The sequence below is a fragment of the Ochrobactrum sp. 19YEA23 genome (assembly GCF_029909865.1).
In the GTDB taxonomy this organism is placed as follows: domain Bacteria; phylum Pseudomonadota; class Alphaproteobacteria; order Rhizobiales; family Rhizobiaceae; genus Brucella; species Brucella gambitense.
Window position 1 is genome coordinate 1 of the sequence record NZ_JASAMQ010000007.1, and the last position, 223,572, is coordinate 223,572.

A 223,572-nucleotide genomic window follows, 5' to 3' on the forward strand; every position below is an offset into this window, starting at 1 on the left:
TATGACTACGATCGGGCTACGCCCTCACTTCGTCACACCCCGGCGCGAGTCTCATCCTGATTGACGCTGAATCTCACCTAGATTGCCGCTATGCAGGATTACCTTTCACAGTGAAACTGGCGTGCGGATGTGTAGGCGATTGATTTCCTTGACCACTACGTCCTCAGCGTCTCGTAACTTCTCCGGTTCATTCATGTTCCAAGCGCGTCCAGAGCGGGACGATCAGTACGGCTTCACCCTAGGGGCGTCTCTCCGCCTGACTGTCGCTTATATCTCGGATCGAAAACTCCGCTTCCGTGATGTGCGGGCGGTGGCAGGGCCCAAGTATGGCCAAGGGCCAGAGTCAGAGACGGGGAGGGAGGATTTAGCTACCCCACATGAATATCTTTTCGGCGAGCCGTTTATCGAGCCATTTTGTGCGTTGATCCAAGTACTCTAAGCCGCTGATTGGCAATAATGCGTACATTAAACCGCTATCATTCAAAGGCGCGCCAAACACCTTTTCCGCGTCCGATTCGCTGCGTGAAAGAAAGACAATGGCATCGTGGCCAGTCACGGCGTAAGGGGCAAAGTGAGCAAGTATATTGCGGAAGGCTCGCAGTTCTTCGATCTCGTCCAAAAACTTAGAGGTTATTTCTTGATCGGATTCAGACTGCCCTAGCTTGTCTACGCAGGATTTTAAAGTAGAAACCAACGAGTAGATGGGAAGTTTCAATATCGGATGTTTTCCAATTTTCTCAGGCAGCTTTCCGCTTTTGTGGGCCATTTCAATGGCTCTTCTTAGATTTAGCTCGATAAAGCTAAATCGGATCACGCAGCGACCGATCCGACTTACAGTCTCATCGCTGATTGTCTCCACAGCTTCAAGAAAATCTCCCGTTTGCAATGTTTGATCAACATGAAGAATTTCTTTGGTTGGATATGCCGATGGAATAGCCAAATTAATCACTCCCTAAATCAGAACGAACCAAATGCCCTGACCGGGGGTGGCCGTCAATTCCGACTGGCGTTTCTTTCTTGCGGAAAACCAGGATTGCCGCAGCCGGATCCCTTGCCAACATCGTCCGCGCCCGCCACCTTAAATAGCGAAAGGCGGGAATAATGCAGATATTCGATTTCATCAGCCAAGACGAATTGGATGAACTTCCTGAAGATGATAATGCTGCATTTCTTGAGTTCGTCCGGATATCTCGCAGACGTCTGCAAGAACGCTTGAATCAATTAAACGGAAATGACGAAAGCGATTGGCATATAATTGAAGAGGCTCGTCACGGTTTTATGAACGTCGTAATAGCGTCCGCTAGACGGTTTCGAGTTGAGCCGTTTGCCACAATGGATGTTCCTCAAATCAAGAATTTTTCCCAAAATGAATATCAACAATTTGTTGCTGATCTAGATCATTATATGACGCAGCTGCTACTGGATAGCCGCATTGCGAAGCGTCAAGAAACCGTTGGTTTATCGCCTGCCGCCAAGGATAACATCCGAACAAAGCTGCATCATCTACGAGAGGCGTTGGAACGCTCAGAATGCGACGAGCGTACTCGTGCGCGGCTTCGGGCGCGTTTGGATGAATTCGAGAAAGATCTTGAAAAGAGCAGGATCAACATCTTGGCAGTGGCGCGAGTAGCCATTGAAATCCTTGCGGTTCCGGGTGCTTTGGCTGGCACTTACGATGTGTCAGTCAAAATGATTAATCAGATAATGCAGACTATCGGCAAAGAGAAAATTGATGAAGACGAGCGCCGACGTCTGCCGCCAGTCGAAAAACCAGCTGCACTTATTCCGCCTCGCGCCGAAGAGAAAAAGAAATCAGAGCCCGACTTCAGTCGTGATCTAGACGACGAGATTCCATTCTAGGCGCTTTACCTATCCGCAAAGATCGCGCCCCTTCTTGCGGCTTACTATTCCGCGTTTAACGAGGAACTCGCGATAATAGAAAGCACGTAACGGCGAGAGCGGCAATAACGCCGCCCATCACGACGATGCGATCTGAAATCGTGATATCCAGCATCTCAGTCTCTGTTCTTTTCGGTCCAGACCGTGAAGCCTATTAGAGCGAACAGCGAGAACATCATTGCGCTAAAAAATGAACAAATAGGCTCATATAGGTCCTCCAGGCGAATTAACTCGCTTGGCGGAAAAAGGTTCAACGGGGAAGTAAATATAGACCAGAAAGCCCTGATCAGCAGGGTGTAACGTACTGACCAGGGCTTGCGCACGGGGTGCCATCGGATTGGAAAGCCATGCGCAACTCGAGAAATATCGTGCGCAATACGTCGGACAAGGGGCTGTACGAGTTTTTGTACGATAACGTACGCTGCATCTGGCGGCACGCGTCTGAGTTTCGACGGCTACAGAGAGTAGCCGTAAGCCGCCAGTGCGATCCCGCCGACCACACCAATAACCGACCATCCCAGCATGCTGATGCCCATGAAGCTGTGATAGGGTTTATCGGAGACTTTTTTAAAAGCCATCGCGACCAGCAAATTGGCTACGGCACCAAAGATCAAGCCGATACCGTTGGCGACGTAGGCGGCTGGGTGAAGTGCCATGCTCTGCATGAAATACGGTCGCAGCAGAAAAGTCGCGCCCACCATACCTGCGATCAGCACGAAAACTGAGACCATGCCGAAACCGGACCATCTTATAAGCATTGTCTAAATTACCTCTGTCTTGGGGAAGATCGGGCGGTAATGACTCTTGCTTGGTCGATGGACAACCTTTTTCTCAAGATTTTCCCAATAGAAACGTTACTCACGCGATGACGAAGCTCGGGCGGTTTGGTCTCTGTTTGAGGAGAAGGACGCAGCCAGTCGCGTTTATGATCTAAACAAGATCAATTTCTTCGCGGAGAGGCTTGGTCTTTGAAAGGCAAACGGGCCGCTTAAAAGCACTTGGCTAGAAGGCTGCCAACAGGAATAAGGGCCCCGGATTTCTCCAGAGCCCCTCCGCGTAAGCGGGTTGATTATCTGTGGTAAGATAAGCCACCCCAAATTCTACCTTCGTCACGATGACGGCCACCGTGTATGGCCCCGATGTAGGCCGCCACAGCGGCAACGAGAGCAGAAGCTGCAAGCAAGAATGCAGTGAGAATGCCAGTTATTCTGGCCTTTTCAGCAGTTTCAGCCGCTTGAGCCTTTACTTCTTCAGCAGCTTTTTCCGCTTGTGCTCGAGCGTCGGCGACTGCCTTCTTTGCTTCTTCCACTTTCGCCTGGGCTTCGGAGCGCAGGGCCTGAACGCGTTCAACGGTCTGGTTCACGCGAGGTTGGGCGTCATTTTGACTAAGCCCCGTCCGAGTGGCGACTTGGTTTGTGAGCCAAGCGCGATCTGCGTCAGAAATTTCCCCGGTACTAAGCAGGTTGCCCAAAATACCGCTTATCTGACGTTGGAAATCCGCCAAGTTCTGTGCTTCCTGACCAGCTACGGAGCTTCCTTGGGCGTCTGTGCGCAACAAGCTATCTGTAAGATAGTCTAATGGGTTTGTTTTCAATCCTTGCGGCAACATCTGTACTACGGATGGGGCGGCGGCTTGTCCTGCACCTTGCGCAAGCCCGGAAACAGCTTGCCCTGCACCTGAAATGACGCCGCCCGCTAACTGACCGGCGCCCTGAGCGGCGCTGCCGACAACCGTGCCTGCAGTTTGTACTGCTGTCTCAGCCGCGCTGCCTACCGCTTTTGCACCACCTGAAATAGCGCTGACGAGTAGTAGCGTGGAAACGATAGTCCCCAAGCCCCATACGACCAAGCCATTCAGGCCGTCCCGAACGGTCAGTTCGTCACGGGTTGCGGTTCCCGCGGGGCGGCGCATTCTTCCGGTGATATATCCACCGAGCATATAAGAGGCGACCGTCGATATGACGATAAAGAGCGCCGTAATAACGAGCCATACGGTACTTATATCCCCGCCTTCATCGACGGAAAATGAGCTTAAGCCAAGGCCGCTAGCGAATGTGGTTAGGACGGCCATCACGCCTGATGCCACTGTAGCGCCAGCAAAGATTGCCGCCCAGTCTACATAGCCGCGATCAGACGTCTTTTCTACGACAGTTGGATCTACCATCAACGTAACCCCAGAAAAGAGAGAATGAACAACACGATGACAACTAGTCCTACTAAATAGATGATAGAGTTCATGTTGATTGTCTCCTATCGACAGCCGAGCACTTGGATTGTATTTCTGTACTGCGGTGGGTTTTCCAACTGGGACAACTCGCTAGCTAGCAAAAGGTTTCAGCAAAAGGCGATTTATTGCGTGATCAATCCTTTGACCTATCCGGATAGGGCTCTTTCGGAACCTTGATCTTCGGATTTCCTGGAGCGTTTGATTGTTCGTGTGTAGGTTTTTCTTGATGATCGCTTGGCTCGACCTGGGACGGTTCAGTTGTTGATTTCTCTCTCACCAGATCGGGATCGGACCATGGGTTTCTTTTTTGTGCCATCGCCTGTGCTCCAGTTTGCTGGCCTTCTTTATTCTTGAAGCCCGACGTTCTCTACAAACGTCGGGGTCGCGCTCGACAATTGAGGTGTATGACCTTGCCGCGCGCTTTATCCGCTAAGCTTCGTACGACCTTGCGGATAATAAATTGCCCTGCCCATAGAAGAGCTAGGGCTGGGCTACGCATATCCCCGGTGTTAAATTCCCCGGTGTTAAATGTGTTTCGGACGCTCGGCGGATGTCATCACCTCGTGGAAAACTGCCCGCGTGAGAAATTGTTCCATGTCAGGCGATCGGATCATATTCCGCGGGAGCACTAGGGCCTGTCTGAGCATGCAGGGCTGGCGGTTGGGCGAGTTGGGGCTCCCAAATGTGAGACGCAGATATCTCGCCAGACGATGTAGGAACCGTGTCCGCCCGCGCCGGGAACTTAAATTACGACATAGCGTTAATCGAGGGACAGAGATGCAGTTACCTGCCTGTCTCATCAACTATCGCTCACTTCCTGCCGGGAATTTTCGGGCGCGTTGACGTAACCAATTCATGAGAGGAGATGAACTATGGCCAAGGAAAAAAATCTTGAAGACCTATTCCACGATACCCTCAAGGACATCTACTACGCTGAACGTAAAATTCTCAAAGCCCTGCCAAAAATGAAGCGTGCGGCACAGTCCGAAGATCTGAAAGCAGCATTCGAAAAGCACCGTGAACAGACTGAAGGCCACGTCGAACGACTCGTCCAAGTGTTTGAAATCATGGGCAAGACAGCAAGAGGCAAGACTTGCGATGCGATTGAGGGGATCATCGCTGAAGGCGAGGAGATCATGGAGGAGTTTAAGGATACCGCCGCGCTCGACGCTGGTCTGATCTCGTCTGCACAAGCGGTCGAACATTACGAAATCACACGTTATGGGACATTGAAGCGTTGGGCGACGGAGCTTGGCATGACTGATGCCGCAAAACTACTCGACCAGACGCTGCAGGAGGAATCCAAGACGGACAGTGATCTGACGAAACTTGCGGATGCGTCAGCTAACCAACGCGCCAAAGCAGCGTGATCATGAGTTAAGGGTGCCGAGTGGCACCCTTTTCATTTGAACATAGATCGCGAAAGAATTGGAGCCAGCCATGTCAGCCAGCAACAAGGCCACAAATGGACGGAAGTCACTCAAGCTTCATGATCAGAAGCTCGACGCAGGCCAAGGCGGAGACCTTCATCAACTCGCCGACGATAAGACGCAAATCATGACTACCGCCCAAGGAGGGCCAGTATCGGATGACCTCAATACGCTCAAGGTCGGCGCGCGCGGCCCGACGCTGATTGAAGATTTTCACTTCCGGGAAAAGATCTTTCATTTCGACCACGAACGCATTCCCGAGCGCGTTGTGCACGCACGTGGCTATGGCGCGCATGGCTATTTCGAAACGACAAAATCCCTCAGCGAATATACGCGCGCCGACATTTTCCAACGCGTCGGCGAGAAAACTCCAGTTTTCGTTCGATTTTCAACCGTTGCGGGATCGAAAGGATCGTTCGACCTCGCCCGTGATGTGCGTGGCTTCGCGGTCAAGATGTACACCAAGGAAGGCAACTGGGATCTCGTCGGCAATAATATTCCCGTCTTCTTCATCCAGGACGCCATCCGATTTCCAGACATGGTTCACGCTGTCAAGGAAGAGCCGGACCGGGCTTTTCCGCAGGCCCAGTCGGCACACGACAATTTTTGGGACTTCATCGGTTTGACGCCGGAATCCATGCACATGATCATGTGGGTCATGTCGGATCGCGCCATCCCGCGCTCCTTCCGCTTCATGGAGGGGTTTGGCGTCCATACCTTCCGCTTCGTGAATGCCAAGGACGAATCGACGTTCGTCAAGTTTCTCTGGAAACCGAAGCTCGGATTGCAATCGGTCGTCTGGAACGAGGCCGTGAAGATCAACGGGGCCGACCCGGACTTTCACCGGCGCGATCTCTGGACCGCCATTCAGACAGGTAACTTCCCGGAATGGGAGTTGTGCGTGCAGCTTTTCGATCAGGACTTCGCCGACAGCTTCGATTTCGATGTGCTCGATCCGACAAAGCTGATTCCGGAAGAAGTCATCAAGCCTGTCCCGGTCGGGCGGCTGGTGCTTGATCGTATGCCAGACAACTTTTTTGCCGAAACCGAACAAGTTGCGTTCATGACGCAAAACGTCCCCCCTGGTATCGATTTCTCCAACGACCCCTTGCTACAGGGACGCAATTTTTCCTACCTCGACACGCAGTTGAAGAGACTGGGTAGTCCCAACTTTACCCATATTCCGATCAACGCGCCCAAATGCCCGTTCCATCATTTCCAACAGGACGGCCATATGGCGATGCGCAATCCTGTCGGACGAGCAAATTACCAGCCTAATTCGTGGGGCGAAGGGCCGAGGCCTGATCCCGGTCGTGGGTTCCGATCGTTTGCAGCGCAGGAAGAGGGACGGAAGGGGCGCCTTCGACCGGAGAGCTTCGCCGACCATTACAGCCAGGCTCGTCAGTTTTATCTGAGCCAGACCGCTGTGGAGCAACGGCATATTGCAATGGCGCTGACGTTCGAACTGTCGAAAGTGGAAACACCTGTGATCCGCGAGCGTATCGTGTCTCATCTGCTCAACATTGATGCCAACCTTGCGGAAACGGTTGCCGGCAAGCTCGGCATCCGCAAGATGCCGAAGGCTGCGGATGCGATGGCGCCTGTGCGCGACGATCTTGCTCCGTCCCCCGCACTGAGCATCATTGAGAACGGACCCAGCAGCTTCAAGGGCAGAAAGATCGGCGTGCTTGTTGCCAATGGCACTGATGCGCAGGTGCTCAAGGGTATCCGGCACGCCGCGGAGAAGGAAGGCGCAATGGTGGAACTGGTTGCGCCGACGGTCGGAGGTTTCGAAGCATCCAGCGGCGAATGGATGGAGGCCAATCATATGATTGATGGCGGTCCATCCGTATTGTTTGATGCTGCCGCCCTCGTGTTATCGGAAGAAGCGGCCAATCGGCTTATCGGCGAATCCAGCGCACGGGACTTCGTTGCAGACGCTTTTGCCCACTGCAAGTTCATCGGCTTTACAGCGGGCGCTATGCCGCTGCTTGCCCAAGCAGGTATAGAGCCCCAAATGGATGAGGGGCTGGTTCCCCTCGACAATGCACAGGCAGCCAAGGAGTTTGTCGCATCTTGCCGCAAGCTCCGGCTTTGGGCGAGGGAAGATGCCGTCAAGCTTTGACCTTCAGGCGCGCCACTAGGGTGAGAAGATGTTGCGAAATTCATGGCGGTCCGGGCGAAGCCCGGACTGCCCGTGGCGGAAGTGATAGAGTGTCGGCGCTGACACCCTGATCGCAAATGTCCTGCGCCAGATTGCAAACGTGCCCCATTGGGGCACTTTGGATGATCCATCGAGAATCTCAATCGCCAAGTACGTTACGGTAAATCAGTCGCTCGGAATCTGCTCTTTCGCACAGGAGCAATTTAACCCAAACCCTCAAAAGGCAGGGGCTTTATTCGCTCATTTCCTTCAACTCAAATCGCGGTCTTTCAGCAATTTCTCAATAGCAGCATGCACGTCGGATGCCGTTTTGTCGTCGTTGATGCGAAGTAGTCAGCAGAGAAGTTTTTTGAGCGACTCGACTTCACGCTGCTCGATACAGCAATAAACAGCGCCAATGATCAGCCATTGATGTATCTCACACCGTTAGGGTCGGCTACCGCCCCAGCTTCTCCGCAATGCGCTCTTGGGCGGCTGCAGAGCGGGCGGTGTTTTCGACGATAAGGCCGAGGCAGGATATTATTACGCCCGACACGACTGCACTGGCGCCATACATAATAGCGATCGTACCGCCAGTTTCGTAGGCCATAAGGCCGAGTCCAGCCGTTACGACACCAATCGCGATCATTACATAACCAATTGCCTGAGCAATATTCCCCATCAATAACCCTCGGTCCTGATTATCTATCGATCTAAACGTGGCGCTCCGGTTAGGCGAAACAGGTATTCACTATATGGCAAACGCAAAAGAATTGTACCTTTTTGCGATATGGCCGCAGCAGTAGCGCCTCGGCATAGCAGACTGACGCCACCTTGCATTCGCTGGCAAATCGCGTCAGGGCTATCAATGAAGTTCACGTTGTGTATGCCAGAAACTATAACCGTTATACCGTCTGGTATGGCACCAATGGGTTGGATCACAATAATGCGAGTTCCAGACACCCATATCGCGAATATAATGGCAACGGTTGTTAACAATCCTACAATAGGCAATCTCATAATGCACCTAGCTTATTCGAATTGAGAATTTTTGTTTTATCGAGCTAATTGGCGCATTGTTTCAATTACTTTATTGGCCTTGTTTTGAGCTTCGTTTCCAATATTAAAAGCTAACATCTGGGCGCCTCGAACGTTCTGTTTGGCAGATCCGATAGCGTTGAAGCGATATTCCCCGACCTCATCAATGTATATCGTCCCAGAAACACCGCTCCACGACCCCCATGTTACTCCCGTGGTGAACGCGACTAAGCCGGATTTTTCGTCTGAATTGTCTAATTTCCATCCGATCTCTAAAATCGCCTTTGCCGCCAACTTGACTAGTAATGGGCGGGTTCCAGTGAAAGTACCATCGGAATTTAGTTTGACTGATGTGGGGGATACCACCCCCGATGGCGCATTTTCAATCGGCGCTCCGCAACCTATACAGGACGCTGCTTTGTCGGAAATTTCGCGTCCGCACTCCCCGCACTGAATCAATGCCATTTCCTTATCCCCAAATCGCCCCAATTACTTGGAACGATAGAATGGCAGATCGTAATGTATCAAGCGGTTTTATTGTAGGTTACGCGTGCGGCTTACTACCCATTCGCCGACGTCAGCCACGGATACTGCACTCCGAGCTCACGAATAGCTGTTTCTAGGCTATCAAATATCGAGCCGTTGTCGGTAAACGCAGCCCAGTATTCTGCGTGGTAATTGTACTCAGGTACATCATCAATCCAGAATTTTTCCGCGATGCAGCTAATTGCGCCATCCGTCCGTTGAAAAAACACCAGCCTGGTTTGCGCGTCGGGGCTAAGCTCTTGGTGGATTATCGTTCGGCTCATGGTTGGCGGTCGCGTAGGCGGACACCAGGGCCATTTCCGTTTTGATCAATGAAGATGACGCCTGCAGATTCTAAGGCAGTTCGAATAGCTTGCAGGTTGTTGGCGATCGGCACTCGCTTGCCAGTTTCGAAACCACGTATCGTCGACAGCCCGACATTGGCTGTTGTCGCCAATTGCTGCTGTGACCAGTCAAGCAAGCCTCTCGCGGCTCTTATTTGTGAAGCGGTGATGTTCATGGCGCATATGTAGCTTGAAAAATTATTTTGCGCAATGTGAACGAAAATAGTTGACGTGACGTTTTAAGCGCTATAGTTAAGTTTACATGAACGAAAATGGTTCACATTAATTAATAAAGTTCCCGATCGTTAGGCCCTTCATCGGCTATGTAGAGGAGACACCATCATGCAGCACACCGTGCCAGCAAACGCCACTGGCTTGCCCATCGCCATCGACATGCCGATACGGGCCAGGCACCAGCAGCCCCGCAACCTTTGCGCCATGGTTATCGATGGCGAAGCCGTCTGGGTTGATATCAACCGCTATGACGAAACTGGGCGCGCCGTAATCATCGAACATGATGGACGCATTCGCCTGATGGAAATCGAACAGGAACACATCGGCTTTCGTCCGTTTGGCGCTCGTACTGCTTTAGGACAGCGCTTTCAGTCGCCCCACGGCGGTATTGCCCGCAACAGTGTGATCGTTGTCGGGATGGTCATTGACGCACCCATTCGCGGCGGTCGGTTAATTGAGGGCGATTTGTCATGACCGGACTTGAAAGTTACGTGAACGCACTCGAAACGGCGAGACAGACATTCTTTGAAATGGACGATGCTCTGGGCCAGCTTTCATGCGCAATCGACGTGATTGAAGCTCTGACTGAGGGGCATATCGCTAGCAAGGCAACCAACCCGCTGCATCACAATTATCGGCGATTGTGCGAGGCGCTAAGCGACGCATGGCCAACGGTTGTGAAAGCGGCGCCATCACTTCCGGACTTTGGCGATGACCTCTTCCACGAAGGGGCGACGGTTTTCATGGGCGGCAAGTCCTACGTTCTCGGAAAGTACCATCCTGAAATCAAAGCGTGGGATCTGTACCACGGCGGCGAGAACGAAATCACCCTGCGCGCAGATATCCTGCGCAGAAACATCACTGGCATCAAGTTTAAGGAAGCATCATGACCCCGCAAGAACGCCTTGTACAAGCAATCAACGACGCCACGGCTCTTTCGCTGATTATCGGCGATCTGTTCGACAAGGACGACGTAAGACAGGACTTTCTCGCCCGCCAGCTGGTTTCGGCCACGGAACGGATGAACCGCGCTCTAGCAGCCTGGCAGAAGGAACTCTCCGAGGATGGCGAGCCTGAGCAGGCGGCTGCCTAACAAGTTTTCGCGGCCTGTGTGTGCCGCAGCAGCGAGGGTTCTGCATTGCCCAAGTTGCGGGCCAGGATGGCATTCTCCCCAGACCCGGCCTCCAATTGGACCCATAGCTCAATCGGAGAGAGCAGCGGCCTTCTAAGCCGCAGGTTGCCGGATCGTGCCCGGCTGGGTTCTCCATCATCTGCCTCACCAGCAGAAGGTCGCGCTGGCGACGACCGACACGAGGAACACGCCCTGCGCCAGTGAGCACGGCAAATAAAAAGGACGGCGTTATGCCCGGCACCACCCGTAAGCCGCCGTCCTCCGTACTAGCCAAGGACACGAGGAGACTAAAAGCCACCAACCTTGGCGTTTCTTCCGGGTACCACCCCGGCAACCGGCATATGGCCTTCACCACGCCATGTGTCAATCGCCACCAAAACGAGGAATGACTATGAGTAAGACAATTGAGCATAACGGCTGCACGTACGACATGAGCGGAGATGTGGAAATTAGTGTTTTCATCCCCGAAGGAGAGACGGAAGCGCACGTCTTTGCCGATCGCAAATTTATAGGAACCAGAGCGATCCTTGAGCGAGGCATTATCAATGATTGGTGCCGAGAGGCCGAGGGCGATACGATTGTCGGTCGTATCGCAAAAGCTGGTTTGACGATCAAGGACGTTGATGAATGGCTGGCTTCGCGCAAAGAAGCGCAGGCCTTTGAAACCGATGAATTCGGCGGGGTCCAGGTGAAGGCTGCTGCGGTGGATTATGAAGCCATCAACAAGGATGTCGGCGAACTGATGCAGTTCCTAGATTCGAGAATCGGCACGCTCCGGAATGAAATCTTGCGCATTTCAGCCAAAACTGGCGGCGAACATACGAGCCACGTATCGATGAATTTCTATGCTGGCGAGCCGCGCTTGACGGTCGAGCCAACCGAAGTCCCGCTGTTCGATCCGCGCAAGCACGTTGGAGAAACGTTCTCCAAAGTCTGCAAAAGCTGGCGGGAGGATATCGCGGCAGCGACGGGGCCGTCATCCGGTGTTGCAGAGAGCATTGCCCGTTTGCCTGAACCCGACTACGAGGGTCTACTGAAAAGCCAGGAATTCAAGATGGCTGTTCTGGCCGCTGTGCGAAGCGGAATTCAGGCTGGGCACATCAAGCTGTAAAGAAATGCCCCGCCTGCCAAGTCAGTGGGCGGGGTGTGATTCACCGTTCAATATTGTGATGACGTTTCCGACCATATTAGTCATTAAAGCAATCGAATGATATTAGGAAAATGATTAGGAAGGACTCTTATCTCAAAATTTATTTCTTAATGATTTAAATAACATATAAGGAATTAATGGCGCACCCGACAGGATTCGAACCTGTGACCTCTGCCTTCGGAGGGCAGCACTCTATCCAGCTGAGCTACGGGTGCAAACTGGATGGCTGAAAGCCTGATCTGCCGCGTTTCTAGCTGAACCACGCAATCGCATCAATGACTTATTTTCATAAACCAGACTAAATCTGACGCGGGCTGCGTGAATGAGTAACGCGGCGTAAGACTCCTGGCTGAAAGGTCAGCCAGGAGCTCTGTTTTCGAAATGCCTATGCAGGGCGCTTGGCGAGTTCGTTTCCGCCATTCCATGTGCGCAGTCCGATCAAAACAACGATGGCAAGAGCGCATAGAAGAGCCAGAACATAGAACCCGGCATCGTGATTGCCGACGGCAACATCGGCCCAGTTCTTGATCTGCGGCGCGAAGAATGCACCGAGATTGCCGATGGAAACGATGAAGGCGATACCGCTTGCCGCGCCAACACCACCGAGATAGCGCGTAGGGAGGCTCCAGAAAACCGGCTGCGACGCCGTTAGCCCCGGCACCGCAATACATGCTGCAATCAGCATGATCCATGCGTTTCCAGTCAGGCCGATCATGCCCAAAGCGATGGTGCCAGCGGTAACCATCAGGGCGCAGATAAGCCGGTGTTTGCCGGTATTATCTGCAAGCACGGTGAAATAGCGGGTTGCAATCACCGAACACAGCCACGGCAGGCTCAACAGCGTGCCGATGAAGAGGTTCATCTCGCCACCTGACGCCGCATCAGCGAATCGCGACGGGAAGTAGAACGTCAGCGGTGCGGTGCCGATTTGCAGGAAAAAGTAGATCGCGATGAACGCCCACACTCTGGCGTCTTTCAGAACAGAAAGCGCTGAATGCTTGTGCGTGTTTTCCTTGGCAGCTTCTTCCGCTCTCACGACAGTGGTCAGCGCGTCTCTTTCTTCTGGTGTGAGCCAGCTTGCCTTTTCAGGCCTGTCGGTCAGATAGAATAGAGCGATGATGCCCATGAGCGAAGCGCCAAGACCTTCGACAAGGAACATCCATTGCCAGTTGGTCAGCCCGAAAACGCCGTGATGGGTGAGAAGCCAGCCGGAAAGCGGGCTGCCCAGCACCAGTGCCAAAGGCACGCCGAGATAAAACAGACCCGTCGCCTTCGCGCGTTCCTTCGCCGGAAACCAGTAGGTCAGGTAAAGCAGAACGCCGGGATAGAAACCGGCTTCGCAAACACCCAGCAGAAAACGCAGCGAATAGAACACGGTTTCCGTATGGGCGAACATCATCGCCGCCGATACAAGACCCCAGCTTATCATGATGCGGCTAAGCCAGAGCCGCGCCCCGACTTTGTGCAGGATAATATTGCTTGGCACTTCAAACAGAGCGTAACCGATGAAGAATATGCCCGCTCCGAAAGCATAGGCGGCGTCGCTTAAGCCAGTGTCGAGCTGGAATTCCTTTTTGGCAAAGCCGATATTCGCGCGATCCAGAAAGGCCATGATCAGCATCAGCGCCAGAAATGGCAGTAGTCGCCGGGTGGCCTTTCGAACAGCAGTATCAATATGTGCAGCACTCATCTCGATGTGTCTCCTCCTCATCACCTCAAGAATGCGCGCAAGCTAATGGAAACCCGTATATGGATAAAGACTGCAAATATGAATACTTGGAGACGTGGGTGAGGTTTTGAGGCTCATAAGTTTGGCTATGGGTTGCTGTAGAAGCAGCGCAATATGAAATAATTTATATGCAAATAAAGCACACTTCTAATGAATTTATTGATCCTCTAAACAAATGTTACAGCTCGTATTAAAGCGTTGATTTGTTGATCCGCGATTCGCGGAAATCGCCTGTTTCCGCGATCGTTTTTCCTTCTGTTGGCCTTCGGGATTACCAACGAAGATGTCACCACGTTAAACAATTGTCCGCCTGATCGGGCTGCTTTAAAGTTACTAAAACGCCGGTTTTCGCTCAAAAAAGTACAAAATCTGGGTTTTCTAGAAAAATTGGACGCGGAGACAAGTTTCAGGATTCTACGCTAACGACAGAACCAACCCGCACGGCTATCGTCAATCATCCAATAAAGAACATCCAAAACCAATGATTATGGCATCCATAATTCTGTGGCTGCCGGGGTGTCTCTTTGTGTTTGAAGAATTGACATAAGCCGGATGAGTATCGCGGGAGGTTTTTGTGAGCATCATCTTCAAATCTTCGAGTATATCCGCAGAGCGCATGTCAACGCGTCGTATTCTTGTTGCTGGCGGAGCAGGGTTCCTCGGTTCGCATCTTTGTGAGAGGCTCCTGCGCGAAGGCAATTTCGTTATCTGTGTCGATAATTGTTCCACGGGTCGTATTGAGAACCTGCGCAATCTCCTGCGCTATGACACATTCAGCTTCGTTCGCCACGACATCGTCCATCCGCTCGATCTGCCGGTTGATGAAATCTACAATCTGGCATGCCCGGCTTCGCCGCCGCATTATCAGGCCGATCCGGTTCACACGATGAAGACGAGCGTTATCGGCTCGCTTAATCTGCTCGAACTTGCTGCTCATTATCAGGCCCGGATTTTTCAGGCTTCAACATCTGAAGTCTATGGCGATCCGCAGGTGCATCCGCAGCCGGAATCCTATTGGGGCAACGTCAATTCCTTCGGCCCGCGCTCTTGCTACGACGAAGGCAAGCGGTCGGCTGAAACGCTGTTTTATGATTTCCATAAGCAATACGGCGTCGATATTCGCATCGTGCGTATCTTCAATACCTATGGTCCGCGCATGCGCCCGGACGATGGCCGTGTCGTATCCAACTTCATCGTACAAGCCCTCAAGGGCGACGATATCACCATCTATGGCGATGGCTCCCAGACGCGATCCTTCTGCTATGTCGATGATCTCATCGAAGGCTTCTGCCGCCTGATGGGCAGCCAGCCTGCAATCCACACGCCGGTCAATCTCGGTAATCCAGGCGAATTCACGGTACGTGAATTGGCGGAACAGATCATTGCTCTGACCGGTTCGTCATCGCGGATCGTGCAGCGTCCGTTGCCAACCGATGATCCGCGTCAGCGTCGACCGGATATCACGGTTGCCAAGCGCGAGCTTGGCTGGGAACCAGCGATCGCCCTGACGGAAGGGCTGAAGTCGACGATTTCCTATTTCGAGCGCCAGCTGGTCCGACCTTCGGGAGAGCTTGTTGAGGTGGCATGATGACCCAGCAAAACGTACTCGTTGCCGGCGGTGCTGGCTTTATCGGTAGCCATACGGCCAAGCTTTTGGCCGGGCACGGTTTTTCACCGGTCGTCTATGACAATCTGTCGACCGGTCATAAGGCTTCGGTACGTTGGGGCGAATTCGTCGAAGGCGATATTCTCTCGCAGGACAAGCTCATCGCAGCGATTGAGACTTACGATCCTGTTGCGGTCATTCACTTTGCGGCTTCGGCCTATGTGGGGGAATCCGTCACGGACCCGGCCAAATATTACCGGAACAATGTCTGCGGCACGCAATCGCTTCTGGAAGCGTGCCGTTTGACGGGCGGTCGTCCGGTCATCTTCTCGTCCAGTTGCGCTACCTATGGCATTCCAGATCGCTTGCCGATCCGGGAAGGCGAAGTGCAACGCCCGATCAATCCTTATGGACGGACCAAGCTGATCGCAGAACATATGCTTGCCGATTATTCGGCAGCCTATGGCATGCGTTATGCAGCGCTGCGTTATTTCAACGCTTGCGGCGCCGATATCGACGGGGAACTGGGCGAAAAGCACGACCCTGAAACCCATCTTATCCCGCGCGCCATGCTGGCTGCCGCCGGAAACGCCGATGTTCTCGAAGTCTTCGGCGATGATTACGACACGCCGGATGGCACCTGCATTCGCGATTATATCCATGTTGTCGATCTGGCGCGGGCTCACGTGCTGGCCGTCGAACATCTGGTGAATGGCGGCGGTAATCTGGTTCTTAATCTCGGAACCGGGCGCGGCACGTCGATCAAGGAGATCGTCGATGCCATCGGTCGTGTTACAGGACGTCAAGTACCGGTTGAGATGCGCGCGCGTCGGGCAGGTGATCCGCCAGCACTTTATGCCGATCCTGCGGAAGCTGCAGCAAAGCTTGGCTTCACAACGCTCCATTCCGATCTCGATACGATCATTCGCACGGCTGCTCCATTCTTTGGTCTGGAGACGCGATCATGAAGACGCCCCGGATTCCTCCGGTCACAGACAATAAGGAACCATTGCTGACGCCCATTTTCACCGGCCGCAAGCGGGTGGAATATATTATCGGCATCATTCTCTGGGCTATGGCCATCGCCTATTTCTGGCAATGGTGGCTGATCAGCGCCGAACACATCCATCCGGTTGGTTCTGTTCTGGTTACAGCGCTTTTGGCCTGGATAACCATCCTGCCACTCTATTTCATCCTGATTTTCTTCCATGCTGCGCGCCCGACGGGCCCGTTGCGGCTGCCGGAAGGAAGTCGCGTGGCCATGGTGGTCACCAAGGCACCGTCTGAGCCGTTTGAAGTTGTCTCGGAAACATTGCTGGCCATGCTAGCCCAGAATGTCCCGCATGACACATGGCTTGCCGACGAAGATCCGTCACCGTCAACGCTGGACTGGTGTCGTGAGCATGGCGTGTTCGTTTCGACGCGCAAGGGACGCGCGGATTATCACCGGCAAACCTGGCCGCGCCGTACGCGGTGCAAGGAAGGCAATCTGGCGTTTTTCTACGATCATTACGGCTATGAGCGCTACGACTTCGTATCGCAGCTCGATGCGGACCATGTGCCAGAACCAGACTATCTCTACAACATACTGCGTCCATTCGCAGACCCGGCAATCGGCTATGTTTCAGCGCCTAGCATCTGTGATCGCAATGCACATGAGAGCTGGTCGGCACGCGGACGTCTCTATGTCGAGGCGAGTATGCATGGCTCGTTGCAAGCTGGTTACAACGGCGGCTTTGCACCTGTGTGCATCGGTTCGCATTATGCTGTTCGGACGGCTGCGCTGAAGGAAATCGGTGGCCTTGGTCCCGAACTTGCCGAGGATCATTCGACGACCCTGTTCATGAATGCGCACGGCTGGCGTGGCGTTCACGCACTGGATGCGATTGCCCATGGCGACGGTCCGCGAACCTTTGGCGATCTCGTGACGCAGGAATTTCAGTGGTCACGCAGTCTGGTGATGATCCTTTTGCAGTACACGCCGAAGCTGATCAGCCGTTTGCCGCTGCGCCTGAAGTTCCAGTTCCTGTTTTCACAGGTCTGGTATCCGCTCTATGCCTTCTTCCTGGCTATGACCTTTCTGCTGCCGATCATTATCCTTGCCTATGGCGATAATTTTGTCAGCGTCACATATCCGGATTTCCTGCTTCACTTCATGCCGCAGTCGCTGATGATCTTGTTCCTCGCGTTCTGGTGGCGGTCGAGCAAGACGTTCCGGCCAGTCGATGGCAAGATTTTCAGCTGGGAAGCGATGCTGTTTCTGCTGGCGCGTTGGCCCTGGGTGCTGGACGGAACCTTTGCGGCATTTCGTGACTGGGCAACGGGTTCGTTCGTCGACTTCCGCGTCACGCCGAAGGGCTCTTCTGAAGTCGATCCGGTGCCGTTTCGAGTGCTTGCACCCTATGCCCTCATTTCCATGCTGTCGCTCGTTCCGGTTCTATTGGTCGACGACGCCGATCAAACACGCGGCTTCTACGTCTTTGCCATCATCAATGCGTGCTTCTATCTGTTTCTGATCGGCATGATCATTGTGCAGCATGCACGCGAAAATAAGGTGCGGATGCAAAGCCGGTTCTATCAGCCGGTCCTCGCAAGCAGCTTTATGGCGCTTGTTATGGTCACAGGTTTTACGACCGCTGAACGGGGCCGTGACGGCATTGAAGCACTGACCTGGGGCACGTTGAGCTTTTCAGTATTCGACGACCAATTCTCGGTAGCTGGAGCAGGCGTCGGCGGACGCGACACTCACAAGACAATATTCAACCCTCGTTGGCGCAAGAACCCGTTCAACGGGTCGAGCAACGATAACAATTAGCGGAGAGGCGGGACTTGTTATGAAGATCGCTGTCATTGGAACGGGTTATGTCGGTTTGGTCAGCGGCACCTGCTTCGCCGCCTGGGGGCATGAGGTTGTCTGCGTGGATAAGGACGCGCAGAAGATTTCCGGACTGGAACGCGGCGTCGTGCCCATTTACGAACCGGGGCTTGATGAACTGGTCGAACGCAACTTCGCCTTTGGCCGTCTCAGCTTCACCTGCAATCTGGCGGACGCGGTCAAGGGCGCGCAGCTCGTGCTCATCGCTGTCGGTACGCCAGCACGCGCCGGACATGGCGATGCCGACCTGTCATTCGTCTATATGGCCGCCCGCGAACTGGCTCCGCTGATCGATGACAATACGGTTGTGGTCGTGAAGTCCACCGTTCCGGTCGGTACCGGTGATGTGGTGCAGAAGATTATCGGTTCGGTGCGTAAGCAAGGAACCTTCTCGGTCGCATCCAACCCGGAATTCCTGCGCGAAGGTGTTGCAATTCGCGATTTTCTGGAACCCGATCGCGTGGTGATCGGCGTTGAAGACGAGCGGGCGCGCAAGCTTCTCGTTGAGCTTTACAGCGCGGCGCTGGAGGCAAACGAGACGCCCATCGTGGTGACGCAGCGCCGTACATCGGAGCTGATCAAGTATGCGGCGAATGCCTTCCTCGCCACCAAGATCACTTTCATCAATGAACTCGCCGATCTCTGCGAGGAAGTGGGCAGCGACGTTACCGATCTGGCTCTGGGCATGGGGCTGGACAAGCGGATCGGCACCAGCTTTCTGAATGCAGGCCCCGGCTATGGCGGTTCCTGCTTCCCGAAAGATACGATTGCTTTGCTGCGCACCGCGCAGGACCACGGTGTCGCCCTGCGTCTGGTTGAGGAAACCGTGACCGCAAACGAAGCGCGCAAGCGTCGCATGGCGCTGAAGGTTATGGATGCGCTCGGCGGAGATATTGAGGGCCGGACGATTGCCGTCCTTGGACTGACCTTCAAGCCGGATACAGACGATATGCGCGATGCGCCGTCCATTCCGCTGATCGAAACTTTGCAGCGTTTTGGTGCACGTATACAGGCGCACGACCCGGTCGGTATCGAGAATGCGCGCCGCATCCTGACTGATGTGGAGTTTTTCGAGAACCCCTATGACTGCGTCACAGATGCGGACGCCGCTGTGATCGTGACCGAATGGGACAGCATTCGCAAACTCGACCTCGCTCGCATAAAGCGCCTGATGCGCCGGGCTGTTCTCGTTGATCTCAGAAATGTTTTTTCCCGAACCGCGGCCGAAAGACTTGGATTTCGTGTTTCGACCATCGGTCGCCCCGTTCATCTGCGGCAGGAAATAAAATCAATAAACCCGCTGCCGCAGGCGCGCGTCCGCCCACCACAAGAACCCCAGGCGGGCGCGCGCAATCTCAAAGTTGTGGGAGGATCAAATGAAACTATCGATGTTTGATACCGGCCGCTCTTCCAGCCGCCGAGGTAAGCTGACTCGTGCATCTCTTGCCCTGATGGCTGGCCTGACGGGGCTTGCCGCAGGCGCAGCCGATGCCGCTGCCATGCCCGGTGATAATGCCCCCACCGGCACGCGTGTGATGACGCCGTTTGAAATCTACACACTTTACCGTGACAAGAACTGGCAATGGGCCGATGGCTCGGGTCAGATGCAGATCACGGATCGTCGTTTCACCGCACGTGTTGATGGCGAAAAGGGCAAAGCCTGGGCCGAAGGTCGCTGGATGATCACCAAGACCGGGCTGATGTGCCTGAAGGCTGACTGGCATACCGATCAGGGCAAGTTTCCGGTCAAGACATGCTTTTCGCACCGTATTGGTGATGGCGTTGTCTATCAAAAGCGCGAGCCCAATGGCGTTTGGTACGTCTTCCGTCATGCCGACGGCCGGGCGGACGACGAAGCGCGCAAGCTCGTATCCATCAGTCTTTCAACGGAACAAAAGAATGGCGCGCTGAAAGCGGAAGCAACGACTCCGCAATCGCCAAAACAATAGAAGGGAGGGGGCCATGAAAACCCCTTATAAGATAGCCTCTATTTTGCTCTGCGGAGCACTTGTCTCCACTGCCGTTTACGCCGCGAGCGGCGTTTCCGGTGCGACAGTCGATACGCGCAATCTGTTCCACGACAAGCGCCCGGTCATCACGCCGAATTCGATCAAGCCCGGCGCTTACGATCCGCACGGGGATTACACAAACGATCCCAACTCGAAGATCGAACATCTCTTCTTGCCATGGGAAGATGTGGATCTGACGAGCCTTGCCCAGGCGGATTCCTATGCGCGAGAACGCGGTCGTGAATTGCTGATCACTATCGAACCCTGGTCATGGGCGCGTGACTGGCGCGTTGCTCCCGACGCACTTTTGAGCGGGATCGAAAACGGTCGTTACGACTCCAACATGGGCGCCGTCTGTTCGGCAGCGTCAAAACTGAAAAGCCCGGTGACCATTCGCTGGGCACAGGAAATGGACGACAAATCGGGACAGTTCACCTGGTCCTACTGGTCGCCGCAGGGATACATTGCCGCTTATCAGCATGTGGTCAAGGTTTGCAAAAAGACTTTGCCAAACGCCAAATATATGTGGTCGCCAAAGGGAGAAGAGGGGCTTCAGGCCTACTATCCCGGTGACGCTTTCGTGGATGTGATTGGCCTCTCGGTGTTCGGCTACGAGCCTTACGACAAGCTGGAGGTTGGTCGTCCCACGAGTTTCGTCGAACGCGCAAAGCCGGGTTATGATCGGGTCGTGGCCTTTAACAAGCCGATCGTGATTGCGGAACTCGGTTATGAAGGCAGCGACGATTATGTCCGGGCATGGGCCGCAGAGGCCAACAAGCCTCAACCGGAATTCCCGGCGCTGACAGCCGTCGTCTATTTCAACGACCGCGAAGTTTATCCTTGGCCAAGGGGTGTCGGACGGCCTGACTGGCGCGTTGCGAACCATCCTTTGGATTAAAACTGAACGTCTAACCCCGACCGTTAAACGATTGGACAGGAAAGCAAAATGTTTTCGATCCGTTTCACAGCCGTGAGTGCGGCGCTGTCCGTACTCCTCGTGGCAGGTGTAGCCGAAGCTGCGCCAAAGCCAAAAACCGACGATGCAACGGCCAAGCTGGCCGCTGCGGCATCACCAATGTCCGCACAGGCGCTAGAGGCGATCTATGCGGGCAAGACATGGAAATGGAAGGATGGCGGCGGCTTCTTTTCAGCCAACGGTCACAAATTTACCGCGTGGTCTCAAAAAGGCAAAGCCTGGTCCTATGGCGAAGGACGCTGGTACGCAACTGACGGCGGAAAGCTCTGCATGCAGGCTTACTGGCGTAACAAGGCGAGCGGCGGTGGCGGAGATATAACCTGCTTCTTGCACCGCGAGAAGGCAGGCGTGATCTACCAAAAGCGCTCTATTGGCGGCGACTGGTACGTATTCCGGAATAACCCTCCGAAACAGACCGATGAAGCGCAAAAGATTGTGCGGGGCGATCTGGTCGGGAAGGGATTGGACCGCATGAAAGCGATGGCCAAAAAATAAAAGGCGGGGAAACCGGCTCGCCAACTTCGTGCGTTAGGAGTGCATGAGCGGAGTTGGCGGGCTGGTGGTCTTTGGAAACCGACATTTGCATCCTCGATCAAGACCAATGCAAATGCCGGATCCGGACCACGAACATCATTAGTCACGCATGAAGCAGCGCGACTTTTGACCAAAGCCGCTTGGCGTGCAGACAAGGGAATTGCCGCCGAAATATTGCGAAGCCGAGACTTTAATCACCTTGCCCATCGGGTTCTTATTGTAACGGACTTCGTTATTGACGCGATACTTGACGAGATAAACGGAACGCGTGTCATTCTTGGGCTTATGGTTGTCTTTCGCCTGGGCGTTTGCTGACAGGCACAAAGTGGCTGCGATACCGATTGCCGCCGTTGCTACCCATTTTACGCTTTCACGGCGTACAGCATTGAAAAATACATTGTTCATGCGACTGCCTCCTGTTGGTTATTTTGGAGGTGTTTTAGCAAGCGCGTTTTAATATTCCTGCCGGAAATTCGAGACAATTTTCATCAAATGGGATGTGAAGCATATATCCCATGAAAGGCGCGCGCCTGTCTACTGTTAGCTATTGCTAATATAGCATGCGAAGGATGACAGATAGCAACCAAGCCTCTTAGCAATTGGATTTGCTTAGGAATTTGAATTACGAATGCGCGCTGAATGATTTTTCCAAAAATGGAGAAATAAAGACAAGTTTTTACTTTCATACATGAAACTAATTTAATCTTTCGCCGGCGAATTCGATTTATTTAATTTTACCCAATGCTATTATCTTAGCATAAAGTCTAATACCGAAATGCACCGCCTGAAATGAGCAGTGAAATTAGGGATTTTCCGTGACGTCCGACAATGACAAGACCGGGCAAGATCTGAATTCGGAATTTGTCGAGCGTCGACAGTCGGTGCGCGTGCCGGTGTCGCCATTGGGCGAAATTAATGGCAGCGTTAACCGGTTGGCGCCTCTGGTTTTCACCACAGAGAGTTTTGAGCCATCCGAGCAGTTTTCCGCCTGGCAACAGCACATGGCACCCTTGCTGGACTTGCGTCTACCAGATGGAACTCGCCCCAGTGAGTGCTTTATGGCCTCTCAAACCGTGTGGGACCTGGGTGGCATGCTTCTCATCCAGCAGACAGCACCGGCCTTCAGCTATGAGAGGCCGAAGGAAAAGGTTCGTTTCAGCTCGATTGACCATTGGCAGATCAGTTTCTTGCGCAGCGGTCATAGCTGGACAGGCGTTGACGGTCGCGTCGCCGAAAACGAGCCGGGAATGATCGATATGCGCTCGCTCGGCTATCCGTTCCGGGGGCGGGCGATTGCTTCGGAATCTGTGTCCCTGATCATTCCTGTCGACCAGTTTGCCGGTCGCGGCGGAATGCCCGAAGCCAGCAACAATGTCACTCTGGGCGGTTACCGCGCCAAGTTGCTGATCGATTTCGTTACAAGCCTCGAGGACGGTCTCGGGCGCGCTACCAATGAAGACTTGCCGGGTTTGCGGGACAGTCTGCGGCAGATCATATTCGATACGATTGCGCCGCTGGTAAAGAAAATCGATGTCAGCGAGCAGATTTCCCAATTGGGATTGATGACCAAGGCGCGGCGTTTCATTCAGAAAAATCTCATGTCGCGGGATTTGACGCCGGAAGCTTTAAGCCGTGAGCTGGCCGTTTCTCGCACGCATCTGTACCAGCTTTTTGAAGGGTCGGGCGGCGTCCTGAACTATATTCGGCAAAGGCGACTGTTCGCTGCCCATGCCATGCTGGCAGAGGCTAGCGAAAATCGAAGGGTGGCGGAGGTTGCCCTGGCTTTCGGCTTTGATTCCGCCGCCAATTTTACCCGGGCGTTCACGCAGCAGTTCGGCTACAGCCCAAGCACTGTGCGCAAGGCATCTTCAAGAACAGATGCCATCGCGGATATGCAGCAGGATCAGAACCAGCCAGCGACGTTCGAAACATTGTTACGAACGCTTGCCATGTTCGACGCATGAGGAACTTTTAGTCAAAGGGCAGGCTGGCAAGCATAAAAAAAGGCGCCACTGGCGCCTTGTTTCATGAGCTGATCATTCTTCCGATCCAGATGAGGATACAGGCTCCGACGAAGCCGGAAATCAGATAGCCGAGCCAGCCGCCGAAAGAGACACCAAGAAAACCGAATATGAAGCTCGCCACTGCGGCACCGATGATGCCGAGTATGATATTCATGAATATGCCAGTGCTGCTATTCATGAAATTGGAAGCAATCCAGCCAGCGAGACCACCAATGATGATGGCAGCAATCCAGCCTACGCCTGCACCGCTCATTTGATCCACTCCTTTAATCCCAGCCCAGCAAGCACGATGTTTGGCCAAACCAAGCCTTGAAACACGTCTTCCAAAATTGGGACCGAAAAGCGGACCCGCTTAGGAAACGACAATGTGTGATAACAGGTTCCCGAAGCGTTTGCGCTTTACGCTACACCGCAAGAAATCGGATCGATCGTTCGAACAGTCGACAAATGCTTGGAACATCGGCTTATCTATCGGGATAAACTCTTCGCTCCAAGCATCTGTTAATGAACGTGTTATGTGGCCGGAAGTTCCCAACCGGCCGCAAAAATATCAGAGCCCGGCAGGCACAATGCCGCCATTGTCCTTCAGCTTCTGAATGACCTGCTTGTGCAGCCAGACATTCATCGTCGCGGAATCGCTCGTGTCACCCGTATAGCCGAGCTCCTTGGCAAGTTCCTTGCGATGTTCGAGGCTGCTGTCGAGGCCAAGCGCCTTCATCAGATCGACGATAGACGTTTTCCAGTTGAGCTTCTGACCACTTTTCGCCACTGCCGCATCAAGGACAGCGCTGACATCGACTGCGCCCGTGGCTGCAGGTGCTGACGAAGAGGGAGCTGCCGTCGGGGAAGGTGCTGCTGCCGTGGTCTGGCTTGGTTCGGCTGTTGCGGTCGTTTCCGGGGCAGGTGTCGCTGCTTGTGCCTGACCCCAGATTGCGCCCTTGATCTTGTCGAAAATGCCCATGTCGAACTCCAGTTGTAAAACAGGTGGCCCGACCGGTGAATTGTCTGAACAGACATGGTCGGACACGTCAATCAGCCAAAAAACATGGATGACTGTGCCGAATAGAATGCATTATTTTGAAGTTGGTTCCAGTCAATATTGCATGTCAGCAATCGATTACTGAATTTATGCCTGTATATCTCTTTTTAAATGAATGGTCTTCAGCTGGAAATATAGGGTGTTCGTTCGGTCTGGTGAATATAATAATGCTCGATAGCAACATCGGGAAGTTCGGACAGATAAAATGATTGTCCATCTGCCGCTTTGGATGTGCCTTCACCTGTCCCGCTTGTGCCAGCATCGCTCTTGAGTGGCACCGCAACAGACAGGCCGTAAAGAACGACGCCCCAGATCACGAAGGGCGAGGCGGCGATAAGTACGAAGATGTACTGAGCTGTTTCCATGATGTGAATTTTGAAGTCATCATCTCTAAACGTCAAAGAACAGACCACCTGCGTTGGGATGGTTGTGCGCTTTGATTTCCCAATCATAGCCGCCAACTGGGGAATAAAAGTTCTGACTATCCCGTGCAAAGCGTTCCACGAGCCAACGCTCGTCATGCGTGTGCTGTTGATTATCAACAATCTCCGAAAACAAACGTTGCATTTTCGCCACAATGCGTTGCATAGATGCAACGCTATTGGGTATCATGGTTAATATGAACGCAGCGAATCTGACCACAGATAAGGATAAGACGGAACAATCGTCGCGCAAGGGCGAGGGGCGCAGGCTTCTGGCATTGCCCGGCATTATTACCGTCGTTTCGGCGCTTGTTACAGCGTCGATTTCGTTTGCGATTCTGATTGGCATCACCCCGATCACGCCTGATCGCACTGTCACGCTGGCTCTGGTCATTATCAACGTCGCGTTGATTTTGTTCCTGATTCTGCTGATTTGCCGCGAGGTCTATCGCATCGTAACAGCACGCCGGTCTGGCAAGGCGGCATCGCGACTGCATGTTCGTATTGTCGCCTTGTTCTCCCTGATTGCCGCAGTTCCGGCGATTGTGGTGGCGATTGTCGCGTCGGTAACGCTTAATCTCGGTCTGGATCGCTGGTTCGATACCAATACGCGCGATATCGTGAATTCCTCGCAGAGCCTGACAACGGCCTATATCCGCGAGACGGCGCTCAACCTGCAAAGCACGTCCTATTCGATGCTGCAGGATCTGGATGCACAGCGCACGCTTTACAGTCTGGACCGAGGCGGTTTCATTGAATTGCTGACATTGCAGACGCGCGGACGCGGGTTGCTCGGCGCATTTCTGGTGCGTGAAAACGGCTCCATCGTTGTGAAAAGCAATACAGGTCTGGAAGCGCCGTTGCCGCCGCCAACTGAAGATGCGCTGAAAACGGCAACTGACGGAAAGCCCGTCATCATACCGCCCGGCAACCTCGATTACGTCGGCGCTATTATCAAGATGCGCGAGATACCGGATGTCTATCTTTATACCGTCCGCCGGGTCGATTCGCAGATTCTCGATGCAATGCGCTTGATGGAAGCCAACACGCAACGCTATCAGGAGATGGATGCGAACCGCATTCCAACGCAGATTGCGTTTGCGCTTTTGTATTTCGGTCTGACGCTGATCGTCCTTCTGTCTGCAATCTGGACCGGTATCGCGGTTGCGGATCGTCTGGTGCGCCCAATCCGCCTGCTGATTGGCGCAGCCGATGACGTAGCCGCCGGTGATCTCGACGTATCGGTTCCCGTTCGCTCTTCGGATGGCGACGTGGGCGCCTTGTCGGGCACCTTCAACAACATGGTTGCGGAGTTGAAAAGCCAGCGCAACGAACTGATTTCTGCCAAGGATCAGATTGACGAACGTCGCCGTTTCTCGGAAGCCGTGCTTTCGGGTGTCACAGCGGGCGTGATAGGCATCGAGACTGATGGGTCGATCTCGATTCTAAACCGCTCGGCGGAACACATGTTCGGCGTTACATCGCAAGATGCGGTGGGCAAAAGCCTGAGCAGCATTGCGCCGGAAATCGGTCAGGCATTTGAAGTCGCCCGCACTGCGGACAAGCCGATGCATCGCGAACAGGTGAGCATGACGCGCAATGGTGTGGCGCGTACATTCAACGTGCAGGTTACGGTCGAAGATGTTGAATCTGAAGATCATTCTTATGTCGTGACGGTGGATGACATTACCGATCTGGTGCAGGCGCAGCGCACCTCTGCATGGGCTGATGTCGCGCGCCGCATCGCGCATGAAATCAAGAACCCGCTGACGCCGATCCAGCTCTCAGCTGAACGCATTCGCCGTCGTTATGGCAAGGTCATTACCGAGGACCGTGAAGTCTTCGATCAATGCACCGACACTATTATTCGGCAGGTCGGTGATATTGGCCGTATGGTCGATGAGTTCTCTGCTTTTGCGCGTATGCCGAAGCCGGAAATGCGGCAGATGGATATGCGTGAAGCACTGCGTGAAGCATCATTTTTGATCGAAGTCAGCCGCAGCGACATCAAATTCGAAAATGATTTCGGACCGGAAAAGCTGACTGGTTCTTTTGACAGCCGTCTGATCGGTCAGGCTTTCGGTAATGTCATCAAGAATGCGAGCGAAGCGATTGATGCCGTTGCCAAGGAAGACCGCGGCGATGGGCACATTCTCATTCGTTCTTACAAGGCTGACGGGAATTTGGTTGTCGACGTGATCGACAATGGCAAGGGCTTGCCGGGCGATGACCGTCAGAAGCTGCTTGAGCCCTATATGACCACGCGTGAAAAGGGTACGGGGCTTGGCCTCGCCATCGTTCGCAAGATCGTTGAGGATCACGGCGGACATCTCGAATTGCATGACGCGCCAGCGGATTTCCACGGAGGTCGTGGCGCAATGATACGGATGGTCTTTCCAGATACGCAATCCGGTATAACCGAGGCTGCCAATGGAAATGACACGACAAAGATAGCTGGACAGGTGAATTGATATGGCAGCCGATATTCTTGTAGTTGATGACGAAGCGGATATCCGGGAGCTCGTAGCTGGTATTCTCAGCGATGAGGGTCATGAAACCCGTACCGCCTTCGATGCGGATAGCGCACTGGCGGCCATCGGTGACCGCGTGCCGCGACTGGTGTTTCTAGACATCTGGCTTCAGGGCAGCCGTCTTGACGGTCTGGCTTTGCTGGATGAAATCAAGAAGTTGCATCCTGATCTGCCGGTGGTCATGATATCCGGTCACGGCAATATCGAGACGGCGGTTTCCGCCATCCGGCGCGGTGCTTACGACTTTATCGAAAAGCCCTTCAAGGCGGATCGATTGATCCTCGTTGCCGAGCGCGCGCTGGAAACCTCCAAGCTGAAACGCGAAGTTTCCAATCTGCGCAAGCGTTCCGGCGAAAGCATGGAGCTAATTGGCGCATCGCTGGCCATGAGCCAGTTGAAACAGACCATCGAGCGCGTCGCGCCCACCAACAGCCGTATCATGATCACCGGCCCTTCGGGTGCTGGTAAGGAGCTGGCAGCCCGTGCCATTCACGCGCAATCGACCCGTTCGAACGGACCTTTTGTCACCGTGAACGCCGCGACGATCACGCCGGAGCGCATGGAGATCGAGCTTTTCGGCACGGAAATGGATGGTGGCGAGCGCAAGGTCGGTGCTTTGGAAGAAGCGCATGGCGGCATTCTCTATCTCGATGAAGTTGCCGATATGCCGCGCGAAACGCAGAACAAGATTCTGCGCGTGCTGGTAGACCAACAGTTCGAGCGTGTCGGCGGCACCAAGCGCGTCAAGGTTGATGTGCGCATCATTTCGTCAACGGCACAGAATCTGGAAGGGATGATTGCCGAAGGCACATTCCGTGAAGATCTGTTCCATCGCCTGTCGGTTGTGCCAGTTCAGGTTCCGCCGCTCGCAGCGCGTCGCGAAGACATTCCGTCGCTCGTCGAATATTTTATGACCCAGATTGCCGGGCAGGCAGGTATCAAACCACGCAAGATCGGTGCCGATGCCATGGCCGTGCTTCAGGCCCATAGCTGGCCGGGCAATATTCGTCAGCTTCGCAACAATGTGGAACGTCTGATGATTCTGGCCCGCGGTGACGATGCCGATGCGCCGGTGACGGCTGATCTTCTGCCTGCTGAAATTGGTGACACGCTGCCGCGTGCGCCAACAGAATCGGACCAGCACATCATGGCTCTGCCACTGCGCGAAGCGCGCGAACGTTTTGAGAAGGAATATCTGATCGCGCAGATCAACCGCTTTGGCGGCAATATTTCGCGCACTGCGGAATTTGTCGGCATGGAACGCTCGGCTCTTCATCGTAAATTGAAATCACTCGGCGTATAAGCACCTAGTGATTTTACAAGCGGAGCAGCCATGCGGGTGATCGTATGCGGAGCGGGGCAGGTCGGCTATGGCATAGCCGAGCGACTGGCCGCCGAGGAAAACGACGTTTCCGTCATCGATACGTCGGCGCGTCACATCGAAATCGTGCGTGACACGCTGGATGTGCGCGGATTCGTCGGTCATGGCTCGCAGCCGGACGTACTGGCTGCGGCTGGCGCCGACGAAGCCGATATGATTATCGCCGTTACGCTGTCTGACGAAGTGAACATGGTCGCCTGTCAAGTCGCGCATTCGGTGTTCAACGTGCCGACGAAGATTGCGCGCATCCGCGCCCAGTCCTATCTTCAGGCCGAATATCAGGACCTGTTTCTCCGCGAAAACCTGCCGATCGATGTGATCATTTCGCCCGAGCTGGAAGTGGGCGAGGTGGTGCTGCGCCGTATCGCCTTGCAGGGCGCGACGGATGTTTTGCGCTTTGCCGATGATCGCGTTATTGGCCTTGCCATTGAATGCCTTGAAGAATGCCCGGTCATCAACACGCCGCTCAAGCAATTGACCGATTTGTTTCCCGATCTGGCGGCAACGGTGGTCGGGGTCGTGCGCAATGAAAATCTGTTCATTCCGCGCTCGTCCGATGAGCTGAATGCAGGCGACCTCGCTTATGTGGTCACCACGCGCGAGCAGGTGCGCCGGACGCTGTCACTGTTCGGGCATGAAAAGCCGGAAGCGCGCCGCATCGTTATCGCGGGCGGTGGCAATATCGGGCTTTATGTCGCCAAGGCTATCGAAGACCGGAAATGGCAGACCCGCGTGAAGATGATCGAAAGCGATCATGAGCGCGCTTTCACGATTGCCGATCAGTTGAAGCGGACCATGGTGCTGCATGGCAGTGCGCTGGATCAGGCTTTGCTGCAAGAGGCCGATATTCAGGATGCCGATCTGATGGTTGCGCTCACCAATCAGGATCAGGTGAATATTCTATCCAGCATCATGGCAAAACGCCTTGGCTGCAAAAGCAACATGGCCTTGCTCAACACGGTCGCCTATCAGGATTTCACCCACATGGTGGGGATCGACGCCTATATCAATCCGAAAGCGGTAACCGTTTCCAAAATCCTCCAGCATGTGCGCCGGGGCCGCATCCGTGCAGTCTACAGCGTCTATCGCGACATGGCGGAAATCATTGAAGCTGAAGCGCTGGAAACATCGTCGCTCGTCGGCGCGCCGTTGCGCGATCTCGATCTGCCGGTCGGCTTGCGAATCGGCGCGATCTATCGGGACGGGCAGGTTATCCGCCCCAATGGCGATGTTCGCATCAAGCCGAAGGACCGAGTGGTGATTTTCGCCACGGCTGAAGCGGTGAAACATGTGGAGCAAATGTTCCGCGTCAGCCTGGAATTCTTTTGAAGATAGAATTCTGATATAGTTAATTAAATATGAGTGGTATAAGTCATCAAGGTACAATCTTGGGGGCTTATATGGATATTTGTACCTTTTGGTACGGACCTCGCTTACGCGAAGTTGATCGGATTTGTCTGGCATCGATGGTCATGACCGGTCAGCGCGTGAAGCTTTTTGCATACGCGCCGATTGAAAATGTACCCGCTGGCGTGGAATTGCATGACGCCAACACGGTCTTGCCTGAACTCGCTTTCAAACGGCTTGATCCCGGCTATCCGTCTTTTCGTTCGTCACGCACGATTGTCCAGTTCAGCGATATTTTCCGTATCATGTTGATGAAGCACCGGCAGGGCGTGTGGCTCGACACCGATGTGTTTCTCGCGAAACAGTTCCATCCCGATCCGGCGAAGCCCTATCTTGCGCGCGAAAACAGATATCGGGTGGGCGTGTCAGCGCTTTATTTCCCGCATGATCATCCGATCATTGGCGAGTTCGAAGCCTATATGTCCGCGACCTATCCTCTGCCGCGTTGGCTGGGATTGCGGCGCGGTCGATTGCGACCACTCTATTACCGGACGATTGGCAAGGAAGTCACGCCTGCCTCCATCGGGATCACGGTATTCGGCAATGACGGTATTTCGCGGCTCGCCCGCAAATACGGGATTTTCAAGAACGCAGCACCGCGTGAGAATTTCTATTATTGGGTCGGCAAGGATGCGACCCGCATCTACGATCCGGCCTACGGTCTGGAGCCACTCAACCATCCGGACTTTATAGGCTTCCATGTCCATAAAAAACACAAGGCTGTTGTTTCATTACAACCCGGCAGTTTTTACATGTGGATGAGGGATCAGGTGAAACCATTGCCCGAAAGTAATGATAATATTGAGCTTTCCAAGGCGAGCTGATCACGCCGCACTAACGTTGCTACCAATATTTGACACGTGTTCAACAAAATTGTCGGTTGCGCAAAGATTCCCATCCTGTTAACCGAAAGCTGAGGGCGAAGCAGTTGTCTTTCCACAGCAATTGCAGTTCCGTACCGGCACCTCGCGTTCCGGTGCTTGATTTATGCAAATGCGCATGCTCGTCTACAGCAATTCCCGCAAAAGTGTGAAACGGTTTTGCGTTAGGAAATGCGACAAGGAATAACGGCATTTCCAGCAAAAGTCTGAAACGGTTTTGCTGATCCAGAAATGCATGAAAACAAAGAGATAGAGCGGGTTCACCGCTTTCACGTATCGCGAACAGGCTGCTGATCGATTAAAGGAATAAAAACAATGGCTGAACGATCGCAAAATCTTCAAGACCTTTTTCTGAACTCCGTACGCAAACAGAAGATCTCCCTGACGATTTTTCTGATCAATGGCGTAAAACTGACCGGTATTGTGACGTCTTTCGACAATTTCTGCGTGCTGCTGCGCCGCGATGGTCATTCGCAGCTTGTTTATAAGCACGCAATTTCGACGATCATGCCGAGCCAGCCGGTTCAGATGTTCGAAGGTGAGGAAGCCTGACGCTTTCCGAATTCCATTCGGGTGTAGCGGCTTCGTCCATCGAGGTCGCGTCGCCCTGATGTATTGTTAGACGATGATTCCGGGTTCCAGCCATGGGACTCGGATACAATTGCTTAACGCCCGGGGCGTCTTCTATTTGAAACACGCATAGCGGTGACCTATTTGTGCTTGATGATGGAGCGCAATGTGTCTGCTCTCCCCGGAGAATATTTATTTGTCCAAATTCAAGGATAAAAACGCGTCGTCCTTCGACGCGCATAAAGACGATGCAAACAAGGGCTACGGCCTTTCCGAACAAGAACCGACCAGAGCTGCCGTTGTCGTTCCCATTTTGCCGGAGCGCTATAATACCAACGGTTCAGGCGAAGAAGGTGCACGCACGCAGTTTCAGCGCTCCAGCGAAGCGCGCTTGGAAGAAGCTGTCGGTCTGGCGCGCGCTATCGATCTTGAAATCATTCACGCCGAAGTCGCCGTTATTGCCAATCCGCGGCCCGCAACTTTGCTTGGCGCGGGCAAGGTGGAAGCCATTGCCGATACGGTTAAGGAAAACGACATCGGGCTGGTCATTGTCGATCATGCTCTGACGCCGGTACAACAGCGCAATCTCGAAAAGGAATGGAACGTCAAGGTCATCGACCGTACGGGCCTGATCCTTGAGATTTTCGGTGAGCGCGCACGGACCAAGGAAGGTGCGTTGCAGGTCGAACTGGCGCATCTGAATTATCAGAAGGGTCGTCTGGTTCGCAGCTGGACCCACTTGGAGCGCCAGCGCGGTGGCGGCGGCTTCCTTGGTGGTCCGGGTGAAACCCAGATTGAAGCCGACCGTCGTCTGTTGCAGGACAAGATTCTGAAGATCAAGCGCGAGCTTGAAACAGTTGTTCGCACGCGCACGCTGCATCGCCAGAAGCGACGCAAGGTGCCGCATCCGATTGTTGCGCTTGTCGGCTATACCAATGCCGGTAAATCAACGCTGTTCAACCGCATGACGGGTGCTGAGGTGCTGGCCGAGGACATGCTCTTCGCCACGCTGGATCCGACACTGCGCCGCATTCGTCTGCCCCATGGCGAGACGGTGATCCTGTCCGATACGGTGGGCTTCATTTCCAATCTGCCGCACCATCTGGTGGCAGCCTTCCGCGCCACGCTGGAAGAAGTAGTGGAAGCCGATCTCATTTTGCACGTGCGCGATATTTCCGATCCGGATAACGCCGCGCAGGCTGAAGATGTCGAGAATATCCTTGCCGGTCTCGGCATTGAGCCGCAGGATCGCAAGCGCGTCGTGGAAATCTGGAACAAGATCGACAACCTCGACGAGAGCGGCCGTGAGGCGGCATTGCGTCTGGCTGCTGCCGGTGGTGATGAAGGCCGCCCGATACCCCTGTCAGCCATTACAGGCGAGGGTGTTGATCGCTTGCTTAGTCTGATCGAAACACGGATAGCGGGCGTACTTGGCGCTATCGATATCGTTCTTTCGCCTTTCGAGCTGCACATACTGAACTGGATCTACGAGCACGGCAGTGAAGTGCAGCGCGAAGACCTGGAAGACGGTTCGGTTCGGGTCAAGGCGCGTCTCACGGAAGTGGCGCGCCGGACGCTCGACGACAAGCGCGGTATCAAGCCGGAGAAGCCGGAAAACGACTGGGATTAGTCATGATTCCGTGAGGAACCGAGCACCACTTGCGGAACAGGGGCGCAACGCCCTATGTATGGTAGTCCGACGATTCAAATCCACTCAATTCGCATCATTACATCCAGAGGCCCATAATGAGAGATCCGATTGAAACCGTCATGAACCTCGTGCCGATGGTGGTCGAGCAGACCAACCGTGGCGAGCGGGCCTATGATATTTTCTCGCGCCTTCTGAAAGAGCGTATCATCTTCGTCAACGGACCAGTCGAAGACGGTATGTCAATGCTGGTTTGCGCGCAGCTTCTGTTCCTCGAAGCCGAGAATCCGAAAAAAGAGATCAACATGTACATCAACTCGCCGGGTGGCGTGGTGACGTCCGGCATGGCGATCTACGATACGATGCAGTTCATCCGTCCGCCGGTATCCACGCTCTGCATGGGGCAGGCCGCATCGATGGGCTCGCTGCTTCTGACGGCAGGTGCAACCGGCCAGCGTTATGCGCTGCCGAATGCCCGCATCATGGTTCACCAGCCTTCGGGCGGCTTCCAGGGCCAGGCGTCCGATATCGAGCGTCATGCGCAGGACATCATCAAGATGAAGCGCCGTCTGAACGAAGTTTACGTGAAGCACACGGGCCGCGACTACGAAACCATCGAACGCACGCTCGACCGCGATCATTTCATGACCGCTCAGGAAGCGCTCGAATTCGGTCTCATCGACAAGGTCGTAGAAGCACGCGATGTGAGCGCCGACGAATCGAAGTGAGCCTGAATCCGGCTCGCTTCCAATTTTTGGCCCCTTTTGCCACAAAAGGGGCTCAATTCTTGGACCAACGTGAAGGTTAACGCGCCGCGTTAAGCATCTGTTGGGCATCAAGGCGCTAAAGTTGGTCAGATCAGGCCGAATCTTTGCCGGGAACTTATTTTTTGTTTGTTCGAAGGTTCAGGTTCTGCAAAAGTCACTGAAAGACTCCTTCGGTCGGGGAGTCTACGGTGAACGGAAACCTAGAGACTACAGGGACAGTGCGTATCAACTGTCATTGTGACCGGTAGAAGGCGTGTTTTTCCTTCTTTACTGGGTCCGAACCGGAAGAAACGATCGGAATGAACAGCCCAAGGTTCGTTTCGGTTTATTGAAAGGAAACTGCAATGAGCAAAGTCAGCAACAGCGGCGGCGATTCCAAGAATACGCTTTATTGCTCGTTCTGCGGCAAAAGCCAGCATGAAGTGCGCAAGCTGATTGCAGGCCCGACCGTTTTCATCTGCGACGAATGCGTCGAACTCTGCATGGATATCATCCGCGAGGAAAACAAATCCTCGATGGTGAAGTCCCGCGAGGGCGTGCCTACGCCGCAGGAAATCATGGCCGTTCTTGACGACTACGTCATCGGCCAGAAGGATGCCAAGCGCGTTCTGTCGGTCGCGGTGCACAATCACTACAAGCGTCTCGCGCATCAGTCGAAGAGCAACGATATCGAACTGGCGAAGTCGAATATTCTTCTCGTTGGTCCGACCGGCTGCGGCAAGACCTATCTTGCCCAGACGCTCGCTCGCATCATCGATGTGCCATTCACCATGGCCGACGCGACGACACTCACGGAAGCCGGTTATGTCGGTGAAGACGTTGAAAACATCATCCTGAAACTGCTTCAGGCTGCTGATTACAACGTCGAACGCGCACAGCGCGGCATCGTTTATATCGACGAAGTGGACAAGATCAGCCGCAAGTCCGACAACCCGTCCATCACACGCGATGTATCGGGTGAAGGCGTGCAGCAGGCGCTTCTCAAGATTATGGAAGGCACCGTTGCTTCGGTTCCTCCGCAGGGTGGTCGTAAGCATCCGCAGCAGGAGTTCCTGCAGGTGGATACGACGAACATCCTGTTCATCTGTGGCGGTGCTTTTGCCGGTCTCGATAAGATCATCTCCGCACGTGGCGAGAAGACCTCCATCGGCTTCGGCGCGACGGTCCGCTCGGTTGACGAACGTCGTATCGGTGCGGTGTTCCGCGAGCTGGAACCGGAAGATCTGCTGAAATTCGGTCTCATTCCGGAATTCGTTGGTCGTCTGCCGGTTATCGCAACGCTTGAAGACCTTGACGTTGATGCACTGGTCCAGATCCTGACCGAGCCGAAGAACGCGCTCGTGAAGCAGTATCAGCGCCTGTTCGATATGGAAAATGTCGAGCTGGTGTTCCACGACGACGCTCTGCGCGCCATTGCCAACAAGGCAGTAGAACGCAAGACGGGTGCTCGTGGTCTGCGCTCGATCATGGAAAAGATCCTGCTCGACACGATGTTCGAACTGCCGACACTCGAAGGCGTTCGCGAAGTCGTGATATCCGGTGATGTCGTGGATGGCAGTGCCCGTCCTCTGTACATCTATGCGGAGCGTCAGGACGAGAAGGGCAACGTTTCGGCCTAAGAGATTGAAAATATCCTCAAAAGGCCGCGAAAGCGGCCTTTTTTGTTGCCAGTCAGACAATTCGCCTTAGTGTTATAGGCTTATTGCTCTTGTATCGGGGCATATCCAAAGCGGCATATTGTGCAAATTGCCGGGACGGCGCAGGATAGTTAACGATTCTATGAAAGCTGCCCCGATACTGGCTATTGAATTGCTGGGCTTGGCTCTCCAAGTATGAACCGAAGCACGCTGTGCGACCTGCCTCATGATGAAAGGGGGCGTCGGCGTGGCAGTCGGGTCGAAAGGCCTGAGAAAGGACTTGAGTTATGACGGGTATTGAAGACAAGACCCCGATGGGTGGAGCAGAAGCGGGCGGTGCAGACGGGCTTTATGCCGTTCTTCCGTTGCGCGATATTGTGGTCTTCCCGCACATGATCGTTCCGCTTTTTGTCGGACGCGAAAAGTCTATTCGCGCTCTGGAAGAAGTGATGGGCGTCGACAAGCAGATATTGCTTGCGACCCAGAAGAACGCTGCCGACGACGATCCGGCGCCAGACGCGATTTACGAAATTGGCACGATTGCCAATGTGCTTCAGCTTTTGAAGCTGCCGGACGGCACTGTAAAGGTGCTGGTCGAGGGCACAGCGCGCGCCAAGATTTCCAAGTTTACAGATCGCGAAGACTATCACGAAGCTTACGCTGCGGCTCTGCCGGAGCCCGAAGAAGATGCTGTCGAAATCGAGGCGCTGGCCCGTTCGGTGGTTTCCGACTTTGAAAACTACGTCAAGCTGAACAAGAAGATTTCGCCGGAAGTGGTTGGCGCTGCCAGCCAGATCGACGATTATTCCAAGCTTGCTGATACGGTTGCTTCGCATCTCGCGATCAAGATTCCTGAAAAGCAGGAAATGCTGTCCATTCTCTCGGTGCGTGAGCGTCTTGAGAAGGCTCTTTCCTTCATGGAAGCCGAAATTTCGGTTCTGCAGGTTGAGAAGCGCATCCGCTCGCGCGTCAAGCGCCAGATGGAGAAGACGCAGCGCGAATATTATCTCAACGAGCAGATGAAGGCGATCCAGAAGGAGCTTGGTGACGGCGAGGACGGTCGCGATGAAGCGGCTGAACTGGAAGAACGCATCAACAAGACCAAGCTTTCCAAGGAAGCGCGTGAAAAGGCCCAGGCTGAGCTGAAGAAGCTCCGCACCATGAGCCCGATGTCTGCCGAAGCGACGGTTGTACGCAACTATCTCGACTGGCTGCTCTCCATTCCGTGGGGCAAGAAGTCCAAGGTCAAGCAGGACCTGAACTTTGCGGAAGAAGTGCTCAACAACGATCACTTCGGTCTCGATAAGGTCAAGGAACGCATTGTCGAATATCTCGCGGTGCAGGCTCGTTCGACCAAGATCAAAGGCCCGATCATCTGCCTCGTTGGACCTCCCGGCGTGGGTAAGACCTCGCTTGCGCGCTCCATCGCCAAGGCAACCGGTCGTGAATATGTGCGTATGTCGCTTGGCGGCGTGCGCGACGAAGCTGAAATCCGCGGTCACCGCCGCACCTATATCGGCTCGATGCCCGGCAAGGTCATCCAGTCGATGAAGAAGGCGAAGAAGTCCAATCCGCTCTTCCTGCTCGATGAAATCGACAAGATGGGTCAGGATTTCCGCGGTGATCCGTCGTCGGCAATGCTTGAGGTGCTGGATCCGGAACAGAACGCAACCTTCATGGATCATTACCTTGAGGTTGAGTACGACCTGTCCAACGTCATGTTTGTGACGACTGCCAATACGCTGAACATCCCGGGTCCGTTGCTGGATCGTATGGAGATCATCCGTATCGCCGGTTACACCGAGGACGAAAAGCTGGAGATCGCCAAGCGGCACCTGCTGCCGAAGGCCATCAAGGATCATGCATTGCAGCCGAAGGAGTTCTCGCTCACGGACGATGCACTGCGCAATGTGATCCGCCTTTACACCCGGGAAGCCGGTGTGCGTAGCCTTGAGCGCGAGATGATGACTCTCGCCCGTAAGGCCGTCACCGAAATCCTGAAGACGAAGAAGAAGTCGGTGAAGATCACCGACAAGAATCTCTCCGACTATCTGGGTGTGGAGCGTTTCCGCTTTGGTCAGATCGACGGCGAAGATCAGGTCGGTGTTGTTACCGGCTTGGCATGGACGGAAGTTGGCGGCGAATTGCTGACCATCGAAGGTGTCATGATGCCCGGCAAGGGTCGCATGACCGTCACGGGTAACCTGCGTGACGTGATGAAGGAATCGATTTCCGCTGCGGCATCCTATGTCCGGAGCAGAGCAGTTGATTTCGGCATCGAACCTCCGCTGTTCGACAAGCGCGACATCCACGTCCACGTACCGGAAGGTGCGACGCCGAAGGACGGTCCGTCCGCAGGTATCGCCATGGTCACGACCATTGTTTCCGTGCTGACCGGCATTCCGGTCCGTAAGGATATCGCGATGACCGGTGAAGTGACGCTGCGCGGTCGGGTTCTGCCGATTGGCGGCCTGAAGGAAAAGCTTCTCGCGGCTCTGCGCGGCGGCATCAAGAAGGTTCTGATCCCGGAAGAAAACGCCAAGGATCTGGCGGAGATTCCGGACAATGTGAAGAACAATCTTGAGATCGTTCCGGTGTCTCGCGTTGGTGAAGTTCTGAAGCATGCACTCGTGCGTCAGCCCGAACCAATCGAGTGGACGGAGCCCGAAGCACCTGCAAATGTGGCTGCTGTTGACGATGAAGCAGGCGCTACAACGGCGCATTGACAGTCGATAAGACGACCAACAAACGAAATGCCGGGCCAAAAGCCCGGCATTTCTGTGTTTAACCCCAGAAAACCGGGCTTTTTTGCCATTGACAGGCTTGGTTTGGCGAGCGTTTCGAATAAACTCCGCCCAATCCGGTCACGTTATCCGTTCCGGTAGGTAAAGAAAGGAAATGCCAATGAACAAGAACGAATTGGTTGCCGCAGTCGCGGAAAAGGGCGGTTTGACGAAGGCTGATGCCGGTACGGCTGTTGACGCTGTGCTCGCTGCTGTCACCGGCGCACTGAAGGCTGGTGAAGAAGTCCGCCTGCCAGGCTTCGGCGTTTTCTCCGTTTCGCACCGTGCAGCTTCGACCGGCCGCAATCCGTCGACCGGCAAGGAAGTTGCTATTCCGGCCCGCAACGTGCCGAAGTTCTCGGCCGGCAAGGGCCTGAAGGATGCCGTAAACGGCTAATGCATGATCTCGGAAAGCCGACAGGCTTTTCGAAGCATTTGTGTGTGAAGGCAAGATTTCGGTCGCTGCGGTATAACGTGAGCGGCTGTCGAGAAGGCCCGGTTCGTCCGGGCTTTTTTCTTTGGTGCAGTGATATCCCGTTCGTTTGAACATGACGGCTCACCAATCAGAATAAGCTCTGAGGTTTAGGGTATCCGTGCCTTCTATTTTGGAGTCTCGGATTTCGGTGTCGTGTTGGATGATCTGCCGAACAGGATTGAGCGCAGTTGGCTTGAAGCTGACTGGAAGGCCCGAAACTTGGAAACTTCCGTGTCAGAGGATTTATGAAAAAAGCCGGGCGCTAGGCCCGGCTTTCTTTGTATCTTCACTGTCTAGCTGCGCTTACTCCGCAGCTTCCGAGTTTCGCTTGGGGCGTCGTTCCAGCAGTTCCTTGAGGAAATGGCCGGTATAGGAGCGCTTTTCCTTCACGATGTCTTCCGGACGACCCACAGCAACGATCTCACCGCCGCCGTCGCCGCCTTCAGGGCCAAGATCGATTACCCAGTCGGCAGTCTTGATAACTTCGAGATTGTGCTCAATCACCACCACCGTATTGCCCTGTTCGACCAGCTCATGCAGCACTTCCAGCAGCTTTGCTACGTCATGGAAATGCAGGCCAGTGGTTGGCTCGTCGAGGATATAGAGCGTGCGTCCGGTTGCGCGGCGCGACAATTCCTTGGCGAGCTTCACACGCTGCGCTTCGCCGCCCGAAAGCGTTGTCGCCTGCTGCCCAACCTTGATATAGCCGAGGCCGACCTTGACCAGCGTTTCCAGCTTGTCGCGCACTGCGGGCACGGCGGAGAAGAACTCCGCGCCTTCTTCAACGGTCATATCCAGCACATCAGCGATGGACTTGCCCTTGAACAGCACTTCCAGCGTTTCACGATTGTAGCGTTTGCCGTGGCAAACGTCACAGGTCACATACACATCCGGCAGGAAGTGCATTTCGATCTTGATAACGCCGTCGCCCTGACAGGCTTCACAACGTCCGCCCTTCACATTGAAGGAGAAGCGACCTGGCTGATAGCCACGCGCCTTTGCTTCCGGCAGGCCGGCGAACCAGTCGCGGATCGGAGTGAAAGCGCCGGTATAGGTCGCCGGATTGGAGCGCGGCGTGCGTCCAATCGGCGACTGGTCGATATCGATCACCTTGTCGAGGAACTCCAGCCCCTCGATGCGATCATGTTCCGCCGGATGCTCGCGGGATCCCATGATGCGGCGCGAAGCTGCCTTGAACAGCGTTTCGATCAGGAAGGTGGACTTGCCGCCGCCCGAAACACCCGTCACTGCGGTAAAAGTGCCAAGCGGAATATCTGCCGATACATTCTTCAGATTGTTGCCGCGTGCGCCGACAACACGAATACGCTTGGTCTTGGAAATCTTGCGACGCTCCGATGGAACGGCGACTTCCATGACGCCCGAAAGGTATTTGCCGGTCAGCGAATTGGTATTCGACATCACGTCTTTCGGTGTGCCCTGTGCGATCACCTTGCCGCCGTGGACACCAGCTGCCGGGCCGATATCGACCACATAATCGGCCGTCAGGATGGCGTCTTCGTCATGCTCCACCACGATAACCGTATTACCGAGATCGCGCAGATGGCGAAGCGTGTCCAGCAGGCGGGCATTGTCGCGCTGATGCAGGCCGATGGACGGCTCATCCAGCACGTAGAGAACACCGGTCAGACCGGAGCCGATCTGAGAGGCGAGGCGGATACGCTGGCTTTCGCCACCGGAAAGCGTGCCGGAATTGCGCGCCAAAGTCAGATAATCGAGGCCGACATCATTGAGGAACTGCAGGCGCTCGCGGATTTCCTTAAGGATGCGCGCTGCAATTTCCCGCTGCTTGTCGTTAAAGCTGCCATCGACGTCGCGGAACCAGGCATCCGCCTTGCGGATGGACATTTCGGTGATTTCGCCGATGTGCTTCATGCCGATTTTCACGGCCAGCGCTTCCGGCTTCAGGCGATAGCCATTGCAAGCCGGGCAGGGCGTCGAAGACATGAAGCGCTCAATCTCTTCACGCGACCAGGCGGAATCGGTTTCCTTCCAGCGACGTTCTAGGTTTGGAATGACGCCTTCGAAAGGTTTGGTGGTCTGATAAGAACGCAGGCCGTCGTCATACTGGAAGGTGATTTCCTTGCCGTCCGTGCCATGAAGAATGGCGCGTTGTGCTTCCTTAGGCAGATCTGACCAGCGGGTGCCTATCTTGAAGCCATAGGCCTTGCCCAGCGCTTCCAGTGTCTGATTGTAATAAGGTGAGGACGACCGCGCCCATGGCGCAATCGCTCCGTCTTTCAGGGCAGCGCTTTCATCGGGCACGATCAGGTTCGGATCGATGGCTTGCTGCGTACCAAGACCGTCGCAGGTCGGGCAGGCACCGAATGGATTGTTAAAGGAGAACAGGCGCGGCTCGATTTCCGGAATGGTGAAGCCGGAAACAGGGCAGGCGAATTTTTCCGAGAACAGCACACGTTCGTGGGTCTCGTTGGCCGACTTGTTGGCCGCACCACCTTCCGCCGTTTCTTCCGGCGGAAGCGGCTTGTCGGCAAATTCTGCGATAGCCAGCCCTTCGGCGAGTTTCAGACAGGTTTCGAGGCTGTCCGCAAGGCGCGAGGTGAGGTCAGGGCGCACGACGACGCGATCCACCACCACATCGATATCGTGCTTGTATTTCTTGTCCAGTGCCGGAACATCGGCAATCTCATAGAACGTGCCGTCAACCTTGACGCGCTGAAACCCCTTCTTGAGAAGCTCCGCCAGTTCTTTCTTGTACTCGCCCTTACGCCCGCGCACGATCGGCGCCAGAATGTAAAGACGCGTGCCTTCTTCCAGCGCAATGATGCGGTCCACCATCTGGCTGACGGTCTGGCTTTCGATGGGGAGGCCGGTTGCTGGCGAATAGGGCACGCCCACACGCGCGAAAAGAAGGCGCATATAGTCGTAGATTTCCGTAACAGTGCCGACAGTCGAGCGCGGATTGCGGCTCGTCGTCTTCTGTTCGATGGAAATGGCAGGCGACAGACCGTCGATCTGATCCACATCCGGCTTCTGCATCATTTCCAGAAACTGGCGCGCATAGGCCGAGAGGCTTTCCACGTAGCGGCGCTGGCCTTCTGCATAGATGGTGTCGAAGGCAAGCGACGACTTGCCCGAGCCGGAAAGGCCCGTCATGACGATCAGCTTGTCGCGTGGCAAATCCAGATCGACGTTTTTAAGATTGTGCTCGCGCGCGCCACGTATGGAAATGAATTTCTGATCGCTCATTCCGCGTCCTGCCTGCTTCGTGATGCCATGGATAGACTGGCTCCGGCTCTGATGCTGCCGCGCCAATCCCGTAATATGGGGCGACGCCCTCCAAAGAAGAAGGGGTTAGGTCATCCTAATTTGCGCTCTTGTAGCACCGGAACAAATATCGAACAACCAGCCTTCTGATAGGCGATACGAAATGTGAACGCAAGAGCGTTGACTGTCACTCCTGACAGGAGCACACTTTGGTTGCTCGCTGATGGCGGAGAGGTATTGCGGAGGGATGACGCGATATCGGCAAGAGGTTCGCAGGAAGCGGGAAAATCCGGTAGGGAGGTAAAGGAGCATGAGTCCACCTGACTACACTGCCTAGCTTTCACACAGATGAAAGCACAGTCGATCTTGGTCGCGGATGCATTTTTTCGCAAGGAACCATGCATCGTTGATAAGAAGTTCGATTGCCGACAATTTATATATGCGCGGAAAACGAACGGCCGCGCGCCTTCGAATTCCGAAAGATTTTGTCGACGAATTAATGCCGACATATGAGCTTTGCTCAAACCCCAAGCCCCGCGCGCCAAAGAAACAGTGAGCGGCGGGGCTTTTTCTTGCGATATGATGATTGCAGAGTTGCCCGGATTTGGCGGGAGGCAGCGAGGGGCTTTGTAGCTCAGAAACCCACGCAAATTCATCCATGCAGTTTTCTGAAAATTGGGAGAGGCGCAGTTTTTGATGATGCAAAAGCTTGCATTTTGAACAAAACAAGAACATAAACTCTGTGGACATTGGCATTTCGCTGTACTGGAATTGAGCGCTCCACGCGTCAGTCCTGTAAGGTAAATGAATGAGTTTCAGGTGATGGCGCAATTCATGCGCCTGATCCTTCTTTTGGTAAGCGCTCTTGTCGGGGTTAAGAATATCCGAAGAGACGCGAATGAGACCCGGAGTGGATTTTCGATGGCTGGTAGCGTCAATAAGGTCATTCTGGTCGGCAATCTCGGTGCCGATCCGGAAATTCGTCGTCTGAACTCAGGCGATGTGGTTGCCAATCTGCGTATTGCGACATCGGAAAGCTGGCGTGATCGTCAGTCCGGCGAGCGCAAGGATCGCACCGAATGGCACAGCGTTGTCATTTTCAACGAGAACCTTGCTAAGGTCGCAGAACAGTATCTGAAGAAGGGCGCCAAGGTTTATATCGAAGGCGCGCTCCAGACCCGTAAGTGGCAGGATCAGAACGGCAATGACCGTTATTCGACGGAAGTTGTGCTGCAAAAGTTCCGCGGTGAGCTTCAGATGCTCGACAGCCGTGGCGAAGGCGGCGATCAGGGCCGTTCGTTTGATCGTGGTAGCGGCGGCGGTCGCAACCAGATGTCGGATTATTCCGGCGGCGGCGGTGATTTCGGTTCGTCCGGCCCGTCTTCTTCGGGTGGCGGTGGTGGTGGCGGCTTCTCCCGCGATCTCGACGACGAAATTCCATTTTGATGAATTTGACGGGCGCTTTAAGCGCCCGTTTCTTTATGGCTAGACGAATTGTTAAATCAGAACATCATATATTCGCATTATCTTTTTGATTAATAATACAATTGTTGTATTTTCCTGCTTAGTAAGTCTCGATTGAAAACTCCATGCGGTCTGCGGAAAAGCGCGTCAGCGAATACTGGATCGGGTGACCGTCTGTATCGACATTGATCGCACGCGCCATCAGCACAATGGCTCCGGGCGAGAGTTTCAGATGTTTCAGATCATCTGAATCGGCGTGTTGGGCCGAAATGGTTGTCGACTTGCGGAAATAATCCTCAATCCCGGCTTTCCGAAGCGCCCAGGTGATGGACCCATTTTCAGCATAGTCGACGGCAAAATCGGGAAATCGCGCCGCATTCACCCAATGTGTTGCGCGCGATACCGGACGTCCATCAGCACTGTGTGCCGTTTCAAGTTTCGTGACTTCGCTGCCGACAGCAATACCCAAGGCGTCCGCTATGTCGGGGGTTGCAACTTCTTTACCGCTGCTGAGCAATATGCCTTTGACTTCGCTGGCCTGTGTACCCAGCGACTGTGAAATGCGGGTGCGTTGCCCGATTTGATAGGTCAGGCGCTTGGCGTTGGCCACGAATGTGCCGCGTCCCTGTTCGGCGCGGAGAACGCCTTCCTGTGTCAGTGCGGCGATGGCGCTGCGCACCGTATGACGGTTGACACCGAAGCGATCCGCCAGTTCCATCTCGGCAGGCATACGTGCACCGGACTGAAGTTTTCCGGCCATGATGTCGCCGCGTATTTCGTCGGCAATCTGCCGCCAGATGGCCACACCGCTGTTTCGCTCAATTCGTTTGGTCTTTGTCATCAACTGTCATCGTCCTGTCATTGGCAGGGGGTAATAATTCTGTTATTGTATGGTTGTCTAGATAAATAGACAAATATGCGAAGCAAGTCAACAGGATTGAAACAGGGCGGAAAAGCTCATGCAAACGACAGAGCCCAAGGCAGGCAATGGCACTGCCGCCGGTGGGATCCACGCCTCGGCCAGCAATGACAAGTCCGGAAACGGTATGGCGCTTGATGCGATGCAGGCTGCACGTCAGGCCAGCATGACAACACTTGCGCAGGCGAGCGGCGAAGAGCTGAAAGCTTTCTGGCTGGAATGGTCGGACAAGCCCGATTTCGAAATTCTCCGTGGTCCGGAAACCGGACTGGTGATGCTGCGCGGCCGTATCGGCGGCGGCGGCGCGCCGTTCAATGTTGGTGAGGCGACGGTGACCCGCGCCACGGTGCGTCTAGCCGATGGTTCGGTCGGGCATTCCTATGCGCTTGGTCGCGATCAGGAAAAGGCGCGGCTGGCCGCTTTGTTTGATGCTCTGTGGATCGGTGAAACACGTCGCGATGCAGTGGAACGTCAGGTTCTCGACGTCTTGCGTAATCGGCTGGAGCAGGCCGACGCAAAGCTGCGCAGCGAAGCCGCCGCCACCAAAGTTGATTTCTTCACCATGGTTCGGGGAGACAATTGATGCTTCATTCTTCATCCCATTCATCTCCGGCCTTTGAAGGCGGTCTCGCCAATCCGGTCACGGACGCCCAATCGGCCTTTCATGCGGTCATGCATGCGATGGCCAATCCGGGCCGCGTTTACGCTCTGGTTCGTGCGGCCACGCCGCCCCAGCCGTTGACGCCGGAACTGGGCGTCATCGCTGCCACCTTGCTCGACCACGACGCCACCGTCTGGTGCGACCGCGCCATTGCAGCCAATGCAGACGCCACAGCCTGGCTGACCTTTCAGACCGGCGCGCCGCAGGTGGACGGCTCGGCTTCAGCGCAATTCGCACTGGTTACCGATGCTTCGCTATTGCCAGCACTGGCAGAGTTTTCGCAAGGGCAGCCAGAATTTCCCGACCGCTCGACGACGGTGGTTCTGGCAGTCAAGTCGTTTGAAAGCGGGCAGGGTCTTGTTCTGAAAGGCCCCGGCATCGACGGTGAGCGGGAAGTTCATATCGACGGTCTTCCGCAGGACTTCGTTGCGCAATGGCGCGACAACGGTGCGCAATTTCCGCTGGGCGTCGATCTGGTTCTGGTCTGCGACGATGCTGTCATCGCATTTCCGCGCACCACGCGCATAACCAAACTGGAGGGCTGAACATGTATGTTGCCGTAAAGGGTGGCGAAACAGCCATCCGTAACGCCCACCGACTTCTCGATGATCGCCGCCGGGGTGATCGTGCGGTGCCTGCACTACGGCTGGACCAGATCGTCGAACAGCTTGCGCTGGCCGTTGATCGCGTGATGGCGGAAGGTTCGCTCTATGATCGCGAGCTGGCCGCGCTTGCCGTGCGTCAGTCACGGGGCGATCTGATCGAAGCCATTTTCCTCGTGCGCGCCTATCGCACCACATTGCCGCGCTTTGGCTATTCCCGCCCGATGGAAACCGGGCAGATGCTGATCGAGCGACGCATCTCCGCGACCTATAAGGATCTTCCGGGCGGCCAGCTGCTTGGTCCGACCTTCGACTACACCCACCGTCTTCTCGATCCTGATCTGGCGGGTGATGTTGCAGTGCCGGAGCCGGAAGCGCGTGAAACCGAGAAGGAAGAGACGCCGCGCGTCACCGATATTCTCGGCGTGAACGGCATGATCGAGGACGATGGTTCTCTGCCGGAAGGCCACGAGCCGGGTGATCTGACACGCGAGCCGTGGACATTCCCGATGGAACGCGATCTGCGCTTGCAGGCGCTGGCGCGGGGCGATGAAGGTTTTCTTCTCGCACTCGGCTATTCCACCCAGCGCGGCTATGGCAACACCCATCCCTTCGTCGGAGAAATTCGCATTGGTGAAGTGGAGGTCGAATTCGACGTGCCTGAGCTGGGCTTTGCCGTTTCGCTTGGCCGGGTGCAATTGACCGAATGCCAGATGATCAACCAGTTCAAGGGTTCTGCAAAGCAGCCGCCGCAATTCACACGCGGCTATGGTCTGGTGTTCGGCCAGAGTGAGCGCAAGGCCATGTCCATGTCGCTCTGTGACCGCGCCTTGCGGGTTCGCGAATTCGATACAGACGTGACCGCGCCCGCACAGGACGAGGAATTTGTCATTTCTCACTCCGACAATGTGCAGTCGACTGGCTTCGTTGAGCATCTGAAACTGCCGCATTACGTGGATTTCCAAGCTGAACTCGAACTCATCCGCAGCATGCGTGCGGAATATGAGAAAACGCAGAGCGAGGCTGAAGGCACAGTGGAAGGCCAAGCGAAGGAGGCCGCAGAATGAGTGATCTGGCCAATTACAATTTCGCCTATCTGGACGAACAGACCAAGCGAATGATCCGCCGCGCCATATTGAAGGCCATTGCGGTGCCCGGTTATCAGGTACCTTTTGCCAGCCGCGAGATGCCGATGCCTTATGGCTGGGGCACGGGCGGCGTGCAGGTGACGGCTTCCATTCTTGGGCCGGACGATGTGCTGAAGGTTATCGATCAGGGCGCAGACGACACCACCAATGCCGTTTCGATCCGGGCGTTTTTCCAGAAGACCGCTGATGTGGCCGTGACAACCAGCACCGGCGAGGCGACGATCATCCAGACGCGCCACCGTATTCCGGAATATCCGCTGACCGAAGGACAGGTGATTGTCTATCAGGTGCCAATCCCGGAACCGCTGCGCTTTCTGGAACCCCGCGAAACGGAAACGCGCAAGATGCACGCGCTCGCCGAATATGGCCTCATGCATGTGAAGCTCTATGAGGACATTGCGCGTCACGGCCAGATCGCCAAGACCTATGATTATCCCGTGATGATCGAAGGGCGCTATGTGATGGCGCCATCTCCGACGCCGAAATTCGACAATCCGAAAATGCATATGTCGCCTGCCTTGCAGCTGTTCGGCGCAGGTCGCGAAAAGCGCATCTATGCGGTTCCGCCCTACACGCAGGTCGTGAGCCTCGATTTCGAGGATCATCCGTTTGAAGTGCAGAAGTTCAAGGAACCCTGTGCACTGTGCGGGGCAAAGGGCGTCTATCTGGACGAAGTCGTGCTGGATGATCGCGGCGGCTCGATGTTCGTGTGTTCGGACACTGATTATTGCGAAGACCGTCAGGCAAAAGGCCATTTCGGTCATCTGGCCGCCAATAACGAGGCTGCAGCCAAGGAAACGGTAAGATGAGTGACGAACCTCTGCTGAGAGTGAACAGCCTTTCGAAGTTCTACGGCAGCCGCCGTGGCTGCGAGGATATTTCCTTCAATCTTTGGCCCGGCGAAGTTCTGGCCATCGTCGGGGAGTCGGGCTCGGGCAAGACGACGCTGCTCAACAGCCTTGCAACCCGTCTGGAACCGACATCCGGTACCGTTGAATACCGGATGCGCGATGGCGAATTCCGCGATCTGTACAAGATTGGCGAGGCCGAGCGCCGTTTCCTGATGCGTACCGATTGGGGTTTTGTCCATCAGAACCCGGCTGACGGACTGCGCATGACGGTTTCGGCTGGCGCCAATGTCGGCGAGCGCCTGATGGCGGTGGGTGAACGCCACTATGGCAATATCCGTTCGACGGCGACCGAGTGGCTTGGCCGTGTGGAAATCGCCTCTGACCGTATCGACGATCAGCCGCGCGCTTTTTCCGGCGGTATGCGCCAGCGTTTGCAGATCGCGCGCAATCTCGTCACGGCACCGCGACTGGTGTTCATGGATGAGCCGACCGGCGGTCTCGACGTGTCGGTGCAGGCGCGCCTGCTCGACCTGTTGCGCGGGCTTGTCAACGATCTGGGGCTTTCAGTCATCATCGTGACGCATGATTTGGCCGTAGCGCGGCTTCTGTCGCACCGGATCATGGTCATGAAAGACGGTCATATTGTCGAGCAAGGGCTGACAGATCGCGTGCTGGATGACCCGCAAGCGCCTTATACGCAGTTACTCGTATCGTCGATCTTGCAGGTATAGGTCAATTAAAACAGATATTTATCGCATGTTTTTCGCAAGATAGCGGAACTTCGTGCGTGAGGTGAAAAATGTCTATGTTGCAAACATCCGCTTCGCAGGTCGTGCCACCACTGGTCGTATCCGGCGTAACCAAGACCTTCATCATGCATTTGCAGGGCGGCATTGAATTGCCGGTCGTGCATGGCGTGAATTTTGAACTCAATGCCGGTCAATGCGCCGTGCTCGGCGGTCCATCTGGTGCGGGCAAAAGCTCCATCCTGAAGATGGTCTACGGCAATTATGCGGTGAATGGCGGTTCCATCCTGATCCGCCACGCAGATCGCGCCGTCGATCTGGCCAAGGCTGATCCCCGCGAAGTGCTGGCCGTGCGCCGTGACACGATTGGCTATGTCAGCCAGTTTCTGCGCACACTGCCGCGTGTGGCGGCTATCGATGTCGTGGCCGAACCTTTGATTGCTCGCGGTGCCGACCACAACATGGCGCTGGACCGCGCCCGGGAACTGCTGGGCAAGCTCAACCTGCCGGAACGGCTTTGGGCGCTCCCGCCTGCAACCTTTTCCGGCGGTGAACAGCAGCGCGTCAACATTGCTCGCGGTTTCATCACCGATCATCCGGTGTTGCTGCTGGACGAACCAACAGCCTCGCTCGATGCGAAGAACCGCGCGGTTGTGGTCGATCTGATCAAGACAAAGGAGGCCGAAGGCGTTGCCATGCTCGGCATTTTCCACGACGAGGACGTGCGTGAGGAAGTGGCCGACCGCATCATCGACGTGACCGCCTTTTCGCCGAGGGCCGCAGCATGACCAAACTCTCGGTCGAACCACTGGTTCATGAAACGGCAGATGTCAGCGGCAGCAGGCTTGGCCGCTACACGGAAGTCGGCGCACGCAGCCGACTTTCCGAAACCGTGCTGGATGACTATTCCTATCTCGGTATCGATTGCGAAATCTGGTGTGCGGAAATCGGCAAATTTTCCAACATTGCCAGTCATGTGCGCATTAACGCCACCAATCATCCGACATGGCGGCCAACCTTGCATCACTTCACCTATCGCGCAGGCGATTACTGGCCGGATGCTGAGAATGAAACCGAGTTTTTCGACTGGCGTCGCGGCAATGCTGTGAAGATCGGCCATGACACCTGGCTCGGTCACGGCTCGACCATTCTCCCGGGCGTTACCGTGGGCAATGGTGCGGTGATCGGCGCTGGCGCTGTCGTCAGCAAGGATGTTGCGCCTTACACGATTGTCGGCGGTGTACCGGCGCGTCTTATCCGTGAGCGCTTTGACGCTGCGACCGGCAATCGTCTCGACCGGCTGGCCTGGTGGGACTGGAGCCATGAACGCCTGCGCGGCGCGCTCGATGACTTCCGCGCGCTCGATATCGAAACTTTTCTCTCGAAATATGAAACTGCCGCCAATACCGAGGCGGTCATGAAAGAGCTTTCTCATGGCGAATGAAATCGTTCTCAAAAATGCGCGCATCGTGCTTGCCGACGAGGTCGTCTCCGGCTCCATTCTGATCCGCGACGGCAGGATTGCCGCCATTGATCAGGGCAATGTGAATGGTGGCGAGGATATGGATGGCGATTATGTCATTCCCGGCCTGATCGAACTCCATACCGACCAGCTGGAATCGCATTATGCGCCGCGCCCCAAGGTGCGCTGGAACGTGGATGCCGCCGTTCAGGCCCACGACGCGCAGGTTGCCGCATCGGGCATCACCACTGTCTTCGATGCTATGCGGGTCGGTGCCGATTATGATCGCGACTTCGCCGGCAAAGATATGCGTCTGCTGGCCGATGCGATTGAAAGCGGTGTGCGCGAAAACCGTCTGCGCGCCGACCATTTCCTGCATCTGCGTTGCGAAGTTTCGGCAGCGGACTGCCTTGAAGGCTTTGCGCTGTTTGAAAACGATGATCGCGTGAAGCTTGCTTCGCTGATGGATCATGCGCCGGGGCAGCGCCAGTTTGCGGAGGTCGAAACCTACCGCACCTATTACATGCGCAAGCTGAAACTCAACGACGAAGAGTTTCGTTTGCATTGTGAAAGGCGCATGGCGGACTCAGACGCCTATTCTGCCAAGCATCGTCGGGCGATTGCCGATCTGGCGGGCGCGCGCGGCATCGTGCTGGCAAGCCATGATGACGCTACAAGCGCCCATGTCGATGAATCGCTCGATCACGGCGTCCGGATTGCCGAGTTTCCGACCACGCTGGAAGCGGCTTCGGCTTCGAAGGGGGCAGGCCTGTCCATCCTGATGGGCGCACCGAATATCGTGCGCGGCGGTTCGCATTCCGGCAATATTGCCGCCCGTGATCTGGTGGATAACGGTAGTCTGGACATTCTGTCGTCGGATTACATCCCGTTCAGCCTGATCCAGTCGGTCTTCGGGCTTGCTTCCGGCGAGCGCCCGATTGGGCTTCCCGAAGCCATCCGCCTCGTCAGCAAGAACCCCGCCGATGCAATGCGTATGGATGATCGTGGCGAAATTGCTGTCGGCAAGCGCGCCGATCTGGTACGAGCCCGCACGAGAAGTGCAATTCCGGTGGTACGCACTGTCTGGCGTGAAGGCGAGCGGGTGCTCTGATGCGTATGGAGAATATCCAGCCTAAAGGCTGTTTCGTTGCCGTTGTCGGCCCCAGCGGGGCCGGCAAGGATACGATCATGGATGGCGCGCGCATGGCCCTTGCAGGCGATGCGCAATTTCACTTTGTGCGCCGCATCGTAACGCGCCCGCAAATGCCGGGAACGGAAGATCACGACAGTCTGGATGAAGCAGCTTTTGCAAAAGCCGCAGGCGAGGGTGCCTTTGCGCTGCATTGGCGTGCTCATGGCCTCGATTATGGTCTGCCAAAGTCGCTCGATACGCTCATTGATGGCGGAACCGTGGTGATTGCCAACCTCTCACGCCGCGTTCTGGACGACATGCGCAAGCTCTATCCTTCGCGTTCCGTGGTTGTGATCAGTGCCCGTCCGGAGGTTCTGGCTGAGCGGCTGGCAGCGCGCGGACGAGAGAGCAGAGAAGAGATCGCCTTGCGCCTTTCGCGCGAAGTAAGCTTCGACAACGGGGCTGGCGATGTTGTCATAATAGACAATTCCGGCGATGTCGTTGAATCCACTGATGCATTCATTCGTCACCTGATGGAAATTCAAGGGAAAACAATAGTTTAAATAACGGACTTCGAGTGGCGTGTAAATTTACACAAACGTCACGATGCTTTCATTGCAGTGTCATGGAAGCAATTCAGAGTGAGCATGAATGGAGATGAATTCATGCTTCAACTGAAAAACGTAACGCGCCGCTATAATGACAAGGTGGCGGTTTCGGGGGTTGACCTCGAGATCGAACCCGGCACGTTTGTGGGAATTATCGGGCGTTCGGGCGCGGGTAAATCGACGCTTCTGCGTATGATCAATCGCCTCGTCGAGCCGTCAGAAGGAACAATTCATTGGGATGGGCGCGATGTCACCGGGCTGAAAGGCTCTGGACTTCGCGATTGGCGCGCGCAATGCGCTATGATTTTTCAGCATTTCAATCTGGTCGATCGTCTCGATGTTCTGACCAATGTGCTGATGGGGCGTCTCAATTACGTTTCGACCCCAAAGTCGCTCTTGCGTATCTGGAGCGATGAAGAACGCCTGATCGCACTGTCCGCTTTGCAGCAGTTCGATATCGCCCATCTGGCCGCTCACCGCGCCGATGAGCTTTCCGGTGGCCAGCAGCAGCGCGTTGCAATTGCCCGGGCGCTTGTTCAGCAGCCACGCATTATCCTCGCCGATGAACCGATTGCCTCGCTTGATCCGCGCAATACGCGCAGCGTCATGGATGCCCTGCGCCGCATCAACCGCGAATATGGCATTACGGTTCTCTGCAATCTGCATTCACTCGACATCGCGCGCAGCTATTGCGACCGCCTCGTTGGCATGTCTGCTGGCAAGGTTGTGTTCCGCGGCACGCCATCGATGCTGACCGATATGGCATCGCGCGACCTTTACGGCATGGAAGCCGCCGACGTTGTCGATAGTGACGACACGGTTGATGCGATGCCTGCACCGGTTCCGCAGTCGGCTGAAGCCGCTCTGCGCCAGATTTCCGCCTGAGCAACTAACGCTCCGGAAAAAAACTCGCTCCAAACTCAGGATTAACAGGAGAGACTTATGCTTAACCGTAGAACTTTTCTGGCGGCTGTTGCGCTCACCGCTACCATGACCTTTCATGCCCAGGCTGCTGACTGGAGCAAGGATTATCCAGAAATCGTTCTGGGTGTTATCCCGGCTGAAAACGCCTCGACCACCAGCGACCGTTATGCACCGCTCGCCGCTTATCTCGGCAAGGAACTCGGCACCAAGGTTACGCTGCGCGTTGCAAATGACTACGCTGCCGTTATCGAAGGCCAGCGCGCTGGCAATATCCAGATCGCTTTCTACGGCCCGGCTTCTTTTGCACGCGCTGTCATGACCGGCGTTGAAACCACGCCGCTCGTCAACCAGCGTCACGACACCGGCGTCAACGGCTATTACTCGGTTGTTTATGTTCGCGCCAACAGCCCGTACCAGAAAATGGACGACCTGAAGGGCAAGAGCATTGCGCTCGTTGATCCGAACTCCACGTCGGGCAACAATGCACCGCGCTACTTCCTGAACCGCGATGGCTATAGCGTCGATACGTTCTTCGGTAAGAACTTCTTTGCCGGTAGCCACGAAAACGCCGTTCTGGCGCTCGCTCAGGGCACAGCTGACGCCGCCGCCAATTCCTGGAATTCGGAAGACGATTCCAACCTGACCCGCATGATCAGCCGCGGCGTTCTCAAGGATGCAGACGGCAAGGCACTGACCAAGGATGATTTCCGCATCATCTTCAAGTCGGACTTCCTGCCGGAAGGCCCGTTTGCCGTGCTCAGCACGCTGCCTGACCAGCTGAAGGCTGACATCAAGCAGGCTTTCCTTGAAATGCCGAAGAAGGACAAGGCCGGCTTTGACGCCCTTTCCGACGGCAAGGACCAGGAATTCGTGGCGACCGGAGCCAAGGATTATGAACCGATCATCGAGATGCTGAAGTTCAACGACAAGGCACGCAAGTCCTAATCCGTAGAACAATCGAAATGCCCGAAGCCGCAAACGCTTCGGGCATTTTTGTTAGGGAATCTCGCATGACGATATCCTCTCTCGACGGCAGCGGCTCCAAGGACCTGCTCGCCGAGTATCGCAGGGAAGTCGGGAAACGACGCCTTTACGGTATCGGTTTCCTCTTCATTCTGGTTGTTATCGCCATAGCTGCCTCTGTTGTTGCCGATGTTCGGCTGGGCACACTGGTTGAAAATCTCTATCGTTTTACAAGTTATCTTGGCCGCATTCTGCCGGACCTGACCATCGCCAATTTCTGGGGCGATATGGCCGCGTGGTACTGGAATATCGGCGGCTGGCTTAAAATGCTCTTCGAGACGCTGCTGATCGCCTATCTTGCGACGCTGATCGGTGCAGTCGTTGCATTCGCCGCTTCATTTGCGGCTTCCTCCAATATGGCGCCCAATTCGACGGTGCGCTTCATCGTTCGCCGCGGACTGGAACTGCTGCGGACCGTTCCTGAAATCGTCTTCGCCCTGCTGTTCGTGATTGCTTTTGGTCTTGGACCGATGGCGGGTGTGCTGGCGCTCATGCTTCACACGACGGGCGCACTTGGCAAACTGTTTTCGGAAGTGGTCGAGAACATCGATATGCGACCCGTCGAAGGTATTCGGGCGTCGGGCGGTTCCGGCCTTCAGGTCATCCGTTTTGCCGTGCTGCCGCAAGTCTCGGCCAATTTTGCTTCCTACGGGCTGCTGCGCTTTGAAATCAATGTGCGCGGCGCTTCCGTTATGGGCTTTGTCGGGGCAGGCGGCATTGGTCAGGAACTGCTCACCTCGATCCGGCAGTTCTACTACAGCGACGTCAGCGCAATTCTGCTGCTGATCATTGTGACAATCGTCGCGATCGATCTCATCACCCAGCGTGTCCGTCACGCGCTTCTGGGCCGCATCGGCTGAAGGGGAGGATATTATGACTGATATTGCACAAAGCCTCTCCCGCGAAGCCCATGCGCATGAAAAGGAATTGCGCGCGGAATATGCTTCGCTCTTCGGCAACGGACGTGTCTGGCGCAATCTGGCGATATTCAGCCTGTTGCTGGTCGCTTCAGTGTGGTTTGCCTTCTACTGGCTCGATTTCTCGTTTCTGAGGATCATGAACGGGCTTGGGCGGTTGGGCGACTTCGCACTCATGATGCTGCCTCCCGCATCCAATGGCCGTTTCAGTCTTTATCTCTGGTCTATGCTGGAAACGCTCGCCATCGCCTATCTGGGCACGTTGCTGGCGGCAATTCTCGCCTTTCCGTTCGGTTTTCTGGCGGCGAAGAACATCATCCCGAACATGTTCCTGCATTTCGGCATACGCCGCTTTCTCGACACCATCCGTGGCGTCGATACGCTGATCTGGGCGCTGATCTGGGTGTCTGTCGTGGGGCTTGGACCTTTCGCCGGTATTCTGGCTATTGCCTGTTCCGACTTTGGCGCTTTTGGCAAGCTTTTCTCTGAAGCCATCGAGGGCGCGGACAAGAAGCCAGTGGAAGGCGTGTTGTCATCCGGCGGTAATCGTCTTCACGGCTATCGCTTCGGCGTGCTGCCGCAGGTTCTGCCGTTGATTGGCAGTCAGGTGCTCTATTTCTTCGAATCCAACACGCGCTCGGCAACGATCATCGGTATTGTGGGGGCAGGTGGTATCGGCGCGCATCTGGCGGAACAGATCAAGGTTCTGAACCTTCAGGATGTTTCGTTCCTGATTATCATGATCCTGGTTGCGGTCGCGGTTATCGACTGGTTCTCGTCCAGGCTGCGCCACGCCATGATCGGCAAGAAGGCGCAGAAGTCGGCCTAACCACTGATAAGCGTCTTGATGCCGTCGGCGACGAACTGCACGGCAAGTGCGGCCAGAATGACACCCAGCAAGCGGGTAAGAATGGATCGACCGGTTTCGCCAAGGAACCGGTCGACGCGTTCTGCTAGCAGAAGCACGACATAGGTAATGAGCAGGCAGATGAAGATCACGCCAACGAGGGCCGCACGCGGCCCTATGCCGTGGAACGAGTTCGATGTCAGCACGATAGCCGAAATCGCGCCAGGACCCGCTATAAGCGGAATTGCGAGCGGGAAGGCGGCAATGTTGCGGATATGATCCTTGGTGATGGCGACTTCAGCGCTCTTTTCCTTACGCTCCGTCCGCTTTTCGAAGATCATTTCAAATGCGATCCAGAACAGAAGCAAGCCACCGGCGACACGGAATGCGCCGATGGAAATGCCGAACATGCCGAGAATTTGCACGCCCGCCACGGCAAACAGCGCCATGACGATGAAGCCGATGATGGAAGCCCGCAGTGCGACCTGACCGCGATGACTGCGATCCATACCCGGCGTCAGCGCCAGAAACAACGGCGCCAGACCGGGCGGGTCGATAGTGACGAGAAGGGTGACGAAAGCGCTGAAAACGGTATCGTAAAAACCCATGCTGCTCGCGCCCCTCTTTTTGATCGGCCGTGATCGAACTCTAGAGCATTTCCAGCAACACTGTGAAGCTGTTTCGCGATTGGAAATGCATGAAAACAAATAGATAGAGCGGTTTTGACGATTCCGTCAAAATTGGAGCCGCCCCAAACGATGGAGGCGCATTGGTTGATGCAAAGCGCTTGATCGGGCAACAAGCTTGCGCCATGTTTATGTGAATATCTTATAAGTCGTTGATTTATAAAAGCGATTTAACCCGCCGAAACGGTCTCGAAATTGGCGTTTTGCGCTGCTTTCCTTTATAAAGAGACTTTATCGATTCTGTTGAGAAAGATATCTGAATAGTGTCAGATCAAACCCCTCCACCCGGTTCCGACGATATGAATGGCGGCCCGAGCGGTATTGAGCCGATTTCCATTATTGAGGAAATGCAGCGCTCATATCTCGATTACGCAATGAGCGTTATCGTGAGCCGTGCTCTGCCTGATGTGCGCGACGGCCTGAAGCCTGTGCATCGTCGTATCCTTCATGCCATGAACGAGATGAATCTCGCCTATAATCGCCCCTACCGTAAATCGGCAGGTGTGATCGGTGAGGTCATGGGTAAGTATCACCCGCATGGCGACTCTTCGATTTACGACGCCCTCGTGCGTATGGCGCAGGACTTTTCCATGCGCGATCCGCTTGTCGACGGGCAGGGCAATTTCGGCTCCATCGACGGCGACCCACCGGCGGCGATGCGTTATACCGAATGCCGTCTGGAAAAGCTCACCGAAGCCCTCCTGTCGGACATCGACAAGGACACAGTCAATTTTCAGGACAATTACGACGGTCGCGAACGTGAGCCGGTGGTTATGCCTGCTCGCTTCCCGAACCTGCTCGTCAATGGGTCTGGTGGTATCGCGGTCGGTATGGCGACCAATATTCCGCCGCACAACCTTGGCGAAGTCATCGATGGCTGCATCGCGTTGATTAACAATCCGGCTATCGAGCTGGAAGAGATCATGGAAATTATACCCGGTCCGGATTTTCCGACGGGTGGTATTATTCTTGGTCGCGCTGGCATCAATTCGGCCTATACGACAGGTCGCGGCTCGGTGATCATGCGCGGGCGCGCTGCAATCGAACCGATGCGCGGCGACCGCGAAGCCATTATCATCACCGAGATACCGTATCAGGTGAACAAGGCCTCGATGATCGAGAAAATGGCCGAGCTGGTGCGTGACAAGCGTATCGAAGGCATTTCCGATCTGCGCGACGAATCCGACCGCGAAGGCTATCGCGTTGTGGTCGAGCTGAAGCGTGACGCCGTAGCCGACGTCGTGCTGAACCAGCTCTATCGTTATACGCCGTTGCAGACCTCTTTCGGTTGCAACATGGTGGCGTTGAACGGTGGCAAGCCCGAACAGTTAACGCTGCTCGACATGCTGCGCGCCTTCGTGGCCTTCCGTGAGGAAGTCGTCACACGCCGCACCAAGTTCCTGCTCAACAAGGCGCGTGACCGCGCGCATGTGTTGGTTGGTCTGGCGATTGCCGTTGCCAACATCGATGAAGTGATTGCACTGATCCGTCGCGCGCCCGATCCAACAACGGCGCGTGAGCAGTTGATGGAACGTCGCTGGCCTGCTGTCGACGTTGCGCCGTTGATCCGTCTGATCGACGATCCGCGTCACCGCATCAATGACGACAACACCTACAACCTCTCCGAAGAACAGGCTCGCGCCATTCTCGATCTGCGTCTGCAGCGCCTGACCGCGCTTGGTCGCGATGAAGTGGCCGACGAACTGAACAAGATCGGTGAGGAAATTCGCGATTATCTCGACATTCTCAGCTCGCGCGTGCGCGTGATGACGATTGTCACAGACGAAATGATCGCCGTTCGTGACGAGTTCGCCACGCCACGCCGCACCGAATTCGGTCTTGGTGGCGCGGAAATGGACGATGAAGACCTCATCGCCCGCGAAGACATGGTCGTCACCGTCAGCCATGCTGGTTATATCAAGCGTGTGCCACTGGCGACCTATCGTGCACAGCGTCGCGGCGGCAAGGGCCGTTCCGGCATGGCGACGAAGGACGAAGATTTCGTCACGCGCCTGTTTGTCGCCAATACGCATACGCCGGTACTGTTCTTCTCTTCACGTGGCATTGTCTACAAGGAGAAGGTCTGGCGTCTGCCGGTCGGCAATCCGCAATCACGCGGCAAGGCGCTCATCAACATGCTGCCATTGCAGCAGGGTGAGCGTATTACGACCATTATGCCGCTGCCGGAGGATGAAGATTCCTGGGCAAATCTGGACGTCATGTTCTCGACGACTCGCGGTACGGTTCGCCGTAACAAGCTGTCGGACTTCGTTCAGGTCAACCGCAACGGCAAGATCGCCATGAAGCTCGAGGATGAGGGTGATGAAATCCTCTCCGTCGATACCTGTACGGAATTCGACGACGTGCTTCTGACCTGTGCTGGTGGCCAGTGTATCCGCTTCCCGGTAACCGATGTGCGCGTCTTCGCAGGTCGCAATTCCATCGGCGTGCGCGGCATCAATCTGGCGGATGGCGATAAGGTCATCTCCATGGCGATCCTGCACCATGTCGATGCTGATGCCTCGCAGCGTTCCGCCTATCTCAAGCGTTCGATTGCCGAACGCCGGGCTCAAGGTGCAGACGACGCTGATGATATCGTCGTTGTCGGTGAAGAAGTCGGTACGGACGCCGAGCTTTCCGAAGACCGGTATCAGGAACTGAAGGCGCGCGAACAGACTGTGCTGACGGTTAGCGAGTATGGCTACGGCAAACGTTCGTCGTCTTACGAGTTCCGTGTCTCGGGCCGTGGCGGCAAGGGTATCCGTGCAACCGATACGTCGAAGACCGACGAAATCGGCAAGCTGGTCTCGCTATTCCCGGTTGAAGCAAGCGACCAGATCCTTCTCGTCTCCGATGGCGGCCAGCTTATTCGTGTGCCAGTCGACGGTATTCGTCTAGCAGGCCGATCGACCAAGGGCGTGACGATCTTCAACACGGCTGACGGCGAAAAGGTCGTCTCCGTCGAGCGCATTTCCGAAACGGAAAGCGACGAAGAAGGCAGCAATGGCGACGTTGAGGGTGGCGAACCTGCTCCCGAGGGCGAAGCCCCAACGGCTACCGAAGAATAAGGCAAACTGGCCGGGCGCATGCGCCCGGTTAGAGCACTTCCAGCAAAAGTGCGTAGCGGTTTTGCGCAGGATAATGCGTAAAAACAAATGGATAGAGCGGTTCCACGATTCCGTTTTAACCGGAACTGCTCTAGAGCAAGCACAACGAACAAGGCCGATGGTTTTACCATCGGCCTTTTTCAGATGCCAAGACTGGAGGAATTGGCGGTCTTCTAACCAGATCACGTCGATGAGACGGCGATAAGATGCTGATATTTAAGTTATTCAGTGCGAGATATTTAGAAGATTAGCGTGACGGCGATGTGTTCTTCTGGCGCTTCATCTCAAGCCGATAAGGCGAGACTTAGAACCACGAAGATGCGGATTATCGCGAACGCATATTGCGGATGCTGTTGAGGTCGAATGCCACCTGACGCACGCGCTGGCGTTTGGCTTCGTTCTCCTCAAGGAGCAGTATGATTGCCGATGCGGCCATTGCGACCATCATGGATAATGCCAGAAGAAAGATCATCATCGTCATATCCTTTCAGCATACATACGCTTCAGAAACGAAAAGGTTGCACCAAACTTGCGCCTATTCTGGTAAATCGGTTGTGAACTTGCTGTGAAAACCGCGTTCACAACGCGTTCAATTGGTTTCTTGGTTTCTATTTTCTTATCGCTGTGGTTCTTCTTGAAAATCCTGTCAGAAAAGGCTAGCTGGAAGAAATGACAATCGCGATCTATGCGGGCTCCTTCGACCCGGTGACAAACGGCCATATGGATGTCCTGAAAGGCGCTCTGCGCCTTGCCGATGAGGTTATTGTCGCCATTGGCGTGCATCCCGGCAAGAAACCACTGTTCAGTTTTGACGAGCGCGTAGAGCTGATCGGCCAGAGCGCGAAAGCTGTTCTCGCCAGCGATGCGGCCCGCATTTCCGTTATCTCCTTTGATGGACTGGTGATCGACTCAGCGCGCAAGCATAAGGCGCAGCTGATGGTGCGCGGCCTGCGCGACGGCACCGATCTTGATTATGAAATGCAGATGGCGGGGATGAACGGCACCATGGCGCCGGAATTGCAGACCGTTTTCCTGCCAGCCGATCCCGCCGTGCGCACGATTACCGCCACATTGGTTCGCCAGATTGCGTCGATGGGCGGCGATATCAAGCCTTTCGTACCGGCTGTTGTTGCCGCTGCCCTTGAAGCAAAATTCAAATCCTGAGGTTTGGGAGTTTTTCGATCATGAAATTTATCCGTTCGGCGCTCGCCGCTGCCGCGATCCTGACATTGTCTCAAGGCGTGATGGCCTCCGTCGCCAATGCGGCGGACACGCTCGTTCTGCAGCTCAAGGACGGTGATGTCGCGATCCAGTTGCGTCCCGACCTCGCGCCGAAGCATGTGGCCCAGATCGAAAAGCTGGTCAGCGACGGCGCTTATGACGGCGTTGCCTTCCACCGCGTCATTCCAGGCTTCATGGCCCAGACTGGCGATGTCCAGTACGGCAATATGGACAAGGGCTTCAACGCTCAGAGCGTCGGTACCGGCGGCTCCAAATATCCGGACATCAAGGCTGAGTTCTCGAAGGAACCTTTCGTGCGTGGCACGGTTGGTATGGCGCGCAGCCAGAGCCCGAATTCCGCTAACTCGCAGTTCTTCATCATGTTCGATGACGGCGCATTCCTGAACGGCCAGTACACTGTGGTCGGCAAGGTTGTCAGCGGCATGGAAGCCGTGGACAAGATAAAGAAGGGCAGCGAATCCGATAATGGATCCGTGGAAAACCCGGACAAGATCGTCAAGGCGACCATTCAGAAATAACTATCCAATACAACGCGTCTTATTGAACGCATTGAAACAGGAGAGGCCAAATGGCTTACAAAGACCCCGAAAACACGCTCGTTCTCGAAACCACCAAGGGCAATGTCGTGCTCGAACTCTATCCGGACCTCGCACCGGGCCACGTTGAGCGCATCAAGGAACTGGCACGCGAAGGCGCTTATGACGGCGTTGTGTTCCACCGCGTGATCGACGGCTTCATGGCGCAGACTGGCGACGTGAAGTTCGGCAAGTCGGGCGGCGCGCATTTCAACGGCTCGCGCGCCGGCATGGGCGGTTCGGACAAGCCGGACCTGAAGGCTGAGTTCTCCAACACCCAGCACAAGCGCGGCACGGCTTCGATGGCACGCAGCCAGAACCCGAATTCGGCCAACTCGCAGTTCTTCATCTGCTTTACTGACGCCCCTTGGCTCGATCGCCAGTACACCGTCTGGGGTCAGGTCATCGAAGGCATGGACAATGTCGACACGATCAAGCGCGGCGAACCGGTCACCGATCCGGACAAGATCGTAACTGCGCGTATCGCAGCCGATATCTGATCGATTACTATTAATAAAAATTGCGGCTCCGGTTCATGCCGGGGCCGTAGCTATGTACGAGGCCCATCATGCGTGTTGATCTTTTTGATTTCGATCTGCCGGAAGAGCGTATCGCTTTGCGCCCAGCAGAGCCCCGTGACCATGCCAAGCTTTTGCGCGTTGTTCCGGGCCAGCCTTTCGAGGATCGCCACGTCTATGATCTGCCCGATCTTCTGCAGCCGGGCGATGCGCTTGTTTTCAACGATACCAAGGTGATACCGGCGCAGCTTGAAGGTATGCGCGAACGCGACGGCAATATCAGCCAAGTCAGCGCAACCTTGCATATGCGCATGGGGCCTGACCGCTGGGCAGCGTTTCTGCGTCCGGCCAAGCGTGTCAAGGAAGGCGACCGCATCCGCTTCGGCCATTCCGGTTCAAGCTGCTTCCTTGGAACACTCGACGCAACCGTTGCGGAGAAAGGCGACGCAGGCGAGGCGCTTCTCGTGTTCGACCTGTCGAGCGCGATGCTCGACGAGGCCATCGCCGCTGTCGGACATATTCCGCTTCCACCCTATATCGCTTCGAAGCGCGCGGAAGATGACCGCGACCGCAGCGACTATCAAACTGTTTATGCCCGTGAGGAAGGTGCTGTTGCAGCACCGACCGCCGGACTTCATTTCACGCCCGACCTTCTGGAAAAGATCAAGGCCAAGGGCATTGAAGAGCATTTCGTGACATTGCATGTCGGGGCGGGGACTTTCTTGCCCGTCAAGGCTGATGACACGAGCGATCACAAGATGCATTCCGAGATCGGCTATGTTTCGCAGAAGACTGCGGATGCGCTGAATGCGGTGCATCAGCGTGGCGGCCGTGTTGTCTGTGTCGGCACGACGTCGCTGCGGCTCATCGAAAGTGCAGCCGGTGAAGATGGCATCATTCGTCCGTGGTCCGGTCCAACCGACATTTTCATCACGCCGGGCTATAAATTCCGCGCTGTCGACATGCTGATGACCAATTTCCATCTGCCGCGTTCGACGCTGTTCATGCTGGTTTCCGCATTCAGCGGCCTCGACACGATGCGCGCCGCCTATGAACGGGCCATTGAAACCGGCTATCGCTTCTATTCCTATGGCGACGGCAGCTTGCTTGAACGCGCTTGACATACTAGACAACGGCCATGACCAGCGAAAATTTTGAATTCAAAGTCCTCGCCCGCGATGGCGCGGCCCGTCAGGGTGAAATTTCCATGCCGCGCGGCGTGGTGCGCACGCCTGCCTTTATGCCTGTCGGCACCGCCGGTACCGTTAAGGCCATGTATATGGATCAGGTGAAGGAGCTTGGCGCGGATATCATCCTCGGCAATACCTATCATCTCATGCTGCGCCCCGGTGCGGAGCGTGTTGCCCGTCTTGGCGGATTGCACGAATTTGGCGGCTGGAAAGGACCAATCTTGACCGATTCCGGCGGCTTTCAGGTCATGTCTCTGGCGCAGCTACGCAAGCTGGATGAGAAGGGCGTAACCTTCCGCTCGCATATTGACGGCAAAGCCTATGAGATGACGCCGGAGCGTTCCATCGAAATTCAGGGCCTGCTGGATAGTGATATCCAGATGCAACTCGATGAATGCGTAGCGCTGCCTTCGCCGGAAAAGAACACCGAACGCGCAATGGAGCTTTCACTCCGCTGGGCCGAACGCTGCAAGGTAGCCTTTGGCGACCAACCCGGCAAAGCCATGTTCGGCATCGTGCAGGGCGGCGATAATGCCCGCTTGCGCGAACGTTCAGCAGAAGCGCTGAAGGCCATGGACCTCAAGGGCTATTCCGTCGGCGGCCTTGCTGTCGGCGAGCCGCAGGACGTCATGCTGGACATGCTGCAAGTGGTCTGCCCAATCCTGCCAGCCGAAAAGCCGCGCTATCTCATGGGTGTCGGCACGCCAGATGACATTCTGAAATCAGTCGCGCGCGGCATCGACATGTTCGATTGCGTGATGCCGACCCGCGCGGGGCGTCACGGTCTGGCCTTCACACGTTTTGGCAAGGTCAATCTGCGCAATGCACGCCATGCCGACGATCATCGTCCGCTCGATCCGGAATCCGATTGCCCGGCATCGCGCGACTACAGCCGCGCCTATCTGCATCATCTGGTGAAATCCGGCGAGGCACTGGGCGCCATGCTGCTGACCTGGAACAATCTGGCCTATTATCAGTATCTGATGAAGGGCATCCGCGCAGCGGTTGCTGATGGTCGCTTCAACGATTTTGCCGCTGAAACCACCGCAGGGTGGGAGCGGGGAGACATCCCGGCTCTGTGATTCGCAAACTGCTAAAATAAAGGGGCGCTGAGCGCCCTTTTTTCTTAAATAATGTCAGTTTTCTGTCAGCATGTTTTCCAAACGGCAGAGAACGGCGCGCTGTTCTTCGTCCGTTACAATCTCGCATTCCATCAATTTAGAACACTCAAGTCCAGCCACGGCCAGATAGACGATCAGCGCTGTATCAGGGTCTGTCGTATCCTTGATCATGCGGTCGAGAAACGTCCGGTGATACTGGCGAACGGGCACCATGAAACCCGGATCTTCGGCAAGTGCGGCAAGAACACCGCATGCTGGCGGTTCATCATCGGCCTGAACGCGATAAACATCGAGAAAAGCCCGCGCAACGCGGTTTTTATCGCCGGACTGGAGCGTTTCCTGAACCTCCATCGCCCGTTCGTGTTCTTTCATATATTCTTCGACAACGCCTTCGAGCAGCTTTGCCTTGGTCGGAAAAGAATAAAGCAATCCGCCCTTCGACAGCCCGGCACGGGCCGCAACGGCGTCGAGTGAAATGTGAGCTGGCCCCACTTCCCGGGCAAGTTCCACGGCCGCGCGTAAAATACGCTCGCGCGAAGAGACCTTCTTTTTAGCTAACAACTTCGACGGGTCTCCTGACAGTTCATGAGTTGACAATACCGTCCAGACGGTACAGTTATTCGCTCCGCTAATTCAAGTAAAATACGCGCGACCTTTGTGTGATTGCGAAAGGGTGCGCTCAACGTCCCCCCTCGGCGCTTTTTAACAGCGTTCAGGGCGCCACCCCGGAGTACAACCGCAATGATAAAGCGCCTAATTCTGGCAATCGTGTTCCTGGTGATCGTCGTCGGGGGGCTTGTCGGCTTCAATCTGTTCAGATCTAAGGCCATCAAGGACTTTTTCGCTACCATGCAGCAGCCAGCGCAGACGGTTTCCACCACCACGGTGGAGCCGGGCACATGGCAGCCGGGTGTTGAAGCCATCGGCACGGCCCACGCGCTGAACGGCGTTGACCTGACGGTTCAGCTCGACGGCATCGTGCAGAAGATCAACTTCACCTCCAATCAGGACGTGAAGGAAGGCGACGTGCTGCTTCAGCTGGAAGACAGCATCCAGAAGGCTGACCTCGTCGCTGCCGAAGCGCAGGCTGTTCTTGCCCAGCAGAACCTGAAGCGCGCCGACACGCTGCGCACACGCGGCGTGGGTGCTGTTTCCAACGTCGATACGACGGCGTCCGTTGCTAATGCTGCGGAAGCGGCAGTTGAAAAGATGCGTGCAACGCTGGCCCAAAAGACCGTGAAAGCGCCGTTCTCCGGCGTTATCGGTATCGCCAAGGTGGACATCGGTCAGTATCTGACGCCCGGCACGGTGATCGCCACCTTGCAGGACACCAACATGATGCGCATCGACTTCACGGTGCCGGAACAGTCGCTGACCTCGATCAAACTCGGCCAGACCGTCAAGGTCGGCTCAACGGCTGACAAGCTTGATTTCACCGGCACGATTGTTGGTATTGATCCGAAGATCGACCCGACCACACGCCTTGTTTCGGTGCGCGCCGAGGTCAAGAACCCGGATCACAAGCTGACGCCCGGTCAGTTCGTGCAGGTTCGTGTTGAACTGCCCGAAGAAAGCAATGTGTTTGCCATTGCACAGACGTCCATCGTGTCGAGCCTTTACGGCGACTATGTCTATGCCGTTCGTCCCGAAAAGAAGGCTGAAGACGGCAAGGCCAATGCGGAAGCAGCGAAGCCTGCTGAAGAAGCCAAGACGCCTGCTGCCGATGCAAAGCCCGCAGACGGCGAAAAGCTGGTCGCACAGCAGGTCTTCGTGAAGCTTGGGCGTCGCTATAATGGCGTGGTGGAAATCACCAGCGGCCTCAAGGCAGGCGACGTCATCATCACCGCTGGACAGAACAGGCTTTCGCCCGGCGTTCCGGTGAACATCGACAATGCGGTTAACCCGGCCAATCCGGCTGACAAGAAATAGGCGAACCGATGAGTTTTTCAGACATTTTCATCCGGCGACCCGTTCTTGCAACGGTGGTCGCTCTCATGATCATTCTCCTCGGCCTTCAGGGTATCGCGCAGCTTTCCGTGCGCGAATATCCGAAGGTTGACGAAACGGTCATCACCATCACCACCAACTATGCTGGTGCAAGCGCTGAACTCATTCAGGGCTTCATCACCGCGCCTATCGCTGAATCGGTCGCGACGACTGAAAACATCGACTATGTGACGTCATCCAGCCGCCCATCGTCGAGCACGGTGACGGTACAGATGAAGCTCGGCGCCAATCCGGATGCTGCGCTGACGGAAGTGATCGCCAAGGTCAATCAGGTTCGCGGCGATCTGCCGGACGAATCCGATGATCCGATTATCGTCAAGGGAACGGGTCAGAGCTTCGCAACCATGTATCTGGCTGCGCAGAACCCGAACATGACGAGCGAGCAGATCACCGAATATCTGGAACGCGTTATCCAGCCGCGCATGTCCACTATTCAGGGTGTCGCCAAGGCTGAAATCCTTGGTGGTCAGGTCTATTCGATGCGTGTCTGGCTCGATCCGATCCAGTTGGCAGCGCGTCAGATAACGGCGCCAGAAGTGCTGGCCGCAATCAATGCGTCCAACTTCCTGTCCGCACCGGGCACGACGAAGAACGAGTATGTTGCGTCTTCGATCACGTTGAAATCAACGCTGCAAACACCGGAAGCCTTTGGCGCAATGCCGATCAAGACTTCGGGCGATGAAATCGTGCGCCTGCGTGATGTGGCGAAGGTGGAACTGGCGGCCAAGAGCACCGACACCATCGTGTCGTTCAATGGCTCGGCTGGTACCTTCCTTGGCGTCTACCCGACGCCAGCAGCAAACCCGATCGACATGGCGGCTGCCGTCAACAAGGAACTGCCGTCGATCCAGAACTCGCTGCCGGAAGGCATGTCTCTCGTTCTCGTCTATGACGCGACCGAGCAGATCAGCTCTTCGATCAAGGAAGTCTTCACGACCATCGGCGAAGCTGTGGCCATCGTTATTCTGGTCATCATCGTCTTCCTTGGTTCGTTCCGTTCGGTTCTGATCCCGATTGTGACCATTCCGATCTCGCTGATCGGCGTGTGCTTCTTCCTGTTCGCGCTCGGTTTCTCGATCAATCTTCTCTCACTGCTCGCCATGGTTCTGGCTATCGGCCTCGTGGTCGATGACGCCATCGTCGTTCTGGAGAATATCCACCGCCATATCGAAGAGGGTCTGCGTCCGATGGATGCCGCCTTCAAGGGTATGAAGGAAATCACTGGCTCGATCATCGCCATGACGATCACGCTAGCTGCCGTGTTCGCTCCGCTCGGTTTCACCGGCGGCCTGACCGGCGCGCTGTTCCGCGAATTCGCCTTCACGCTGGCGGGTGCCGTTATCATTTCCGGTGTAGCGGCTTTGACCATCTCGCCGATGATGTGCTCGCGCATGCTCAAGCATGGCGAGGCAACGCGGTTCCAGAAGTTCATCGACCGCACCTTCTCTCGCGTGGAAAAGTGGTATCACCGCCGGGTCACGAACTCGCTGAACTATCGCGGCATCACGCTGATGATCGTCATAGCGCTGATGGGCCTGACGGGCTTCCTGTTCATGAACACGTCGAGCGAACTGGCTCCTGAAGAAGATTCGGGCGCGCTGTTCTCGATGTTCCAGGCTCCGCAATATGCGACTTCGGCCTATACCAACCTTTATGCCGAACAGATTGATGAGCTGACGAAAGATCTGCCTGAGCAAAAGACCCGATTCCAGATCGTCGGCATGGATGGCGGCACGACCTCGGGTATCGCACTCTGGGTGTTGAGCGACTGGAACGACCGTACCCGTTCGCAGAAGCAGATTCAGGAAGACCTGACAAATCGTCTGAACAAGGTGGCCGGTGTGCAAGCTTTCGTCTTCGCTCCGCCATCGCTTCCGGGTACTGGCGGCGGTCTGCCGATCTCGATTGCCTTGCAGTCGACCGGTCCGGCGGACACGGTTTTCGCACTGGCCGAAGAGATCAAGAACGAAGCGCAGGCTTCGGGACAATTCATCATCGTGCAGAACTCACTGTCCTTCAACGCACCGGAAACGACGATCACCATCGACCGCGACCGTGCGGCAACGCTTGGCGTGCAGGTGAGCGATATCGGTGCAACGCTTGGTCTCCTGACCGGCGGCGCGTCGGTTGCCAAGTTCGACCGCGATTCAAACAGCTATGACATCATCACTCAGGTGCCGGATGCCTATCGCTCGAATCCCGAAAAGCTCGGTGAGTTCTATGTTCGCAGCGTTTCGGGCTCGATGATCCCGCTGTCGTCGGTCATCACGATCACGCAGAACGCATCGCCTGCAGCAATCGAGCAGTTCAACCAGCTCAATTCGGCAACGATCTCCGCGCTGCCTCTGCCGGGCGTGACCACGGGCCAAGGCCTGCAAACACTTGTCGATCTGACCAAGGCCAAGATGCCGGAAGGCTTCTTCCTTGATTATTCCGGCCAGTCGCGTCTGGAAGTAGAGCAAGGCAACACGATCCTGATCGCCTTCGGTCTCGCCGTTGTCGTGATCTATCTGGTTCTGGCTGCGCAGTTCGAAAGCTTCCGTGATCCGTTCATCATCATGATGTCGGTGCCGCTTTCGATCTTCGGCGCTATCGTGCCGCTCAATATCGGTCTCGGCACGCTGAACATCTACACGCAGGTTGGTCTGATTACCCTTGTCGGGCTGATTACCAAGCACGGCATTCTGATGGTGGAATTTGCCAATCAGCAGCGCCGTCTGCACGGGCTTTCGCGTCGCGATGCGATCATCGCCGCCGCTGAAACCCGTCTGCGTCCGATCCTGATGACCACTGCGGCTATGGCGCTTGGCGTTGTTCCGCTGATCATCGCAACGGGTGCCGGTGCCGCCGCCCGTTACTCGATGGGGCTGGTGATCTTCACCGGTATCGTGATCGGCACGATGTTCACGCTGTTCGTGGTGCCGATGTTCTACACCTTCATCGCAAAGAAGGACGTGGAAGGCGAATATGTGGTTAAGCCGGAAGAGGGGCATGATTCAGCCCCGGCGCAACCGCACTAATATTGTCTGATCACTCTTAGTTGCTTTGAATTAAGTATAGGGCGCCCTATTTCTAGGGTGCCCTATTTCTTTGCGGTCATTGCAACCGCAGTACTCAATCCCATATGAGCCAGTATGATACCTTTATCCGTACTCGATCTTTCGCCCGTTCCCGATAACAGCGATGCCGGTCAGTCTCTGCGCAACACGCTTGAGCTTGCACAGCATGCGGAGAAACTTGGCTTTCATCGCTATTGGCTGGCTGAACATCACAATATGCCCGGCATTGCCAGCGCGGCCACGTCGGTCGCGATCGGCTATGTCGCCAATGGCACTTCGACAATCCGCGTTGGCGCGGGCGGCATTATGCTGCCTAACCATTCGCCTCTGGTGATTGCTGAACAGTTTGGCACGCTGGCCTCGCTCTTTCCGGGCCGTATCGATCTTGGCCTTGGCCGTGCACCCGGTACCGACCAGATTACGGCCCACGCGTTACGGCGCAATCTTGATGGCGATGCCAGCGCATTCCCGCAGGACGTGGTCGAACTGCTCAACTATTTTAAACCGGCAGAGCCCGCCCAGCGCGTCCGCGCCGTTCCGGGCGAGGGGCTTGAGGTTCCGGTTTGGATTCTTGGCTCAAGCCTGTTCGGCGCGCAACTGGCTGCCATGCTGGGCCTGCCTTACGCCTTCGCATCGCATTTTGCGCCAGCGGAAATGGAACGCGCAATCGCGCTTTACCGCGAGCGTTTCGAGCCGTCGGAATATATGCAGAAGCCTTATGTGATGCTTGGCCTCAATGTCATCGCCGCCGATACCGACGAAGAGGCGCATTATCTCTTCACTTCGCAATTGCAGGCTTTCGTGAACCTGCGCAGCGGTCGTCCGGGCAAGCTTCCGGCACCGGTAGAAGGCTACATGGAACAGCTCGACCCGCCAGCGCAAGCGCTTGTTCGCCAGATGCTGTCCTGCCGCGTGGTTGGTGGGCCAGAAACGGTGGCAAAGGGCATTCAGGCCTTTGCCGAAAGCACCGGCGCTGACGAACTGATGATCACCGGCATGATTCATGATCACAAGAAGCGCCTGCGTTCCTATGAGATTGTCAGCAACTCGATTGCGTGAGGATCGAATTCGCGATTGACTTCACCCAGAAGCCAATCGCGAAACGCGTTCACCGCAGGCGTGTTGGTGCGCGCCTTCGGTGTGACGAAATAATAGCTGCTCGGACTTTTGACCGTGTGCGGATAGGCCACCACGAGTTGCCCGCTATCGATTTCCGAGCGGGTCAGAAAAAGCGGCATGAGGGCGACGCCCAAGCCCGCAATACAAGCTTGCGAAACGTTGGAAAACTGTTCAAACCGCATGCCGCCCGGCGCTGGCACGGTAATGTCGAGGCTACGGAACCAGTGATCCCACGCGCCCGGTCGCGAAGCCATATTGAACAGTGGCAGCCGCAGAAGATCAGTGGGCGCTGACACCGGGTTCTCCTTCAGAAAAGCCGGACTGCAAACCGGCGCAACCGTCTCATCCATCAGAAACACGCAATCCGCATTGGGCCAGTCCGGCTGACCGATGTGAATGGCCGCGTCCAGACCTTCGCGGTCGAAATCGAATTGACCAATGCGGGTTGCGAAATTCAGAATAATATCCGGATATTGCGCCACAAAACGCGGAATGCGCGGAATGAGCCAGCGCGTGCCAAATGTCGGCAGAAAGGCGAGGTTCAATGTCTTGCCGCGCATCTGCGACATCACCTGAAGCGAAGCAGCACGAATAGCCGAAAGGGCAGGCGCAACAGCATTGAAATAAGCGCGTCCCGCATCCGACAGCACGACATGGCGGCTGGTGCGGTCGAAAAGCGCTGTTCCAAGCTGTTCTTCAAGTGATGCAATCTGGCGGCTGACAGCACCTTGCGTCAGCGCCAGTTCTTCGGCTGCTGCTGAAAAGCTTGCCAGCCGCGCAACAGCGTCAAACGCTGCAAGCGCACTGGTCGATGGAAGGAGCCGTCGCGAGAGTGTTGTCATGATCTATTACTAAATGGAATAGATCGATGAGTAAACATCGTTTGCAGCAGAACGCCCTGCGGTTCATAGTCCGGTCAATTCTGAAATGAGGAGAATTCATAATGTCGCGTACGGTCTTTAACTGGGAAGATCCCTTTCTGCTCGACGAACAGCTGACTGAAGACGAGCGCATGATCCGCGACTCCGCAAAGGCGTTTGCGAGCGACGTTCTGCTGCCGCGTGTAGAAAAGGCCTATCTCGACGAAACCACTGATCCGGAACTGTTCCGCCTGATGGGCCAGTCCGGTCTGCTTGGCGTTACGCTGCCGGAAGAATATGGCGCGGCCAATGCCGGTTATGTTGCCTATGGTCTTGTGGCCCGCGAAGTCGAGCGCGTTGATTCCGGTTATCGTTCGATGATGAGCGTGCAGTCCTCGCTCGTCATGTACCCGATTTATGCCTATGGCTCGGACGAACAGCGCAAGAAGTATCTGCCGGGTCTCGTCTCGGGCGAACTGATCGGCTGCTTCGGCCTGACCGAACCGGATGCCGGTTCCGACCCTGCAGGCATGAAGACCCGCGCCGAGAAGATTGACGGCGGCTATCGCCTGACCGGCTCCAAGATGTGGATTTCGAATTCGCCAATCGCCGACGTGTTCGTGGTGTGGGCCAAGTCCGCAGCCCATGACAATGCCATCCGCGGTTTCGTGCTTGAAAAGGGCATGAAGGGTCTTTCCGCTCCGAAGATCGGCGGCAAGCTGTCGCTGCGCGCATCGATCACCGGCGAAATCGTTATGGACGGCGTGGAAGTGTCGGAAGACGCCCTGCTGCCAAACGTATCGGGCCTCAAGGGTCCGTTCGGCTGCCTCAACCGTGCCCGCTACGGCATTTCCTGGGGTGTGCTGGGCGCTGCCGAAGATTGCTGGTTCCGCGCACGTCAATACGGCCTCGACCGCAAGCAGTTCGACAAGCCGCTGGCTGGCACGCAGCTTTACCAGAAGAAGCTTGCCGACATGCAGACCGAAATCACGCTCGGCCTTCAGGCATCGCTGCGCGTCGGTCGCCTGTTCGACGAAGGCAAGATGGCTCCTGAAATGATCTCCATCGTCAAGCGCAACAATTGCGGCAAGGCGCTCGATATTGCCCGCCAGGCGCGCGACATGCACGGCGGCAATGGTATCCAGATCGAGTACCACGTGATGCGTCACGCGCAGAACCTCGAAACTGTGAATACCTATGAAGGCACGCATGACGTTCACGCACTGATCCTCGGGCGCGCGCAGACCGGCATTCAGGCTTTCTTCTGAAAATAACCGCCCGCAATGTCCTCCCAAGGCCCGCTCGCTTTCTGCGGGCGGGCTTTTTGCTTTTACAAGGTTCCCGAAATGCAGAACACACCGCTTGACGGTCTCAAAGTGGTTGAGCTGGCCCGCATTCTGGCCGGTCCGTGGGTCGGTCAGACGCTCTCCGATCTGGGGGCGGACGTTATCAAGGTCGAAAGCCCGGAAGGTGACGATACGCGCAAATGGGGCCCTCCGTTCATTGAAGTCGAAGGCGAGAAGTCGGCTGCCTATTTCCATGCCTGCAATCGCGGCAAGCGCTCGATTACGGCTGATTTCCGAACGGAAGAGGGGCAGGAGCTGGTGCGTCGCCTCGTGGCCGATGCAGATGTTGTCATCGAGAATTTCAAGCTCGGTGGACTCGACAAGTACGGTCTTGACTATGAAAGCCTCAAGGCGGTCAATCCGCGCCTGATCTACTGCTCCATCACCGGTTTCGGACATGACGGTCCCTATGCCGAGCGGGCAGGCTATGATTTCATGATCCAGGGCATGGGCGGCATCATGGATCTGACCGGCGAGCCGGATCGCGAGCCGCAGAAGATTGGTGTGGCCTTTGCAGACATCTTTACAGGCCTCTACAGCGTGATTGCCATACAGTCGGCGCTCATCATGCGCCAGCGCACCGGCAAGGGACAACATATCGATATGGCGCTGTTCGACTGCATGTCAGCGGTTCTCGCCAATCAGGCCATGAACTATCTGGCCTCCGGCGTATCGCCGAAGCGCATGGGCAATGCGCATCCCAATATCGCGCCATACCAGACGCTGCCCGTCTCCGACGGCTATTTCATCATCGCCTGCGGCAATGACGGCCAGTTCGGCCGCCTGGTCGGTCTGCTGGACCTTGCAGAGCTTGCGAGCGATGAACGCTTCGCAACCAATGCTGCCCGCGTCGCGAACCGAACGGCGCTAACGGAACTTCTGGAAGAGCGCACCCGCCAGTGGACCCGCGACGAACTGCTGGCGAGACTGGAAAAGATCGGTGTTCCGGCAGGGCCGATCAATTCGGTTGCTGATGTCTTTGCCGATCCGCAATTCATTGCACGCGGGATGAAGATCGACCCGCAGGGCGTGCCGGGATTGCGCACGCCGATCCGCTTTTCTGATGCGGAACTTAAAATCGACCACCGCTCGCCCAATCTGGGAGAGCACAGCGAAATGGTTCGATCGGAACTGGACAAGGCATGAATCAAAAACCCCGCTCAGGCGGGGTTTTTCTTTGCTGGTATGCTGTTGATTCAGTCTTCCACGGCAACCATGACGTCTGACGCCTTGACGACGGCATAGGCCGTGCCGCCAACGGCGAGACGTAGTTCGTCAACAGCTTCATTGGTGATGGACGAGGTGACGATCACGCCATTGCCGATATCGATACGCACATGCGCCGTCGTGGCGCCCTTGGTGACGTCTACGATCTTGCCCTTAAGCCTGTTACGCGCACTGATCTTCATGCAATCCTCCATGAGTTTGTACAGGTCTGGAAACTAGCACAGACATCTATGTCAGAGAGGGAGAATATCGAGGGTCGACGCTGAAACTGTTTATAGCAGGGCTTGGAAAAACAAAAACGCCCCAGAGGGCGTTTGCTTAAAATCTAACGATTTCAAATCTCTAAAGAGAGAATGGTGCGGTCGAGAAGACTCGAACTTCCACGGGTTGCCCCACAGCGACCTCAACGCTGCGCGTCTACCAATTCCGCCACGACCGCCCGTGGTAGAAGCCGAATTGCTCCGGCGAGTGGGCATTTAGCAAATCACCTTGGGGTGCACAAGCCCCATCTGCATCATCAGCCAATCTTTTTCGAAAAGAATGTGAAAAACCGTAGCGCATTCCCCCCATCAAAGGCTGAGAACGCTTATTTTGTGGGCTTTTTCAAAGACTTCCTGCAAATGCTGCTTTTTCAAAAAATCTTCACAAGGCCCGCCATTCAGACAATGAAAACGCCCAACCAATGCAGAAAGTCCATGGAAACGCGAATGCCGATTCCAGAAGATTCGCAAAAAAGCGGAAAAATCAGCCTGCTATGCCCTGAAGACGCCGGATATCCTCCAGACGCTTGATCGTTTCGACGTAACCGGCATCGATTGCCTCGGCAGCGCGGTGAAAATCTGCAAGCCCGATCTGGCCCACAACTGGCATCAGCGATAAGTCCGGCGGATCACCCGCCATGCGAGCGCGCGAAATGCGATCCTGAATGATGTTGAAGGCATCCATCATCACGCCGGTGATTCCGAGCCGCGCTTCCTTCTCACCATGGACCGCGCCGGGTAGACCTTCCTGGCGCATCTGGGCATGTTTGATGACCGCAGCGCGGCCATACTGGTCGTAATGGAGATTGACCGCCAGAACGAGCCGCTGCTCATAAGCGCGACACACGGATACCGGCACCGGATTAACGAGCGCACCGTCGACCAGCACGCGCTCATCCCACCGCACAGGCTCAAATACGCCGGGCAGGGCATAGGAAGCCCGCATTGCGTCCACCAGCGGTCCGGACGACAGCCATATCTCATGGCCCGTCCGTAATTCCGTACAGACCGCCACGAAGGGTCGGGTGAGCTCCTCTATGCGCAGGCCATCAAGATGTTCGCGCAGGCGTCCATCGAGCTTCATGCCGCCAAAAAGGCCGCTTCCACGAAATGTAATGTCGAGGAGATTGAACATACGACGGCGGGTCAAGCTACGGGCGAATTCTTCCAGCTCATCGAGCTTGCCTGCGAGGTAACAACCACCAACGAGAGCGCCAATCGATGTGCCGGCGATCATCTCAATCTTGATGCCAGCCTCGTCGAGAGCACGCAATACACCAATATGCGACCAGCCGCGCGCGGCGCCGCCGCCAAGCGCCAGCGCGATCTTGCGCGGTTCACGCTTGATCTCGGGCTTCTCAATGACTTCCTGAGCAGGCGCTTCGACGTCTATGCTGACAGTCCTGCGCCGTACCCCCCAGTTAAGCATCACGTTGGACACCTCATCGTTTCGATCAGATTAGCGAAACATGGTATCCAAAGAATAAATGCTGCAAATTGATGACGCGAGGCTTATTCGCATCATCACATCGTTTTGAAAGCGATCAATGATCGTGATCACAGCTGCCGCCGTTTTCGATTTTCAGTGTGGTTTCACCCGCTTCACTGACAACCTGACGGTAGAAGCACGAGCGGCGTCCGGTGTGGCAGGTTGGGCCGTCACCAGCGACACGAACCTTCAGCCAAAGGGCGTCCTGATCGCAATCGGTGCGCAGTTCGATCACGCTTTGCAGATTGCCGGAGGTTTCCCCCTTCTTCCAGAGCGTGTTGCGCGAGCGCGACCAGTAATGCGCAATCCCTGTGTCCAGCGTCAGGCGAAGCGCTTCCGCATTCATATGGGCAACCATCAGAAGCACGCCGTCACGTTCGTTGGTGACAACTGCCGTGATGAGGCCGGAAGCATCGAAGCGCGGCATGAACACCGCTCCTTCTTCAATCGTCTTTTTATCGGATGGCTGGGCAGGGAAGGTCGTCATTGTCTCACCTGAAATGGATAAAAGGCACGTGCCATAAGCAACGTGCCTTGAAATAGCTGAAAAACATGGGGTGTGCATACCCGAAAAGCCGAAGCCTTTCGGGATCATGCATTATTTGCTGCGCGACATGGTCATGAAACGCACCTGTTCATCCACCTTGACCTTCATCTCTCCGGTGAAAGTGGTGGTGATGGTGGTCGAACCTTGCTTGCGGATGCCGCGCATGGCCATGCACATATGCTCGGCCTCGATCATCACGGCAACGCCACGCGGCTTCAGAATATTCTGAATGCTGTCAGCGATCTGCGCCGTGATGCTTTCCTGCGTCTGCAGGCGATGCGCGAAAATATCGACCACGCGGGCGATTTTCGACAGGCCCACAACCTTGTGGTCAGGAAGATAGGCGACATGCGCCTTGCCGATGATCGGAACCATATGGTGTTCGCAATGCGAGAAGAAGGAAATGTCCTTCACCAACACCATATCGTTATAACCGGCAACTTCCTCGAACACAGTGCCAAGCACTTCTTCAGGGCTCTCCGCGTAACCGGAAAAAAGCTCCTTATAGGCTTTGGCGACACGCTTTGGCGTATCCAGAAGGCCTTCGCGTTCCGGATCATCGCCAGCCCACAGCAGAAGCGTGCGAACTGCAGCTTCGGCGTCGGCCTGCGTCGGCTTACCGTGCAACGGGGTAACATTTGCCTGCTTCTTTGAAGACAGGCCGGATTCGTCATCTTCTTTGAGGATGCGCGCGTCCATCAGTATTCTCCAGTAGTCTCCTTCACGGAGGAGACGAGTTAAACGGACAATACAACGATACGCTTTGCGAGCGGGCGATGTATTGATCCGGTGGCGTAAGCTCACCGGACAGGTTTCATGCCTTCACCATGGCACTGTGCTAAAACATGATACCTAAAAACACAAAGGCTTTTCGTATGTTATCATGTCCTAAACCAGACTTTTAGAACGTTGAATAATAGTTTCAAGTCCAACGTTCCAACGCCATTAAAAGCGCAGGCGTTACTTGCCTAATATATAGGGAGTAAATTGCAACTTCAAACTGATATCAGAAAACATTTTTTTGTTTTTTCTCTGACTGGTATCAAGGTTTTGAAATTCGTATCATTTTGGCGCAATGAAAGCGGCAGAGGCAGGATTCGAAAAACACCCGTATCTTGTGGAATCTGATGCGCTTAGAATTTGAAGTTCCTGGCTGCTGGCACCATGTTAAGGACATGGAGCTTCAGACCCAGTGCGCCAGGCGGAAGGCTTACGCATATGATCGACGACATCTACAACAAACGCATCCTGGAATTTGCGGGCAATATGGAGCGTATCGGTCGGCTGGCAGAGCCGGATGCCGTCGCCACCATGCATTCCAAGCTGTGCGGCTCGACGGTTACCGTCTATCTCAAGATGACGGACGGTGTGGTGACCGATTTTGCGCATGAGGTGAAAGCCTGTGCCTTGGGGCAGGCGTCTTCCTCGGTCATGGCGCGCAACGTCATCGGCGCAACGGCAGAGGAACTGAAAGCCGTCCGCGATGCGATGTATGCCATGCTTAAGGAAAACGCTCCGTCACCGGAAGGACGATTCGAAGACCTGAAATATTTCGAGCCGGTGCGCGAATACAGAGCCCGCCATGCATCGACGCTTTTGACGTTCGACGCGGTTGTCGATTGCATTCGCCAGATCGAAGACAAAGCCAAGGCTGCCTGACCCAATGTGCGCCTGTGGCAAACACCACACGACTGAAACGCCGCCTCAAGCAAAGCGATACAGCCGTAATTTCACCGATCGCTGGCGCAAGACGCCGGGAAGGGTGTTTGGCACAGCGTTCGTCCGATTCTATCAGCTGACACTGTCATCGCTGATCGGAAACTCCTGCCGCCATATGCCGACCTGTTCCGAATATGCCTATGAGGCGATCGCCCGCCATGGCCTGTGGAGCGGCGGCTGGATGGGGCTGTTTCGTGTCATGCGCTGCGGCCCGTTCGGTACCCATGGTTTCGACCCCGTGCCGCGCGAATTGCCGGGCGAGCTGAAATGGTATTTACCCTGGCGTTATTGGCGCTGCTCGGCCCCTCATGATTAAATACCCGTGTTTTTTATGTGATGCTTAGAATTCATTAACGATATCAATGTTTCTTAGGGAATAAGAATTGAGGCATCGTTATGGTCTTTTTCAGGCCGCAATTTGCCTGCACATCCAGCTAGCAATTCCATATCCGCGAGCCATCATGCTGACATCGTCGTCCCGTATCGCACGTTTCGTTGCTTCTGTAGCGTTTGGAGCTACTGTTTTTTGCGGTTCCGCAGCAATGGCGAAGCCCTCATGGGTTGTGTTCGACGCCGACAGCAACCGGATTCTCGGTCAGGACGATGCCAATTTCCAGCGCGCGCCGGCATCGCTCGCCAAGATGATGACGCTCTACATCACCTTCGAAGCACTGAAGACAGGTCGTCTCCATTGGGACGACCAGATGCCCATTTCGAAGAATGCGGCTGCCAAGGTTCGCATGAAGCTCTGGCTCAAACCGGACCAGACCATTTCCGTGCGCGACACCGTCAATGCAATGATCATCATTTCGGCCAATGATGCAGCGACCGTCATGGGCGAATATATCGGCGGATCTGAAGCGGGATTCGGTCGTCTGATGACGCAGCGTGCGCGCCAGATCGGCATGAAGAGCACCTTCTTCGTCAATCCTTCGGGACTGACGGCCAATATGACTCAGCTCACCACCGCGCGTGACATGGCGGTGCTTGGCATGGCGCTTCGCCGCGACTTCCCGGATCAGTACGCGCTGTTTTCCCAGCGTTCCTTCACCTATCGGGGCCGGGTTTATAACGGGCACAACAATCTGATGTACCGCTATGGTGGCGTCGATGGCATCAAGACCGGCTATACGAACGTCTCCGGCTACAATCTCGTTTCGTCCGCCATTATCGGCGGCAAGCATCTTGTTGGTGTGGTTCTTGGCGCCGGTTCGGCAGGCGAGCGCGACGGCCAGATGGCCAAGCTTTTGACCCGTTATGGCAATGCCAGCGGTGAGGGAACGGCAGTGGCAATGGCAAAGCCTGCCGCTATTGCACCGTCGCCGAAAGAAACCCCTAAGAAAGATTCGGTTGCTGACCTCATCGATGATTCCCAGATCGAGCAGGGCGATGGCGGCTATCTCGTGGCGTCGGCTGGTGCGGCTTGGCGAATCCAACTTGCCGCGACACCGACCCGCGCTGGAGCTGCCGAACTTCAGGAAAAACTGCGCCCCGCAGTGGAAAAGGTTGCCCATGGCCTGAAGGGCGAGATTTCGCCGGACGGCAAGCGCCGCAAGGTCTATCGCGTCTGGTTCGGTGGCTTCAAGGATTCCGCTTCCGCTGAAAAGGCCTGCGCCAAACTGAAGAAGCAGCGTATCGACTGCTTGCCGATCAAGAGCTGACATCCCATTTACGGATTGCTTTAAACATCCCGACAAATAGCCCTGTCGGGATGTCGTGCTTTACTGGCCCGACAAAAAATACTAGAAGCCTCACAATACTGACAACGCATGATCATGAACCACCCGCAATCGTTGGCGGGACTGGATAAGGACGAATAGAATGTCGAATACCGTTTCCATGCAATTCCCCGATGGTTCCGTACGGGACTATGATGCATCGACCACCGGTGCTGCACTCGCGGAATCAATCTCCAAATCTCTCGCAAAAAAGGCAGTGGCCTATGCCGTCGACGGCACCGTGCGCGATCTTTCCGATCCGCTTGGCGCTTCCGGCAAGATCGAGATTCTCACCCGCGAAGACCCGCGCGCGCTCGAACTGATCCGTCACGATACGGCGCACGTTCTGGCAGAAGCCGTTCAGGAGCTTTTCCCGGGTACACAGGTTACCATTGGCCCCGTCATCGAAAATGGCTTCTATTACGACTTTGCGCGTAATGAACCGTTTACCCCGGACGATCTGCCGGTGATCGAAAAGAAGATGCGCGAGATCATTCAGCGCAACAAGGCGTTCACCAAGGAAATCTGGTCGCGCGACAAGGCCAAGCAGGTTTTTGCCGAAAAGGGCGAGGCCTACAAGGTCGAGCTCGTCGATGCGATTCCGGAAGGTCAGGACCTCAAGATCTATTATCAGGGCGACTGGTTCGATCTTTGCCGTGGTCCGCACATGGCTTCCACCGGCCAGATCGGCAATTCCTTCAAGCTGATGAAGGTTGCCGGTGCTTACTGGCGCGGTGATTCCAACAATCCGATGCTGACCCGCATCTACGGTACGGCGTTTGCCAACGACAACGACCTTCAGGCCTATCTGCATATGCTTGAAGAGGCTGAAAAGCGCGATCATCGTCGTCTTGGCCGTGAAATGGACCTCTTCCACTTCCAGGAAGAAGGACCGGGCGTCGTATTCTGGCACGCCAAAGGCTGGAAAATGTTCCAGAATCTGGTGAGCTACATGCGCCGCCGCCTCGACAGCCACGGCTATCAGGAAGTCAACGCGCCGCAGGTGCTCGACAAGTCGCTCTGGGAGACCTCCGGTCACTGGGGCTGGTATCGCGACAACATGTTCAAGGTAACGGTTGCCGGTGACGATACCGACGACGACCGCGTCTTTGCGCTGAAGCCGATGAACTGCCCGGGCCACGTGCAGATTTTCAAGCACGGCCTCAAGTCGTACCGCGATCTGCCGATCAAGCTTGCCGAGTTCGGCAATGTGCATCGCTATGAACCGTCGGGTGCTCTGCACGGCCTGATGCGCGTGCGCGGCTTTACGCAGGACGATGCGCACATCTTCTGCACCGAAGATCAGATGGCTGCGGAATGCCTGCGCATCAACGATCTCATTCTGTCGGTCTATAAAGATTTCGGCTTTGAAGGGATCACCATCAAGCTCTCGACCCGCCCTGAAAAGCGCGTCGGTTCGGACGAACTTTGGGATCGCGCTGAAAGCGTGATGATGACCGTGCTTGAAGAAATTCAGGCGCAGTCGAACGATATCAAGACCGGCATTCTGCCGGGCGAGGGTGCGTTCTACGGACCAAAGTTCGAATATACGCTGAAGGACGCCATTGGCCGTGAATGGCAGTGCGGCACCACGCAGGTCGATTTCAACCTGCCGGAACGTTTTGGCGCGTTCTACATCGACAATGAATCGGAAAAGCGCCAGCCGGTCATGATCCATCGCGCCATCTGCGGCTCGATGGAACGCTTCCTCGGCATTCTGATTGAAAACTTTGCCGGTCACATGCCGCTCTGGTTCGCGCCGGTTCAGGTCGTGGTGACGACGATCACGTCAGACGCCGACGACTATGCCATCGAAACGGCTGCCAAGCTAAAGGCTGCCGGTCTGCAGGTTGTCACCGATCTGCGTAACGAGAAGATCAACTACAAGGTTCGCGAACACTCGCTCCAGAAGGTTCCGGTCATTCTCGTCTGCGGCAAGCGTGAAGCGGAAGAGCAGACCGTCAATATGCGCCGCTTCGGCTCTCGCGATCAGGAAGCGATGACGCGCGATGAGGCAATTGCCCGTCTGACCGAAGAGGCAACCCCTCCTGATCTGATCCGCCTCAAGAATGGCGGCAGATAACAAGAGCTTCGCTCCAAACAAAAAGACCGCGCCGAGGCGCGGTCTTTTCTATTTTTACGACTCTAGACAAAACGGCCACCACGGTAAGAATTTGCATTCCTTTGCAGGAGTTAGCCGTTTAGCTGGAATCGGGAGGCATCCGGTACCCCATTGCGTACATTGGGCCGGAGACATGCCCTGATTTGCGGTCAACTCTGCAGCTCCTGCATAAACCTGTGAAGCCATAAGAACACTAAATGTCAAAAATATAAGCTTTTTCATTCGAACACCTTGAAGAAATATTAAAGGGACGAATGTAAGATTAGTCGAAAAATAAAAACTGAAAATGCCAATATGGCGCTATGGATAATGATCTAATTAAAAATTGCCATTAATCTAAAGAATCGTCAGATGCTTCGAATTCCTTGTTGGCAATGACTTCGACTTCCTCATTCTTACCGGACGAAACCTTGAAGTCCCGCTGATAGATGCGGTCCTTGTTTTTCGCCACGGCGACATAATCGCCTTCGATCAGAACCAGCGATGAATAGGCGCCCACGCTTTCACGCACCACATCGCCCGAAGCATTGAGAACCGACCATGACGTGTCGGCCAGTGCTTCACCGCCATGTTCGCGTACCAGCTTCAGAGTCAATTCCGCAGCGCGATGCTCAATTGTCGCTTCGGTGAGCTTGCCTGCCTCGACGCGAATATCGGCGCGGATGATGGCATTGGCCGAGCCATAGTTCGAGACGACGTGGTAGGTGCCACTGTTGAGCCGGATAATGGCATTCGGCTTCACGTCCGGTACAATCAGCGAGCGTTCGCTGTTGTCCTCGTCGGCATAGATCGAGAATCGCAGCAGATCGTCATTGATCTTGCCCTTGTCGGGCAGAACGGCACTGAGCTTCATTCCACCCGCATCGAGCATCATCAGTTCGTGCCGGGCATTGTTGCCAAGTGTGATGCGCTTGGTGGCGCCTGCACGCCCATAAGCCACGTGAACGAGGTAACTACCCTCCGGCAAATTGAATGCGGCGCTGCCACCCTGTGCACTGGCGATCAGCGGCAATTGCCCGTCCGGACCGACATTGGGTGAAAAAACACGCCAGACCAGTCCCGTCGGAATGTCGCTGCCATCGTCTATCAGACGCGCTTTCAGATCCAGCTCGGTGGTTTTCATCAACGGATTGTTTTCCGGGCTCGTCGGCGACGCATAGGGGCTGAGCGTCGGCAAGTCGAGCGCGGGTTCAGGAAGGTTCAAACCGCCGCTTGCCTCCGCTGCAGGGTCAAGGCCCTGCGCCCAGGCTGGCGCACCCGACATCCCGGCCAGCAGCGCAACAGCAAGCCATTCGCCGCGAAAATATCGTGATGTTTGCACGCAAGGCAGAAGTTTGAAAACCGACATAGCTTTTTTGAGCCCATGCGGGTGTCGAATTCAAGGCCAAATCGTTTCTGACACCGGCATTTTTTAGCCGTCGCCGTGCTGCGGTTTCTCCGAGTTTTGACTTTACACCGCTCTTACAACGGGCGAGAAGAGGCGGCCCACTCAAAAGAGGAGTGGCAATTCAGGTTTTAGCAAGTTCCAGTCGTGAGGTTTTCCGTGGCGCATCCGGTGTTCGATTTTCTAGCTCAGCGTAGTTCCACGCCGATTTCAGCAATTGGCGCTCCAGCACCAGAAGGCGAAGAACTGGCTGAACTGCTTAAAGTGGCAGCCCGCGTTCCTGATCACGGTCGCCTGACGCCCTGGCGCTTCATCCTCTACCGTGGTGATGCTCGCAAACGGGTAGGGGAGTTTCTGGCCAAGCGCGCCGAAGAACGTGAAGGTCCACTACCGGAAGGCCGCAAAGAGCAGGAATTGACCCGCTTCGCGCGTGCTCCGCTCGTCATCGGCATTGTGTCTTCGCCGGTGGCGCATGAGCGTATTCCGGAATGGGAGCAGTTTTTGTCGGCAGGTGCTGTCGCGATGAACCTCTGCATTGCCGCCAATGCGCTTGGCTATGCGACCAACTGGATCACCAACTGGTATTCGGACGATGCACCGTCGCGCGCATATCTCGGTCTTGCACCGAATGAACGCGTGGCTGGTTTCGTTCATATTGGCACCGCAGAAAACAAGATGCCGGAGCGTCCCCGTGCAGATATGGACAAGATCGTTTCCGACTATTCTGGCCCATGGGCGGAATAAGATAGAGCTTTAAAACTATTTCCCAAGGCGAGGAAATCACAATGTTTTATGAGCCAAAAGAGGGGCATCCATTGCCCCACAATCCCTTCAAGGCAATTGTCGCACCGCGCCCGATCGGCTGGATCGGCACATGTTCGAAGAACGGAGTGGTCAATCTCGCTCCATATTCTTTCTTCAATGCGATCTGCGATACGCCGCCTATGGTGATGTTTTCATCCAGCGGCATCAAGGACAGCGTGACTTTCATCGAGGAAACTGGTGAGTTCACAACCAATCTGGTGAGTGAGCACCTCAAGACGCATATGAATGCGTCGTCAGTCGACGCACCGCGCGGCACCAGCGAGTTCGATTATGCCGGATTGACCCGTGCCCCATCGAATGTCATCGCCGCTCCGCGTGTGAAAGAGGCCTATGCCTCGCTGGAATGCGTTGCCGTCGACATCAGGCGATTGCAGGACAAGGAAGGCAAGCCGACCGACAATTACATGGTCATCGGTGAAGTCGTCGGCGTTCACATTGATGAAAGCATTCTGACGGACGGACTGGTTGATATCGCCAAGGTCAAACCCGTGACGCGTCTCGGCTATATGGATTACGCCACCACGGACAGTGTCTATCAGATGTTCCGGCCGAAATGGCCCGATAAGTAAGGGGCTGATTACAGCCCCTTTTTCTTGGCTTCGGTCCAGATTTCTTCCATTTCTTCGAGGCTTGCTGAATCGAGGTCGTTTCCGGCCTCATCCAGCGTCTTCTCGATGAAATGGAAGCGCCGCTTGAATTTGTCATTGGCCGCAATCAGCGCCGTTTCGGCATCAATCTCAAGGTGGCGGCCAAGATTGACCATGGCAAAGAGCAGGTCGCCATATTCTTCCGCGATATGGGCCTTGTCCTGCGCGGCCATGGCTTCCTTCAGCTCGGCAGTTTCTTCGGAAATCTTGTCGAGAATCGGCGCAGCCTCTGACCAGTCAAAGCCGACCTTCGCCGCTTTCTGCTGCAATTTCAGCGCACGAACGAGGGCAGGGAAGTTGGTTGGAATATCGTCGAGAAACCCGTTATTCTCATGCGTGTCGAGCCCGAGACTTGCGCGGCGTTCGGCGCGCTCCGCCTTCTCTTCCGCTTTGATCCGGTTCCACGAGCCTTTGGCCATGCCAGCGCTGCGGGCTTCCTCATCTCCGAAGACATGCGGATGACGACGGATCATCTTATGGGTGATAGCCTCCACCACATTGCCGAAATCGAAACTGCCTTGCTCTTCGGCCATCCGCGCATGGAAAACCACCTGTAGCAAAAGATCACCCAGCTCCTCGCGCAGATCGTCCATGTCGTCGCGCTCAATAGCGTCGAGAACCTCATAGGCTTCTTCCAGCGTATAAGGCATGATCGATCGGAAGCTCTGCTCGACATCCCACGGACAGCCGGTTTTCGGATCGCGAAGGGCAGCCATAATCTCAAGCAGGCGGTCGATATTGCGGGAAGGGGTCATCTGCGCTCCATCAAACTTCGCTAACTCCATTGCCAATTGCTGGCAAAGAATCATCTGGAACGGGTTGAAGTCCGTTGCCGATTTTGCATAGTCAGCTCGGGATCGCACATCGGGGCGGCATGTTCAACAAGTGGATACTTGATCGATGACAATTCTTGTGACTGGCGGCGCCGGCTATATCGGCTCTCATACCTGCGTTCAGCTGATCGAGGCAGGCCATGAAGTGGTCGTGGTCGATAATTTCGACAATAGTAACCCGGAAGCCCTTCACCGGATCGAGAAAATTACCGGACGCGCACCCATTCGCGAACCGGGAGACATTCGTGATCGCGCACTGCTGGAACAGATCATCACGCGCCACAAATGTACGGCTGTAATCCATTTCGCAGGCCTGAAGGCTGTCGGGGAATCAAGCGAAAAGCCGCTGCATTATTATGACTGCAACGTGCTGGGCACGCTGCGGCTGTTGCAGGCGATGGAAGCAACCGGCGTCAAGACGCTGGTATTCTCCTCATCCGCTACAGTTTACGGTGACCCGCAGAAGCTGCCGATCACCGAAGACCAGCAGCTCTCCGCAACGAACCCCTATGGTCGCACCAAGCTGATCATCGAAGAAATGCTGCGCGATCTCTACAATAGCGACAATAGCTGGAAGATCGCCATTCTGCGCTATTTCAACCCCGTCGGCGCACATGAAAGCGGCCTGATTGGTGAAGACCCGAAAGGCATTCCGAACAATCTGATGCCGATCATCGCGCAGGTTGCGACCGGACGCCGTGAAAAGCTCAATATCTGGGGCAACGATTACGCAACGCCGGACGGCACTGGTGTTCGCGATTACATCCATGTGGTCGATCTGGCCGCGGGCCACCTTAAGGCGCTGAAAAAGCTGGATGAACCGAAATGCTTCGCCGTTAATCTCGGTACGGGGCAGGGCTACAGCGTTCTCGATGTCGTCAAGGCGTTCGAGCATGTCTCCAACCGCCAGATCAATTATGAAATCGCGCCACGCCGCCCGGGCGACGTTGCTGAGTGTTATGCCGATCCGACCTTTGCCAACGATTTCCTTGGCTGGTCAGCCGAGAAGAATCTGCGCGAGATGTGCCAGGATATGTGGAACTGGCAATCGAAGAACCCCAACGGCTACGAATAAGCTGGCAACCGCCTTTTAATCGCAAGCAAATCCCGGAAAAGTGAAGCAAGAGGGCCTGTTTTCCAGCCACCAAGGATTGAAAACAGGCCCGATGCGTTTAAGAGCCTGAATCGAAAAGGCGACATGCGTGTGCGAAAATGGTGATTTTCGAGTACCGGAGCGGAGCGTACGAAAGATACGTGAGCACCGGATTGTAGAAAATCGACATTTGCAGCCACACAGGGCGACTTTTGGAATAGGCTCGAATAAACAGGCCCAGCAAAACAGGGCCCATGTCCCTGAATATTTCCCATGTTTCATGGATGCGACGCGGCGCCCGGTCCTCCCCCAAGGCGCGCCGAACAAGATTGGACGAAACTATGCGCTTCCTGCCGGATAAATTCACCTCAATGCTGATCGCCACAATTCTGCTGGCCTCGGTGCTTCCGGTGCAAGGCGAATTTGCGGAATGGTTCGGCATGGCGACGAAAGTCGCGGTCGGCCTTCTGTTCTTCCTGCATGGCGCGCGTCTTTCACGCGAAGCCGTTATTTCGGGCATCACCCACTGGAGACTGCATCTGGCAGTTTTCCTGTCCACCTTCGTGCTGTTTCCGATCCTGGGGCTCGCAGCTGGCTGGGTTATTCCCGGACTGGCGCAATCGGCCTTCTATACCGGCATTCTTTATCTCTGCGTTCTGCCTTCGACGGTGCAGTCATCCATCGCCTTCACATCCATGGCGGGCGGCAATGTTTCTGCGGCAATTGTTTCCGCTTCGGCTTCGAATATTTTCGGTATGTTCCTCACACCGCTGCTGGTGGGTCTGCTTTTTGCGGTCCAGAGTGGAGGAGGGGGCATTTCTCTTGATGCGTTTGAAGCCATTCTGCTGCAATTGCTGCTGCCCTTTGTTCTGGGTCAGATTCTGCAACCCTGGATCGGCAGCTTCATGAGACGCAACAGCAAGCCGTTGAGCTTCGTGGATCGCGGTTCCATCCTGATGGTCGTTTATCTCGCCTTCAGCGAAGCCATCGTGGAAGGCCTTTGGAAATCAGTCTCTTGGGACGATCTCTTGATGATGGTCGGCGTCAATATAATGTTGCTGATTGTCGTCCTGCTGATTACCTGGTACGGCAGCAAGCGATTGGGCTTTAATCGCGCCGATTGCATAACGATCATGTTTTGCGGCTCCAAGAAAAGCCTTGCCAGTGGTGCGCCAATGGCCAGCGCCATTTTCGCAAGCGCCAATGTCGGCAGTATTGTGCTACCATTGATGTTGTTTCATCAGATTCAGCTTATGGCTTGTGCAGTGATTGCGCGTAAACTGGCTGATCATAAATAAGCGGCCCAAACTATACAGACTTTGAAAAGGCATACGGCAATGGCGCAAACCGACGATAAATCCTTCAATGAGGACGCTCTGGCGGAAGCCTATGATCGTGCGCTCGCGCTTGAAAAAGCTGGTGATTTCGACGGTGCCGCAAAAGCCTATGAAGAAGTTCTGGCCATCGATCCTGACGATCACGGCGGTGCAGCCGTGCGGCTTGCAAGTATGGGGCGCGGCGCTGTTCCGCTAAAAGCACCCGACGCCTATGTAGCCACGCTATTCGACCAGCACGCGGAGATGTTCGATACAATTCTCGTTGACCAGCTTGGCTATGATGTGCCGTTGCAGCTGCGCGAGATATTGCTGGAAATCGATGAGGAATTTCATCGTGATCGTATGCTTGATCTCGGCTGCGGCACAGGTCTTTCGGCTGATGCGCTTGACGATATGGCGACGCACAAGACCGGCGTGGACATTTCTGAAAACATGATCGAAGTCGCGTTTGAAAAAGGCGATTACGATGCATTGTTCGTAGGCGAAGCGGTACGCTTTCTTGAAACGACCGCCGAGGACAATTGGGACCTGATCGTCGCGACCGACGTGCTGCCTTATATGGGGGAGCTGGATCGCTTCTTTGCAGGTGTGGCGACGCAGCTGGAACCGGACGGCTATTTCGGCTTTTCAAGCGAAACGCAGGACGAAGCGCGCTTTGCAGGCCGGGCTTTCATGGTCGGCGATTATCAGCGTTTCGCGCATGCGAAGTCATATGTGACAGCCATGCTGGATGCGCACGGCATGGACTGCATCAGATGTGAAAACATCACTGTACGCAGCGAGCAAGGTTCGCCGGTTCCCGGACATCTTTACGTCGCACGCCGTCGCTGACATTTCGTATCAGCGATAGAACTTAACCACGTGATCGGTCACCGAAAGGTTGAGTCATCGTGTTAAGTTCACGCTGTAGGGCGGCGTTTGCTGATGTCGGGCACAGCGTCTGAATAGACAGGCCGTGCAAAATACACATCAGAATGTTCCATAATCTATCTTATGTGATCATTATATGTAGCTGGGTGGGTTCTAGCTTGAAGTCGGTCTTAGGTTGGTTTCAACGAACGAAAAGCAGCAAATGAATCGATGTAAACGCCTGCTCCTCATCGACTTCCCGAACGATGTAAGATCGCTCGTAGCCAAACCGCAAGCTGCTCTATCGTTCGTTTCCAGCTACGCCACACAACTGCTCCGTGATAGCGCGCGTCTGTTCTCAGCTCGGAGGACCGAAATATTTGGTTCTCAGCTTCGCGATTTCCTCGCTCTCGTGCAGACTTATGATCGCCACGCTGGCGGGCTGAACAAGCTCGCAGTGGCGCGGAAATGCAAAGCCATATTTGTCCGGGCTGAATGCTTCGCCCACAAGATCAAGCGGTTCATCGGTGTGCTGATGCATATAGTATTCCAGCACGGGACCGTCAGCGACGATTGCGGCAATCTCATCATTGACCAGAGCGGAAACGGCTTCCGGCAAATGGTCAAACGATACGGTAGCTATGGATCGGGATTTCAGAAACTGTTCCGCAACGCTGCCGGTTCGCACCCCGACGGATTTTCTTTGAAGATCGCTCAAATTTGAAATCGTGTTGTCGATATGCGCCACGGTCATCACGCTGGTGATCGATGAGGTAACATAGGCGATGATGGCGATGCCGAAGACCATCCAGAATGTTTGCCAGACACGCCCCATCCAGCCGAACAGGTTTTTACGTGAGCTTTTGCCCGACGTTGCAATCGACACCACATGATAAAAGCTCTCCGCCAGCCCTTCCCGCCATCGTTTTGGAAAATTCTGGTCAAAGTGCCTGTCGAACAGCGTTAAAAGCAGTGTTGCCGCCAGAAGGATGCCCAAAATCCAGACATAGGTGTTCAGATGGCCAGCCCGATTGAGACGACCGATTAGGTCATCCCATCCAGTCCCTGCCTGGGTATGCACCAGGATGCGCAGACCGGCATCAAACCATGGATAGGTAAAATCGGCGATTTCAGCGCGGTTTTCGGTGATTGTAAGATTGGTGACGGCTGCATCAACCTTGCCTTCAGAAACGGCCTTCATGAGGTCGCTGTAGTTCGGATACTCCACATAATGCGACTTGATATTGAGACGTGCGGCGATGTTTCGCCAGATATCAATCGCCATGCCGGAATAGCCATTGCCTTCATTATTCACGAAGGGTTCGCTGACATAGACGCCAACTTGCACCGGCTTTGATGGTTCTGTCGGCCCTTGCGCATTAGCGGCTTGGGAAAAAGCAGACAGAAACGCAATAAAAATAATAACGGATACAATATTAAATTTAGATTTATAAAATAATAATAGAAACATATTCCAATCCTATTATATATTCGACTGGTAATTGGATATTATAATTGCAGATTTATATTTATATATCAACTATACTGTATAAATTTAAGCATTGCCTCATAATGTACGTTGGAGAATTGCCGCAGCCTCGGCGTTTTTTGCGCCAGAAATGCACCCTGCCCGTATGGCTGCCCATACAGTCGATCTCATCAACGATTGACAAATTCTGCGCTTGATTAAAATCATTCCCTCATTGCCCGCATCGTGAGAATGACTGAAACGTGTTTGGAGCGTGGAACGGTCTAAGACCAAAGCAGCATGTAATCGTCGTGCACATGTTGTATGACCCGACACGGGTTCCAGCACTCGCGTTTTGGACCAGTTCTTGGTCATAACGCTTATCAAACGGGCATTCCCGGCCCGCTGGCTGGATGGGATAGAAGGTAGAGCATAGATGTTGGAAGCACGCATTCGAAACGCTTCGCTGCGAGACAAGATTATTACCCCGGAACAGGCGGCCAGCCTCATTAAGGATGGCATGATTGTCGGCATGAGCGGCTTTACCCGCGCTGGCGACGCCAAGGCCGTTCCAGTGGCAATGGCGGCCAGAGCGGCAACTGATCCTTTTCAGATCACCCTTATCACCGGCGCTTCGCTCGGGCACGACGTCGACAAGATCCTGACGGAAGCCCATGTTCTCGCACGCCGTATGCCGTTTCAGGTTGACCGCACGCTGCGTTCCGCGATCAATCGCGGCGAGGTCATGTTTATCGACCAGCATCTGTCCGAAACGGTCGAGCAGCTGCGTTCCAACCAGATCGGCCCGATAGATTATGCCGTTGTCGAAGCACTGGCGATCACCGAAAGCGGTGGCATCATCCCAACCACCTCGGTCGGCAATTCGGCAAGTTTTGCTATTCTGGCCGATAAGGTGATCGTCGAGGTCAATCTCAACCACCCGATGGCGCTGGAAGGCCTGCACGACATCTATATTCCAACCAAGCGCCCTACCCGCGATCCGATCCCGGTTACGGCCTGCGACAGCCGCGTTGGCCTGCCTTACATTCCGATCCCGGTCGAAAAGATCGTCGGTATCGTCATCACGCAGGAAAATGACAGCGCTTCGACAGTCGAACCTGCTGATAGCGAAACCATCGCCATTGCCAGCCATCTGATTGATTTCCTGAAGGACGAAGTGGCGCATGGACGCCTCGATCTGACGCTCAATCCTCTTCAGGCCGGTATCGGCACCATCGCAAATGCTGTGCTCAATGGCTTTGCCGATAGCCCCTTCCACAATCTGCGCATGTATAGTGAAGTGCTGCAGGACAGCACTTTCGAGCTTTTCGACGCTGGAAAGCTGGATTACGCCTCTGGCGCTTCGATCACGCTGAGCCCGGCAGTTGGCGAACGCGTTTTCAACAATATCGACCGCTATCGCGACAAGCTGATCCTGCGCCCGCAGGAAATCAGCAACCACCCGGAAGTCATCCGTCGCCTTGGTATCATCGGCATCAACACGGCGCTTGAATTCGACATTTATGGCAATGTGAATTCCACCCATGTCGATGGAACACATATGATGAACGGTATTGGCGGTTCCGGCGATTTCGCGCGAAATGCCTATATTTCCATCTTCGTCAGCAAATCGGAAGCCAAGAACGGCGCCATTTCGTCTATCGTGCCGATGGTGACGCATGTGGACCACACGGAACACGACGTCGATATTCTGGTGACCGAACAGGGCCTTGCCGATCTGCGCGGCCTCGCCCCGCGGGAACGTGCCCGTGTCATCATCGACAATTGCGCTCATCCGGATTATCGCGACCAGCTTAATGATTATTTCGAGCGCGCCTGTGCGCGTGGCGGTCACACACCGCACCTTCTGGAAGAAGCCTTCAGCTGGCATACGCGCCGTCGCGAAAGCGGCAGCATGCTGCAGGGATAATACCCCACCTGTGGTGGCTGGCGTTCAAAACCGGCCGCCAGTCACCCTGCCCGCTTGCAGATCGAGCGGAACCTTCTCCAAGTCGAAACGTTAATCGGCATATCGTTTTCTAACTGGAAACGATCATGTTGCGGAAACACTGGGAATCTTGCCCCACGTTTTTCGTATAATGTTAGTCTGGCGTTCTGGAGGAGCGGCCGTCGGACATAAAGAACACCAGTGCCGTTCCTGGAAGGTTCAGAAAAGCTATGTCCATCCTCATCAGCCTTCTGATAACAATTCTTGTTATCTTCCTCGTGCTTTATCTCATCAACATGCTTCCGCTCGATGCGAAGGTGAAGCAGATCGCTCAAGTTATTGTGATCATCATCGGCATCATCTCGCTTTTGAAATATCTCGCCGTTTTCTGACGATCGTCGCGCATCGGTTGCGAGCGGCTTGCGTGAGCGCTCGTAATTGAAAAATATCCAAAAATTATGCACTTGTCGCAAGACAACACTCTCGACGTTAGACGAGTTCTTTCGGAGCGTTATGGCCATCTGCGCGCTTCGAAAAGCTCGTCTCCGTCGCCCATAGGCGGTTGTTTCCGGCTTTCCCTTATGTTAGCCATTGCAACTATCGGTTTGATTATTCGAAAATCCCGATATTCGCCCAATCCCCCCAAAGTATAATTTGCTTGATCAGTCTTAGGCTATAAAACCCTAAATTGTGTCTTTCGGGAAACTGTTCGTGGAAAAGTTGCAATTATACAGTTTGGCACCTTTTCCTTACGGGCGGATGCTTTTATAAGCCCTCCAGTTAATTGCTCCCTTAACGTAAGGTTTCGTGTGACAATTAAATAATCCTGATCCAGGGACGGGGAGTTAGGAAATGAAAGCAGCGCTATGGAAAGCAGGAGTGATAACTCTTTCTGTTGTGTTGTTTTCTGTATCCCTCACCTGGATAATTGCGGCCCTCTCTGGCGAACGGCCGGGCATTGTCGCGCTGGCGCTGAGTTCCGGCATTCCGATTGCCACGGCCTTCCCGTCGCTCGCCTATATTTTCCGGCAGCATAACAAGCTGAAAGACGCCTATAACCAGCTTGAAAAGGCGCATGTCGAATTGCAGGCGCGGGCGCGCGTCGATCACATGACGGGATTGCTCAATCGCGAAGCGCTGTTCGACGCCATGAAAATCAGCAGATCGCGTATTGAAACCGGCGTGTTGATGGTCATCGACGCCGACCACTTCAAGGCAATCAACGATACATTCGGCCACAGTGCAGGCGATCGCGCATTGAAGCTGATCGCATTCGCCTTGCAGAATGTGACACGCAAGGGCGATCTGGTCGGGCGTATCGGTGGCGAGGAATTTTGCGTCTTCTTGCCGGGGGCCAGTAGTGAAACGGGTGTGCGCGTAGCGCAGCGCATCCGTACCGAAGTGGAAGGCACGCCCTTTAACTCGACAGAATATCAGGTCTATCCACTGACGATCAGCATCGGCGTGGCATCTGCTCCAAAGACCGAGAGCAATTCGCAAGTGATGAGCCGTGCCGACCGCTGCCTTTATCAGGCCAAGCAGCGCGGGCGCAATTGCGTGGTTCTGGACGAAGAAAGCGCCCGACTGGCGAGCGCTTCCGTTGTTTCCATCACCAATGGCCGGGAAATGGCACGCGGCTAACTTACACCGGTCGTTAGTCTACCCACGGCGTGACTTTTTCCTCAGACCACCCGATCGGAACAAAGCCCATCTTCTGATAGAGCTGCAATGCGCGCGGACTGTCGAGCGTATTGGTATGGATGGTGACCTTCTGCGGTCCATGAGCCCAGGCGGCGGAAATGGCTTCGCTGAGGAAGAACTTGCCCAGCCCCCGCCCCTGAAAATCGGCCATCAGACCGAAATAGAGGATTTCAGCCGTTTCCGGCATGGCCGTCAGATCCAGCTCCACAAAGCCAGCGGGATTGCCATCCGCGTAAAGCACGTGGATTGCACTCGTATCCGCGTGGATAATGCTGGCCACTTCCGCATCGCTTTGCACGCGGCGCATCATCCAGTGATGTTGCCGACCGACCTGCTCATAAAGATAGCGATAGAAATGCACTGGCATGTCGCTGGCTCGCATGATGGCAAGCCGCACGCCAGATGGAACCGGCACGGAAAGCGCCGGTCGCGTCTGCATTTCCAGATGCGTAATGCGGGCTGTAAGTTTGTCGACCATGATCAGTCGGATTCGCCCGTCACCACCGGCGTATCCTGCCTGCTGCCCCATTCGCTCCAGGAACCGTCATAGAGCCGGTTATCCTTATGGCCGAGCGAGGCCAGCGCCAGCATGATGACCGCCGCCGTAACACCGGAACCGCAGCTTGTGACGACAGGCTTGGCGAGATCGACGCCTGCCTTGTCGAAAGTCGCGCGCAGACTATCCAGATCTTTCAGCTCGCCATTCTCCGACAGCGTGCCGACAGGAACGTTGCGCGCGCCCGGCATGTGACCGGAACGCATGCCTGCACGCGGTTCGGCATCCCGTCCGGTAAATCGTCCGGCGGCCCGCGCATCGGCAACCTGCGCGCGACGCTCATCGACGATCTCCCGCATTTCCGGGAAAGCAACAACGGCTGCCTGATCGAAAGCAGGCGTGAATAACGAGGCTGCAATCTTCGTCGGCTCGCCGGTCACGGGATAGCCCGCGGCCTTCCATCCGTCGAAACCGCCATCAAGAACGAATACATTTTTCGCACCCATCACGCGGAACATCCACCAGACGCGGGGTGCGGCGAACATGCCGGGGCCGTCATAAACGATAATTGTCTCGTCGGCTGTGATGCCCATGGCACCAACATGCTGCGCGAAGAGTTCCGGTGATGGCAAGGTGTGCGGGAGACCGGAGTCCTTGTCGGCGATCACATCCTGATCGAAGAAGACCGCGCCCGGAATATGGCCTGCATGATATTCCTCAAGGCCGTTGCGACCCGCCGCAGGCAGATACCAGGACGCATCGACAATCGCTACTCCCGGTTGTCCGAGGCGTTCTTTCAGCCAGTCGCGCGAGACGACAAATGCACTCTTCTCAGCCATGATCATACTCCTCAAATGCTCAAGCTTCTGGCAACGCGCCGAAACGAATGCGGAAACGGCGGTTTTCCTTGCCCTTCTTCTCGATCTTGCCAATGTGGATTTCGCCCACTTCTTGCGTTTCGGACACATGGGTGCCGCCGCATGGCTGGGAATCCACCGAACCATTTTCACCAATCGCAACAAGCCGAATGCGGCCAAGCCCGACCGGCGGACGGACATTCTTCGATTTCACAATATCGGGGTTGGCGAGAAACTCTTCATCGCTGATCCAGTTGATCGAAACAGGATCATTGGCCTTGACCAACTCCATAATCTTTTCGGTCACGAATTCCTTCGTATAGGTCGGATCGGGCAGATCGAAGTCGACGCGGCTTTCATCTTCGCCAACTGAAGCGCCGGTGATCGGGAACGGACAGGCGACGGACAAAAGATGACAGGCAGTGTGCATGCGCATCAGCTTATAGCGGCGCGGCCAATCAATATGTAGAACGAGCGTCTCACCGACTGTCGGTGCTGCCTGCCCTTCGGCTGGCATATGGACGATTTCGTTCTTGGTTTCACCGGTAACGGTGGCTGCGATTTCAATCCGCGATCCATCGGCGCGCTCGAAAAAGCCAATATCCCCCGGCTGTCCGCCGGAGGTGGCATAGAAATTTGTCTGGTCGAGAATAATACCGCCGGTTTCGGTAATGGCGAGAACCTTGCCCTCAGCCGTTGAAAGATAGGAATCTTCACGGAAAAGCGCATCGGTCTCATAGGCCATTGTTTTATTCCTCGAATGGGATGTCTATTTCGGTTTTGGTTTCCAGCCAGCCTGGCACCGGCAGGTTCTTGCCGCGCAGGAAGGATGGATTGAACATTTTCGACTGGTAACGATTACCATAGTCGCAAAGCACCGTCACAATTGTGTGGCCCGGACCGAGATCTTTTGCAAGCCGGATCGCACCGGCAATATTGATGCCGGAAGAGCCGCCGAGGCAAAGCCCCTCATTCTCCACGAGATCGAACACGAGATCGAGCGCATCGGCATCCGCAATGCGATAGGAGAAATCAGGCGTAAACCCTTCCAGATTGGCCGTGATACGCCCCTGCCCGATGCCCTCAGTGATCGAATCCCCTTCGGATTTCAATTCGCCGGTCGTGTAATAGGAATAGAGCGCTGCGCCATAGGGGTCGGCAAGCCCGATCTTGATATCAGGATTGTGATCTTTCAGGCCGAAAGCGGTCCCGACGAGTGTGCCGCCCGATCCAACCGCTGCCACGAAACCGTCGACCTTGCCATTGGTATCGCGCCAGATTTCAGGCGCAGTGGTTTCGATATGCGCCTGACGATTGATCGGATTATCGAACTGGTTGGCCCAGATCGCGCCATTCGGTTCAGTCTTGGCGAGTTGTTCCGCCAACCGCCCCGACAGGCGAACATAATTATTGGGATTGCGATAAGGCGCAGCCGGAACTTCGATCAATTCCGCACCGAGCAGACGCAGCGCGTCCTTCTTTTCCTGGCTTTGCGTTTCCGGAATGACGATGACGGTGCGATAGCCGAGCGCCTTTGCAACGAGGGTCAGGCCGATGCCGGTATTGCCCGCCGTACCCTCAACGATGACGCCGCCGGGACGAAGCAGGCCGCGTTCCTCTGCATCACGGATAATATAAAGCGCTGCGCGGTCCTTGACCGACTGTCCCGGATTGAGGAATTCAGCCTTGCCGTAAATCTCGCAACCGGTGATTTCGGAAGCCTTCTTGAGACGAATCAATGGCGTGTTACCAATTGCGTCTAGAACCGATTGGAGCATGGCTTCCATCCTTCATCTTTGGCCGAGCTGTTTGCCCGGAAAGTATGAGGAACTGCCCTGCCCTTCAAGGAAGGATGGAATAATTTTCCACGGCAACTGGCAAACTCAATCCACAAAATGTCTGTTCAAAAGAAAAAGCCGCCCGAAATGGGCGGCTTTTGTAAAAGATGTTCCGAAACGGCGTTATGCAGCGCGCTGTCCACCGCCGCCATTACCGTTACGGCGCTTCCGACGGAATGGACGCTTTGCCTTCGGTGCTGCTTCGCCAGTCGCATTGGCATGACCACCTGCGGAAGCGTGGTTGCCTGCACGATGTTCGCCCGGCTTCTGTGCTGGACGACGGTGCTGCTGCGGCGACGGGCCCTTGCGGTGCTGCGTCTTCTGCGGCTTGTCTTCGCCCACAATCGAAATGCGCGGCGCTGCTGCCGGTGCCGGTGCAAGCTTGACCGGAGCATCCTTGATCGGAAGCTTGGTGCGGGTCACGCGTTCCACTGCGCGCAGCTTCGAATCCTCGGTCGCCTGATCGTACAGGGTGATCGAAGCGCCGCTGGCACCGTTACGCCCCGTGCGGCCGATACGGTGTACGTAGGTTTCCGGCTCGTCCGGGAGGTCATAGTTGACCACATGGCTGATGCCGGGAACATCGATACCGCGCGCGGCAATATCGGTTGCAACCAGAATGCGCAACGTGCCGTCGCGGAAACCGTTCAGCGCGCGCTGGCGGGCATTCTGCGATTTGTTGCCGTGAATGGCAGCAACGTCGAACTTATCACGCTCAAGATGGCGCACGACCGCATCGGCACCATGCTTGGTGCGGGTGAAGACGATAACCGAACGCATGTTCTTGTCAGCCAGTAGAGCCGACAGAAGACGGCGCTTTTCCTTGGTCGGCACAGGATGCACAACCTGCGTGATTTCGGCAGCCGTCGTGCCCTGCGGCGCAACTTCCACACGAACCGGATCACGAAGCAGGCTGCCTGCGAGCGCTGCAATTTCCTTCGGCATGGTTGCGGAGAAAAGTGCGGTCTGACGGTCGGCATGGGTTGCCTTCGCAATACGCTTCACATCATTGATGAAACCCATATCGAGCATGCGATCGGCTTCATCAAGCACCAGCCAGCGGGTCTGCGAAAGGTCAACCAGACCTTCGCGCATCAGATCCGTCAGACGGCCCGGCGTTGCAATCAGCACATCGATGCCGGGTGCGATACGCTTGATCTGCGTCAGCTTCGATACACCGCCCAGCACGAGCGCGGTCGAAATATGCGCGGTCTTGGAAACGTTGCGGATCGTCTGTTCGATCTGGACGGCCAGTTCGCGGGTCGGCGCCAGAACAAGCGCGCGCGCCGTCTTCGGACGGCGCTTGTCGCCAAGACCGATGATCTTTTGCAGGATCGGCAGGCTGAAAGCAGCAGTCTTGCCCGAGCCGGTCTGCGCAATACCGAGAATGTCCTTGCCTTCCAGCTGCGGCGGGATCGCCTGCGTCTGGATCGGCTTCGGTTCGGTCATGCCAGCAGCTTCAACGCCCTTGAGCAAAACGCCGGTGACGCCAAGAGCGGCAAAGCCGCCCGTATTTTCATTTGTCAATTCAATCTCTTTCGGCGGCACCGCACATTTGCGGTCCGCTTTCAATGCCGGGAAAGCGCAACTTGCCCGAGCCAAATCCGTATTTATGATAACGACGGGACGCCGGGAAAACCCCTGGCGACTTGCGCAGCCGTGCCCGAGCAGATCTCAGGTCCCCTCCGCTACCAGACCATTCCGGAAGACAGAGGTGTGACGCAACAAGTCCAATGCCGGGAAAGCCGACATCTAACGTCGGCCCATGCGCCTGCCGCCCATATGGGGTGGTTTTGCCAAAAAAGCAAATGTTTTCGCTTTAGACTTCAGTTCAAATGATGAAATCAGCCAGAACCTGATTGTCTGTAATGTCCTGATAAGCCCAACCGGCCTCGCCGAACTTCTTTTCCAGAAGTTTGAAATTCGCGGCATCCTTCGTTTCAATGCCGATCAGCACCGAGCCGAAATTGCGGGCGGATTTCTTCAGATACTCGAAGCGCGCGATGTCATCATCCGGCCCCAGCAGATCGAGGAACGAACGCAGCGCGCCGGGGCGCTGCGGGAAGCGGAAAATGAAGTATTTTTTCAGACCTTCAAAGCGCAGTGCCCTTTCGCGCACATCCGGCAGGCGCTCGAAATCAAAATTGCCGCCCGAAACGACAATCACGATACGCTTGCCCTTGAGTTCGCTTTTCTTGAAATCCTTCAACGCATCAATGCCCAATGCGCCCGCTGGTTCCAGCACGACGCCTTCAATATTGAGCATTTCGATGATCGTCGCGCAGAGACGGTTTTCCGGAACCGTTATGACAGAATTCGCGTCAAAGCCTTTGAGAAGCTTGAAGTTTTCCTTGCCGATCTCGGCAACCGCCGCCCCGTCAACGAAATTATCGACATGGGCAAGCTTGATACGCTTGCCCGCTTCCAGACTGCCTTTCAGGCTTGCCGCACCCTTCGGTTCGACAAAGCGGAACGTGGTTTTCCAGCCAAGATCGGAAATATACTGCGTCACACCGCCGGAGAGGCCGCCGCCGCCAACCGGCAGCAGAACCAGATCCGGTTTCTTGCCCTCCGGCAATTGCCGTTCGATTTCCAGCGCGACGGTCGCCTGACCTTCCACAATACCCGGATGGTCGAAGGGCGGCACCATGACGCCCTTGTTACTGGCCGCAAATTCCTGCGACGCAGCATAGCAGACGTCAAAAATATCGCCGATGAGCTTGATTTCGATGAATTCACCGCCAAAAGCGCGGGTCTTGTCGATTTTCTGCTGCGGCGTGGTCACCGGCATGAAAACAACGCCGTTGCGCCCGAAATGGCGGCAGACGAAAGCAAAGCCCTGCGCGTGATTGCCTGCCGAAGCGCAGACGAACACGACATTCTCGTCGGTTGTCTTGACGGCCTTGGAGATAAAATTGAAAGCGCCACGAATCTTGTAGGACCGCACCGGCGTCAGATCTTCGCGCTTCAACCAAATCTCTGCGCCATATTTGCGGGAGAGATAGTCGTTGAGTTGCAATTGTGTTTCGGGGAAAAGCGCACGCATTGCCTTTTCGGCCTGAGCCACGGATTTGACGAAGGCGGTCATACTGAAACTCTCTTCATTCCTACTCGGTGTTCACATCGCTATACGGATTTGCCAATGCAAACAAGGATGAAGGGAAACGCCAACCTACCCCACGTAGTAAACAGTGACGATCTTGCGGTCCCCGAAGACCACCAGCGGACCGTCATTCAGCAGTTCAAACAGAACGGCTTCGTTCAGTGGAAGCGGGATTGTTATTTCTTCGAGGTAAAGCGCCTGCCACGAAATAGACCGTTCCCTCTGTAATTCGCGCTGCATCAAACGAAGCGCGGCCTCGGCTTCTGGCCGCTGGTCCTGACGGAAAAATCCGCCGCACCAATCCTGAACATGATCATAGGTGATTGTGTAATAGGTTACAGTGTCTGTCATACCGGTCACGCCCCCAAAGCACTCTCGCGGTACGCCCCCGCATTGTGCCCTTCGATCTTTGGTGATCAGGGTGTTAGTAACCGCACTGCGACGGCCTCACGACCTTTGGCTTCAGAGAAGCTTGGACATACGTCGCAAGCACCCTGACCATAAAGGACGAAGGTTCGGCGCCTTTCGGTGACGCCAACCACGCAGTGATAAAGGGGTTACTAAGCCCCAGACCGCCGCGTAGCGGTCCAGCTCTAGGTGTAAATCATTCCTGACAGCTTGTCATATCCAAAATTCGTCAGCAGACAGGCTTTTGCGGAAATAGTGACATCTGGCGCAAACCGATCAAATTCATGGTCGGGAAAACGCGCCGATCATACCGCTTTTCTATTTTAGAACATAAGGATATTCGATAATTCAGCTGTTATTGCTGACAAGCTTTCTGTCTTGAAATCGACGCGCAAATCATGACATAGAAATCCTGTCGCTGCGGTCGTGGCGAAACTGGTATACGCAACGGACTTAAAATCCGTCGCCTTTTAGGCTTGCGGGTTCAAGTCCCGCCGACCGCACCACACTTTTTCATAAGCAAAAGCCGCCGTGTTTTCCCGGCGGCTTTTGTTTTGATCGGATGCCATCAGCCGTGCAGTTTGGCGGTGATTTCAGCGACGCGCTTGCCCTGAAAACGTGCACCTTCCAGTTCTTGTGCCGATGGTTGGCGCGAACCGTCGCCGTCCGCCGTCGTCGTCATGCCGTAAGGCGCTCCGCCGCGCACCACATCATTGCCCATCTGCCCCTGATAGGCATAGGAAAGCGGCACGATGATCATGCCATGATGCTGCAACTGCCACTGTGCCGAAATCAAGGCCAGTTCCGCGCCGCCGTGCTGCGTCGCCGTTGAAACCATCACCGAGCCAACCTTGTTGAGCAGCGCGCCCTTGGCCCACAGGCCACCCGTTTGGTCGAGAAAATTTTTCATCTGCGCGGCCATCATGCCGTAGCGGGTCGCAGTACCCAATATAATAGCATCATATTCGACCAGCTCGTTCGGCGATGCGATCGGTGCGTCCTGATCGACCTTATAATGCGAGGCCTTGGCGACATCGAGCGGAACCAGTTCGGGCACCCGCTTGATCGTGACTTCCGCGCCGCCTTCGCGCGCACCTTCTGCCGCAGCCTTGGCCATCTGCTCCATATGCCCGTAGGACGAATAGTACAGCACCAGAACTTTTACCATCTGACGTCTCCGTTTTCGGTTTTGCGGAACCCCTTTTCCGCATTCACTCAACTAGAGAGCATTTTCATTTTGGGAAGATGACCGATCGGAGGAACATTTTGTCTTTTGCGACAAACCGGTTGCGGCGGGGTGCCCCTGAGGCTTAACTGTCGCCAAATTGAAATGGAGTCTGGGCATGACCGACACTTCGCAGCAGGCCATCAGGGCTGCAATGCTCGCCATTGGCGACGAACTTCTTTCCGGGCGCACCAAGGACAAGAACATCGGGCATCTGGCCGATCTGCTGACCGCTGTGGGTATCGATCTCAAGGAAGTGCGCATCGTGCCGGACGAGGAAGATGCCATTGTCGCCGCGCTGAATGCCCTGCGTCCGAACTTTGATTATGTCTTTACCTCGGGCGGAATTGGCCCGACCCATGACGACATCACTGCCGACGCCGTATCGAAAGCCTTCGGCGTGCCCTGCATCTATGATGAAAAGGCCATGAAGCTTCTTGGCGACAATTATGCGCGGCGCGGTCTGGAATTTACCGATTCACGCAAGCGCATGGCCCGTATGCCGGAAGGGTCGGAACATATCGACAATCCGGTTTCTTCCGCGCCGGGCTTCCACATCGGCAATGTCTATGTGATGGCGGGCGTTCCGTCCGTTTTTCAGGCCATGCTCGACAATGTGATCCCAACCTTGCGGACCGGCCGCAAGCTCTTGTCGCGCGCTGTGCTCTGTCCGTTCGGTGAAGGCGTAATCGGCGCGCCGCTGGCTGAAATCCAGAAGCAGAACCCCGATACCATTATCGGTTCCTATCCGAAGTTCGAAAGCGGGCGCTTCAGCACCGAGCTTGTGGTGCGCGGCAGTGACCCACAGAAAATTGATGCGGCAGCTGCCGAAATCGAAGCGATGATTGCCGGGCTGGTGGCGTCCGGCGCAAGCTGACCAAACCGACATTTCGAAAACACGTCCTTTAAGTTTTGCAACCTTTTGCCAGCGCAACTCGTTGCATTCTATGCTAAAATGGAAACACAGCTGGAAGGAGATCGGTCATGACCTACAAAACGGTGGTTGCCTATTCCCGGAGCGAGGCCGAGCTGAAGCGGGTTCTGTCCGCCATCGCGCTTTTGATGCGAAAAGTGCCCGATCTTCATGTCATCGGCCTCTATTCCATCCCCTCACCTATCGTTTATGCCGATCCCAACGGGTTCATTGATCCCGGCATGTTCGAACTGCACGACAAGCAGCACAAGGAACTGTCCGAACGGCTGAAACACGTCTTTGAAGAAGAGATGCGCCGCCAGGACGCGCATTTCGAATTTCGTATCACTCGCTCTGAAACCGGCACCGCTGCCGATGGCGTTCTGACCTCGTGTCTTGGTGCGGAATTGCTGGTTGCGGGCCAGCCGGACCCCGACGATCCGGCCACCAATGACGAAACCGCAGACACGATTGTCTTCAATTCAAGCTGCCCGGTTCTTCTCGTGCCTTATGCACCTGTGATGCGGCCAGTGTCGCTCGACCGGATTGTTGTCGCCTTTAACGGCAAGCGAGAAGCCGCCCGCGCAGCATTCGATGCACTGCCCCTGATGAAACAGGCTGGCCGTACTGAAATCGTCTGGGTCGACCCGCCAGAAGCCGAAGGCGAGGACGAAGCGCTGGCCGGTACCGAGCTGGCTGAATCCATTGCTCGTCATGGTATTGAAGTGAATGTCACGCCGCTCGGCGCGAATGGACGCTATGCACAGGATGCGCTGCGCGAACATATCATCGCTGAGCGTGCCGATCTGCTCGTCATGGGCGCCTATAGCCATTCGCGCCTGCGCGAGCTGGTTTTTGGCGGCGTGACCCGCTCGATGCTCAATGATCTTCCCGTTCTGACACTGTTTTCTCGGTGACATGTCCGCTCATTTTGAGCGGGCAATTATCCCCAATTCGTCGCATCAGGCGTCTTCAAGCCATAACGGACTTGCAAGATCGGTGTTTTTGCGGTTATCAGCACTACCCGGCGCTGACTGTGCCGGGTTGAAGAAACCTTTTCATCGTGTTGCAGCCCCTATTATGGTGGGCGCAGATGGCGAAAGCGAAGGTCTACACAGTTCAGCGCGCTTGACGGTGGTCATCGCGCATTTTTGGTTTAGCCAGTCTGTGGGCCACAGCCCACGGACTGTTCCATGGAGCGTTTCGATGTCCTTGCCCGATAAAGCCTTTCCCGTATCCTGGGATCAGTTCCACCGCGATGCCCGCGCGCTTGCCTGGCGCATTTCCGGCATGGGGCACGACTGGCGTGCAATCGTCGCGATTACGCGCGGCGGTCTGGTGCCAGCGGCCATTATCTGCCGTGAACTCGGCATCCGCCTTATCGAAACTGTCTGCATTGCTTCCTATCACGACTACACGTCGCAGGGCGAAATGCAGATCCTCAAAGGCATCGGCGAACAGCTTCTGGAAAATGGCGGCGAAGGCGTGATCGTCGTCGACGACCTCACCGATACCGGCAAGACGGCCGCTATCGTCCGCGAAATGATGCCGAAGGCGCATTTTGCAACGGTTTATGCCAAGCCGAAAGGCCGTCCGCTGGTCGATACCTTCGTAACCGAAGTATCGCAGGACACCTGGATCTATTTCCCCTGGGATATGGGCTACACCTATCTGGAGCCGATTGCAGGCGACAAGCGCGGATAAACCCTACTTCATCGCGCTCCAAGACATTCCCAATGCCAGCCCTAACCGGCTGGCATTTTTATTTGGCGCAATTGTTCTGCGTATGAAACCAGCAGGAAGGCGAGACTTTCCTCAAAGATGGCGCTGCCCAAACAGGCACTTAAAAACGAAAATAAACGAAAATGAAAAAAAGGATATTTCTGCCGTAATCGCGTGCTATAAGAAAAAGGTCGAAATGGCGCTGATAGCGGTCAGGTTCGGTGTTGAATAGCAACGCGCCCTCCCTGTATTTCAATAGTAGCTTTAAAATAAAGGACTTTTTTGTCCTTTTGTAAGGTCTGTTGCGCATTTGAGCAGTTGTTATTTTGACGAATCATACCATTTTAAGGAAAAGAGGGAATTTCGCAGTGAAGACGGCAGCCAAACAACTTATTGCAACGGAAAAGCGTATTCTTACGCCTTCTGGCCGTTTGCAGCAGGTTGCGGCCCTCGTCTATCGTCGCGAAATGGGCGCTCTTCAGGTTCTCGTCATCACGAGCCGTGGTACGGGCCGCTGGATCATCCCCAAGGGATGGCCGCAAGTCGGTCGCACGCTCGCTGAAACGGCATTGCGCGAAGCCTTCGAAGAAGCAGGCATACGCGGTGATGTCACTCCAGAACCTGTCGGCAACTTCAATTACTGCAAAATGGATATGCCGCCCGAGCGGATCAATCAGTTTTCGGTCGCAGTTTATGCCGTCCGTTTCACCGGTCAGGAAAAGAGCTGGCCGGAGAGGGATCAGCGCATCTGCGAATGGGTATGCCCGGAGGAGGCCGCAAGGCGCGTCGAAGAAACCGAACTGAAGCAGATTCTTCTTCACTTTGGTGATTCGGGTATGAGAGTTGCCGCTGAATAGCGGCACCATTTCTCCATTAACGCTGCATTTCTGCGCTCGCTCGGCTTATCTGTAGCGTTTCCAGCGGCAATTCCGCCCCATAGGGCCTCGCAATCGCCGCCACCACTGCTCCCTGAGCGCAATTCAAAGCATCCCGAGCAAGGCTTTTATTGCCCATTGCGGACCGATTTTGTCTGTCATCTCGCGCTTTTTGCTCAGATCTTTCATCAAAATGTGGTTCGATCCCACTGTTTTTGCGCAATAATTGCCCTCAATGAATGGTTAAAAAGGGGTAAAAGCGTTTTAGCCGGCTTCATTCGCAAAAGCGTCTCTTCTCCCCGTTATCCACATTAGCCCCCAGCGCCTTACGCACAATATCTAGCGTTAGACGCCTTACAACAAACCAATGCTTGACGCTCGCAGCCGAGTCGTTTTTTATGAACTTATCGTTGCGTAAGTGGCGTGACCGGGCGTCTGAATTGCCGGTCTTTCTTTCAGGTTAGTCAAGTTCTGGAACGGGCGTTGCGCTTACTCAGCGTAGAATTCGCTCCGGGCTTCGTCGTGCCCGATTTCCGGGCCGGACCACCTTCGGAGAAGCAGATGCAGCCACATGACGAAAGAGCGTTAACACTAGATTTAGTATTTGCGCTCACGCTTCTTACAAGATAGAGTATTTTTCGATCTGCTGATTTGTTGGTTTGCAATGCCCCTGACAAGGATAGCTCAGGCTGCCTTGGGGTGTTTTTTTATGCGCCGGATGCAGCAGAAACAGAATTCGGGATCCCGGTTATATGCCGGAATCCTCACCAAGAGGCCCTTCCTCGCAGAAGAGCTTTCAGACAGAGACGCGGTACAGACAGCAAGTGGCGGGCCATGGTGGAAACTCACCTTTGGCGCTACTATATATAGAACGTTTGGATGGAAAAGATGAAGATCGAACGCCGTTTCACGAAAGAGAATCAGTCGGCCTATGCGGACATCGCGTTTCGGACTGCGACCAGCGAGATCAAAAATCCCGATGGATCCATCGTATTCCGCCTGGAAGACATCAATGTACCGGCTCAGTTCAGCCAGGTTGCAGCAGACATTCTTGCGCAGAAATACTTCCGCAAGGCTGGCGTGCCCGCCCATCTGAAGAAAGTTGAAGAAAACGACGTCCCGTCGTGGCTGTGGCGCTCGGTCGCCGATGAAGATGCGCTGGCATCGCTGCCGCAGGACGAGCGTTATGGCTCCGAAATGGATGCCTGTCAGGTTTTTGACCGTCTTGCCGGCACCTGGACCTATTGGGGCTGGAAGGGCGGCTATTTCGGTTCGGAAGAAGACGCCCTCGCCTTCCGTGACGAGCTTGCCTATATGCTCGCCACCCAGCGCGTTGCTCCGAACAGCCCGCAATGGTTCAATACCGGCCTGCATTGGGCTTATGGCATTGACGGTCCCGGCCAAGGCCATTTCTATGTCGACTGGCAGACCGGCAAGCTGACCAAATCCAAGTCGTCCTACGAACATCCGCAGCCGCATGCCTGCTTCATCCAGTCCGTCGCTGACGATCTGGTCAATGAGGGCGGTATCATGGACTTGTGGGTTCGCGAAGCGCGCCTCTTCAAATACGGCTCCGGCACGGGTTCCAACTTCAGCCATCTGCGCGGCGAAGGCGAAAAGCTTTCCGGCGGCGGCAAGTCGTCTGGCCTGATGAGCTTCCTCAAGATCGGCGACCGCGCTGCGGGCGCCATCAAGTCGGGCGGCACGACCCGTCGCGCCGCAAAGATGGTCGTGGTCGACATCGACCATCCGGATATCGAAGAATATATCGATTGGAAGGTGAAAGAAGAGCAGAAGGTCGCTTCGCTCGTCACCGGTTCCAAGATCGTCAAGCAGCATTTGGCTGCAATCATGAAGGCTTGCGTCAACTGCGAAGCCGACAATGATGATTGCTTCGATCCGTCGAAGAACCCTGCCCTGAAGCGCGAAATCAAAGCAGCCAAGAAGAACCAGGTTCCTGAAAACTACGTCAAGCGTGTGATCCAGTTTGCACGTCAGGGCTATACCGACATTCAGTTCAAGACCTATGACACGGACTGGGATTCGGAAGCCTATCTCACGGTTTCAGGCCAGAACTCGAACAACTCCGTCTCGCTGAAGGACGAATTCCTGCGCGCCGTCGAAAACGACAGCGACTGGAACCTGACCGCACGCAAGGACGGCAAGGTCATGAAGACCTTGAAGGCGCGCGATCTTTGGGAAAAGATCGGTTATGCCGCATGGGCGTCCGCTGATCCGGGTCTGCACTACAACACGACCATGAACGACTGGCACACCTGCCCGGTCGCCGGTCCGATCCGCGCCTCCAATCCGTGTTCGGAATATATGTTCCTTGACGACACGGCTTGTAATCTGGCGTCGATCAACCTGCTCACCTATCGCAACAAGGACGGTTCGTTCGACATTGCGGCTTACGAGCACACAGCGCGCCTGTGGACCATCGTTCTCGAAATTTCGGTGATGATGGCACAGTTCCCGTCCAAGGAGATTGCCCGCCTCTCCTACGAATACCGCACGCTCGGCCTTGGCTATGCCAATATTGGCGGCCTGCTGATGACCTCCGGTATCCCATATGACTCGGATGAAGGCCGCGCCATCTGCGGTGCATTGACCGCAATCATGACCGGTATTGCCTACGCAACCTCCGCCGAGATGGCGAAGGAACTGGGCACCTTCCCAAGCTATGAGCCGAATGCGGAACATATGCTGCGCGTCATGCGCAACCATCGTCTGGCCGCCCATGGTGAGACTGAAGGTTATGAAGGCCTCGCCGTCAATCCGGTGGCGCTGATTGCTGAAGACTGCCCGGATCAGGACCTGATCACCCATGCCCGTGCGGCCTGGGACAAGGCGCTGGAACTCGGTGAAAAGCACGGCTACCGCAACGCCCAGTCGACGGTTATCGCGCCAACCGGCACGATCGGCCTCGTCATGGATTGCGATACGACCGGTATCGAGCCTGACTTTGCACTGGTGAAGTTCAAGAAGCTGGCCGGTGGCGGTTACTTCAAGATCATCAACCGCGCCGTGCCGGAAGCACTCCGCACGCTCGGCTATTCGGAAAGCCAGATTGCCGAAATCGAAGCCTATGCTGTCGGTCACGGCAACATCAATCAGGCTCCGGGCGTCAATCCTTCGTCGCTGCGCGGCAAAGGCTTCACCGATGAGAAGATCGAAGCTCTGAATGCAGCGCTCAAGAGCGCCTTCGACATCAAGTTCGCTTTCAACAAGTGGACGCTGGGCGAAGATTTCTGCAAGGACGTGCTGAAGCTCACCGACGAACAGCTGAACGATTTTTCGTTTGAAATGCTGCCGGCTCTGGGCTTCTCCAAGAAGGACATCGAAGCTGCCAACATCCATGTTTGCGGCGCGATGACCCTCGAAGGCGCACCATTCCTCAAGGAAGAAGACTACGCAGTGTTCGATTGCGCCAATCCGTGCGGCAAGATCGGCAAGCGTTACCTGTCGGTGGATAGCCACATCCGCATGATGGCTGCTGCGCAGCCGTTCATTTCGGGCGCGATCTCCAAGACGATCAATATGCCGAACGATGCGACCGTCGAAGACTGCAAAAACGCTTACATGCTGTCCTGGAAGCTGGCTCTGAAGGCCAATGCGCTTTACCGCGACGGTTCCAAGCTTTCGCAGCCGCTCAACGCCGCGCTGATCTCGGACGATGAAGACGAAGATGATGCAGTCGAAGCGCTGATCGAAGCACCGGCCGCAGCCCGCGCCGTTCAGGTGACGGAACGCATCGTCGAAAAGGTCATCGAGAAGATCGTGCACGAGCGCGAAAAGCTTCCAAACCGCCGTCAGGGCTACACCCAGAAGGCAGTTGTCGGCGGACACAAGGTCTATCTGCGCACCGGCGAGTTCGGTGACGGACGCCTCGGCGAAATCTTCATCGATATGCACAAGGAAGGCGCTGCTTTCCGTGCAATGATGAACAACTTCGCCATCGCTGTGTCGCTCGGCCTGCAATATGGCGTGCCGCTGGAAGAATATGTGGAGGCATTCACCTTCACCAAGTTCGAACCGGCTGGCATCGTGATCGGCAATGATGCAATCAAGACCGCAACGTCGATCATCGACTATGTGTTCCGCGAACTGGCTGTGTCCTATCTGGGCCGCAACGATCTCGCCCATGTCGACACGAGCGATTTTTCGAACACGGCGCTCGGCAAGGGTATCCAGGAAGGCAAGACCAATCTGGTTTCGACCGGCTGGACGCGCGGCTACAAGCCGACGCTGGTGACCAACACGACACCGGGCAGCGAAGCCAAGGGCTCGTCGGCATCGACGCCGCAGGCGTCGAATGTCACGACCTTGAAGTCCAGTGCCACTCCGGCTGGCCGTCCGGCGACCATCGGTCTGGTGACGGAAGGTGCAACGGCTTTCAAGCGTGACTTCGAAGAGCAGACCGCTCCGGTTCAGCAGCAGGAAACCTCGGCTGCAACCGAACTGTTCTCCGACAAGGCTGCTGCCGACGCAGCTTCTGCCCGTGCTGAAAGCGCCACCTCAGCAAAGAAGATCGAAGCCGACCGCCGCATCAAGTCGATGATGCAGGGTTACACCGGCGATAGCTGCACGGAGTGCCAGAACTTCACGATGGTGCGTAACGGCACCTGCCTGAAGTGCGACACCTGCGGCGCGACGAGCGGCTGCAGCTGATCGAACGACGGCTAGAAACAGCCGAGCATTTCGAAATGATAAAAGAGCGCCCCTCGGGGCGCTCTTTCTGTTTGTGATGAAGGGAAACTGCCCGTACGTTCTGCTGTAAAAGCAATGCCATATGTTTTGTGAGTTTCGCTGCGGATAAGGGTTTCAAACGCGCGACTTGTGGGCATACTGGTCTTCAATAATTTGTCGGCTCACTTCGCGGGTCGGCCACTCCCAATCCGGCTCTGTGAGGACGCGATGAAAGCGATTGTCATCCACGCTGCAAAGGACTTGCGTATTGACGAGTGTGAGCCAGAGACGCCCGGCCCCGGTGAGGTTGAAATCCGTCTCGCCGTTGGCGGCATTTGCGGCTCGGACCTGCATTACTATAATCATGGCGGCTTCGGCACCGTGCGCGTCAAGGAACCGATGATCCTCGGGCACGAGGTTTCCGGACATATCGCGGCGCTTGGCGAAGGTGTTTCCGGGCTGGCCATCGGCGATCTTGTCGCCATATCACCGTCGCGTCCTTGCGGTCACTGCGAATATTGCCTCAAAGGACTGCCCAATCACTGCTTCAATATGCGCTTTTACGGATCGGCGATGCCCTTTCCGCATATACAAGGCGCGTTCCGGGAGCAGCTCGTCGCACAGGCGAGCCAGTGTGTGAAGGCCGATGGCCTCAACGCGGGTGAAGCGGCAATGGCTGAACCGCTCGCGGTCACGCTGCATGCCACACGCCGCGCAGGCGAGATATTGGGCAAGCGCGTGCTGGTGACCGGATGCGGCCCGATCGGTACGCTGTCGATCCTGTCGGCCCGTCGCGCAGGCGCGGCGGAGATCGTCGCTGCGGATATTTCCGGGCCAGCGCTGGATTTTGCGCGCAAGGTTGGTGCGGATCGCACGATCAATCTTTCGCAGAACCCGGAAGGGTTGGCCAAATTCAGCCAGAACAAAGGTTCGTTCGATATATTGTATGAGTGTTCCGGCGCAGCATCCGCCCTTGTGGCAGGCATTCGCGCCGTGAGACCACGCGGTATCATCGTCCAACTCGGCGTTGGCGGCGAGATGAACCTGCCGATCAATATGATAACGGCCAAGGAACTTGATCTGCGTGGTTCCTTCCGTTTTCACGAAGAATTTGCTCTGGCCGTAAAGCTTATGCAGGACGGGTTGATCGATGTTAAACCGCTCATCACGCAGACACTGCCGCTGGCTGATGCGCTAAGGGCTTTCGATTTAGCGTCGGATAAAACGCAATCTATGAAAACCCAGATCGCATTCAGCTAAGCAATTTCAAGAAAAGTGCGCGGCGGATTCCATCGCTTCGTTCTAACCGAATAGCTCCGGGAGAAGATATGAGCGTCCAACTTTTTGATCTGACAGGCAAACGCGCGCTTGTGACCGGCTCGTCGCAAGGGATCGGCTATGCGTTGGCAAAGGGTCTCGCCGCCGCTGGGGCTGACGTCATTCTCAACGGTCGCGATGCGGCCAAGCTGAAGGCGGCAGCCGAAAGCCTCGGCGTGAAGCACACTCTGGCCTTCGATGCGACGGACCATGAAGCCGTTCGCGCAGCCCTAGACGGGTTCGAGGCAGATGTCGGCCCCATCGACATTCTCGTCAACAATGCGGGCATGCAGCATCGCACCCCGCTGGAAGACTTTCCAGCCGATGCCTTTGAACGCTTATTCAGAGCCAATGTCTCCACCGTGTTCAATGTGGGGCAGGCTGTCGCCAGACATATGATCAAGCGCGGCGCAGGCAAAATCATCAACATTGCCAGCGTCCAGACGGCCCTCGCCAGACCGGGTATAGCTCCCTATACCGCCACCAAAGGCGCGGTTGGCAATCTCACCAAAGGCATGGCCACCGACTGGGCGAAGTACGGTCTGCAATGCAACGCCATTGCGCCGGGATATTTCGATACGCCGCTGAACGCGGCCCTTGTTTCTGATCCGACTTTTTCGAGCTGGCTTGAAAAGCGGACGCCTGCGGGGCGCTGGGGCAAGGTCGATGAGCTTGTCGGCGCCTGCATTTTCCTTGCGTCCAATGCCTCGTCTTTCGTCAACGGCCATGTGCTCTATGTCGATGGCGGCATAACCGCCTCTCTTTGAAGTTCAGCGACTGTAGCAACCCGCATTCAAATGCCGGTCCGTGGACAATTCGACCGGATCGGCATCACCTAAAAATACTCTCAGTGGTTGATTTGAGAGCCACGTCGCCTTATTTCGCAATAGATCTCGATGATACAATCATCAAAACTGTGGCAGTCGTTGAACGGCAACCATCAACACTCGCGAAAACACGTCTCGGGAAAATCTATTGTCGGAATTCTTTATTGCACATCCGTGGGCGGAGACGCTGACGGCTCTTGGGGGATTGTTTCTCTCTGCATTCGTCGCAAATTTTTTGATCAAGGCGATCCTGCTCAAGCTGCTTGACCGGATTGTTCAGAAGACCCCATTCGGTCAGGATGAAGAGCTGAAACAGCACAGCGTCATCAGCCGTCTGGCCAATATCATTCCTGCCTTGATCATTTCTTCCGGCATTGTGGCAATCCCGGGACTGCCGGAGACGGCAATCACCATTATTCGCAATGTTGCAATCGCCTTCATCATTCTGACACTGGCGCTGGCAGTGAACTCGGCATTCGGTGTCGTGGACACGCTTTATCATCGCCGTCCTGAAGCGCGTTATCGGCCCATCAAGGGCTACATTCAGGTTACCAAGCTGGCGGTCTATATCATCGCCGCTGTTCTCATCATCGCAACCCTGCTTGATAAGTCGCCGGTTATTCTGCTTTCCGGTGTCGGTGCAATGGCTGCCGTGCTGATCCTCGTTTTTCAGGACACGCTGCTCTCACTGGTCGCCAGTATGCAGATCGCCTCCTCCAACATGGTTCGCGTGGGAGACTGGATCGAGATGAAGAACCTCGATGCCAATGGCGATGTGACGGAGATCGCGCTTTATACGGTCAAGGTGCAGAACTTCGACAAAACAATCACCACCATTCCGATCCGCAAGCTCATCACCGAACCGATGAAGAACTATCGCGGCATGCAGGAATCAGGTGGCCGACGCATCAAGCGCGCGCTTTACATCGATCAGAACTCAATCCGTTTCCTCTCCGACGATGAGCGTGCAAGCATGGCGTCGGTCGATTGGCTTGCCGATTATCTACCCAAAAAGGCCAAGGAAATCGCCGAATGGAACGATAGACTCGGCGACCGCGCCAAAAATCCCGTCAACACGCGCCGTTTCACCAATATCGGCACGTTCCGCGCCTATGTGGAGAACTATCTGCGCAATCACTCCGGCGTTCATAAAGGCATGACACTGCTCGTGCGCCAGATGGACCCGACCCCGGAAGGATTGCCTCTCGAAATCTATTGCTTCGCCAACACCACGGTCTGGGCTTCGTTCGAGCAGATACAGTCCGATATTTTTGACCACCTCTATGCGGTGCTGCCGGAATTCGGCCTGAGCGCCTTCCAGAACCCGAGCGGCAAGGATTTTCGCAAGCTAGTGCTGGCTGACTGACGGCCTAACGAAGCGCTTCGATGATCTGCGCGTCGAGGTTTTGAACGCTATAGCCGGAACGGTTAGGTGTCAGCCCGAGACGCACCACAGCCAGATGCATGGACGGGATGATCATGACGGTTTGCCCATCATGGCCGGACATCCAGAACGCATCATCGGGGATGCCGCCCTCGCCCGCCTTGGCCCCGCCTGCGCGCAACCAGACTTGCGCTGAACCGTAGCGCCCATCAGAGGCCGATGAAGGCTTGCGCATAAACGATACGAAATCCGCTGGCAGAAGCTGTTTGCCGTCTATTCTACCTCCGTCCGCCAGAAATGCACCCAGCTTGGCCCAATCGCGTGCGGTGGCATACATATAGGATGAGCCCGCAAAAACCCCGGACGCGTCGGTTTCCAACGTGGCGCTGTTCATTCCGAGCGGTTCGAACAGAGCGATGCGCGGATAGACCAGTGCTTCATTGCGATTGTCGAAACTGTACATAAAAAGCTTGGACAGAATATTCGCCGTACCGCTGGAATAGCTGAATTTCGTCCCCGGTTGCGTCTCCAGCGGAAGCGAAGCCGCAAATCCAGCCATATCTTTTTCGAGAAAAAGCATGCGCGTAACATCCGCCACCGTTCCGTAATTCTCGTTAAACCGCAGCCCGCTTTCCATGGCCATCAGATTGGCAACAGTAATCTTGGCGCGTTCGTCGTTCTGCCATTCCGGCAGAAGATTGCTTTTAGCCAAATCCATCCGACCTTCAGCGATGCGCATCCCGATCAGTGTCGCCATGACGGATTTGGTAATCGACCAGCCGAGGAGCGGTGTATCGGCGCTGAAGCCCTCACCATAGGTTTCGGCGATCAGCTGACCATTATGGATGACGGCAACGGCGCGCATGCCAGAGCCCGTCAGTTCCTTGTCTTCGATAACGTTTTGCACATTGGCAGAAATTGCGATGTCCAGCGGCGGCATCGCCGCTGATGCAGCTTCATCGCTGGCGATACTGCGACTATCGGTCGATTGAACATTGGCGCATCCCTGACCGGGAAGAAACACGGCCTTGCTTGGCGCGAAGAAACCGAAAATCCGAACTGTTACAGTATGGGAACTGTCGTCCACAGCGACATTGAGGAATTTCAGGAGCGGATTTCCGGGCGCCTGAACGTCATCGGCGAGAACCGCCTCGGCATCTCTTTTGGCGATAAAGACATTGGAGCAGACGATCTTGGCTGCGTAACCCGTGCCGACCCGCAAAAGCTCCGGTGGGCTGAAACCGAGCCATACCGCCGCGCCGACAAGCAGCAGAACGACCAAACCAACAACCGACTGTAGAAATCGCTTTAAAAACTTCGACATAAAATACCGTTTTCTCTCAGAGCAAGCCCCGCATCTGGCTTCGGGAATACGGACTTGCAAAAAATACGTTGGACGACGGTGTATGTTGCCGCGTAATCAGGATTGCTTCTGATTTTTCTCCAGCAGGATGCCAGACAGAATTTCGATTTGCTGCTGCTGCTTCTCGATCAGTCCTCTCAGTTCGTTTGAGCGCAACTGATCGAATTTTTCATGCAAAGCCATGATTTCAATCTCGGCCTTCAAATTCACTTCATAGTCGTGCGACGCATCCAGCCGGTCTTTAGCCGCCTGCCGGTTCTGGCTCATCATGATGATCGGCGCCTGGACTGCCGCCAGCATGGAAAGGACCAGATTGAGAAAAATATACGGGTAAGGGTCAAACGCTTTCGCAGCCAGCAGGCTGTTGAACGCCACCCAGGCCGCGAGAATGACACCAAAGACAATGATAAACGTCCACGAGCCGCCAAACTCGGCGACCTTATCGGCCAGACGCTGTCCGGTAGTCCGCTTTTCGTCGAAGGATTCGTTGATATCTTGCGCGATTGTCTGCCGATCGGCCAATCGCTTAAGAACGGACTTTTCTCGGGCGGTTAACGTCTCTGGAGACCTTCCCAGATAACGCAACACCCTATCGAGAACTTCCTGACGAAACTTGCTGGCTTTATCGTCGGTTTCCGACATGTCGATCTCCGAGTCTGATCACACTGATCGCATGTTTCAGCGAAACGGAGATTCAGTCAATTACCGACGTTTTGCATAATCACGATGTTCGACGGGCCACATAAAAAGGGGCGCTCACGCGCCCCCTATTATTTATCGATTGGAACTGCCCGGGCCATTCCATCGGCCGCCGTGATGCCGGTAATGCCCGCGATAGTAATCGCGCTTGTAATGACGATGCGATTGCCAGCGGTGATCCCTGTAGTGACGACGATCAGATCGCCAATGGTCCCGCCTGTGGTAATTGCGCTTCTTCCAGTGCTTGTGCGAATGGTAACCGCGATGATCGCGCACCTGTTCCACATTGGAGGTTACGCCGGGCTTTGCGAGATTGGCCACCGGCGCAGCGGAAGCTGCTCCCGCGCCGACCAATAAGCCAACGCCAACAATTCCGGCAACAAGTCCACTAAAGAGCTTCATTTCCTGTACTCCTCTTGATGGAAGTATCATGAAACTTAGCGCATGAACTCAAAATGAACAGCTTCGACTTATCAACCATCTGTGATCATCTTAATAAGATTAGTAATATTCTTCAAAAAATTTGAAGCTGTATAATAATTAGTTACCGTGACGGCAAAGCCGGGAAATACCCAGCAAATATTCGTTACAAATCTTCGATTGAGATAAACGTGGTCCACTGTAAATTCATCTTCGGCGGCCCAAGCAACCGCCCGACTGGAAGACACACCAGTCCGTTAAATTGCGCGTTGCCCCAATAGCGCGCAATTGACATGGGAGACGCCACGCTGCCCTTGTTGAGCGTCTCCCACTCCATCTTCTCGATGCAACCTGCACGGGTTCATTTTTCTACCGCCTTTATGCAATCATCTCCATGCGCGCTTTATTGCATCAGCGGTGAAGCGCACCCCGGCGTCATTATGCACCAAACACAAACGTCGGGGTTTCTCCCTTTGGTTTCCCTCCATTCCAATAACTGCCCCTACAGGTTTGGCATCGAATGGTGAACTATCCGGCTATTCACGCGTTACCCCTCTGTCCCCAAAACGTAAAACGGAGGAAATCCCGATGGACTGGAACCGCGTTGAAGGAAACTGGAAACAGGTTAAAGGCAAGATCCAGGAACAATGGGGCAAGCTGACCGACGATGATCTGGATCAGATCAGCGGTCGTCGTGAACAGCTTGAAGGCAAGATTCAAGAGCGGTATGGCGTAGCCAAGGACCGCGCCAAATCCGAAATTGACGACTGGTATGACCGCCAACGATGGTTGTCCTGAACGAAACCCCGCATTAGCGGGGTTTTTCTTATCCATTCGACACTCTCTAACGTTACTCTTTTCAGCCACTCGACTTGTGCTTGCGACTCAGTTTTTATCCCGCTCAAATTGCTTTAGCTTTTGACTAAGTATGAGGGAAACCATGCGGGGATTTATAGTCGCAGCGCTTTTGCTAGCTTCGGCTTCTGTAGCCAGTGCAGCTGAGAAACCAATCGATTCATATTATGCGCGCCTCAGCGCTGCCGATCATTTCAACTCTTCCGGTGAGCGGCTGACCACGGCGGCGGCTATCATTCGTCAGGATCGGGCAAATGTTTACGTCTATGGCAAGCGTGATTCCGACGACGATCTGGATGATTATTTCAGCAGCAAAGCCAACCGGGCACGCCTTGAACGGATGGTTGCCAATGGCAGCTTCTACGGACGTGCCGAGCATGACATTTTGAACGGCACGCCGTTGATTTATGTCGAGATTTATGACGACAGCGTTGTTGTGTCGGTCAAAGGCGACTGACCTTTAGTGTCATTGCCGGTCCAAATTGTGCCAGCAACAATTCGTTACAAATCTGCAATTGCGCTCTTTGGCGCGCGGAATATCGTTTCCAACGGGCCGCCCCAAATGGCCCGTTGCGTATTTCGTTGAACTGGTACGCATCTATAGGGAGACGTGGCATGCCCTTGCCGCGTCTCCCTTTTTACATGGTAGCGCGCAATCTGCTCGCGTTAGACGCTTGAGCCCATGCTGCTTTCCCGATATCCAATAGTCCTGACTGTTCCAGTTTGATCTGCTTCGCAGGGGTATGAAATGTCGCGTAAACTGAATGTTGCTTGTGCATTGGCGCTTCCCGCGCTGGCATCCTGCACGGCGTCGCCTTCAGCCAACGTCAATCCGCCCAAGTCGCCAGTCGACCCCACGCCGATCATCGGCACGTGGTGCAGCAATAATGACAAGCGCTACACGATATCCCGGGAGCGCTTCGACGCCCGTGACATGCAGTGCACGGTGATGAAACTCGACAACTACAAGGGAACGTTCACGCTCAATCTGGTTTGCGGCGCCGACGCCCAACAGGTCAGCGAGAATGTGACAATCACCCCGATAGGCGATGCTCTTGAGATTGTGTTCCTGTCGAAAGGTGTTCGCCACACCCGTGTAAACCGTTGCGGACCTTCACCCTCGGCACCGGTAGTCGCTCCTGTGCAATCCGATCCAGCTCCAGTCGTTCCAGCCGTACAGTAAGCGCGTCTCCGGATATATCTCCGGTTTTCTCTATCGCTCTGATGCCCGAAACACCTCGTCTGTTGCGTCGGCTTTCCGATTCACTGTGACTGGCGCTTTTGGCTTGCGTTTTCGCGCGCATGCACTCCGTAGCCGACATCCATCCCACCAAGGCGCAAAAAATGTCGGAACGATCCTGAAATCAGACCGTTAGGACTATGAACACTCAATGCAGAAAGGAGAGTAGTTATGTTTAGAACGACACTTCTGACGGCAGCGTGTGCACTGTTGATTAGTGCCCCAGCTCTGGCGCAGACGGCGGCTCCCTCCGCCACCACTCCCGGCACAGACGCACCAGCTCAACAGGACTTGCCTGTTTCTACCAAGAATATGTTCGGTGCTTCTCCCTCGCCTGATACGAGCAAAATCGGTTTTGTTGAGCCGAAGGAAGGAGAAGTCCTGGTTTCGAGCTTCATTGGCCGCAGCGTTTATGAAAGTGACGCCAATGACGCCAAATCCATCGGCAAGCTGAACGATCTGATCGTCAGCGCTGACGGCTCTGTTGTGGCCGCAGTGATCGGTGTGGGCGGCTTTCTCGGCGTTGGTGAAAAAGATGTCGCCGTTAGCCCGGACGTCTTGCAGCTGGCGACCCGTAGTGACGGAAACACGTGGCTGGTTCTCAGCGCCACCAAGGACGAGCTAACGGTAGCACCTGCATTTGATCGCTCCAAGATGTTCACCAATGGTGTAGCCGATCCGAATGCGGCTAAGGAAAGCGACGCGCCATCTGGCGGTGAAACCACAGCACCAGCAACACCCGCCCCGGCACAGTAAACCTACCGGAGCGAATCCCGCCCATAAAGTGCGATTCTGATAGTCGCGGTCCCGTTCTCTTGCAGATCCGGGGCCGCATTCTTTGGGCAATGAGCAGCGTTTGCGAAACGTTCCGCCAATTAGCCGGCAATGTATCTATATTGAGCTTAAATACCCGTTTTTATAGGTTTTGCCACTCGACACGACTTGCTTCTGACGGCAAAAACGCTACCAGTCTCATAATAAGCGAAAGCGACGATAGTTTTCTTCAGGCCAGAGCCGCGCTTTCATCCACTCAGCTCAATCGGAGGCATCGCCAATGAAGAAAGCTATTTTCATCTGTATCGCGGCATTATCAGTGAGTGGCTTCACCGCCACCAGCACAGTTATGGCTGCAACATCCCCCAAACAGCGCGCCGCCGAAATCAAGGCGGTCGTAGACGCGGTCTCTCGCGAACTACCCAAGAACCCGATCAACACGGTCATGTACATCCGCGCAAACAATTTTGAGGTGCTCGCTGGCACCTGCACTGTGCGGGCGCATATCGTCTCGTCCAAAACTACCGATTCAGGCAAGCCCGACAAGATCAAAGTGCGCCTCAACCGGCAACGGTGCGCTCGATAAGGTCGTCCGACTTATCCGCAAGATTGCTTATTGTTAATGCTGCTCATTATGGCGAATTACCGTCATCCGTGAGATAGTATCAGCCATGAGAGCAAGAGCGCTGACATGGACCCGACATACTGCTCTGATTGCGGTCAGGGTGTTGTGTCTTATTGTGCCGATTTTAGTCGCCCTCACCGCCCTGATGCTCATTACCAGATATGATGACGACAGAAATATCGTGACGAATACGGGCGTTCCAGGTGCCACGGCACCGACCGGCAACTGAACGCGTGTACAAGCGTGTTGCGCACCTTTGCGCATGACAACAAAATGAATTCAACAGAGATTTGGAATGGTGGGCGCGACAGGGATTGAACCTGTGACCCCTCCCGTGTGAAGGGATTCTGTGCGCAAGCATTTACAAGTGTTTGCGCACCGATTCTACCGTTTTCCACGGATTCTGCACGGATTCATGTTTTTCGATCGTGCAGACAGAATCAGTTTGACTCTTTCATCGTTAGTGAACAAAATAGGAACATCGCGGCAATAGCCAACGACAACCTACAAACAGCAATGACCATGCGAACAGTTCTGCGCGAGCTGCGACTTCAGCACGTGGTGAGGTTCACCTGTGCGCGTTGCCAGCATCATTTTGAGAAATCCGCGCCATTAATGGCCGCACGCTTTGGAGAGTGGAAGACGCTTGAGGAGTTGGAACCTCGGCTTGTTTGCAGCAAGTGCGGGAACAAGGATGACAACTTCATCAGCTACGGGCTGCCAGAAAAATGATGATCTTGAAATGGAAGAGAACCGTCATCGGCGGTCAGACGTGCCATAACGACTTTATTGCCTACACAGACTGGGGTGATTTCTGCCGGATCATACGAAACAATTTTGGCCCAAGCGCCGGAATGTGGCAGTGGGCGCTCGTTATGCCCATCTGCCCCTTTCAAAAACTGCCTTACGGATCATGCGACAGCAAGGATGAGGTTGTGGATCTGGTGAAGAGGATGTTTGAAGTGCTTCGGGATAGCAAGCAGCTGGAGTTTAACCGGCCTTTTACGTGGGAAGGTGGGTACTGGTACAAATGAGCGGATATAAAAACGACAACGCCATCGCCGCGAAAGTTGGCAAGCTGTTCGAACACTACTGCGATGCGAAGGGCTGCAAAGCGTGGGGATCGTTCGGGTACAAGACCGGATATGGTCAGCTCTGGTTCTGCCGTGAGCATAAACAGGAAGGCGAAAACGCCTTGGCTGGACGGCGCAGATGAACGCTTACCCCGCCCAAACGGGGCAAGCGCGGGAACTAACTCCCTTTGCGACTATTCGGAAGCCCACCAAATAAGAATCGCTTTGAACCCACGGCTAACTGAACCGGCGCTGCACCTTCTTTCTTGATTTCTGTGGTCGGCTTTGCGACGCCAGACACCGGCGCGGCAGCGAATGCTGCCCCAGACACCATCATCGATCCGATGGCCAATATAGCTATAGCTTTCATATGCCCTCCTCTCTGGCCTCGCCAGAAAATCGCCAAAAAGACAAATAGGACCGTGCAGGCTAAGCACACGATCCTGATAAAGAGGAAGGCAATGTCAGATGAAACGCCATACGGCATCTGTCGTATTTCGACACGACTAGACGCAGAAAATGAGCGCCCTACCTTTTTGCAAACGAGGAGGCGCGCATGTGCAATCTATACAACATCACGACAAACCATGAGGCCATGCGCCGCCTGTTTCCGAAATTCTCGGATATGACGAACCGCATCGATCCGCAGTTAGATATCTATCCCGACTATCCCGCTCCAGTTTTGAGAAACGTCAAAGGCGATGAGCCTGAATTAGCGATGCTCCGCTGGGGAATGCCTACGCCACCAATCTATGTGAAGGGTGAAGCGGATAGCGGAGTAACGAATATTCGCAACCTCACCTCGCCTCACTGGCGGCGCTGGCAAGGTGTTGAAAGCCGCTGTGTTGTCCCGGCAACTTCATTCTCCGAGTATGGACAGGAACTGGACCCGAAGACGAAGCGCAAACCACTTCACTGGTTCGCTCTCAATGAAGAGAAGCCGCTGTTTGCCTTCGCAGGCATCTGGACAAGCTGGAAAGGTGTGCGGAAGAAGAAGGAAGGGCCGGTCGAGGTCGATATCTTCGGGTTTCTTACAACCGAACCGAACGCTGTGGTGAAGCCGGTTCACCCAAAGGCGATGCCCGTTATTCTCCGCACCACGGAAGAAATAGACACCTGGCTACGTGCGCCGTGGAATGAAGCCAAGGAAATGCAAAAGCCACTGCCCGATGCTGATCTGATCAACCTCACGCCACGCAATGACAATGAGGAAGTACAGGCGAGTTTATTCTAGGGAGGATGGGATGTTCGGACCAAAACAACCGGGTGATTATCCAGATCGTGAAATCGACTGCCAAGAAGCGGTTTCGCAAGGCATCGCGGAATTGGTTGAGCGAGCTGTGGTATCCGGCGCCAGAGACGCGGAAGTCACTGCGGCCATAGCCCGCACTAAAGTGATCGGCGTGCCCGAACTCATCCAGGACGCTGTAGCAGCCGGATGGTCGGAGGAGGAAGCGGCAACTGCAATCAGGATAGTTGCCGAGAACATGCACCGCGGCGTGACAGGAACTGATCCTGCGGAATGAGGAACAAGCTGTTGTTTCACCAGTTAGAGGCTGCAACGAATGTCAAAATGCGCCTGTTTACGGGGTGGCTCGCTTCGGCAGGTGCATACCCCTTCAGCTAAATGGCTGACGGGGTTCACTATTCTTAGACCGGGCGTTACGTTGCCAAAATTGATAAAATTTTGCTTTTTAGATATCGCTAATGAAGCTACGATTACGCCTTTAGTATAAGGAGGCTGACATGCCGTTTTTTAACGAAGCGAGCCGAATATTTATGCCCGATGAAGTCAATTTCTTACGTAGCTGTTTTAATAATTCAGCCATTATCCTCGAAGAAAGCGACCGAAATTATTCTGCTCAAGAACTCGCATCATGCATAATCATGCTCTTTCAAAGTGGTCTACGTGACCAGTCGCAATTATGCGAGCTAGCATCTCGCTTGGCTCACCAAAGATTTATAGTACGGCACGATATCAGTGCCATACCGGCAAATTCGAACAAGGCCGAGGGAACAAACGCCCCGATGGATAGTTGATTTGCAGCAATGACACCAAATTTGGCCCCGCCGTTCCTATCTCAGGTGGGGCTTTTTTCACAATGCTGTCAACGCGACCAGTGTCGCAGGCAAATAGGCCGTCCAGTTATCTGTAGTATTCATCCAAACGAGTGCGGCGAAACAAACGTCTGGATGATGTAACCCCGGTGTCGTTGGGATGCGCACCGGGGTTTACTCTTTTTTAATCTATCTTTATAACGGCGTCTTCTTTGGCACCTGGGGAACGTTGCGGCTGCCGTGACTTTGGCTGGCATTGCGATCATTCAATTGCGGGGGGCGCATAATGAATTGGATCATCTTAGCTGAGGCCGTTTTTACATCAATTTTGGCGCTGATTGCATTGGCATTGATCTGGCAAGGGAAGCGCTGAAACTCCGTACACTTGACGGGCGGCATTGCTTGCCTATCATCACTCTTGCGCACGTTTTTCCCAAACCAAGCTAAAGCTGCGTAGCCTCGGTTTTGCACCCCCCGCATACCGGGGCTTTACATTTTTTACCGATTAGATAAATTTTCCTCGCCCTTGGGAGAGAAGGGCTCAGTAGCCTTAACCCCGCGCGGTTTTCGCTGCGGGGTTCTTTTTCATCAAACCTTTTTATCTGAAGCCAGAACGGCGAGCACTTGATCGAGCCGCTTATTCGTCTCTTTTAAGCCTTCACGAGTTTCGTCACGCATTTCCTTCATGCCGTCACGCAGTTGCTTGACGTGGTCATCAAGATCAACGCGGCGCACATATTCATCGCGAACACGGTTCACGCGGTCATGCAGTTGATCGTCACCGTCTTTCTGTGATTTGGAAAGCGAGCGGAAGGCCGCTATCAGCGCACCGCTGAAGAAGACAATCAGTGTGACCGCCGTACCCATCAGCCATTTCAAGTCTTCACTCATTTCATCCCCTTCGCCAAATCGTCGTAAAATCCCGCACAGCGATCCGTCCTTGCGTTCTGCCGGTCGAGTGCGTCTCGTTCTCGTTTCAGGATCGAGCGGATTTCAGCGCCTTCAGTGAGCGCTGCGTGAGGCTCTTTGGCGCGGCAGTCTTCCGGGTAGCCGGGAAGCGTGACGCGAGCCTGTGCCGCCCCTTGCGCCGTTGCCGCCTGTTTCAACTGGCGATCAAGATTTGCGCAGCCAGTCAATGTCAGCGCCATCAAGCCGACAAGCCCTGCCTTCATCAGCAAGCCGTTTCTCATAGGCCGCTATCTCCTGTTCTGATTGTTCCGATTTGGCTTGTTCTGCCGCCCGTGCATTGGAAAGCTGCTCTTGGTATGCCGATATGACGTACTCGCCCGCTGCAATCTGGCGGTCACGTTCGGCCAATTGCGCCTCAAGGGCGGTCTTCTGGGCTTCAAGGACATAGCCCTGCCGTGCCTCGCGCTCGATCATCGGATCGTGGATGAAGGTATTGAACAGGCCCATGATCAAAATGCCGAGTGCGAAACCCGCAGCGATCTTGACGTAATCCAGCAGGCCGAACATCACTTCAGCCCCGCCAGACAAAGCTCAAGCTCGCCAATCCGCTGCGCATCGCCGTACTCGCGGCGTTTCTTCAGACCTTCGACAACCCTGCCCCCTGCCCGGTTGAACAAGGTCATGGCATTACAAGCAGCCGGCCAATTCTTTTCTCGCATCCGCTTCGCCGCCGAGGACGAACACGCCGCACCTGTTCCGATGTTGTACGACAGATCGAGCATGGAAGCCTGAATGCTGATCGGCGCGGCGTCGAATGTGGCGATGCACTTCTGTAGCGGCTTGTGGAAATCGTTCTCCAGCCGGGTTTGCAGCATCTGAAGACATTTGGCGTCAGAATAGTAATCGCCTTTCTTCACACCCTTGGTTTCGCCGGCGCAGACCGTCCAGACCTTACCGAGGCTATCCCAATAGGCTTTGTTCTCGACGCCTTCCCACGGGACAGTGAGATAGGTTGCCGTCAACGCGACAAGGCCGAGGCCGGACGCCAAAGCGCCCTTTGCTCGCTTACTCTTCATTCCTGAATTCCTTCTGTGAAGCGATGCGCGCAACAAAGGCCCCTGCTGTGATGATCAGCGACAGGGCAGCAAACACGCCGGTTGGGATGGGGAGAGCGTCACCGATCAGCGGCAACGCAACTTCAACGCCGGACAAAATACCGGCGAGCAAAAGCAGACGGATGCTCCACGCGCGCGCGAGCACCCGCTTCCAGTCGGAAACGAGTTTCATGGGGTCTCTTTCGGCAAAGAAAAAGCCGCCTCAGTGGGCGGCGACTGTCAGTTGCAGATTTGAATTTCTCGGCTTAGTCTCCGGCTCACAGGCTTGGGGAGACTGGAATGAAGAGATTTCTTATCGGGGCGCTACTCGCTGGCGCGTGGGCAAATACGGCTGTCGCAGAAGATTACGACTGGTCAGGCATCTACGGCGGTGTCAGCATCGGGGCCAGATGGTCCGATATGGATTACAACGCTCCGTATCGTCTTTATGAAGACACTTGGAGCACATCAGGGAACGGGATTACTGGCGGCGGTTTCGTCGGATACAATTTCACCTACAACCGGATCGTATTTGGTCCGGAAGTCTCGTTCATGCTCTCGGACGCTGATGGTGTCACTGAACGACGCCGCTCAGGCTCTTGGGGATATGCGGAGAACACTCTGCGATCAGACGCGACAATCTCTGTGAATGGGCGCATTGGATACCAGATCGGCAACGCATTGCCTTACATTACTGCCGGTTATTCTCGTGCTTGGTACACGGATGAAATCTATGTCAACCAATATTGGTCTGAGTATTCAAACGCCGACGATTTCCAACGTAATGGCTGGAACATCGGCGTTGGCACCGATTGGGCATTTACCGACCATCTATTTGCCCGCGCCGAGTATCGTTATTTCGATTTTGGCAAAGACGACATTGGAAATGGCTGGTACGCCAAATACCAGCAACACGCCGCAACGCTAGGAATTGGCTACAAGTTCTGATGGCCACTCAAACGCGGGCAGTTCGGCCAGGAAGTCTCCCGAACTTGGCTGCTCGCGCTGGCCGGTCTGGACCTTTTCCAATTCTCCAAGGGCATACGACCAAATCTGATCGCGCCAGGCGACAAAGGCCTGAGCCTCTGCGGCCCATTCGGGCACCGTCGAGTTGACGTAGCTCGCGAGTGAGTTTCCATCGTCATATTGGCGTTCATTGGCCGTTCGGTCGATCAGGGACTGGATCGCAGCGCGATATTGCGCGACGACTGCCGCGACTTGTTCCTGCTGCTTCTGTTCGGCTGTGACCATCTTGGAAAGATCAATCGGCATTGGCTACTTCCTCCTGATTGGCCTTCGGCTCGACCGGCAGGGAAATATCGCCGTCTTGTGTGACGGTCACTTCGAAAGAGGGCCGCATCTTCCCAGTTTCATCGAAAACGCCGAACGGTGTGGATCGAGGTAACAGCAGACTGACGCGCAACTCGCCGTCAATGCGTTCGATTGGACCCGCTATAAACGGATTGTCGATTGCTTCCATCGGCACCGTGGCACCGTCTGGAATGGTCGAAAGGTCGAGCACATCGCCCGATATGGTCAGGCGTTCGCCCTGCAATGAAAGCGTAAGTTCATCGTCGCGGCGCTGCGGATAGAGGATTATTTTCATCAGTACCACCTGCCAATTGCTTCAGCATAAATCTGGCTGTTCCCAACAAGAGCCTTATGATTTCGTATCGAATAACTCCCGAATGATGACGTGGAGTGATACGTTTCCATCGCCGCCCACCCGCCGCCGCCCGCGTCTGTTCCAAATACAGTTACGGAGGGCAGCGAAACGAAAGCTGCTGGGAAGGATCCGAACGCAATACTATTGCCACCGAAGATGTTGCCCTTGGCAACAGAGACATCAGGATAAAGCGCACTGACCCGCCAACATATCTGAAGACCGCTAGCATCTCGAATGTAACCAAAATCAGCGCTCCCTCCCCGCTCCACGATAGCACCAGTCGGTACGCCGCCAGACTGAGCAACCGTTCCTAGTATTGGACGGCTCGCAACTGACCCGGCCCCGGTCATTACTGGGATGTTTCCGTTCGTGCCGGTCAGGTTTAACAGCGCCGCACCTAGAGCCGTTATGTCGCCTTGAGAGAGGTCCGCGTTCGCGTCTGTTCTGAGAAACTTATTGGCAACAAGAGTAACCTGTTTCAGTGCTCCCGCTGCATCAGTCTGTAAAATCTGCCGTGCCGCCAGCGTCAACGCTGCCAACTGGCCGAGACTTCCGTTCGGGTCCTGAATGCCGAACGTAGCAGGATCGGCCAAATCCATCGTGCCGACGCCGGTAAAGATCGGAACCATCCCAGAAGAACCGACAAGAGCGGCAAACGCCTCGACATTCCCGCTGGATAACAGGTCTATCAGATTGCGAACTGCGCCCTGATACCGGCTGCCGTCTGGTTGAAACCGGATACGGAGAGGCAAGCCGGTTCCTGCTGCTGCGGCTGGGCAAGGCAGAAACAGGGTCCCGCTATTCTGCCCCGTAATGGACGCGATGATCAGCACATTACCGGACGGCGATATGATGGCGTCACCGGCCTGTACGGCTGCCGTCTGGAGCGCTGAGCCGGTCGTTGTGAAGTCGCTACTACCTGAGGTCAGGGTCACCGTGCCGATGTCATAATCAGGACGCTTGGCCATTATTCGGGGTCCTTCAAACTGCTCGCCATTTCATAGGCGGCTTCAAGGTCTTGGTTGCGCTGCTCAAGCTCGGTGCGAAACGCTTCGCTCTGAGCTTCGAGAATGGCCATCTGGGCGCGCATACCGACTAGCTCGTTAGCCAGAAGCAGGTTCCGGTTCTTGTAGAACTCATTCAGCGCCATCGCCTCGCTTGCCGCTGCCATCGGATCGATTTGCACGTGCGTAGGCTTCGCCGGTTCATTCACCGTCGTTTCGGTCATGTCGGGTTTTCCTTGGATTAAATGAAGCTGTTATCGATCAATACGGCGAAACGTATCGTGCGCGCAGGCGCGCCCGGTTGCACATCATTGCGGATATAAACCGTCGTAAAAGGCGGGAATGTTTCAGCGCAAAACGTGTCCCTGTCAGGCGGGTCGCCAGCCGTGCTGCTGAGAATGACATAAGGCATCCGACCGGTTGTATTGCTGAATGTGTATGTCTGGCGAGACCCACCGGGAATTGTGACGGTGTCTTGAACGGCCATCGTCATCGTTGACATGCCCGGATACATACCCAGATTGTCCACTGAAGCCGTCAGGGCGTCGTACCCAGCGCGAGCAACCCGAACGCCGTCAGTTGAAAATACGGCTCTCCTACTCATGCGGCTGTGTACCTATCTGCTCGGTTCTTGAAGATGATGCAGCGAAAGCGATAATTACCGCCGTAGCTGCTCGTCGCGTTGGTTCCTGCCCATACCTTGCCGTCTTGGACGCCCCATTCCCAGAAATTGTTCATCTCGCCGGTCGCTGGGTTCCTGTCGTTCGGGTAGAAAACACGATCCAGCAGACTTATGCTTGGAAATGCGAGGGGGCAGTATCCAAGCGTCGGAAACGTATAAGCGCCCCAATGGTAGTTATTTGTCCGGTTCAGCGTGACATCAATGACCGCGTGAACCTTCAAATAATCGCCGTCCGATGAAAATACCGCAGGACTTGCCTGATTATCCGCGTCATACCCAGATGGAGCGATGCGAAAAACAAAGTTTCCGCCCGATGGCCCGATGTAAATACGTTTGCTCATGACAGGTACACGATCAATGTGCCGAACACGCCGCCAGAGAGGCCTAGCGTATCAACAATCTCAAAACGGTTGCTGTACATCTGCACTCGATTATTCGGCGTGTTTGCATTCCCGCCACCCGGCGTTTTCTGCCAATCGGTGCTGAAGTAAGGTGCGTTCGCATCAAGCGGGAATGGCCATGTCACGCCCGTGTTTGACGGATATGCAGCGCCACTTGTCCTATAACCGCTCCACATCCATGAATAGCGAGGGATATGGTTTAGCGCGTATGGGAATGTGACAGTCTTGGAAGCCGGGTTTCCTGCCGGTATCGCCACACGGAAAATCCACCTTATACCCGCACCCTGAAACCAATCGCTATCGAACGTCTTATAGATGTCCGCTAGTCCGGTGCCAGCATTGTACCCCGGCTTAGAGGTGATCAGCCGGGGTGGATTGCCTGAAAGGTAAAGACGCTGAGCCATCGTTCCTCACGTATTATCGCTAAAGATCAGCGTCTTGTTGGCAAGATTGAACACGACCTGATTGTCAGGAGAGCGCAGGATACCCGCCGTCACATCACCGATGTTCGCGACTTGGAGCGCCAAGCCACCTGATATGAACGTGAGCGGGGCCTGACTGTTCGTGCCGTTGGTGACAATGAACTGATCCGCATTGATGACGACACGGCTTTGACCACCGGTCAGCGCATCCAGAAATATCGCCGCCGATGATGTGGAACCGCCGCCAGACGCTGAGACACTGAGGCCTATACGGGCCAGAGCGCCGCCCGGTGTTGCTTCTACAGTCGTTCGGAACAGACCGGATGCTGAGAAGTTACCCACGGTCGCCGTCAGTCCGGTCACAGCGTTAGCCGTGGCGGTCACAACACCGTCCAAGGTGGTTACTTTAACCTGCAACAGATCAACGGCGCTCGCGGTCGCTTCCAAGCCCGTTACCGGGTCATTGACGACAGCTTCCAGACTTTCGATCCGGGTAACGATTGCCGAACCGGGACCGATGGCGACTTCAATTGCTTCCGTATAGGACGCCTTGAGGCCTTCCGCCGTGACAGACATTTCCCGGCGAAGCGTCTGCTTGTCGAAGTAATTGGCGCTGTCTTGCTCGGTCGCCTGTGCACCGATACGGTCAAGTTCTTCCTGAACATATCGGAAGCTCTCGCCTATCCATTCCCAATTGCGCTGGATGTCCTCATTCAACTGGTCGATGTCGATTGGGTAGATGTCGAGCGGGCCGAGACGAATGTCGTACATCGTGACCGGAATCCAATCCGACCATTCGAACGGACGATTCCCGGCATAGGTGGCGTATCTTGCCCTCACCTCATACGACTGAGCGGGAAGCAGAGTACCCGGCGCAATTTGTATCGATCCTTCTGAAACACGTTCAGTCCGTCCGACATAGATCAAGCCAAGGTCCCACGCCGTCCTGACCTCATACATGACGAGGTCGACGCCGGGTTGTTCCGGGTCCCATCCAAGCAAGATGGCGCACCGACGGTTATTACCGTTCGAATCCTGCGCAATGTCACGTTCTGCGTAGAAGTCGATTATCGGTTGTGGCAGTGGCCGTATTGGCCCGAGATAACCCACCGAAGTAAGCAACTCATCCGTTGCCGGCGTCCAATTGTAATCAGATGGGTCGACTTCGCGGATCGCCACCGACTGGTTGACATTTTCCAGATCATCCATGCTCTCCAGATCGAAGAGCTTGTTCTCGTAGCCATTACGGACGCTCGACCACGAAACTACGTCCAATGGCTCCAATTCGACCGCTTCGGGCGGTAGAGTGAACTTGTGCGACCGGAAACGCCGGTTTGTCTCCACAAGGGCCTTGCCGAGCCTCTGGTTCTGGTACCGGAATGGCGAATATTCGAACTGAACATCTGCCATCAGCCGACGATTGTCGTCTTCGGACTCATATTCCGGGAAATACCGAGGCGGCGCTTCCTTGTTTTCCCACGCTGCATCAGGATCGGGATAGGTGACGTTCACACCGTTATAGATCGTCTCCAGTCCCGGAAATGGCTCGTAGCTCTGACCAGACGTGATGGCGATGCTTTCGTCCGTGAAGGCATAAACCGGCAGACCCGGCGCACCGACGCGGATCTTGTAAACGCCGCCGATCTCAGCCATCTTGCCGTTGCAGACCTTCAGAAGGCGCTCGATCACATCAAGCGGCACTTCGTTCAGACGAATTTCAGCGCCACAGCGGAACTGCTTCTCGGTCGGCACTTCTGCGCCCGGAACAAGCCGGTCGCATTCGTTCATCGCCGCAAACCAGTTGGACAGCGGCAGGCGAGTGAGCGGCACCTGTCCGCCCCAGATCCACTGGCCGTTGTAGTAGATTCCGCGGAGAATGTTGTAGATCACAACAGCCGGGTTGTCCGAGAACTCCCACGTTGACGGATCAGACCAACGATGTGAACCGGAACCGCCTACGGTGTTGTCCTTACGCGGGTCGTAAAGGCGGATGCCCTGTACTTCGAACTTGCACTGCGGCGGCCCCGTGAACAGTTCTTCCTCGACCTGAGCCGTGATGACGACATAGGCGATTCCGCGACCGATCATTTCGGCAGTCCAAGGACGCTGGCTGTCGCTGCCGAACTCGCGAACAAGCAGGCTGTCGGCTACGGTTTCATTGCCGATATGGGCCTTCCACCAATAATGGTTGTTGTCGCCATCCTTGCGGTACGCATAGATCGGAAAGCCCCAATCGCCGTATGACGTATCGCTGAGTTCCGCGACGGTCTTCTCGCCATTCGTCCAGAATGCATTGCTTACCGAAGTGACGGGCAGATCAGACAGGCTGATCACCTGTGTCAGGTAGGCATTTGGCGTTTTACCGGCCTTGCCCCATGTGTTGACGTATTCAAGACTGCCAGCGGTCGCATAAGTGCCGACGATGAATGACAACGGATTATCGCCGCCAACCTGTATCTGACCTTGTACGCCTCGCGCTTCCTGGCTCTTCTGGCGAGCCCGTTCCAGCAACGACAGCCCAACCTTCAGCGCAATACCAAGGACAAACTGTCCGAGCGCACCCATGGCGCTAATAGACGATGCAATCGCGCCAACAGCAGCCGCCACCGGCCCTGCATGGGCGAGCGAAATCGTCGCCAGCATGAACCATACGGCGTAGAACAGAACCCGAAGTGATTTCATTGCTAAATCCGGAATGCCCTTTCGGCAGTCAGAAGATCGACCGTTCCGAGCCCGGAGGCATCAGGACGAAGCACAAAGATGCGAGGGCCGTTCACCACGCCTAGCGCCCACAAAGCGCTGTCATCGATACGCACAGCGGCGATATCGCCAACTGCAGCATGTGAGGGATGGATTTCCTCAAACTGTGAGGCTGCAAGTTCGGCATGGTTCTCGAAACCGTCTTTTCGAAGCAGCCGCAAACCGCCGATAAGCGTCTTGTAGCGGCCTCGGTACTTTTCGGCGGGATCGCATCCTGTCATCGCCAGAACGGCTCCAGCGGCGAATGTTGCGCAATCATGATGGCCCCAGACGAATAGTTTGGGCATGACCGTATGAACGTAGTCGTTGAGTGCCGTTCGCCAGTCTGTGAAGCGTTCAGCCATTGACCTTACCCTTCTTTTGGCCCCAGAAAAATTCCCACTGTCCAGCGACATCGGAATATTTGCGGAACCGATCACCACTGCGAAGACGCTGTGATCCATCGCCGCGCTTTGCAGGATTGGTTTTCGTCAGTGATCGACTGTGCGAGACGATGTTCAATTTCAGACTGCCCTCGCCGCCCTTGGCTGCCGTTTCAATCGGCGCGCCGTTCACAAATCCGAGAAACCGGGATCGCGGCGGAGCAATCAGCAAGCGTGTCTCGGGATCGAAGTATCCGCGATGAATCTCGATTGGCTGAAAACGAGGATCGTATCCGCGAACTGCCAACTGAACAGTTGGATCGAGATGGCTCATCGTCAGAGTGACTGTTCGAACCGTCAGATCGGACACAAGCGGGATCGCCGGAACGTTTATCAGCTTGCCCCACCCGTAATACGTCCGCGTCTCTGGCAAACCGGTTTCACCACTCACCACACTCACGGTAACGGTATCCTCGCCGTTCCAGAACCCGAGCGCTTCGACAATGCCACTTGTCCGGTTCTTAGCCTTCATCCAGACGAAGGAGCGTGGAACGACAGGCGCACGGCTCCTTACCTGAGCCGCAACGGCGGGATCGGTATCTCTCATCCGAATGATCCTTATGGTATCTGGTAGACGCTGAAGGCCATGCCATCGGTAAAGAGGTCTGTGGCCGACCCCTCATCGAATGAACCGGGCAATATTTTCACCTTGATCGCCGGTTTGATGAATGTAAGCGCCAAACCCGCAGCCACACCCGGGCGAAATGGCGGCGCCACTTCAACAACAGATGTCGTTCCGCCACCGGTCGATGTCGCGGCTTCGGCCAATCGATGCATGTTGCGCCGAACCGGATTTTCACCGTAGTCGAACGAGAACAAATCTCCGACAGTCAGTTGATATCCAGATGGTAGGCCGTTTATCGACAGAGACTTGTTATTGGCTCCAACCGACGCGATAGCGGGTGTTGCACCGCCCATAATCGATCCTGTCGGGTCATTGACCGGATAAGCCTTTTGCGGCGCATAGAGATAGAACGAACTTAACGCCCCTCCTAAACTCTCGATCAAAGCCTGAATTGATGCGGCTTGGTCATGCCGCATCTTTCCAAGCGTTACATCGCCTTCCCACCGAGGCGGCGCAAGATCGGCTGTAATGACCTCTCCGGAACCTAGACCAGTAGTTTCCTGCTGAAATGCAAGACGCCATTTGACAGTCTCGATTGGCAGTTTGTCGGCGAAAGCAGCCAGCGAGAGTGGAAACGTCAATGCCATGCTTACGCTCCCACTGCTCTCGGGTCCTGACTGATTTCATTCACGCGACCAGGCAGCATTTGGCTGTCGTACTGACTGATGCCCTCATTGATCATCGGCGCAGCGGTCTTTTGGGCCACATCCTCGACAAACGGCTTTAGATTGCCATCTGCGGTACGAGACCAACCGACAGTGACGTGAACGCCCTGCGCAGCGCCAGATACTTGGTTGCTGTTCGCTTCGCCATAGATGCGAACTGGGATCGATCGACCGTCTGGCAACGGAACAGCTGCTTCGGGCCCAGCATCACCGAAGATTGCGGGTTTGTTGGTAACGCCGCCCTTCGCGAATAGACGAAGACCAGACCATGGGTCAGAGCCTCCGCCGCCAAAGATGCTGCTTATACCGCCTCCGCCACCAGTCGCACCAAGTAGGTTGCCGAATAGTGAATTGATTGCACTATCCAGAGCCATATCAAGGAGCTTGTCTGCGAGTTTGCTCAGTGCACCGGTCAGCGCTTCCAGCGCCGATTTGCCGTTCAGCATGTCGGAAACGAACGAGGACGCGAAGTCCTTCGTCAAATCCTTACTGATCTGAAGCTGCTCGTTGAGCCTGATTTGCGTAGCCAGTCGCTGACCGGCTGCACTATCAGGATCAATGCCCGCCTGACGAAGATCGCCGTATACGCGTTGTTCTGTCGGGCTACGGAACATCTGAGCGCGTTGGAACCGAAGTTCTTCCGCCATCTGAAGTTCAGCAACGCGGGCTGCAACTGCGCCGTACTGCTCAGCGAGCTTTTCAAGTTCCGCCCGCTGTGCGGCGGTGATCGTCCGACCCTTGTCCTGCGCCTTCTGGAGCAGCTCGAGTTTGAAGCGCATCGTATCGGCGGCGACACCAGTCTTACCGACGAGTTGTTCTTCAAGTTCAAGCTGTTGGATGCGATCCTTTGCAGACTTGATCAGGTCCCGGTAGGCACGGGCAGCCCGTTCGGCTTCCTTGCTTGTTTCAGCGAGCTTCTTGGCTACTCCAGCGTCACCCGACAAATCGACGTTGTCATTGGCTGCCTGAAATTCCTTGAAAGCATCAGCGAACTTCTTTCCAGCCTCATCGAAATAGATGCTCGAATATGCGCCGAAATCCTTGCTCGCTTCCCGTAGACTATCAATCTGCTCGCCAAACCCGGTGAAGGTGGCGCCAAACAGGCCGGCAATCGATCCAAACGTGTCCTGTGTGGCCTGTAGGATGGACGCCATTGATTCCGACCACGCAGATTTCATCAAATCAGTCAGCCCGAGAAAGACGTTCTGGATGCCTTCCATCAGCGTTTTCATTCGAGTGGCTACAAGGGCGAATGCTTCTCCCCAGCTGTCGGATGTTTCGCGAGCCTTGATCAGTTGATAGACGAACTCGCCCAGAGCAACCGCAATCGCACCGATACCCGTTCGAACTAGTGCCGCGCGGAGCAAGCTTAGCGCGCCTGTAAGCCCCATGGTTGCCAAGCGCGCTGCGACGAATGCGGCGACGTATCCCGTCCCATAGAGCGTCACGGCAGTGCCGGTGATCACAATCAGTCTGTCCATGTTGTCCGCGACTTTGATCAGCATCTCCGCAAACGTGCCGGAAATGTTGTTCGCCTGATCAAACACACCCACTGCGCGGAGAATGCTGTTGCCGATAAGCGTGAAAGCATCGCCGATCGTCGCAGGCATGCTGTCGGCTTCTTCATTCAGCCGTTCGAGGTTTTTCAGGAGAACATCAGCAATGATATCGCCGGTGATCTTGCCCTTTTGACCGAGCTGCAGAAGGCCGCCAGTCGTCGTCTTGAAACGTTCAGCGAGCAATTCAGCCAAGCGGCCACCGGTAGCGATCACAGTATTCAGGTTATCGCCCGACAGCTTGCCAAGAGCCATCGCTTTAGCCATGGCATTCTGAACACTTGCTGCCTGCTGGCCTTTTGCACCCGAAACGACAAGAGCATTATTCAGCGCAGCCGTATAATCCAGCGTCTGCTTCGTCGAATAGCCTAGCTCCCGCATGATGGAAGCGTTGGCGATATAGCTTTCCGTGGTCTGGGCGATGCTCGAATAGGTACGCCTTGCAATCTCGGAAAGTCGCTCCATCACGGCGGAGCCCTTTTCGATTGAACCGGCAGCGAGATTTACTCGCGAGGTCAGGTCAGACCAGCCATCGGCCATGTCCACAATAGCTTTCAGGCTGAAAGCGGCGCCAACAGCCGCCAAACCAGTACGAAGCAGACTCATCACCCGGAGTGAGCCGTTTGCGCTCTGAGACAGCTTGTCGGTAGCGCGAGCAGCCTTGTCTGCGCTCTGACTGTAACCTTCAGCCGAGCTTTGAGCCCCGCGGGCGGCAGACTGGAATGTCCGGAGGTTGTCGTTTGCTTCCTTGACAGGACGAGAGTCGACAGCCAAACCAAGAGTGGCAAGATCCATGTCACACCTATTCGGGGGATTGAATGAAAGCGGTTCTGATTGTCTTCGCGTCGCTTCTAGCCACTCCGGCCTTCGCCGATGACGTAGCCACGAAGATCGGAGAACAGGCCCAGAAATGTTGGAATATGCCGTCTGGCGTTGCTGGTCGCGGCTATTCGGCTACTCTTGAGGTTGAGTTCGACAAGAACGGCAACGTTATCGACATCACCGCTAAGAAGTACCCTAAGGATGCGGTAGGGAAGACCTTTGTACTTTCAGCTTCCCGCGCCATTGAACGATGCGCTCCATTCATTGGAGCTCCGGTCGGTAAAACCCTGATCACATTCAGCGAACCGGGGCAAAAGAAGCCGATAAACCCATTTAAGGATTAGGCACCCAACCCAAGGAATTCTGTTTAACGACAAAGGGGGCATTTTGTCGCCAAGCTTATTTCTCATCCAGATAGCGATTCTTTTGCTGCCAGGCGTTGTATGGGCTCGCTTTGACGCCACATACGGAAAGAAGAATGATCCGTCACAGTTTGAATTCGTAGTTAGATCCATTCTTTTTGGCCTAACGAGCTATGCTGCAACCTATCTAATTTATCAATGCTTCCATTGGAAGTTTGAGATGATAGACCTTTCCAAGGCAGAGAAAATGAGCATCATTTCTCGCGACCTAGTTACACAGATGCTTGCAGCGGTATTGGTAGGGTTCGTTCTGGCCGTATTGTGGCTTTACTGTGTGACGTACAAGATCATAACTCGATTTTTGCAGCTAATTCGAGCCACAAAACGATATGGCGATGAGGACGTATGGGATTACACTCTGAATTCATCTGATCCAGAATTTCTTTTCGCCCATATTCGCGATTTTGACAACAAAGTTACTTATGCTGGTTGGATAAGGGTTTTCTCAGAAACCGAGAAACTCCGAGAACTAATAATGACCGACGTCGATGTCTACGATTTCGACGGAAAGTTGATATCGTCTCCGCCGCGATTATATATATCTCGAAAAACAGACGCTATTCATATAGAGTTCCCGATGAAACCGGAGGATTATAACGATGGCTACAAACCGTTGCCCGCCGAGCAACTCAAGCGGCCATGGATCGATGAGTAAGGTGACAGAGGGTTACGTTCGCAAAGGTGGACTAAACCCACCTCCGCCATCTAATGTTCATCGCCCTGCCCCCCCCACTCCAACTAACACATCATCGAAGGTTCCCGTTCAGACCGGCTGGAAACCTCGTTAAGATTGCCCCTCTTCGGAGGGGTTTTCTAATTCGCGTCCTCATATTGAGTTCAAAGCATCAGAATAGTGCGTCGAAGAGTCCTTCGCTGAGCTTCCTCTGCTGAACGACTGGCTTTTTCGGCGCTGTCTTGTTTTCCTTGGCGCGCCAGAGCGTCATCACGGCCATATCGATCTCTCGGATGAGTTCCCTCTCCCACGGGCGGATATCAAGTCCAGCACCGCGGGAGAGAGCATCGATCTCAAGCCATGTGATAGGACAGGCCACGAATCCAACCTGACGGCTGGCGTTCAGTTCCATGAACCAAGCCCAGATATAACCGAGCCGATCAGGGAAAGCCGGCAGGTCGGGTTCTGGATTGTCCGCCTGCGCAAAGGCCGCCTCCGCGAATGCTATCAGCTCGTCGCGGAGGGTTTCAAAAAATTTGCACGATCCGCGATGAATTCGTCCACCTGGTCACGGATCCATGGCAGATCGGTGCGCGAATAGAGCTTGCGGACGTTTTCGGCACTGAAAGCCAGTTCCTCACCATCAAGAACAATTCCCGACCAGCCCAAAGTGCAGGAAATCAGTGTGGTTACAGCTTCTTCCTCAAGCTCAGCGGCAGAAAGCTTTGTCTTACCCTTCTGGTTCAGGCGACGATCAAGGATCGTCCGCTGAGCCTTTCGGAAAACGTCACTGTCCGTTCCGACAAGCGTGATCGTGATCGGCTCATCATCTTCGGTCTTGAGAATAGTGCCTTCGATCGGATGGCGAAGCTGGAGCGTCTGGCCTTCGTGAGTGACGGCGAGTGATGCGAGGTCCATGGGGTTTCCCTGAAACGAATTGCGATTGAGCGGCTATCCTGCTGGCTATGGGCCAACTGGAGGGGCGACCTTGACGATGTTCGAATTGATTTCGAGCGTGGAGTTCAAATTCTGGATGGTGTTGGCCTCGCCGCCAGCCTCTTCCGCGCTCATGACCAGAGCAACGAAAAGACGCTGAGCCCCGTTCTCAAGCTCGATCTTGAAGGCATAATTATCACGGGTCTGAGCCGCGGCCAAAAGCGCCAACTGGCCAGCATCGTCATCAACGATGGCAAAGACGTTCTGCATCTGGCCAGCGTTGAATGTGCCCTTCTGCTTGATGTCACGGCCACGATTAATGAGTGAAGATGTGATCAGCGCAGCTGTATCGCCAGCGGCACCCATGGTCGACCAACCATCGATTTCTTCCCAAGTCTGAGAAGAGAAATCTGCTGCAACAAAGTCCGTTGCCTTATCGGACAGGACGCCGCCGATAAAGATTTTTGATCCTGCGACAGGATAAAGAGCCATGACGGCCTCCTATGTTGTGATGTTCAGGCGTATGCGACCCATTGAATGGTCACTGGAACTTGAATTCGGTCGGCTTCCTGAATGGCCGATCCGATATCAGGGCGTTTCATCACCCGTATGTTTCCCGGCGCCATTGGAATGCGCAGGGTATCGTTGAAATGGTCTGCAATCTTTTCCGCCGTCTTTCGTGGCGTGATCTCGCCCTGCCCGACTGGATAGACGGCGCTAACCTGCAGAATGCCCATGTATTGGTTGAATCCGCCGTCCTTGATCGTCAGGCGGGTTGTCGTATTCGGCATATAGGAAGCCCGCAGATACGGACCGGTTGGCGGTGTGAACGCCACATTCGGCCAAGCGATCGGCAATGCCGGGCTAAGAACTAGCGATGCAAGACGGCTGAACAGCAGGTTCTGGATCGTACTTTCGACTGCCATCACTTCGATCCTGCTCTTGCCTTCGCCTCGACTGTCACGTCGTAGACGATCTGGCCCCACTGTTGAGCGGCTAGACGGGTGAAACCTCTTGCCGGTCTTCCCTCCGCTCCATATTCCACAAACTGCGCGTAGTTGGCCGTATATGCCGCTACAAGGCGATCACCTGCATTGAACTTGGCTATTTCGAGAACAATGGCCGATGGATTGTAATTGTGCTTCGCGCCGTCTTTATCGCGGTTCGGCGGCGGTGGATCGCCATTCACGACAACAACGAGTGAAGCCCGCAAAAACCCGGTGTCGATCGGCATATTGCCGCCTTCATTTACCGGTGTTTGCATGACTTCGATCACTCGGCGGGTGCTCTCACGCAGCACGGCGGTAAGCCGCTTCTCAGTAGCCAGAACCCAATCGTCAACCTGGCCAGAAAAACGCGCCTGACCGCGTGACAGCCGATTATTCGGACTGACATGAACGCCTGTGGTTCCGGCCATCACTCAATTCCTGCGAGGAAGTCGATCTTCATTTCCATCCAACACCGGCAATTGATGATTTCGCTTGCTGGCGCTTCTGAATCGCCGGGATAGGCAAGGAATGCTCCGCTCGGGCTGGTGAACTTATCTTCCATGCCAACGGATTGACCGTGCATGGCCTTGTGAGTGTCACGAACGCGGTTATCGCTGGAGGATCGCCATACCTTCACGATGGTCGATTGATCGACGCCTCCGTCTACGGCCTGCCGCATAGCTTCCATCTGGCTTTCATTTAAAGCTGCCATGGTCTCTGTACGGGCAATCGTCTCACCACGAAGGCGAAGAAGGTTGTCCGAATAGCGCCCAACGATTTTGCTCACAGATTCGGCAGGCACGGCCTGCTCTTCCCGTATCGCCTTCATGACAGTTCTATCGAAGCGTTTATCACGTCGATTTCTCGTCAAATAGCGACGCAAATCCTCCGGGTCGCCAGAGAGCAGTTCTTGGCGAGCGCGGTCAACATAATCGGATTGGGCGCTTGTCAGTCCAAGAATGCCGCCCTCCCTTCGACCAGTTGCCCGGTTGATCCGCCCGACGATATCAAGTGCTGTAGTGCGCGGATTGTTACCGCGCTCCATACCGAGTTGCAGAGCCGTTCTTACTGCTGTTCTCTGATCCTCAACCATGCCGGAGATAAGCTTGCCGGAATGATCACGAAGCCAAGTCTCGGCCCGGATATTGCGAGCATCGAACCGAATGATGACCTGACCGCCACCCGGTTGACGGATTGGAGGCATACGGCCCGTCGTCGCAACTCCGCCACCATTGTAGGCGCTGGCTATCGCGTTATCCAAAGTCCGGAATGCTGCATCATCGATATGCATGGCCTGAATAGCGCCAGCGATGTCGCCTTTCTCCATACGCTCGACTATGCGCTTGATCTGCACCTTGCTCTTGATGTCGTTAACAGCATCCATGAACGCAGCGCGCAACAATGGTTCATATGAGGAGACAAGCTGTTCAAACCGTTCGCGAGGCGTGAGACGTTTGAGCATTCAGCCAAATCCTATCGGTAACGGTCAACGGGAAGCCACGAGGTCATGAAAGACTGCTATTCCGGCAGGAGAAAGGGTGCTGGCTTTCGTGATGGTAAAGATGCCATCGGCAGTAATAACCTTGTCCGTGGTTGTCGGTGTGATCGGTAAGCCACCCACGGCGACCAGTATTCGCTTATCGCTCGCCTTGATGAGTGTCCCACCGATGTCTTTTCCCACGTCCTGAAGGCTTATTTCCAGAACTGCCAGAGTACACGGATAGTCCGTATCACTTGTGCCTGGGTTCCACGGGTCGCCAGATGTCTCGGTACGCCTGATAGCGCCAGTCTGTCCGAACTTGTCAATCAAACGGTTCGCCGTGGCTACCGAGCGGGCGTAATTGAACTTAGCCATTAGCCCACCGATTTGAGCCAGAGACAGGTTGCATCCAGGTCGCGCAGATACGGCGCGAGCATGCCATCAACTGTCGAGATTAATGGTGTGAGGAATGCTGCCGCACCGTCGGACTGAGCATTCGCATACTGAACTTCAAGATCGCCGACCTTCTCTCGCACAACCGCTGAAGATGATGAACCTGTATTGTTCAGGCTGCCCGGGTTCACTGCTTCCTCATAGGCGGCGTAGAAAGAGGCATAGATGACCGCCTGCGGGATAACGTCAGAAGGGATCGCCGTGCCTCTGAGTGACGCGCCTACGCGAGGCCAAGCCCTTTCCTGATCGAATGTGGCGATACGACCAATGAACCGATCACCATAGACAGCATCGATATACAGACTGCCACGCTGACGAAGAACGGCAAGCGACGGCGCATCATCGGGCAATGTATATCCGTTATCATCCAGCCATTGCTGGAACTGATCGTCTGTGCCGTAGCCTGCCATGTTCGTTATTCCGCCAGTTTCGCGTCAATCAGTTCCTGAAGCTTTCCATTCGAGATGTTCTTGGCGTACTCGATGCCAAGCTCATCGGCCTGCTTCTTCAGCTCTTCCCGCTCTCCCTGAGCAGGATTCGTGACTGCGGTCTTGCCTTCACCGTCTCCGGTAATGACTTCATATCGACCGGCCCAGCCCTTCGGCTCTTCCTTCACGGTCACTTCGGTGCCAACCGGGATTTCACCCTTGGCGCCAAAGATGCCCGGCTTCGTGATTTTCACACGCATGCTCTGTTCCTTCCTGAAAGAGGACGCCCGGCACTAAGGCCGGGCTGGTTCATCAGTTGACGACGGTGCTGTAGAAAACGCCGGTCTTGCCGTTGTAATCGGCCCGGATTTCCAGACCCATCGCACCCATGATCAGGAACGAGTAGTTGTCGGTCGGGTTCTGACGAACCTTGGCGGTCGTATTCACGGCCATGCCGACAATCGGACGGATGAACTCCGAGTTCGGGACAAAGCCGAAGAACTCATTCCCGCTCAGTTCATAAGTCACCACGATCTTGTTGATGCGGCGATTGGTGAGCAGATAGGAGAGCAGAGTGCCGCCCTTGAACCCAGTCGAGCCCGAATAGGACTTGTCGAAGTTCCGACCGATCTCCGGCGAGATATACAGGTTGACCTTGCCGGTGATGAGGTTGTCATCAAGCATAGCGCCGAGCGTCTGGGTGATGAAGTCATCAACATCATCAGAGCCCGCCGTGGTGAGGTCGATGTTCGCACCGCCAGCAGCCGAGCCAAGGTTGATGGCCTTGGAGAACGGCGAGGTACGGATACCGTAACCCGAGTAGCCCTGCACAGTGATGGAAGCATCACCATCAAGGGCATACAGAGCCATATCGCGGCGGATCTTGGCGGTATGTGCTTCCTGATCATCCGACAGAGCGTCGAAGTTCTCAGACTGCAGCGTGTTCCATTCGCGCCATTCACGACCATACGCGGTCGAGAAGATCGGAACCGGAGTGCCGCGATAGTCATAGGTGACCTTGTCCAGAGGAACCGGCACCTGACCAGACAGAGAGCGAACAACCGTACCCGCATCAGACGAGACGCGGTTGAGGTGGACAAGCTTGCCGATATTGACCGCCTTTGCGAGCGGCATCAGATCGGCCATGTATGCCTGACCTTCGTCATTACGCATGACGCGGCGGGTAATGCCGTCAAGCTCAAGCCAAGCATCACGGGGCAGAACCGCAGCCTGATTTCGCACAGCAGCTAGCTGATCTTCAGAATTGTGGAACCATTCACGGTCCGCCGAGACCTCATCCCACCAACCGGCGTGAATACGCGAGCTGTTGAGAAGCTGGGAGGAGAAGTAACGCATGTGGTGTAACTCCCTTATGCCGCGGCCAGATGGCCCTTGGCTGCGCGTACACGCACAAGCTGGTCCGATCCGGTCGTGTTGTTGTAAGCCTCTTCAGCGATCGCGATGATGCGCGTGTCAGCGGCGGCGATAATGAAACGGCCAGTGGCGTTCGTGGTGAGCTTGGCGCCCTTGGCGACGTTGGTGCCGGTCGGTACGCGGACGTTAAAGAACTGCTCATCGAGCATTTCCATGCCGATCATGCGATCATTGGCAGCCCACGCATCATCGACGCCCTTGAGGACAAGGTAGTTGTCCTGAGCGATGAACACCTTTTCATTGGTGGATGCGCCAGCGATGGCAAAGCCGCCAGTACCGTTCAGCACAACGGCAAGACCCGGAAGGGTTGCAGCGGCTGCAATGCCTTCCTGAACTTGCGGAGTGGCCTCAGTGAACGGGCCAGCGAAAATCTTGTTATAGCGGGCCATGGATTATTCTCCTTCCGGAACCTTGAAGCCGGACTTATCGCTCGTCGGCTTGAATGCACCGTTCAGAGCAGCTGCGCGGCCAGGTTCAGCCTTCGGAGCCAGTTCCTTGAGAGCATCGATCGACAGCGTGTTTGCAACTGCTTCGGTGAGAAGATTGGCCTTCACGACCTTCTCGACTAGGTCAGCCTTTTCGGCGTCTTCCTTGGCCTTCTGGTTGGCGACCATTTCATTTTGTGCATCGACCAGAGGTTTCACAGCGTTGGCCACTGCGGCACCAATGGTCTCGCCGATCTTGGCAAATCCGTCCGTGAGGGTTTTGACCTCATCGGAAAGCGCCTTGAACTGCTCGTCAGAGACAGACATGTCGTCTTCCTTTCGATTGGTTGAGGGAACCCGCTCGGACAGGCCAACGGCCTCCATAATCGCGGTCTTCATTCGCTCCAGCACGGACGCCTTGGAGCGCCGTTCCAAAGCTCGGGCGAGGCTATCCACCGCCCAATCCATTTCGCGGTCAGCATCCTCGATAAACGAGTTGATGACCTCGACTTCCTGCTTTTCACCCTTGGAGTTGACCAACATGCCGACGCCTTGTTCAGGTGTGGCCGCGCCCGGCTCATCAAGCAGGATGGCGTCATGGTCAAATTCAAGGGCTCGAGCGATATGCTTGTAGTTCACGTCACCGTTTGCGGCTTCCAGAAGCGCGAGGAGACCGGTTGACGTATGAATAGGTCCGCCATTGTCGATGGCTTCCAGAACCCGCTTCCCGCCGTCTGAGCGGCTTGCGGTTTCAACGTCGATGACCTTGTCGAGAAACACCCGACCATTCTCACGGCGCACGTTCTCATTCCATGCACCGATCCAGCCTAGATTGATCCCTTCCGGGTCACGCGCTGAGACAAATACACCATTGACCATCGGATGACCGAGCGGCGCCGGTGTTCGTTCGAGACTGGTAAAGCTCTTTTCGATCTCGTCAGCCGGGTACATGATGTCATTCATCACGATGTCGTCTGGGAGAGTTGCAGACGGTACGATAACCACGTCCCGCCCGTTTCTCTTCTCGCGTCGGATCGCACCGGCGTTAGCCAGTGATCGGATATTCACCCGAACGGTTTTCATTGGTTATTCCTCGGTTGCGGGATCGACAGGAAGCCCGGCTGCGGCGGTCAGATCGTCGTCGTCATCCTCACGATATCGCTGTTCGTCCGTGAGTGGTTCCTTGCCGACGACTTCACGCATCTCATCAGCAGTGAATACCAACTCGTTGGTTGCGCTCATCTTCTGGTTGGTATCGGCCATTTTGGCGACACGGTCGATCTTCTCCGCCATGGACGTTTCTGTCAGGTCGGCCCAATCCAGATACCAATCCTTTTCAGGCAGTATGCGGAATCGCTCCAGACGGTTGACGAAGTCCATGATGTTGGGCCGAACCGTGTTAGTACGGCGAGACATGTTCGTCTTGGCCCATTCGTCTGCATCTTCCGTGCTGGCCCGTTCGCCGGTCTGTGAACCGACAAGGATCTTGACCGGTATCGAGATGGACGCTGCGAATGCTTGGAGGGCGATAGCAAAGAAGTGTTCAGGGCTCGGCAGCGTGACACCAAGTGTCTTCGCGGTCATTCCCTGCATCATCAACAGCTTGTCAAAGCCGCGCTGCCAATCTTCGACCTGGTCATTCATACGATCGACAAGCTCATCGACGGGAACGCCCATGATCTTGGCCATTTCATCAAGCTTGGCCTCGGCGTCTACTTCCAGAACCGGTGCTGACTTGGCATTCTTCCAGAAGCCCTCGCCGCCTGCCCCGCTGACCTTCTCCAGTGTAATCAGATCGTTATAGCCGGGCTCCAGAAGTGAGCGGCAATCTAGCGTTCCATCACGTGACCAGACAATCACCCGGTCTGGATGAAGCATGAACTGGCGTGGCTGTCGTGTTTCGTCACCAACGCTCGCTTCATTAAACTGGTACATTTTTGGCTGGCCGTAGGTATCGGACATTTCGTCCGTATCCCACTGCGAGACCTGTAACTGTCCTTCCCACGCCGGGATGACTTCAACCAAGCCTTTCAGCCCGCCTGGCACCGTATCGACAGGTTCAGAGAACTTCTTGTTGTCGGCAAAGCGAAGGATCAGGCCAGAATAAGCGCCAACCAGTGAGCGACGATCCGTTTCCGCAATGCGCGACCAGATGCGCAGGTCTTCGAAGCGTTGGCGAATGTCCGCTTCCAACTTGGTTTCGTCGCTTTTCGTGCCCTCTGATCCGTCCCTCTGCTTCTCCTGTAGGAATGGATTGTCTTGCCATGTCTTCAAGATGGTCTTGTCAACACCAGCTGCCGCAACACCATTTCGGCTATACATGCCGTACAGCATGTCAAACGACAGGTGCTCTGGATATCCGAAGTCAGCATAATGGTTGTGCTTGGCGGCAGCGAAGTGGCCTGGGAATATAGCGTCGAGCCGACGCGCCGCGGCATTGGCCAAGGCTCGAATTGGGTTCATCGGTGCCTCTTGCTAAGGAATAGGGCAGCCGTAGCAGGCGCCTCAATATTGATATTGTCAGCCGCGATCACCGCGTCAGCGAGGTTGTGAGACTTGACGCCTAGATCCTTCTTGAGCTTCAGCTTAGGAACAACGCGCTTCTTGCCTTCGCTCTCCACCCACCAAGGAACGCAAAGTTCAGTGAACAAGGCATCAAGCTTCGCCTTGCCCATCTCAGACGAGAACGACAACACATCTTCAGGCTTGATCGATTGTCCACGAGTTACAGCGTTGAACGTCAGCATTGCCCGACGCGCCGTGTTTGCCCATGCCTGAGCCTTGAGGTTCAAATACTCGTCTTTATTGAGCGGGCTGTTGCTATTGAGCGGATCGCTTGGCTTGTCGCCATCCATGACAGAGCCGCCGGCATGAAATGCGAAATGCTGGACCTTTGATCCGTCAGTCTGGTTCCGCTCATCGATATAGCCACCGACGAAAGCACCAACGCCGATCGTATCGTATGACACCGTTGCACTGAGCAGCTTTGCTTTCGCCCAGACACGCTTGGCATTCTGAACAAGCTCATCCTTACCCGACGCCCAATCATCAGCGTCAACGAAGACGCCCGCAATTTTATCAGCCGTGGCACTTTTGTCCTCGCCATCGTCTGCTGGATCAAATCCAATTATGTTTCGTCCCGTAAGATCAACCTTAAGAAGCTTGTGCGCATCGACGCATGCATTCAGCCAGCGGCGCTTGAAGATTGATAGCTCGCTATCACCTAACGGTACACCACCGTACACATGTTCGAACATTTCCGGGTTACGTTCCTGCATTGCAGCGATATCGCGCAGCGCCTTTTGCGACAGGAACGGATTTTCGGTGTAATCTATCTTCCTCACTACTGAATGAGGCTGCTCGGTGACAACGAAGTTCTTCCAGACATAATCGGTAACAAACTTCGGATTGAACAGAAGGATTGCAAGGCTGTCTTCCTTGCGAATAGTTGGGCCGATAACCACCCACTGATCCTCTGTTAGCTTTTCGGCTTCTTCCACCCAGAGGATATCAACGTCAGACGTGCCCTTGATGTCTTCGAGATTGCGCTCGATGCCGTAGAATATGAACTCCGAGCCCGTGGCGCGATGAATAATAGTTGTCTTCTGGACTTCGTACGATGCTTGCAGGCCGAGGTGATTAATGGCCCACTTCAGCTCGGTATATACGGATTCCTGAATGCGGTTCTGAAAGCGCCTGATGCACAGAACGCGCATCTTTACCGGCAAGTGATCAATCAATCGAATAAGCTGACAAGCCGTGTCTCTTGTCTTGGAGCTCGACCGCCCTCCGTGAAGAACCGCAATATCGGCTTTTCCGAGGAAAACGCGCTCCCAAAAGTCGTACAGGTTCGGGTTGGTGAGATATGTCGCGGCTTCTAGCTCTTTTCGCTGCGCAGCACTTCCCGCCATGTTCTGGTCTCTGTCTGTATAGGGGCGCCGTCGGGCCCAGAGAGTTCGTGCTTCTCGACCATAAATCCAAGCATCTTGGCCAAGTCGACCAAGGCGCCCTTCTTATCGTGGAGCTTGAACTTGATGCGGCGAACGTCTCGCGCATCTTCGCCTCGGCCATCCTTGAAGCCTTCTACCGTAACCTCCGAAAGGGCCGCAGCCTGTTCACGCGTCAGATCGGAGAAATCCAGATATGGGTCACCATCTGTCCCTGCTCGCATGTAATCGAGCATGTTCGAAAAGCCGATCTTGGCCAGTTCCTCGACAATGCGCTCTTTGGTGATTTCAAGCTTGGCAGCGGTCTTTTCCCGCCCTTTGGCAATCGCTTCCTGCACCAAAACATTTAACAACAGGCGGGAACCTTGCTGTTGAGCCGTCTTCTCGCTGTATCCTGCCCGTATTGCTGCCTGAGTGGCGTTCAGGTCCAGCAAATATTGAGCAACAAAAGCTTCCTGCTTAGGTGTTAACTTGGCTTTGCTCGGCATTTTTGAAACCTATAGACCTAACAGCCTTGTTTATGGATCGCTGACATACACCGAACTGATCGGCAAGTTGCCTTTGCGTGATACCGCCTGCCGCATATAAGGCCCGAATTTCTAGAACGTCTGCATTGGAAAGCTTTGCTTGATGGTGCTTTTCGCCTTGAAGGGCGGGCTTCTCAACTCTGTTTCTGCCTTTTATTGCCATATCCAAATTATTATCGGCCCGCGTTCCGCCAAATAAATGGGATGGATTGCAGCAGCTTGGATTGTCGCAACGGTGGCAAACTGCCTCCGGCCTATCGCCAGTAGCGATACCGAAAGCTACTCGATGGGCCAACATCGCAGCATTGCGCGATATGCCCACATGAAACCGCCCATAGCCAAGATTGTCTTTGGCTCCCAGCCAATTCCAACATTCGTTGGCGTCAGCAATGTTCACCTTTGACCAGAACCGGTCTGTGTCAATCAGGTATTCAGCGACAAACCGCTCTTGTTTTGGCGTGAGACTCACGGTTGTAATCCTGATGGGCAAAAGGAGGAGGTTTAGATGACGGCCACGAAAAAAGCAGTTCTGATGCCAGCTATGTCGCTCGCACTCGTGCTAACTGCCACGACGATCTCATTCGCTGACTGCGACGACGCTGTTAACAGCTATAACTCAGCAACGAGCGATATAGAAAGCGCTCTTAAGCGATATGCCAATTGCGTCAGCGATAGCCAAGGCCGAGACGATTGCTACTCTGAGTTTCGCCGATTGCGAAGCGCACAGGATGATTTTGAATCAGCTGTTTCCAGCTATGGCAGTGAATGCGGTTGAGTCCGTCTTTATTGCAATGGCGCAGATAAAGGCGCATGGTGATGTTCTCGGCAGCAATTGACACGGGCGCTGCGGACAAGGGGGCGACCCCAGCCCTAACAAAAGGAAGATTTTTATGTCTTCCAATATCTACAATCGGTTCCTTCGAAAACTTGATCTGAAGTCGTTGCGTGAAGCAATTCTTCGCACGCATGTAAGTGATTCTTCAAACGACGCTCCTCCATCCATATTGAACGAAGATGAGGGGCCAATGTCAGCGTTCTTAGCAACCCGACGCGATCCGATAAAAATGCTGGATTTGTTAGGCTTTCGAAAAACCGAGGAAGCCACAAACCAGACGCGCACCGGCTCAGCGGGCCAAAAAGAGGACGGTGAGCCGCCGGCTAAGCCCCCCTTTCCAATTCCTAGTATAATAGCTGAACGCATCGCTAGAATAGCACGTCGCGGTCGATGAAACGGAAAAATCGAGCCATTATTCAGATATCAATATTTGCGCTTTTTGTTCTAGTTACGGTACTTGTGTGGTTGGGCTTCTTGACCCCCATCGATGTCTAGATATTCTTGAAATCGTATTTTAGGCCGAAAAGCAGAGCGCTTTTCTCGTTCTTGATAAGATTAGCGTGATGTCGCGCTACACTTGAATTTTGACGTTTGCCGTTTCCACACGCCCGGCCCACATCTTAGCCTTAATTGCTTTCCGGTCACATAAGGCGCATGGTAGATATCACGACAGCATTTGGAACGGGCGCTGTCGTTCAGGCTTCAAAAAGCCTAGCCCGCAACGAAGGAGGACGTCATGTCTTCCACCGCCTTGAATTCCAGAAACATTAATATGATTTCCCGCCTTCTTAGGGATGCTCGCAAACCGGGAGACACGCAAGATTTGCGCACCGGTGCGGCGCGATACCTAACGCGCCGTTTTCAGGAAGGCACCTTTGATGAATACAGCCTTCGGATCGCGCTAAAGTCGTTCATCGATAAACACCGGACAATGGCAGAGACCATTGATCGGTAGGACGATGAGGGCGGAGCCCCGGAAACTAAAAGGAGGCCAAAATGGCTCAGAGCATCGAAGAAAAACTAGCGGAACAGATCACAATACTGCGTGAGCAAATAAAGGATTTGTCCTCCCGAGCAGCTAAACAAACAAGCAGCGCCTCCGAAAGCGTAGAACACGCCTTTCACACAACAACCGACGTCGTAAGCGACATCGCAACCGAGGCGCGGGATCAAGGGCAAAAGGCTATTCAGTACACCAAAGACAATCCTGGTATCATTTCTGTTTGGGCCGCCGTCGGTGTGACTGCGGCGATAGCGTATCTTCTGTTACAACGTCGCTAGTTTGCTGAGGGAATACTCGCCCACCGGCGCCTATCAACTAACACTCTAAAGGCGATAGCTATCTGAAATGCGCAGAGGCGTTTGAGGGCCGATGGCTTCTTATTACAGGTACCCGATGAAACCAGAAACCGTAACTAAAATACTCATTGGCATTTTTCTCTTAATATTGATGTGGTGCTTGTACCTCGTGTTGGGCACTTCATACTGACCTTCCGCTCAAGGCGGGGCTGAAAAGAGCGCATATTCCATTTATTAATGCGCTTGTCAGCCCCTTTCGGGCGAGGCTCTCACAACGTCTTTACGCCACCATTAACCGACTACGCTTTCTTCGCTTGCCGTCAGCTACATGCGAGGAGCCGCGTCGCTTTCCGTTGAATGCTCCGCCCCGAAACTTTCGCGCAAGGTTCGCACCTGACCCTTGTTCTATGGAATCAACGGGGGCAACTGTTTCATGAATGACGGCAGCAAGAAAACTCGAAGGGGTAGACCTCGTAATCCAATCGAGAAAGTTAGCTTGTCGATACGGCTCGAAGTCGAACTCGTTAACTGGATTGTAGAGAACGAACCGAATTGGCGCGAAAGGATAGCTGATTTGATACGAAATGAATTCCAACCCCGCATGCAATAAAAAAGCGGCCCGAAGACCGCCTTGCAAATCGGGTTGCGCCTTAAGCACAAATCACCACAATACAAAATATAGTGTAATTCGCTTAAGCGGGCAACTACCTATCGCGTTTTATAGCCCCAATGCACCGATAATTCTTCAAGGCCATCTTTGATGTAGTCGCTGAATGTCGTCTTCTCGCGCTGGGTCTTGGCTATGTCGGTAATTTCCATGCCCTGCCCGACGACTTTGATCATGAGATCGAAGGTGCGTTTGCCGATGATAGGCAGACAGCTATTGAGATGATGCGTTGCCTCGACCACGCGATCAGGCAGCGGATCGAGCGCCTTGCCGCCGTCAACCTGAACCCGGCCATAGTCGATTGCGATAGCGCCCTTAGCACCGGACTGCTCCCAGTACATGCGGAACCGTCCAGCCGCCGCCCACTGCGCATCATTGATATGGCCGCGCGCGTAAAGCGTGCCCACGGCGCTTTCCTTGATATTGACCAGAGCGTCAACCTTGATCGGGTTGGACCTGGAGGGCTGATGCGCCGGGTTAAAGTGCGGATTGGGGGTGCCGCACACGCGCACCGTTGATTTGAGGCTTCCCGGCTCCTCATGCTTGCGCCGCGCCACTTTAAGGGCGTCGCGCAATCTCTTGTCTGCAATCTTCCTCTGTTCAGTCATCGCCGCCATGTCCGTTCCTCGCTTGCCTTTAAACTGCCTGCCAGATGATTATTGCTAGAGGGATCAGGAACAGCAGCTTCAGAAGGGTGTTAGCTTTCTGCACCTGCTCTAATTCCATCTCCATAAGGTAGATGTATAGCCACCGCTCCCCGTCGCGCTGCCACCTATCTTCTAGGGTCATCTTTCCCATGTCCGTTCCTCGCTGACTGGGGTTATTGAATGCTCTTGCGCTTCAATGACGGTCGCTTGCCTTCCACATCGTCATTGATATGGCCCGTAAGGTCGTCACCGAGGATGCTGTCGATATAGTCGGGGCTGACTTTTACTTGCATCTGATAAACGCGATCATTCGGAGCGTTTTCCGAAACGGTGATGACTGTCACCGGCTCATCCGATGAGAATGTGAAAAAGCCATCAGCGTCCATTTCCACGAGTATTCGGTTCATCGATCTCTCCTATGCCGCGTGTTTGGATTGGTTTTTCATGGAAAGACTGCGCGCAGCATGAAGGCGTGCTGACACCTGCGCTTCTGACAGGCCCATGATCTTCGCTATTTCGTAGGTGTTGTTGCCAAGTTCAAATAGCTCTGACACACGGGATTTGGCGCAACGTTTCCGGTCGCCTGACAACACATACTCGAGCTTAGTGGTAGATATGCCGATAGTCGCTGTTATCCGTTCCCTGCCCATGCCTTGATTGCGAAGCTTATGGATTTGCTCGACGTCAGCTTTGGTGAGCTTCTTCGGCCTGTGGGACAGGTCGCGCTCGATGCCGTGCTTGATCAGGCAATTGAGGATTGACGAATGGTCGCGCTGAAACATCCGCCCCAGCCAGAGAAGCGATTTCTTCGGGCGCGCCAATGCAGCTACGCAGATTGCTGTATGCCGAACTTTCAGGATTCTATGGCTACGCCCTTCAGCAAACACTTCCGCTGGGGTAACGTCAGTTCCAGCGCATACTGCCGCGACAATGGCTTTCACCGGAATATGTCGGTCCTGCAAATCTGCGCTTACGGTCTTTGTTTCCTCAAACTGTCGAACCGCCTCACGCGCCAAGTCGTCAAAGCTAAGTTCCGGCTCAATAGCAGGCTCGCTTTCAACAATCTCTGGTTCCGGTAATGGCGGCTGTGCTTCTATTGCAAGCGCTCGTTCTTCCGCTGCCTTCCTTGCAAGGTAAGCCCGTGCTGCGCGTTCTGTGTTGGATGAATAGGCGGCGAACATTAGACTGCCTCCCCGCGTGCGGCGAGCATGGCGTCGGCGTATAGATATGCGTTGGTCGCCAAATTGCGCCTGATATCCGCGTCCGTACGATACGGACCTATTTCCTTGTTGAAATCGGAAACGAATTCACTGGCAAGAAACCCTTGAAGCGCCTTAGCTGCGATGTAATCGCGGAGCGTCATGCCGCCTTCACACTGGGCGTCGTAACCTAGGCGTTGCTTCTCCTTGGCGTGCTGGCGCTGATGGAAACCTGTAATTTCTGGAAACGCTGGACCACCTGTTTGAATGTCGGCCATCACGCGGCCCTCCCTTTTGGAAATGAATAGCAGCGGGCGAGTCCAGCGGGCTTTTCGATGGCTCCGCGCTTGACGAGGTTGTGCACAAGGCGATGCCCGCTTGTTCTTGATGAAAAGCCAAGGCCGATACGAATTTCATCGTAGGACGGTCCATAGCCATTTGATGCGATGTAGCCCTTGATGAAATCCAAGGCCTCTTTCTGCTTTGGAGTTAGCGTGTTCATGCTGCCCTCCCTACTTGCTTGAATGATCCGCTAGGAGCGGAGGTGAGATTGTCGATATTGAATTCGTGGCCGTTGGCTTCTGCCGCGGCTTTCAACCTAGCTGCGCATGCTTCCGGGCTGACGTCATATTGATCGCGCTTGGCGTCATCCTTGGCGCCCTCTGCCTGCATCTGGGCTTTGATGGCTTGCCACTTGGCAGATGCGCGCTGACGGCTTTCTGGCGTCCATGTCGATTGCGAGTGCTCGCGCTGACGCTTTTCTTCGTGCTGTTCCTTGAGAATTTCAGCTTCGCGTCGGTCGCGGGCTTCTGCCTCCCGGATAGGTCGCATGACCTCATCGCACTGAAGGCGGAGTTCCGGTGGCGACGGCATGAACCCGTGGCCGAGCGAGCCGCGAAGGATGTTATCCACGGCCCGTTCCAGCCCGTGCTTCGTCACGCCGTCCAGAGCCTTCATGTAGGCCATTTTCTCGGCGTCCGGGTTACCCAAGGCGCGAGTAGGCAAGACGGACAGACCCGCCATCGCTGCGGCTATATCCGTCGCCGTGGCTAAGGTCCAAAACTGATCCTTCTTCGCTATCTGGTTCATGGCTCTGTCCGCTGTGTTTGTTGAATTCGTCTATCCACATCTGTTGCCGTGGATTGGCAGGGGCTGATTGCTTTGGAGGGGGATCAGCACGCTTCGGGATTGGCTCGTCGGTCCAGCACTGGCCGTTCAGCCACGTCGAAGCGTGTTTGGTGAATTCCGGGTTTTCGCCTTGGCGGTCAGCAGCGTATCTACGGACGCCGGCGAGGATCGTTTCAAGCTCGGTCTGCTTTCGAGCAGCACGGAAAGCCTTGAGAGCCTGCCCCTTGCCGACACGACGTGGATAGGCTGGCCAAAACTGTTGCTCGAACTCGGTTTCGAGCGAAATTGAGGAAGCGTTAGCTTCCGAAATCGTGGAAGGGGTAGTTTTTTCTTTAGGGGGTGTGGGGGAGGTTTCTTTTTTAGGGGAAACCACATCCGTTACCGTAACGCCCGTAACGTTACTTTCGTTAATAGTAACGCCCTGCGCTGCCTTCCGCTTGGCACGGAACCGGGCCTGACGTTCAGCGTTTGATGACCGCGAAGACATCGAAGCCTTAACGACCGCAGCAATCTGCTCGGCTGTGCAACCGCTGGCAACCATGGCATCAAGGATTTCTGGCTTGATCATGCCGCCTGCGCCTCCTCGGCGCGCTGCAAGATGGCTTCCCTGCCGAATTCCCCAAAATACTTGTGTGCGGCTAGTCTGTAGGCTTCCTTTGCGTCTTCTAATTCACTGTAGAGGCCAAGGTATTTGCTGTTTCCAGATACCCGGATACGAGCTTGCCATTTACCAGTATGTACATGCCAAGTTACGCCTTTGACACCTGAAGACGCATATACATCTGCCCTGTTTGCGCCATTCTGACTACGTGTCGCTTCCCGCAGGTTGGGGAACCTGTTATCCGACCTAATTAGGTTGGCGTGATCTACAAGATCAGATGGCATCCGCCCCGTCATGTAGAGAATAGCCAATCGATGCGCACGGTAAGCTCTGCTATCTATCGATATAGAGACGTACCCATTCTCCAAAACACTGCCAGCCGTTTTGCCTGCATAACGAACGTTCCACGCGTTAAAGGCTCTGGCTGTATTGAAATGCGAACGGCAGCGCTCCAGCCATGTAAAAGCCCCGGAGGTTGGATCATAAGCCAAGCATTCCTTCAAATAATCTTGGGTAATCATGATGCTAACGCCTCCTCGGCTCTAGTGAGGATCACGACACATTCTTCTTCAATATTTGGGCACCACGTCATGGAAAGCCGTTCACAGAGATTGTCGTTCTTGATGACCTTGTAATGCTGGAGAACGTCGAGGATGGCTTTCAGCCTGTTATCCAGATCGGCGCGCTTATGCGGGCGCTTCAAGGCAACCTGAATGCTGAATGGACCGTCGATGAATTCATTCTTCCGCGCTAGGAAATAGCCACAGTCATTGCGCCACTTCGCATATTCAGGCGAGAGGCGGCGCGTCTTGCCCCAGCCGACATAGATATCCCAGACAGAAGGTGGGAACGGGAGCGAGAGCTTCATCATGCCGCCTCGCCTTCTGCCTTGCGGGCGATGGCTTCGAGGATAGCGTGCCCTATTATTTCCGGGACTTGCGGGACGACTGCGTTCCCCAATTCTTCAAGGCGGTCCACCCGATGGGGAACCCCATTAGCCACTCGACCCAATCCGGGTTCAACTGACCACTGTCCGACGCCATCACTGCATGATCCAGCCGATCCCCTGACTGATCCCGACCGTTCTTCCTTGTTAAAGCAGCCTGGGAAGAACCTTTGTGCATGGTCGCAGTCGGTGTCGGCCAACGTTTTGCCGCGGCTGGCAGCCCATTCCTCGGATTCGAAGTGTCGAAGTTCCCCCGCTTCATCGCCTCGTTCGCACGAGGTGTTGGCCAGATAGGCTTTAGAAAGTCCCTCGGAGAGCGACCCGCTGATCGGCGCGCAACCGCTTTCGTGTTGCTCGCCTCTGGGGTTGGCAACAATCCATATTCTGTCTCTCCTGTGAGGGGCACCAACGGAACTCGCCGGTATGCAATGCCATTCCGCGTCATGCCCGATCTCGGCCAAGTCTCCGAGAACCGTTCCCAGCCCTCGACTAAGCAAAGCTGCCACGTTCTCCAGCACTGCCCTGACTGGTCGTACCACGCGAATGGCTCGAATGACTTCCCGGTACAATCCAGAACGGGAGCCGGACAGTCCGGCGCCTGCACCGGCAAAGCTAAGGTCTTGGCATGGGAAGCCAGCTGTAATGACATCTGCTTCTCCTTCATGAAATTCATATGTTGTCACGTCGCCATGGCACGGTACGCCCGGAAAATTCTTTGCAAGTACAGCCTGTGCATGTGGCTTCATTTCGCAGAACGCGACGGTTTCAAAGCCTCCTGTGCGTTCCAAGCCAAGTGAGAACCCGCCAATGCCGCTGAATAGATCGAGGACGCGAAGCTTGTTCATGCTCCACCTCCGAATAGTTCACCCTGTCGAGCGTCTTTCCGGTCGAGCATGCGTAGAACCGTCTCGCCTTGGTGTTCCTTGTCCCAGACGAACCAAGCATTGAGCATTGGCGGCGCGCCCTGCCCTGTGAAGTCGATGCGCCAGCGCATTATATAAACGCGAGACGGCGTGTACTGCGCCCAGAGCTGAGCGCGTTCAGCACCTGAACCCATCCAGTTCACCGGCAGTAACAGCGCCATGTATTCCACGGCGAGATTTTCAAGCGCGTGGCGTACCCAACCCGGGTCTTTGTTGCATTCCTGAAAAGGAGGATTCGTAACGATGGCTGGTGCCGGTGAAACCGGGAAATCATACAAAGACCGGATATCCGCATCGCAGCCGCGATCAATCAAGTCGGATGCACGAACGACAAGGCCGAGAGATTCCATTTCGCGCACCATAGCTCCGTCACCGGCAGCCGGTTCCCAGATGCAAGGGAAGTCGCGCAGGCGTTCAATCTCAGCATGGAGGAATGCGCGTGTAGGTTCTGGCGGCGTCGGATAGAAATCGTCTTTCTCACGAACGAGGGAATCGGCTTTTACAATCTCGCCATCGAGCATGATGTGAACCGGCTTCGCCTTGTTTCCTGTCGCCCTGAAAAGGCCGCGTGCGGTTGCTGTCATCACACCCTCCAAGCTGCATAGCTGAGGCAGATGATGAGAATGAGCACAGGCAAACCGATGATGAGCGCAAACACGGCTGCAATCGACTGCGCCTCAATGTTTGCTGGTACGAATTCATCGTCAAGAATTTCCGGGCATATCCACTCTGCGAGAGATGCGCGCCTTTTAGCGGATTTCTGCAGATGACGAGCTATCGCGACCCGCGTCGACTGAGGCAAGGAAAGCATCAATCTTTGTAAGCCGCTGGCGAATGTCTCTTTGCTCACGTCTGGCTTCCTCTATCTTCGCCTCCCGAAGGGCGTCTTTTTCTTCCCCGTCAATTCGACGGGCTGCGCCTTCCCAAATGGAACGAATGCGCCTCATGGTAATTTCTTTGGAAACACGGCTACGGATAAAGCAAAACGCTTCGTACTGAGCGTTCTTAGCGCTTCCGTATCTTTTCTCTGGGAACGCTTCTTTGATCGCGTTCATTGAAAAAGTCGTGTCACTCATTGACGATCTCTTGTCACGCTTTGACAACACCTTGTCGCTCTCCATGGCTATAGTGGACGCCATGGAAGAGAGACTTGCGAAAACAAACAAAGGACTTCGGATTGTTACGGGCGACACGGGCGGCAACCCGGTCGGCCTGAGAGATGAAAACTTCATATCGATTGGCGAAGCGGCTTGGAGAGTGCTCGGCAAAGCACGAAAAGCAGCGATTGCCCGACAGAAAGAAATCAAAGACGCGGTAGAACGTGACCCTGCTGTTCTGGGTTTGAGGGGTTCCCCGATCACGCAACAGCATGCCGCGTCCCAAACTGCGGGAGATCATGCTGAATTTGGAAGAGCGCGACGGAAATCCCGACGCCCCGCAGAATAGTGAATTTGAGATTGAGCAGGAGATGTTCCTCATCATCGCCGCCTTACTTCTGCTCATGAGGGAGAACCTCGCCACGCTTATCGAAGGTGGCGAGGTTCTTTTCGTCTGCCGCTTGGGGGGGGGCTTGAGGGGAGACAGACGAAATGGAAACAGTTGCGGGGCTTTCACCCGCTCCGGCATGGCTCACGCTACCGTCATCCGGCCTTTGCCGGGACACCTCACGGGCGTTTTCCGCTGCCGCACTTCCAGTCTCAAAAGAGCCTTCCGTGGCGCGGTCCATCTCTGGGAGGAGAATTGACTTTGACCAATCAGCGACAGCCTGCAGGCACACAAAGATGCACCCATGGCAAATTGCAACGTGTGCCGGTCCGGCGATCATCATCGGAACTTCGTCCTGATCCTTGCCGCAGAATGAACAGTAAATTTTGCTCATTCCGCACCTCCCTCGCGTGCATGCACGTGAGAGGAGCCATGAAGGGCTTCCCAATACAGATCGAAAACCATGTTCTGTTCTTCACGAACATGCGTGTCCATGCGCCGAGCGGCGACGATCTTCTTGACGATCTTCGCGTCATAACCGCGAGCCTTAAGCTCCTTGTATGTTTCGGACTTGTCAGCGTTGCGCTCGCGGATGAATTCCTCATCACGTTCGATACGCTCAACAAATGCGCGAAGCTCGGCAACTTGGATAACGTCGCTCATATTGACGCCCTCACAGAACGGGGGCGCTTGGGAGAAGGAACCTTGCCGCCACTTGCCAACATCGAAAGAAGCTTCAGCGCCGGTCCGCGTGGCTGCATGCCTGCTTCCCACAGCGATACTGTGCTTTGGTCAACGCCTATTGCAGCGCCAAGCTGGGCTTGGGTCATCTTCAAGTTGGTGCGGAGTGAGCGGACATCGATTTTCTGTTCCATATCGCAACTATGGAAAACTCATAGTTATTTGTCAATGAGTTTCTCATAGAGGATTATGACATAATCACAGCCATGGAACTTCATGAAAGATTAGCAGCTGCTCGCAAGCAAGCAGGCTTCGACAAAGCGTCGGATGCTGCCGAGGCCCTCGGCGTGCCATATCCAACATATGCCGGGCATGAAAATGGAAGCTCAGGCTTCAGGGCTGATAAAGGGGAGATGTATGCCAAGCGGTTCAAAGTGCGCTTTGAATGGCTGATGCGCGGGACCGGCCCCATGGTCGATCTCGCGTCGAAGTATCGTGAGATACTTATGGCTTATGATAGCCTTCCTCCAGATCTTCAGGAGAGCTATGCCGATGTTTTGCGCAAGCTTGCAGCGCCTTACCAACCAGCAGAGCCTCATCAAGAACAGGCTCAGGCAAAAGCAAAATCATCTTCAGAGTAGCATCGCGCTCAATGATTCTGCGCATTTCCAGCAGTGATAAGCCGCCAGCGATGCCCCGCAATTCCACAAGGGTCTGATCCCTTTTAGAAATTGTACGCGGCTTATACCTGATCATTTACACCCCCCCGAGCTAAATTTTTTCCATCTCTTCGACTTCTGGCGGCAGTTTGTCGCCATGAGCATAGATTAGCTTTGGCGGGTCAAAATCGCCTGTGTCTGCATCGCCTGTATTGGTGAAGGCGATAACCATGGGGCTGCTTGCCGCCATGCGTTCTGCCGTTCGCTTCGCATGCGCTACGTCCTTTGCAATGAAAGGGGTGTCCGGGCGCAGATTACCGCCCTTTACCTTCGTGTAGCTCTGCACGATATAATTGGTTTGCATGCCCATACTCATTACTCCCTGTACGCTTGTTATGTGCGACAGGATGACTCACAAATGAGAACGAAACAAGAACATTCTTGACGAAGCGTTAACGGCATTTTGCCGCCGCTAGATGTGGTGTCAGACTAGATGCGGAGCGCTAGAGCCTGTTATAGGATCCGGTGCTGCTTCCCTGAGAATGGGGGCTTTGAAGTCGAAAGAGCGAACGCCCGGCTCACTCATCAATTGGATTGCCGTCTACGAGCCTGAAGATATTATCAATCGGATAGAGCATCTTTGGTTGCTCATCGTCTTCAGTGTAAGGTTCAAAATCCAAGCTCTTATAGAACGCCGTTGATTCAGCATCCATTGATTGTAGTGTTAACGCATATAAGCCAGCATACTCTGCTACCAGTCTGACCTTCTGAAAAGCGTCCATTAGAAGGAAAGACCCTAGCCCTTGCCGTTGATATTCAGTAGTGACGCCAAGAAAGGGGATATGAAGGGAAGGAAAAGAAACCCTGTGCTTCACATAGTTCTGCTTTTCCCGCATCATATCTGATACAGAGTCAGACCCAACACACAGGCTGTAAAACCCCAGAACTGTTGGTGATGAACCGATATGAGCGCAGTAAACCGTGCACTCATATCGTTTCGTATACCGCTTAGCTTTGTTTTTAAGGAAAATATCTATCGGTCTTTTACCGCAGTCGAACCTATTGACTACACTAGCCGACGAAAATTTTCTCACCTCAACGGTGGATAGATCCAGACGATCCTTTTGCCCCCTTGCCTGCATGAGCTTCTACGTAGCGCTCTCGCATTGCAATAAGCTTGGCATTCGGCCCCCCGGTCCTATTCTGCACACGTCGAACAAATTCCGCTGCTTCCTTTTGGTTGCGGAACTTTACCTTACCATTCTTGACAGCATTACGATTCCACCAAACGAGAAAGTGCTGTATCATGTTCATTGCACCCTCCTTTCCTTGTGGTTGCAATTAGCGTCAATATTAATTTCACTTACTCTAAGTGGGATAATTGCATACCCTGTCAATGCGATAATTTTGCATTGACCTATTGATTTTTGATTAAAAATGTGCTACGAAGTCTCAGTCTTCGAGTGGGACTGAAGCCTTCTAGGCTTGCTAGATCGCCAGAAAAAATATTTGTGATACATATAGATAATTGCCGTTGAGGCATTTTTGCATCAATCTCGTTAATCAGAATCCACGTTTGTTACCATGCTGCCTGACTTGAGTCGTGAATGATTTTTTCAATTTACCTTGCAAGTTTATCGATGTGTACGTGTGTACAAACTTTTCCATTAGAATAGCAATTAATTGCAAACCGCCCACCCCGCTTCGGCGGGGTTTTTAATTTGCAAGCCTCGGTTCGCGCCGGGGCTTTTTGTTTGCGCGCTCCGCGCTGCGGTTCACATACACATAGCTGCCGCGCAGGTTAATCGCGCTCAATAGTGTCCTTGACCTCTACAATTCGGTACAGCATCGGCTTGCCTTCGATGGAACGCACATCAACATCGACCAGGAATACGCACTGCAATGGGTTTTCTTTGATCTCCAGAATTTTCCGCTTCACTTCTTCGGATACAAACTGGAGTTTCACTGCCTTGGTGCTGATCGTTTCAATGATCCCTCTGTCACCAGACTTTGAAGATGGGTTGTTTTTGACTTGCTCCAGAACCAATAACTGATCAGCCATCCCCATCTGGGCCGGAAGCTTCGGCGCAATATAGTTTGCGACCTTGTTCTGAATTGCGTTCGCCTCCGTCGAATTGATGGTGACATTGTTAATGTTCACTATCCCACCGCTAGAAACGATGACGTTCATCTGTGACCCGTGATCCTTTGCGATAGGATCAATGATGTGTGATATTTGCTTGGCCTGTTTAGCCGTTGGCGCTTCCTGAAGATCATTTGGCTTGCCAAGGAAAAAATTGGCAATATCGTTGAGGTTCGCCGCAAACGCTCCGAAAACCTCAGCGTGCTTTAGCAGCCATTCTGCTTGGTCGTTTAGTGCAATCAGATCCGCAATGATGCTGCCTGACCGAATTTCTTTCACGTAAAGACGCATATTATCCGGTAACGGGTCGCCGGTTTTCTCATTCGCAAAATCTTTGAACGCCTCTGCGAACGCCGCCAAACTGCTTGTGAGATCGATCAGATCGACAGGTCTGCTGTTCTTAACCTCGACGGTTAGCATAGCGTCATCAAGTTCCATGATTCCCCCTCTCAAATTGCCCGCATCAGTCAAGCAAATCAAAAGAGGTTTGAGAAGCCAAGTGCCCCTCATTCTTTAGCCCTGATTCTGCCATAGCGGAATGCGCTCGTCAAAAATATTATGACTTTTCCATATTCGTGTTTGACATAGTTATGAGTTTCTCATAGTCTGATCTCAAGTTAAGAGATCGGAGCGCAACATGCATCCCTCAATCCAGAATACCTACAACGAAGTGGCAAAGACACTTATCGGCCTGACCGTAAAGGCAGAAAAGCCGGTTCGTGATTACTCCCGCCAGCGCCGCGTAATGGCCCGCGCATGGGCAACATACAACGCATGGCTGGCAGAGCATCAGAATGCGAGCGCCCGCCTCCGCAAGATCATGTTCGCAAGCGAGCTGGGCCACGCTCACCGCTTTGTCCGCAATCAGGACAATCCCGTTTTCATCACAGACGAACAGTCCCGTTTTATCGGCTCTGACAGCCGGTGGAGGTAAGACGATGGCCGAGATTAAAACAGGCGGTCCAGCATTCCCGACCCGCGACATGGTTCAACGCGATGAAAATGGCAATCTCTATGGTTACCCCATTTCAAGCGCAGGCATGACGCTGCGCGATTACTTCGCAGCACAGGCGCTGGCGGGCGATCTTTCAGCTCAAAGCATGGATATTGGTTACTATGACCAAGACGCGTCAGATGAAGTGCTTCTTGCGCAGGCCATATTTTTCTATCGCTTTGCCGACGCCATGATCGCAGCCCGCGAAGGCGGTGCGAAATGACCCTCTGCACCCTCGCAACAATCCTTTTCACCCTCGCCGTTGCTGGTGTTTCAGCAGCATTTCTCATGCTCTGCCACCTTGAAAGAATGGCGGATATCGCAAGGAGGGAAGTTGATGGCCTCTAAGTCCATGACAATCCAAGAAATGCAGAAGGTCTGCGACGAGCTTCAGGGCCTCCTTGCCGATAAAGGCAAAAGTGGTGCTGAAGCGATGTTCTGGATCGAAAGCCATACCGAGTATCTGTTTCGGTTGTGCTGGAGAAAGCCAAACGCCATCAATTCTTGGGACACGCAAGGAGAAGCGTTCCGTGGTGCCGACACCTACGACCTAGTTGATCAGGCCCGCAAGTTCATTGCTTCTTTGCCAACTGCGGAAGAAACAAAGTTCCGCGAGTTCATGGGCGCGCTCGGCAATGTCATCGATCTTGCCCGCAAGAATGGAATTGAAGTCGAATTCATCAACCCACTGACCGAAACTATGAAGCGCCTTTCAGAAAACGCGCTCACTGACCAGCGGGTGGCATCATGACCAACCATGCCGATCACCTCACAGCCGATCAGGTTGAACTGTATCTGACCGCAATCAGCACAGACAAGCCTATCGAAGATCGAATTGAAGCCGCTGGCGATCTACTCGCCCGCCCACTCCCATATGACGCCCGCCGCGAAATCCGGTCGATTTACCTCGACCTGACGGACACTCGCGACCTTATTCAAGAAGGATTGGCAGCATGAGCGAGCAAGCAAAGCAGCAGTTCTTTTCCCTTTCGCAAGTTCAGCGCCAGTTGGCCAAGGAATACCGCGATTGGGCGATCTACGCCGAGATCAAGGGAAAAGGCCTTCGCGCAGCTGAATACTGGCAGAAGTCCGAACGCCTCTGGAACTCCGCATTCCGCAATCTCAATCTAGCACGGTGACGACATGACATGCGAAAACGAACGTGCCGTCATTGGCGGTAACAACCCACCATCGGCATACGAAACCGTCAAGGACAAGATCGACGGCCTGTATGATGAAGCCAAGCTCTGGCTCGATGGTGAAAGCATCACCAGCCAAGAGCAGGCTGACGAAATCCAGAAGCTCATGCGCCTTATTCAGGTAGCAGAGAAGGAAGCAGACGAAGCCCGTAAGGATGAGGCTAAGCCTCATGACGATGCAAAGGCGGCAATTCAGGAGCGCTACAATCTCCTGATCGGCAAGACGAAGTCTGTCACCGGCAAGACTGTTAAGGCTGTCGAGGCCTGCAAGAAGGCTCTCGCGCCATGGCTTCAAAAGCTAGAGGACGAGCGCCTTGAGCGTGAAGCAGCCGCAAAAAAGGAAGCGGAAGCAGCAGAACTAGCGGCAATGGAAGCCATGCGCCAGCGTACCGGCGACAATCTCGAACAGAGCGAGCGCGCAGAGCAGCTTGTGAAGGATGCCAAAGCAGCGGAAGCAGTTGCCCGTCGCATTGGCAACGAGAAGGCAACAGCAAAGGGCTTCGGTCGCGCCGCATCTCTCCGCGCCTCATACGTCGCGGAAGTCACCGACTATACCGCTTTTGCCCGTTACGTTTGGCAACATCACAAGGTTGAGCTTTCCGGCTTCCTTGATGATCTCGCTCGCCAGATCGTTGCACGCGGCAATCGCAACATCGACGGCGTTACAATCAAAGAAGAACGGAAGGTTGCGTAATGTCTAACAACCTTGACCCGCGCATCGAAGCTGTCCGCGCAAAGTATGAACTTTCAGCTAGCGACTTCTGGCAAATCCCGCAAAACAAGCAATGGGTTTGCAAGCATGCCGCTCTGGAAATAGTCGCTACCAAGGCAAGTGTCGAATGGGCAGCGCCGCAAATCGTTCAGGCCGATACCGCCAACGGCATCGCTGTAATGGTCGTGTCTGGGAAGATGGGCGACCGAGTTGAATGGGCGACCGGAGAAGCAAGCCCGAAGAACAACAAGAATGCCTATCCTTGGGCCATGGCTGAAAAGCGGGCAAAGGATCGCGTCGTTCTCAAGCTGGTTGGCATTCATGGCCTTGTCTACTCCGAGGATGAAATGCCGGACGAAGTTCGTGCGAAGCCTTCGGAGCCAGCGAACACCGGAAAGCCAGCGCCGAAGAATGACGAAACCCGCGCAACCTATGCGGCTCTTGAGAAAGACATGCGCCAAAACACAACCCGCGCCGATCTTGGCCGGTGGTGGCGTGATCCTGAATGCGAAGCCCTGCGCCGCAAGCTGCCGACTGACTGGCAGGCCAACTTGAAGCAGGCGCTCACCGAATACGGCAACACGCTTCCCGAAGAACAGAAGGCGGCTTAATCATGAAGATCATCAACATTACGGGCCGCATTGGCAAAGACGCTGTTCTCCGTCGCACACAGAATGGTGATGCTGTTCTCGGCTTCACGGTCGCCGTCGATGAAGGCTACGGTCAGAACAAAAGCACGATCTGGTTCGATGCTTCTATCTGGGGCAAGCGCGGCGAGAGCCTTGAGCAGTATCTGCGCAAGGGAACCAAGATTACGGCTTCCGGCGAGTTCAGCATGCGCGAGCATGACGGAAAGACCTATCCGGCAATCCGCGTCGATCACATCGATTTCGACGCACCGAAGCGAGATGAGCGGCCAGAGCCTACGCCATCACGACATGCTGGACAGCCCGCAAACTTCTCGAATGATCTGGACGATGAGATCCCGTTTGCGCCGGAGTTCCGATGATGGCGAAAAAAGAAAAGTCTCTCATCATCGTTCGCAAGACGCCGCGTGGTCTGCAGCCTGTTTCCAGCTTCGACGCTGAAATGCTTCTGGCGGCTCCACTTGGAACTGAGTTCAACCTGGCTTCGCTGACGAAGCGATCCCTTCCACAGCATCGCACCTATTGGAAAGCGCTAAGCGAAGTCGTCAAGGCAACTGGCAAGTGGCCTAACGCCGAGAAGCTTCATGACGCTCTCAAGCGCGCCTGCGGCTATGTCGAAATTCGTTACAACCTCGACGGATCATCCTACATCGCAACGGACAGCACTTCTTTTGAAGCCATGAACCATGACGAGTTTTCCACTTACATGGAACTGGCGATGAGCAAACTTTCCGAAGCCATCGGCTATGACCCGCTCGCCTTCTTGGAGGACGCAGCATGATCATTCATTTCATCGCATCCAAGTTCCGCGCCCTCTGGGAACGCTATGTCGACCCCCTCCCTAGCCTTCGTCGCAAGGCGGAATCGCTCAAGGCTGAAATAGCAAAGGCCAAGAAGCAGAAGAAGCGCCATAGCCATTTCGAAGCTGAACTTCGCAACGTCATGGCAACCATTATCGCAGTTGAGCGCGGTATTTCCTACCGCAAAGGCTCTCTGGATTGGGGGCTGTGATGGCGCGCACCGTCAAAGAATGGATCGGTAAGAACGACGATGCTGTTATCCCGGATGGCGTAAAGCGCCGCATCGTAAACCGTCAGGAAGGCTGCTGCGCATTGTCGAGTAAGCCATTCGGCCCCGGCAACAAACCGGAGTTCGATCACAAGGTTGCACTCTGGCTGGGCGGAGAGCATCGCGAAAGCAATCTCCATGCGATTTGCAAGGATGAGCACACGGCCAAGACCAAGGCTGAAGCCACTGTGCGCGCCAAGGTGAACCGGCAGCAGGATAAACACCTGGGTATCAAATCGCCGTCTTCGAAGCTTTCCACCAAGGACAAGCAGCCAAAACGCCTCCAACGAGAACCCACTCCCCGTAAGCGTCCGCTTTATGTGAGCACAGAACAGGTGCAGCCATGACCATTCCAGAACAGGCAGTACAGGCGGCAGCGAACGCCATCCGTAGAGCAGGCGATACATATACTGAAATGGCAAAATCAGCCCTCACCGCAGCCGCCCCTCACCTAGCAGCAGTGCGGGTGAAGGACGAAGGAAAATTGCTAATGGAAGTGACGCAAGCCATTTTCCCTGAAGGTTGGACTTTGAGCAACCGAAACGCTGTTGCTGATGGCATAAGAATAGTCCTCTCCGCGCTTGAGCCTTCCGCTGGCGGAGCGGCTTTGCTGGAGGAAGCGGCGCGGATTGCGTTCGATATTTCCGAAAATGGCGAATACCACGGTGAGGCATCTGTAGACAGCGCAAGCTCGATCTATCAGCAAGGCGCATTTGAGGTTTACGAGGCTATCCGCGCCCTCGCATCCCATCCAGTAGCGGATAAGCCCGACCAAGCGGGCGCGCAGGGGTGGATTTCCACGGGTGACAGACTTCCAGAAAAGCCGGGACTTTCCGATTATGAGTATGTCGAGTGCCTTATATTCGTGAATGGAAGCGTAGAAATAGGCCATTGGAATTGCGAGCATCTTTGTTGGGATGACGAAGACCACGACGATTTCTTGTACAACCCGCAAGGCCCCACCCACTGGCGTCCTCTCCCCACCCTTCCAAGCGGCGAGGTGGCGTGATGGGGAAGCAAATCAAACTGCTGGACAACCCGGAAACATGGAAGGGTTCTTACGACCTGCATGCGTACTGCAAGTACGATAACCCGGAACACGATTGGCGCGAGTTCCCGCATATGAACATGCCGTGCGAGACTGGCGGCGAGGCGCGAAACCAACTGCGCTCTTACGGCTGGATTTTTCACAAAGACGGAACGGCCACATGTCCGAAGTGCGCGAAGGCGCTTTCCCACCCATCAGGAGGCGACCGTCATGGCGATTAAGCACCAATCGCAATGCTACCGCACGTTTGCCGGCGTGAGATGGCCGAACTTGTGCGATCTGTGCGGGCCAGATCACGAAGCCGCCGCGACCGCCGTTCGCAAGGCTGGCTACCGCATCAAGGTGCAAGCTCATCCTGACGGCTTCCGTCGCGCCTTTGTCCACATTGACGACTTGGCGAAAGCGGCGGCGGTTTTTAACGAATATTTGGAAGGCGACCGTCATGGCGAGTGAACTGAAGCCTTGTCTGCTGTGTGAAGGTGAAGCCAAGCTTTTGCGCCGTAGTGGTACGGCTGGCCGAGCTTGCCCGTCGAAATGGTACAGGGAGCGCGTTGAATGCAAAGTGTGCGGCCTTACCACTCGCGAATATAAAAAGCCCGGTGCCGCCGCGCATAGTTGGAACACCCGCCCCGCGCCTGCCGCTACAGATACGGGTCTGGTGACTTGCGTAAGCTTACACATCACGCCAACCGACAGTTACCCGGATGTAGACGTGGAAGTTCATGACGGATCGTATATCCAGCCCGAAAATAGTCCGGTTGCGATGGTCACACGCTCGCAGGCTGAGGAGCTATTGGCGGCGGAACGGGCGGAGAAGGAAAGGCTAGAAGCAGACAACGCCGAGTTGGTTGCTGACTATGCTTTCATGCGTAAGTCTCGTAAAAAATGGCAGAGCCGTGCGCATACCTTAGAAGCCAAGCTAGCGGCGGCTGAAAAGGCGCTGGAGCCGTTTGCCAAATCCGCTTTGGGTTATGACGATCCAGACGAAAACGGTCCTTGGCCAGACATTCAGGACGTATTTGTAACGCTTGGCGACTGCCGCCGTGCCCGCGCCGCGCTGGGAGGGAAGCCGTCATGAGCCGCTACCCTGACCCCACACCGCTTATTTTGCTGGCCTTTGTCGGATTGGCAACGCTGTTTGCACTTGCTGGCGGGGCATTATTCTACCTTGGCTATCACCTTATTCGTGCAGTTCTTTTCTATGTAGGTGCGCTATGAATGAATTCAAATTTACTCCCGGACCATGGCGCTTAGGCGCAGACATGGAAACAGTCTGCCTGAACCATGGCGATGCCAATGACTATACCCGAAATGGCTTCGCGAAGGCTATCTGCAAAGTAAAGCAGAACTCATGGCGGGACATAGAGGAAGCCGTTGCGACAGGCCATCTAATCTCCGCTGCGCCTGAGCTATACGATGTATTGCGAGAAGCGACGGTTGCACTTGATGGGTTTGCCAAGGGCGAAGGTGTCTTTATTCCTATAGAGCAGACAATTCGTGCTGCGTATTCTGTCCTCGCCAAAGCTCGAGGCGAGCGCTCATGACCGACCTCATTACCCGTCTCTCCAAGCTAGACGCGCCTGACAGGGAAGTGGATGCGGAGATTGTATTGCAAAACGGCTGGCAGGTATTCCCCGGTGACCGTTGGATTGGGCCAGAAGGGAAGATCGTCGTACCTGAATACACGCGATCTGTAGACGCCGCTATCGCGCTGGCTGAGAGGGTGTTGCCGGGGTGGGTATTCGACAATGTTGGCCAAGATTATGAAGACTCTCCGAGCGGATATAAATCATTCGGCTGGACCGTCGAAATGGTCAACGGCAAGCGCGTCCAAGGTCAAGCGCCAACATTCCCGCTGGCAATCTGCATCGCCCTCTTGCGCGCAAAGGAGGCTTCGAATGGCCAGTAAAGTCGCGCAGATACGTGAAGCCATGAGCATCGCGCAGGATATGACCAAGGCAGGCATTCTGTTCGTGGCAATCCCGGTTTTCAATGATGCGGATCATACAAAACTGACACTTTTGCAGGCTTCAAGAGTGATGCAGATGGATCAGGAGGCCAGCCATGCCGAGTAAGGAACTCATTGATCGATGCATCGTCGCCGCCGACAATAGCGGTTACGAGAAAGACCCTACAGCGGCTGTTGAGATCATCGTTCGATCCACTGCCGCCACCATCCTCGCCACTCTACAGGAGCCGACAGAGGGGATGAAAGAAGCAGGCTTCAAGTCGCTAGGTAAAGGAAATCCACGCCATATGGAGCGTGACATTTGGCGCGCCATGCTCAACACCAGCCCACTTGGGGAGCAGAGCGAATGAAGCTGACACGCCAACAGGCATTTGCCTTTATGGAAACTCTGTTCCCAAATGGCGAGCATTGTTATCTCCACAACCCCACGCGGACATATTTCTCGGCGCTGATTGGTGATGTGCCGCATATGCGACCGTACCGCGACGATGACCCGAACCAACAGAAGCTTCGCCAGATGGCCTCGTTGCTGCGCGAGATTGCGGATCACATCGAAATCAGCGGAGAGACTGCCGGTCGCCAAGCCCTGAAAGGCGGCGGCGAATGACGTGCGAGACATGCACCGAATTGCTCAATGAAGCATTGAACCTTGTCGTTCGTGCCCGCCAGATGGATGCGATTGATCGCCGGAATAACGCTCTCAAGGCATCAAAGGAACCGGAAAAATGGGAAGCATCGGGCCGTTTTGATGATTATGTCGAGCGTCATAACATTGATAATGAGCATGCTCCGATGGCAACGAGAAGCGGAACACTACACCTCTGGGTGCTCGATCAGTACGAGCGCGATCTGCATGAATGGGAAGGCAAGGCCCGAAAACACCTGATGAAGGTCGATCATTCTAGCCGCGCCGCACTGCGGGAAAGGGAGTGAGGATGTCACCCATCTTTTCCATGAATGAAGCCGCAGAAAGGCTCCGCATTGGCCGGAGAACATTGCAAGAAATTATCAAGCGCCATGCGTTCTACTTCACTGTCGGTCACAAGAAATTCTTCACTGAGAAGGACTTGGACGCGATTGTTGAAGGATTAAGACGAGAAACGAAATGCCACTCAAACTCATCCCTCCCCGTGCGGGCAAGTCGCCGTACTACTACGTTCGTGGCACCCACTTCGGGGTCTCAATGGACAGAAGTACAAAGACGACTGACAAAAATACGGCAGCAAAACTCCTCAAACTCTGGAAAGAAGAAATCGAAGGCGGAGTTTTCCGAAAGCCCGGAGAACCGACCTTCCTAGACGCGGTTACGGATTATATCGCGGCAACGGGCAACGAACGCTTCATCGAACCCATTGTCGAGCGCATTGGCCATCATCGCCTGATTGATATCGATCAACAGCTTATCGATACGATTGCAATTGGCCTCTACCCGACCGCAACCCCGGCAACGCGCAATAGACAAGTCTATACGGTCATTTCCGCTATTCTGAAGCATGCGGGCTTAAACCAGCAATGGAAGCGCCCAAAAGGCTCCAGAGGCAATATGAAGACCGACTGGATGACTGATAAGCAGGCGTTTCGGTTGTTGGACGCTGCATATAAAAAGGATGCCGAATTCGGAATCTTCCTTCACACGCTCCTTTATACAGGCATGCGTCTTGGCGAATTGCTCAAGTTGGAGATAGCTAGATTGGATCTGACTGAGGGGATGGCTTACCTTCCAGCTACGAAGAACGGCAAACCACGAGCGGTTCATATGCCGCCTACTGTCGTCGCCGCTATCGCGAATCATCCTCGCGGACTTGAACGAGATGGAAAGCTGTTCCGTTTCAGCAAGTCAGGCCGTTTGTACACATGGCTTGAAGAGGCGAAAAAGAAAGCCGGACCCGATGTGGACTTCGTGACTTTTCACGTATTTCGGCACACGTGGGCAACTTGGATGCGTAAATACGGGGGGCTAGATGTACGTGGGCTAGTGGGAACAGGTGCATGGACTGACATGGCATCTGCGGCCCGTTATGCGCACGTAGTGGCGACAGATGAGGCGAAGCGCTCTAATCTCCTGCCGGTATCAAAGAAGCTGGAACGGAAGAAGAACTAATTCCACGGATTTTACCCGCTTAGCTCGGCCATGTTCTACTTTCGTTTTCCATTTCTTGCCAAGCGACAAGTTTAAAAAACAGTGATTTATATAGCTGAAACAATGACTTGACTGGTGGGCGCGACAGGGATTGAACCTGTGACCCCTCCCGTGTGAAGGGAGTGCTCTACCGCTGAGCTACGCGCCCTTAGAGCTGCAATGCGCTCAATCAAGGTGACGCGGATATACGGTCCCGCTCGGGGCAAAGTCAAGCACCCGCCGCTGCATTTCCCAAATTGATTTTCGCATGTAAATCAACTCGGCAAGCCCAAACGAAAATGGCCGTTATCGAGCGATAACGGCCATGTCCAAGACTTGAAAATCTGTACTGCCCCTGAACACCAGAGGCTGAGCATCGATCAGAGCGCCGCCAGTCGCGAGGCTGCCGTTTTATCGGAAGCCTTCTGCATGCCTGAGTCGCGGTCATAAACGTCGCCGTAATAGCGAATCTGTCCATTCGCGTCCGGCCATGCCGTGAAGTAGGAAATATAGACCGGCACTGGCTCCGGCACCTTGATGCCGCGCTCGTTCTTGCCGAAATACTTCTCCAGATCGCCGACCGGCTTGCCAAGTACGGCTGCGGCCATGTCGCGCGGACGTTCCAGACGAATACAGCCATGGCTCAGTGCGCGCATGTCACGGCTGAAATAGGACTTTGCCGGCGTGTCGTGCATGTAGATATCGTGTTCGTTCGGGAACAGGATCTTCAGCTCGCCCAATGCATTGTCGAGGCTCGGCTTCTGACGAATGCCAACATGCGCCTTGCCCGCAGCCACGGCGCTCCAGTTGACGGCGCTCGCCGAAACCTTCTTGCCGCCGAGATAAACTTCATAGCCGTTGCGGTCGAGATAGCTCGTATCGCGCATGACCTTGGGCAGCATTTCGTTCAGAATAATCGAACGCGGCACACCCCAGGACGGGTTGAAAACAACCGTCTGCACCTTGTTATAGAAGAAATAGGTCTGATGGGTCGGCGAGCCGATCACCACATTCATGCCCAGCTTTTCCTGACCGCCTTCGAAATATTCGGCGCGGTAGGCAGGCTGGTTGACCATTACATAGCGCGTGCCGAAATCATGCGGCAGCCAGCGCAGACGTTCCATCGAATAGAGAATGCGGTCACGCTTCACCGATGATTGCTCACCCTGCAACGCAGAAACCGTGTTTCGCCCGATGACACCATCAGGCGCACTGCCCGAGAGCTTCTGGTAGTCCTTGATCGCGGAAACCAGCTCCGGATCGTAAAGGCTCGTATCGGCATGAGCCTGCAAGACGTCGCGGTGCTTTTCCAGATAGTCGGCAGGCGCGTGTTTGGTGATCAGCGCCACGATCTTGGCCAGCTGGTCGCTGGTATCGCCCGGACGAATGGCGCCATCGAGAGAGACACGAACGGCTTCACCCGTCGGCGCTTCCGTCTCGGACAAAGCCTGTTTCAAAGCCGCATATTGCGCATTATCCGGCTGGAACCCGTGCAGATAGGCGGACGGATCGGCTTCGCCAGCCAGTCGGGCCAGCACCGCTTTCGGATCGACGCGATCACGCGGCAGATCGTGGAAACCACTCAGACGGTCGGCGATCACGCGCCCCTCGCCCGCATCCATTGCATAGCGCAGTGCACGAGCCGACATGCGAACTTCAAACTCGGCCAGCTTCTGCTGGCGTTCTTCGTTCTGCGCCGGATCGAAATTGTCCGAGGGGATCGTCACCGCATATTCATCGGCATTGAGACCATCTTCGCCAGCGCGTGCAAAGAACGCTGCAACGGCCTTGGCCCGATCCAGCACCTTGCCGTCAGCCGACCACATGAAAGAACGGTTGGTCGAATAATAAGAAACAATCGCTTCCGCGATTGGCTTTTCAGCCTTCACATCGACGGACTTCAAATAATCCATCGCGGCATCGAAAGCGCGATTGCCAGCCGTTTCGCTCGCATCGGGCGTCTTTTCCACGCGGATCGGGGACATGCCCGATGTCAGCGGATCAACAATGGCTGCCGGCGCGGTTGCAGCCGTAACCTGCATGTCGAGCGCCGTGAAATCTATCTTGATCAGCGATTCCGGCTTGTAATCATAGATTTCCGGCCCCTTGACCGTCACGCGCTGTGCAGGCGGGACGATGCGTGTTGGTGCCGTTGGCGCTGCCGCAGCTGTACTCGGAGCCACGACGGCAGGCGGAAGCGGAGCGACAGGCTGCGCGGCCTGCTGGCGGCGCTGCTGGAAAAGCTCGAAAAGTGAATTCGCTGCCTGCGCCTGCGTGACCGGGAACAAGGCTGATGCGGCCAGAGCCAGTACCATCGCATTGCGGATATAAGACCCGCTCGTGCGAATTTTCTTTGCATCCATCTGCGCGCGCCGAGAAAACTGCATTTCAACCGCCAAAGTTAGCATGTCCGCCAAAAGGCGAATCCGTCTCAATCATTTCGCGTAGATTTTATGAATCTCGTATAGAAAGTTTTAACGCTAATGCCACTTCTTTCAATTTCTCGCTTTTAATTAATCACAAAACTTTGAGGGAGACGCATTAAAGCAACATGTGGCCCGCAACAGATGGTGCCGTGTTTGCCCCATTGCGCAATGTGCCGCAGTGGCTTCCGCCTCTCATCGCGCTAAAAGCCCCTCAGAATTTATCCCGGATGCTGCCCAGCAATCCGGGTTCTGAGCAACATAACGTGCAGGCTGGCGATCTTGCGATTGCCGACCGGTGCGGCAGGCAAGCAAGCGAGGTACCACGATGGCAGAAGCAAGCGCCGCCGATCTTTTTCCTCTTGGCGAAGACATCACCCCTTACCGCAAACTGACCTCCGACTTTGTTTCAGTCGATACGTTCAAAGGTCAGGAAATCCTGACAGTCGACCCGGAAGGGCTCCGTCTTCTTTCCGAAGCAGCATTTGCCGACATCAACCATTTGCTGCGCCCGGGTCATCTCCAGCAGCTTGCAAAGATCATGGAAGACCCGGAAGCGACCGACAACGACCGCTTTGTGGCCTATGACCTTCTGAAAAACGCCAATATCGCTGCAGGCGGCGTTCTGCCGATGTGTCAGGATACCGGCACTGCGATCATTATGGGCAAGAAGGGCCGTCGCGTCTGGACCGAAGGCGGCGATGCCGATGCGCTCGGCAGCGGTGTGCTCGACGCCTATAACAAGAAGAACCTGCGCTATTCGCAGCTCGCGCCGCTGTCTATGTTCGAGGAAAAGAACACCAAGAACAATCTGCCTGCGCAGATCGACATCTATGAAGAAGGCGAAGACGCCTACAAGTTCCTGTTCGTGGCAAAAGGCGGTGGTTCGGCCAACAAGACGTTCCTGTATCAGGGCACGCCTTCGCTTTTGACCCATGACCGGATGATCGACTTCCTCAAGGACAAGATTCTCAGCCTCGGCACAGCCGCCTGCCCGCCTTACCATCTGGCAATTGTCATCGGCGGCACATCGGCCGAGATGAATCTCAAGACCGTCAAGCTAGCCTCGACGCGCTATCTCGACAGCCTGCCGACCGAAGGTTCGGAAACCGGCCATGCGTTCCGCGATCTGGAAATGGAAGCTGAAATCCACAAGCTGACCCAGTCGCTGGGTGTTGGCGCACAGTTCGGCGGCAAATATTTCTGCCATGACGTGCGCGTCATCCGTCTGCCGCGCCACGGCGCATCGCTGCCAATCGGAATCGGCGTTTCTTGCTCAGCAGACCGTCAGGCCAAGGGCAAAATCACCAAGGAAGGCATTTTTCTGGAGCAGCTGGAAACCAACCCGGCGCAATACATGCCGGAAATTGACGAAGAAAAGCTGTCGTCGCATGTGGTGAAGATTGATCTCAACCAGCCGATGGCCGAGATCCTGAAAGAGCTGTCCAAGCACCCCGTCAAGACGCAGCTTTCGCTGACCGGTCCGATCATCGTCGCCCGTGATCTGGCGCATGCGAAAATTCGCGAGCGGCTCGAAAACGGCGAATCCATGCCGGATTATTTCAAGGACCATCCGATTTATTACGCTGGTCCAGCCAAGACGCCTGCCGGTTATGCATCGGGTTCGTTCGGTCCAACCACGGCTGGCCGCATGGATTCCTATGTCGACCAGTTCCAGTCCTTCGGCGGCTCCATGGTGATGCTCGCCAAGGGCAACCGTTCGCGTCAGGTTCGCGAAGCCTGTGGAAGCCATGGCGGTTTCTATCTCGGCTCCATCGGCGGCCCAGCCGCTCGTCTGGCGCAAGACTGCATCAAGAAAGTCGAAGTGGTCGAATATCCGGAACTGGGCATGGAAGCCATCTGGCGGATCGAAGTGGAAGACTTCCCGGCCTTCATCGTCATCGACGACAAGGGCAATGACTTCTTCAAGGAACTCAATCTGGGCTGATCATTGCCCGATTGATACCCGACACGATAAAAGGGCGGCTTTCAAAGCCGCCCTTTCTGTATCAGGCATTCGCTCCACCGTCGGCGGTCAGCGTGGCACCCGTAACGAAGCGTGACTCAGGCCCGGCCAGCCACGTCACCAGATTTGCAATATCATCCGGCGAGCCATAGCTGCCCGTCGCGATACGCTCCAGCTGCGGACCGGAGTGGTCGCCGCCAGCGGGGTTCATATCCGTATTGGTGGATCCGGGCTGCACGACATTGACCGTAACGCCCTTGGGGCCAAGATCGCGGGCAAGCCCCTTCGTCAGACCAATCAATGCCGACTTGCTGGCGGCATAGAGGCTAATGCCCGGCCAAGCGACAAGATCAGCCAGATTGGAGCCGATGGTGACGATGCGTCCACCCTCGCCCAGATGCCGCGAAGCTACGGAGATAGCCGCGAACACTGCGCGAAAATTGACCGCCATGACCTCATCGAAATCCGCAAGCGTCACCTGATCCAGCGGCGCGGCTTTCCAGATGCCTGCGCTGTTTATCAGAATGTCCAGTCGTCCAAGCTCTTTCACCGTCGCTTCAATCGCGGCGGCAATCTCATCCGCATTGCGATTGTCGGCCTTATAGGCGACGGCCTGACCGCCTTCGGTAGTGATCGCCGATACGATTGCGTCGGCTTTTTCCTTCGAGCTTACATAGGTGATTGCAACACTTGCACCGTCTTTGGCCAATCGCCGCGCAATCGCAGCACCGATACCGCGGCTACCACCGGTTACAAAGGCCACTTTCCCATTCAAAGGCTTTCCAGACATGAAGGCATCCTTTCTGTATCGATTGATACATAATAGGTGTCAGGCTTGCCGAATGCCGTCAAGCGGTTTATTTAACGATCAATACAAAAAGGAGATTGACGTGTCAGAACGCGGAAGACCTCGCAACTTTGACCGGGAACAGGCATTGCGCGCAGCAATGTATGTTTTCTGGGAAAAAGGCTTTGACGGCGCGTCGCTGTCGGACCTGACAGCCGCGATGGGCATCAACGCGCCCAGCCTTTATGCCGCCTTCGGGAGCAAGGAAGGGCTGTATATGGATGCCCTGTCGCTCTATTCGAACGAAGTCGGCACGGATATCTGGGCGCAACTGGAAGAAACGCCAGACGTGAAGCAGGCATTCGAGCGCTTTTTGATGGCGAGCGCCGAGACTTTCTCGGTCACCGACAAGCCACGTGGATGCCTGATCGCGCTGGATGCGCTTAACCGCACCCAGTCCAGCCAAAATGTCTGCAATGTTCTGAAAGAGCGCCGCAACAACAACATTGAAGTGCTGCGCACCCGCCTTCAGCGCAGTATCGAGGAAGGCTCCCTGCCCGCAACCATTGACACCAGCGCTATCGCCACGTTTTACGCGACGGTGCAGAACGGCATGTCCATCCTTGCGCGCGACGGTGGTACCGCGAAAAGTCTGGTCGCCGCAGCTCATGGCGCAATGGCGGCATGGGACAGACTGACCGCCGCCTAACCGGTTGCAGTCCCTATGCCACCGCTCGTAAGGGAATGGGGCCGCTCACATAATCTGCAATTTTGTCAGCCACATCCGTGCTGGCTATGATCCGTCGGTGCCCAAGACCATCAGCCCAGTGAAGCCTAACATGAGACCCTGCTTTGGCAGCCATTTCCGCACAGCGCGCCGGAACTTCCTTGTCATCGCGCGCATGAATAACCAGCGTCGGGATCGACAGTCGGCGCAGATGCACATCGGTATCGAAATCATGGATCGGACGCGCGGCAATTTGCTGAACAGTGTCCTTCATCGCCTGACGCACATCAGCGTTCAAGCGAAGCACCTTTCCGAACCCTTCGAAGACGCCATTCATAGAATGCGGTGACGCAATCGTGACCAGCTTGGCGGGACGTCGCTCACGATAGCAGCCCAGTGGCCCGGCAGCCGCATTGACCACGACCGCGCCACCGAAGGAATGCCCCACCATGGCGTAGAACGGCCCATATTGACGCCACGCGGCATCGACAGCCGCGATGGCCTGAACGAAATGCAGTTCGCGTCCCGCCGAAGCGCCGTGTCCTGGCAGATCGAGGGCGACAACCCGCTCACCGCGCGCGACCAGCGCACTGACAATGGCCATCATATCCGCGCTGCGCGAACCCCAGCCATGCACCACAAGCGATGTGCGAGCATTGTATCGGTCCACACCTGCGGGCTCGAACAAATAGGTTGCCACAACGCCCCGATCGATAATCAGATCGAGCCTTTTGGCCTTGAGCAACTCTTCGCTCGTGTGCTGCAGTTTTTCCGCATAGGCTTTTGTTCTCGGCTTGCGGCTGGGCGTGCGGCAAAAAATCTTGAATGCCGCGCGACCGGCGCGTTCCGGCGCGATGTGTCCGAGCATAGCCAGACCGAATCGCGTAACCTGAAGAGATAACGTCGCCATAGTGGGGCCTCAATCATGTTCAATCCTGAACAAATAATTGTACAAGAATGAACAAAATGCAAGACAAGATACAAAAGCTGCCGTGGGATAATCCGCGCTTCAAGAACTGGATTGCTGTTGCGAGAGCCGGCAAAGCGGTTGAACGTGCGCTGGCGCAGGGACTGGCGCCCTTCGATCTTAAGATCGCCGATCTCGATGTGCTGATGAATATTTATCGCCATCCGGGCGAATCGCAGCACGATCTCGCCCGCAGAATTCTCGTTGGACGCTCCAACATCACGATGTTGCTGCCGAAGCTGGAGAATCGTGGATTGCTGATGCGCACCGGCGACGCGACCGACAAGCGCATCATCCGCCTGACCCTCACGCAGGATGGCGAGAAACTGCTCGGCGAAGCGCTAGCGGTCTATGGCGAGTTGATCGACCGCGTCATGGCGCATTCCACCGCATCGCAATGCAACGCCATGGGCGACATGATGCGGCGTATCGCGGAAATGCTTGAGAAAGAGTGAGGTCCGAGATCAGCGGTCGCGCTTGAGCCCTTTTTCGGCCAGTTCATCGAGATAGGTTTGCCAAAGCGTCTCTTTCTCGGTGCCGAGCTTATGCAGATAGGTCCATGAAAACAGGCCAGTATCATGCATATCATCGAAGGTGATGCGGACCGCGTAATTGCCCACCGGCTCGACCTTGATGATCTCGACATTGCGCTTGCCGCCCACCGTGATGCGCTGTTCTGGTGAATGGCCCTGCACTTCCGCCGATGGAGAAAGCACGCGCAACAATTCGGCGGTCAGTTCAAAACGTTCGCCGCTGTCAAAAGCCACCGTCAGCAATTTGCGGTCGCTGGAAACGCGCAGTTCAGTCGGCCAGACGTCGCTCATTGCTGTTCTCCATAACAAATATCGCTCCGCAATCGTCGAAGTCTGCTTGTGATAGGCTGCATGACAGAATACCGCAAGTATGTTGAAACTGCTTCAGCGCTGCAAAACTGGACAAGACGAAGCGGAAGTCCTATCTCATATGAGCAGGAGGATACTGCGTCGTACCTTATGGAAACAATGGCTTCACAGATGAGAACCTTGCAGGCACAGTCCTTTGTTTCTCCGACCGGACCGATGATCGATCCTTTCGGGCGGACGGTCGATTATTTGCGCGTTTCGGTGACAGACCGCTGCGATTTCCGCTGCACCTATTGCATGGCGGAACACATGACCTTTCTTCCCAAGAAGGATTTACTGACGCTGGAAGAGCTGGAACGGCTCTGCACTGTGTTTATCGACAGGGGCGTGCGCAAGCTGCGCCTGACTGGCGGTGAACCGCTGGTGCGCAAGAACATCATGCATCTGATCCGTGGGCTTTCGCGTCATCTGGCATCCGGTGCGCTGCAAGAGCTGACGCTGACCACCAACGGCTCGCAGCTTTCGCGTTTTGCCGGAGAGCTGGCCGATTGCGGCATCAAGCGCATCAATGTCTCCCTCGATACGCTCAACCCTGACAAGTTTCACGAGATTACACGCTGGGGCGATCTGGCCCGTGTGCTTGAGGGTATAGATGCCGCCCAGAAGGCCGGTATCCGTGTGAAGATCAACGCAGTTGCGCTGAAAGATTTCAACGAATTCGAAATCCCGGACCTCATCCGCTGGGCCCATGGCCGCGATATGGATATGACGCTCATTGAAACCATGCCGATGGGTGAAATCGAATTCGACCGCACTGACCAGTATTTGCCGCTGTCGCAGCTGCGCAGCGACCTTTCAAGCCAGTTCACGATGAACGATATCCCGTATCGAACGGGCGGCCCCGCCCGCTATGTGACGATCGAGGAAACTGGCGGACGTCTCGGCTTCATCACACCTTTGACGCATAATTTCTGCGAAAGCTGCAACCGTGTTCGCCTCACCTGTACCGGCATGCTCTATATGTGCCTCGGCCAGAATGATGATGCCGATCTGCGCAAGGCGCTACGCGAGAACGACAGTGATGTTTTCCTGAGCCAGGCTATCGACGAGGCTATTTCTCGCAAGCCCAAGGGCCATGATTTCATCATCGATCGCGATCATAACCGGCCAGCCGTAGCACGTCATATGAGCCTTACCGGCGGATAAAAACCCGTTTATACTTTTGAGTGAAGACGCTCACAAATAATTGTCGCGAAATACACTTGAACACGGTATTGGATTCTAAACTGGATTCTATACCGTGCTGCAGTCAGACAATTTCCGCGCAAGTATTTATATGCTTCTCGCCATGGGTGTTTTCACCATCGGGGACAGCATCACCAAGTTCCTTCTCACGGAAATGAACAGCGGTCAGTACATGCTGATCCGTGGCGTTTTCGCGACTGTGATGATTGGCTTTCTGGCCTGGCGTCATGGTGCGCTGCGCAAGCTTTCTCTGGAGCGGATGACTGTCCTGCGCGTGCTGGGCGAAGTGGTCGCGACCATTACTTACATCGTCTCGCTCGGGCATCTCTCACAGGCCTTTTGTTCAGCCGTGTTTCAGGCAACGCCTTTGGTGGTCACGCTTGGAGCGGCGGTCTTTCTCAAGGAGAAAGTCGGCTGGCGGCGCTGGGCTTGTATTCTGGTCGGTTTCGTCGGTGTTCTGATTATTATTCGTCCCGGTTCAGCCGGTGCGGCAGGTTTCGGCGCAATCGCCGTATTGCTGGCGAGCGTCGGTTTTGCGGCGATGCGGGACATTGCGACGCGTCGTGTACCGGCCCATGTGCCAACACTTTATCTTTCCACGCTCACTGCTTGTGCGATTGCAATCACCGGCGGCGTGTTAACTGTCCCAATGGGCGGATGGCAGCCTATCGGGCTTATTCCCGTTGCGGCCATGTTCGTTGCTGCCGTGCTGCTGCTGATAGGATATCACTTCATCATTCTAGCCATGCGTGAGGGCGAAGTGTCCTTCGTCTCCCCATTCCGCTATTCCAGCCTGCTCTGGGCGATAGGATTGAGCATAGCGGTCTTTGGCGAAGCGCCGGATAGCTATACAATCATGGGCTCTGTTATGGTCGTCGGAAGCGGCATCTACATGGTCTATCGCGAAAACGCGCTGAAGAAGCGCGAAAAGAACAAAAGCACCCTTGCTTCAATTCCAACCGGTCTCGGGCCGAAATAATGGTCGGTCAACCAGATATCACCGGCGCTATCATCGCTGGCGGGTTGTCGAGCCGGATGCGCGAAGGTGGAATAGCGGGAGACAAGTTCCTGCAGGCTCTGGGTTCCCGTTCCATTATCGCCGAGGTTGCCGAACGCCTGAGACCGCAGGTCGGAGCGCTTTTCATCAATGCCAATGGCGACCCGTCCCGGCTGGCCAACCTTGGTCTGGACGTCATTGCGGATATCCCCGCAGCACATGGCGGTCCTCTACCCGGCATTCTCACGGCGCTCACGCACGCAAAAAACTCGACATGGCTGCTGACCGCAGCAGCGGACACCCCTTTTCTTCCCGCTGATCTTGGCCAACAGCTCCTCGAACGCCAAAAACAGACCGGCAGCGACATCGTTCTTGCGAGCTCAGCCGGGCATGTTCACCCAATCTTTGGCCTGTGGCGGACGCAACTGGCGGATCGGCTGCAAGAATGGCTTTCGACAGCGGAGAAAGCCAGTGTTCTGGCATTCGCACGCGATGTTGATTTCGAAACAGTAGACTTTCCGCTTGTAACGACGAGGGATCGCTCGGAAACCTATGATCCATTCTTCAACATCAACCGACCCGACGATCTCGTCGAAGCCCGGCGATTGAGCCGACTGAACGGAGCCATGTCATGACGCACAAGCTTTTTGGCATTACAGGCTGGAAAAACTCCGGCAAGACCACCCTGACCGAAAAGCTCGTGCGCTGCCTGACAGAACGGGGCTACCGCATCGCGACAATCAAACATGCGCATCATAATTTCGACATCGATCACGAAGGCACCGATTCATGGCGGCATCGCAAGGCCGGAGCGGCTGAAGTCGCCATCGTTTCAGACCGCCGCTTCGCCATCATGCATGAAAATCTCGACGGGCCGGAAATCTCGCTGCAAGACATCGCGGACAAGCTTGCGCCCTGCGATCTGATTCTCGTCGAAGGCTATAAACGTGAGCCGCACAAGAAAATCGAGCTACGCCGAACTGGCAGTCACGACGGCCCACCGCTCGCCGAAAACGACCCAAGCATCGTCGCGATTGCAACCAATTATCCACAACCGGGCTTGAGCCTGCCGGTCTTCGATATCAATATGGTCGATGAAATTGCCGATTTCATCCAAAATGAAATGGCGCTTTGAGCAATTCCCTACCACTTTCCGCCAAAACGTCAGCTTTCACTATTTTGCTGCCACTTTCGGCGGAATACGCTGTGAATTCAGCAATAATTATACGCAAAATTATTACGCGAGCCATCTTGCCTTCCGGTGAAAAGTGGTGGGAATATTGCGATCATGTTGGAGGGCGGCGGCGAACATGCGAAAATATATTGCGCAGCCTCTGCTGAACCATCTATTGGTAGCGGCGGGAGGAATGTCTATCGATCGATAATCCTCAATTATAAATTGCAATTGCACGACAAATGGCTGACCAGAAAAATAATCAGGGAACCAGCCAGAGTAAACGAGAGGACTAAATATGCGCGTATTGAAGCGTATCGTAGCAGCAGCTTCGGTTGCGACCATTGCAACCATGGCTGGCGGATTGGCCATCGGCGCCGCAAATGCCCAGGAGCCTTTGAAGCTCACCATCGCCACGGAAGGCGCCTATCCCCCCTTCAATTTCATCAAGCCGGACGGCACCCTGTCGGGATTTGACGTGGATATTGCGAAGGCACTTTGCGATGAAATGAAGGCGCAATGTACCTTCATCACCCAGGAATGGGATGGCGCAATTCCAGCACTTCAGGCTGGCAAGTTCGACGCCTTTATCGCTTCCATGTCCATCACCGATGAACGCAAGAAGCAGGTCGATTTCTCAAACAAATACTACAATACGCCTCCGGGCATCGTCGCTCCCAAGGATAGCGACATCAAGGGTGTGACCAAGGAAGATCTCGCCGGCAAAACGATCGGCGTTCAGGTTTCCACCACCCATGCCAATTACTCGGAAAAGACCTTTACCGACAGCACGATCAAGGCCTACCCAACCGCTGAGGAATATCGTCTCGATCTGGCCAACGGCCGTCTCGACGCCGCCAATGACGATAGCGTCACACTGGGCGAATGGCTGAAGACCCCGGATGGCGCATGCTGCAAGATGGTCGGCACCTTCCCGCCAGTTGTTGAAATTCACGGTCCCGGCGCAGGCGTTGCCTTCAAGAAGGGCCGCCCGGAACTGGTTGAAAAGTTCAACGCAGCTATCAAGGCGATCCGTGCCAACGGAAAGTACAAGGAAATCAACGATAAGTACTTTGAGTTCGACGCTTACGGCGCCGAGAACTAAGTTTCTTTGAAGACGTATGCGCCGGTTTGTATCAAACAAACCGGCGCACATCATTTATGGCGGACAGTTCGGTAGAAGCGCTCGAAACAGAGACCGCCGGACAAATAACCGCCCAGAAAAAAGAAAAAAGGCGATGGAACATTACGCCACATTATTGAGTTTCGGCCCTGAAGGTTGGTCGAGAAGTATCGCCTGGGGGCTTCTGGTAACGGTTACTCTCGCAATAGCCACCCTGCCCGTAGGCCTCGTTCTTGGATTTCTGGTTGCTTTGGGGAAGCAATCGACCGAACCGTCAATCCGACTGGCTTCGAATATCTACACGACCATCTTCCGCGGTCTTCCAGAACTTCTGACCCTGTTCCTGGTTTATTTCGGCGCCTCTCTCGGCTTGCAGAAACTCCTGGCACTGTTTGGCATCAATGCCAATGTCGAGATCAATGCCTTCGCCGCGGGTATGGTGGCGCTCGGTTTCGTTTTCTCATCCTATTCGAGTGAGGTCTTCCTCTCGGCTTTCCGCGCCATTCCGCGCGGGCAGTATGAAGGCGGTTATGCGGTCGGGCTGTCGCACTGGCAGACCATGCGCAAGGTCATCCTGCCGCAGCTGATCCGCATTGCCCTGCCCGGTCTTGCCAATCTGTGGCTGGTGCTGCTGAAAGATACCTCGCTGGTATCGGTGATAACCCTGTCCGACATCATGCGGCAGACATCCATCGCAGCCCGCGTGACCAAAGAGCCATTCCTGTTCTTCGGCGTTGCCTGCCTGCTCTATCTCGCTCTCGCGATCATCTCGTCCTATTTCATCAACCGCATTGCCCAATGGGCTGATGCGGGCAGCAACCGGTCGCGGGGTGCATGATCATGAGCGAAGCTGTCACACAAAGCAGTGCTGCCGTCATAGCGCCGCCGCCCGTCGTCCGCCAATGGACCCGCGCACGCGTTGCAGGCCATATCTTCGTCGGTATCTGGGCTTTGCTCTTCGCGGGCCTGGCCATTTATCTCTACAATGTCTGGCGGATCGATCTCTTCGAGACTTATGGTCCGCGCTATTGGTCCGGCCTTCTGATCACGCTGAAGCTCGTCGTCGTGTCGATCCTTGTCGGCGCCGCGCTTTCGATCCCGATTGCCGCCGCACGCATGTCGAACAACCGCTGGCTGAAAGCCATTGCCTTCGGCTATGTCTATTTCTTCCGCGGTACACCGCTTCTGGCGCAAACCTTCCTGATCTATTACGGTTTCGGCACCTTCCGGCCTTTCCTGGAAAGCATCGGCCTGTGGGTATTTTTCCGTGATGCATGGAATTGCGCCATTCTCGCCTTCTCGCTCAATACGGCTGCCTATCAGGCTGAAATCCTGCGCGGCGCGATCCAGAGCGTTGCCATGGGCCAATGGGAAGGTGCAGCAGCACTTGGCATTTCCAAGCGCGTGACGTTCTGGAAAGTCATTCTTCCACAGGCGCTGATCGTTGCCCTGCGTCCATACGGCAATGAAATCATCCTGATGATCAAGGGTTCGGCCATCGTTGCCATCATCACGGTTCTCGACCTGATGGGTGAAACGCGGCGCGCCTATTCCCGCACCTTCGATTTCCAGACCTATCTCTGGGCGGCGGTGATCTACCTGCTGATCGTGGAAGTGCTACGACACATCTGGGATTATCTCGAACGGAAGCTGACACGGCATCTTGTTCGCTGATTTAACCAGATCGACCTGAATTTAGCCCTCGGCAGCCTTGCAGCTTCCGGGGGCTATCTGTTTAATCAACAAGTGCATTCGCCGCTCGGCGGGATGCATCCAATTCCTGAAGCATAGCAATGGGCAGTATCATGCTGAAAATCTGGGGCCGCACCAATTCCACCAACGTCAAGAAAGCGCTCTGGACAGCGCAGGAACTTGGCCTTGATTACGAACAGTTCGATGTTGGCGGCCAGTTTGGCGGGCTTGACGACCCGGCCTTCCTCGCACGCAATCCGAACGGCCTTATCCCGCTTGTCGAAGACGGCGAGACCGTGCTGTGGGAATCAAATGTCATCACGCGCTATCTGGCCGCCACCTACGGCAAGGACAGCCTCTGGATCGAGAATCCGGCCAGGCGCGCGCAGGCGGAGAAGTGGATGGATTGGGCCTCCACCACGCTCTACACCGATTTCAGCAATGTCATGAAGCATATGATCCGCCTGCCGGAAGACAAGCGTGACCCGGCAATCCTGCAACGCGGTCTCGACGGCCTTGCCCGTTCCATGAAGATTGCCAATGACGGTCTAGGTCAAGCGCCGTGGTTCTCCGGAGAAGAGTTTGGCATCGGCGACATTCCGGTTGGTTGCTATGCCTATGCCTGGTTCGAGTTCTCCATCGAACGCCCCTCGCTTCCGCAGCTGGAAAACTGGTATGAGCGCCTGAAATTGCGTCCTGCCTACCGTTCGGCTGTGATGACACCCCTCACCTGATCATACGGTCCATAACTATCCAGAGGAACGAACGAATGACGACCACTGCAAAAGTAGCCTTTCTCGGGCTTGGCGTGATGGGCTATCCAATGGCTGGACACCTGAAGAACAAGGGTGGCCACGACGTTACGGTCTATAATCGCACGACGGCAAAGGCTGAAAAATGGGCGAAAGAATTTGGCGGCAGCTTCGCCGCTACGCCTGCTGAAGCCGTGCGCGATGCCGATTATGTCTTTGCCTGTGTCGGCAACGACGACGATCTGCGTTCTATCACCATCGGTCCGGATGGCGCTTTTTTGACGATGAAAAAGGATGCGACCTTCATCGACAACACGACGGCCTCCGCCGAAGTCGCGCGTGAGCTTTCGGAAGAAGCGCAAAAACGTGGCATTCATTTCATCGATGCGCCCGTATCCGGCGGTCAGGCCGGTGCGGAAAACGGTGTGCTGACCGTGATGGTCGGCGCCAGTGAACCCGTCTTCGAGCGTGCCAAGCCGATTATCGACGCCTATGCCCGTTCAGTCGGCCTTATGGGTCCGGTCGGTTCGGGACAGCTTGCCAAGATGGTGAACCAGATTTGCATTGCCGGTCTCGTTCAGGGATTGGCCGAGGGCATTCATTTCGGCAAGAAGGCCGGCCTCGACATTGAAAAGCTCATCGCGGTCATTTCCAAGGGCGCTGCCGGTTCCTGGCAGATGGAAAACCGCTCTGGCACGATGAACCTGGGCAGATATGACTTCGGCTTTGCTGTCGACTGGATGCGCAAGGATTTGGGGATTTGCCTCGACGAAGCAGACCGCAACGGCGCGCTTCTGCCTGTCACAGCGCTTGTCGACCAGTTCTACAAGGAAGTGCAGAAGATCGGCGGTAATCGCTGGGATACGTCTTCGCTGCTGGCTCGTCTGGAACAGAAGTGAGCCTCGACTGAACTATATATACGAAACAATAAAGCCCGGCATCGCTGCCGGGCTTTTTATACATGTGTGATCAGTTCGTTCAGAACCTGACCTTTGCCGTCAGCGAAAGACCACTGACAAAATCATCGTCGAGAACGCCCTCCGAACCCAACAGGCTGCGCTTTCCATCGGAAACCGCAGCGTCAATTTTTCCCGAGACCAGCCAACCCGCAGCGGCAGCCAAACGAATGTCGACCTGATCACTTGGCTTGTAACCGGTGCCAAGGGTGAACAACCAGAGATCTGTCTGTGTAGTGAGGCCCGTGCTGGTGCCACGATCCCAGCTCAAAGCCCCATCAAGAGACCACTCTTTATTGAACTTGTGACCAACACCGCCCCTCAAAGTCCAGCCGTCCTGATAATAGAGGTTGAGGCTGGTGACTCTGGTGCCGGTTGGAAGAACCACGTTGTCAGACGCGACAAAATCAACCGACGTCACGTTTGACCAATCCATCCATTCCACCGAGCCGAAAGCGAGCCAGCCGGGCGTGATACCTGCCTGAAATTTGAACTCGACGGATTGAGGTGTCGTAACGTCGCTCTCCACATTGATCGGCACGCCGCGTCCGGTGGTCGGATTCAAAATCAGATTATCAACAGTGCCTTCAAGGCCATACTTGACCTCGGATTGATATACGATGCTCGCAAGGATGGCATATTCGGGAATTTCGTAGGCAGCGCCAATGCGCCAGCCGAACGACTGGTCTTCTGCATCCAGCGAAGCAGCGCGAAACGGGCTACCTGGCATGCCATCAGGATTTCGGGAGAAATGGGGGATCATTCTGGTCTGCTGGCCGCGCAGTTCCTGATAGCTTACGCCACCGAGAAGACGGAAATAGCCCTTCTCGCCCGCATCAAAACGATAGGAACAGTTCACACCATAATCATTCGACGTGATTTTCTGTTCAAAAGACGTGTAAGAGTGAACGGTTTCAATGCCCGCAGATGTGTTGATACCCCAAGGCTGACGATATTGCGCAGCACAGGCGAAATCGCTGGTCAGATCGAACTTGGCCGAAATCTTCGGTACCCAATAGCCTTTCGCCTCTTCGATACCCTTTTCGAATGGGCGACCTGTCACCGGGTTGATACCACCACTCGTGTCACCGGCTGCGGAGCCGCCGATTTTCGTCAATCGACGTTGTGGCGCGACATAGATTGCCGAGGTTTCGACTGCGTTCCCCTGTTCGAACAAAATATCAAAATCCTGGGAACTGGTCTCGAAAGCCCCGGCGTGAGCGGCAACTGCACTACCAAGTAATACCGCCGCGATACCTCCAATTTTCAAGCCATGTCCGCCCATAAATCTCCCCCCAAGATAGCTATGGCATCAACGTTGAAGCAAACGTAAAACGGGAAGAAACAGGCCTGCAATATCCAACCAATAGCGGGTTAATTGTGCGATCAGAGCGCCCGGATCAAAATGATCCAGCGACAGAACTCCGGCACGTCACGATTAGAATTTCGCCAAAGCCCACCCTATTGGGGCTGTATTTTCGTCTACCGCGAAAGCGCAATGGCCTTCTTGTCCAGCAGAAATGCCGGTTCGATTATTTTAGACGATACTGGAATTGAAATTAACGGGCCATATCACGCAAAAACCCGGCAGCGAGAACTGCCGGGCTGAAACACTAAGGGCCGAAGCATTGTTGAGATGCTCCGGCCCTCGAATTATATTCTGATCAGTTCGATCAGAACTTGACCTTTGCCGTCAGCGAGAGACCGCCGACGAAATCGTTACCGAAGGTACCCTTCGAACCGAGCAGGCTCCGCTCGCCATTGACAACCGTGTCGTCAATCTCACCCGAAGTCAGCCAGCCAGCGGCGCCAGCCAGACGAACTTCAAACTGATCGTTCGGCTTGTAGTTCGTGCCTAGGCCAAACAGCCAGATGTCGGTCTGCGAGGTCAGGCCCGTGCTCGTACCGCGATCCCAGGTCACAGTTCCCGCAACAGACCACTGGTCGTTGAGCTTGTGGCCAACACCGCCGCTGACAGTCCAGCCATCCTGATAATAAAGATTCAGACTGGTGACCTTGGTACCGGTTGGAAGAACCTTGCTATCCGAAGCTACGAAATTGACCGCCTCAATGCTGGACCAATCGGTCCACTTGACCGAACCAAAAGCGAGCCAATCTGGCGCGATACCGGTCTGGAACTTGAACTCAACCGATTGCGGGGTCGAAACGTCGCTACCGACATTGATTGGAATGCTTTGCTGGGTAAACGGATTGATAACCAGATTATCAACTGTGCCTTCCAGCTCATAGTTGATCTTGGACTGATAAACGACGCTGGCGCGAACAGCATATTCAGGAATTTCGTAGGCTGCACCAAGACGCCAGCCAAAAGCATGGTCATCTACGTCCAGAGAGCCGATACGGGTCGGGCCTGCCGGGATGCCGTAAGGGTTACCCTGAGGCAAGCCCGGGATCATCTTGGTCTGTTCGCCGTGCAATTCCTGATAGCTCACGCCACCGAGAAGACGGAAATAGCCCTTCTCGCCTGCTGCAAAACGATAAGAACAGTTCAGGCCGTAGTCATTCGACGAAATTTTCTGTTCAATAGCCGTGTAAGAACGGACCGTGTCGATGCCGACATCCGTGCTGATGCCCCATGGCTGGCGATATTGCGCGGCGCAGGCAAGATCGGTGGTCAGATCGAACTTGGCCGACAGTTTCGGCACCCAGTAGCTCTTCGCCTCATCAACGCTCGTCTCAAAGGGTTGACCCGTTCTTGGGTTGATGCCGCCAGTCATACCGCTGATTGCAGAGCCACGGATATCTTTCAGCTTACGTTGCGGAGCGACAAAGGTGCCGGACGCATCGACAGCATTTCCCTGTTCAAACAGAATATCGAAATCCTGCGAGCTGCGTTCAAAACCACCCGCATGAGCGACAACCGCGCTCCCGAGCAGTACCGCTGCAATTCCCCCTATTTTTAAGCCGCGTCCGCTCATAAATGTCCTCCCAGATAGCAACGGCATTAACGTTGACGCAAACGTAAAACAGGATGAAATAGACCTGCAATATCCAATCATTCGCGGGCCAGTTGCTTGCTTAGAGCAGCCACATCAAAAATGCCTAAAATGCGTTGGGTTTTTATGTCTGTCGAAAATATTCCGACAAATAATGGCCAGAAATTCGCCCAAATTGCCGCTTTTTGGTCCATATTTCGGCCTTGTTGCGAATACGCAACAACATCAAAAAACAATCGAAACGCCGGTTCGATTGACTTCTGGGCCCCTCCAAACACAACTTTTCCGGGATCAATTACAAAAAAACACCCGGCAGCGTGCACTGCCGGGTGTGTGATTCGCAACGAGCCTTACGTTACGGAACGGATCAAATCAACCCGCGTCACGGATACGTGACTCTGCCGTCGCAACGCGCTCGGCAGCTTCCTTCAGCTCAACCAGACGTTCGCGTTCGGCTTCCACAACCTCTTCCTTGGCGTTGGCAACGAACTTTTCGTTCGACAATTTCTTTTCAATCCGGTCGATATCGGCAGCAATCTTGCCAGCTTCCTTGGCCAGACGTGCCGATTCAGCCTTGAGATCGATCAGCTTGCCGAGCGGAATGCAGATTGTCGCTTCGCCGAGCAGCATCTGGGCGGCACCCTTCGGAGCCTGCGCTTCGAAGGCCACGCTTTCGACACGGGCCAGACGCTTGATCGCAGCATCGTGACGTTCAAAGCGCTCCGTGGTCGTTGCATTGGCCTCAAGAACGACGACTGGTGCAACGGCACCAGCCGGAACGTTCATTTCCGCACGCACCGAACGGATGCCCGTGACGAGATCAACCAGCCAGTTGATGTCGGCAGCCGCTTCGTCATCCGCGAAAGAAAGCTCCGGCCAATCGGCCAGCGCCAGAACCGTATCACGCTTCTTGCCTTCGCCAGCCGTCAGCGTCCAGAGTTCTTCCGTCATGAACGGCATGAACGGATGCAGCATCTTGTAGATCTGATCCAGACAGTATGCAGCCGTTGCCTGTGCTTCGGCCTTTGCCGCTTCATCGTCGCCCATGAAGATTGGCTTGAGCAACTCCAGATACCAGTCGCAGAACTGGTTCCAGACAAAGCGATAGGCTGCGCCCGCCGCTTCGTTGAAGCGGTAATTGGCAATGCCCTCGGTCACGGCCCGCGTGGCCTTGGTCAGCTCGGTCAGAATCCAGCGATTAACCGCAAGCTTTGCGTTCTCCGGACGGAAATCCGCATCGAGTTTCACGCCATTCATCTGCGCAAAGCGCGTCGCATTCCAGAGTTTGGTGCCGAAATTGCGATAGCCTGCAATACGTGCCGGGTCGAGCTTAACGTCACGGCCCTGCGCAGCCATGATGGCCAGCGTGAAGCGCAGCGCATCGGCGCCATATTCGTCCATCAGTTCCAGAGGATCGATCACATTGCCCTTGGACTTCGACATTTTCGCACCGTGCTTGTCACGAACAAGCGCATGCAGATAGACCGTATGGAACGGGATTTCCTCCATGAAGTGGAGGCCCATCATCATCATGCGGGCAACCCAGAAGAACAGAATGTCGAAACCGGTCACCAGAACACTGGTCGGGTAATAGGTTGCCAGTTCCGGGGTCTTGTCAGGCCAGCCGAGCGTCGAGAACGGCCACAGGCCCGACGAGAACCACGTGTCCAGAACGTCGGTATCGCGTTCCAAAGCAACGTCTTCACCGTAATGCGCCTTGGCTGCTGCCTTGGCTTCAGCTTCGCTCTTTTCAACAAAGCACTTGCCATCCGGGCCGTACCAGGCCGGAATCTGGTGACCCCACCAGAGCTGACGCGAAACACACCAAGGCTGGATGTTTTCCATCCAGTCGAAATAGGTCTTTTCCCAGTTCTTCGGCACGATCTGCGTGCGACCGTCGCGAACGGCAGCCATGGCAGGCTTCGCCATTTCGGCTGCATTCACATACCACTGGTCCGTCAGATAAGGCTCGATCGGCACACCGCCGCGATCACCATGCGGAACCGCGTGGGTGTGATCCTCGACCTTTTCCAGATAGCCGCGCTCGTCCATCAGCTCGACGATACGCTTGCGAACGGCGAAACGGTCCTGCCCGTCCAGCTCGGCAATCAGAGCCTTCAATTCCGGCGTCAGCTGCAAGCCTTCAAGGAAGTCGATATTGTCCTTGAGCGTAACAGCCGCTTCCGGCGTCAGAATATTGATCGCGCGCAGATCATTGCGCTTGCCAACTTCAAAGTCGTTGAAGTCATGGGCAGGCGTGATCTTGACCGCACCGGATCCGGCTTCAGGATCGGCGTAATCATCGGCAACAATCGGGATATGACGGCCAACAAGCGGCAGAACGACATCATTGCCGACCAGAGCGTGATAGCGTTCATCCTTTGGATTAACCGCAACGCCTGTGTCGCCCAGCATGGTTTCAGGACGGGTCGTTGCAACAACGATGTAGGTATGCGGGTCTTCTGAATCGAATGGTACGTTTTCCAGCGGATAACGGAAGTGCCAGAGGTGGCCCTTCGTCTCGCGGGATTCGACTTCAATGTCGGAGATTGCCGTCAGCAGCTTCGGATCCCAGTTGACCAGACGCTTGTCGCGATAGATCAAGCCTTGCTTATAAAGAGAGACGAAAACTTCGAGAACGGCGCGCGACAGACCTTCATCCATGGTGAAGCGCTCGCGCGACCAGTCGCACGACGCGCCAAGGCGACGCAGCTGATTGGCGATCATGCCGCCGGATTCAGATTTCCACTGCCAGATGCGCTCGATGAACTTTTCACGGCCCATGACGTGACGGTTCGGCTCCTGCCGTTCAGCAAGCTGACGCTCGACAACCATCTGGGTTGCAATACCGGCATGGTCCATGCCCGGCTGCCACAGCACGTTCTTGCCGCGCATGCGTTCAAAACGAACCATGATGTCCTGGATCGTGTTGTTGAGCGCGTGGCCCATGTGCAGCGATCCGGTGACATTCGGCGGCGGAATAACCACGGCAAAAGGATCGGCTCCTGGCTTCGCTCCTGCTCCCGCTTTAAATGCCCCTGCTTCTTCCCAGCGTTCGGCAATTTTCGGCTCTATGGCCGCGGCGTCATAAGTCTTCTCAAGCATGGAATTATCCGGTCTTTTTGCGCAATGAAAGGATTGAGCGCTCAATAACAACAAACGGGTGATAAATCACTTTAAAAGTGAAAACCCGCCTGCAAGACAGACGGGCTTTTGAACTCGAAGGCCGTTTTATTCAGGCAACACGTCGATTATCGGTCGCCGCGCACCACTCGTTCGATTTCTTCACGAACAAGCCGCTCGACGAGTGTCGGCAGATTGTTGTCGAGCCAGTCCTGCAACATGGGACGCAGAATCTCGGCAGCGATATCATCGAACGAACGACGCGGTTCCCCACGCACGACATGGCTCAAATCCTGAAAGGCCGCGGCCACCTGGCGTTCTGCCACTTGTGACAGAATATGGGGAGCGACGGATGCATTTGCCAGTGGTTCAGGCGCAGACGCCACCGAAGCCGCAGGTGCGACAGGCGCTTCCGGAGCTGGCTCCACAACCGGTTCAACATGCGCCTCCATAGGCTCGTCCAGATCAGGTTCAAGCAGCTCGTCGATGGCTTCAGCGATTCCGTCCTCAAGCGAGCGATCCAGCGCTTCGAGCGAGTTTTCCTCAGCAGCAGCTTCGGGCGCGGTTACGGCAGGCGATTCCTGCAGCACTTCGGCGGCGCGTCGGTCATCGTTCTGCGCGTCGAGCACGATGTCCTCTTCTTCCTCTTCGATTTCCGGTTCCAATGCGGGAGAAGCTTTCACCGGCTCATCAATTGGCCCGCGCAACACTGCTTCATCCTTCAGAATATCGCGCATCATGGCAGGCTTTTCAGCCGGTCTCGACACCGGAGCTTTCGCAGCAGGCTGTTCCTGTGCGGGCTCTGGGCGACGGAACTCAGCCACCTCGCCGCGCAACGGAAAATTCGCCGACGTGGACACAGGGTGGCGGCTAACATCGCTGTCTTCGATAATGCGTCGGATGGAAGCGAGAATCTCTTCCATGGACGGTTCGCGTGATGCGCTGGATGTCTGAGCCATAGCTGTCCATCTTCCCTATTTCAGAATAGAGCAATGCGCGCCTGCAAGGCCGCACATAGTTCTCCTTCTCTGTGTGGTACAGCCGGTTTCGTGCGGAAAACCTTCCGCAACCTCCAACGCTGCATCCCGCAAAGGACAGAGAATCAATGAATTAAGGGTACCGGACGTTCGGCGATTTGAGAATCCCTGCAAGAACGCCGCGCAATTCAACCCACAGCTTTATCATTTTGTTAAGATTTGAGCGCCCCCATCAACGAATCACAGCCAAACAAAAACGGCGCCCGAAGGCGCCGTTCAAACTGTAATTCTCGCTGTTTAGCGACCATCTGGCGTACGAAGACCGAACCACTTGTCCTTGACGGCATCGTAGTGTTCTTCAGGCTTATATTCAGCAACCTGAAGCCCCATCTGCTTGGAGGTCATGCGACCTGTCGCATTGAGAAGCGCATAGCTGGCGACAACCACATCATGCTCCGACTGGACGAGAGTGATTTCTGCAGCGGTCAGATCGTTCTGGGCGTTCAACACGTCCAGCGTGGTGCGCTGGCCGACCTTGCGCTCTTCGATAACACCATCCAGTGCGAGCTGGGCAGCGGCGATACCATCGCGATTTGCCTTGACCGAAGCACGAGCAGCTTCAAGCTGCGACCACGCAGAACCAATGGCTTCACGAACCTGATCGCGAACGACATCAACTTCAATGCGGGCCTGACCAAGCTGTTCCTTGGACTGGCGAATCTGTGCCGAGGTGCGGCCACCCGTATAGATCGGAATTGTCACGCCAATGCCGACCGATGCAGAGTTGCCATCACCAACCGTCGAACCGGCATAGGTGTCCAAACGGCTGGCGCCCGCTGACAGACCAACGGTCGGCAGCAATGCGCCTTCCTTGGCCTTCACATTGTAGCCAGCAGCGTTCACAGCATATTGCGTTGCGAGAATGCCCGGGTGTCCGGCCTGTGCGACAGCAAAAGCTTCGTTCGGCGACTTGGGCAGGTTCTTCGCGGCTGCGGCAGCAGCAAGCCTGTCTGGCTGTGCACCAACGATGCGAACATAGGTCGCCTCAGCCGACTTGACGTTGGCGCGGGCGCTATTCAGTTCGGCAACAGCGGTCGAACGGCTGGCTTCCGCCTGTGCAACGTCGGTACGCGTGCCTTCACCAACATCCAGACGTGCACGGGCTGCACGAACCTGTTCGTTCATCGCAGCCAGGTTTTTCTCGCGAAGCACTGCGATCTGACGATTCTGATATACGTCCATATAAGCAGAGACAGCGCTATAAAGCGTATTCTGCTCGTCATTGCGCATATTTTCACGCTGGGCATAAACCTGCGTTTCCGCTGCGGCGACATTGTTCTTGGTCTGGAAACCATCGAACAGCATCTGGTTCAGCTGGATACCGACCGTACCGCTGGTGCGGTAGCCGCTCGTTGGCGCGCGGCTGCGGCTTGCATCGTAGCTACCGGTAATCTGCGGACGGTAATTCGACTTGGCGATAGCCACGTTTTCGTCCTGAACGCGCACACCTGCGCGGGAAGAATTAAGCGTGGCGTTATTCTTATAAGCCTTGACCAGAGCACCGGAGAGGTTTTCAGACAAGGCGGACTGCCCCGATAAAACGGTGCCGGCCAACAATGCTGCCGCTGCGACCAGTCCTTTGTACGTTTTGAACACCGGGTACCTCATCTTAAGAACAGCCAAATTCAGTAAATCGAACCAATCAGTTCGGGCAATCTTAAATAACCTTTAAAATCGGTTATTTCCATCGCCCCGCCCAGAGCATGCACAAAGAAATTCCGCAGCGTTGCAGAATTGTACCAATCCCGGAAATTAGAATTCGAACTGTGGAATCCGCTCGAATCCCGGAAGTGGGCGCACCGCAGTGTTGAACGCAATTCGTCCCGATGCAACACCATTTTCTTTAACGTAAATCCGGGCAACCGAGGCGTTTCCGCGACCTTCTACGGCGACGAGGCGTCCGCCTTCCTTCAGCTGCGCGAACAAGGTGTCCGGAACGAAATCCACACCACCCTCAATCATGATCACATCGTAAGGCGCTTCCGAAGGATAGCCGGCGTGCATGTCGCCAGAAACAATCACAACATTGTCATAGCCGAGTTCGGCAAGACGGGCGGTTGCAGCGGCAGAAAGCGCAGAATCACTCTCAAGGCCAATCACCGAACCGGCGAGATGTGAGAGGATGGCCGAGGAATAGCCAGTGCCGCAGCCGATATCGAGCACAACATCGTTCTTGTTCACGCGGGCAAGCTGGATAAGCTTTGCGAAAGGCGAAGGCTCCATGAGATAGCGCGGGGCGCCACCTTCGGCTTCAAGCGGCTGGTCTTCGTCAATATAGGCAACAGCTTGACGGACGGTCGGTACGAAGGCTTCCCGCGGAACGGCCAGGAAAGCGTCGATAACCGCCAGATCGGTTACGTCCGTCGTACGGATCTGATTGTCGACCATCTTTGTGCGAAGATCCTGGAAATCGGCTGCCATAGCCCTCAACCCTTCATTATCGCGTAACGCGATGTTTCATATCACAAAGCACTCTGCAGCGTTGGTCCAAACCTCGCTGCGAGTGCACCATAAACGAGATTTGCCGTTGATGTGGCAAAAATCGCCGGTACAGTCAATGAAACAGCTGCGAAACACCCGCATTTGCGGCACTTGAACTCACCGGAACGAAGCTTTGCGACCCGACTTCCGTTACGGAAAGAAAATGCCGGAAAGCGAGGCTTCCCGGCACGTACATCCTGACTTGCATCGGCGCAAGCACCAGCAAAATCACATTATTGAGCGTTTGCAGCAGGATAACCCGCCGCCGCCAGCGCGGAAACCACGGCATCGCGGGACGCCTTGCCGCCGAACTCGACTTCCTTGGCGTCGAGGTCGATTTCAATCGGCGCTGTGGCATCGAGCTTACGTAGAGCAGCAGTCACACTGTCGGCGCAGCCGCCGCATTTCATCTTGGGAATAATCAATTTCATCACGAGTAACGCTCCACACTTGATATGCACATCTTATGCACCTTGCCATCGTGGTAAGGTCAAGCATGAAAACGCGATTGCTGAACAGTGATTGTTATCCCTGTTTTTATGGGGCTTCGCAGGCTTCCGGCACGCTCTTTTCAAGCTCCAGTTCCGATTTGCTCAGCGATCCGGTCATGATCTCAATCGGCTTGAATGGCGGCTCTTCCTGCATCGCGGGATTGGTGAGGTGAATCGTATAGCAACCACCGAAGACTTCCTTCTTGCCATCGTTGCTCTCGGCTTCAATGGCCAGCGGCTGGCTCCAGTAGATCTGGCCAGCGCCCGGATCCGGCTCGGTCTTGCGCAATGCGACTTTCACGCTCTTGGTATTTTCATAGCCCTTCACGAAGGTCTTGAAGTCAGGTTCCCGTCCCTCTTCCGAATAATAACCGTAAGCGCGCGTATATTCCTTGCGGTTGATCGCATTATAATAGGATTCGATCAGCGCCTGCGGCGAGGATCGATCATCGCGATATTCCGGGACAGTAACACCGTTGGCGGCATCCTGCGTTTGCTCAGACGGCTTTGTCTCTTCTACAGGCGCTTTTGTTTCCGCAGCCTGATCCTTCTTCTCGGCTTCAGGCTTTTTCTGCGCTGCCGGTTCAGTGCTTTCCTTGGCGGCAGGCTTTGGTGCTTCCTGTGCATAAGCATGCGGGAGTGCAACGGACAGGCCGAGCGCGCCCACCAGAACAGCCAGCCTCAGAGATTTCATCCGATCAGTCGACATTCATACCTCCTCTTTCCCCAATACCTGCCAGCCGAACACGCGGCCTGCGCTCTCGATTTGGTGTCTTGCGGTAATGATGTTACAACACTAACTATAGTGAAAACGTGGCAGCGAGGTTTGAAACTCGCGGGTTTCACACGAGATTGGTTGATTCTCGCGCGTGAAGCCACAGCCTCAAGGCCACCGCACAGTACCGGAAGAGAAGAACCATGGGCCGTTTCGCAGTCATGACGCTAACCGAAGCCGCAGCAAATCGCGTTCGCGAGATTGTTGAGTCGCGCGAAGGCGCGCTGGGCATTCGTGTCGGCGTGAAAAAAGGCGGCTGCGCGGGCATGGAATACACGATTGATGTCGCCAGCGAAGCGAAAGCCGGTGATGATGTCGCCGAAAAAGATGGCGCCAAGGTCTTTATTGCTCCGGAAGCTGTGCTTTTCCTGCTCGGAACCCAGATGGATTTCGAAGTGACGACGCTGCGCACCGGCTTTGTGTTCAATAACCCGAACCAGACTTCGGCCTGTGGTTGCGGTGAATCGGTTGAACTGACCCCCGCTTCCGCAGAAAGCCTCCGCCAGATGCAGGGTGCCGCCTGATCTAATCCGAACAAGGCAGTATTTCGAGGGAACCGCCGCCAATGGATGACGAGACCCTCCGCGATCTGCTGCAGGATTTCGGCCCGATCAGCATCCGCCGCATGTTCGGTGGCAAAGGCATTTATCATCAGGGGCTGATTTTCGCGCTTGTCGTTCGCGACGAACTGCTTTTCAAAGCCGACGAAATGACGATTCCGCGTTTTATAGACGCCGGATCGGTGCAATGGAGCTATGAAGGGCGCAAAGGCGGCGGCCCTATCGGCATGCCCTATTGGAGCGTGCCGAGCGAAGCCTTCGATGATCCTGAGATCATGACCGAATGGGCCCGCCTCGCCTACGAAGCGGCTCTGCGCAGCGGCCAGTCCAAACCCCAAAAGAAATCGGCCGCGAAGCGTTCCCCCACGGCCGAATCATAATTCTAAAACTGCTTTCCGCTTACATGCCCGTCGGAATGAGCATGAAAGCAGGAATGTCGTTGCCGAAACCAACCGGCGACGGACCATCATCGTCGCGATCACGGCGGCGCTTATGCTGGTCGTGCTGCGGCTTGCCACGACGTTCGTCATTGGAAGCACGGATCGATTCACGGCGGTCGTGGGTTTCAATAACGGGCTGCGGCTGTTCCGCCGGATCGAGCGCTTCGGTCGAAGCTACCTTTTCCTTTGGTTTGTCCATGCTCTTGTCCCGCCCCTTATCTTTGCCCTTGCTATCTCTCTGCGAGTCCTTGCCCTTGCCCCGCGCATTCCGGCCCTTGCGTGGCTGATCGTCAGCCTCGTCGGACGGTGCAAGCGTGGACAGATCGCCATCGACCCATTCAATCTTCTCGCCGATCATGTTTTCAATCGCGGCAAGATATTTTGTGTCCGATGGCGTAACAATGGTGAATGCCTTGCCGGAGCGGCCAGCGCGACCCGTACGGCCAATACGGTGGACATAGTCTTCCGAATGGATCGGAACATCGAAATTGAAAACGTGGCTGACATCAGGAATGTCGAGACCGCGTGCCGCCACATCGGAAGCGACCAGCAGTTGCAGCTTGCCTTCCTTGAAGTTGGCCAACATCGTCATGCGGGCGCGCTGGTCCATATCGCCATGCAATGCACCGGCGTTGAACTCATGACGCACCAGCGAACGGAACAATTCCGACACATCCTTCTTGCGATTGCAGAAGATGATCGCATTCTTGAGCGTGTCGCCTTCGGCGCGGATGAGATCGCGCAGTGCAGCGCGCTTGTCCCAATCCTTCTTGCTCGACTTGACCAGTCGCTGCGTCACGGTCTTGGCCGTGGACGAGGCCTTGGCCACTTCGATACGAGCTGGCGAATGCAGGAACTGCTCAGTGAGCTTGGTGATTTCCGGCGGCATAGTCGCCGAGAAGAACAGCGTCTGGCGCGTGAACGGGATCAGCTTGCAGATGCGTTCGATATCCGGAATGAAGCCCATATCGAGCATACGGTCGGCTTCATCGATGACCAGAATTTCAACGCCGGTCAAAAGCAGCTTGCCGCGTTCGAAATGGTCGAGAAGACGGCCCGGCGTGGCGATCAGAACGTCAGCGCCGCGCTCCAGCTTGCGCTCCTGTTCGTCGAATGAAACGCCGCCGATCAGCAGAGCGACATTGAGGCGATGATTGACGCCGTATTTAACGAAATTCTCTTCGACCTGCGCAGCAAGCTCACGGGTCGGCTCAAGAATGAGCGTGCGCGGCATGCGGGCGCGAGCCCGGCCCTTTTCCAGCAGTGTCAGCATCGGCAGAACGAAAGAAGCCGTCTTGCCCGTTCCCGTCTGGGCGATACCGAGCACATCCTTGCGCTCGAGCGCGGGCGGTATAGCGCCTGCCTGAATGGGTGTAGGCGCGGTGTATCCTGCCGCTTCTACAGCAGCAAGCACTTTCGGGGAAAGACCGAGTTCGGCAAATGTCGTCAATGGAGGCGCAGCTCTCTGGTTCGGAAACGTGTTCCGCCCATCCTGTCATTGCAGCCGCGTCATCGGGCGCAGGGACCAAAGCAGAAAAGGCGTCTGCAACGCATCTAGCGTTTTCTTGCAGCATCGCCTACGTCCGCAGCGTGCAAAAGTCAACCAAAATACCAACATCCGATATCAAATTGCTTTGATAATCCTGATCAAAACGACAAACCGCTCTAATCAACGTCTTTTCTAGTCGAATTAAATCAAATTGATGACAATTAGAGGCCTGCCGCGCACGGTAGTTTGACAACTTTGCTTGCGCGTAATCTTACCCGAAAACCTGTCAAGTTTTCAGATCAATGGCGGAATTGTTCTGTCAGAATTCTTTCGTCCCAGGAGTGGTTCTTGTCGAATAGAATGGCCACCTGGCTATTCGGCGCCTCACGCACTGTAACCGACGTCACAGATTTGACCTCGTTATTATCGGCAACGGCATTGACCGGTCGCTTTTCCGTTTCAAGCAGATCCATGCGAACCGTCACATGCTTGGGCAGCAATGCGCCACCCCAGCGCCGCGGACGGAAGGGGCTGACTGGCGTAAGCGCCAGAAGCGGCGCTTCCAGCGGCAGAATCGGCCCCTGCGCCGAGAGATTGTAGGCCGTTGAGCCAGCAGGCGTCGCGACCATCACGCCGTCGCAGACCAGTTCTTCCAGCCGCACTTTACCGTCAATCGATATGCGAACCTTTGCCGCCTGATAGGATTGGCGGAACAGCGAAACTTCGTTGATTGCAAGCGCCTCAACCGGAGCTGAATTTTCGGTCTCTGCGATCATCACAAGTGGGCGGATTGTTTCCATCTGCGCAGCCAGAATGCGCTCGCACAGATTATCAACACTGAACTCATTCATCAGAAAGCCAACAGACCCGCGGTTCATGCCATAAATCGGTGTACCGCTATTCATGAAGTCGCGCAGCGCCTGCAGCATCGTGCCATCACCGCCGAGCGCAACGATGATGTCGGCATCTTCGCCCGACACGTGCCCATAGCGGTTTACAAGTTCTTTCTGGGCCGCAAGTGATTCTTCGGTCCCGGACGAGAGAAAATGAAGCGCGAGTGATTTGTCGTTCATGTCTACTGTCTCGCTTCCCAGCTCAACCCTGATAAGTTTGCCACGTCTCATCGCGGTCTATTGGCTATCACATGAAAAACCCTGTTGCCATGACCTGTTTGCGAAGAATTTTCGTTTTACAGACGCGTCATTTATGCTAATCGAGCGCTAGCCGCACAGCGGAAGCGATTTGCAACCAAAAGCGGCTCGATACACACTGTATCGTGAGTGCCCTTATAGCTCAGTTGGTAGAGCACCTGATTTGTAATCAGGGGGTCGGGAGTTCGAGTCTCTCTGGGGGCACCACAATTTCAATGGCTGGAGCGATATCGCTCGCCGCTTTCACTTTCTAGATTCCTGCTTTTCCAGTAGTTCAAAAACTGTTTCCGGTTGATGTTTCTGATATTTCTTCGACCTTATGAACAAGGAAATATACATAAGTTCGAAGCAACAATTAGTTTATTTATCGCATTTCAAAACTCTCGAAATATCCTTCCAGAAACATTCATTTACAATTCAGCCCTAAACGGGACAATCTATAGATTTATTATTGATTTACTGAAATCAATGAGGATACTGATTATGAAGAAACTCTTTGCCGCAACAATCGCACTTTCCTTTCTTTCCGCCCCCACTGCATTTGCTGCCCAAAGCCACATTTCCCCGGACCTTGTCCATCAGGTCAAGGTGATCAAAAAAGCCAAGGCAAAGAAGCCAGCCCCCAAAAGACACGTGAAGAAGCCTGTCAGAAAGCCCGTCAAGAAGCCGATCCGGCATTAAAACACGCGCTTTCTGAATGGAAATGCAAGTTTCCAGCGTTTTTTGAAGCAAAATCTCATCGATTCCTTTCGGGTCGATGAGATTTTGCATTCGTCGCTTCCGCATGAGCAAACGTCGAAGAAAACTGTGGCGTAAAGACCCGATGAACCGACTTAGTTTCCCTTGCCGCCGCGATAGATATTTACGCCGAGTTCGCGGATTTTCTTGCGCAGCGTATTGCGGTTGAGGCCGAGCAGGTCAGCTGCCTTGATCTGGTTGCCACGCGTTGCCGTCAGACAGGCCAGGATCAGCGGATATTCAAGCTCAGCCAGCACGCGATGATAAAGCCCCGGAGGCGGCAGATCAGCACCGAACGAAGCGAAATAACGCTGCATATTCTGTTCAACTGCTTGCGAGATCGTGATGTTTTCCGCATCGCCCGTCACCGCCGGAATAGCGTCCGGCTTTGACATTTCCGCCTTCAGCTCGGTTTCGATGATTTCCGGCGAAATCTCTTCCTGCGGATAAAGCGCGGCCAGCCTGCGCACCAGGTTTTCAAGTTCCCGTACATTGCCCGGCCACGAATAGCGGCGCATCATGTCGAGACCGGCATTGGTGATGCGCTTTTCAGGCAAGCCTTCTTCAGCAGCGCGCTTGAAGAAATGACGCACCAGATCGGGCACGTCCTCACTGCGCTCACGTAGCGGCGGCAGCCGCAACGGCACCACATTCAGGCGATAATAAAGGTCTTCGCGGAACAGCCCCTGCGCGATCAGCTGGCGCAAGTCCTTGTTGGTCGCCGCCACAATACGCACGTCGGTCTTGATGGGCGTGCGTCCGCCGACCGTCATGTATTCGCCCTGCTGCAACACGCGAAGCAGGCGCGTTTGCGCTTCCATCGGCATATCGCCGATTTCATCGAGGAACAGCGTGCCGCCATTGGCCTGCTCGAAGCGACCGCTCGAGCGATTCTGAGCGCCCGTAAAAGCGCCCTTCTCGTGGCCGAAAAGTTCCGATTCGATCAGATCACGCGGAATAGCGGCCATATTGATCGCAACGAACGGTCCTTTGCGCCGGCGGCCATATTCATGCAGGGCGCTTGCGACCAGCTCCTTGCCGGTGCCGGATTCGCCCGTCACCATCATGGTGAGGTCCGTCTGCATCATACGCGCCAGAATGCGATAGATTTCCTGCATGGCAGGCGAACGACCGACAAGCGGCATATTCTCGCCGGGCTCGTCATGAAGCGTTGCAATCGGCTTATGTTTCGGTTCGGACAAAGCGCGACCGACAATATTGATCAGTTCCGTCAGGTCGAACGGTTTCGGCAGATATTCATAAGCGCCGGCTTCCGAGGCGCGAATGGCTGTCATGAAGGTGTTTTGTGCGCTCATCACCACGATGGGCAGATCGGGCCGCATCTTCTTGATGCGCGGCAGAAGGTCAAAAGCGTTTTCGTCCGGCATCATGACGTCTGTGATAACCAGATCGCCATCGCCAGCCGCCACCCAACGCCACAAGGACGCGGCATTCGACGTCACCCGCACATCATAACCGGCCCGGGAGAGTGCCTGATTGAGCACCGTGCGGATCGCCGCATCGTCATCCGCCACCAATACGGTTCCCGTCGGGCGTCCTGCTATCATGCGTCGTCTCCGGTATAATCAGTCGTGAATTTGCTCGCCCGGGAAGCAACATCCGAGCTTTTCCAGGCAGGCATGAGAATGCGGAAAGTGGTGCGCGACGGATGGCTGTCGCATTCGATGATGCCGCCATGATCGCCGATGATTTTTGCCACCAGCGCCAGTCCAAGGCCTGAGCCGTTGGTTTTGGTCGTCACAAACGGATCGAAGAGATGCGGCAGCATATCCTGTGGCACGCCCGGCCCATTGTCCTGTACGCAGAATTCCAGCGGCAGCGCCACACGGTCGCGCGCACCGGGCACCTGAAGACGGATACCCGGACGGTAAGCCGTCGAGAGAAGGATTTCTCCGTGATCGCGGTCGCCAATGGCTTCCGCTGCGTTCTTCACCAGATTGAGAAAAACTTGTACCAGCTGGTCGCGATTGGCGAAAACCGGCGGCAGCGATGGATCATAATCTTCCGAGAACCGGATATGACGGGCAAAGCCATTGCGGGCAACGGCCTTCACATGGTCCAGAACCGCGTGAATATTCACCGCGGTGCGCTCGATGGGTCGTTCGTCGGAGAAAACCTCCATCCGGTCCACCAGTGATACGATACGGTCGGTTTCATCGGTGATAAGCCGCGCCAGTGCGCGATCCTCGTCGCCAACCACCTGTTCGAGCAATTGCGCTGCGCCGCGAATACCCGATAGCGGGTTCTTGATCTCGTGCGCCAGCATCGAGGCAAGGCCGGTAACAGAACGCGCAGCACCGCGATGGGTCATCTGGCGGTCAATCTTTTCCGCCATGGTCTTTTCCTTGAAGAGGATGACCACAGCACCCGGCATTTCAACGACGGGCGCGACATAGAGATCGACGATGCGTTCCGCACCAAGACGCGGTGAGGAAATATCAACGCGATATTCATTGACCGGCATTTGACTGGCACGAACCTGATCGATGAGAGCCAGAAGCGGGCTGCCGAAAGGCAAAAAGCTCTCCAGCCGGTTGCGCGCCAAGATGGACGAACCGGAGCGGAAAAACTGCTCGCCGTCCAGATTGGCATAGACAATGTGATTGTCAGGCCCGACCATAATGACCGGCTGGCTGATCGCATCCAGAATAACTGAAGGGATGCTGCCCTTTTCTTCTCTTTCGCGCATCAGGCGACCTTTCTGAACGCCGATTTCAACTCTGGCGCATCAGTCGTCCGTGCCGCGAAAATCCGGCGCAGCGCGTCAACAACCTTTGCGGGATCGGTCAGCGTCATCACTTCCGCCTTATCCGCTGAGGTCAAAGCCTCTCCGGCATGACGATCCAGATACCAGCCAAGATGCTTGCGCGCATGGCGAATACCCGTTTTGCTACCATAATAGTCGAGCATATCTTCGTAATGCATTATAATATAATCGATAATCTCTGTTTCGGATTGCGCTGATGGTGAACTGCCCGCAATCAGGCCCGGCAGCCATGGTTGTCCATAGGTAGCCCGTCCAACCATCACCGCATCCGCACCGGACCGGCGGCGAATCTCTTCAGCGTCTTCACGCGACGTCACATCGCCATTGGCGACGAGCGGAATTTTCACTGCATCGCGCACGGCGCGAATGGCGTCCCAGTCGGCATGACCTTCATAGAACTGGCAGCGTGTACGTCCATGCACGGTGACCATTGCAATACCCGCATCTTCGGCACGCTTGGCTAATTCCGGCGCATTGATGCTGTTTTCGTCCCAGCCAAGCCGCATCTTCAGCGTGACCGGTACCTTCACAGCAGCCACAGTCGCCTCGACAAGCGTCATGGCGTGATCCAGATCTCGCATCAGCGCCGATCCGGAATAGCCGCCGGTCACTTTCTTGGCCGGGCAGCCCATATTGATATCGATGATATCGGCGCCCTCGCCTTCGGCGATCTTGGCGGCCTCGCCCATCCAGTGCGCTTCACGCCCGGCAAGCTGAACCACATGCGTGCCCAGACCTTCGCCCGACAGGCGCAGCAGACTTTCCTTGTGACGATTGCAGAGTTCTGCGCTGGCGACCATTTCCGAAACGACCATTCCCGCACCGGCAGCAGCAGCGCGCTTGCGAAACGGCAAATCGGAGACGCCAGACATCGGCGCCAGAAAAACGCGATTCTTGAGCACCACGCCACGGATATCCAAGGGCTGATCGATAGAAGTCACAAATAAATGCCTATTTCATGTGCATGATGCATAACGCACACACTTTAATCAGTTCGTCTTTTGAACGCAAGGAAAAGCACGCAGATAGCGTTGCATTTTGCGCCATTTGAGAAGTACGCTTTAACTTATTGTTTTTATGCGTATCTTTACTCCGAAAGCGGCCTTCGCTTTCGGGAGGCATGCTTCTGGAATATGCAATAAATCAATTGCAGTCTGGCATTTGTCGATGCAAGGCATTATTCGGCTTCCAAGCGACCAACTTTGGCAAAGGCGAAGATCATTTCGAAAACAGCAGCGGTCATTGTGGCAGCCGGCCGGGGCGAACGGGCGGGGCAAAACGTCGAAGGGCCGAAGCAATATCGGCGCATCGGCGGCGAAGCCGTGCTCGCGCGGACGTTGCGCGCCTTTATCGACTGTCCGCTGGTGGACAAGATCGTTGTCGTCATCCATCCGGACGATCACCTGCTTTATGAACGCGCCGTACCGGAGAGCCACGAAGACGTCATCGTCGTGACTGGCGGGCCAACACGGCAGGAATCTACACGGCTGGGGCTCCTCGCCCTCAAGGACCACGCGCCGCATTATGTGATGATCCATGACGGCGTGCGCCCCTTCATCACGCAGGGACTGCTCGAACGGATTGTCGGCAATCTGACACCGGAGGAAGGCGTCCTCCCCGCGCTGGCCGTTTCAGATACGCTGAAACAATCGGCCATAGACGGAACGGTCAAGACCACAGTTCCCCGCGCAGGTCTGTTTGCGGCGCAGACCCCGCAGACATTTCCCTATGCGCCTATACTCGACGCACATGAAAAAGCCTTCGCTATCCGTCGCACGGATTTCACCGACGATGCCGCCATTGCCGAATGGCAGGGCCTCGCCGTGCGCATCATCGAAGGCTCGGCCGACAATACAAAGCTTACCTGGGCAAAGGACATCGAAATGGCAGACAAGCGCCTGCGGCAAGACCACGCCGCCTTTCCGGATATTCGCACGGGCAATGGCTATGACGTACATTCCTTCGAGCCAGGCGACCATGTCACGCTCTGCGGCGTGAAAATCCCGCATGAAGCAAAGCTTAACGGCCATTCCGATGCCGATGTGGCGCTTCACGCCCTCACCGACGCCCTGCTCGCCACGCGCGGCGCAGGCGATATCGGCACGCATTTCCCTCCATCGGACCCGCAATGGAAGGGCGCAGCCTCGCGCATCTTCATCGAGCATGCAGCCAAGATTGTTCGCGATGCTGGCGGACGCATCGCCAATGTCGATGTGACACTGATCAGCGAAGCGCCGAAGGTCGGACCGCATCGCGCTACCATGACGGAAGCGCTCTGCGATATGTTGGGCATTGCCGCCGACCGCGTATCGATCAAGGCCACGACGAACGAGAAGCTCGGCTTTGTCGGACGCCGCGAAGGCATTGCCGCCATTGCGACGGCGACCGTCATTTATCCCGGCGAGGTGCCGGAATGAGCGAACTCGTCGCAGAGAAAGAAGCAATCGCAGTGCTGGAAGCCTGCCGCAAGGCTGGCCTGATGATTGCGACCGCGGAATCCTGCACCGGCGGGCTGATTGCTGGCGCCTTGACCGACATAGCCGGTTCGTCCGATGTGGTGGATCGCGGCTTCGTCACCTATTCCAATGAAGCCAAGAATGAAATGATCGGCGTGCCGATGGAACTGATCGCTCAGGTCGGCGCTGTCTCAAAGGAAGTAGCGATTGCCATGGCCGAAGGCGCGCTGAAACATTCGCGTGCAGGCATCAGCATTGCGGTGACCGGCGTTGCCGGTCCTGGCGGCGGCTCAGACGAAAAGCCTGTTGGGCTTGTCCATATCGCCTCCGCACGCAACAGCCACCCAACGCTGCACCGCGAATGCCGTTTCGGCTCAAAAAGCCGGGCGGAAATTCGCCATGAGACGGTTCTTGCCGCACTGGAACTGGTGCGGACAAATTTGCGCGAAGCATAAGCCAACGCATGTACTTTCCGCCCTGCCGCCCTATCCTCTGCTTATCAGTTCAAGATGAGGGACATGGGCAATGCGTTTCAAAGGCAAGGTGGCTATCGTAACGGGCGGGGCAAGCGGTATTGGGGAAGCGACAGTCCGGGCATTTATACGTGAAGGCGCCAATGTCGTCATTGCCGATTATGCCGATCATGGCCAGCAACTGGCCGACGAGCTTGCCGGGGCACACCAGCAGGCCATTTTCATCAAGACAGATGTGACAAAAACCAAAGCTGTTCAGGAACTGATTGCCCGAACAGTGGAAAATTACGGTCGTCTCGACATCATGTTTGCCAATGCGGGTATTGCAGCGGACGGACCAATCGACGAACTTGACGAAAGCAGCTGGCAAAAGACTATCGATATCAATCTGACCGGCGTTTACCTCTGCGATAAATACGCAATCGACCAGATGCGTTCGCAAGGCGGCGGCGTCATCGTCAATTGCGGATCGATCCACAGCCATGTCGGCAAGTCGGGCGTGACGGCCTATGCCGCGGCAAAAGGCGGTGTGAAGCTTCTGACCCAGACGCTGGCTATCGATTATGGCACGCAGAATATCCGCGTGAATGCCGTCTGCCCCGGCTATATCGATACGCCGCTTCTGAAAGATGTTCCCGACGACAAAAAGGAAGCGCTGGTTGCGCTGCACCCGATGGGCCGCCTTGGCCGCGCCGAGGAAGTAGCAAGCGCCGTTCTGTTCCTCGCCAGCGACGAGGCTTCATTCATCACCGGATCGTCATTGATGGTGGATGGAGGCTATACAGCGCAGTAAGCGTCGTTTGATTACAGACCGTAGATTTTGTCGGCGCGTTTTTCGAAGGCTTCAGAAAATTTCTTGAAGGCCAGATCAAACATCGTGCCCATCAGCAGGCCGAGTGTGCGACTTTTGAATTCATAGTCGATGAAAAACTCGACGTCGCAATAGGCCGCGTCCTCGACAGACTTGAACGTCCAGCGATTATCGAGATAGCGGAACGGGCCGTCGAGATACTTGACGTCGATGACGTTCTCGTCCGGCTTCAGCAGCACCTGACTCGTGAAAGTCTCGCGGATCAGTTTGTAGCCGACCGTCATGTCGGCAATCAGCAAGGCCTTGCCGTCGCGCTCCTTACGAGAGCGGATCGACAAGGCTTCGCACATTGGCAGAAATTCAGGATATTTCTCAACATCCGCCACGAGCGCGAACATCTGATCGGCCCGGTGATGTACCCGTCTGACGGTCGTAAACTGCGGCATGTTTTACGATGCCCGGTTCGCAATCTGCGCTTCGCGGGCCGACTTCAGCTTTGCAAAATCGTCGCCAGCATGATGCGAAGAACGCGTCAGAGGGCTGGAGGCAACCAGCAGGAAGCCCTTGGTCTTGCCGATGGTTTCGAACGACTTGAATTCGTCCGGCGTCACGAAGCGAATGACCGGATGATGCTTGCGGGTCGGCTGCAGATACTGACCGATGGTCATGAAATCCACGTCAGCCGAACGAAGATCGTCCATCAGCTGCAAGATTTCATTCCGCTCTTCGCCGAGGCCAACCATAATGCCGGACTTGGTGAAAATGGTCGGGTCGAGTTCCTTGACACGCTGCAACAGGCGGATCGAGTGGAAATAACGTGCACCGGGACGAACCTTAAGGTAGCGCGACGGCACGGTTTCCAGATTGTGATTGAACACGTCCGGGCGGGCCTTGACCACGACTTCCAGCGCGCCTTCCTTGCGCAGGAAGTCCGGCGTCAGAATTTCGATGGTCGTTGCAGGCGTTGCCGCGCGAATGGCGCGAATGACATCGGCAAAATGCTGCGCGCCGCCATCGGCCAGATCATCGCGATCTACCGAGGTGATGACCACATGGGTCAGGCCCATCTGCTTGACAGCCTTGGCGACATTTTCCGGTTCATTCGGATCAAGCGGCGTCGGAATACCGGTCGAAACATTGCAGAACGCGCAGGCGCGTGTGCAGATTTCGCCCATGATCATGAAAGTGGCGTGCTTCTTTTCCCAGCACTCGCCGATATTCGGGCAGCCAGCTTCTTCACAGACGGTCACGAGCTTGTTGGAACGCACGATTTCGCGCGTTTCATTATAGCCGCGCGAGACCGGAGCCTTGACGCGAATCCAGTCGGGCTTCTTCAGGACTTCATTGTCCGGGCGGTGCGCCTTTTCCGGGTGCCGCAGACGTCCGCTCTGGTTGACCGTATTGAGAACTGTAACCATGCTGTTTCCTGCCTATCCGGAGCATGTTCCCAAAAAAATGTGGAACGCTCCTTAATTCGGTCCGGTCCTAAGCCCTGACCAAAGACCTGTCAACTTGGACCATTTGCTACTCATCGCCGCGCGGCCATGCCGAGAGCTCTGAAAACCAGAGCCCAGATCAGGCCAAAGACCAGGCCACCGACGCCAAGCGCCAAAGTGAGCGTCCAGACACCGTACCAGCCAGCGAGAGCCAATCCGTTGACCGATATGGTGTTACCGCCAAGAAGACTCAAGACGCCCGCTACAAATCCGAGCGTCAGACCGATGACGGTACACCATTTTATGATCGGCCAGGCGGCGCGCCGCCATGGCCCTCCATTTTCGATCAGCGGAATGTGCGCAACTCCTGCTGTTTAAGCGGTATTCACCCGCACAATCTTATCCGAAAAGTCTGCAACTTTTCGGGATTATGCGTTCAGCACACGTCCATAAGCGTCGAGTACGCTTTCCTTCATCATCTCCGAAAGGGTCGGATGAGGGAAGACCGAATGCATCAGCTCTTCTTCGGTGGTCTCAAGGTTCATGGCAATCACGAAGCCCTGGATAAGCTCGGTGACTTCCGCACCAACCATATGCGCGCCCAGAAGCTGGCCGGTCTTCTTGTCGAAGATCGTCTTGACCAGACCCTGATCCTCGCCGAGAGCAATCGCCTTGCCGTTTGCCGTGAAGGAATAGCGACCGACACGAATGTCAAAACCCTGTTCCTTGGCCTTGGCTTCCGTCAGGCCAACCGAAGCAACTTGCGGATTACAATAGGTGCAGCCCGGAATCTTGCCCTTGTCGAGCGAATGCACATTCGGGAGGCCTGCGATCTTTTCGACGCAGATCGTGCCTTCATGCTCGGCTTTGTGGGCCAGCATTGGCGGACCGGCGACGTCGCCAATAGCGTAGATGCCTTCGACATTGGTCTTGCCATAACCGTCGATGACGATGCAGCCGCGATCCGTCTTCACGCCGAGCGCTTCAAGGCCGAGATTCTCAATATTGCCCTGAACGCCGACAGCTGAAATCATCCGGTCGACAGTCAGCTTCTGCACCTTGCCGTCCTTGGTTTCGATGGAAGCCGTGACGTTGTTGGCGCCCTTCTCCACTTTCGTAACCTTGGCGTCGGTGATGATCTTGAGGCCGCGCTTTTCAAGCTGCTTGCGAGCGATGGCGGAGATTTCCGCATCTTCCACTGGCATGATCTGCGGCATCACTTCCACAACCGTCACATCGACGCCCATGTCGTGATAGAACGATGCGAATTCGATGCCGATTGCGCCCGAACCCATAACCAGCATCGACTTGGGCAAGTCCTGCGGCACCATAGCTTCGAAATAGGTCCAGATCAGCTTGCCATCCGGCTCGATGCCAGGCAGCGCACGCGGACGCGCACCAGTCGCGACGATGATGTGCTTGGCCTTGTAGCTGCCCTCGCCCAGCACGCCCTTCGGCACCGGGTTTTGCGGCAGCATTGGCTGCTTCGAGGTCTTGCCGACCGTGATCTCGGCGGGATTGGAGCCGGAAGCGCCCTTGACGAGCTTGGCTTCGCCCCAAATCACATCGATCTTGTTCTTCTTCATAAGGAAGGCGACGCCGCCGTTAAGACGCGCCGAAACGCCGCGCGAACGCTGCACAACAGCTTTCACGTCAGGCGTGATAGTGCCTTCCAGCTTCAGACCGTAGTCCTTGGCATGTTCACCGAAATGCAGGATCTCCGCCGAACGCAGCAGCGCCTTGGTCGGAATGCAGCCCCAGTTGAGGCAGATGCCGCCCAGATGCTCGCGCTCGACGATTGCCGTCTTGAGGCCCAGCTGCGCAGCACGGATCGCCGTTACGTAACCGCCCGGTCCCGATCCAATAACAATAACGTCGTAAATGTCGGCCATAGTTCTTGCCCTTATTCCTGAAAGCGGAAAGGCCGCGCCCATCTCTGTATCATCTACAAAGACAGGCGCGGCTTCAATTCCATCAGACCAGCATGCCCATCGGATTTTCGATGTGGCGCTTGAAGGCCTGCGCCAGTTCGGCGGCAAGAGCGCCATCGACTGCGCGGTGATCGGTGGAAAGCGTGACCGACATGACTGTCGCCACTTTCATCTCGCCCTTCTTCACCACGACGCGTTCTTCACCTGCGCCGATTGCGAAAATGGTCGCATGCGGCGGGTTGATGATGGCGGCAAAATCCTTGACGCCGAACATGCCGAGGTTGGAGACCGAGGTCGAACCACCCTGATATTCCTCTGGCTTCAGCTTGCGATCACGCGCGCGCTTGGCCAGATCCTTCATCTCGTTGGAGATGGCGGAAAGCGTCTTGTTTTCCGCATGGCGGACGATTGGCGTAATCAGGCCGCCCGGAATAGAAACGGCAACGCCGACATCCGAACGCTTGTGCTTGATCATGCCACCTTCAGTCCAGGAGACATTGGCTTCCGGAATATCGCGAAGCGCCAGAGCAGTCGCCTTGATGATCATGTCGTTGACAGAGAGCTTGTAGGCCGGAACCTCGCCCTTCTCGGTCTTGACCAGCGGCGAAGCCGCATTGATCTGCGCGCGAAGCGCCAGAAGCGCATCGAGTTCGCAATCGATCGTCAGGTAGAAATGCGGAACGGTCTGCTTCGATTCCACCAGACGGCGAGCAATGGTCTTGCGCATACCGTCATGCGGCACGATTTCGTAAGAACCTTCCTCGAACAGCTTGAGAACGGCATCGTCCGACATCGGCTTGGCAGCGGGAGCGCTGGCAGCAGCCTGCGGCGCAGCAGCAGCTGCTTTCGCACCGCCCGACTGAATAGCGGATTCCACATCGCGCTGAACGACACGGCCATGCGGACCGGTGCCCTTCACGGCAGCGATATCGACGCCAGCGTCCTTGGCAATACGGCGGGCCAGCGGAGAAGCGAAAATGCGTTCGCCCTTCGCAGGTGCCTGCGCGGGCACAGCGGCTGCCGGAGCGGGCGTTGCAGCAGGTGCAACGTCCTTCTTGGCTTCGGCCTTTGGCTCTTCCTTCGGAGCCTCGGCTTTTGCTTCCGCCTTTGGTGCGGCAGCGCCGCCGCCCTTTGCTGCTTCCGCGACGTCTTCGCCGTCAGCGGCCAGAATGGCGATCAGCGCGTTGACCTTGACGCCTTCGGTGCCAGCCGGAACAACCAGTTTGGCAACAGTGCCTTCGTCAACAGCCTCGACTTCCATCGTGGCCTTGTCGGTTTCGATCTCGGCAATCACATCGCCGGACGTAACCTTGTCGCCTTCCTTAACCAGCCATTTCGACAGGTTGCCTTCTTCCATCGTGGGAGAAAGCGCTGGCATGGTGATATTGATCGGCATGTCCAGACCCTTTCGTTAAGCGGAGTAGGTCACGGCTTTCACCGCTTCCACGACTTCGGCCACATTCGGCAGCGCCAGCTTTTCGAGATTTGCGGCGTAAGGCATCGGAACGTCCTTGCCGGCAATGGTCAGGATCGGCGCATCGAGATAATCGAAGGCCTGCTGCATCACGCGGGTGGCGATTTCGGTACCAACGGACGACTGCGGATAGCCTTCTTCAACGGTGACGAGGCGACCGGTCTTCTTGACCGATTCAACAACTGTCGGAATATCCATTGGACGAATGGTGCGCAGATCGATGACTTCAACATCGATGCCCTGTGCAGCAAGCTCTTCAGCAGCCTTGACCGCATAGGTCATGCCGATGCCGAACGAAACGATGGTCGCGTCCTTGCCCTGCTTGTGAATGCGGGCCTTGCCAATCGGCAGAACGAAATCATCCAGCTTCGGCACTTCGAAATGATGACCGTAGAGGATTTCGTTTTCGAGGAAGATGACCGGGTTCGGATCGCGGATTGCAGCCTTGAGAAGACCCTTCGCATCAGCAGCCGAGTAAGGCATAACGACCTTGAGGCCCGGAATCTGGCTGTACCATGCGGCATAGCACTGCGAATGCTGTGCGGCGACGCGTGCAGCAGCGCCCGAAGGACCGCGGAACACCATCGGAGCGCCCATCTGGCCGCCCGACATGTAAAGCGTCTTGGCAGCCGAATTCACGATCTGGTCAATCGCCTGCATGGCGAAGTTGAAGGTCATGAACTCAACGATTGGCTTGAGGCCAGCCATAGCAGCGCCAACGCCCACACCGGCAAAGCCATGCTCGGTAATCGGCGTATCAACAACACGGCGCGGGCCGAATTCGTCGAGAAGACCCTGGGTGATCTTGTAAGCGCCCTGATATTCGGCAACTTCTTCACCCATGATGAAGACGTTCTCGTCACGGCGCATTTCTTCGGCCATGGCGTCGCGCAGTGCTTCACGCACGGTCATCGAAACCATTTCCGTGCCAGCCGGAATATCCGGATCGGACGCGACTTCAACCTTCGGCGCAGCAGGAACGCTGGCAGCTGGCTTGTCTTCAGCCTTCGGCGCTTCCTTAGGAGCTTCTTCCTTGAGGGCTTCAGCCTTGGCAGCCGGAGCCGAACCGATATCGGAAGCGCTTTCACCGTCGCCAAGAAGCACGGCGATCGGCGTATTGACCTTCACGCCTTCGGTGCCTTCTGCGATCAGGATTTTGCCGATAACACCTTCATCGACGGCTTCGACTTCCATCGTGGCCTTGTCGGTTTCGATCTCGGCAATCACGTCACCGGACGTAACCTTGTCGCCTTCCTTTTTCACCCACTTGGAAAGCGTGCCTTCTTCCATGGTCGGAGAAAGGGCGGGCATGAGAATTTCTACGGGCATGACAACACCTTTCCCGAATTAGAGCAGAATATCCGTATAGAGCTCGGAAACATCCGGCTCTGGATCGTTTTGAGCGAAATCGGCCGAATCAGCGACGATGTCGCGGACTTCCTTGTCGATTTCCTTCAGCTCTTCTTCGGTGGCCCAGTTCTTTTCAATCAGGCGCTGTTTGACCTGCTCGATTGGATCATGCTCCGAACGCATCTTCTGCACTTCGTCCTTCGAGCGATACTTCGCAGGATCGGACATGGAGTGACCGCGATAGCGATAGGTTTCCATTTCGAGAATCAGCGGACCCTTGCCGGAACGCGTCCATTCGGCAGCGAGTGCAGCAGCGGCAGCAACGGCGCGAACATCCATGCCGTCGACCTTGATGCCCGGAACGTTGAACGAAACGCCGCGCTTGGAGAAATCCGTTTCAGCGGAAGAACGCGAAACCGAGGTGCCCATGGCGTAACGGTTGTTTTCGATGACGTAGATCACCGGAAGCTTCCACAGCGATGCCATGTTGAAGGCTTCGTAGACCTGGCCCTGATTGGCAGCGCCATCGCCGAAATAGGTGACGGAGATGTTGTCATTGCCGCGATACTTGTTCGCAAAGGCAAGACCGGTACCAAGCGGAACCTGAGCGCCGACGATACCGTGACCGCCGTAAAAGCCCTTTTCCTTGGAGAACATGTGCATGGAGCCGCCCTTGCCCTTGGAGTAGCCTCCACGGCGTCCGGTCAGCTCAGCCATAACGCCGCGCGCTTCCATGCCTGTTGCCAGCATGTGACCATGATCGCGATAGGACGTGATGATCTGATCACCTTCCTTCAGCGCGGTCTGCATACCAACGACGACAGCTTCCTGTCCGATATAGAGATGGCAGAAGCCACCAATGAAGCCCATGCCATAAAGCTGACCGGCTTTTTCTTCGAAACGCCGGATCATCAGCATCTCGCGATAGGCGTGTAGCTCCTGCTCCTTGGTGAAGTTTACAGGCGCAGGTGCCTTGGGGGTAGTGACGGAAGACGTCTGCGTTTTGCCAGCAGGCGCCCTTTTAGCCCTCGGTGCCATATCTCGCTCCCTAAGATTGTCGTTATATTGTGACGTTATACGGGCATATTACAAGATACAATATGCACCCAGAGCATAGCTGCTATGCTACCAAGCCCTTAAAAACATATCACAAAAAGACAATTAACCGGAATTCAGTTAATTCGATCTGTCTTCCCGAGACGTAATAATTGTCACTTCATCGGGATGGGAGAGATTAAGCGCCCTGCGCGCCTGCTCGTCAAGCATATCCTTTTCAATGGATCCGTCACGCAGAAGCCCGACGCGCTTTTCGAGCGCGGCGCGTTCACCGCTGATTTTTTCCAGCTGCTTGGTGAGGGATGCTTTTTGCTCTTCGAGTTGGATGCGGGAGTACAGGCCAAATTCGCCATGATAGGCGTGGAAGCCGAAATAGCTGAGAAACGCAGCCGTCAGGATGGGCAGAATAAAGCGCCCACGGATCGATTTACGTTTCTGCTTGGTCCACATTGCGGCTTCCTTCCCGGATGTTTTTGACGGTAGCGAATCTCAAGCTGTAACCGCCAATCCGAATTCCACCATGAAGCATTATTTTGCTTAACAGAGCTTTACCGCAGCCATATGTCAGGGAAAGATTAACCCTATTTTTGTGAAACAGATTAGGTGTTCACAAGACGGTGTATTTCGAGAAATTCGCCCTTAAAAAGAGAAGTCGACAATCAGGATCAATCCCTGATTGCCGATTTTTTCGTTGTCAGACATCCAAACGATCACACATCGAGAATCGTTGAGAAGCCGCCCATGATCATGCGCTTGCCATCAAAGGGCATCTCGCTGCCCATCGCCTTCATGCGCGGATCGCTCATCATCTTCTGATTGGCCGCATCGCGCGTGGCCTTGTCGGGATACTCGAACCAGGAGAAAACCACCTCCTCATCGTCCGTTGCCTGCACCGCGCGGCGGAAGTCAGTCACCTTGCCATCGGGGACATCGTCGCCCCATGCCTCGACCATGCGCGTGACGCCAAACTCTTTGAACAGTTCGGCAGCAGTCGCCGCATGTTTGCGATAGATTTCCTTATTCGCTTTCGGAACCGCAACGACGAAACCTTCAATATAAGCCATTTTCTCTCTCCCTTTGATTTCCCCCCTACGGCTCGGGTCAATACGGGATTGAGCCGCTCCATGTTCGCCATATTGCTCCCCATTCAGGGCCAGCGCATGGCAAAGACAATAACATTGATATCAATATATTTGGGAAGAGTCAAAACCGGGACTGGATGAGATGTCGATGCGGCCTCAAGGGCAACGAAAAAAGGCGGGCACAGGGCCCGCCTTTCATCAAAAGCATTGCAATCCGATTATAGGAACTTCAGCGCGCTGCGGCCTGCATAACGAGCCTGCTTGCCGAGTTCTTCTTCAATGCGGATGAGCTGGTTGTACTTTGCGGTACGGTCCGAACGGGCCAGCGAGCCGGTCTTGATCTGACCGCAATTCGTGGCAACCGCCAGATCGGCAATGGTCGAATCTTCGGTTTCGCCCGAACGGTGCGACATGACGGCGGTGTAGCCGGCTTTATGCGCGGTTTCGACGGCATCGAGCGTTTCCGACAGCGAACCGATCTGATTCACCTTCACGAGGATCGAATTGGCGACGCCCATGCGGATACCATCGCGCAGACGGGCCGAGTTGGTGACGAACAGATCGTCGCCAACCAGCTGACACTTGTTGCCAACGACGTCGGTCAGATACTTCCAGCCTTCCCAGTCGTCTTCAGCCATGCCGTCTTCAATGCTGACGATCGGATAATCGGCAACGAGCTTGGCCAGATACTTGGCCTGCGCCTTCGGGTCACGGGTCTTGCGTTCGCCTTCATAGACGTAGTTGCCGTCCTTGAAGAATTCGGTCGATGCGCAATCGAGGCCGATGGCAATGTCTTCACCCGGCTTGAAGCCAGCCTTCTCAATCGATTCCATAACGAAATCGAGGGCAGCCTGCGCGCTCTTGAGATTCGGAGCAAAGCCGCCTTCATCGCCGACATTGGTGTTGTGGCCAGCGTCTTTGAGGCGCTTCTTCAGCGTGTGGAAGACTTCCGAGCCATAACGCACGGCTTCGCGGATCGACGATGCGCCAACCGGCAGAATCATGAATTCCTGAAAGTCGATTGGATTGTCGGCATGTGCGCCGCCATTGATGATATTCATCATTGGCACTGGCAGAACATGCGCATTCGCACCGCCAACATAGCGATAGAGCGGCAGGCCGGTTGCCTGAGCGGCAGCCTTAGCAACAGCCAGCGACACGCCGAGAATGGCGTTGGCGCCGAGATTGCCCTTGTTGGCAGTGCCGTCGAGGTCAATCAGCGTCTGGTCGATGAGCAGCTGGCTTTCAGCATCGAGGCCTGCAATGGCGTCGAAAATCTTGCCATTCACGGCTTCAACAGCCTTTTCCACGCCCTTGCCGAGATAGCGACTGCCGCCATCGCGCAGCTCGACGGCCTCATGGGCGCCGGTCGATGCGCCGGATGGAACAGCGGCACGGCCAAAAGAGCCATCTTCAAGCACTACGTCCACTTCGACGGTCGGGTTGCCGCGGCTGTCAAGAATTTCGCGGCCGACGATGTCGATAATTGCAGTCATAGGAGCCAGTCCTTCCCTATAGATCGCTCCGCTTATCCGCGAAGCTGCTGAACAAATCCGATGTGGGCACATCCTTAGCGAAACAAAAGGCGGAGGAAAATCCCCCGCCTTTCACAATTCGCCAGGTATTTTAATGACCCTTGGCAATCCGGTCGAACGCCACAAGCTTTTCCAGCAATGCCGGCATCTTGTCGATCGGCACCATGTTTGGTCCGTCCGACGGTGCATTGTCGGGGTCCTGATGGGTTTCAATGAAGAGACCGGCCACGCCGACAGCCACTGCTGCGCGGGCCAGTGTTTCAACGAATTCGCGCTGTCCGCCTGACGAACCGCCCTGCCCGCCCGGCTGCTGCACCGAATGGGTCGCATCGAAAACCACAGGCGCGCCAAGGCCAGCCATGATCGGCAGCGAACGCATGTCGGAAACCAGTGTATTATAACCGAAAGACGCGCCGCGCTCGGTTGCGAGCACATTCGGATTGCCGCTTTCGGTGATCTTGGCCAGAACATTCTTCATGTCCCAAGGTGCCAGAAACTGGCCCTTCTTGACGTTGACCACGCGGCCAGTCTTCGCGGCGGCGATCAGCAGATCGGTCTGGCGGCAAAGGAAAGCTGGAATCTGGAGCACATCAACAACCGGTGCGACGGCAGCGCATTGTTCTTCGGTGTGAATATCGGTCAGAACCGGAAAGCCGAATTCCTTTTTCAGATCGGTAAAGACTTCCAGCGCCTTTTCGAGACCAATACCGCGCTCTGCTTTCAGCGAGGTGCGGTTGGCCTTGTCGAAGCTGGACTTGTAGACGAGACCGATACCCAGCTTGTCGGTGATTTCCTTCAGGCGTCCTGCCATGTCGAAGGCATGCTCCCGCGTTTCCATCTGGCATGGGCCAGCGATCAGCGCAAAACGCGCGCTGTTGGAGAAGGTAACATTACCGACTTTGACGGAGGAATTGGCGGTCGTCATTTACTCAACACCTTCAAATACGAACAACGTACCCTGGCCTTTAGCCGGAGAAACGATGATACGGCCATCTCTTTTCAGAAACGTGACACCGTTGCGGTCAAGAAGCTGCTCGGCTGTCAAAAGCGAAGCAACCGTGAAGACCAATCCTGCAAGCCGCAAACCGCGGCCATGCAGTTCTGGCAACCATCCAAAGCTCTGTTCAAACTGTTTGGAGGGAACAATCTCTATATCGGCATTGCCGGCAGTGATTTCCAGAGAACCACCGTCATGCTTGCGCGCCGGCGCATGAAACACACCTTGCAGCAATTCCGAAAACTCTGCCGGATTATCCTCGCAGATCAGGATTTTGCGCAGGCCGGTGACGCCATTCTCATGCGCAATCAGATGCGAACGATCCGTTTTCGGATAGGCCAACCGCTGGCAGCAGAAGAAAAATGCATCGGGAGCGCGCAAATCCGCAGCAAAAGCCAGACGGAAACTCGCAATCTCGCGCTTGCCTTCGCGGCTGAGAAACGCGCGGGAAAACTCGACCATACGACCACCGGAAACGCCACGCCGTTTGAACTCGGCATGGTCGGCACGGGCATCGTCGGTCTTGAAGGCTATTCCTGAAAAGCCGTCCTGTCCGCTGCGGAAGCGGTAGGCCTGATCGCGGAGAATGAAACTGTTCGAGCGACGGGCGGCGGCCACATAAAGCGGTTCGCGGTCGACTGCCAGCATTTCCAGATAGGTGTCGTCGGCAAAAAAGCTGCACACATTGGCGGTGCCGAATGGATGCTGGGCATTCGGGGCCACTGTAAATCCCAAGAGGGAAAGTCTCGCGCGCGCTTCGTCCAGTTGTTCAACCGGCAGAACCAGGTGGTCAACCGAACGAGCGTTGCGCGCGAGATCACTATTCATGCATCAAACCAGTCGGCTTTGTTCAATCGCCGCTTCGATGAACGAAGCGAAGAGCGGATGCGGTTCGAACGGACGGGACTTCAGTTCCGGATGGTACTGAACGCCGATGAACCATGGATGGTCCGGATATTCGACCGTTTCCGGCAGAACGCCATCCGGCGACATGCCTGCGAAATTCAGGCCAGCCTCTTCGAGACGCGCCTTATAGTCGACATTGACTTCGTAGCGGTGACGGTGACGCTCGAAAATATCGGTCGAGCCGTAGATTTCCGCAATCTTGGAACCCGGAGCAAGAGCCGCCTCATAAGCGCCAAGACGCATCGTGCCACCAAGATCGCCCGCTGCTGCGCGCTTCTCGAGCATGTTGCCCTTGAGCCATTCGGTCATGAGACCGACAACCGGCTCCTTGGTCGGGCCGAACTCGGTCGAAGACGCGTTTTCGATGCCAACCAGATTACGCGCTGCCTCGATGCAGGCCATCTGCATGCCGAAGCAAATGCCGAAATACGGAACCTTCCGCTCACGAGCGAACTTCGCCGCAAGAATTTTGCCCTCTGCGCCACGCTCGCCAAAGCCACCCGGCACCAGAATGCCGTGCACCTTTTCCAGATGCGGAGCCGGATCTTCGCTTTCAAAGACTTCAGCTTCGATCCAGTCGAGATTGACCTTCACCTTGTTGGCAAGACCACCGTGATAAAGCGCTTCGATCAGCGACTTATACGCGTCCTTCAGACCCGTATACTTGCCAACGATAGCGATGGTGACTTCGCCTTCCGGATTGTGCAGACGATGGGAAACTTCTTCCCAGCGATCCATACGCGGCTTTGGAGCCGGGTCGATACCGAACGCGGAAAGGACTTCCGAATCGAGACCTTCCTTGTGGTAAGCAATCGGCACATCATAGATCGTTGCCACGTCGAGCGCCTGGATAACGGCGCTTTCACGCACATTACAGAACAGCGACAGCTTGCGACGTTCGGATTCCGGAATTTCACGGTCCGCACGCACCAGAAGAATATCCGGAGCAATACCGATGGACCGCAGTTCCTTGACCGAATGCTGGGTCGGCTTGGTCTTGAGTTCGCCCGCCGCCGGAATATACGGCATCAGCGTGAGATGGATGTAAACGGCTGCTCCGCGCGGCAATTCATTGCCTAGCTGACGGATCGCTTCGAGGAACGGCATGGCTTCAATGTCGCCAACAGTGCCGCCGATTTCGCACAGGACGAAATCATAATCCTCGTTGCCCTCGAGAACAAAGTTCTTGATCTCGTCGGTAACGTGCGGAATGACCTGAACCGTCGCGCCGAGATAGTCGCCGCGGCGTTCTTTTTCGATGATGTTACGGTAGATGCGACCGGTGGTGATATTGTCCTGCTTGTTGGCAGGACGACCGGTGAACCGCTCGTAATGACCGAGATCGAGGTCGGTTTCGGCACCATCGTCAGTGACGAACACCTCACCATGCTGGTAAGGCGACATCGTGCCGGGATCGACGTTCAGATAAGGGTCGAGTTTACGGATACGCACGCGGTAACCGCGTGCCTGAAGGAGTGCAGCCAGTGCTGCAGCAGCTATGCCTTTTCCAAGGGAAGAAACCACGCCGCCAGTGATGAAAACATATCGCGCCATGGGCTTATCTCGTTAGACTTTCTTAATTGATTCCGCCACAAAAAAATGCGCCTCAAAGTGATTTTTCACCGAAGCGATGCGGTAATCGTTGTTGAACACAGACATGTCACCCCAAAACGGAACGTTTGGAGAGCGACACGAGACCCTCAGCGTATTCCACGAATGTGAACGCCATACGCTGAACATGACCGGAGCACGACCTCCGGAGCGAATACGTAGTAACGTCTTAATGGCCCCTGCCCGACATTTCCATGCCGAAGCCCGAAATCCACAGATAAGGCCTCAACCGAGACGCAGCCATGGATAGAATGGCCAAAGAAAAGCCGGGCCCAAAAGCCCGGCCATTTTTCAGATCGTCAATATGGATCAGAGAACGACGACTTCGGTGCCGAGACCGACGCGCTCATAAAGATCCATAACGTCTTCATTGATCATGCGGAAGCAGCCGTTCGAAGCGGAGCTGCCGATGGTCCATGGCTGAACCGTGCCGTGAATACGGATATAGGTGTCCTTGTTACCCTGGAACAGATACATGGCGCGCGAACCCAGCGGATTGCCCGGGCCGCCATCCATGCCGTTCTTGAAGCGACCGTAATGACCCGGATCACGCTCGACCATTTCCTTGGTCGGGATCCAGCGCGGCCATTCACGCTTGGCGTTGACGGTAGCGGAGCCCTTGAATTCCAGACCCTGCTTGCCGACTGCAATGCCATAGCGGCGCGCCGTCGTGGAAGTTTCGACATAATAGAGGAAGCGCTGCTTCGGGTCGATCACGATTGTGCCCGGCTTGTAGCCCGTGAAGGCCACTTCCTGCGCGCGGAACTTGGGATCGATATTGTACTTGTTGGCCTTCACACCGGCATTGCCGTTGGAAGCGCTCTTTTTCTTCTTCTTCGGCTTGTCCGGATTGGCCTTGGCGTCGCTCGAAAGCGCAACCTGCTGCACGTTAGCGGCAGCGGCTTCATTCAACTGTGCCTCGGCACCGACCGGCGAAGCGGCAAAAGCCGGCGCGGAAACTCCAACGCAAAGGCTCGCAATGCCAGCCATAAGAATACGACGTGAAAACATGATCAGTTCCCGAAAATCCAAGCACAAGCGGAAAATAGCCACCGCAACTTTGCGGCCAAGCTTTCGCTTTCCATACTGTAAACGCAGGTCCGACTCAATTCGTTGCAACAGTTGTGCAATGCGATTCGTGAAAGCCTATTGCCTGCTTGCAACACTTTGCAATTTGACGGTTAACAAAAAGAAAACCGGCCCAGTGGGCCGGCTTCACAATCACTTGAATAGAAAGCTCTTTTTACTGTGAGCTCGGAACCGGGTTGGCCGGAGCTTCCGGCGTAGCCGGTGCCTGCGGTGCGGTGGTTCCCGTCGGAGCGGCTGGAGCAGCGCCCGGTGCAGCAGGTGCAGTCCCATTCGTGTCGGTGCGCGAAGACTCACCACCAAGCTGATTGAGAATGCCGCCGCCAGCGCCGTTGCCGCCTGCCGGAGCAGTCTGGCTGCCGGATGCAGCGGGAATACGGTTCAGAATGTCGGTCGGGCGTTCGCCGTAACGCGCCATGATGCCGAGAACCAGCGACGTCGCGAAAAAGCCGATTGCCAGAATGGCAGTCGTACGGGTGAGCGCATTGGCGGCACCCCGCGCCGTCATGAAGCCAGAACCGCCGCCGATGCCAAGGCCGCCGCCTTCAGAGCGCTGGATAAGCACAACGCCGACAAGCGCCAGCACGATCAACAAATGAATGACAATGAGTACGGTTTGCATGGGTAACGGTCTTTACGTCCCTGAACTAAAGCAGTTCCAGGACACATCACATGAGCATGTCCAGACTGCACGACAGAATAGATGCGGCTCTTTACACGCTATTGCGTGATAATCCAAGCCCCGCCGCCCAAGTTAGAGCACGGCAGGGCGAGGCACCGCTCAAAGGTTGCGATAGGTCTCGCATATGGCGAGGAAGTCGGTCGCCTTCAAGCTCGCACCGCCAACAAGTGCACCGTCCACATCGGCAATGCCGAGCAGTTCGGTGGAGTTGGAAGGCTTGACCGAACCGCCATAGAGAAGACGCAGATGTGCGCCCTTTGCGCCGAAACGCTCGGTCAGTTGCTCGCGCATGAAGGCATGGGCGGCGCGGACATCCTGCACCGTCGGTGTCAGGCCCGTGCCGATCGCCCATACAGGCTCATAAGCAATAATGGTGTTTTCTGCAGTCAGGCCATCCGGAAGGGAACCTGCGAGCTGCGAGCCGATGACTTCCAGCGTGCGTTCCGACTTGCGTTCATCAGCCGTTTCGCCGACGCAAACGATCGTTATAAGACCGGCTGCCCAGGCGGCTTCGGTCTTTGCCTTCACAACATTGTTGGTTTCGCTGTGATCGGTGCGGCGTTCGGAATG

252 protein-coding genes, 6 tRNA genes and 3 pseudogenes (1 of these 261 only partly in view) are annotated in these 223,572 nt (G+C 55.2%); 131 read left to right on the forward strand and 130 right to left on the reverse strand.

The window, feature by feature from the left end; all coding sequences use genetic code 11:
* Positions 1-364 precede the first annotated feature (364 nt).
* Positions 365-940 (reverse strand): hypothetical protein, encoded by a 576-nt coding sequence (locus tag QBD01_RS17330; RefSeq protein WP_280993855.1) that lies wholly within the window; start codon positions 938-940, stop codon positions 365-367.
* A 161-nt stretch (positions 941-1,101) separates the two neighbouring features.
* Between QBD01_RS17330 and QBD01_RS17335 the strand changes: the two genes are divergently transcribed.
* Positions 1,102-1,860 (forward strand): hypothetical protein, encoded by a 759-nt coding sequence (locus tag QBD01_RS17335; RefSeq protein ID WP_280993856.1) that lies wholly within the window; start codon positions 1,102-1,104, stop codon positions 1,858-1,860.
* A gap of 494 nt (positions 1,861-2,354) precedes the next feature.
* Here QBD01_RS17335 and QBD01_RS17340 read toward each other — a convergent pair whose 3' ends face one another.
* Both QBD01_RS17340 and QBD01_RS17345 read right to left on the reverse strand, forming a co-directional pair.
* A complete protein-coding gene (locus QBD01_RS17340; RefSeq protein WP_280993857.1) occupies positions 2,355-2,630 on the reverse strand; it encodes a hypothetical protein in 276 nt (91 codons plus the stop codon).
* Between the two features lie 338 nt (positions 2,631-2,968).
* Entirely contained in the window at positions 2,969-4,063 is a 1,095-nt protein-coding gene (locus tag QBD01_RS17345) for a hypothetical protein (RefSeq protein WP_280993858.1), read from the reverse strand.
* 935 nt (positions 4,064-4,998) lie between these two features.
* Between QBD01_RS17345 and QBD01_RS17350 the strand changes: the two genes are divergently transcribed.
* The gene (locus tag QBD01_RS17350; RefSeq protein ID WP_011982994.1) at positions 4,999-5,496 is read left to right on the forward strand and encodes a ferritin-like domain-containing protein; all 498 of its coding nucleotides are present in this window, start codon (positions 4,999-5,001) and stop codon (positions 5,494-5,496) included.
* A 70-nt stretch (positions 5,497-5,566) separates the two neighbouring features.
* Complete coding sequence (locus QBD01_RS17355; protein ID WP_280993859.1) at positions 5,567-7,681, forward strand: catalase; 2,115 nt, start codon at positions 5,567-5,569, stop codon at positions 7,679-7,681.
* A gap of 475 nt (positions 7,682-8,156) precedes the next feature.
* On the opposite strand, the gene QBD01_RS17360 is transcribed toward QBD01_RS17355, so the two are convergent.
* The 3 genes from QBD01_RS17360 to QBD01_RS17370 form a co-directional block, all read right to left on the reverse strand.
* A complete protein-coding gene (locus QBD01_RS17360; protein WP_280993860.1) occupies positions 8,157-8,381 on the reverse strand; it encodes a hypothetical protein in 225 nt (74 codons plus the stop codon).
* Between the two features lie 374 nt (positions 8,382-8,755).
* Positions 8,756-9,202, reverse strand: a complete 447-nt coding sequence (locus QBD01_RS17365; RefSeq protein ID WP_280993861.1) for a hypothetical protein — start codon at positions 9,200-9,202, stop codon at positions 8,756-8,758.
* A 340-nt stretch (positions 9,203-9,542) separates the two neighbouring features.
* Complete coding sequence (locus QBD01_RS17370; RefSeq protein ID WP_280993862.1) at positions 9,543-9,782, reverse strand: helix-turn-helix transcriptional regulator; 240 nt, start codon at positions 9,780-9,782, stop codon at positions 9,543-9,545.
* Between the two features lie 166 nt (positions 9,783-9,948).
* Here QBD01_RS17370 and QBD01_RS17375 point away from each other — a divergent pair, with 166 nt between their 5' ends.
* The 5 genes from QBD01_RS17375 (at position 9,949) to QBD01_RS17395 (ending at position 12,083) form a co-directional block, all read left to right on the forward strand.
* Entirely contained in the window at positions 9,949-10,314 is a 366-nt protein-coding gene (locus QBD01_RS17375; protein WP_280993863.1) for a hypothetical protein, read from the forward strand.
* A complete protein-coding gene (locus tag QBD01_RS17380) occupies positions 10,311-10,730 on the forward strand; it encodes a hypothetical protein (protein ID WP_280993864.1) in 420 nt (139 codons plus the stop codon). The genes QBD01_RS17375 and QBD01_RS17380 overlap by 4 nt, the downstream gene beginning before the upstream one ends.
* On the forward strand, positions 10,727-10,933 hold the full coding sequence (locus QBD01_RS17385) for a hypothetical protein (RefSeq protein ID WP_280993865.1): 207 nt from the start codon (positions 10,727-10,729) through the stop codon (positions 10,931-10,933). The genes QBD01_RS17380 and QBD01_RS17385 overlap by 4 nt, the downstream gene beginning before the upstream one ends.
* Before the next feature lie 97 nt (positions 10,934-11,030).
* A tRNA-Arg gene (locus QBD01_RS17390) sits at positions 11,031-11,107 on the forward strand.
* A 223-nt stretch (positions 11,108-11,330) separates the two neighbouring features.
* Complete coding sequence (locus QBD01_RS17395; RefSeq protein WP_280993866.1) at positions 11,331-12,083, forward strand: hypothetical protein; 753 nt, start codon at positions 11,331-11,333, stop codon at positions 12,081-12,083.
* 177 nt (positions 12,084-12,260) lie between these two features.
* Here QBD01_RS17395 and QBD01_RS17400 read toward each other — a convergent pair.
* Together QBD01_RS17400 and QBD01_RS17405 are read right to left on the reverse strand one after the other, a co-directional pair.
* Positions 12,261-12,337, reverse strand: a tRNA-Arg gene (locus QBD01_RS17400).
* Between the two features lie 170 nt (positions 12,338-12,507).
* On the reverse strand, positions 12,508-13,812 hold the full coding sequence (locus tag QBD01_RS17405; RefSeq protein WP_280993867.1) for an MFS transporter: 1,305 nt from the start codon (positions 13,810-13,812) through the stop codon (positions 12,508-12,510).
* Positions 13,813-14,425: 613 nt separating this feature from the next.
* On the opposite strand from QBD01_RS17405, the gene QBD01_RS17410 reads away from it, so the two are divergent.
* Genes QBD01_RS17410 through QBD01_RS17440 form a run of 7 tightly spaced genes read left to right on the forward strand, consistent with a single transcriptional unit; the run spans position 14,426 to position 21,812 of the window.
* Positions 14,426-15,439 carry a UDP-glucuronic acid decarboxylase family protein gene (locus QBD01_RS17410; RefSeq protein ID WP_392391432.1) on the forward strand — a complete coding sequence of 338 codons (1,014 nt, stop codon included), beginning with the start codon at positions 14,426-14,428 and terminating at the stop codon, positions 15,437-15,439.
* On the forward strand, positions 15,439-16,425 hold the full coding sequence (gene galE, locus QBD01_RS17415) for a UDP-glucose 4-epimerase GalE (RefSeq protein ID WP_280994102.1): 987 nt from the start codon (positions 15,439-15,441) through the stop codon (positions 16,423-16,425). The genes QBD01_RS17410 and galE (QBD01_RS17415) overlap by 1 nt, the downstream gene beginning before the upstream one ends.
* A complete protein-coding gene (locus QBD01_RS17420; protein WP_280993869.1) occupies positions 16,422-18,272 on the forward strand; it encodes a glycosyltransferase family 2 protein in 1,851 nt (616 codons plus the stop codon). Before galE (QBD01_RS17415) ends, QBD01_RS17420 begins: the two co-directional genes overlap by 4 nt.
* A gap of 19 nt (positions 18,273-18,291) precedes the next feature.
* On the forward strand, positions 18,292-19,728 hold the full coding sequence (locus QBD01_RS17425) for a UDP-glucose/GDP-mannose dehydrogenase family protein (protein ID WP_280993870.1): 1,437 nt from the start codon (positions 18,292-18,294) through the stop codon (positions 19,726-19,728).
* A complete protein-coding gene (locus QBD01_RS17430) occupies positions 19,709-20,281 on the forward strand; it encodes a DUF995 domain-containing protein (RefSeq protein ID WP_392391434.1) in 573 nt (190 codons plus the stop codon). The genes QBD01_RS17425 and QBD01_RS17430 overlap by 20 nt, the downstream gene beginning before the upstream one ends.
* A gap of 13 nt (positions 20,282-20,294) precedes the next feature.
* Positions 20,295-21,239: a glycoside hydrolase family 26 protein gene (locus QBD01_RS17435; protein ID WP_280993871.1), complete on the forward strand. Its 945-nt coding sequence runs from the start codon at positions 20,295-20,297 to the stop codon at positions 21,237-21,239.
* Between the two features lie 48 nt (positions 21,240-21,287).
* Positions 21,288-21,812: a DUF995 domain-containing protein gene (locus QBD01_RS17440; RefSeq protein WP_280993872.1), complete on the forward strand. Its 525-nt coding sequence runs from the start codon at positions 21,288-21,290 to the stop codon at positions 21,810-21,812.
* Positions 21,813-21,950: 138 nt separating this feature from the next.
* Here QBD01_RS17440 and QBD01_RS17445 read toward each other — a convergent pair whose 3' ends face one another.
* On the reverse strand, positions 21,951-22,256 hold the full coding sequence (locus QBD01_RS17445) for a hypothetical protein (RefSeq protein WP_280993873.1): 306 nt from the start codon (positions 22,254-22,256) through the stop codon (positions 21,951-21,953).
* Positions 22,257-22,666: 410 nt separating this feature from the next.
* On the opposite strand from QBD01_RS17445, the gene QBD01_RS17450 reads away from it, so the two are divergent.
* Positions 22,667-23,815 (forward strand): AraC family transcriptional regulator, encoded by a 1,149-nt coding sequence (locus tag QBD01_RS17450; RefSeq protein WP_280993874.1) that lies wholly within the window; start codon positions 22,667-22,669, stop codon positions 23,813-23,815.
* A 61-nt stretch (positions 23,816-23,876) separates the two neighbouring features.
* Here QBD01_RS17450 and QBD01_RS17455 read toward each other — a convergent pair whose 3' ends face one another.
* From QBD01_RS17455 to QBD01_RS17465, 3 genes are all read right to left on the reverse strand, one after another.
* The gene (locus QBD01_RS17455; protein ID WP_280993875.1) at positions 23,877-24,128 is read right to left on the reverse strand and encodes a GlsB/YeaQ/YmgE family stress response membrane protein; all 252 of its coding nucleotides are present in this window, start codon (positions 24,126-24,128) and stop codon (positions 23,877-23,879) included.
* A gap of 297 nt (positions 24,129-24,425) precedes the next feature.
* Positions 24,426-24,836, reverse strand: coding sequence for a DUF3597 domain-containing protein (locus tag QBD01_RS17460; RefSeq protein ID WP_280993876.1), 411 nt, complete (start codon positions 24,834-24,836; stop codon positions 24,426-24,428).
* A 200-nt stretch (positions 24,837-25,036) separates the two neighbouring features.
* Entirely contained in the window at positions 25,037-25,435 is a 399-nt protein-coding gene (locus tag QBD01_RS17465; RefSeq protein WP_280993877.1) for a hypothetical protein, read from the reverse strand.
* Positions 25,436-25,491: 56 nt separating this feature from the next.
* Here QBD01_RS17465 and QBD01_RS17470 point away from each other — a divergent pair, with 56 nt between their 5' ends.
* The 10 genes from QBD01_RS17470 (at position 25,492) to QBD01_RS17515 (ending at position 39,338) form a co-directional block, all read left to right on the forward strand.
* The gene (locus QBD01_RS17470) at positions 25,492-27,807 is read left to right on the forward strand and encodes a PAS domain-containing sensor histidine kinase (protein ID WP_280993878.1); all 2,316 of its coding nucleotides are present in this window, start codon (positions 25,492-25,494) and stop codon (positions 27,805-27,807) included.
* A gap of 1 nt (position 27,808) precedes the next feature.
* Positions 27,809-29,170 carry a sigma-54 dependent transcriptional regulator gene (locus QBD01_RS17475; RefSeq protein ID WP_280993879.1) on the forward strand — a complete coding sequence of 454 codons (1,362 nt, stop codon included), beginning with the start codon at positions 27,809-27,811 and terminating at the stop codon, positions 29,168-29,170.
* Positions 29,171-29,200: 30 nt separating this feature from the next.
* Positions 29,201-30,577: a Trk system potassium transporter TrkA gene (trkA, locus tag QBD01_RS17480; RefSeq protein ID WP_109368955.1), complete on the forward strand. Its 1,377-nt coding sequence runs from the start codon at positions 29,201-29,203 to the stop codon at positions 30,575-30,577.
* Positions 30,578-30,648: 71 nt separating this feature from the next.
* The gene (locus QBD01_RS17485; protein WP_280993880.1) at positions 30,649-31,479 is read left to right on the forward strand and encodes a hypothetical protein; all 831 of its coding nucleotides are present in this window, start codon (positions 30,649-30,651) and stop codon (positions 31,477-31,479) included.
* Positions 31,480-31,851: 372 nt separating this feature from the next.
* A complete protein-coding gene (hfq, locus tag QBD01_RS17490; RefSeq protein ID WP_002964239.1) occupies positions 31,852-32,088 on the forward strand; it encodes an RNA chaperone Hfq in 237 nt (78 codons plus the stop codon).
* A gap of 214 nt (positions 32,089-32,302) precedes the next feature.
* Complete coding sequence (gene hflX, locus QBD01_RS17495) at positions 32,303-33,736, forward strand: GTPase HflX (protein ID WP_280993881.1); 1,434 nt, start codon at positions 32,303-32,305, stop codon at positions 33,734-33,736.
* 116 nt (positions 33,737-33,852) lie between these two features.
* Positions 33,853-34,482: an ATP-dependent Clp endopeptidase proteolytic subunit ClpP gene (gene clpP, locus QBD01_RS17500; protein ID WP_078338597.1), complete on the forward strand. Its 630-nt coding sequence runs from the start codon at positions 33,853-33,855 to the stop codon at positions 34,480-34,482.
* 383 nt (positions 34,483-34,865) lie between these two features.
* Positions 34,866-36,140, forward strand: a complete 1,275-nt coding sequence (gene clpX, locus QBD01_RS17505) for an ATP-dependent Clp protease ATP-binding subunit ClpX (RefSeq protein ID WP_078338598.1) — start codon at positions 34,866-34,868, stop codon at positions 36,138-36,140.
* Between the two features lie 305 nt (positions 36,141-36,445).
* A complete protein-coding gene (lon, locus tag QBD01_RS17510; protein WP_182520423.1) occupies positions 36,446-38,884 on the forward strand; it encodes an endopeptidase La in 2,439 nt (812 codons plus the stop codon).
* 178 nt (positions 38,885-39,062) lie between these two features.
* Positions 39,063-39,338 (forward strand): HU family DNA-binding protein, encoded by a 276-nt coding sequence (locus tag QBD01_RS17515; protein WP_006470422.1) that lies wholly within the window; start codon positions 39,063-39,065, stop codon positions 39,336-39,338.
* Positions 39,339-39,719: 381 nt separating this feature from the next.
* On the opposite strand, the gene uvrA is transcribed toward QBD01_RS17515, so the two are convergent.
* The 3 genes and pseudogenes from uvrA to QBD01_RS17530 form a co-directional block, all read right to left on the reverse strand.
* On the reverse strand, positions 39,720-42,644 hold the full coding sequence (uvrA, locus tag QBD01_RS17520) for an excinuclease ABC subunit UvrA (protein WP_280993882.1): 2,925 nt from the start codon (positions 42,642-42,644) through the stop codon (positions 39,720-39,722).
* A gap of 110 nt (positions 42,645-42,754) precedes the next feature.
* Positions 42,755-42,951 (reverse strand): annotated as a pseudogene (locus QBD01_RS17525) (hypothetical protein).
* A 44-nt stretch (positions 42,952-42,995) separates the two neighbouring features.
* Entirely contained in the window at positions 42,996-43,412 is a 417-nt protein-coding gene (locus QBD01_RS17530) for a hypothetical protein (RefSeq protein ID WP_280993883.1), read from the reverse strand.
* Positions 43,413-43,583: 171 nt separating this feature from the next.
* On the opposite strand from QBD01_RS17530, the gene ssb reads away from it, so the two are divergent.
* A complete protein-coding gene (gene ssb / locus QBD01_RS17535; protein WP_109368961.1) occupies positions 43,584-44,108 on the forward strand; it encodes a single-stranded DNA-binding protein in 525 nt (174 codons plus the stop codon).
* A 118-nt stretch (positions 44,109-44,226) separates the two neighbouring features.
* On the opposite strand, the gene phnF is transcribed toward ssb, so the two are convergent.
* The gene (gene phnF, locus QBD01_RS17540; protein ID WP_280993884.1) at positions 44,227-44,970 is read right to left on the reverse strand and encodes a phosphonate metabolism transcriptional regulator PhnF; all 744 of its coding nucleotides are present in this window, start codon (positions 44,968-44,970) and stop codon (positions 44,227-44,229) included.
* A 202-nt stretch (positions 44,971-45,172) separates the two neighbouring features.
* On the opposite strand from phnF, the gene phnG reads away from it, so the two are divergent.
* The 13 genes from phnG (at position 45,173) to phnE (QBD01_RS17605) (ending at position 55,948) form a co-directional block, all read left to right on the forward strand.
* Positions 45,173-45,628 carry a phosphonate C-P lyase system protein PhnG gene (gene phnG, locus QBD01_RS17545; protein ID WP_280994104.1) on the forward strand — a complete coding sequence of 152 codons (456 nt, stop codon included), beginning with the start codon at positions 45,173-45,175 and terminating at the stop codon, positions 45,626-45,628.
* Positions 45,628-46,251 (forward strand): phosphonate C-P lyase system protein PhnH, encoded by a 624-nt coding sequence (gene phnH, locus QBD01_RS17550; protein ID WP_280993885.1) that lies wholly within the window; start codon positions 45,628-45,630, stop codon positions 46,249-46,251. Before phnG ends, phnH begins: the two co-directional genes overlap by 1 nt.
* A gap of 2 nt (positions 46,252-46,253) precedes the next feature.
* Complete coding sequence (locus QBD01_RS17555; RefSeq protein ID WP_280993886.1) at positions 46,254-47,375, forward strand: carbon-phosphorus lyase complex subunit PhnI; 1,122 nt, start codon at positions 46,254-46,256, stop codon at positions 47,373-47,375.
* Entirely contained in the window at positions 47,372-48,265 is an 894-nt protein-coding gene (locus QBD01_RS17560) for an alpha-D-ribose 1-methylphosphonate 5-phosphate C-P-lyase PhnJ (RefSeq protein ID WP_280993887.1), read from the forward strand. The genes QBD01_RS17555 and QBD01_RS17560 overlap by 4 nt, the downstream gene beginning before the upstream one ends.
* Complete coding sequence (gene phnK / locus QBD01_RS17565; RefSeq protein ID WP_113533564.1) at positions 48,262-49,038, forward strand: phosphonate C-P lyase system protein PhnK; 777 nt, start codon at positions 48,262-48,264, stop codon at positions 49,036-49,038. Before QBD01_RS17560 ends, phnK begins: the two co-directional genes overlap by 4 nt.
* A 68-nt stretch (positions 49,039-49,106) precedes the next feature.
* Positions 49,107-49,841 carry a phosphonate C-P lyase system protein PhnL gene (gene phnL / locus QBD01_RS17570; protein ID WP_280993888.1) on the forward strand — a complete coding sequence of 245 codons (735 nt, stop codon included), beginning with the start codon at positions 49,107-49,109 and terminating at the stop codon, positions 49,839-49,841.
* Positions 49,838-50,497, forward strand: a complete 660-nt coding sequence (locus QBD01_RS17575; RefSeq protein WP_280993889.1) for a DapH/DapD/GlmU-related protein — start codon at positions 49,838-49,840, stop codon at positions 50,495-50,497. The genes phnL and QBD01_RS17575 overlap by 4 nt, the downstream gene beginning before the upstream one ends.
* On the forward strand, positions 50,487-51,626 hold the full coding sequence (locus QBD01_RS17580) for an alpha-D-ribose 1-methylphosphonate 5-triphosphate diphosphatase (protein WP_280993890.1): 1,140 nt from the start codon (positions 50,487-50,489) through the stop codon (positions 51,624-51,626). Before QBD01_RS17575 ends, QBD01_RS17580 begins: the two co-directional genes overlap by 11 nt.
* 5 nt (positions 51,627-51,631) lie before the next feature.
* On the forward strand, positions 51,632-52,210 hold the full coding sequence (gene phnN, locus QBD01_RS17585) for a phosphonate metabolism protein/1,5-bisphosphokinase (PRPP-forming) PhnN (RefSeq protein WP_280994105.1): 579 nt from the start codon (positions 51,632-51,634) through the stop codon (positions 52,208-52,210).
* Between the two features lie 102 nt (positions 52,211-52,312).
* Positions 52,313-53,140, forward strand: a complete 828-nt coding sequence (gene phnC / locus QBD01_RS17590) for a phosphonate ABC transporter ATP-binding protein (RefSeq protein ID WP_182520432.1) — start codon at positions 52,313-52,315, stop codon at positions 53,138-53,140.
* Between the two features lie 57 nt (positions 53,141-53,197).
* Complete coding sequence (gene phnD, locus QBD01_RS17595) at positions 53,198-54,124, forward strand: phosphonate ABC transporter substrate-binding protein (protein ID WP_280993891.1); 927 nt, start codon at positions 53,198-53,200, stop codon at positions 54,122-54,124.
* Positions 54,125-54,189: 65 nt separating this feature from the next.
* Positions 54,190-55,062: a phosphonate ABC transporter, permease protein PhnE gene (gene phnE, locus QBD01_RS17600; protein ID WP_280993892.1), complete on the forward strand. Its 873-nt coding sequence runs from the start codon at positions 54,190-54,192 to the stop codon at positions 55,060-55,062.
* A 13-nt stretch (positions 55,063-55,075) separates the two neighbouring features.
* The gene (gene phnE, locus QBD01_RS17605) at positions 55,076-55,948 is read left to right on the forward strand and encodes a phosphonate ABC transporter, permease protein PhnE (RefSeq protein WP_280993893.1); all 873 of its coding nucleotides are present in this window, start codon (positions 55,076-55,078) and stop codon (positions 55,946-55,948) included.
* Here the strand turns inward: phnE (QBD01_RS17605) and QBD01_RS17610 are convergent.
* On the reverse strand, positions 55,945-56,574 hold the full coding sequence (locus QBD01_RS17610) for a MarC family protein (protein ID WP_078338612.1): 630 nt from the start codon (positions 56,572-56,574) through the stop codon (positions 55,945-55,947). The two genes, phnE (QBD01_RS17605) and QBD01_RS17610, sit on opposite strands and share 4 nt — an antisense overlap.
* A gap of 377 nt (positions 56,575-56,951) precedes the next feature.
* On the opposite strand from QBD01_RS17610, the gene gyrA reads away from it, so the two are divergent.
* On the forward strand, positions 56,952-59,720 hold the full coding sequence (gyrA, locus tag QBD01_RS17615) for a DNA gyrase subunit A (protein WP_280994106.1): 2,769 nt from the start codon (positions 56,952-56,954) through the stop codon (positions 59,718-59,720).
* Positions 59,721-60,084: 364 nt separating this feature from the next.
* Here gyrA and QBD01_RS17620 read toward each other — a convergent pair whose 3' ends face one another.
* A complete protein-coding gene (locus QBD01_RS17620; protein ID WP_171058747.1) occupies positions 60,085-60,234 on the reverse strand; it encodes a hypothetical protein in 150 nt (49 codons plus the stop codon).
* A gap of 194 nt (positions 60,235-60,428) precedes the next feature.
* Between QBD01_RS17620 and coaD the strand changes: the two genes are divergently transcribed.
* From coaD to tgt, 5 genes are all read left to right on the forward strand, one after another.
* Positions 60,429-60,923, forward strand: a complete 495-nt coding sequence (coaD, locus tag QBD01_RS17625) for a pantetheine-phosphate adenylyltransferase (RefSeq protein ID WP_182520436.1) — start codon at positions 60,429-60,431, stop codon at positions 60,921-60,923.
* A gap of 20 nt (positions 60,924-60,943) precedes the next feature.
* On the forward strand, positions 60,944-61,519 hold the full coding sequence (locus tag QBD01_RS17630; RefSeq protein ID WP_182520437.1) for a peptidylprolyl isomerase: 576 nt from the start codon (positions 60,944-60,946) through the stop codon (positions 61,517-61,519).
* Between the two features lie 50 nt (positions 61,520-61,569).
* Positions 61,570-62,076: a peptidylprolyl isomerase gene (locus QBD01_RS17635; RefSeq protein WP_078338616.1), complete on the forward strand. Its 507-nt coding sequence runs from the start codon at positions 61,570-61,572 to the stop codon at positions 62,074-62,076.
* 68 nt (positions 62,077-62,144) lie between these two features.
* Positions 62,145-63,215 carry a tRNA preQ1(34) S-adenosylmethionine ribosyltransferase-isomerase QueA gene (gene queA / locus QBD01_RS17640; RefSeq protein ID WP_280993894.1) on the forward strand — a complete coding sequence of 357 codons (1,071 nt, stop codon included), beginning with the start codon at positions 62,145-62,147 and terminating at the stop codon, positions 63,213-63,215.
* Between the two features lie 17 nt (positions 63,216-63,232).
* Positions 63,233-64,366 (forward strand): tRNA guanosine(34) transglycosylase Tgt, encoded by a 1,134-nt coding sequence (gene tgt / locus QBD01_RS17645; protein WP_280993895.1) that lies wholly within the window; start codon positions 63,233-63,235, stop codon positions 64,364-64,366.
* Between the two features lie 54 nt (positions 64,367-64,420).
* Here tgt and QBD01_RS17650 read toward each other — a convergent pair whose 3' ends face one another.
* Complete coding sequence (locus QBD01_RS17650; RefSeq protein ID WP_182520441.1) at positions 64,421-64,966, reverse strand: TetR/AcrR family transcriptional regulator; 546 nt, start codon at positions 64,964-64,966, stop codon at positions 64,421-64,423.
* A gap of 180 nt (positions 64,967-65,146) precedes the next feature.
* Between QBD01_RS17650 and QBD01_RS17655 the strand changes: the two genes are divergently transcribed.
* The 3 genes from QBD01_RS17655 to QBD01_RS17665 all read left to right on the forward strand — a co-directional run bounded on the left by QBD01_RS17655 (position 65,147) and on the right by QBD01_RS17665 (position 70,530).
* The gene (locus QBD01_RS17655; RefSeq protein WP_280993896.1) at positions 65,147-66,334 is read left to right on the forward strand and encodes an efflux RND transporter periplasmic adaptor subunit; all 1,188 of its coding nucleotides are present in this window, start codon (positions 65,147-65,149) and stop codon (positions 66,332-66,334) included.
* A gap of 8 nt (positions 66,335-66,342) precedes the next feature.
* Positions 66,343-69,432 carry an efflux RND transporter permease subunit gene (locus QBD01_RS17660; RefSeq protein WP_182520443.1) on the forward strand — a complete coding sequence of 1,030 codons (3,090 nt, stop codon included), beginning with the start codon at positions 66,343-66,345 and terminating at the stop codon, positions 69,430-69,432.
* A gap of 114 nt (positions 69,433-69,546) precedes the next feature.
* A complete protein-coding gene (locus QBD01_RS17665; RefSeq protein ID WP_280993897.1) occupies positions 69,547-70,530 on the forward strand; it encodes an LLM class flavin-dependent oxidoreductase in 984 nt (327 codons plus the stop codon).
* Here the strand turns inward: QBD01_RS17665 and QBD01_RS17670 are convergent.
* Complete coding sequence (locus tag QBD01_RS17670) at positions 70,500-71,432, reverse strand: LysR family transcriptional regulator (RefSeq protein WP_280993898.1); 933 nt, start codon at positions 71,430-71,432, stop codon at positions 70,500-70,502. The genes QBD01_RS17665 and QBD01_RS17670 overlap by 31 nt on opposite strands.
* 101 nt (positions 71,433-71,533) lie before the next feature.
* Here QBD01_RS17670 and QBD01_RS17675 point away from each other — a divergent pair, with 101 nt between their 5' ends.
* Positions 71,534-72,718 carry an acyl-CoA dehydrogenase gene (locus QBD01_RS17675; RefSeq protein ID WP_182520445.1) on the forward strand — a complete coding sequence of 395 codons (1,185 nt, stop codon included), beginning with the start codon at positions 71,534-71,536 and terminating at the stop codon, positions 72,716-72,718.
* A gap of 78 nt (positions 72,719-72,796) precedes the next feature.
* Complete coding sequence (locus QBD01_RS17680; RefSeq protein ID WP_280993899.1) at positions 72,797-73,942, forward strand: CaiB/BaiF CoA-transferase family protein; 1,146 nt, start codon at positions 72,797-72,799, stop codon at positions 73,940-73,942.
* Positions 73,943-73,992: 50 nt separating this feature from the next.
* Here the strand turns inward: QBD01_RS17680 and QBD01_RS17685 are convergent, their stop codons facing one another.
* From QBD01_RS17685 to folE, 5 genes are all read right to left on the reverse strand, one after another.
* Entirely contained in the window at positions 73,993-74,205 is a 213-nt protein-coding gene (locus tag QBD01_RS17685) for a molybdopterin-binding protein (RefSeq protein WP_078338625.1), read from the reverse strand.
* 172 nt (positions 74,206-74,377) lie between these two features.
* Positions 74,378-74,462, reverse strand: a tRNA-Leu gene (locus tag QBD01_RS17690).
* Between the two features lie 305 nt (positions 74,463-74,767).
* Entirely contained in the window at positions 74,768-75,715 is a 948-nt protein-coding gene (locus QBD01_RS17695; RefSeq protein WP_078338662.1) for a patatin-like phospholipase family protein, read from the reverse strand.
* Positions 75,716-75,827: 112 nt separating this feature from the next.
* Positions 75,828-76,259, reverse strand: coding sequence for a phosphoribosyl-AMP cyclohydrolase (gene hisI, locus QBD01_RS17700; RefSeq protein ID WP_280993901.1), 432 nt, complete (start codon positions 76,257-76,259; stop codon positions 75,828-75,830).
* A gap of 111 nt (positions 76,260-76,370) precedes the next feature.
* The gene (gene folE, locus QBD01_RS17705; RefSeq protein ID WP_280993902.1) at positions 76,371-77,018 is read right to left on the reverse strand and encodes a GTP cyclohydrolase I FolE; all 648 of its coding nucleotides are present in this window, start codon (positions 77,016-77,018) and stop codon (positions 76,371-76,373) included.
* 519 nt (positions 77,019-77,537) lie between these two features.
* Between folE and QBD01_RS17710 the strand changes: the two genes are divergently transcribed.
* The 4 genes from QBD01_RS17710 (at position 77,538) to thrS (ending at position 81,839) form a co-directional block, all read left to right on the forward strand.
* A complete protein-coding gene (locus QBD01_RS17710) occupies positions 77,538-77,978 on the forward strand; it encodes an iron-sulfur cluster assembly scaffold protein (RefSeq protein ID WP_280993903.1) in 441 nt (146 codons plus the stop codon).
* A gap of 4 nt (positions 77,979-77,982) precedes the next feature.
* Entirely contained in the window at positions 77,983-78,354 is a 372-nt protein-coding gene (yidD, locus tag QBD01_RS17715; RefSeq protein ID WP_280993904.1) for a membrane protein insertion efficiency factor YidD, read from the forward strand.
* Between the two features lie 145 nt (positions 78,355-78,499).
* Positions 78,500-79,699, forward strand: coding sequence for a D-alanyl-D-alanine carboxypeptidase (locus tag QBD01_RS17720; protein ID WP_280993905.1), 1,200 nt, complete (start codon positions 78,500-78,502; stop codon positions 79,697-79,699).
* Positions 79,700-79,859: 160 nt separating this feature from the next.
* On the forward strand, positions 79,860-81,839 hold the full coding sequence (gene thrS, locus QBD01_RS17725) for a threonine--tRNA ligase (protein WP_280993906.1): 1,980 nt from the start codon (positions 79,860-79,862) through the stop codon (positions 81,837-81,839).
* A gap of 370 nt (positions 81,840-82,209) precedes the next feature.
* On the opposite strand, the gene QBD01_RS17730 is transcribed toward thrS, so the two are convergent.
* Positions 82,210-83,226, reverse strand: a complete 1,017-nt coding sequence (locus QBD01_RS17730; RefSeq protein WP_280993907.1) for a hypothetical protein — start codon at positions 83,224-83,226, stop codon at positions 82,210-82,212.
* 195 nt (positions 83,227-83,421) lie between these two features.
* Between QBD01_RS17730 and QBD01_RS17735 the strand changes: the two genes are divergently transcribed.
* Together QBD01_RS17735 and QBD01_RS17740 are read left to right on the forward strand one after the other, a co-directional pair.
* On the forward strand, positions 83,422-84,006 hold the full coding sequence (locus QBD01_RS17735; protein WP_280993908.1) for a nitroreductase: 585 nt from the start codon (positions 83,422-83,424) through the stop codon (positions 84,004-84,006).
* A 41-nt stretch (positions 84,007-84,047) separates the two neighbouring features.
* Positions 84,048-84,656 carry a flavin reductase family protein gene (locus QBD01_RS17740; RefSeq protein ID WP_280993909.1) on the forward strand — a complete coding sequence of 203 codons (609 nt, stop codon included), beginning with the start codon at positions 84,048-84,050 and terminating at the stop codon, positions 84,654-84,656.
* Positions 84,657-84,664: 8 nt separating this feature from the next.
* Here the strand turns inward: QBD01_RS17740 and mazG are convergent, their stop codons facing one another.
* Positions 84,665-85,489, reverse strand: a complete 825-nt coding sequence (gene mazG, locus QBD01_RS17745) for a nucleoside triphosphate pyrophosphohydrolase (protein ID WP_280993910.1) — start codon at positions 85,487-85,489, stop codon at positions 84,665-84,667.
* Between the two features lie 145 nt (positions 85,490-85,634).
* Here mazG and galE (QBD01_RS17750) point away from each other — a divergent pair, with 145 nt between their 5' ends.
* The 3 genes from galE (QBD01_RS17750) (at position 85,635) to QBD01_RS17760 (ending at position 88,828) form a co-directional block, all read left to right on the forward strand.
* Positions 85,635-86,642, forward strand: coding sequence for a UDP-glucose 4-epimerase GalE (galE, locus tag QBD01_RS17750; RefSeq protein WP_280993911.1), 1,008 nt, complete (start codon positions 85,635-85,637; stop codon positions 86,640-86,642).
* Positions 86,643-87,001: 359 nt separating this feature from the next.
* Complete coding sequence (locus QBD01_RS17755) at positions 87,002-87,958, forward strand: bile acid:sodium symporter family protein (protein ID WP_280994107.1); 957 nt, start codon at positions 87,002-87,004, stop codon at positions 87,956-87,958.
* Positions 87,959-87,997: 39 nt separating this feature from the next.
* A complete protein-coding gene (locus QBD01_RS17760) occupies positions 87,998-88,828 on the forward strand; it encodes a methyltransferase domain-containing protein (RefSeq protein WP_182520459.1) in 831 nt (276 codons plus the stop codon).
* 376 nt (positions 88,829-89,204) lie between these two features.
* On the opposite strand, the gene QBD01_RS17765 is transcribed toward QBD01_RS17760, so the two are convergent.
* Positions 89,205-90,161, reverse strand: coding sequence for a transporter substrate-binding domain-containing protein (locus tag QBD01_RS17765; protein WP_280993912.1), 957 nt, complete (start codon positions 90,159-90,161; stop codon positions 89,205-89,207).
* A gap of 589 nt (positions 90,162-90,750) precedes the next feature.
* Here QBD01_RS17765 and QBD01_RS17770 point away from each other — a divergent pair.
* From QBD01_RS17770 to QBD01_RS17780, 3 genes are all read left to right on the forward strand, one after another.
* Positions 90,751-92,244 (forward strand): acetyl-CoA hydrolase/transferase family protein, encoded by a 1,494-nt coding sequence (locus QBD01_RS17770; protein WP_280993913.1) that lies wholly within the window; start codon positions 90,751-90,753, stop codon positions 92,242-92,244.
* A 248-nt stretch (positions 92,245-92,492) separates the two neighbouring features.
* Entirely contained in the window at positions 92,493-92,654 is a 162-nt protein-coding gene (locus QBD01_RS17775; RefSeq protein WP_010660091.1) for a Thivi_2564 family membrane protein, read from the forward strand.
* Between the two features lie 460 nt (positions 92,655-93,114).
* Positions 93,115-93,903, forward strand: a complete 789-nt coding sequence (locus tag QBD01_RS17780; protein WP_280993914.1) for a GGDEF domain-containing protein — start codon at positions 93,115-93,117, stop codon at positions 93,901-93,903.
* Positions 93,904-93,916: 13 nt separating this feature from the next.
* Here the strand turns inward: QBD01_RS17780 and QBD01_RS17785 are convergent, their stop codons facing one another.
* The 7 genes from QBD01_RS17785 to QBD01_RS17815 form a co-directional block, all read right to left on the reverse strand.
* Positions 93,917-94,441: a GNAT family N-acetyltransferase gene (locus QBD01_RS17785; protein WP_280993915.1), complete on the reverse strand. Its 525-nt coding sequence runs from the start codon at positions 94,439-94,441 to the stop codon at positions 93,917-93,919.
* A gap of 2 nt (positions 94,442-94,443) precedes the next feature.
* Positions 94,444-95,298: a 3-mercaptopyruvate sulfurtransferase gene (gene sseA / locus QBD01_RS17790; RefSeq protein WP_280993916.1), complete on the reverse strand. Its 855-nt coding sequence runs from the start codon at positions 95,296-95,298 to the stop codon at positions 94,444-94,446.
* A gap of 19 nt (positions 95,299-95,317) precedes the next feature.
* Complete coding sequence (locus tag QBD01_RS17795) at positions 95,318-96,061, reverse strand: alanyl-tRNA editing protein (RefSeq protein ID WP_280993917.1); 744 nt, start codon at positions 96,059-96,061, stop codon at positions 95,318-95,320.
* A gap of 4 nt (positions 96,062-96,065) precedes the next feature.
* Entirely contained in the window at positions 96,066-97,094 is a 1,029-nt protein-coding gene (locus QBD01_RS17800; protein ID WP_280993918.1) for a cysteine synthase A, read from the reverse strand.
* Positions 97,095-97,277: 183 nt separating this feature from the next.
* The gene (locus tag QBD01_RS17805; RefSeq protein WP_392391436.1) at positions 97,278-98,681 is read right to left on the reverse strand and encodes a DEAD/DEAH box helicase; all 1,404 of its coding nucleotides are present in this window, start codon (positions 98,679-98,681) and stop codon (positions 97,278-97,280) included.
* 304 nt (positions 98,682-98,985) lie between these two features.
* Entirely contained in the window at positions 98,986-100,242 is a 1,257-nt protein-coding gene (ilvA, locus tag QBD01_RS17810) for a threonine ammonia-lyase IlvA (RefSeq protein WP_280993919.1), read from the reverse strand.
* Positions 100,243-100,326: 84 nt separating this feature from the next.
* Positions 100,327-100,608 (reverse strand): hypothetical protein, encoded by a 282-nt coding sequence (locus QBD01_RS17815; protein WP_280993920.1) that lies wholly within the window; start codon positions 100,606-100,608, stop codon positions 100,327-100,329.
* A 477-nt stretch (positions 100,609-101,085) separates the two neighbouring features.
* Between QBD01_RS17815 and QBD01_RS17820 the strand changes: the two genes are divergently transcribed.
* Positions 101,086-101,171, forward strand: a tRNA-Leu gene (locus tag QBD01_RS17820).
* Between the two features lie 62 nt (positions 101,172-101,233).
* Here QBD01_RS17820 and wrbA read toward each other — a convergent pair.
* A complete protein-coding gene (wrbA, locus tag QBD01_RS17825) occupies positions 101,234-101,833 on the reverse strand; it encodes an NAD(P)H:quinone oxidoreductase type IV (protein ID WP_280993921.1) in 600 nt (199 codons plus the stop codon).
* Positions 101,834-102,008: 175 nt separating this feature from the next.
* Between wrbA and QBD01_RS17830 the strand changes: the two genes are divergently transcribed.
* The 9 genes from QBD01_RS17830 to QBD01_RS17870 all read left to right on the forward strand — a co-directional run bounded on the left by QBD01_RS17830 (position 102,009) and on the right by QBD01_RS17870 (position 113,599).
* Complete coding sequence (locus tag QBD01_RS17830; protein WP_280993922.1) at positions 102,009-102,767, forward strand: competence/damage-inducible protein A; 759 nt, start codon at positions 102,009-102,011, stop codon at positions 102,765-102,767.
* Positions 102,768-102,874: 107 nt separating this feature from the next.
* Positions 102,875-103,720 (forward strand): universal stress protein, encoded by an 846-nt coding sequence (locus QBD01_RS17835; RefSeq protein ID WP_280993923.1) that lies wholly within the window; start codon positions 102,875-102,877, stop codon positions 103,718-103,720.
* 289 nt (positions 103,721-104,009) lie between these two features.
* Positions 104,010-104,507: a xanthine phosphoribosyltransferase gene (gpt, locus tag QBD01_RS17840; protein ID WP_182521906.1), complete on the forward strand. Its 498-nt coding sequence runs from the start codon at positions 104,010-104,012 to the stop codon at positions 104,505-104,507.
* Complete coding sequence (locus QBD01_RS17845; protein ID WP_280993924.1) at positions 104,485-104,757, forward strand: hypothetical protein; 273 nt, start codon at positions 104,485-104,487, stop codon at positions 104,755-104,757. The genes gpt and QBD01_RS17845 overlap by 23 nt, the downstream gene beginning before the upstream one ends.
* A 136-nt stretch (positions 104,758-104,893) precedes the next feature.
* The gene (locus QBD01_RS17850) at positions 104,894-105,382 is read left to right on the forward strand and encodes an NUDIX hydrolase (protein ID WP_182521905.1); all 489 of its coding nucleotides are present in this window, start codon (positions 104,894-104,896) and stop codon (positions 105,380-105,382) included.
* 906 nt (positions 105,383-106,288) lie between these two features.
* A complete protein-coding gene (locus tag QBD01_RS17855; RefSeq protein WP_280993925.1) occupies positions 106,289-110,071 on the forward strand; it encodes a vitamin B12-dependent ribonucleotide reductase in 3,783 nt (1,260 codons plus the stop codon).
* A 246-nt stretch (positions 110,072-110,317) separates the two neighbouring features.
* Positions 110,318-111,349, forward strand: a complete 1,032-nt coding sequence (locus QBD01_RS17860) for an L-idonate 5-dehydrogenase (RefSeq protein WP_280993926.1) — start codon at positions 110,318-110,320, stop codon at positions 111,347-111,349.
* A 68-nt stretch (positions 111,350-111,417) separates the two neighbouring features.
* Positions 111,418-112,173, forward strand: coding sequence for an SDR family oxidoreductase (locus QBD01_RS17865; RefSeq protein ID WP_280993927.1), 756 nt, complete (start codon positions 111,418-111,420; stop codon positions 112,171-112,173).
* 208 nt (positions 112,174-112,381) lie between these two features.
* Complete coding sequence (locus tag QBD01_RS17870) at positions 112,382-113,599, forward strand: mechanosensitive ion channel family protein (RefSeq protein WP_280993928.1); 1,218 nt, start codon at positions 112,382-112,384, stop codon at positions 113,597-113,599.
* A gap of 4 nt (positions 113,600-113,603) precedes the next feature.
* Here QBD01_RS17870 and QBD01_RS17875 read toward each other — a convergent pair whose 3' ends face one another.
* From QBD01_RS17875 to QBD01_RS17885, 3 genes are all read right to left on the reverse strand, one after another.
* On the reverse strand, positions 113,604-114,941 hold the full coding sequence (locus tag QBD01_RS17875; RefSeq protein ID WP_280993929.1) for a serine hydrolase: 1,338 nt from the start codon (positions 114,939-114,941) through the stop codon (positions 113,604-113,606).
* Between the two features lie 96 nt (positions 114,942-115,037).
* Positions 115,038-115,622, reverse strand: coding sequence for a DUF1003 domain-containing protein (locus QBD01_RS17880; RefSeq protein ID WP_182521899.1), 585 nt, complete (start codon positions 115,620-115,622; stop codon positions 115,038-115,040).
* Between the two features lie 132 nt (positions 115,623-115,754).
* Complete coding sequence (locus QBD01_RS17885) at positions 115,755-116,081, reverse strand: hypothetical protein (protein ID WP_182521898.1); 327 nt, start codon at positions 116,079-116,081, stop codon at positions 115,755-115,757.
* A 606-nt stretch (positions 116,082-116,687) separates the two neighbouring features.
* On the opposite strand from QBD01_RS17885, the gene QBD01_RS17890 reads away from it, so the two are divergent.
* From QBD01_RS17890 to QBD01_RS17930, 9 genes are all read left to right on the forward strand, one after another.
* Positions 116,688-116,897, forward strand: a complete 210-nt coding sequence (locus QBD01_RS17890) for a CsbD family protein (protein ID WP_280993930.1) — start codon at positions 116,688-116,690, stop codon at positions 116,895-116,897.
* A gap of 142 nt (positions 116,898-117,039) precedes the next feature.
* Entirely contained in the window at positions 117,040-117,411 is a 372-nt protein-coding gene (locus QBD01_RS17895) for a hypothetical protein (protein ID WP_280993931.1), read from the forward strand.
* A 291-nt stretch (positions 117,412-117,702) separates the two neighbouring features.
* Complete coding sequence (locus QBD01_RS17900; protein ID WP_280993932.1) at positions 117,703-118,137, forward strand: hypothetical protein; 435 nt, start codon at positions 117,703-117,705, stop codon at positions 118,135-118,137.
* Between the two features lie 228 nt (positions 118,138-118,365).
* On the forward strand, positions 118,366-118,950 hold the full coding sequence (locus QBD01_RS17905) for a PRC-barrel domain-containing protein (protein WP_280993933.1): 585 nt from the start codon (positions 118,366-118,368) through the stop codon (positions 118,948-118,950).
* A 298-nt stretch (positions 118,951-119,248) separates the two neighbouring features.
* Positions 119,249-119,554 (forward strand): hypothetical protein, encoded by a 306-nt coding sequence (locus tag QBD01_RS17910; RefSeq protein ID WP_280993934.1) that lies wholly within the window; start codon positions 119,249-119,251, stop codon positions 119,552-119,554.
* 767 nt (positions 119,555-120,321) lie between these two features.
* Positions 120,322-120,627, forward strand: a complete 306-nt coding sequence (locus QBD01_RS17915) for a hypothetical protein (RefSeq protein ID WP_280993935.1) — start codon at positions 120,322-120,324, stop codon at positions 120,625-120,627.
* Positions 120,624-120,809 carry a hypothetical protein gene (locus QBD01_RS17920; protein ID WP_280993936.1) on the forward strand — a complete coding sequence of 62 codons (186 nt, stop codon included), beginning with the start codon at positions 120,624-120,626 and terminating at the stop codon, positions 120,807-120,809. Before QBD01_RS17915 ends, QBD01_RS17920 begins: the two co-directional genes overlap by 4 nt.
* Positions 120,810-121,222: 413 nt before the next feature.
* The gene (locus QBD01_RS17925) at positions 121,223-121,900 is read left to right on the forward strand and encodes an SOS response-associated peptidase (RefSeq protein ID WP_280993937.1); all 678 of its coding nucleotides are present in this window, start codon (positions 121,223-121,225) and stop codon (positions 121,898-121,900) included.
* A gap of 10 nt (positions 121,901-121,910) precedes the next feature.
* Positions 121,911-122,192: a hypothetical protein gene (locus QBD01_RS17930; protein WP_280993938.1), complete on the forward strand. Its 282-nt coding sequence runs from the start codon at positions 121,911-121,913 to the stop codon at positions 122,190-122,192.
* Between the two features lie 727 nt (positions 122,193-122,919).
* Here QBD01_RS17930 and QBD01_RS17935 read toward each other — a convergent pair.
* The 6 genes from QBD01_RS17935 to QBD01_RS17960 form a co-directional block, all read right to left on the reverse strand.
* A complete protein-coding gene (locus QBD01_RS17935; RefSeq protein ID WP_280993939.1) occupies positions 122,920-123,150 on the reverse strand; it encodes a hypothetical protein in 231 nt (76 codons plus the stop codon).
* 162 nt (positions 123,151-123,312) lie between these two features.
* Complete coding sequence (locus tag QBD01_RS17940; RefSeq protein ID WP_280993940.1) at positions 123,313-123,615, reverse strand: hypothetical protein; 303 nt, start codon at positions 123,613-123,615, stop codon at positions 123,313-123,315.
* A complete protein-coding gene (locus tag QBD01_RS17945) occupies positions 123,612-123,860 on the reverse strand; it encodes a hypothetical protein (RefSeq protein WP_280993941.1) in 249 nt (82 codons plus the stop codon). The genes QBD01_RS17940 and QBD01_RS17945 overlap by 4 nt, the downstream gene beginning before the upstream one ends.
* Entirely contained in the window at positions 123,838-124,221 is a 384-nt protein-coding gene (locus QBD01_RS17950; protein ID WP_280993942.1) for a hypothetical protein, read from the reverse strand. The genes QBD01_RS17945 and QBD01_RS17950 overlap by 23 nt, the downstream gene beginning before the upstream one ends.
* Positions 124,200-124,709: a lysozyme gene (locus QBD01_RS17955; RefSeq protein ID WP_280993943.1), complete on the reverse strand. Its 510-nt coding sequence runs from the start codon at positions 124,707-124,709 to the stop codon at positions 124,200-124,202. Before QBD01_RS17955 ends, QBD01_RS17950 begins: the two co-directional genes overlap by 22 nt.
* The gene (locus QBD01_RS17960) at positions 124,699-124,920 is read right to left on the reverse strand and encodes a hypothetical protein (protein WP_280993944.1); all 222 of its coding nucleotides are present in this window, start codon (positions 124,918-124,920) and stop codon (positions 124,699-124,701) included. Before QBD01_RS17960 ends, QBD01_RS17955 begins: the two co-directional genes overlap by 11 nt.
* A gap of 107 nt (positions 124,921-125,027) precedes the next feature.
* Between QBD01_RS17960 and QBD01_RS17965 the strand changes: the two genes are divergently transcribed.
* The gene (locus QBD01_RS17965) at positions 125,028-125,675 is read left to right on the forward strand and encodes a porin family protein (RefSeq protein WP_280993945.1); all 648 of its coding nucleotides are present in this window, start codon (positions 125,028-125,030) and stop codon (positions 125,673-125,675) included.
* On the opposite strand, the gene QBD01_RS17970 is transcribed toward QBD01_RS17965, so the two are convergent.
* Genes QBD01_RS17970 through QBD01_RS18025 form a run of 12 tightly spaced genes read right to left on the reverse strand, consistent with a single transcriptional unit; the run spans position 125,652 to position 135,725 of the window.
* A complete protein-coding gene (locus QBD01_RS17970; protein WP_280993946.1) occupies positions 125,652-125,999 on the reverse strand; it encodes a hypothetical protein in 348 nt (115 codons plus the stop codon). The two genes, QBD01_RS17965 and QBD01_RS17970, sit on opposite strands and share 24 nt — an antisense overlap.
* The gene (locus QBD01_RS17975; protein ID WP_280993947.1) at positions 125,989-126,333 is read right to left on the reverse strand and encodes a hypothetical protein; all 345 of its coding nucleotides are present in this window, start codon (positions 126,331-126,333) and stop codon (positions 125,989-125,991) included. Before QBD01_RS17975 ends, QBD01_RS17970 begins: the two co-directional genes overlap by 11 nt.
* Positions 126,333-127,361 carry a hypothetical protein gene (locus QBD01_RS17980; RefSeq protein WP_280993948.1) on the reverse strand — a complete coding sequence of 343 codons (1,029 nt, stop codon included), beginning with the start codon at positions 127,359-127,361 and terminating at the stop codon, positions 126,333-126,335. The genes QBD01_RS17975 and QBD01_RS17980 overlap by 1 nt, the downstream gene beginning before the upstream one ends.
* Complete coding sequence (locus QBD01_RS17985) at positions 127,361-127,621, reverse strand: hypothetical protein (protein WP_280993949.1); 261 nt, start codon at positions 127,619-127,621, stop codon at positions 127,361-127,363. Before QBD01_RS17985 ends, QBD01_RS17980 begins: the two co-directional genes overlap by 1 nt.
* A 17-nt stretch (positions 127,622-127,638) precedes the next feature.
* Complete coding sequence (locus tag QBD01_RS17990) at positions 127,639-128,001, reverse strand: hypothetical protein (protein WP_280993950.1); 363 nt, start codon at positions 127,999-128,001, stop codon at positions 127,639-127,641.
* Positions 127,998-128,420 (reverse strand): hypothetical protein, encoded by a 423-nt coding sequence (locus QBD01_RS17995; RefSeq protein ID WP_280993951.1) that lies wholly within the window; start codon positions 128,418-128,420, stop codon positions 127,998-128,000. The genes QBD01_RS17990 and QBD01_RS17995 overlap by 4 nt, the downstream gene beginning before the upstream one ends.
* Positions 128,417-128,884: a hypothetical protein gene (locus QBD01_RS18000; protein WP_280993952.1), complete on the reverse strand. Its 468-nt coding sequence runs from the start codon at positions 128,882-128,884 to the stop codon at positions 128,417-128,419. Before QBD01_RS18000 ends, QBD01_RS17995 begins: the two co-directional genes overlap by 4 nt.
* A 6-nt stretch (positions 128,885-128,890) precedes the next feature.
* The gene (locus tag QBD01_RS18005; RefSeq protein WP_280993953.1) at positions 128,891-131,584 is read right to left on the reverse strand and encodes a phage tail protein; all 2,694 of its coding nucleotides are present in this window, start codon (positions 131,582-131,584) and stop codon (positions 128,891-128,893) included.
* Between the two features lie 2 nt (positions 131,585-131,586).
* The gene (locus QBD01_RS18010) at positions 131,587-132,006 is read right to left on the reverse strand and encodes a DUF6950 family protein (protein WP_280993954.1); all 420 of its coding nucleotides are present in this window, start codon (positions 132,004-132,006) and stop codon (positions 131,587-131,589) included.
* Positions 131,999-132,631, reverse strand: coding sequence for a hypothetical protein (locus tag QBD01_RS18015; protein WP_280993955.1), 633 nt, complete (start codon positions 132,629-132,631; stop codon positions 131,999-132,001). Before QBD01_RS18015 ends, QBD01_RS18010 begins: the two co-directional genes overlap by 8 nt.
* 11 nt (positions 132,632-132,642) lie before the next feature.
* Positions 132,643-133,296 carry a hypothetical protein gene (locus QBD01_RS18020; RefSeq protein ID WP_280993956.1) on the reverse strand — a complete coding sequence of 218 codons (654 nt, stop codon included), beginning with the start codon at positions 133,294-133,296 and terminating at the stop codon, positions 132,643-132,645.
* A gap of 2 nt (positions 133,297-133,298) precedes the next feature.
* Positions 133,299-135,725, reverse strand: coding sequence for a tape measure protein (locus tag QBD01_RS18025; RefSeq protein WP_280993957.1), 2,427 nt, complete (start codon positions 135,723-135,725; stop codon positions 133,299-133,301).
* A gap of 23 nt (positions 135,726-135,748) precedes the next feature.
* On the opposite strand from QBD01_RS18025, the gene QBD01_RS18030 reads away from it, so the two are divergent.
* Together QBD01_RS18030 and QBD01_RS18035 are read left to right on the forward strand one after the other, a co-directional pair.
* On the forward strand, positions 135,749-136,096 hold the full coding sequence (locus QBD01_RS18030; RefSeq protein WP_280993958.1) for a hypothetical protein: 348 nt from the start codon (positions 135,749-135,751) through the stop codon (positions 136,094-136,096).
* Positions 136,097-136,178: 82 nt separating this feature from the next.
* Entirely contained in the window at positions 136,179-136,829 is a 651-nt protein-coding gene (locus QBD01_RS18035; protein WP_280994108.1) for a DUF6338 family protein, read from the forward strand.
* A gap of 190 nt (positions 136,830-137,019) precedes the next feature.
* Here QBD01_RS18035 and QBD01_RS18040 read toward each other — a convergent pair whose 3' ends face one another.
* The 17 genes from QBD01_RS18040 to QBD01_RS18120 form a co-directional block, all read right to left on the reverse strand.
* Entirely contained in the window at positions 137,020-137,259 is a 240-nt protein-coding gene (locus QBD01_RS18040; RefSeq protein WP_280993959.1) for a hypothetical protein, read from the reverse strand.
* A gap of 95 nt (positions 137,260-137,354) precedes the next feature.
* Positions 137,355-137,765, reverse strand: a complete 411-nt coding sequence (locus tag QBD01_RS18045) for a hypothetical protein (protein WP_280993960.1) — start codon at positions 137,763-137,765, stop codon at positions 137,355-137,357.
* A gap of 45 nt (positions 137,766-137,810) precedes the next feature.
* Positions 137,811-138,275 carry a hypothetical protein gene (locus tag QBD01_RS18050; RefSeq protein ID WP_280993961.1) on the reverse strand — a complete coding sequence of 155 codons (465 nt, stop codon included), beginning with the start codon at positions 138,273-138,275 and terminating at the stop codon, positions 137,811-137,813.
* Between the two features lie 23 nt (positions 138,276-138,298).
* Positions 138,299-138,709 (reverse strand): DUF4128 domain-containing protein, encoded by a 411-nt coding sequence (locus QBD01_RS18055; RefSeq protein WP_280993962.1) that lies wholly within the window; start codon positions 138,707-138,709, stop codon positions 138,299-138,301.
* Positions 138,709-139,200, reverse strand: coding sequence for a hypothetical protein (locus QBD01_RS18060; protein WP_280993963.1), 492 nt, complete (start codon positions 139,198-139,200; stop codon positions 138,709-138,711). Before QBD01_RS18060 ends, QBD01_RS18055 begins: the two co-directional genes overlap by 1 nt.
* Positions 139,200-140,234 carry a phage minor head protein gene (locus QBD01_RS18065; RefSeq protein ID WP_280993964.1) on the reverse strand — a complete coding sequence of 345 codons (1,035 nt, stop codon included), beginning with the start codon at positions 140,232-140,234 and terminating at the stop codon, positions 139,200-139,202. The genes QBD01_RS18060 and QBD01_RS18065 overlap by 1 nt, the downstream gene beginning before the upstream one ends.
* A gap of 24 nt (positions 140,235-140,258) precedes the next feature.
* Positions 140,259-140,627: a hypothetical protein gene (locus QBD01_RS18070; RefSeq protein WP_280993965.1), complete on the reverse strand. Its 369-nt coding sequence runs from the start codon at positions 140,625-140,627 to the stop codon at positions 140,259-140,261.
* Complete coding sequence (locus QBD01_RS18075; protein ID WP_280993966.1) at positions 140,627-141,115, reverse strand: DnaT-like ssDNA-binding protein; 489 nt, start codon at positions 141,113-141,115, stop codon at positions 140,627-140,629. Before QBD01_RS18075 ends, QBD01_RS18070 begins: the two co-directional genes overlap by 1 nt.
* Before the next feature lie 5 nt (positions 141,116-141,120).
* A complete protein-coding gene (locus QBD01_RS18080) occupies positions 141,121-141,393 on the reverse strand; it encodes a hypothetical protein (RefSeq protein ID WP_280993967.1) in 273 nt (90 codons plus the stop codon).
* A gap of 52 nt (positions 141,394-141,445) precedes the next feature.
* Positions 141,446-142,489, reverse strand: coding sequence for a major capsid protein (locus QBD01_RS18085; RefSeq protein ID WP_280993968.1), 1,044 nt, complete (start codon positions 142,487-142,489; stop codon positions 141,446-141,448).
* 14 nt (positions 142,490-142,503) lie between these two features.
* A complete protein-coding gene (locus QBD01_RS18090) occupies positions 142,504-142,956 on the reverse strand; it encodes a hypothetical protein (protein WP_280993969.1) in 453 nt (150 codons plus the stop codon).
* 3 nt (positions 142,957-142,959) lie between these two features.
* Positions 142,960-144,075 carry a hypothetical protein gene (locus QBD01_RS18095; protein ID WP_280993970.1) on the reverse strand — a complete coding sequence of 372 codons (1,116 nt, stop codon included), beginning with the start codon at positions 144,073-144,075 and terminating at the stop codon, positions 142,960-142,962.
* A 3-nt stretch (positions 144,076-144,078) separates the two neighbouring features.
* Positions 144,079-145,455 (reverse strand): anti-CBASS protein Acb1 family protein, encoded by a 1,377-nt coding sequence (locus QBD01_RS18100; RefSeq protein WP_280993971.1) that lies wholly within the window; start codon positions 145,453-145,455, stop codon positions 144,079-144,081.
* Positions 145,452-146,903, reverse strand: a complete 1,452-nt coding sequence (locus QBD01_RS18105; RefSeq protein ID WP_280993972.1) for a PBSX family phage terminase large subunit — start codon at positions 146,901-146,903, stop codon at positions 145,452-145,454. The genes QBD01_RS18100 and QBD01_RS18105 overlap by 4 nt, the downstream gene beginning before the upstream one ends.
* On the reverse strand, positions 146,870-147,427 hold the full coding sequence (locus QBD01_RS18110) for a terminase small subunit (protein WP_280993973.1): 558 nt from the start codon (positions 147,425-147,427) through the stop codon (positions 146,870-146,872). Before QBD01_RS18110 ends, QBD01_RS18105 begins: the two co-directional genes overlap by 34 nt.
* Positions 147,399-147,935: an HNH endonuclease gene (locus QBD01_RS18115; protein ID WP_280993974.1), complete on the reverse strand. Its 537-nt coding sequence runs from the start codon at positions 147,933-147,935 to the stop codon at positions 147,399-147,401. Before QBD01_RS18115 ends, QBD01_RS18110 begins: the two co-directional genes overlap by 29 nt.
* A gap of 196 nt (positions 147,936-148,131) precedes the next feature.
* Complete coding sequence (locus QBD01_RS18120) at positions 148,132-148,434, reverse strand: hypothetical protein (RefSeq protein WP_280993975.1); 303 nt, start codon at positions 148,432-148,434, stop codon at positions 148,132-148,134.
* Between the two features lie 603 nt (positions 148,435-149,037).
* Between QBD01_RS18120 and QBD01_RS18125 the strand changes: the two genes are divergently transcribed.
* A complete protein-coding gene (locus QBD01_RS18125) occupies positions 149,038-149,256 on the forward strand; it encodes a hypothetical protein (protein WP_280993976.1) in 219 nt (72 codons plus the stop codon).
* Positions 149,257-149,297: 41 nt separating this feature from the next.
* Positions 149,298-149,582 carry a hypothetical protein gene (locus tag QBD01_RS18130; RefSeq protein ID WP_182520178.1) on the forward strand — a complete coding sequence of 95 codons (285 nt, stop codon included), beginning with the start codon at positions 149,298-149,300 and terminating at the stop codon, positions 149,580-149,582.
* 726 nt (positions 149,583-150,308) lie between these two features.
* On the opposite strand, the gene QBD01_RS18135 is transcribed toward QBD01_RS18130, so the two are convergent.
* From QBD01_RS18135 to QBD01_RS18200, 14 genes are all read right to left on the reverse strand, one after another.
* Complete coding sequence (locus tag QBD01_RS18135; protein WP_280993977.1) at positions 150,309-150,884, reverse strand: hypothetical protein; 576 nt, start codon at positions 150,882-150,884, stop codon at positions 150,309-150,311.
* Positions 150,885-150,903: 19 nt separating this feature from the next.
* A complete protein-coding gene (locus tag QBD01_RS18140; protein WP_280993978.1) occupies positions 150,904-151,065 on the reverse strand; it encodes a hypothetical protein in 162 nt (53 codons plus the stop codon).
* 22 nt (positions 151,066-151,087) lie between these two features.
* Entirely contained in the window at positions 151,088-151,321 is a 234-nt protein-coding gene (locus QBD01_RS18145; RefSeq protein WP_280993979.1) for a hypothetical protein, read from the reverse strand.
* A 9-nt stretch (positions 151,322-151,330) separates the two neighbouring features.
* Positions 151,331-152,095, reverse strand: coding sequence for a helix-turn-helix domain-containing protein (locus tag QBD01_RS18150; protein WP_280993980.1), 765 nt, complete (start codon positions 152,093-152,095; stop codon positions 151,331-151,333).
* Positions 152,095-152,391, reverse strand: a complete 297-nt coding sequence (locus QBD01_RS18155; RefSeq protein ID WP_280993981.1) for a hypothetical protein — start codon at positions 152,389-152,391, stop codon at positions 152,095-152,097. The genes QBD01_RS18150 and QBD01_RS18155 overlap by 1 nt, the downstream gene beginning before the upstream one ends.
* The gene (locus QBD01_RS18160) at positions 152,391-152,615 is read right to left on the reverse strand and encodes a hypothetical protein (RefSeq protein ID WP_280993982.1); all 225 of its coding nucleotides are present in this window, start codon (positions 152,613-152,615) and stop codon (positions 152,391-152,393) included. The genes QBD01_RS18155 and QBD01_RS18160 overlap by 1 nt, the downstream gene beginning before the upstream one ends.
* Positions 152,612-153,079, reverse strand: coding sequence for a hypothetical protein (locus QBD01_RS18165; RefSeq protein ID WP_280993983.1), 468 nt, complete (start codon positions 153,077-153,079; stop codon positions 152,612-152,614). The genes QBD01_RS18160 and QBD01_RS18165 overlap by 4 nt, the downstream gene beginning before the upstream one ends.
* A 16-nt stretch (positions 153,080-153,095) precedes the next feature.
* Positions 153,096-153,809, reverse strand: coding sequence for a hypothetical protein (locus QBD01_RS18170; protein WP_280993984.1), 714 nt, complete (start codon positions 153,807-153,809; stop codon positions 153,096-153,098).
* Positions 153,806-154,363, reverse strand: coding sequence for an HNH endonuclease (locus tag QBD01_RS18175; RefSeq protein WP_280993985.1), 558 nt, complete (start codon positions 154,361-154,363; stop codon positions 153,806-153,808). The genes QBD01_RS18170 and QBD01_RS18175 overlap by 4 nt, the downstream gene beginning before the upstream one ends.
* The gene (locus tag QBD01_RS18180; RefSeq protein WP_280993986.1) at positions 154,360-154,713 is read right to left on the reverse strand and encodes a RusA family crossover junction endodeoxyribonuclease; all 354 of its coding nucleotides are present in this window, start codon (positions 154,711-154,713) and stop codon (positions 154,360-154,362) included. Before QBD01_RS18180 ends, QBD01_RS18175 begins: the two co-directional genes overlap by 4 nt.
* Positions 154,710-155,633 (reverse strand): DNA cytosine methyltransferase, encoded by a 924-nt coding sequence (locus tag QBD01_RS18185; RefSeq protein WP_280993987.1) that lies wholly within the window; start codon positions 155,631-155,633, stop codon positions 154,710-154,712. Before QBD01_RS18185 ends, QBD01_RS18180 begins: the two co-directional genes overlap by 4 nt.
* On the reverse strand, positions 155,630-156,295 hold the full coding sequence (locus QBD01_RS18190) for a hypothetical protein (protein ID WP_280993988.1): 666 nt from the start codon (positions 156,293-156,295) through the stop codon (positions 155,630-155,632). Before QBD01_RS18190 ends, QBD01_RS18185 begins: the two co-directional genes overlap by 4 nt.
* 165 nt (positions 156,296-156,460) lie before the next feature.
* Positions 156,461-156,787, reverse strand: coding sequence for a hypothetical protein (locus tag QBD01_RS18195; protein ID WP_280993989.1), 327 nt, complete (start codon positions 156,785-156,787; stop codon positions 156,461-156,463).
* Positions 156,788-156,800: 13 nt separating this feature from the next.
* Positions 156,801-157,214: a hypothetical protein gene (locus QBD01_RS18200; protein ID WP_392391437.1), complete on the reverse strand. Its 414-nt coding sequence runs from the start codon at positions 157,212-157,214 to the stop codon at positions 156,801-156,803.
* Between QBD01_RS18200 and QBD01_RS18205 the strand changes: the two genes are divergently transcribed.
* Positions 157,108-157,455 carry a hypothetical protein gene (locus QBD01_RS18205; protein ID WP_280993991.1) on the forward strand — a complete coding sequence of 116 codons (348 nt, stop codon included), beginning with the start codon at positions 157,108-157,110 and terminating at the stop codon, positions 157,453-157,455. The genes QBD01_RS18200 and QBD01_RS18205 overlap by 107 nt on opposite strands.
* A gap of 27 nt (positions 157,456-157,482) precedes the next feature.
* Here QBD01_RS18205 and QBD01_RS25455 read toward each other — a convergent pair.
* The 3 genes and pseudogenes from QBD01_RS25455 to QBD01_RS25460 all read right to left on the reverse strand — a co-directional run.
* Positions 157,483-157,590, reverse strand: a pseudogene (locus QBD01_RS25455) (ClpX C4-type zinc finger protein); the annotation flags it as partial.
* A complete protein-coding gene (locus QBD01_RS18210) occupies positions 157,587-157,859 on the reverse strand; it encodes a GapR family DNA-binding domain-containing protein (RefSeq protein ID WP_280993992.1) in 273 nt (90 codons plus the stop codon). The gene QBD01_RS18210 and the pseudogene QBD01_RS25455, both read right to left, overlap by 4 nt.
* On the reverse strand, positions 157,856-158,071 hold the full coding sequence (locus QBD01_RS25460; protein ID WP_392391438.1) for a helix-turn-helix domain-containing protein: 216 nt from the start codon (positions 158,069-158,071) through the stop codon (positions 157,856-157,858). Before QBD01_RS25460 ends, QBD01_RS18210 begins: the two co-directional genes overlap by 4 nt.
* A 72-nt stretch (positions 158,072-158,143) precedes the next feature.
* Between QBD01_RS25460 and QBD01_RS18215 the strand changes: the two genes are divergently transcribed.
* Complete coding sequence (locus QBD01_RS18215) at positions 158,144-158,518, forward strand: helix-turn-helix transcriptional regulator (RefSeq protein WP_231193233.1); 375 nt, start codon at positions 158,144-158,146, stop codon at positions 158,516-158,518.
* Between the two features lie 130 nt (positions 158,519-158,648).
* Here QBD01_RS18215 and QBD01_RS18220 read toward each other — a convergent pair whose 3' ends face one another.
* The 3 genes from QBD01_RS18220 to QBD01_RS18230 form a co-directional block, all read right to left on the reverse strand.
* On the reverse strand, positions 158,649-158,900 hold the full coding sequence (locus QBD01_RS18220; protein ID WP_280993993.1) for a hypothetical protein: 252 nt from the start codon (positions 158,898-158,900) through the stop codon (positions 158,649-158,651).
* Positions 158,901-159,114: 214 nt separating this feature from the next.
* The gene (locus tag QBD01_RS18225; RefSeq protein ID WP_280993994.1) at positions 159,115-159,678 is read right to left on the reverse strand and encodes a GNAT family N-acetyltransferase; all 564 of its coding nucleotides are present in this window, start codon (positions 159,676-159,678) and stop codon (positions 159,115-159,117) included.
* Between the two features lie 659 nt (positions 159,679-160,337).
* On the reverse strand, positions 160,338-161,117 hold the full coding sequence (locus QBD01_RS18230; protein WP_280993995.1) for a hypothetical protein: 780 nt from the start codon (positions 161,115-161,117) through the stop codon (positions 160,338-160,340).
* 199 nt (positions 161,118-161,316) lie between these two features.
* On the opposite strand from QBD01_RS18230, the gene QBD01_RS18235 reads away from it, so the two are divergent.
* From QBD01_RS18235 to QBD01_RS18345, 24 genes and pseudogenes are all read left to right on the forward strand, one after another.
* Positions 161,317-161,613 (forward strand): hypothetical protein, encoded by a 297-nt coding sequence (locus tag QBD01_RS18235; RefSeq protein ID WP_280993996.1) that lies wholly within the window; start codon positions 161,317-161,319, stop codon positions 161,611-161,613.
* A 4-nt stretch (positions 161,614-161,617) separates the two neighbouring features.
* Positions 161,618-161,896, forward strand: a complete 279-nt coding sequence (locus QBD01_RS18240) for a hypothetical protein (protein ID WP_280993997.1) — start codon at positions 161,618-161,620, stop codon at positions 161,894-161,896.
* Between the two features lie 114 nt (positions 161,897-162,010).
* Positions 162,011-162,424, forward strand: coding sequence for a hypothetical protein (locus tag QBD01_RS18245; RefSeq protein WP_280993998.1), 414 nt, complete (start codon positions 162,011-162,013; stop codon positions 162,422-162,424).
* Complete coding sequence (locus QBD01_RS18250; RefSeq protein WP_280993999.1) at positions 162,421-162,630, forward strand: hypothetical protein; 210 nt, start codon at positions 162,421-162,423, stop codon at positions 162,628-162,630. The genes QBD01_RS18245 and QBD01_RS18250 overlap by 4 nt, the downstream gene beginning before the upstream one ends.
* Positions 162,627-162,812, forward strand: coding sequence for a hypothetical protein (locus QBD01_RS18255; RefSeq protein WP_280994000.1), 186 nt, complete (start codon positions 162,627-162,629; stop codon positions 162,810-162,812). The genes QBD01_RS18250 and QBD01_RS18255 overlap by 4 nt, the downstream gene beginning before the upstream one ends.
* Before the next feature lie 4 nt (positions 162,813-162,816).
* Positions 162,817-163,566: a hypothetical protein gene (locus QBD01_RS18260; RefSeq protein WP_280994001.1), complete on the forward strand. Its 750-nt coding sequence runs from the start codon at positions 162,817-162,819 to the stop codon at positions 163,564-163,566.
* On the forward strand, positions 163,566-164,195 hold the full coding sequence (locus QBD01_RS18265) for a hypothetical protein (RefSeq protein WP_280994002.1): 630 nt from the start codon (positions 163,566-163,568) through the stop codon (positions 164,193-164,195). The genes QBD01_RS18260 and QBD01_RS18265 overlap by 1 nt, the downstream gene beginning before the upstream one ends.
* A gap of 2 nt (positions 164,196-164,197) precedes the next feature.
* Positions 164,198-164,593, forward strand: a complete 396-nt coding sequence (locus QBD01_RS18270) for a single-stranded DNA-binding protein (protein ID WP_280994003.1) — start codon at positions 164,198-164,200, stop codon at positions 164,591-164,593.
* Positions 164,590-165,012, forward strand: coding sequence for a hypothetical protein (locus tag QBD01_RS18275; protein ID WP_144897335.1), 423 nt, complete (start codon positions 164,590-164,592; stop codon positions 165,010-165,012). Before QBD01_RS18270 ends, QBD01_RS18275 begins: the two co-directional genes overlap by 4 nt.
* The gene (locus QBD01_RS18280; RefSeq protein ID WP_280994004.1) at positions 165,009-165,242 is read left to right on the forward strand and encodes a hypothetical protein; all 234 of its coding nucleotides are present in this window, start codon (positions 165,009-165,011) and stop codon (positions 165,240-165,242) included. The genes QBD01_RS18275 and QBD01_RS18280 overlap by 4 nt, the downstream gene beginning before the upstream one ends.
* Positions 165,242-165,646 carry an HNH endonuclease signature motif containing protein gene (locus QBD01_RS18285; RefSeq protein WP_280994005.1) on the forward strand — a complete coding sequence of 135 codons (405 nt, stop codon included), beginning with the start codon at positions 165,242-165,244 and terminating at the stop codon, positions 165,644-165,646. Before QBD01_RS18280 ends, QBD01_RS18285 begins: the two co-directional genes overlap by 1 nt.
* Entirely contained in the window at positions 165,643-166,308 is a 666-nt protein-coding gene (locus QBD01_RS18290) for a DUF551 domain-containing protein (RefSeq protein WP_280994006.1), read from the forward strand. Before QBD01_RS18285 ends, QBD01_RS18290 begins: the two co-directional genes overlap by 4 nt.
* Positions 166,308-166,568 carry a hypothetical protein gene (locus QBD01_RS18295; RefSeq protein ID WP_280994007.1) on the forward strand — a complete coding sequence of 87 codons (261 nt, stop codon included), beginning with the start codon at positions 166,308-166,310 and terminating at the stop codon, positions 166,566-166,568. The genes QBD01_RS18290 and QBD01_RS18295 overlap by 1 nt, the downstream gene beginning before the upstream one ends.
* On the forward strand, positions 166,558-166,800 hold the full coding sequence (locus QBD01_RS18300; protein ID WP_280994008.1) for a hypothetical protein: 243 nt from the start codon (positions 166,558-166,560) through the stop codon (positions 166,798-166,800). Before QBD01_RS18295 ends, QBD01_RS18300 begins: the two co-directional genes overlap by 11 nt.
* Complete coding sequence (locus QBD01_RS18305) at positions 166,790-167,425, forward strand: Lar family restriction alleviation protein (protein WP_280994009.1); 636 nt, start codon at positions 166,790-166,792, stop codon at positions 167,423-167,425. Before QBD01_RS18300 ends, QBD01_RS18305 begins: the two co-directional genes overlap by 11 nt.
* On the forward strand, positions 167,422-167,565 hold the full coding sequence (locus tag QBD01_RS18310) for a hypothetical protein (protein WP_280994010.1): 144 nt from the start codon (positions 167,422-167,424) through the stop codon (positions 167,563-167,565). The genes QBD01_RS18305 and QBD01_RS18310 overlap by 4 nt, the downstream gene beginning before the upstream one ends.
* Positions 167,562-167,891: a hypothetical protein gene (locus QBD01_RS18315; protein WP_280994011.1), complete on the forward strand. Its 330-nt coding sequence runs from the start codon at positions 167,562-167,564 to the stop codon at positions 167,889-167,891. Before QBD01_RS18310 ends, QBD01_RS18315 begins: the two co-directional genes overlap by 4 nt.
* Positions 167,888-168,256: a hypothetical protein gene (locus tag QBD01_RS18320; protein ID WP_280994012.1), complete on the forward strand. Its 369-nt coding sequence runs from the start codon at positions 167,888-167,890 to the stop codon at positions 168,254-168,256. Before QBD01_RS18315 ends, QBD01_RS18320 begins: the two co-directional genes overlap by 4 nt.
* A complete protein-coding gene (locus tag QBD01_RS18325) occupies positions 168,246-168,422 on the forward strand; it encodes a DUF1382 family protein (protein WP_280994013.1) in 177 nt (58 codons plus the stop codon). The genes QBD01_RS18320 and QBD01_RS18325 overlap by 11 nt, the downstream gene beginning before the upstream one ends.
* Entirely contained in the window at positions 168,412-168,666 is a 255-nt protein-coding gene (locus QBD01_RS18330) for a hypothetical protein (RefSeq protein WP_280994014.1), read from the forward strand. The genes QBD01_RS18325 and QBD01_RS18330 overlap by 11 nt, the downstream gene beginning before the upstream one ends.
* Positions 168,663-168,923: a hypothetical protein gene (locus QBD01_RS18335; RefSeq protein WP_280994015.1), complete on the forward strand. Its 261-nt coding sequence runs from the start codon at positions 168,663-168,665 to the stop codon at positions 168,921-168,923. The genes QBD01_RS18330 and QBD01_RS18335 overlap by 4 nt, the downstream gene beginning before the upstream one ends.
* A gap of 20 nt (positions 168,924-168,943) precedes the next feature.
* Positions 168,944-169,249 carry a hypothetical protein gene (locus QBD01_RS18340; RefSeq protein ID WP_280994016.1) on the forward strand — a complete coding sequence of 102 codons (306 nt, stop codon included), beginning with the start codon at positions 168,944-168,946 and terminating at the stop codon, positions 169,247-169,249.
* 20 nt (positions 169,250-169,269) lie between these two features.
* A pseudogene (locus tag QBD01_RS25465) lies at positions 169,270-169,392 on the forward strand (helix-turn-helix domain-containing protein); the annotation flags it as partial.
* A gap of 29 nt (positions 169,393-169,421) precedes the next feature.
* Positions 169,422-170,417, forward strand: a complete 996-nt coding sequence (locus tag QBD01_RS18345) for a site-specific integrase (RefSeq protein ID WP_280994017.1) — start codon at positions 169,422-169,424, stop codon at positions 170,415-170,417.
* Positions 170,418-170,529: 112 nt separating this feature from the next.
* On the opposite strand, the gene QBD01_RS18350 is transcribed toward QBD01_RS18345, so the two are convergent.
* Both QBD01_RS18350 and QBD01_RS18355 read right to left on the reverse strand, forming a co-directional pair.
* Positions 170,530-170,604, reverse strand: a tRNA-Val gene (locus tag QBD01_RS18350).
* Between the two features lie 211 nt (positions 170,605-170,815).
* A complete protein-coding gene (locus QBD01_RS18355) occupies positions 170,816-172,798 on the reverse strand; it encodes a murein L,D-transpeptidase (RefSeq protein WP_392391444.1) in 1,983 nt (660 codons plus the stop codon).
* A gap of 388 nt (positions 172,799-173,186) precedes the next feature.
* Between QBD01_RS18355 and QBD01_RS18360 the strand changes: the two genes are divergently transcribed.
* On the forward strand, positions 173,187-174,806 hold the full coding sequence (locus QBD01_RS18360) for a fumarate hydratase (RefSeq protein WP_280994019.1): 1,620 nt from the start codon (positions 173,187-173,189) through the stop codon (positions 174,804-174,806).
* Between the two features lie 61 nt (positions 174,807-174,867).
* Here the strand turns inward: QBD01_RS18360 and QBD01_RS18365 are convergent, their stop codons facing one another.
* Positions 174,868-175,614: an SDR family oxidoreductase gene (locus tag QBD01_RS18365; protein ID WP_280994020.1), complete on the reverse strand. Its 747-nt coding sequence runs from the start codon at positions 175,612-175,614 to the stop codon at positions 174,868-174,870.
* 100 nt (positions 175,615-175,714) lie between these two features.
* On the opposite strand from QBD01_RS18365, the gene QBD01_RS18370 reads away from it, so the two are divergent.
* Complete coding sequence (locus QBD01_RS18370) at positions 175,715-176,320, forward strand: TetR/AcrR family transcriptional regulator (RefSeq protein ID WP_280994021.1); 606 nt, start codon at positions 175,715-175,717, stop codon at positions 176,318-176,320.
* Between the two features lie 13 nt (positions 176,321-176,333).
* Here QBD01_RS18370 and QBD01_RS18375 read toward each other — a convergent pair whose 3' ends face one another.
* Entirely contained in the window at positions 176,334-177,248 is a 915-nt protein-coding gene (locus tag QBD01_RS18375; protein WP_280994022.1) for an alpha/beta fold hydrolase, read from the reverse strand.
* 47 nt (positions 177,249-177,295) lie between these two features.
* Between QBD01_RS18375 and QBD01_RS18380 the strand changes: the two genes are divergently transcribed.
* A complete protein-coding gene (locus QBD01_RS18380; protein WP_280994023.1) occupies positions 177,296-177,760 on the forward strand; it encodes a MarR family winged helix-turn-helix transcriptional regulator in 465 nt (154 codons plus the stop codon).
* A 9-nt stretch (positions 177,761-177,769) separates the two neighbouring features.
* Here the strand turns inward: QBD01_RS18380 and QBD01_RS18385 are convergent, their stop codons facing one another.
* Positions 177,770-178,129 (reverse strand): gamma-butyrobetaine hydroxylase-like domain-containing protein, encoded by a 360-nt coding sequence (locus QBD01_RS18385; RefSeq protein ID WP_078340433.1) that lies wholly within the window; start codon positions 178,127-178,129, stop codon positions 177,770-177,772.
* Between the two features lie 189 nt (positions 178,130-178,318).
* Here QBD01_RS18385 and moaA point away from each other — a divergent pair, with 189 nt between their 5' ends.
* From moaA to QBD01_RS18430, 9 genes are all read left to right on the forward strand, one after another.
* Positions 178,319-179,353, forward strand: coding sequence for a GTP 3',8-cyclase MoaA (moaA, locus tag QBD01_RS18390; RefSeq protein ID WP_280994109.1), 1,035 nt, complete (start codon positions 178,319-178,321; stop codon positions 179,351-179,353).
* A gap of 130 nt (positions 179,354-179,483) precedes the next feature.
* Complete coding sequence (locus QBD01_RS18395) at positions 179,484-180,371, forward strand: DMT family transporter (protein ID WP_280994110.1); 888 nt, start codon at positions 179,484-179,486, stop codon at positions 180,369-180,371.
* Positions 180,371-181,024 carry a molybdenum cofactor guanylyltransferase MobA gene (gene mobA, locus QBD01_RS18400; protein ID WP_280994024.1) on the forward strand — a complete coding sequence of 218 codons (654 nt, stop codon included), beginning with the start codon at positions 180,371-180,373 and terminating at the stop codon, positions 181,022-181,024. Before QBD01_RS18395 ends, mobA begins: the two co-directional genes overlap by 1 nt.
* Positions 181,021-181,524: a molybdopterin-guanine dinucleotide biosynthesis protein B gene (gene mobB, locus QBD01_RS18405; RefSeq protein WP_280994025.1), complete on the forward strand. Its 504-nt coding sequence runs from the start codon at positions 181,021-181,023 to the stop codon at positions 181,522-181,524. The genes mobA and mobB overlap by 4 nt, the downstream gene beginning before the upstream one ends.
* A gap of 337 nt (positions 181,525-181,861) precedes the next feature.
* Positions 181,862-182,668, forward strand: a complete 807-nt coding sequence (locus QBD01_RS18410) for an ABC transporter substrate-binding protein (RefSeq protein WP_138785174.1) — start codon at positions 181,862-181,864, stop codon at positions 182,666-182,668.
* A 133-nt stretch (positions 182,669-182,801) separates the two neighbouring features.
* Positions 182,802-183,524, forward strand: a complete 723-nt coding sequence (locus QBD01_RS18415) for an ABC transporter permease (protein ID WP_138785175.1) — start codon at positions 182,802-182,804, stop codon at positions 183,522-183,524.
* Positions 183,525-183,526: 2 nt separating this feature from the next.
* Complete coding sequence (locus QBD01_RS18420; protein ID WP_182521883.1) at positions 183,527-184,360, forward strand: ABC transporter permease; 834 nt, start codon at positions 183,527-183,529, stop codon at positions 184,358-184,360.
* 131 nt (positions 184,361-184,491) lie between these two features.
* A complete protein-coding gene (locus tag QBD01_RS18425) occupies positions 184,492-185,112 on the forward strand; it encodes a glutathione S-transferase (RefSeq protein WP_280994111.1) in 621 nt (206 codons plus the stop codon).
* A 35-nt stretch (positions 185,113-185,147) separates the two neighbouring features.
* Positions 185,148-186,029, forward strand: a complete 882-nt coding sequence (locus tag QBD01_RS18430) for an NAD(P)-dependent oxidoreductase (RefSeq protein ID WP_280994026.1) — start codon at positions 185,148-185,150, stop codon at positions 186,027-186,029.
* A gap of 79 nt (positions 186,030-186,108) precedes the next feature.
* Here the strand turns inward: QBD01_RS18430 and QBD01_RS18435 are convergent, their stop codons facing one another.
* The 9 genes from QBD01_RS18435 to QBD01_RS18475 form a co-directional block, all read right to left on the reverse strand.
* The gene (locus QBD01_RS18435) at positions 186,109-187,371 is read right to left on the reverse strand and encodes an OmpP1/FadL family transporter (RefSeq protein ID WP_280994027.1); all 1,263 of its coding nucleotides are present in this window, start codon (positions 187,369-187,371) and stop codon (positions 186,109-186,111) included.
* Between the two features lie 388 nt (positions 187,372-187,759).
* Entirely contained in the window at positions 187,760-189,106 is a 1,347-nt protein-coding gene (locus tag QBD01_RS18440) for an OmpP1/FadL family transporter (RefSeq protein WP_392391439.1), read from the reverse strand.
* Positions 189,103-189,279, reverse strand: a complete 177-nt coding sequence (locus QBD01_RS18445) for a hypothetical protein (protein ID WP_280994028.1) — start codon at positions 189,277-189,279, stop codon at positions 189,103-189,105. Before QBD01_RS18445 ends, QBD01_RS18440 begins: the two co-directional genes overlap by 4 nt.
* Before the next feature lie 136 nt (positions 189,280-189,415).
* Positions 189,416-192,148: a valine--tRNA ligase gene (locus tag QBD01_RS18450; protein ID WP_280994029.1), complete on the reverse strand. Its 2,733-nt coding sequence runs from the start codon at positions 192,146-192,148 to the stop codon at positions 189,416-189,418.
* A gap of 146 nt (positions 192,149-192,294) precedes the next feature.
* Positions 192,295-193,125, reverse strand: a complete 831-nt coding sequence (locus QBD01_RS18455) for a PopZ family protein (RefSeq protein ID WP_280994030.1) — start codon at positions 193,123-193,125, stop codon at positions 192,295-192,297.
* A gap of 315 nt (positions 193,126-193,440) precedes the next feature.
* Positions 193,441-194,811 (reverse strand): TolC family outer membrane protein, encoded by a 1,371-nt coding sequence (locus QBD01_RS18460; RefSeq protein ID WP_280994031.1) that lies wholly within the window; start codon positions 194,809-194,811, stop codon positions 193,441-193,443.
* Between the two features lie 144 nt (positions 194,812-194,955).
* The gene (locus QBD01_RS18465; RefSeq protein WP_280994032.1) at positions 194,956-195,624 is read right to left on the reverse strand and encodes a protein-L-isoaspartate O-methyltransferase; all 669 of its coding nucleotides are present in this window, start codon (positions 195,622-195,624) and stop codon (positions 194,956-194,958) included.
* Positions 195,625-195,917: 293 nt separating this feature from the next.
* Complete coding sequence (locus QBD01_RS18470) at positions 195,918-196,118, reverse strand: heavy-metal-associated domain-containing protein (protein WP_182521875.1); 201 nt, start codon at positions 196,116-196,118, stop codon at positions 195,918-195,920.
* A gap of 103 nt (positions 196,119-196,221) precedes the next feature.
* Positions 196,222-196,884 carry a hypothetical protein gene (locus QBD01_RS18475; RefSeq protein ID WP_280994033.1) on the reverse strand — a complete coding sequence of 221 codons (663 nt, stop codon included), beginning with the start codon at positions 196,882-196,884 and terminating at the stop codon, positions 196,222-196,224.
* A gap of 209 nt (positions 196,885-197,093) precedes the next feature.
* On the opposite strand from QBD01_RS18475, the gene sufA reads away from it, so the two are divergent.
* Both sufA and QBD01_RS18485 read left to right on the forward strand, forming a co-directional pair.
* On the forward strand, positions 197,094-197,474 hold the full coding sequence (gene sufA, locus QBD01_RS18480) for a Fe-S cluster assembly scaffold SufA (protein ID WP_078340420.1): 381 nt from the start codon (positions 197,094-197,096) through the stop codon (positions 197,472-197,474).
* Between the two features lie 41 nt (positions 197,475-197,515).
* The gene (locus QBD01_RS18485; protein WP_280994034.1) at positions 197,516-197,890 is read left to right on the forward strand and encodes a TfoX/Sxy family protein; all 375 of its coding nucleotides are present in this window, start codon (positions 197,516-197,518) and stop codon (positions 197,888-197,890) included.
* Positions 197,891-197,909: 19 nt separating this feature from the next.
* Here the strand turns inward: QBD01_RS18485 and QBD01_RS18490 are convergent, their stop codons facing one another.
* Positions 197,910-199,400, reverse strand: a complete 1,491-nt coding sequence (locus QBD01_RS18490) for a DEAD/DEAH box helicase (RefSeq protein ID WP_280994035.1) — start codon at positions 199,398-199,400, stop codon at positions 197,910-197,912.
* A gap of 338 nt (positions 199,401-199,738) precedes the next feature.
* Entirely contained in the window at positions 199,739-200,512 is a 774-nt protein-coding gene (locus QBD01_RS18495; protein ID WP_138786781.1) for an NAD kinase, read from the reverse strand.
* 209 nt (positions 200,513-200,721) lie between these two features.
* Here QBD01_RS18495 and QBD01_RS18500 point away from each other — a divergent pair.
* Positions 200,722-200,797 (forward strand) — tRNA-Thr (locus QBD01_RS18500).
* Positions 200,798-201,055: 258 nt separating this feature from the next.
* On the opposite strand, the gene QBD01_RS18505 is transcribed toward QBD01_RS18500, so the two are convergent.
* From QBD01_RS18505 to dusB, 4 genes are all read right to left on the reverse strand, one after another.
* Positions 201,056-201,361 carry a hypothetical protein gene (locus QBD01_RS18505; protein ID WP_280994036.1) on the reverse strand — a complete coding sequence of 102 codons (306 nt, stop codon included), beginning with the start codon at positions 201,359-201,361 and terminating at the stop codon, positions 201,056-201,058.
* A 62-nt stretch (positions 201,362-201,423) separates the two neighbouring features.
* Positions 201,424-202,896, reverse strand: a complete 1,473-nt coding sequence (gene ntrC, locus QBD01_RS18510; RefSeq protein ID WP_280994037.1) for a nitrogen regulation protein NR(I) — start codon at positions 202,894-202,896, stop codon at positions 201,424-201,426.
* Complete coding sequence (locus QBD01_RS18515; protein ID WP_280994038.1) at positions 202,893-204,038, reverse strand: nitrogen regulation protein NR(II); 1,146 nt, start codon at positions 204,036-204,038, stop codon at positions 202,893-202,895. The genes ntrC and QBD01_RS18515 overlap by 4 nt, the downstream gene beginning before the upstream one ends.
* Positions 204,038-205,057, reverse strand: coding sequence for a tRNA dihydrouridine synthase DusB (gene dusB, locus QBD01_RS18520; protein WP_280994039.1), 1,020 nt, complete (start codon positions 205,055-205,057; stop codon positions 204,038-204,040). Before dusB ends, QBD01_RS18515 begins: the two co-directional genes overlap by 1 nt.
* Before the next feature lie 261 nt (positions 205,058-205,318).
* On the opposite strand from dusB, the gene QBD01_RS18525 reads away from it, so the two are divergent.
* From QBD01_RS18525 to QBD01_RS18535, 3 genes are all read left to right on the forward strand, one after another.
* Positions 205,319-206,533 (forward strand): bifunctional 2-C-methyl-D-erythritol 4-phosphate cytidylyltransferase/2-C-methyl-D-erythritol 2,4-cyclodiphosphate synthase, encoded by a 1,215-nt coding sequence (locus tag QBD01_RS18525; protein ID WP_280994040.1) that lies wholly within the window; start codon positions 205,319-205,321, stop codon positions 206,531-206,533.
* The gene (locus QBD01_RS18530) at positions 206,530-207,027 is read left to right on the forward strand and encodes a CinA family protein (protein WP_280994041.1); all 498 of its coding nucleotides are present in this window, start codon (positions 206,530-206,532) and stop codon (positions 207,025-207,027) included. Before QBD01_RS18525 ends, QBD01_RS18530 begins: the two co-directional genes overlap by 4 nt.
* A gap of 70 nt (positions 207,028-207,097) precedes the next feature.
* Positions 207,098-207,838, forward strand: a complete 741-nt coding sequence (locus QBD01_RS18535; protein WP_280994042.1) for a glucose 1-dehydrogenase — start codon at positions 207,098-207,100, stop codon at positions 207,836-207,838.
* 11 nt (positions 207,839-207,849) lie between these two features.
* On the opposite strand, the gene QBD01_RS18540 is transcribed toward QBD01_RS18535, so the two are convergent.
* The 16 genes from QBD01_RS18540 to tpiA form a co-directional block, all read right to left on the reverse strand.
* Positions 207,850-208,302, reverse strand: coding sequence for a type II toxin-antitoxin system RatA family toxin (locus QBD01_RS18540; RefSeq protein WP_280994043.1), 453 nt, complete (start codon positions 208,300-208,302; stop codon positions 207,850-207,852).
* Positions 208,303-208,305: 3 nt separating this feature from the next.
* Positions 208,306-209,274: a lipoyl synthase gene (lipA, locus tag QBD01_RS18545; protein WP_280994044.1), complete on the reverse strand. Its 969-nt coding sequence runs from the start codon at positions 209,272-209,274 to the stop codon at positions 208,306-208,308.
* Between the two features lie 110 nt (positions 209,275-209,384).
* Entirely contained in the window at positions 209,385-209,546 is a 162-nt protein-coding gene (locus QBD01_RS18550; protein ID WP_176168365.1) for a hypothetical protein, read from the reverse strand.
* Positions 209,547-209,720: 174 nt separating this feature from the next.
* The gene (gene lpdA, locus QBD01_RS18555; protein WP_280994045.1) at positions 209,721-211,184 is read right to left on the reverse strand and encodes a dihydrolipoyl dehydrogenase; all 1,464 of its coding nucleotides are present in this window, start codon (positions 211,182-211,184) and stop codon (positions 209,721-209,723) included.
* A gap of 82 nt (positions 211,185-211,266) precedes the next feature.
* A complete protein-coding gene (locus tag QBD01_RS18560) occupies positions 211,267-212,619 on the reverse strand; it encodes a pyruvate dehydrogenase complex dihydrolipoamide acetyltransferase (protein ID WP_280994046.1) in 1,353 nt (450 codons plus the stop codon).
* A 15-nt stretch (positions 212,620-212,634) separates the two neighbouring features.
* Positions 212,635-214,026, reverse strand: coding sequence for a pyruvate dehydrogenase complex E1 component subunit beta (locus tag QBD01_RS18565; RefSeq protein ID WP_280994047.1), 1,392 nt, complete (start codon positions 214,024-214,026; stop codon positions 212,635-212,637).
* An 18-nt stretch (positions 214,027-214,044) separates the two neighbouring features.
* Positions 214,045-215,085: a pyruvate dehydrogenase (acetyl-transferring) E1 component subunit alpha gene (gene pdhA, locus QBD01_RS18570; protein WP_078340403.1), complete on the reverse strand. Its 1,041-nt coding sequence runs from the start codon at positions 215,083-215,085 to the stop codon at positions 214,045-214,047.
* Between the two features lie 138 nt (positions 215,086-215,223).
* A complete protein-coding gene (locus QBD01_RS18575; protein ID WP_280994048.1) occupies positions 215,224-215,553 on the reverse strand; it encodes a septum formation initiator family protein in 330 nt (109 codons plus the stop codon).
* Positions 215,554-215,813: 260 nt separating this feature from the next.
* On the reverse strand, positions 215,814-216,167 hold the full coding sequence (locus QBD01_RS18580; RefSeq protein WP_280994049.1) for a DUF1428 family protein: 354 nt from the start codon (positions 216,165-216,167) through the stop codon (positions 215,814-215,816).
* Between the two features lie 236 nt (positions 216,168-216,403).
* A complete protein-coding gene (eno, locus tag QBD01_RS18585; RefSeq protein ID WP_280994050.1) occupies positions 216,404-217,681 on the reverse strand; it encodes a phosphopyruvate hydratase in 1,278 nt (425 codons plus the stop codon).
* 130 nt (positions 217,682-217,811) lie between these two features.
* Positions 217,812-218,645, reverse strand: a complete 834-nt coding sequence (gene kdsA / locus QBD01_RS18590; protein WP_182521856.1) for a 3-deoxy-8-phosphooctulonate synthase — start codon at positions 218,643-218,645, stop codon at positions 217,812-217,814.
* Positions 218,646-219,545, reverse strand: coding sequence for a VOC family protein (locus QBD01_RS18595; protein ID WP_280994051.1), 900 nt, complete (start codon positions 219,543-219,545; stop codon positions 218,646-218,648).
* 3 nt (positions 219,546-219,548) lie between these two features.
* Entirely contained in the window at positions 219,549-221,177 is a 1,629-nt protein-coding gene (locus tag QBD01_RS18600; protein WP_078340397.1) for a CTP synthase, read from the reverse strand.
* A 366-nt stretch (positions 221,178-221,543) separates the two neighbouring features.
* Positions 221,544-222,245, reverse strand: a complete 702-nt coding sequence (locus QBD01_RS18605) for a L,D-transpeptidase (RefSeq protein WP_182521854.1) — start codon at positions 222,243-222,245, stop codon at positions 221,544-221,546.
* A gap of 232 nt (positions 222,246-222,477) precedes the next feature.
* A complete protein-coding gene (secG, locus tag QBD01_RS18610; protein ID WP_182521853.1) occupies positions 222,478-222,942 on the reverse strand; it encodes a preprotein translocase subunit SecG in 465 nt (154 codons plus the stop codon).
* A gap of 159 nt (positions 222,943-223,101) precedes the next feature.
* Positions 223,102-223,572 carry the 3' portion of a triose-phosphate isomerase gene (gene tpiA, locus QBD01_RS18615; RefSeq protein WP_280994052.1) on the reverse strand. The gene runs 297 nt beyond the window's last position, so the window shows 471 of its 768 coding nt (coding positions 298-768); its start codon lies beyond the right edge, outside the window — the gene reads right to left on this strand; it ends in the stop codon at positions 223,102-223,104.

Coding starts and splice junctions, on each gene's coding strand:
- QBD01_RS17335 (WP_280993856.1), top strand. CDS start 1,102: ATGCAGATATTCGATTTCATCAGCCAAGACGAATTGGATGAACTTCCT.
- QBD01_RS17340 (WP_280993857.1), bottom strand. CDS start 2,630: ATGGTCTCAGTTTTCGTGCTGATCGCAGGTATGGTGGGCGCGACTTTT.
- QBD01_RS17345 (WP_280993858.1), bottom strand. CDS start 4,063: ATGGTAGATCCAACTGTCGTAGAAAAGACGTCTGATCGCGGCTATGTA.
- QBD01_RS17350 (WP_011982994.1), top strand. CDS start 4,999: ATGGCCAAGGAAAAAAATCTTGAAGACCTATTCCACGATACCCTCAAG.
- QBD01_RS17355 (WP_280993859.1), top strand. CDS start 5,567: ATGTCAGCCAGCAACAAGGCCACAAATGGACGGAAGTCACTCAAGCTT.
- QBD01_RS17360 (WP_280993860.1), bottom strand. CDS start 8,381: ATGGGGAATATTGCTCAGGCAATTGGTTATGTAATGATCGCGATTGGT.
- QBD01_RS17365 (WP_280993861.1), bottom strand. CDS start 9,202: ATGGCATTGATTCAGTGCGGGGAGTGCGGACGCGAAATTTCCGACAAA.
- QBD01_RS17370 (WP_280993862.1), bottom strand. CDS start 9,782: ATGAACATCACCGCTTCACAAATAAGAGCCGCGAGAGGCTTGCTTGAC.
- QBD01_RS17375 (WP_280993863.1), top strand. CDS start 9,949: ATGCAGCACACCGTGCCAGCAAACGCCACTGGCTTGCCCATCGCCATC.
- QBD01_RS17380 (WP_280993864.1), top strand. CDS start 10,311: ATGACCGGACTTGAAAGTTACGTGAACGCACTCGAAACGGCGAGACAG.
- QBD01_RS17385 (WP_280993865.1), top strand. CDS start 10,727: ATGACCCCGCAAGAACGCCTTGTACAAGCAATCAACGACGCCACGGCT.
- QBD01_RS17395 (WP_280993866.1), top strand. CDS start 11,331: ATGTGTCAATCGCCACCAAAACGAGGAATGACTATGAGTAAGACAATT.
- QBD01_RS17405 (WP_280993867.1), bottom strand. CDS start 13,812: ATGAGTGCTGCACATATTGATACTGCTGTTCGAAAGGCCACCCGGCGA.
- galE (WP_280994102.1), top strand. CDS start 15,439: ATGACCCAGCAAAACGTACTCGTTGCCGGCGGTGCTGGCTTTATCGGT.
- QBD01_RS17420 (WP_280993869.1), top strand. CDS start 16,422: ATGAAGACGCCCCGGATTCCTCCGGTCACAGACAATAAGGAACCATTG.
- QBD01_RS17425 (WP_280993870.1), top strand. CDS start 18,292: ATGAAGATCGCTGTCATTGGAACGGGTTATGTCGGTTTGGTCAGCGGC.
- QBD01_RS17430 (WP_392391434.1), top strand. CDS start 19,709: ATGAAACTATCGATGTTTGATACCGGCCGCTCTTCCAGCCGCCGAGGT.
- QBD01_RS17435 (WP_280993871.1), top strand. CDS start 20,295: ATGAAAACCCCTTATAAGATAGCCTCTATTTTGCTCTGCGGAGCACTT.
- QBD01_RS17440 (WP_280993872.1), top strand. CDS start 21,288: ATGTTTTCGATCCGTTTCACAGCCGTGAGTGCGGCGCTGTCCGTACTC.
- QBD01_RS17445 (WP_280993873.1), bottom strand. CDS start 22,256: ATGAACAATGTATTTTTCAATGCTGTACGCCGTGAAAGCGTAAAATGG.
- QBD01_RS17455 (WP_280993875.1), bottom strand. CDS start 24,128: ATGAGCGGTGCAGGCGTAGGCTGGATTGCTGCCATCATCATTGGTGGT.
- QBD01_RS17460 (WP_280993876.1), bottom strand. CDS start 24,836: ATGGGCATTTTCGACAAGATCAAGGGCGCAATCTGGGGTCAGGCACAA.
- QBD01_RS17465 (WP_280993877.1), bottom strand. CDS start 25,435: ATGACGAGCGTTGGCTCGTGGAACGCTTTGCACGGGATAGTCAGAACT.
- QBD01_RS17470 (WP_280993878.1), top strand. CDS start 25,492: ATGCGTTGCATAGATGCAACGCTATTGGGTATCATGGTTAATATGAAC.
- QBD01_RS17475 (WP_280993879.1), top strand. CDS start 27,809: ATGGCAGCCGATATTCTTGTAGTTGATGACGAAGCGGATATCCGGGAG.
- trkA (WP_109368955.1), top strand. CDS start 29,201: ATGCGGGTGATCGTATGCGGAGCGGGGCAGGTCGGCTATGGCATAGCC.
- QBD01_RS17485 (WP_280993880.1), top strand. CDS start 30,649: ATGGATATTTGTACCTTTTGGTACGGACCTCGCTTACGCGAAGTTGAT.
- hfq (WP_002964239.1), top strand. CDS start 31,852: ATGGCTGAACGATCGCAAAATCTTCAAGACCTTTTTCTGAACTCCGTA.
- clpP (WP_078338597.1), top strand. CDS start 33,853: ATGAGAGATCCGATTGAAACCGTCATGAACCTCGTGCCGATGGTGGTC.
- clpX (WP_078338598.1), top strand. CDS start 34,866: ATGAGCAAAGTCAGCAACAGCGGCGGCGATTCCAAGAATACGCTTTAT.
- lon (WP_182520423.1), top strand. CDS start 36,446: ATGACGGGTATTGAAGACAAGACCCCGATGGGTGGAGCAGAAGCGGGC.
- QBD01_RS17515 (WP_006470422.1), top strand. CDS start 39,063: ATGAACAAGAACGAATTGGTTGCCGCAGTCGCGGAAAAGGGCGGTTTG.
- uvrA (WP_280993882.1), bottom strand. CDS start 42,644: ATGAGCGATCAGAAATTCATTTCCATACGTGGCGCGCGCGAGCACAAT.
- QBD01_RS17530 (WP_280993883.1), bottom strand. CDS start 43,412: ATGTCCACAGAGTTTATGTTCTTGTTTTGTTCAAAATGCAAGCTTTTG.
- ssb (WP_109368961.1), top strand. CDS start 43,584: ATGGCTGGTAGCGTCAATAAGGTCATTCTGGTCGGCAATCTCGGTGCC.
- phnG (WP_280994104.1), top strand. CDS start 45,173: ATGGCGCTTGATGCGATGCAGGCTGCACGTCAGGCCAGCATGACAACA.
- phnH (WP_280993885.1), top strand. CDS start 45,628: ATGCTTCATTCTTCATCCCATTCATCTCCGGCCTTTGAAGGCGGTCTC.
- QBD01_RS17555 (WP_280993886.1), top strand. CDS start 46,254: ATGTATGTTGCCGTAAAGGGTGGCGAAACAGCCATCCGTAACGCCCAC.
- QBD01_RS17560 (WP_280993887.1), top strand. CDS start 47,372: ATGAGTGATCTGGCCAATTACAATTTCGCCTATCTGGACGAACAGACC.
- phnK (WP_113533564.1), top strand. CDS start 48,262: ATGAGTGACGAACCTCTGCTGAGAGTGAACAGCCTTTCGAAGTTCTAC.
- phnL (WP_280993888.1), top strand. CDS start 49,107: ATGTCTATGTTGCAAACATCCGCTTCGCAGGTCGTGCCACCACTGGTC.
- QBD01_RS17575 (WP_280993889.1), top strand. CDS start 49,838: ATGACCAAACTCTCGGTCGAACCACTGGTTCATGAAACGGCAGATGTC.
- QBD01_RS17580 (WP_280993890.1), top strand. CDS start 50,487: ATGGCGAATGAAATCGTTCTCAAAAATGCGCGCATCGTGCTTGCCGAC.
- phnN (WP_280994105.1), top strand. CDS start 51,632: ATGGAGAATATCCAGCCTAAAGGCTGTTTCGTTGCCGTTGTCGGCCCC.
- phnC (WP_182520432.1), top strand. CDS start 52,313: ATGCTTCAACTGAAAAACGTAACGCGCCGCTATAATGACAAGGTGGCG.
- phnD (WP_280993891.1), top strand. CDS start 53,198: ATGCTTAACCGTAGAACTTTTCTGGCGGCTGTTGCGCTCACCGCTACC.
- phnE (WP_280993892.1), top strand. CDS start 54,190: ATGACGATATCCTCTCTCGACGGCAGCGGCTCCAAGGACCTGCTCGCC.
- phnE (WP_280993893.1), top strand. CDS start 55,076: ATGACTGATATTGCACAAAGCCTCTCCCGCGAAGCCCATGCGCATGAA.
- QBD01_RS17610 (WP_078338612.1), bottom strand. CDS start 56,574: ATGGGTTTTTACGATACCGTTTTCAGCGCTTTCGTCACCCTTCTCGTC.
- gyrA (WP_280994106.1), top strand. CDS start 56,952: ATGAATGGCGGCCCGAGCGGTATTGAGCCGATTTCCATTATTGAGGAA.
- QBD01_RS17620 (WP_171058747.1), bottom strand. CDS start 60,234: ATGATGATCTTTCTTCTGGCATTATCCATGATGGTCGCAATGGCCGCA.
- coaD (WP_182520436.1), top strand. CDS start 60,429: ATGACAATCGCGATCTATGCGGGCTCCTTCGACCCGGTGACAAACGGC.
- QBD01_RS17630 (WP_182520437.1), top strand. CDS start 60,944: ATGAAATTTATCCGTTCGGCGCTCGCCGCTGCCGCGATCCTGACATTG.
- QBD01_RS17635 (WP_078338616.1), top strand. CDS start 61,570: ATGGCTTACAAAGACCCCGAAAACACGCTCGTTCTCGAAACCACCAAG.
- queA (WP_280993894.1), top strand. CDS start 62,145: ATGCGTGTTGATCTTTTTGATTTCGATCTGCCGGAAGAGCGTATCGCT.
- tgt (WP_280993895.1), top strand. CDS start 63,233: ATGACCAGCGAAAATTTTGAATTCAAAGTCCTCGCCCGCGATGGCGCG.
- QBD01_RS17655 (WP_280993896.1), top strand. CDS start 65,147: ATGATAAAGCGCCTAATTCTGGCAATCGTGTTCCTGGTGATCGTCGTC.
- QBD01_RS17660 (WP_182520443.1), top strand. CDS start 66,343: ATGAGTTTTTCAGACATTTTCATCCGGCGACCCGTTCTTGCAACGGTG.
- QBD01_RS17665 (WP_280993897.1), top strand. CDS start 69,547: ATGATACCTTTATCCGTACTCGATCTTTCGCCCGTTCCCGATAACAGC.
- QBD01_RS17670 (WP_280993898.1), bottom strand. CDS start 71,432: ATGACAACACTCTCGCGACGGCTCCTTCCATCGACCAGTGCGCTTGCA.
- QBD01_RS17675 (WP_182520445.1), top strand. CDS start 71,534: ATGTCGCGTACGGTCTTTAACTGGGAAGATCCCTTTCTGCTCGACGAA.
- QBD01_RS17680 (WP_280993899.1), top strand. CDS start 72,797: ATGCAGAACACACCGCTTGACGGTCTCAAAGTGGTTGAGCTGGCCCGC.
- QBD01_RS17685 (WP_078338625.1), bottom strand. CDS start 74,205: ATGAAGATCAGTGCGCGTAACAGGCTTAAGGGCAAGATCGTAGACGTC.
- hisI (WP_280993901.1), bottom strand. CDS start 76,259: ATGACGACCTTCCCTGCCCAGCCATCCGATAAAAAGACGATTGAAGAA.
- folE (WP_280993902.1), bottom strand. CDS start 77,018: ATGGACGCGCGCATCCTCAAAGAAGATGACGAATCCGGCCTGTCTTCA.
- QBD01_RS17710 (WP_280993903.1), top strand. CDS start 77,538: ATGATCGACGACATCTACAACAAACGCATCCTGGAATTTGCGGGCAAT.
- yidD (WP_280993904.1), top strand. CDS start 77,983: ATGTGCGCCTGTGGCAAACACCACACGACTGAAACGCCGCCTCAAGCA.
- QBD01_RS17720 (WP_280993905.1), top strand. CDS start 78,500: ATGCTGACATCGTCGTCCCGTATCGCACGTTTCGTTGCTTCTGTAGCG.
- thrS (WP_280993906.1), top strand. CDS start 79,860: ATGTCGAATACCGTTTCCATGCAATTCCCCGATGGTTCCGTACGGGAC.
- QBD01_RS17730 (WP_280993907.1), bottom strand. CDS start 83,226: ATGTCGGTTTTCAAACTTCTGCCTTGCGTGCAAACATCACGATATTTT.
- QBD01_RS17740 (WP_280993909.1), top strand. CDS start 84,048: ATGTTTTATGAGCCAAAAGAGGGGCATCCATTGCCCCACAATCCCTTC.
- mazG (WP_280993910.1), bottom strand. CDS start 85,489: ATGACCCCTTCCCGCAATATCGACCGCCTGCTTGAGATTATGGCTGCC.
- galE (WP_280993911.1), top strand. CDS start 85,635: ATGACAATTCTTGTGACTGGCGGCGCCGGCTATATCGGCTCTCATACC.
- QBD01_RS17755 (WP_280994107.1), top strand. CDS start 87,002: ATGCGCTTCCTGCCGGATAAATTCACCTCAATGCTGATCGCCACAATT.
- QBD01_RS17760 (WP_182520459.1), top strand. CDS start 87,998: ATGGCGCAAACCGACGATAAATCCTTCAATGAGGACGCTCTGGCGGAA.
- QBD01_RS17770 (WP_280993913.1), top strand. CDS start 90,751: ATGTTGGAAGCACGCATTCGAAACGCTTCGCTGCGAGACAAGATTATT.
- QBD01_RS17775 (WP_010660091.1), top strand. CDS start 92,493: ATGTCCATCCTCATCAGCCTTCTGATAACAATTCTTGTTATCTTCCTC.
- QBD01_RS17780 (WP_280993914.1), top strand. CDS start 93,115: ATGAAAGCAGCGCTATGGAAAGCAGGAGTGATAACTCTTTCTGTTGTG.
- QBD01_RS17785 (WP_280993915.1), bottom strand. CDS start 94,441: ATGGTCGACAAACTTACAGCCCGCATTACGCATCTGGAAATGCAGACG.
- sseA (WP_280993916.1), bottom strand. CDS start 95,298: ATGGCTGAGAAGAGTGCATTTGTCGTCTCGCGCGACTGGCTGAAAGAA.
- QBD01_RS17795 (WP_280993917.1), bottom strand. CDS start 96,061: ATGGCCTATGAGACCGATGCGCTTTTCCGTGAAGATTCCTATCTTTCA.
- QBD01_RS17800 (WP_280993918.1), bottom strand. CDS start 97,094: ATGCTCCAATCGGTTCTAGACGCAATTGGTAACACGCCATTGATTCGT.
- ilvA (WP_280993919.1), bottom strand. CDS start 100,242: ATGACCGCCTTCGTCAAATCCGTGGCTCAGGCCGAAAAGGCAATGCGT.
- QBD01_RS17815 (WP_280993920.1), bottom strand. CDS start 100,608: ATGACAGACACTGTAACCTATTACACAATCACCTATGATCATGTTCAG.
- wrbA (WP_280993921.1), bottom strand. CDS start 101,833: ATGGTAAAAGTTCTGGTGCTGTACTATTCGTCCTACGGGCATATGGAG.
- QBD01_RS17830 (WP_280993922.1), top strand. CDS start 102,009: ATGACCGACACTTCGCAGCAGGCCATCAGGGCTGCAATGCTCGCCATT.
- QBD01_RS17835 (WP_280993923.1), top strand. CDS start 102,875: ATGACCTACAAAACGGTGGTTGCCTATTCCCGGAGCGAGGCCGAGCTG.
- gpt (WP_182521906.1), top strand. CDS start 104,010: ATGTCCTTGCCCGATAAAGCCTTTCCCGTATCCTGGGATCAGTTCCAC.
- QBD01_RS17855 (WP_280993925.1), top strand. CDS start 106,289: ATGAAGATCGAACGCCGTTTCACGAAAGAGAATCAGTCGGCCTATGCG.
- QBD01_RS17860 (WP_280993926.1), top strand. CDS start 110,318: ATGAAAGCGATTGTCATCCACGCTGCAAAGGACTTGCGTATTGACGAG.
- QBD01_RS17865 (WP_280993927.1), top strand. CDS start 111,418: ATGAGCGTCCAACTTTTTGATCTGACAGGCAAACGCGCGCTTGTGACC.
- QBD01_RS17875 (WP_280993929.1), bottom strand. CDS start 114,941: ATGTCGAAGTTTTTAAAGCGATTTCTACAGTCGGTTGTTGGTTTGGTC.
- QBD01_RS17880 (WP_182521899.1), bottom strand. CDS start 115,622: ATGTCGGAAACCGACGATAAAGCCAGCAAGTTTCGTCAGGAAGTTCTC.
- QBD01_RS17885 (WP_182521898.1), bottom strand. CDS start 116,081: ATGAAGCTCTTTAGTGGACTTGTTGCCGGAATTGTTGGCGTTGGCTTA.
- QBD01_RS17890 (WP_280993930.1), top strand. CDS start 116,688: ATGGACTGGAACCGCGTTGAAGGAAACTGGAAACAGGTTAAAGGCAAG.
- QBD01_RS17895 (WP_280993931.1), top strand. CDS start 117,040: ATGCGGGGATTTATAGTCGCAGCGCTTTTGCTAGCTTCGGCTTCTGTA.
- QBD01_RS17900 (WP_280993932.1), top strand. CDS start 117,703: ATGTCGCGTAAACTGAATGTTGCTTGTGCATTGGCGCTTCCCGCGCTG.
- QBD01_RS17905 (WP_280993933.1), top strand. CDS start 118,366: ATGTTTAGAACGACACTTCTGACGGCAGCGTGTGCACTGTTGATTAGT.
- QBD01_RS17910 (WP_280993934.1), top strand. CDS start 119,249: ATGAAGAAAGCTATTTTCATCTGTATCGCGGCATTATCAGTGAGTGGC.
- QBD01_RS17915 (WP_280993935.1), top strand. CDS start 120,322: ATGATGATCTTGAAATGGAAGAGAACCGTCATCGGCGGTCAGACGTGC.
- QBD01_RS17920 (WP_280993936.1), top strand. CDS start 120,624: ATGAGCGGATATAAAAACGACAACGCCATCGCCGCGAAAGTTGGCAAG.
- QBD01_RS17925 (WP_280993937.1), top strand. CDS start 121,223: ATGTGCAATCTATACAACATCACGACAAACCATGAGGCCATGCGCCGC.
- QBD01_RS17930 (WP_280993938.1), top strand. CDS start 121,911: ATGTTCGGACCAAAACAACCGGGTGATTATCCAGATCGTGAAATCGAC.
- QBD01_RS17940 (WP_280993940.1), bottom strand. CDS start 123,615: ATGAGTGAAGACTTGAAATGGCTGATGGGTACGGCGGTCACACTGATT.
- QBD01_RS17955 (WP_280993943.1), bottom strand. CDS start 124,709: ATGAAGAGTAAGCGAGCAAAGGGCGCTTTGGCGTCCGGCCTCGGCCTT.
- QBD01_RS17960 (WP_280993944.1), bottom strand. CDS start 124,920: ATGAAACTCGTTTCCGACTGGAAGCGGGTGCTCGCGCGCGCGTGGAGC.
- QBD01_RS17965 (WP_280993945.1), top strand. CDS start 125,028: ATGAAGAGATTTCTTATCGGGGCGCTACTCGCTGGCGCGTGGGCAAAT.
- QBD01_RS17970 (WP_280993946.1), bottom strand. CDS start 125,999: ATGCCGATTGATCTTTCCAAGATGGTCACAGCCGAACAGAAGCAGCAG.
- QBD01_RS17975 (WP_280993947.1), bottom strand. CDS start 126,333: ATGAAAATAATCCTCTATCCGCAGCGCCGCGACGATGAACTTACGCTT.
- QBD01_RS17980 (WP_280993948.1), bottom strand. CDS start 127,361: ATGGCCAAGCGTCCTGATTATGACATCGGCACGGTGACCCTGACCTCA.
- QBD01_RS17985 (WP_280993949.1), bottom strand. CDS start 127,621: ATGACCGAAACGACGGTGAATGAACCGGCGAAGCCTACGCACGTGCAA.
- QBD01_RS17990 (WP_280993950.1), bottom strand. CDS start 128,001: ATGAGTAGGAGAGCCGTATTTTCAACTGACGGCGTTCGGGTTGCTCGC.
- QBD01_RS17995 (WP_280993951.1), bottom strand. CDS start 128,420: ATGAGCAAACGTATTTACATCGGGCCATCGGGCGGAAACTTTGTTTTT.
- QBD01_RS18000 (WP_280993952.1), bottom strand. CDS start 128,884: ATGGCTCAGCGTCTTTACCTTTCAGGCAATCCACCCCGGCTGATCACC.
- QBD01_RS18005 (WP_280993953.1), bottom strand. CDS start 131,584: ATGAAATCACTTCGGGTTCTGTTCTACGCCGTATGGTTCATGCTGGCG.
- QBD01_RS18010 (WP_280993954.1), bottom strand. CDS start 132,006: ATGGCTGAACGCTTCACAGACTGGCGAACGGCACTCAACGACTACGTT.
- QBD01_RS18015 (WP_280993955.1), bottom strand. CDS start 132,631: ATGAGAGATACCGATCCCGCCGTTGCGGCTCAGGTAAGGAGCCGTGCG.
- QBD01_RS18020 (WP_280993956.1), bottom strand. CDS start 133,296: ATGGCATTGACGTTTCCACTCTCGCTGGCTGCTTTCGCCGACAAACTG.
- QBD01_RS18025 (WP_280993957.1), bottom strand. CDS start 135,725: ATGGATCTTGCCACTCTTGGTTTGGCTGTCGACTCTCGTCCTGTCAAG.
- QBD01_RS18030 (WP_280993958.1), top strand. CDS start 135,749: ATGAAAGCGGTTCTGATTGTCTTCGCGTCGCTTCTAGCCACTCCGGCC.
- QBD01_RS18040 (WP_280993959.1), bottom strand. CDS start 137,259: ATGGAACTGAACGCCAGCCGTCAGGTTGGATTCGTGGCCTGTCCTATC.
- QBD01_RS18045 (WP_280993960.1), bottom strand. CDS start 137,765: ATGGACCTCGCATCACTCGCCGTCACTCACGAAGGCCAGACGCTCCAG.
- QBD01_RS18050 (WP_280993961.1), bottom strand. CDS start 138,275: ATGGCTCTTTATCCTGTCGCAGGATCAAAAATCTTTATCGGCGGCGTC.
- QBD01_RS18055 (WP_280993962.1), bottom strand. CDS start 138,709: ATGGCAGTCGAAAGTACGATCCAGAACCTGCTGTTCAGCCGTCTTGCA.
- QBD01_RS18060 (WP_280993963.1), bottom strand. CDS start 139,200: ATGGCCGGAACCACAGGCGTTCATGTCAGTCCGAATAATCGGCTGTCA.
- QBD01_RS18065 (WP_280993964.1), bottom strand. CDS start 140,234: ATGCTCAAACGTCTCACGCCTCGCGAACGGTTTGAACAGCTTGTCTCC.
- QBD01_RS18070 (WP_280993965.1), bottom strand. CDS start 140,627: ATGGCTAAGTTCAATTACGCCCGCTCGGTAGCCACGGCGAACCGTTTG.
- QBD01_RS18075 (WP_280993966.1), bottom strand. CDS start 141,115: ATGGCAGGCTACGGCACAGACGATCAGTTCCAGCAATGGCTGGATGAT.
- QBD01_RS18080 (WP_280993967.1), bottom strand. CDS start 141,393: ATGCGTGTGAAAATCACGAAGCCGGGCATCTTTGGCGCCAAGGGTGAA.
- QBD01_RS18085 (WP_280993968.1), bottom strand. CDS start 142,489: ATGCGTTACTTCTCCTCCCAGCTTCTCAACAGCTCGCGTATTCACGCC.
- QBD01_RS18090 (WP_280993969.1), bottom strand. CDS start 142,956: ATGGCCCGCTATAACAAGATTTTCGCTGGCCCGTTCACTGAGGCCACT.
- QBD01_RS18095 (WP_280993970.1), bottom strand. CDS start 144,075: ATGAAAACCGTTCGGGTGAATATCCGATCACTGGCTAACGCCGGTGCG.
- QBD01_RS18100 (WP_280993971.1), bottom strand. CDS start 145,455: ATGAACCCAATTCGAGCCTTGGCCAATGCCGCGGCGCGTCGGCTCGAC.
- QBD01_RS18105 (WP_280993972.1), bottom strand. CDS start 146,903: ATGGCGGGAAGTGCTGCGCAGCGAAAAGAGCTAGAAGCCGCGACATAT.
- QBD01_RS18110 (WP_280993973.1), bottom strand. CDS start 147,427: ATGCCGAGCAAAGCCAAGTTAACACCTAAGCAGGAAGCTTTTGTTGCT.
- QBD01_RS18120 (WP_280993975.1), bottom strand. CDS start 148,434: ATGCGTGCGAAGAATTGCTTCACGCAACGACTTCAGATCAAGTTTTCG.
- QBD01_RS18125 (WP_280993976.1), top strand. CDS start 149,038: ATGTCTTCCACCGCCTTGAATTCCAGAAACATTAATATGATTTCCCGC.
- QBD01_RS18130 (WP_182520178.1), top strand. CDS start 149,298: ATGGCTCAGAGCATCGAAGAAAAACTAGCGGAACAGATCACAATACTG.
- QBD01_RS18135 (WP_280993977.1), bottom strand. CDS start 150,884: ATGGCGGCGATGACTGAACAGAGGAAGATTGCAGACAAGAGATTGCGC.
- QBD01_RS18140 (WP_280993978.1), bottom strand. CDS start 151,065: ATGGGAAAGATGACCCTAGAAGATAGGTGGCAGCGCGACGGGGAGCGG.
- QBD01_RS18145 (WP_280993979.1), bottom strand. CDS start 151,321: ATGAACCGAATACTCGTGGAAATGGACGCTGATGGCTTTTTCACATTC.
- QBD01_RS18150 (WP_280993980.1), bottom strand. CDS start 152,095: ATGTTCGCCGCCTATTCATCCAACACAGAACGCGCAGCACGGGCTTAC.
- QBD01_RS18155 (WP_280993981.1), bottom strand. CDS start 152,391: ATGGCCGACATTCAAACAGGTGGTCCAGCGTTTCCAGAAATTACAGGT.
- QBD01_RS18160 (WP_280993982.1), bottom strand. CDS start 152,615: ATGAACACGCTAACTCCAAAGCAGAAAGAGGCCTTGGATTTCATCAAG.
- QBD01_RS18165 (WP_280993983.1), bottom strand. CDS start 153,079: ATGGCCTACATGAAGGCTCTGGACGGCGTGACGAAGCACGGGCTGGAA.
- QBD01_RS18170 (WP_280993984.1), bottom strand. CDS start 153,809: ATGATCAAGCCAGAAATCCTTGATGCCATGGTTGCCAGCGGTTGCACA.
- QBD01_RS18175 (WP_280993985.1), bottom strand. CDS start 154,363: ATGATTACCCAAGATTATTTGAAGGAATGCTTGGCTTATGATCCAACC.
- QBD01_RS18180 (WP_280993986.1), bottom strand. CDS start 154,713: ATGATGAAGCTCTCGCTCCCGTTCCCACCTTCTGTCTGGGATATCTAT.
- QBD01_RS18185 (WP_280993987.1), bottom strand. CDS start 155,633: ATGAACAAGCTTCGCGTCCTCGATCTATTCAGCGGCATTGGCGGGTTC.
- QBD01_RS18190 (WP_280993988.1), bottom strand. CDS start 156,295: ATGACAGCAACCGCACGCGGCCTTTTCAGGGCGACAGGAAACAAGGCG.
- QBD01_RS18195 (WP_280993989.1), bottom strand. CDS start 156,787: ATGAGTGACACGACTTTTTCAATGAACGCGATCAAAGAAGCGTTCCCA.
- QBD01_RS18205 (WP_280993991.1), top strand. CDS start 157,108: ATGCTGAATTTGGAAGAGCGCGACGGAAATCCCGACGCCCCGCAGAAT.
- QBD01_RS18200 (WP_392391437.1), bottom strand. CDS start 157,214: ATGAGCAGAAGTAAGGCGGCGATGATGAGGAACATCTCCTGCTCAATC.
- QBD01_RS18210 (WP_280993992.1), bottom strand. CDS start 157,859: ATGAGCGACGTTATCCAAGTTGCCGAGCTTCGCGCATTTGTTGAGCGT.
- QBD01_RS25460 (WP_392391438.1), bottom strand. CDS start 158,071: ATGGAACAGAAAATCGATGTCCGCTCACTCCGCACCAACTTGAAGATG.
- QBD01_RS18215 (WP_231193233.1), top strand. CDS start 158,144: ATGGAACTTCATGAAAGATTAGCAGCTGCTCGCAAGCAAGCAGGCTTC.
- QBD01_RS18220 (WP_280993993.1), bottom strand. CDS start 158,900: ATGCAAACCAATTATATCGTGCAGAGCTACACGAAGGTAAAGGGCGGT.
- QBD01_RS18225 (WP_280993994.1), bottom strand. CDS start 159,678: ATGCAGGCAAGGGGGCAAAAGGATCGTCTGGATCTATCCACCGTTGAG.
- QBD01_RS18230 (WP_280993995.1), bottom strand. CDS start 161,117: ATGGAACTTGATGACGCTATGCTAACCGTCGAGGTTAAGAACAGCAGA.
- QBD01_RS18235 (WP_280993996.1), top strand. CDS start 161,317: ATGCATCCCTCAATCCAGAATACCTACAACGAAGTGGCAAAGACACTT.
- QBD01_RS18240 (WP_280993997.1), top strand. CDS start 161,618: ATGGCCGAGATTAAAACAGGCGGTCCAGCATTCCCGACCCGCGACATG.
- QBD01_RS18245 (WP_280993998.1), top strand. CDS start 162,011: ATGGCCTCTAAGTCCATGACAATCCAAGAAATGCAGAAGGTCTGCGAC.
- QBD01_RS18250 (WP_280993999.1), top strand. CDS start 162,421: ATGACCAACCATGCCGATCACCTCACAGCCGATCAGGTTGAACTGTAT.
- QBD01_RS18255 (WP_280994000.1), top strand. CDS start 162,627: ATGAGCGAGCAAGCAAAGCAGCAGTTCTTTTCCCTTTCGCAAGTTCAG.
- QBD01_RS18260 (WP_280994001.1), top strand. CDS start 162,817: ATGACATGCGAAAACGAACGTGCCGTCATTGGCGGTAACAACCCACCA.
- QBD01_RS18265 (WP_280994002.1), top strand. CDS start 163,566: ATGTCTAACAACCTTGACCCGCGCATCGAAGCTGTCCGCGCAAAGTAT.
- QBD01_RS18270 (WP_280994003.1), top strand. CDS start 164,198: ATGAAGATCATCAACATTACGGGCCGCATTGGCAAAGACGCTGTTCTC.
- QBD01_RS18275 (WP_144897335.1), top strand. CDS start 164,590: ATGATGGCGAAAAAAGAAAAGTCTCTCATCATCGTTCGCAAGACGCCG.
- QBD01_RS18280 (WP_280994004.1), top strand. CDS start 165,009: ATGATCATTCATTTCATCGCATCCAAGTTCCGCGCCCTCTGGGAACGC.
- QBD01_RS18285 (WP_280994005.1), top strand. CDS start 165,242: ATGGCGCGCACCGTCAAAGAATGGATCGGTAAGAACGACGATGCTGTT.
- QBD01_RS18290 (WP_280994006.1), top strand. CDS start 165,643: ATGACCATTCCAGAACAGGCAGTACAGGCGGCAGCGAACGCCATCCGT.
- QBD01_RS18295 (WP_280994007.1), top strand. CDS start 166,308: ATGGGGAAGCAAATCAAACTGCTGGACAACCCGGAAACATGGAAGGGT.
- QBD01_RS18300 (WP_280994008.1), top strand. CDS start 166,558: ATGGCGATTAAGCACCAATCGCAATGCTACCGCACGTTTGCCGGCGTG.
- QBD01_RS18305 (WP_280994009.1), top strand. CDS start 166,790: ATGGCGAGTGAACTGAAGCCTTGTCTGCTGTGTGAAGGTGAAGCCAAG.
- QBD01_RS18310 (WP_280994010.1), top strand. CDS start 167,422: ATGAGCCGCTACCCTGACCCCACACCGCTTATTTTGCTGGCCTTTGTC.
- QBD01_RS18315 (WP_280994011.1), top strand. CDS start 167,562: ATGAATGAATTCAAATTTACTCCCGGACCATGGCGCTTAGGCGCAGAC.
- QBD01_RS18320 (WP_280994012.1), top strand. CDS start 167,888: ATGACCGACCTCATTACCCGTCTCTCCAAGCTAGACGCGCCTGACAGG.
- QBD01_RS18325 (WP_280994013.1), top strand. CDS start 168,246: ATGGCCAGTAAAGTCGCGCAGATACGTGAAGCCATGAGCATCGCGCAG.
- QBD01_RS18330 (WP_280994014.1), top strand. CDS start 168,412: ATGCCGAGTAAGGAACTCATTGATCGATGCATCGTCGCCGCCGACAAT.
- QBD01_RS18335 (WP_280994015.1), top strand. CDS start 168,663: ATGAAGCTGACACGCCAACAGGCATTTGCCTTTATGGAAACTCTGTTC.
- QBD01_RS18345 (WP_280994017.1), top strand. CDS start 169,422: ATGCCACTCAAACTCATCCCTCCCCGTGCGGGCAAGTCGCCGTACTAC.
- QBD01_RS18355 (WP_392391444.1), bottom strand. CDS start 172,798: ATGGATGCAAAGAAAATTCGCACGAGCGGGTCTTATATCCGCAATGCG.
- QBD01_RS18360 (WP_280994019.1), top strand. CDS start 173,187: ATGGCAGAAGCAAGCGCCGCCGATCTTTTTCCTCTTGGCGAAGACATC.
- QBD01_RS18365 (WP_280994020.1), bottom strand. CDS start 175,614: ATGTCTGGAAAGCCTTTGAATGGGAAAGTGGCCTTTGTAACCGGTGGT.
- QBD01_RS18375 (WP_280994022.1), bottom strand. CDS start 177,248: ATGGCGACGTTATCTCTTCAGGTTACGCGATTCGGTCTGGCTATGCTC.
- QBD01_RS18380 (WP_280994023.1), top strand. CDS start 177,296: ATGAACAAAATGCAAGACAAGATACAAAAGCTGCCGTGGGATAATCCG.
- QBD01_RS18385 (WP_078340433.1), bottom strand. CDS start 178,129: ATGAGCGACGTCTGGCCGACTGAACTGCGCGTTTCCAGCGACCGCAAA.
- moaA (WP_280994109.1), top strand. CDS start 178,319: ATGAGAACCTTGCAGGCACAGTCCTTTGTTTCTCCGACCGGACCGATG.
- QBD01_RS18395 (WP_280994110.1), top strand. CDS start 179,484: ATGCTTCTCGCCATGGGTGTTTTCACCATCGGGGACAGCATCACCAAG.
- mobA (WP_280994024.1), top strand. CDS start 180,371: ATGGTCGGTCAACCAGATATCACCGGCGCTATCATCGCTGGCGGGTTG.
- mobB (WP_280994025.1), top strand. CDS start 181,021: ATGACGCACAAGCTTTTTGGCATTACAGGCTGGAAAAACTCCGGCAAG.
- QBD01_RS18410 (WP_138785174.1), top strand. CDS start 181,862: ATGCGCGTATTGAAGCGTATCGTAGCAGCAGCTTCGGTTGCGACCATT.
- QBD01_RS18415 (WP_138785175.1), top strand. CDS start 182,802: ATGGAACATTACGCCACATTATTGAGTTTCGGCCCTGAAGGTTGGTCG.
- QBD01_RS18420 (WP_182521883.1), top strand. CDS start 183,527: ATGAGCGAAGCTGTCACACAAAGCAGTGCTGCCGTCATAGCGCCGCCG.
- QBD01_RS18425 (WP_280994111.1), top strand. CDS start 184,492: ATGCTGAAAATCTGGGGCCGCACCAATTCCACCAACGTCAAGAAAGCG.
- QBD01_RS18430 (WP_280994026.1), top strand. CDS start 185,148: ATGACGACCACTGCAAAAGTAGCCTTTCTCGGGCTTGGCGTGATGGGC.
- QBD01_RS18435 (WP_280994027.1), bottom strand. CDS start 187,371: ATGGGCGGACATGGCTTGAAAATTGGAGGTATCGCGGCGGTATTACTT.
- QBD01_RS18440 (WP_392391439.1), bottom strand. CDS start 189,106: ATGATTGGATATTGCAGGTCTATTTCATCCTGTTTTACGTTTGCGTCA.
- QBD01_RS18450 (WP_280994029.1), bottom strand. CDS start 192,148: ATGCTTGAGAAGACTTATGACGCCGCGGCCATAGAGCCGAAAATTGCC.
- QBD01_RS18455 (WP_280994030.1), bottom strand. CDS start 193,125: ATGGCTCAGACATCCAGCGCATCACGCGAACCGTCCATGGAAGAGATT.
- QBD01_RS18460 (WP_280994031.1), bottom strand. CDS start 194,811: ATGAGGTACCCGGTGTTCAAAACGTACAAAGGACTGGTCGCAGCGGCA.
- QBD01_RS18465 (WP_280994032.1), bottom strand. CDS start 195,624: ATGGCAGCCGATTTCCAGGATCTTCGCACAAAGATGGTCGACAATCAG.
- QBD01_RS18475 (WP_280994033.1), bottom strand. CDS start 196,884: ATGTCGACTGATCGGATGAAATCTCTGAGGCTGGCTGTTCTGGTGGGC.
- sufA (WP_078340420.1), top strand. CDS start 197,094: ATGGGCCGTTTCGCAGTCATGACGCTAACCGAAGCCGCAGCAAATCGC.
- QBD01_RS18485 (WP_280994034.1), top strand. CDS start 197,516: ATGGATGACGAGACCCTCCGCGATCTGCTGCAGGATTTCGGCCCGATC.
- QBD01_RS18495 (WP_138786781.1), bottom strand. CDS start 200,512: ATGAACGACAAATCACTCGCGCTTCATTTTCTCTCGTCCGGGACCGAA.
- QBD01_RS18505 (WP_280994036.1), bottom strand. CDS start 201,361: ATGCAAAATCTCATCGACCCGAAAGGAATCGATGAGATTTTGCTTCAA.
- ntrC (WP_280994037.1), bottom strand. CDS start 202,896: ATGATAGCAGGACGCCCGACGGGAACCGTATTGGTGGCGGATGACGAT.
- QBD01_RS18515 (WP_280994038.1), bottom strand. CDS start 204,038: ATGCGCGAAAGAGAAGAAAAGGGCAGCATCCCTTCAGTTATTCTGGAT.
- QBD01_RS18530 (WP_280994041.1), top strand. CDS start 206,530: ATGAGCGAACTCGTCGCAGAGAAAGAAGCAATCGCAGTGCTGGAAGCC.
- QBD01_RS18535 (WP_280994042.1), top strand. CDS start 207,098: ATGCGTTTCAAAGGCAAGGTGGCTATCGTAACGGGCGGGGCAAGCGGT.
- QBD01_RS18540 (WP_280994043.1), bottom strand. CDS start 208,302: ATGCCGCAGTTTACGACCGTCAGACGGGTACATCACCGGGCCGATCAG.
- lipA (WP_280994044.1), bottom strand. CDS start 209,274: ATGGTTACAGTTCTCAATACGGTCAACCAGAGCGGACGTCTGCGGCAC.
- lpdA (WP_280994045.1), bottom strand. CDS start 211,184: ATGGCCGACATTTACGACGTTATTGTTATTGGATCGGGACCGGGCGGT.
- QBD01_RS18560 (WP_280994046.1), bottom strand. CDS start 212,619: ATGCCGATCAATATCACCATGCCAGCGCTTTCTCCCACGATGGAAGAA.
- QBD01_RS18565 (WP_280994047.1), bottom strand. CDS start 214,026: ATGCCCGTAGAAATTCTCATGCCCGCCCTTTCTCCGACCATGGAAGAA.
- pdhA (WP_078340403.1), bottom strand. CDS start 215,085: ATGGCACCGAGGGCTAAAAGGGCGCCTGCTGGCAAAACGCAGACGTCT.
- QBD01_RS18575 (WP_280994048.1), bottom strand. CDS start 215,553: ATGTGGACCAAGCAGAAACGTAAATCGATCCGTGGGCGCTTTATTCTG.
- QBD01_RS18580 (WP_280994049.1), bottom strand. CDS start 216,167: ATGGCTTATATTGAAGGTTTCGTCGTTGCGGTTCCGAAAGCGAATAAG.
- eno (WP_280994050.1), bottom strand. CDS start 217,681: ATGACTGCAATTATCGACATCGTCGGCCGCGAAATTCTTGACAGCCGC.
- kdsA (WP_182521856.1), bottom strand. CDS start 218,645: ATGACGACCGCCAATTCCTCCGTCAAAGTCGGTAATGTTACCTTCTCC.
- QBD01_RS18595 (WP_280994051.1), bottom strand. CDS start 219,545: ATGAATAGTGATCTCGCGCGCAACGCTCGTTCGGTTGACCACCTGGTT.
- QBD01_RS18600 (WP_078340397.1), bottom strand. CDS start 221,177: ATGGCGCGATATGTTTTCATCACTGGCGGCGTGGTTTCTTCCCTTGGA.
- QBD01_RS18605 (WP_182521854.1), bottom strand. CDS start 222,245: ATGTTTTCACGTCGTATTCTTATGGCTGGCATTGCGAGCCTTTGCGTT.
- secG (WP_182521853.1), bottom strand. CDS start 222,942: ATGCAAACCGTACTCATTGTCATTCATTTGTTGATCGTGCTGGCGCTT.